Annotated in this window: 194 protein-coding genes, 2 tRNA genes, 1 other RNA gene, 1 pseudogene and 2 riboswitches; of the genes and pseudogenes, 61 read left to right on the top strand and 137 right to left on the bottom strand. The window is 59.2% G+C overall.

Translation table 11 applies throughout. The features are described from left to right. Positions 1-56: 56 nt before the first annotated feature. Positions 57-869, bottom strand: a complete 813-nt coding sequence (locus tag H7C18_RS01285) for a divergent polysaccharide deacetylase family protein (protein ID WP_185127187.1) — start codon at positions 867-869, stop codon at positions 57-59. A gap of 224 nt (positions 870-1093) precedes the next feature. Here H7C18_RS01285 and H7C18_RS01280 point away from each other — a divergent pair, with 224 nt between their 5' ends. After that, positions 1094-1342 (top strand): hypothetical protein, encoded by a 249-nt coding sequence (locus tag H7C18_RS01280; protein WP_185127186.1) that lies wholly within the window; start codon positions 1094-1096, stop codon positions 1340-1342. 175 nt (positions 1343-1517) lie between these two features. On the opposite strand, the gene H7C18_RS01275 is transcribed toward H7C18_RS01280, so the two are convergent. From H7C18_RS01275 to H7C18_RS01240, 8 genes are all read right to left on the bottom strand, one after another. Continuing rightward, positions 1518-2171 carry a YkoP family protein gene (locus H7C18_RS01275; RefSeq protein WP_238357381.1) on the bottom strand — a complete coding sequence of 218 codons (654 nt, stop codon included), beginning with the start codon at positions 2169-2171 and terminating at the stop codon, positions 1518-1520. Positions 2172-2332: 161 nt separating this feature from the next. After that, on the bottom strand, positions 2333-2641 hold the full coding sequence (locus H7C18_RS01270; protein ID WP_185127185.1) for a hypothetical protein: 309 nt from the start codon (positions 2639-2641) through the stop codon (positions 2333-2335). A gap of 657 nt (positions 2642-3298) precedes the next feature. Beyond that, a complete protein-coding gene (locus H7C18_RS01265) occupies positions 3299-4186 on the bottom strand; it encodes a family 43 glycosylhydrolase (protein ID WP_185127184.1) in 888 nt (295 codons plus the stop codon). Positions 4187-4201: 15 nt separating this feature from the next. Then, positions 4202-5854 carry an MGH1-like glycoside hydrolase domain-containing protein gene (locus tag H7C18_RS01260; RefSeq protein ID WP_185127183.1) on the bottom strand — a complete coding sequence of 551 codons (1653 nt, stop codon included), beginning with the start codon at positions 5852-5854 and terminating at the stop codon, positions 4202-4204. A 95-nt stretch (positions 5855-5949) separates the two neighbouring features. Continuing rightward, positions 5950-7296: an ABC transporter substrate-binding protein gene (locus H7C18_RS01255; protein WP_185127182.1), complete on the bottom strand. Its 1347-nt coding sequence runs from the start codon at positions 7294-7296 to the stop codon at positions 5950-5952. Positions 7297-7414: 118 nt separating this feature from the next. Then, on the bottom strand, positions 7415-8248 hold the full coding sequence (locus H7C18_RS01250; RefSeq protein WP_185127207.1) for a carbohydrate ABC transporter permease: 834 nt from the start codon (positions 8246-8248) through the stop codon (positions 7415-7417). Positions 8249-8263: 15 nt separating this feature from the next. Then, complete coding sequence (locus H7C18_RS01245; protein ID WP_185127181.1) at positions 8264-9178, bottom strand: carbohydrate ABC transporter permease; 915 nt, start codon at positions 9176-9178, stop codon at positions 8264-8266. A gap of 61 nt (positions 9179-9239) precedes the next feature. After that, positions 9240-10145, bottom strand: a complete 906-nt coding sequence (locus H7C18_RS01240) for an AraC family transcriptional regulator (RefSeq protein WP_185127180.1) — start codon at positions 10143-10145, stop codon at positions 9240-9242. Between the two features lie 118 nt (positions 10146-10263). Between H7C18_RS01240 and H7C18_RS01235 the strand changes: the two genes are divergently transcribed. After that, entirely contained in the window at positions 10264-11100 is an 837-nt protein-coding gene (locus tag H7C18_RS01235; RefSeq protein ID WP_185127179.1) for a phytanoyl-CoA dioxygenase family protein, read from the top strand. On the opposite strand, the gene H7C18_RS01230 is transcribed toward H7C18_RS01235, so the two are convergent. After that, complete coding sequence (locus tag H7C18_RS01230) at positions 11097-12704, bottom strand: response regulator (protein WP_185127178.1); 1608 nt, start codon at positions 12702-12704, stop codon at positions 11097-11099. The genes H7C18_RS01235 and H7C18_RS01230 overlap by 4 nt on opposite strands. Continuing rightward, the gene (locus H7C18_RS01225) at positions 12679-14502 is read right to left on the bottom strand and encodes a cache domain-containing sensor histidine kinase (RefSeq protein ID WP_185127177.1); all 1824 of its coding nucleotides are present in this window, start codon (positions 14500-14502) and stop codon (positions 12679-12681) included. Before H7C18_RS01225 ends, H7C18_RS01230 begins: the two co-directional genes overlap by 26 nt. 246 nt (positions 14503-14748) lie before the next feature. On the opposite strand from H7C18_RS01225, the gene H7C18_RS01220 reads away from it, so the two are divergent. Then, positions 14749-15597 (top strand): NAD-dependent epimerase/dehydratase family protein, encoded by an 849-nt coding sequence (locus tag H7C18_RS01220; protein WP_185127176.1) that lies wholly within the window; start codon positions 14749-14751, stop codon positions 15595-15597. 33 nt (positions 15598-15630) lie between these two features. Here H7C18_RS01220 and H7C18_RS01215 read toward each other — a convergent pair whose 3' ends face one another. The 14 genes from H7C18_RS01215 to sigJ form a co-directional block, all read right to left on the bottom strand. Continuing rightward, positions 15631-16794, bottom strand: a complete 1164-nt coding sequence (locus H7C18_RS01215) for a trans-sulfuration enzyme family protein (protein WP_185127175.1) — start codon at positions 16792-16794, stop codon at positions 15631-15633. Continuing rightward, positions 16791-17945, bottom strand: a complete 1155-nt coding sequence (locus H7C18_RS01210; protein ID WP_185127174.1) for a Gfo/Idh/MocA family protein — start codon at positions 17943-17945, stop codon at positions 16791-16793. The genes H7C18_RS01215 and H7C18_RS01210 overlap by 4 nt, the downstream gene beginning before the upstream one ends. A 158-nt stretch (positions 17946-18103) precedes the next feature. After that, a complete protein-coding gene (locus tag H7C18_RS01205; protein ID WP_185127173.1) occupies positions 18104-19975 on the bottom strand; it encodes a glycoside hydrolase family 35 protein in 1872 nt (623 codons plus the stop codon). A 9-nt stretch (positions 19976-19984) separates the two neighbouring features. Next, a complete protein-coding gene (locus tag H7C18_RS01200) occupies positions 19985-20797 on the bottom strand; it encodes a response regulator (RefSeq protein WP_185127172.1) in 813 nt (270 codons plus the stop codon). Continuing rightward, complete coding sequence (locus H7C18_RS01195; RefSeq protein WP_185127171.1) at positions 20791-22626, bottom strand: sensor histidine kinase; 1836 nt, start codon at positions 22624-22626, stop codon at positions 20791-20793. Before H7C18_RS01195 ends, H7C18_RS01200 begins: the two co-directional genes overlap by 7 nt. 39 nt (positions 22627-22665) lie before the next feature. Next, positions 22666-23496, bottom strand: coding sequence for a carbohydrate ABC transporter permease (locus H7C18_RS01190; protein WP_185127170.1), 831 nt, complete (start codon positions 23494-23496; stop codon positions 22666-22668). Beyond that, a complete protein-coding gene (locus H7C18_RS01185) occupies positions 23493-24380 on the bottom strand; it encodes a carbohydrate ABC transporter permease (RefSeq protein WP_337912658.1) in 888 nt (295 codons plus the stop codon). Before H7C18_RS01185 ends, H7C18_RS01190 begins: the two co-directional genes overlap by 4 nt. Positions 24381-24500: 120 nt before the next feature. Beyond that, on the bottom strand, positions 24501-25838 hold the full coding sequence (locus tag H7C18_RS01180; protein WP_185127169.1) for an ABC transporter substrate-binding protein: 1338 nt from the start codon (positions 25836-25838) through the stop codon (positions 24501-24503). A gap of 339 nt (positions 25839-26177) precedes the next feature. Further along, positions 26178-26993, bottom strand: a complete 816-nt coding sequence (locus H7C18_RS01175) for a methyl-accepting chemotaxis protein (protein WP_185127168.1) — start codon at positions 26991-26993, stop codon at positions 26178-26180. Between the two features lie 395 nt (positions 26994-27388). Next, positions 27389-27718 (bottom strand): ArsR/SmtB family transcription factor, encoded by a 330-nt coding sequence (locus tag H7C18_RS01170; RefSeq protein ID WP_185127167.1) that lies wholly within the window; start codon positions 27716-27718, stop codon positions 27389-27391. Positions 27719-27823: 105 nt separating this feature from the next. Then, positions 27824-28573 carry a DUF2071 domain-containing protein gene (locus H7C18_RS01165; protein ID WP_185127166.1) on the bottom strand — a complete coding sequence of 250 codons (750 nt, stop codon included), beginning with the start codon at positions 28571-28573 and terminating at the stop codon, positions 27824-27826. Between the two features lie 126 nt (positions 28574-28699). Then, entirely contained in the window at positions 28700-33616 is a 4917-nt protein-coding gene (locus tag H7C18_RS01160) for a right-handed parallel beta-helix repeat-containing protein (protein ID WP_185127165.1), read from the bottom strand. 291 nt (positions 33617-33907) lie between these two features. Continuing rightward, positions 33908-34825 carry an NAD(P)/FAD-dependent oxidoreductase gene (locus tag H7C18_RS01155; protein WP_185127164.1) on the bottom strand — a complete coding sequence of 306 codons (918 nt, stop codon included), beginning with the start codon at positions 34823-34825 and terminating at the stop codon, positions 33908-33910. 123 nt (positions 34826-34948) lie between these two features. Next, a complete protein-coding gene (gene sigJ / locus H7C18_RS01150; RefSeq protein WP_185127163.1) occupies positions 34949-35827 on the bottom strand; it encodes an RNA polymerase sigma factor SigJ in 879 nt (292 codons plus the stop codon). 177 nt (positions 35828-36004) lie between these two features. Here sigJ and H7C18_RS01145 point away from each other — a divergent pair, with 177 nt between their 5' ends. The 5 genes from H7C18_RS01145 (at position 36005) to H7C18_RS01125 (ending at position 41023) form a co-directional block, all read left to right on the top strand. After that, on the top strand, positions 36005-37453 hold the full coding sequence (locus H7C18_RS01145) for a spore germination protein (RefSeq protein ID WP_337912657.1): 1449 nt from the start codon (positions 36005-36007) through the stop codon (positions 37451-37453). Continuing rightward, positions 37450-38604, top strand: coding sequence for a Ger(x)C family spore germination protein (locus H7C18_RS01140; RefSeq protein WP_185127162.1), 1155 nt, complete (start codon positions 37450-37452; stop codon positions 38602-38604). The genes H7C18_RS01145 and H7C18_RS01140 overlap by 4 nt, the downstream gene beginning before the upstream one ends. 21 nt (positions 38605-38625) lie before the next feature. Then, positions 38626-39726: an endospore germination permease gene (locus H7C18_RS01135; RefSeq protein WP_185127161.1), complete on the top strand. Its 1101-nt coding sequence runs from the start codon at positions 38626-38628 to the stop codon at positions 39724-39726. A gap of 83 nt (positions 39727-39809) precedes the next feature. Continuing rightward, entirely contained in the window at positions 39810-40289 is a 480-nt protein-coding gene (locus tag H7C18_RS01130) for a carboxymuconolactone decarboxylase family protein (RefSeq protein ID WP_185127160.1), read from the top strand. 290 nt (positions 40290-40579) lie between these two features. Further along, positions 40580-41023, top strand: coding sequence for a cupredoxin domain-containing protein (locus H7C18_RS01125; RefSeq protein WP_185127159.1), 444 nt, complete (start codon positions 40580-40582; stop codon positions 41021-41023). Positions 41024-41221: 198 nt separating this feature from the next. Here H7C18_RS01125 and H7C18_RS01120 read toward each other — a convergent pair whose 3' ends face one another. The 3 genes from H7C18_RS01120 to H7C18_RS01110 all read right to left on the bottom strand — a co-directional run bounded on the left by H7C18_RS01120 (position 41222) and on the right by H7C18_RS01110 (position 43232). Further along, the gene (locus H7C18_RS01120; protein ID WP_185127158.1) at positions 41222-42169 is read right to left on the bottom strand and encodes an NADP-dependent oxidoreductase; all 948 of its coding nucleotides are present in this window, start codon (positions 42167-42169) and stop codon (positions 41222-41224) included. Positions 42170-42388: 219 nt separating this feature from the next. Next, positions 42389-42973 (bottom strand): TetR/AcrR family transcriptional regulator, encoded by a 585-nt coding sequence (locus H7C18_RS01115; RefSeq protein WP_185127157.1) that lies wholly within the window; start codon positions 42971-42973, stop codon positions 42389-42391. A 171-nt stretch (positions 42974-43144) separates the two neighbouring features. Then, positions 43145-43232 (bottom strand) — tRNA-Leu (locus H7C18_RS01110). Positions 43233-43473: 241 nt separating this feature from the next. Here H7C18_RS01110 and H7C18_RS01105 point away from each other — a divergent pair. The 5 genes from H7C18_RS01105 to H7C18_RS01085 all read left to right on the top strand — a co-directional run bounded on the left by H7C18_RS01105 (position 43474) and on the right by H7C18_RS01085 (position 48169). Continuing rightward, a complete protein-coding gene (locus tag H7C18_RS01105; RefSeq protein WP_185127156.1) occupies positions 43474-44388 on the top strand; it encodes a hypothetical protein in 915 nt (304 codons plus the stop codon). 186 nt (positions 44389-44574) lie between these two features. Then, on the top strand, positions 44575-45438 hold the full coding sequence (locus H7C18_RS01100) for an AraC family transcriptional regulator (protein WP_238357395.1): 864 nt from the start codon (positions 44575-44577) through the stop codon (positions 45436-45438). 64 nt (positions 45439-45502) lie between these two features. Further along, complete coding sequence (locus H7C18_RS01095; protein ID WP_185127155.1) at positions 45503-46201, top strand: GntR family transcriptional regulator; 699 nt, start codon at positions 45503-45505, stop codon at positions 46199-46201. A 10-nt stretch (positions 46202-46211) separates the two neighbouring features. Further along, positions 46212-47306: a mannonate dehydratase gene (gene uxuA, locus H7C18_RS01090; protein WP_185127154.1), complete on the top strand. Its 1095-nt coding sequence runs from the start codon at positions 46212-46214 to the stop codon at positions 47304-47306. Continuing rightward, on the top strand, positions 47303-48169 hold the full coding sequence (locus H7C18_RS01085; RefSeq protein ID WP_337912653.1) for an SDR family oxidoreductase: 867 nt from the start codon (positions 47303-47305) through the stop codon (positions 48167-48169). Before uxuA ends, H7C18_RS01085 begins: the two co-directional genes overlap by 4 nt. A 254-nt stretch (positions 48170-48423) precedes the next feature. Here H7C18_RS01085 and H7C18_RS01080 read toward each other — a convergent pair whose 3' ends face one another. Continuing rightward, complete coding sequence (locus tag H7C18_RS01080; RefSeq protein WP_185127152.1) at positions 48424-49410, bottom strand: aldo/keto reductase; 987 nt, start codon at positions 49408-49410, stop codon at positions 48424-48426. 188 nt (positions 49411-49598) lie between these two features. Between H7C18_RS01080 and H7C18_RS01075 the strand changes: the two genes are divergently transcribed. Next, positions 49599-50552, top strand: coding sequence for an AraC family transcriptional regulator (locus H7C18_RS01075; RefSeq protein WP_185127151.1), 954 nt, complete (start codon positions 49599-49601; stop codon positions 50550-50552). 62 nt (positions 50553-50614) lie between these two features. Here H7C18_RS01075 and H7C18_RS01070 read toward each other — a convergent pair whose 3' ends face one another. Beyond that, positions 50615-51451 carry a TIM barrel protein gene (locus H7C18_RS01070; protein ID WP_185127150.1) on the bottom strand — a complete coding sequence of 279 codons (837 nt, stop codon included), beginning with the start codon at positions 51449-51451 and terminating at the stop codon, positions 50615-50617. A gap of 206 nt (positions 51452-51657) precedes the next feature. After that, positions 51658-52395 carry a phytanoyl-CoA dioxygenase family protein gene (locus H7C18_RS01065; RefSeq protein ID WP_185127149.1) on the bottom strand — a complete coding sequence of 246 codons (738 nt, stop codon included), beginning with the start codon at positions 52393-52395 and terminating at the stop codon, positions 51658-51660. 169 nt (positions 52396-52564) lie between these two features. Between H7C18_RS01065 and H7C18_RS01060 the strand changes: the two genes are divergently transcribed. After that, on the top strand, positions 52565-53434 hold the full coding sequence (locus tag H7C18_RS01060) for an AraC family transcriptional regulator (protein WP_185127148.1): 870 nt from the start codon (positions 52565-52567) through the stop codon (positions 53432-53434). A gap of 14 nt (positions 53435-53448) precedes the next feature. Here the strand turns inward: H7C18_RS01060 and H7C18_RS01055 are convergent, their stop codons facing one another. Both H7C18_RS01055 and H7C18_RS01050 read right to left on the bottom strand, forming a co-directional pair. After that, positions 53449-54384 (bottom strand): nucleoside hydrolase, encoded by a 936-nt coding sequence (locus H7C18_RS01055; RefSeq protein WP_337912649.1) that lies wholly within the window; start codon positions 54382-54384, stop codon positions 53449-53451. Positions 54385-54463: 79 nt separating this feature from the next. Next, entirely contained in the window at positions 54464-55237 is a 774-nt protein-coding gene (locus tag H7C18_RS01050; protein WP_185127203.1) for a phytanoyl-CoA dioxygenase family protein, read from the bottom strand. 74 nt (positions 55238-55311) lie between these two features. Between H7C18_RS01050 and H7C18_RS01045 the strand changes: the two genes are divergently transcribed. Further along, entirely contained in the window at positions 55312-56283 is a 972-nt protein-coding gene (locus tag H7C18_RS01045) for an AraC family transcriptional regulator (RefSeq protein ID WP_185127146.1), read from the top strand. 114 nt (positions 56284-56397) lie between these two features. On the opposite strand, the gene H7C18_RS01040 is transcribed toward H7C18_RS01045, so the two are convergent. After that, positions 56398-58386: a beta-galactosidase trimerization domain-containing protein gene (locus H7C18_RS01040; protein WP_185127145.1), complete on the bottom strand. Its 1989-nt coding sequence runs from the start codon at positions 58384-58386 to the stop codon at positions 56398-56400. A gap of 161 nt (positions 58387-58547) precedes the next feature. Between H7C18_RS01040 and H7C18_RS01035 the strand changes: the two genes are divergently transcribed. Continuing rightward, positions 58548-59420, top strand: a complete 873-nt coding sequence (locus H7C18_RS01035; protein WP_185127144.1) for a helix-turn-helix domain-containing protein — start codon at positions 58548-58550, stop codon at positions 59418-59420. Here H7C18_RS01035 and H7C18_RS01030 read toward each other — a convergent pair. From H7C18_RS01030 to H7C18_RS01010, 5 genes are all read right to left on the bottom strand, one after another. Further along, the gene (locus H7C18_RS01030; RefSeq protein WP_185127143.1) at positions 59417-61441 is read right to left on the bottom strand and encodes an MGH1-like glycoside hydrolase domain-containing protein; all 2025 of its coding nucleotides are present in this window, start codon (positions 61439-61441) and stop codon (positions 59417-59419) included. The genes H7C18_RS01035 and H7C18_RS01030 overlap by 4 nt on opposite strands. Before the next feature lie 36 nt (positions 61442-61477). Continuing rightward, a complete protein-coding gene (locus H7C18_RS01025; RefSeq protein WP_185127142.1) occupies positions 61478-62437 on the bottom strand; it encodes a carbohydrate ABC transporter permease in 960 nt (319 codons plus the stop codon). Positions 62438-62449: 12 nt separating this feature from the next. Then, positions 62450-63373 carry an ABC transporter permease gene (locus H7C18_RS01020; RefSeq protein WP_337912648.1) on the bottom strand — a complete coding sequence of 308 codons (924 nt, stop codon included), beginning with the start codon at positions 63371-63373 and terminating at the stop codon, positions 62450-62452. A 70-nt stretch (positions 63374-63443) separates the two neighbouring features. Continuing rightward, positions 63444-65003 carry an ABC transporter substrate-binding protein gene (locus H7C18_RS01015; protein WP_185127140.1) on the bottom strand — a complete coding sequence of 520 codons (1560 nt, stop codon included), beginning with the start codon at positions 65001-65003 and terminating at the stop codon, positions 63444-63446. A 185-nt stretch (positions 65004-65188) separates the two neighbouring features. Further along, a complete protein-coding gene (locus H7C18_RS01010) occupies positions 65189-66658 on the bottom strand; it encodes an ABC transporter substrate-binding protein (RefSeq protein ID WP_185127139.1) in 1470 nt (489 codons plus the stop codon). 69 nt (positions 66659-66727) lie between these two features. Here H7C18_RS01010 and H7C18_RS01005 point away from each other — a divergent pair, with 69 nt between their 5' ends. Continuing rightward, on the top strand, positions 66728-68572 hold the full coding sequence (locus H7C18_RS01005) for a cache domain-containing sensor histidine kinase (protein ID WP_185127138.1): 1845 nt from the start codon (positions 66728-66730) through the stop codon (positions 68570-68572). Then, positions 68547-70163 carry a response regulator gene (locus H7C18_RS01000; protein WP_185127137.1) on the top strand — a complete coding sequence of 539 codons (1617 nt, stop codon included), beginning with the start codon at positions 68547-68549 and terminating at the stop codon, positions 70161-70163. The genes H7C18_RS01005 and H7C18_RS01000 overlap by 26 nt, the downstream gene beginning before the upstream one ends. A 505-nt stretch (positions 70164-70668) precedes the next feature. Here the strand turns inward: H7C18_RS01000 and H7C18_RS00995 are convergent. From H7C18_RS00995 to H7C18_RS00970, 6 genes are all read right to left on the bottom strand, one after another. Next, entirely contained in the window at positions 70669-71856 is a 1188-nt protein-coding gene (locus H7C18_RS00995; protein ID WP_185127136.1) for a trans-sulfuration enzyme family protein, read from the bottom strand. Positions 71857-71892: 36 nt separating this feature from the next. Continuing rightward, a complete protein-coding gene (locus H7C18_RS00990; protein ID WP_185127135.1) occupies positions 71893-72720 on the bottom strand; it encodes a carbohydrate ABC transporter permease in 828 nt (275 codons plus the stop codon). Between the two features lies 1 nt (position 72721). Next, entirely contained in the window at positions 72722-73648 is a 927-nt protein-coding gene (locus H7C18_RS00985) for a carbohydrate ABC transporter permease (protein ID WP_202886889.1), read from the bottom strand. A 128-nt stretch (positions 73649-73776) separates the two neighbouring features. Next, on the bottom strand, positions 73777-75132 hold the full coding sequence (locus tag H7C18_RS00980) for an ABC transporter substrate-binding protein (protein WP_185127134.1): 1356 nt from the start codon (positions 75130-75132) through the stop codon (positions 73777-73779). 146 nt (positions 75133-75278) lie between these two features. Next, positions 75279-75956 (bottom strand): FadR/GntR family transcriptional regulator, encoded by a 678-nt coding sequence (locus H7C18_RS00975; protein WP_238357380.1) that lies wholly within the window; start codon positions 75954-75956, stop codon positions 75279-75281. 163 nt (positions 75957-76119) lie between these two features. Further along, positions 76120-77271 (bottom strand): Gfo/Idh/MocA family protein, encoded by a 1152-nt coding sequence (locus H7C18_RS00970; RefSeq protein WP_185127133.1) that lies wholly within the window; start codon positions 77269-77271, stop codon positions 76120-76122. Between the two features lie 175 nt (positions 77272-77446). Here H7C18_RS00970 and H7C18_RS00965 point away from each other — a divergent pair, with 175 nt between their 5' ends. Next, positions 77447-78517, top strand: a complete 1071-nt coding sequence (locus H7C18_RS00965) for a permease (protein ID WP_185127132.1) — start codon at positions 77447-77449, stop codon at positions 78515-78517. A 179-nt stretch (positions 78518-78696) separates the two neighbouring features. Here the strand turns inward: H7C18_RS00965 and H7C18_RS00960 are convergent, their stop codons facing one another. The 3 genes from H7C18_RS00960 to H7C18_RS00950 are packed head-to-tail and all read right to left on the bottom strand — an operon-like array spanning position 78697 to position 82673. After that, on the bottom strand, positions 78697-79353 hold the full coding sequence (locus tag H7C18_RS00960; protein WP_185127131.1) for an SGNH/GDSL hydrolase family protein: 657 nt from the start codon (positions 79351-79353) through the stop codon (positions 78697-78699). Between the two features lie 58 nt (positions 79354-79411). Then, positions 79412-80911 (bottom strand): response regulator, encoded by a 1500-nt coding sequence (locus tag H7C18_RS00955; RefSeq protein WP_185127130.1) that lies wholly within the window; start codon positions 80909-80911, stop codon positions 79412-79414. Between the two features lie 16 nt (positions 80912-80927). Further along, a complete protein-coding gene (locus H7C18_RS00950; RefSeq protein WP_238357379.1) occupies positions 80928-82673 on the bottom strand; it encodes a sensor histidine kinase in 1746 nt (581 codons plus the stop codon). Positions 82674-82826: 153 nt separating this feature from the next. Between H7C18_RS00950 and H7C18_RS00945 the strand changes: the two genes are divergently transcribed. The 3 genes from H7C18_RS00945 to H7C18_RS00935 all read left to right on the top strand — a co-directional run bounded on the left by H7C18_RS00945 (position 82827) and on the right by H7C18_RS00935 (position 85923). Further along, on the top strand, positions 82827-84152 hold the full coding sequence (locus H7C18_RS00945) for an ABC transporter substrate-binding protein (RefSeq protein WP_185127128.1): 1326 nt from the start codon (positions 82827-82829) through the stop codon (positions 84150-84152). Positions 84153-84219: 67 nt separating this feature from the next. Next, on the top strand, positions 84220-85092 hold the full coding sequence (locus H7C18_RS00940; protein WP_185127127.1) for a carbohydrate ABC transporter permease: 873 nt from the start codon (positions 84220-84222) through the stop codon (positions 85090-85092). Beyond that, positions 85093-85923, top strand: a complete 831-nt coding sequence (locus H7C18_RS00935) for a carbohydrate ABC transporter permease (protein WP_185127126.1) — start codon at positions 85093-85095, stop codon at positions 85921-85923. Between the two features lie 38 nt (positions 85924-85961). Here H7C18_RS00935 and H7C18_RS00930 read toward each other — a convergent pair whose 3' ends face one another. Both H7C18_RS00930 and H7C18_RS00925 read right to left on the bottom strand, forming a co-directional pair. After that, positions 85962-86774, bottom strand: a complete 813-nt coding sequence (locus H7C18_RS00930; protein WP_185127125.1) for a YihY/virulence factor BrkB family protein — start codon at positions 86772-86774, stop codon at positions 85962-85964. A 173-nt stretch (positions 86775-86947) separates the two neighbouring features. Beyond that, positions 86948-87847 carry a phytanoyl-CoA dioxygenase family protein gene (locus H7C18_RS00925; RefSeq protein WP_185127124.1) on the bottom strand — a complete coding sequence of 300 codons (900 nt, stop codon included), beginning with the start codon at positions 87845-87847 and terminating at the stop codon, positions 86948-86950. A gap of 130 nt (positions 87848-87977) precedes the next feature. Here H7C18_RS00925 and H7C18_RS00920 point away from each other — a divergent pair, with 130 nt between their 5' ends. Beyond that, complete coding sequence (locus H7C18_RS00920) at positions 87978-88835, top strand: helix-turn-helix domain-containing protein (protein WP_185127123.1); 858 nt, start codon at positions 87978-87980, stop codon at positions 88833-88835. 83 nt (positions 88836-88918) lie between these two features. On the opposite strand, the gene H7C18_RS00915 is transcribed toward H7C18_RS00920, so the two are convergent. Beyond that, entirely contained in the window at positions 88919-89629 is a 711-nt protein-coding gene (locus H7C18_RS00915) for a GDSL-type esterase/lipase family protein (RefSeq protein ID WP_185127122.1), read from the bottom strand. A 172-nt stretch (positions 89630-89801) separates the two neighbouring features. Between H7C18_RS00915 and H7C18_RS00910 the strand changes: the two genes are divergently transcribed. Next, positions 89802-90269 carry a ferritin-like domain-containing protein gene (locus H7C18_RS00910; protein WP_185127121.1) on the top strand — a complete coding sequence of 156 codons (468 nt, stop codon included), beginning with the start codon at positions 89802-89804 and terminating at the stop codon, positions 90267-90269. Positions 90270-90323: 54 nt separating this feature from the next. Here the strand turns inward: H7C18_RS00910 and H7C18_RS00905 are convergent, their stop codons facing one another. Continuing rightward, positions 90324-91049: a YheC/YheD family protein gene (locus H7C18_RS00905; RefSeq protein ID WP_185127120.1), complete on the bottom strand. Its 726-nt coding sequence runs from the start codon at positions 91047-91049 to the stop codon at positions 90324-90326. Positions 91050-91056: 7 nt separating this feature from the next. After that, positions 91057-91458 (bottom strand): aspartate 1-decarboxylase, encoded by a 402-nt coding sequence (gene panD, locus H7C18_RS00900; RefSeq protein ID WP_185127119.1) that lies wholly within the window; start codon positions 91456-91458, stop codon positions 91057-91059. Between the two features lie 145 nt (positions 91459-91603). On the opposite strand from panD, the gene H7C18_RS00895 reads away from it, so the two are divergent. Next, on the top strand, positions 91604-92779 hold the full coding sequence (locus H7C18_RS00895) for a threonine synthase (protein ID WP_185127118.1): 1176 nt from the start codon (positions 91604-91606) through the stop codon (positions 92777-92779). On the opposite strand, the gene H7C18_RS00890 is transcribed toward H7C18_RS00895, so the two are convergent. The 12 genes from H7C18_RS00890 to H7C18_RS00835 all read right to left on the bottom strand — a co-directional run bounded on the left by H7C18_RS00890 (position 92760) and on the right by H7C18_RS00835 (position 106861). Next, on the bottom strand, positions 92760-93305 hold the full coding sequence (locus tag H7C18_RS00890; RefSeq protein WP_185127117.1) for a hypothetical protein: 546 nt from the start codon (positions 93303-93305) through the stop codon (positions 92760-92762). The two genes, H7C18_RS00895 and H7C18_RS00890, sit on opposite strands and share 20 nt — an antisense overlap. 83 nt (positions 93306-93388) lie before the next feature. After that, complete coding sequence (locus tag H7C18_RS00885) at positions 93389-94777, bottom strand: family 4 glycosyl hydrolase (RefSeq protein ID WP_185127116.1); 1389 nt, start codon at positions 94775-94777, stop codon at positions 93389-93391. After that, entirely contained in the window at positions 94774-96567 is a 1794-nt protein-coding gene (locus H7C18_RS00880; protein ID WP_337912636.1) for a glycoside hydrolase family 36 protein, read from the bottom strand. Before H7C18_RS00880 ends, H7C18_RS00885 begins: the two co-directional genes overlap by 4 nt. Before the next feature lie 29 nt (positions 96568-96596). Beyond that, positions 96597-96968 carry a cupin domain-containing protein gene (locus tag H7C18_RS00875; RefSeq protein WP_185127114.1) on the bottom strand — a complete coding sequence of 124 codons (372 nt, stop codon included), beginning with the start codon at positions 96966-96968 and terminating at the stop codon, positions 96597-96599. Beyond that, positions 96934-98811, bottom strand: coding sequence for a sensor histidine kinase (locus H7C18_RS00870; protein ID WP_185127113.1), 1878 nt, complete (start codon positions 98809-98811; stop codon positions 96934-96936). The genes H7C18_RS00875 and H7C18_RS00870 overlap by 35 nt, the downstream gene beginning before the upstream one ends. Then, entirely contained in the window at positions 98808-99827 is a 1020-nt protein-coding gene (locus H7C18_RS00865; RefSeq protein ID WP_185127112.1) for a response regulator transcription factor, read from the bottom strand. The genes H7C18_RS00870 and H7C18_RS00865 overlap by 4 nt, the downstream gene beginning before the upstream one ends. A 98-nt stretch (positions 99828-99925) precedes the next feature. Beyond that, entirely contained in the window at positions 99926-100897 is a 972-nt protein-coding gene (locus H7C18_RS00860; RefSeq protein ID WP_185127111.1) for a Gfo/Idh/MocA family protein, read from the bottom strand. After that, positions 100894-101931 carry a glycoside hydrolase family protein gene (locus H7C18_RS00855; protein ID WP_185127110.1) on the bottom strand — a complete coding sequence of 346 codons (1038 nt, stop codon included), beginning with the start codon at positions 101929-101931 and terminating at the stop codon, positions 100894-100896. Before H7C18_RS00855 ends, H7C18_RS00860 begins: the two co-directional genes overlap by 4 nt. A gap of 80 nt (positions 101932-102011) precedes the next feature. Further along, positions 102012-103625: a type 2 periplasmic-binding domain-containing protein gene (locus H7C18_RS00850; protein ID WP_337912634.1), complete on the bottom strand. Its 1614-nt coding sequence runs from the start codon at positions 103623-103625 to the stop codon at positions 102012-102014. A 94-nt stretch (positions 103626-103719) separates the two neighbouring features. Next, entirely contained in the window at positions 103720-104589 is an 870-nt protein-coding gene (locus H7C18_RS00845) for an ABC transporter permease subunit (RefSeq protein WP_185127109.1), read from the bottom strand. A gap of 29 nt (positions 104590-104618) precedes the next feature. Next, entirely contained in the window at positions 104619-105575 is a 957-nt protein-coding gene (locus H7C18_RS00840; RefSeq protein ID WP_185127108.1) for an ABC transporter permease, read from the bottom strand. Positions 105576-105670: 95 nt separating this feature from the next. After that, positions 105671-106861, bottom strand: coding sequence for a glucuronate isomerase (locus H7C18_RS00835; protein ID WP_185127107.1), 1191 nt, complete (start codon positions 106859-106861; stop codon positions 105671-105673). Positions 106862-107046: 185 nt separating this feature from the next. On the opposite strand from H7C18_RS00835, the gene H7C18_RS00830 reads away from it, so the two are divergent. Then, positions 107047-108306: an RICIN domain-containing protein gene (locus H7C18_RS00830; RefSeq protein WP_185127106.1), complete on the top strand. Its 1260-nt coding sequence runs from the start codon at positions 107047-107049 to the stop codon at positions 108304-108306. A gap of 90 nt (positions 108307-108396) precedes the next feature. Here H7C18_RS00830 and H7C18_RS00825 read toward each other — a convergent pair whose 3' ends face one another. Both H7C18_RS00825 and H7C18_RS00820 read right to left on the bottom strand, forming a co-directional pair. Next, positions 108397-112620 (bottom strand): S-layer homology domain-containing protein, encoded by a 4224-nt coding sequence (locus H7C18_RS00825; protein WP_185127105.1) that lies wholly within the window; start codon positions 112618-112620, stop codon positions 108397-108399. Between the two features lie 75 nt (positions 112621-112695). Further along, positions 112696-114489, bottom strand: coding sequence for a glycoside hydrolase family 97 protein (locus H7C18_RS00820; RefSeq protein WP_185127104.1), 1794 nt, complete (start codon positions 114487-114489; stop codon positions 112696-112698). Positions 114490-114692: 203 nt separating this feature from the next. On the opposite strand from H7C18_RS00820, the gene H7C18_RS00815 reads away from it, so the two are divergent. After that, the gene (locus tag H7C18_RS00815; RefSeq protein ID WP_185127103.1) at positions 114693-115139 is read left to right on the top strand and encodes a MarR family winged helix-turn-helix transcriptional regulator; all 447 of its coding nucleotides are present in this window, start codon (positions 114693-114695) and stop codon (positions 115137-115139) included. A gap of 107 nt (positions 115140-115246) precedes the next feature. After that, positions 115247-116476, top strand: coding sequence for an epoxide hydrolase family protein (locus tag H7C18_RS00810; RefSeq protein WP_185127102.1), 1230 nt, complete (start codon positions 115247-115249; stop codon positions 116474-116476). A gap of 223 nt (positions 116477-116699) precedes the next feature. Here H7C18_RS00810 and H7C18_RS00805 read toward each other — a convergent pair whose 3' ends face one another. Next, positions 116700-117326 (bottom strand): isochorismatase family protein, encoded by a 627-nt coding sequence (locus H7C18_RS00805; protein ID WP_238357378.1) that lies wholly within the window; start codon positions 117324-117326, stop codon positions 116700-116702. Positions 117327-117466: 140 nt separating this feature from the next. Beyond that, positions 117467-117667 (bottom strand): S-layer homology domain-containing protein, encoded by a 201-nt coding sequence (locus H7C18_RS35925; protein ID WP_420481824.1) that lies wholly within the window; start codon positions 117665-117667, stop codon positions 117467-117469. 506 nt (positions 117668-118173) lie between these two features. Beyond that, positions 118174-118259: riboswitch (cyclic di-GMP riboswitch) on the top strand. Positions 118260-118293: 34 nt separating this feature from the next. Here H7C18_RS35925 and H7C18_RS00795 point away from each other — a divergent pair. From H7C18_RS00795 to H7C18_RS00780, 4 genes are all read left to right on the top strand, one after another. Further along, positions 118294-119100 carry an EAL domain-containing protein gene (locus H7C18_RS00795; protein ID WP_185127099.1) on the top strand — a complete coding sequence of 269 codons (807 nt, stop codon included), beginning with the start codon at positions 118294-118296 and terminating at the stop codon, positions 119098-119100. 25 nt (positions 119101-119125) lie between these two features. Continuing rightward, positions 119126-119407, top strand: a complete 282-nt coding sequence (locus H7C18_RS00790; RefSeq protein WP_238357377.1) for a hypothetical protein — start codon at positions 119126-119128, stop codon at positions 119405-119407. Next, positions 119404-120198, top strand: a complete 795-nt coding sequence (locus tag H7C18_RS00785; protein ID WP_185127097.1) for a CBS domain-containing protein — start codon at positions 119404-119406, stop codon at positions 120196-120198. The genes H7C18_RS00790 and H7C18_RS00785 overlap by 4 nt, the downstream gene beginning before the upstream one ends. Positions 120199-120248: 50 nt before the next feature. Continuing rightward, positions 120249-120340: riboswitch (cyclic di-GMP riboswitch) on the top strand. Between the two features lie 49 nt (positions 120341-120389). Beyond that, positions 120390-120557, top strand: coding sequence for a hypothetical protein (locus H7C18_RS00780; RefSeq protein WP_185127096.1), 168 nt, complete (start codon positions 120390-120392; stop codon positions 120555-120557). Positions 120558-120722: 165 nt separating this feature from the next. Here the strand turns inward: H7C18_RS00780 and H7C18_RS00775 are convergent, their stop codons facing one another. Beyond that, positions 120723-121970 (bottom strand): multidrug effflux MFS transporter, encoded by a 1248-nt coding sequence (locus H7C18_RS00775; RefSeq protein ID WP_185127095.1) that lies wholly within the window; start codon positions 121968-121970, stop codon positions 120723-120725. A gap of 252 nt (positions 121971-122222) precedes the next feature. Here H7C18_RS00775 and H7C18_RS00770 point away from each other — a divergent pair, with 252 nt between their 5' ends. From H7C18_RS00770 to H7C18_RS00760, 4 genes and pseudogenes are all read left to right on the top strand, one after another. Further along, positions 122223-123155, top strand: coding sequence for a VOC family protein (locus H7C18_RS00770; RefSeq protein ID WP_185127094.1), 933 nt, complete (start codon positions 122223-122225; stop codon positions 123153-123155). Positions 123156-123218: 63 nt separating this feature from the next. Then, positions 123219-123284 (top strand): annotated as a pseudogene (locus H7C18_RS35920) (TetR/AcrR family transcriptional regulator); the annotation flags it as partial. After that, positions 123285-123509 carry a hypothetical protein gene (locus H7C18_RS00765; protein WP_420481822.1) on the top strand — a complete coding sequence of 75 codons (225 nt, stop codon included), beginning with the start codon at positions 123285-123287 and terminating at the stop codon, positions 123507-123509. A 25-nt stretch (positions 123510-123534) separates the two neighbouring features. Beyond that, a complete protein-coding gene (locus H7C18_RS00760) occupies positions 123535-124569 on the top strand; it encodes an MFS transporter (RefSeq protein ID WP_185127093.1) in 1035 nt (344 codons plus the stop codon). Positions 124570-124645: 76 nt separating this feature from the next. On the opposite strand, the gene H7C18_RS00755 is transcribed toward H7C18_RS00760, so the two are convergent. The 7 genes from H7C18_RS00755 to H7C18_RS00725 all read right to left on the bottom strand — a co-directional run bounded on the left by H7C18_RS00755 (position 124646) and on the right by H7C18_RS00725 (position 131549). After that, positions 124646-125650: an oxidoreductase gene (locus tag H7C18_RS00755; RefSeq protein ID WP_185127092.1), complete on the bottom strand. Its 1005-nt coding sequence runs from the start codon at positions 125648-125650 to the stop codon at positions 124646-124648. Continuing rightward, positions 125637-126050 (bottom strand): MerR family transcriptional regulator, encoded by a 414-nt coding sequence (locus H7C18_RS00750; RefSeq protein WP_238357376.1) that lies wholly within the window; start codon positions 126048-126050, stop codon positions 125637-125639. The genes H7C18_RS00755 and H7C18_RS00750 overlap by 14 nt, the downstream gene beginning before the upstream one ends. Before the next feature lie 185 nt (positions 126051-126235). Continuing rightward, a complete protein-coding gene (locus H7C18_RS00745; protein ID WP_185127090.1) occupies positions 126236-129556 on the bottom strand; it encodes an InlB B-repeat-containing protein in 3321 nt (1106 codons plus the stop codon). 393 nt (positions 129557-129949) lie between these two features. Continuing rightward, a tRNA-Leu gene (locus H7C18_RS00740) sits at positions 129950-130037 on the bottom strand. A gap of 158 nt (positions 130038-130195) precedes the next feature. Then, positions 130196-130447, bottom strand: a complete 252-nt coding sequence (locus tag H7C18_RS00735) for a hypothetical protein (protein ID WP_185127089.1) — start codon at positions 130445-130447, stop codon at positions 130196-130198. Positions 130448-130534: 87 nt separating this feature from the next. Beyond that, positions 130535-130864 carry a hypothetical protein gene (locus tag H7C18_RS00730; RefSeq protein WP_185127088.1) on the bottom strand — a complete coding sequence of 110 codons (330 nt, stop codon included), beginning with the start codon at positions 130862-130864 and terminating at the stop codon, positions 130535-130537. A 115-nt stretch (positions 130865-130979) separates the two neighbouring features. Continuing rightward, positions 130980-131549, bottom strand: coding sequence for a xanthine phosphoribosyltransferase (locus H7C18_RS00725; RefSeq protein WP_185127087.1), 570 nt, complete (start codon positions 131547-131549; stop codon positions 130980-130982). A gap of 216 nt (positions 131550-131765) precedes the next feature. Between H7C18_RS00725 and H7C18_RS00720 the strand changes: the two genes are divergently transcribed. Then, the gene (locus H7C18_RS00720) at positions 131766-132413 is read left to right on the top strand and encodes a hypothetical protein (protein WP_185127086.1); all 648 of its coding nucleotides are present in this window, start codon (positions 131766-131768) and stop codon (positions 132411-132413) included. On the opposite strand, the gene H7C18_RS00715 is transcribed toward H7C18_RS00720, so the two are convergent. Continuing rightward, positions 132403-133698, bottom strand: a complete 1296-nt coding sequence (locus H7C18_RS00715; RefSeq protein WP_185127085.1) for an ArsB/NhaD family transporter — start codon at positions 133696-133698, stop codon at positions 132403-132405. The two genes, H7C18_RS00720 and H7C18_RS00715, sit on opposite strands and share 11 nt — an antisense overlap. 115 nt (positions 133699-133813) lie before the next feature. Between H7C18_RS00715 and H7C18_RS00710 the strand changes: the two genes are divergently transcribed. Further along, positions 133814-134872, top strand: a complete 1059-nt coding sequence (locus H7C18_RS00710; protein WP_185127084.1) for a YkvI family membrane protein — start codon at positions 133814-133816, stop codon at positions 134870-134872. Here the strand turns inward: H7C18_RS00710 and H7C18_RS00705 are convergent. The 3 genes from H7C18_RS00705 to H7C18_RS00695 all read right to left on the bottom strand — a co-directional run bounded on the left by H7C18_RS00705 (position 134799) and on the right by H7C18_RS00695 (position 141134). Continuing rightward, on the bottom strand, positions 134799-138272 hold the full coding sequence (locus H7C18_RS00705) for an AAA family ATPase (protein ID WP_185127083.1): 3474 nt from the start codon (positions 138270-138272) through the stop codon (positions 134799-134801). The genes H7C18_RS00710 and H7C18_RS00705 overlap by 74 nt on opposite strands. A 418-nt stretch (positions 138273-138690) precedes the next feature. Beyond that, complete coding sequence (locus tag H7C18_RS00700; protein ID WP_185127082.1) at positions 138691-139971, bottom strand: metallophosphoesterase family protein; 1281 nt, start codon at positions 139969-139971, stop codon at positions 138691-138693. Beyond that, positions 139971-141134: a glycosyltransferase family 4 protein gene (locus H7C18_RS00695; RefSeq protein ID WP_185127081.1), complete on the bottom strand. Its 1164-nt coding sequence runs from the start codon at positions 141132-141134 to the stop codon at positions 139971-139973. The genes H7C18_RS00700 and H7C18_RS00695 overlap by 1 nt, the downstream gene beginning before the upstream one ends. A 92-nt stretch (positions 141135-141226) precedes the next feature. Here H7C18_RS00695 and H7C18_RS00690 point away from each other — a divergent pair, with 92 nt between their 5' ends. From H7C18_RS00690 to H7C18_RS00670, 5 genes are all read left to right on the top strand, one after another. Beyond that, the gene (locus H7C18_RS00690) at positions 141227-142390 is read left to right on the top strand and encodes a GGDEF domain-containing protein (protein WP_185127080.1); all 1164 of its coding nucleotides are present in this window, start codon (positions 141227-141229) and stop codon (positions 142388-142390) included. Between the two features lie 135 nt (positions 142391-142525). After that, positions 142526-143365 carry a MerR family transcriptional regulator gene (locus H7C18_RS00685; protein ID WP_185127079.1) on the top strand — a complete coding sequence of 280 codons (840 nt, stop codon included), beginning with the start codon at positions 142526-142528 and terminating at the stop codon, positions 143363-143365. Then, on the top strand, positions 143358-144587 hold the full coding sequence (locus H7C18_RS00680; protein WP_185127078.1) for an MFS transporter: 1230 nt from the start codon (positions 143358-143360) through the stop codon (positions 144585-144587). The genes H7C18_RS00685 and H7C18_RS00680 overlap by 8 nt, the downstream gene beginning before the upstream one ends. Before the next feature lie 79 nt (positions 144588-144666). After that, positions 144667-146055, top strand: a complete 1389-nt coding sequence (locus H7C18_RS00675; protein WP_337912625.1) for an RsmB/NOP family class I SAM-dependent RNA methyltransferase — start codon at positions 144667-144669, stop codon at positions 146053-146055. A 166-nt stretch (positions 146056-146221) separates the two neighbouring features. Further along, the gene (locus tag H7C18_RS00670; protein ID WP_185127076.1) at positions 146222-146314 is read left to right on the top strand and encodes a sporulation protein YjcZ; all 93 of its coding nucleotides are present in this window, start codon (positions 146222-146224) and stop codon (positions 146312-146314) included. A 113-nt stretch (positions 146315-146427) separates the two neighbouring features. Here H7C18_RS00670 and H7C18_RS00665 read toward each other — a convergent pair whose 3' ends face one another. The 4 genes from H7C18_RS00665 to H7C18_RS00650 all read right to left on the bottom strand — a co-directional run bounded on the left by H7C18_RS00665 (position 146428) and on the right by H7C18_RS00650 (position 150998). Continuing rightward, entirely contained in the window at positions 146428-147279 is an 852-nt protein-coding gene (locus H7C18_RS00665; RefSeq protein ID WP_185127075.1) for a pseudouridine synthase, read from the bottom strand. A 21-nt stretch (positions 147280-147300) separates the two neighbouring features. Continuing rightward, the gene (locus H7C18_RS00660; protein ID WP_185127074.1) at positions 147301-148965 is read right to left on the bottom strand and encodes an RsmB/NOP family class I SAM-dependent RNA methyltransferase; all 1665 of its coding nucleotides are present in this window, start codon (positions 148963-148965) and stop codon (positions 147301-147303) included. Positions 148966-149054: 89 nt separating this feature from the next. After that, a complete protein-coding gene (gene yjbM, locus H7C18_RS00655; RefSeq protein WP_185127073.1) occupies positions 149055-149858 on the bottom strand; it encodes a GTP diphosphokinase in 804 nt (267 codons plus the stop codon). Positions 149859-149903: 45 nt separating this feature from the next. Next, positions 149904-150998, bottom strand: a complete 1095-nt coding sequence (locus tag H7C18_RS00650) for a quinone-dependent dihydroorotate dehydrogenase (RefSeq protein ID WP_238357375.1) — start codon at positions 150996-150998, stop codon at positions 149904-149906. Positions 150999-151192: 194 nt separating this feature from the next. On the opposite strand from H7C18_RS00650, the gene H7C18_RS00645 reads away from it, so the two are divergent. Continuing rightward, positions 151193-151336 (top strand): hypothetical protein, encoded by a 144-nt coding sequence (locus H7C18_RS00645; protein WP_185127071.1) that lies wholly within the window; start codon positions 151193-151195, stop codon positions 151334-151336. 7 nt (positions 151337-151343) lie between these two features. Here H7C18_RS00645 and H7C18_RS00640 read toward each other — a convergent pair whose 3' ends face one another. The 5 genes from H7C18_RS00640 to H7C18_RS00620 all read right to left on the bottom strand — a co-directional run bounded on the left by H7C18_RS00640 (position 151344) and on the right by H7C18_RS00620 (position 158241). Further along, positions 151344-152888 (bottom strand): L,D-transpeptidase, encoded by a 1545-nt coding sequence (locus H7C18_RS00640; protein WP_185127070.1) that lies wholly within the window; start codon positions 152886-152888, stop codon positions 151344-151346. A gap of 355 nt (positions 152889-153243) precedes the next feature. After that, the gene (locus H7C18_RS00635) at positions 153244-154158 is read right to left on the bottom strand and encodes a transposase (RefSeq protein ID WP_185127069.1); all 915 of its coding nucleotides are present in this window, start codon (positions 154156-154158) and stop codon (positions 153244-153246) included. A 382-nt stretch (positions 154159-154540) separates the two neighbouring features. After that, positions 154541-156415, bottom strand: a complete 1875-nt coding sequence (locus tag H7C18_RS00630) for a CHASE2 domain-containing protein (protein ID WP_185127068.1) — start codon at positions 156413-156415, stop codon at positions 154541-154543. A gap of 175 nt (positions 156416-156590) precedes the next feature. After that, positions 156591-156827 (bottom strand): ferredoxin, encoded by a 237-nt coding sequence (locus H7C18_RS00625; RefSeq protein ID WP_185127067.1) that lies wholly within the window; start codon positions 156825-156827, stop codon positions 156591-156593. Positions 156828-156954: 127 nt separating this feature from the next. Then, positions 156955-158241: a DNA polymerase IV gene (locus tag H7C18_RS00620; protein ID WP_185127066.1), complete on the bottom strand. Its 1287-nt coding sequence runs from the start codon at positions 158239-158241 to the stop codon at positions 156955-156957. 95 nt (positions 158242-158336) lie between these two features. On the opposite strand from H7C18_RS00620, the gene cimA reads away from it, so the two are divergent. Beyond that, entirely contained in the window at positions 158337-159944 is a 1608-nt protein-coding gene (gene cimA / locus H7C18_RS00615; RefSeq protein WP_185127065.1) for a citramalate synthase, read from the top strand. Positions 159945-160001: 57 nt separating this feature from the next. On the opposite strand, the gene H7C18_RS00610 is transcribed toward cimA, so the two are convergent. Then, on the bottom strand, positions 160002-160568 hold the full coding sequence (locus H7C18_RS00610) for a TlpA family protein disulfide reductase (RefSeq protein ID WP_185127064.1): 567 nt from the start codon (positions 160566-160568) through the stop codon (positions 160002-160004). 152 nt (positions 160569-160720) lie between these two features. Between H7C18_RS00610 and H7C18_RS00605 the strand changes: the two genes are divergently transcribed. After that, complete coding sequence (locus H7C18_RS00605) at positions 160721-162037, top strand: MFS transporter (protein WP_185127063.1); 1317 nt, start codon at positions 160721-160723, stop codon at positions 162035-162037. A gap of 73 nt (positions 162038-162110) precedes the next feature. After that, complete coding sequence (locus H7C18_RS00600; RefSeq protein ID WP_185127062.1) at positions 162111-162572, top strand: M67 family metallopeptidase; 462 nt, start codon at positions 162111-162113, stop codon at positions 162570-162572. On the opposite strand, the gene H7C18_RS00595 is transcribed toward H7C18_RS00600, so the two are convergent. From H7C18_RS00595 to H7C18_RS00585, 3 genes are read right to left on the bottom strand one after another with little or no spacing between them, the layout of a single operon-like run. Beyond that, entirely contained in the window at positions 162569-163303 is a 735-nt protein-coding gene (locus H7C18_RS00595) for an exonuclease domain-containing protein (RefSeq protein WP_185127061.1), read from the bottom strand. The two genes, H7C18_RS00600 and H7C18_RS00595, sit on opposite strands and share 4 nt — an antisense overlap. After that, positions 163300-164358, bottom strand: a complete 1059-nt coding sequence (locus H7C18_RS00590) for a DUF294 nucleotidyltransferase-like domain-containing protein (RefSeq protein ID WP_185127060.1) — start codon at positions 164356-164358, stop codon at positions 163300-163302. Before H7C18_RS00590 ends, H7C18_RS00595 begins: the two co-directional genes overlap by 4 nt. 20 nt (positions 164359-164378) lie before the next feature. Further along, positions 164379-165755, bottom strand: a complete 1377-nt coding sequence (locus H7C18_RS00585) for an ammonium transporter (protein WP_337912620.1) — start codon at positions 165753-165755, stop codon at positions 164379-164381. Between the two features lie 391 nt (positions 165756-166146). Between H7C18_RS00585 and H7C18_RS00580 the strand changes: the two genes are divergently transcribed. Then, positions 166147-166614, top strand: coding sequence for a MerR family transcriptional regulator (locus tag H7C18_RS00580; protein ID WP_420481821.1), 468 nt, complete (start codon positions 166147-166149; stop codon positions 166612-166614). A 34-nt stretch (positions 166615-166648) separates the two neighbouring features. Beyond that, a complete protein-coding gene (locus H7C18_RS00575) occupies positions 166649-167332 on the top strand; it encodes a zinc metallopeptidase (protein ID WP_185127059.1) in 684 nt (227 codons plus the stop codon). Between the two features lie 86 nt (positions 167333-167418). Here H7C18_RS00575 and gltC read toward each other — a convergent pair whose 3' ends face one another. Both gltC and H7C18_RS00565 read right to left on the bottom strand, forming a co-directional pair. Beyond that, the gene (gene gltC, locus H7C18_RS00570) at positions 167419-168321 is read right to left on the bottom strand and encodes a glutamate biosynthesis transcriptional regulator GltC (RefSeq protein ID WP_185127058.1); all 903 of its coding nucleotides are present in this window, start codon (positions 168319-168321) and stop codon (positions 167419-167421) included. A gap of 39 nt (positions 168322-168360) precedes the next feature. Then, entirely contained in the window at positions 168361-168972 is a 612-nt protein-coding gene (locus tag H7C18_RS00565; protein ID WP_185127057.1) for a rhomboid family intramembrane serine protease, read from the bottom strand. A gap of 117 nt (positions 168973-169089) precedes the next feature. On the opposite strand from H7C18_RS00565, the gene tpx reads away from it, so the two are divergent. After that, complete coding sequence (gene tpx / locus H7C18_RS00560) at positions 169090-169608, top strand: thiol peroxidase (protein ID WP_185127056.1); 519 nt, start codon at positions 169090-169092, stop codon at positions 169606-169608. 259 nt (positions 169609-169867) lie between these two features. On the opposite strand, the gene H7C18_RS00555 is transcribed toward tpx, so the two are convergent. The 4 genes from H7C18_RS00555 to cshA form a co-directional block, all read right to left on the bottom strand. Beyond that, positions 169868-170251: a DUF1499 domain-containing protein gene (locus tag H7C18_RS00555; protein ID WP_185127055.1), complete on the bottom strand. Its 384-nt coding sequence runs from the start codon at positions 170249-170251 to the stop codon at positions 169868-169870. Between the two features lie 82 nt (positions 170252-170333). Further along, positions 170334-170516: non-coding RNA, 6S RNA (gene ssrS / locus H7C18_RS00550), on the bottom strand. A gap of 44 nt (positions 170517-170560) precedes the next feature. After that, entirely contained in the window at positions 170561-171328 is a 768-nt protein-coding gene (locus tag H7C18_RS00545; RefSeq protein WP_185127054.1) for a YesL family protein, read from the bottom strand. 35 nt (positions 171329-171363) lie between these two features. Continuing rightward, the gene (cshA, locus tag H7C18_RS00540; protein WP_185127053.1) at positions 171364-173031 is read right to left on the bottom strand and encodes a degradosome RNA helicase CshA; all 1668 of its coding nucleotides are present in this window, start codon (positions 173029-173031) and stop codon (positions 171364-171366) included. A 301-nt stretch (positions 173032-173332) separates the two neighbouring features. Here cshA and H7C18_RS00535 point away from each other — a divergent pair, with 301 nt between their 5' ends. Next, on the top strand, positions 173333-174133 hold the full coding sequence (locus tag H7C18_RS00535; protein WP_185127196.1) for a YitT family protein: 801 nt from the start codon (positions 173333-173335) through the stop codon (positions 174131-174133). A 113-nt stretch (positions 174134-174246) separates the two neighbouring features. After that, positions 174247-175431 (top strand): putative glycoside hydrolase, encoded by a 1185-nt coding sequence (locus H7C18_RS00530; protein WP_185127052.1) that lies wholly within the window; start codon positions 174247-174249, stop codon positions 175429-175431. 102 nt (positions 175432-175533) lie between these two features. On the opposite strand, the gene pfkA is transcribed toward H7C18_RS00530, so the two are convergent. The 3 genes from pfkA to H7C18_RS00515 all read right to left on the bottom strand — a co-directional run bounded on the left by pfkA (position 175534) and on the right by H7C18_RS00515 (position 178020). Then, the gene (pfkA, locus tag H7C18_RS00525) at positions 175534-176502 is read right to left on the bottom strand and encodes a 6-phosphofructokinase (RefSeq protein WP_185127051.1); all 969 of its coding nucleotides are present in this window, start codon (positions 176500-176502) and stop codon (positions 175534-175536) included. Positions 176503-176560: 58 nt separating this feature from the next. Continuing rightward, positions 176561-177586: a tetraprenyl-beta-curcumene synthase family protein gene (locus H7C18_RS00520; protein ID WP_185127195.1), complete on the bottom strand. Its 1026-nt coding sequence runs from the start codon at positions 177584-177586 to the stop codon at positions 176561-176563. 83 nt (positions 177587-177669) lie between these two features. Beyond that, positions 177670-178020: a hypothetical protein gene (locus H7C18_RS00515; RefSeq protein WP_185127050.1), complete on the bottom strand. Its 351-nt coding sequence runs from the start codon at positions 178018-178020 to the stop codon at positions 177670-177672. A gap of 160 nt (positions 178021-178180) precedes the next feature. Here H7C18_RS00515 and H7C18_RS00510 point away from each other — a divergent pair, with 160 nt between their 5' ends. Continuing rightward, complete coding sequence (locus H7C18_RS00510) at positions 178181-179341, top strand: MFS transporter (protein WP_185127049.1); 1161 nt, start codon at positions 178181-178183, stop codon at positions 179339-179341. Between the two features lie 339 nt (positions 179342-179680). On the opposite strand, the gene H7C18_RS00505 is transcribed toward H7C18_RS00510, so the two are convergent. The 9 genes from H7C18_RS00505 to H7C18_RS00465 form a co-directional block, all read right to left on the bottom strand. Next, positions 179681-181021 carry a hemolysin family protein gene (locus H7C18_RS00505; protein ID WP_185127048.1) on the bottom strand — a complete coding sequence of 447 codons (1341 nt, stop codon included), beginning with the start codon at positions 181019-181021 and terminating at the stop codon, positions 179681-179683. A 275-nt stretch (positions 181022-181296) separates the two neighbouring features. Further along, on the bottom strand, positions 181297-182355 hold the full coding sequence (locus H7C18_RS00500; RefSeq protein ID WP_185127047.1) for a cation diffusion facilitator family transporter: 1059 nt from the start codon (positions 182353-182355) through the stop codon (positions 181297-181299). A 140-nt stretch (positions 182356-182495) separates the two neighbouring features. Then, complete coding sequence (locus tag H7C18_RS00495; protein ID WP_185127046.1) at positions 182496-183812, bottom strand: replication-associated recombination protein A; 1317 nt, start codon at positions 183810-183812, stop codon at positions 182496-182498. A gap of 48 nt (positions 183813-183860) precedes the next feature. Next, entirely contained in the window at positions 183861-184916 is a 1056-nt protein-coding gene (locus tag H7C18_RS00490) for a CotH kinase family protein (RefSeq protein ID WP_185127045.1), read from the bottom strand. A gap of 516 nt (positions 184917-185432) precedes the next feature. Beyond that, positions 185433-186191 carry a tRNA threonylcarbamoyladenosine dehydratase gene (locus H7C18_RS00485; protein ID WP_185127044.1) on the bottom strand — a complete coding sequence of 253 codons (759 nt, stop codon included), beginning with the start codon at positions 186189-186191 and terminating at the stop codon, positions 185433-185435. Positions 186192-186275: 84 nt separating this feature from the next. Next, a complete protein-coding gene (gene aspS / locus H7C18_RS00480) occupies positions 186276-188102 on the bottom strand; it encodes an aspartate--tRNA ligase (protein ID WP_185127043.1) in 1827 nt (608 codons plus the stop codon). 18 nt (positions 188103-188120) lie between these two features. Beyond that, the gene (hisS, locus tag H7C18_RS00475; RefSeq protein ID WP_185127042.1) at positions 188121-189380 is read right to left on the bottom strand and encodes a histidine--tRNA ligase; all 1260 of its coding nucleotides are present in this window, start codon (positions 189378-189380) and stop codon (positions 188121-188123) included. A 432-nt stretch (positions 189381-189812) separates the two neighbouring features. Then, the gene (locus H7C18_RS00470) at positions 189813-190982 is read right to left on the bottom strand and encodes a Gfo/Idh/MocA family protein (RefSeq protein WP_185127041.1); all 1170 of its coding nucleotides are present in this window, start codon (positions 190980-190982) and stop codon (positions 189813-189815) included. Positions 190983-191047: 65 nt separating this feature from the next. Then, entirely contained in the window at positions 191048-193417 is a 2370-nt protein-coding gene (locus tag H7C18_RS00465) for a DUF4091 domain-containing protein (RefSeq protein WP_185127040.1), read from the bottom strand. A gap of 365 nt (positions 193418-193782) precedes the next feature. Between H7C18_RS00465 and H7C18_RS00460 the strand changes: the two genes are divergently transcribed. The 4 genes from H7C18_RS00460 to H7C18_RS00445 all read left to right on the top strand — a co-directional run bounded on the left by H7C18_RS00460 (position 193783) and on the right by H7C18_RS00445 (position 198568). Continuing rightward, positions 193783-194754: an ABC transporter permease gene (locus H7C18_RS00460; protein WP_185127039.1), complete on the top strand. Its 972-nt coding sequence runs from the start codon at positions 193783-193785 to the stop codon at positions 194752-194754. Between the two features lie 16 nt (positions 194755-194770). Beyond that, positions 194771-195658: a carbohydrate ABC transporter permease gene (locus tag H7C18_RS00455; protein ID WP_420481823.1), complete on the top strand. Its 888-nt coding sequence runs from the start codon at positions 194771-194773 to the stop codon at positions 195656-195658. Positions 195659-195700: 42 nt separating this feature from the next. Beyond that, entirely contained in the window at positions 195701-197341 is a 1641-nt protein-coding gene (locus tag H7C18_RS00450) for a type 2 periplasmic-binding domain-containing protein (protein WP_185127038.1), read from the top strand. Positions 197342-197578: 237 nt separating this feature from the next. Next, a complete protein-coding gene (locus H7C18_RS00445; protein ID WP_185127037.1) occupies positions 197579-198568 on the top strand; it encodes a LacI family DNA-binding transcriptional regulator in 990 nt (329 codons plus the stop codon). A gap of 142 nt (positions 198569-198710) precedes the next feature. Here the strand turns inward: H7C18_RS00445 and H7C18_RS00440 are convergent, their stop codons facing one another. The 14 genes from H7C18_RS00440 to H7C18_RS00375 form a co-directional block, all read right to left on the bottom strand. Next, positions 198711-198887 carry a hypothetical protein gene (locus tag H7C18_RS00440; RefSeq protein ID WP_185127036.1) on the bottom strand — a complete coding sequence of 59 codons (177 nt, stop codon included), beginning with the start codon at positions 198885-198887 and terminating at the stop codon, positions 198711-198713. Between the two features lie 57 nt (positions 198888-198944). Beyond that, complete coding sequence (gene dtd / locus H7C18_RS00435) at positions 198945-199412, bottom strand: D-aminoacyl-tRNA deacylase (protein ID WP_185127035.1); 468 nt, start codon at positions 199410-199412, stop codon at positions 198945-198947. A 25-nt stretch (positions 199413-199437) separates the two neighbouring features. Then, on the bottom strand, positions 199438-201630 hold the full coding sequence (locus H7C18_RS00430; RefSeq protein ID WP_185127034.1) for a RelA/SpoT family protein: 2193 nt from the start codon (positions 201628-201630) through the stop codon (positions 199438-199440). 167 nt (positions 201631-201797) lie between these two features. Beyond that, positions 201798-203231 (bottom strand): sensor histidine kinase, encoded by a 1434-nt coding sequence (locus H7C18_RS00425; RefSeq protein WP_185127033.1) that lies wholly within the window; start codon positions 203229-203231, stop codon positions 201798-201800. Further along, positions 203228-203911 carry a response regulator transcription factor gene (locus H7C18_RS00420; RefSeq protein WP_185127032.1) on the bottom strand — a complete coding sequence of 228 codons (684 nt, stop codon included), beginning with the start codon at positions 203909-203911 and terminating at the stop codon, positions 203228-203230. The genes H7C18_RS00425 and H7C18_RS00420 overlap by 4 nt, the downstream gene beginning before the upstream one ends. A 46-nt stretch (positions 203912-203957) precedes the next feature. Then, positions 203958-205124 (bottom strand): ABC transporter permease, encoded by a 1167-nt coding sequence (locus tag H7C18_RS00415; protein WP_185127031.1) that lies wholly within the window; start codon positions 205122-205124, stop codon positions 203958-203960. Next, on the bottom strand, positions 205121-205825 hold the full coding sequence (locus tag H7C18_RS00410) for an ABC transporter ATP-binding protein (protein WP_273385198.1): 705 nt from the start codon (positions 205823-205825) through the stop codon (positions 205121-205123). The genes H7C18_RS00415 and H7C18_RS00410 overlap by 4 nt, the downstream gene beginning before the upstream one ends. A gap of 5 nt (positions 205826-205830) precedes the next feature. Continuing rightward, positions 205831-207363: an efflux RND transporter periplasmic adaptor subunit gene (locus H7C18_RS00405; protein WP_185127030.1), complete on the bottom strand. Its 1533-nt coding sequence runs from the start codon at positions 207361-207363 to the stop codon at positions 205831-205833. A gap of 191 nt (positions 207364-207554) precedes the next feature. Beyond that, positions 207555-208067 (bottom strand): adenine phosphoribosyltransferase, encoded by a 513-nt coding sequence (locus H7C18_RS00400; RefSeq protein ID WP_185127029.1) that lies wholly within the window; start codon positions 208065-208067, stop codon positions 207555-207557. A 64-nt stretch (positions 208068-208131) separates the two neighbouring features. Then, on the bottom strand, positions 208132-210588 hold the full coding sequence (recJ, locus tag H7C18_RS00395) for a single-stranded-DNA-specific exonuclease RecJ (protein ID WP_185127028.1): 2457 nt from the start codon (positions 210586-210588) through the stop codon (positions 208132-208134). 137 nt (positions 210589-210725) lie between these two features. Further along, complete coding sequence (locus H7C18_RS00390; RefSeq protein ID WP_185127027.1) at positions 210726-211670, bottom strand: cation diffusion facilitator family transporter; 945 nt, start codon at positions 211668-211670, stop codon at positions 210726-210728. 28 nt (positions 211671-211698) lie between these two features. Then, on the bottom strand, positions 211699-212610 hold the full coding sequence (gene secF / locus H7C18_RS00385; protein WP_185127026.1) for a protein translocase subunit SecF: 912 nt from the start codon (positions 212608-212610) through the stop codon (positions 211699-211701). Further along, entirely contained in the window at positions 212600-213850 is a 1251-nt protein-coding gene (gene secD / locus H7C18_RS00380; protein WP_185127025.1) for a protein translocase subunit SecD, read from the bottom strand. The genes secF and secD overlap by 11 nt, the downstream gene beginning before the upstream one ends. Positions 213851-214005: 155 nt before the next feature. Further along, positions 214006-214278 carry a post-transcriptional regulator gene (locus H7C18_RS00375; protein ID WP_185127024.1) on the bottom strand — a complete coding sequence of 91 codons (273 nt, stop codon included), beginning with the start codon at positions 214276-214278 and terminating at the stop codon, positions 214006-214008. Between the two features lie 177 nt (positions 214279-214455). Between H7C18_RS00375 and spoVB the strand changes: the two genes are divergently transcribed. Continuing rightward, entirely contained in the window at positions 214456-216051 is a 1596-nt protein-coding gene (gene spoVB, locus H7C18_RS00370) for a stage V sporulation protein B (protein ID WP_185127023.1), read from the top strand. Here the strand turns inward: spoVB and H7C18_RS00365 are convergent, their stop codons facing one another. Then, positions 216052-216798 (bottom strand): YetF domain-containing protein, encoded by a 747-nt coding sequence (locus tag H7C18_RS00365; RefSeq protein WP_185127022.1) that lies wholly within the window; start codon positions 216796-216798, stop codon positions 216052-216054. It abuts the gene before it with no gap. Positions 216799-217062: 264 nt separating this feature from the next. Here H7C18_RS00365 and H7C18_RS00360 point away from each other — a divergent pair, with 264 nt between their 5' ends. Together H7C18_RS00360 and H7C18_RS00355 are read left to right on the top strand one after the other, a co-directional pair. Then, positions 217063-217470, top strand: a complete 408-nt coding sequence (locus H7C18_RS00360; protein ID WP_185127021.1) for a TIGR04086 family membrane protein — start codon at positions 217063-217065, stop codon at positions 217468-217470. A gap of 85 nt (positions 217471-217555) precedes the next feature. After that, positions 217556-218425 (top strand): phosphatase PAP2 family protein, encoded by an 870-nt coding sequence (locus tag H7C18_RS00355; protein ID WP_185127020.1) that lies wholly within the window; start codon positions 217556-217558, stop codon positions 218423-218425. 124 nt (positions 218426-218549) lie between these two features. Here the strand turns inward: H7C18_RS00355 and yajC are convergent, their stop codons facing one another. The 10 genes from yajC to H7C18_RS00305 all read right to left on the bottom strand — a co-directional run. Next, positions 218550-218909 carry a preprotein translocase subunit YajC gene (gene yajC, locus H7C18_RS00350; RefSeq protein WP_185127019.1) on the bottom strand — a complete coding sequence of 120 codons (360 nt, stop codon included), beginning with the start codon at positions 218907-218909 and terminating at the stop codon, positions 218550-218552. A 24-nt stretch (positions 218910-218933) separates the two neighbouring features. Next, positions 218934-220070 carry a tRNA guanosine(34) transglycosylase Tgt gene (gene tgt, locus H7C18_RS00345; protein ID WP_185127018.1) on the bottom strand — a complete coding sequence of 379 codons (1137 nt, stop codon included), beginning with the start codon at positions 220068-220070 and terminating at the stop codon, positions 218934-218936. 65 nt (positions 220071-220135) lie between these two features. After that, a complete protein-coding gene (queA, locus tag H7C18_RS00340; protein ID WP_185127017.1) occupies positions 220136-221188 on the bottom strand; it encodes a tRNA preQ1(34) S-adenosylmethionine ribosyltransferase-isomerase QueA in 1053 nt (350 codons plus the stop codon). Continuing rightward, positions 221185-223296, bottom strand: coding sequence for a SpoIID/LytB domain-containing protein (locus tag H7C18_RS00335; RefSeq protein ID WP_185127016.1), 2112 nt, complete (start codon positions 223294-223296; stop codon positions 221185-221187). The genes queA and H7C18_RS00335 overlap by 4 nt, the downstream gene beginning before the upstream one ends. Positions 223297-223298: 2 nt before the next feature. Then, positions 223299-223772 (bottom strand): DCC1-like thiol-disulfide oxidoreductase family protein, encoded by a 474-nt coding sequence (locus H7C18_RS00330; protein WP_185127015.1) that lies wholly within the window; start codon positions 223770-223772, stop codon positions 223299-223301. Further along, positions 223769-224773, bottom strand: a complete 1005-nt coding sequence (gene ruvB, locus H7C18_RS00325) for a Holliday junction branch migration DNA helicase RuvB (protein ID WP_185127014.1) — start codon at positions 224771-224773, stop codon at positions 223769-223771. Before ruvB ends, H7C18_RS00330 begins: the two co-directional genes overlap by 4 nt. A gap of 21 nt (positions 224774-224794) precedes the next feature. Continuing rightward, positions 224795-225418 (bottom strand): Holliday junction branch migration protein RuvA, encoded by a 624-nt coding sequence (gene ruvA / locus H7C18_RS00320; protein WP_185127013.1) that lies wholly within the window; start codon positions 225416-225418, stop codon positions 224795-224797. Further along, complete coding sequence (gene ruvC / locus H7C18_RS00315) at positions 225415-225918, bottom strand: crossover junction endodeoxyribonuclease RuvC (RefSeq protein ID WP_185127012.1); 504 nt, start codon at positions 225916-225918, stop codon at positions 225415-225417. The genes ruvA and ruvC overlap by 4 nt, the downstream gene beginning before the upstream one ends. 139 nt (positions 225919-226057) lie before the next feature. Then, positions 226058-226768 (bottom strand): BofC C-terminal domain-containing protein, encoded by a 711-nt coding sequence (locus H7C18_RS35660; RefSeq protein ID WP_185127011.1) that lies wholly within the window; start codon positions 226766-226768, stop codon positions 226058-226060. Positions 226769-226831: 63 nt separating this feature from the next. Continuing rightward, positions 226832-227437, bottom strand: a 606-nt coding sequence (locus tag H7C18_RS00305) for a hypothetical protein (RefSeq protein WP_420481820.1), incomplete at its 5' end; no start/stop codon positions are given.

The raw sequence follows: 227437 nt of genomic DNA, 5'->3' as shown, positions 1-227437 counted from the left end.
CAGGGGTTTCTCGACATTCTGGGGCCGCCCGGCCGGGCGGCCTCTTCGGCATGCGTTCAGGGCGCGGAGAGCAGTTCCGAGACCCCTACGAAGCGAACTTCTCCTTCCCACTTCGGAATGACCGACCGCAGCGTTCCCGAAGTGACCAGACCGGACGGGCCGACGTGTCCGATGGCGACGCAGCTGTCCTTCTTGGCGAGTTCTTCTTTCAGCAAGCGAAGCTGCTTCGATACATGATGCATCGTATAGACATCGTCCAGGAACAAGTCGTTCTGCAGCAGCGAAACGCCGACCTCCTTCGCCACCTTCGGGACGACCGTCTTGTAAGAGGTTCGGCTGTCGAGGAAAAACAAGCCTTTCTCCTTGCAAACCTGAAGCACGATCCGCATGACACGTTCGTCCGCCGTCGCTTTGGAGCCCATGTGGTTGTTCATGCCGACCGCATACGGCACGTCGGCGATGGCAGCTTCGACCCGGCGGCGGATCTCGTCGTCGGGGAGCGACGTCAGGATTGCCTTCGGCCCGAGCCAACTGGCCTTTCCGCGAACCGGCTCCATCGGAAGATGGACGATCACGTCGTGCCCTTTGGCATGAGCGGCTTCGGCATCCTGATGCGTCGTCGGGAGGAAGGGCATGATGGCCGTCGTCAGCCGCACGGGCAGCCCGAGCATCTGGTCCGTCCCCTTCATTCCGTTGCCGAAATCGTCGATGACGATCGCGACGCGCTTGATCGCCGCAACTCCGGCGTCTTTCTGCTCGGCGGGAACGGATGCGTACGCATTGCCCGTCCCGGTCAAAGCGAACGCTCCAACTCCCGCCAGCAGAACGATTCTCCCCCAGCCTCTGGATGAGATCCGGAGAAATCTCATTCGTTTTTCCTCCTTTAATTGCCGAATCCGTAATCCCTTTTAGTCTGGCTGGGCCTCAGGAGCTTTATTCCAACATGTTCGATGTTCGGAAGCCGGAACTGAAGTGCTTATGGGAGCTTTTCGGAAAATCGCTATCGCTTTTCGCGAGTATAGGCATTTGAACAGTCGCGGCAGGCCAATGCCCCGTATACTGTACAACATCCCAGGAAAGGAGTTTGATTGGAATGTCCGACCCGTCTTGCCCGAGCTGTCCGACACAGACCGTTTACGATCCGCCCCAGGCTGTATATGAGGATTACTACCATCCGCAAGTCGTCAACGTCGTTCATCAGGTGGAGGTGATTCGCCGCCATCATTGCGTGCCGGTGCCGAATCACGTGTATACCTGCACGACCAAAGACGTTTTCTGCGGCACCGGGATGGCGGATGCCCGCGGCTTCCGCGGCGGATCCAGGTCGAGAGGCAGACGCTGAGGATATCCCCCAAAAGTGACGGGAGCTGGCGTAGCCTATTCCGAGTACTTTTGGGGGAGGCCCCGTGATATAGCCGAGGCGTCGGAAAGCCCCGAGGCGCCTTTCCGAAAAGAAGCCGATCCTGCGCCCTTCGATAAAGGCGCCGAATCGGCTTCTTGAGAGCAAGGTCCGTTTTTTAGTTCGTATGCGATTGCGGCTGAGCGAATTGCCGCCGCAGCGACGAGCGGGAATGAACGAGACGCATCGGCGTCAGCTTGCCGCCGTTGCCAGCCACTCGGCGGCCTCCCTCGGGATGAAGGAACCTAAGCAGCACTCGCAGATAGAAGGCGCACATCCGTTCCTCCATCCGCGAAGGCAATCTCTGCAGCTCGAAGCCCAGTCCGTGGAGCAGCCCTCGATGCAGCAGCGTAATGCCGGTCAACCCCCGGACACGGACAAGCTCCGGGTGCGACTCGAGCGCAGCCTGAATGCACCGCATGTCGTCCCGGGCTTGCCGCGCCGTCAGAAGCGCCGCCCGGCTCGGGGACATTTCCCGCGTCAGCTCCAGCACCTTGGCGTTATCCAGATGAAGCTCCCCGATTAGCTCGCCCCTCTCGATGCGCGTGCCGTCCCGGCAAACGATCGGCTTCCCGCGATGCCGTTTGACGAGCAGCTTGCAGATGCCGAACGAATACGTTCCCTCGCTGCCCCACTCCATGCCGATGCCGACAACCTTTTCCCAGGCCATCCAGACGGTCTGCCTCGCCCGGGCTCCCGCGGCATGCGCGATTCCCGCGCTCGGCGTCCTCCATTCGGCGTTCAGCGCCACGGTCCCTTCTGTCTTCCCCATTAAGAATCCCCGCTTTCGTCTCGTTTTCTCCTTAACTCCATTCTAGGAAAAAACGAGAGACGCGCCGATTGGCCCGCGTCGCGTTCGCGGGAGTGCGGAAGTCGGGTTTCGACCTGGACTTCGGGAGGGGATGACGGGAGAAGAAGGCGTTGAGATTCCGGTCAGCTCTTGTTCCGCTTCGCCCCGGGCGGATTGATCACCTTATTGTGCAATTGCGCCGCCGCGGATGCCACCAGAAATGCGTTCGCGAACGACAGCACGTACAGCCGCCAGTCGGCGGAGTCGGCCCCCTTGGCGATCTGGGCGAGCAGCAGAATGAGGAACGACACCCCGACCGCGTAAACGTCCGTCGGCAGCCAGGAAGCGATCCGGTCCACCAAGCCTTTCGTATATTGCACGACGAAAAAGGTTAGCAGCGACGCTCCGCCGATCGCCGACAGCGACTCCCACGTAAATAATTGTCCTTCCATCGTTCGCTTCCTTTCCGTCCGACATCCTCTCTTGTATTCATACGATGTCGGTGCGGAAAAGATGAACGGTTGTCCGTCGGACGGCGTTACCGGTTTTGAACGTTTTCGACGCCTGCGTCTAGAAAGCTCCGAAGACGCATCAGGACGGCCGAACATGCTTACGTCCCTGTAAGTCGATTTTATCGACTTATTCTCCTTCCGGACGTCCCATCGGTCCCTGTAAGTCGATTTTATCGACTTATTCCTCATCCGGACGTCGCATCGGTCCCTGTAAGTCGATTTTATCGACTTATTCCTCGTCCGGACGTCGCATCGGTCCCTGTAAGTCGATTTTATCGACTTATTCCTCGTCCGGACATCCCATCGGTCCCTATAAGTCGATTTTATCGACTTATTCCTCGTCCGGACGTCGCATCGGTCCCTGTAAGTCGATTTTATCGACTTATTCCTCGTCCGGACGTCCCATCGGTCCCTGTAAGTCGATCTTATCGACTTATCGCTCGTCCGGACGTCCCATAAGTTCCTGTAAGTCGATTTTATCGACTTATCGCTCGTCCGGACGTCGCATCGGTCCCTGTAAGTCGATTTTATCGACTTATTCCTCGTCCGGACGTCCCATCGGTCCCTGTAAGTCGATTTTATCGACAAGAGGACCGATCAAATCTCCGCAAGCCCGATCCGTCCGTCTCGCTCCTCGATCTCCATAAACAGCGGCCGTTCTTCGGGCGTCCGGTTCGGCGCATGGATCGTGAGCAGGAGCCGGCCGTCGAACGCGCGGAACACCATGCCGTGCCCGCCGTCGTTCCGATAGAGCGCCTCCGGCTGATGAATCCAGGGGCCGAGCACATCTCCCGACTCCGACCGGGCGACGCCGAGCGCGTACGTGTTGTCGATGAAGCTGGCCCACAGCATATAGAGCGATCCGGAAGGTCCGCGAAACAGGAACGGTCCGTCCGTCACGTAATTGACCGTATCCGGATATCGCGGAGACACGAACGGCGTCGTCCACGGCGCCTCGGACGCCCGGAACAGCGTGACCAGCTCGCCCTCCGCTTCCTTCAGATCGGCGCTTAGCCGAACGGCGCACACTTCGCCGTCGCCGATCTGCTGCCATTCGTGGCAGAACACCATCCACGGCCGACCCGATTCGTCCGTATATAAGCTTCCGTCCAGCGAAGTCCAGCTTTCCGGCGTCACGGGCGCGGGGCTATGCGGCGCGAACGGGCCGAGCGGGCCGTCGGCGGCGAGCACGGCCGTGCCCAGCCGGCCGTTGTCCTTGCGGCGGAACGTCGCGAACATATAGTAACGGCCGCCGACGGCGTACACTTCCGGCGCCCAGAAATTCGTATCGGAGTAGAAGCCGGCCGGCGGACGGAATACCGGGAACGGGCCTTCCCAGTCGTCCAAATTGTCGCCCGCATAGGCGTCGAAGCCGGTTCCCGGTCCCCAGATGTTCGCGTCGGTGCTGCCGAACAGATAATACTTGCCCGCGGCCGGGTCGGGCAGGACGAACGGATCCCGTATTTGAATGTCTTTGTTTTTCACCGCAATTATCGCTCCTTACTCGTAGGTCGGATAGATCAAGCCGATATCCCGCTCGCTCTCGAATTTCCCGTCCGAGAATCTGAGCAGCTGGTTTCCTTTTACCGCGAACGGAAACTCGCGGCCTTCCCATCGCAGCGTTCCTTCGACCGTACGGACGCTCATGCCGATCACGCCGATCGGCTGCCCGAATCGTCCCGCGATTACCCGAACGCCGGACGGAAACGCCAGATGAGGCATGCCGTCGCGGTAAAGCTCGGATCCGCCGCGCAAGTTGAGCAGCTCATACCGGACGCCGTCCACCGTCCGGGCGTACGCGGTCTCGCCGGCCGCTTCCTCGCCATGATCCATCGCGTAAGGCGTCAAGCCGGTGAACCACAGCTCGCCGTCCGGCCGCGGCAGAATGCCGCTCAGCCGCTCCACGTAATCGAGCAGGCACAGAATGGAAGGCGAATACGCCTCGGTGAAGCCTTCCTCGCCGGTCCATGGGCTGACCGCTTGCGCGAAGCGGGTCGCCTTGGCGAACGACGACAAGATCGGTTGCATCGCCCAAGTCAGCTCGACGTGCCGGTGGTGATGCTCGAACGCGTGAGGCGCGCGGATCAGGCTCAGGAAGTTGGACGGACCGGCCCAGCTGTTGTAGCTGGAGAACGGATCGAAGCGCGGGTCGTCCATCGCCATGGAGGTAAACGGATATTTGGCGAAAAATTTTCTCGTATTCAGCAGATAGCGGCGCAGCGACTCGTCGAAAAATTCCCGGTCGCCGACCTCGCAGGCCATGACGCGGAGCAGCACGTCCGACTGGATTTTCACGAGCCGGTCGTGCCGGTCGCGATCGTAGAAGAAGTGATCCGCCTCGTCGAAGCAGAAGCGGAACAGCGCGTTCAGGCTTTCCGCCGCCTTCTCGCGCCATTCTTCGCCCGATTCGCCCAGCTCTTCGGCCATCCGTGCCAGGTAAAGGCGCTGGCAGTAGACGTTGGCGGTCAAGTCCGGCGCCAGGAACGGCAAAATCGGCGAGTTCGGATCGCACCGCTTCGAGTCGCCTTCGTGCGGCGTATCCGGCACGTGCCAGAATCGAGGCGACAGATCGTGGCCGGTATCGAACGTGCTGAACGCTTCGACGCAGCCGGTTTCTCTCGTATTGCGGTGTTCGGCAAGCCAGCGATCGTATCGCGCCATCGCCCCGTACATTTCCGCAAGGAAGACCCGGTCCCGGCCGTGCAGCGAGTAATGGTTCCAGACGCTGCGGGCAAGCGGGCTGACCAGCTGGATCTGACGGTAGGCCGGGCCGTTCTCCGTCACTTTATAAGGAAGCATTCCGTCTTCGCGCTGATGGCGCGCGAAGGTCAGGTACGTCGCTTCCGACACGCCGGGAAGAAAGCGCGAGAGCAGCTCCGCGTTGATCGTTCCCGTACTCTCCAGCCAGCAGCCGAGATAGATGCCGCCTTCGTGGAGAATCGGCTTGTCGCCGCCGGTCGGAACGATGCAGTCCAGAAGTCTTCGCAGCGCGCGGTAGTAGACTTGTTCCAGCTTTCCTTCGGACGCCGCGAAGCGGACGCCCGTCCGCTCCCACTGCTCCGCGATCGGGCGATCGGAGCTCTTGCCGAGTTCCCCCAGCCGGTCGATCAACTTGATCTGCCTTAGCTTGTTCAACAATGGATGCTCGTTCAACGGATCGTTCCCCGCTTTCCCCGCGCAAATCCCCCGAGGGGGCCGGAGGCCGCAGCGGCCGATCCGGTTCTCTCGGGGGACGATTCACGCGCTCTTTATTGGTTGCTCTGGAAAATCTTCACCGTACCGGAATAGAAATCGGAGACGGCCTTTTCCACGTCCTCTTTGCCGAACCCGATCTTCTGCACCGTATCGTCCGACAGCTTGATGAACTCCGAGTTGCCCGGAGGGTTGTAGCTGATTGCGAACGGTTCCTTCTTGTTCGCCTCGGAGACGCGGCTCGTGAAGTCGTAGACGATCTTGTCGGCGTCGGTCGCAGCGGCTTCCAGCGTCTGGCGGCTCGTCGCCGTCACCGGAACGCCGCGATTATTGCCGAGAATCTTCGCGGCATCCGGATCGTTGATCCAGAAGTTCATGAACGTCGCGACCGCTTCCGGATTTTTCGTTTTTGCGTAACCCGACATGCCCTGGCTCGATTCGAACACGACGCCGGTGCCTTTCGGTCCGCGCGGCACTTGAACCATCGTCAGTTCGTCCTTCGTCAAGCCTTGGAAAGTAGCCAGCATGTTCGACGGGATCAGCGTCATCGCCACTTTGCCCGTCAGGATGAGCGACTTGCCGGAATCGGTCGGCGGGTTGGATACCTGCTGCTCGATCGGGACGACGCCGCCATCCTTCGACGCCTTATCCCAGAACTGGAACCACGGCAGAATGTCCGCTTCCTCGAACCCGAGCTTGTTGTTCGCCATATCGTACAATTGCTTGCCGTTCTGCTTCAGGTAGATGTCTTCGCCGTCGGTCGTAAAGTTGTACGTGCCATAATAGCCCTTGCCCAGCTTGTCGGAAATTTCCTTGCTGATTTTGGCGTAGTCGTCCCACGTCCATCCGTCCTGCGGAACCGGGATGCCGGCCTTTTCGAACATCGTCTTGTTGATGACGATGCCGCGGGCGTTGGCGCCGGCCGAGATATGAACGAGCTTGCCGTCCAGCGTCCCGTATTGGACCATCGTCGTGTCCATGTCGTCCAGGTTCAACTGTTTGCCGACATAGGGGTCCAGGTCGAGCAGCACGCCTTTGCTGGCGTAATCGGTTACGTTGCCGCCGAGGAAGAAGATGTCCGGCGCCGTGCCGGAAGCAAGCTGGGTGTTCAGTTTATCGAAATAGCCGTCGTTCGGGCCAAATTCTCCGGTTACCTTGATGTTCGGATTTTTCTGCTCGAACAGCTCGATCGCCTTGTTCGTCAAGTCGGCGCGCGTCTGGTCGCCCCACCACATCATCCGCAGTTCGACCTGCTTCTGGTCGCCGCCGGCGCTCGAAGAGCTGGCGCTCGGCGAGCTTCCGGACGCGCCTCCTGCATTCGATGCATTGCCGCCGGAGCTGCCGCACGCCGCCAGCGCGACCGTCATCCCGGCCAGCGCGACGCTCATCCATCTTTTCTTCATGTCGATCTTCTCCCCTTGTCATATAAAGTTCAAGCGTTTACAACGCTCATGCTACTTGGAATCGGGCCTGGCTTGAATGTTATTCCTTCGGCTGTTCGCTATCAATTTTTTCGGGTGGTTACTTCAGGCCGGTTGTAGCGATGCCGTCGAGGAAGTAACGCTGGAACGCCAGGAAGATGATCGTAATCGGCAGCAGAGACAGCACCGAGATCGCGAGCAGCGCGCCCCAGTCGGACGAGCCGGACGGGTCGAACAGCGCGCGGATGCCGAGCTGGACCGTGAACAGCTTAAGATCGCTTAAGTAGATCATCTGGCTGAAGAAGTCGTCCCACGTCCAGATGAACGTGAAGATCGCCGTCGTGATCAGCGCCGGTACGAGCAGCGGCAGGATGATGCGGAAGTACAGCGTCCGCTGGTTGCAGCCGTCGATCGTCGCGCTCTCGTCCAGCTCCCGCGGGATGCCGCGAATGAACTGAACCATCAGCAGCACGAAGAACGAGTCGTGAGCCAGCCACTTCGGAACGATGAGCGGGTAGAACGTATTGATCCAGTGCAGCTCGCTGAAAATGATGTATTGCGGCACGAGCGTGACGTGGTACGGAAGCATGATGGTCACGAGCATGAGCGAGAACCATACCTTCTTGAAGCGGAACTCCAGCCGCGCGAAGGCGTAGGCGGCCAGCGAACACGTGACGATGTTGCCGAGCACGGCGAGCGCCGAGACGAGCGCGGAATTGCCGAAGAACCGGGCGAACGTGACGCCCTGAAATCCTTTCCAGCCGTTTCGGTAGTTATCGAACGTGAACGTATGCGGCCACAAGCCCGTCTCCGTGAAGATGTCCTGATTCGGCTTGAACGAGCTGGCGAGCAGCCACAGCACCGGATACAGCATCGCCAGTCCGATCAGGATGATCAAAATATGCTTGATCGCGGCGGAATAGTTCCTTCTCATGGTAAGCATGCCCGTTTACCTCCCTTCCTTGCCGTCGCCGTAGAAAACCCAGTACCTCGAGGTGGCGAAGACGATTCCGGTCAGGACGGCGATAATGATCAGCATGATCCAGGCCAGCGCGGACGCGTAACCCATGTCGAAGTAGGCGAAGCCCTTGAGATACAAATAAAGCGTATAGAACATCGATGCGTCCAGCGGGCCGCCGCGGCCGTCGCCAAGGACGTAAGCGGGCGTGAACGCCTGGAACGAGTTGATGATCGTCATGATCAGGTTGAAGAAAAGCACCGGCGTCAGCATCGGCAGCGTGATGCGGAAGAACTGACGGATTTTCCCGGCCCCGTCGACCTGGGACGCTTCGTACAAGTCGGCCGGAATCTGCTTGAGGCCGGCCAGGAAGATGACCATCGACGAGCCGAACTGCCAGACGGACAAAGCGACAATGGGATAAAGCAGATAGTCGGGGTGAGCGATCCAGGACGGTCCGGCAATGCCGAACCAGCCGAGGAACTTGTTGACGATGCCCTCGCTGTCGAAGATCTGCCGCCAGACGATCGAGATGGCGACGCTTCCGCCGAGCAGGGACGGAACGTAGTAAACGGTCCGGTAGAGGCCGAGTCCGCGGATGCCTTTGTTGAGCGCCATCGCGACGAGCAGGGCGAAGATAAGTCGCAGCGGAACGGACAGGAGGACATACTTGAACGTCAGGACAAGCGAATGGGTGAACGTCGAGTCGTCCGAAAAAATGGTCTTGTAATTGTCGAAGCCGATCCAATGCGGCGAAGACAATAGATTGTACTTCGTCAGCGATAGATACAGCGAACCGAGCATCGGCCCGAGCGTCAGGCAAAAGAAGCCGATCAGCCACGGAAGCAAAAACGCGTATGCCGTGCGGTTGTGCGTTTGCAGCAGCGACCTGCGTGAAGTTCGCATCGCGGGTCCTCCTTCTGATGATATACATCCATCATAAGCAGGCCGCGGGATCGGCTGAATTCTATTTCTTCGGCACTTCGCTATCAATTTTTTCAGAATGCCCGGAACGCCAGCCCGTCGGCGTCTGCCCCGAGAACCGCCGAAAGGCCGCGGCGAAGTGCTGCGTCGAGCTGTAGCCGAGCCGATAGGCGATGTCGGTAATCGGCAGGTTCGATTGCTGGAGCAGCTTCGACGCTTCGGATATTTTGACGTGCTCGAAATATTTTTTGGGCGTAAGGCCGGTATAGCTTTTGAAAATACGGTGGTAATAAGACGGGCTGACGTTCGCTCGGGCGGCCAGTTCCGGAAGGCTCGGATTCCATTCCGGCCGCTCCGTTCCCTCCTTCAGAACGTCGTCGATGCCGATCTTCAGATCGGGAGGCACCGCGTCCGTATCGGCGGTTCCGGCGGCGCAAAGCTGCAGCAGAAAATCGACGAGGCACAGCCGAATTTCGATGTCGGCGAAGCGTCCGCCGGTCTGCAGGGCGGAACGAATGCGCCGAAGACAGCGCAGCGGTTCGGCTCCGGGACGCGTGACCCGGGGCAGACCGTCCAGCGCTTCCTGCAGCCGGCGCAGTTCCTCGCCTCCCAATCCGAGACAGCGGCTCTCTTCGGCCCCCGCTTCCGGGAATCGAACGATCAGCCACCAGAACCGGCAAGGCTCGATCACGTCGTAGCTGCCGCGGTGCGCCTCGCCGGGCTTGGAGTGGAACGCTTCGCCGGTTCGCGTCTCATACGCGTGCCCCCTTACCTCCCAGCTCGCCTTCCCGCTCTCGATATAGACGAACTCATAAGCGTGATCGTGCCGGTGGACCGGCAGCGGAATCGCTTTGCGCGTATCGTCGAAGCCGAACATTTCCAGTTCCGGAATTCCCCACTCGTCGCCGCTCGTCGTCAATCGCTTGATATGTACATTTTTATCGCTCATGTACAAAATCTTACTCTCCACGGTTATGAACGTCAACGGTACGCTTTCTCCCTTATGATGCAGTCATACCGCCAAGCGGCGGGGGAACGCCAAAATCTTCGGTAAGGGGAATCGGACCATGAAGGAAAACATTGTCATCACGCAAGCGGATAAAGAACAGTTCGACCGGGACGGCTACTGGATCAGCCCGAAGCTGCTGAGCGACGAACAGATCGCGGCGCTTCGCGAGGCGCATGAGCGGATCTGGTCGCGCGATTTCGACGGCGACGGCTATCCGATGTACGACGTGCCCCAGTACGATTCGGTCAAGCTTCGCAAGCTGGACAACGGGTGGTGGATCAACGACCGCGTCCGCGAGACGGTGACCGACCCGCTGCTCGGCCGTCTTGCCGCCGACCTGCTCGGCGTGGACAGCATCCGGCTGTGGCACGACCAGGTCATTTACAAGCCTGGCTTGAACGGGGCAAGCTCCAACGCCGGCAACGTCGGCTGGCATCAGGATTACGGCTATTGGCAGTCCAGCGACACGACGAACATGGTCACCGCCTGGATCGCGCTGCAGGATACCGATCTGAGCAATGGCGGCATGATGACGATCCTGGGCTCGCACAAGTGGGGGCTGATCAAGGACAGCGACGCGTTCTTCGATCAGGACATGGACGCCCTGCGCCGGAAGTTCGGAGGAGAACGGGAGTGGGTCGAGGAGCCGTGCATTCTGAAAGCCGGCCAGGCGAGCTTCCACCATGCGCTGACGTTCCACGGTAGCGGCGCGAACCTGACCTCCGCCCCGCGTCTGTCCGTCGTCGCGCATCTGATGCCGGGAAATACGCGTTACAAAGCGCATACGCAAAGGCACGACAACGTCAAATATTTGGGCCCCCGCCCCAAGGACGGCCAGCCGTTCGATAACGAATACTTCCCGCTGCTCTTCGACCGAAACGCCGAACGTTCTTAGGCTTTGCCTTTTCCCGGCGCCTGCTGGCGGTAATCGGACGGGGACATGCCGTACATCCGCTTGAACTTGCTGCTGAAGTAGCTGGCGCTGCCGAAGCCGGTGAGCTCCGAGATGTCCCACAGTCCGAGCTGCGTCGTCTCGAGCAGCCGGACGGCCTGCGCCATTCGGACTTCGGTCAGGTATTGGATAAACGTCTTGCCGACCTTGTTCTTGAACAGCTCCGAGAAGTACGACGCGTTGTAATTGAACCGTTCGGCGATCTGGGTCAAGTTCAGGTCCGACATGTAGTTGTCCTGGATGTACTGCCGGGCGTTCTCGATCAGAGACAAGTCGCCCCCGTCCGCCTCGGCCTGGCGCCGCCGGCCGATCTTGCGGGCGATGCCGCCGAGGAACGCCCCGGCCTTATCCACGTTATCCAGGGCCAGCGCCATCTCGGGCCTCAGCCACAGCTGCTCGGACGAGTCCAGCCGCAGGCGCAGCTCGTTCGCCGCCGCTTCCAGCAGCAGGTACACCTGGAAGATCACTTTGACGAAGCGGGCGGGCGAGACGGCGAGCGCCTCCTGGAGCAAATGCCGGACGGTTCGATCGAACGCGTCCTGCTCCCCTTTGGCCAGATGCCGCGAGGCGACGGACATCTCCTCGTCGGTCGGCTCCAGGGCGTTCTCCGCCCGCCGGTCGTCGCCTGCGAGCTCGCTCTCGGACAAGTTCCACGCAAGCAGCGACGAGAGATAGCCTTCCTTCCACTGCCGGAAGCCGGACACGCTGCGGCTGAGGCCCGCCGTCGGCTCGAAGCCGAGCGCCGCGCGCGACTGTTCCCTTAAGTCCTCCGCGAACCGGTTCAGCCACTCTTCGTCTTCCCAGGTGACGAAGTGCATCAGGCCCGGATAGTTCGGATCGCGGAACGCCTCGCACGCAGGGGCGGCCGCCGCCGCGCGCTGGCGGCAGATCCGCTCGAACGGCAGGCGAAACAGCTCCGGCGCTCCCGCTGTCGCGCTTTCGGAGTCCGCACCCGCGGCCCGCACGTCCCGCTCGCGGAAACCGGCCGTCAGAAATCGTACGTCCCGTTCCGCCCAGTCCTCCAAGCCGAACCTTCCGGCTCCGTCCAGTACGGTCTGCTCCCGGTCCAAATCTCCTTTGACGAGCCGAAGGATAAAGTGCTCTTTCATCTCTTTGTAATATTGGGTCAGCTCCCAGCGGGTCTTCGCTTCCTGCTCCCGCTTCTTCCGCTCCGCGTCCATCGCGGCCGTCAGCTTGGCCAGCACGCCGTTCAGCTCGTCGCGGGCGACGGGCTTGAGCAAGTAGTCGCTCGCCTGGTTGCGCAGCGCCGCGCGAGCGTACTGGAAGTCCTCGTAGCCGGTAATGACGACGACGCGGACGTCGGGGTAGCGTTCGCGGCACGTCTCCAGAAACGAGACGCCGTCCATCACCGGCATATTCATGTCCGTCACGACGATATCGATCAGCTCTTCCTCCAGCTTCTCCAGCGCTTCGATGCCGTTCGACGCTTCTCCGGCCCAGTCCAGGCCGAGCCGCTCGGCATCGATCTTCAGCCGAAGCCCCTCGCGAATCTCCGGTTCGTCATCCACGATCAATAAGCGGTACATTTTTGGGCACCTCCTGTGCGGGAAGGATCAGCTCGATGCGGAGGCCCTCTCCGGATGCGGAGTCCATGCGGACTTCGAACAGCGAGCCGTAATACAGGCGGCAGCGGGCGAGCACGTTGCCGAGGCCGATCTGCCGGTCCCCGGCGGACAGAACCTGATGGGGCCGGGATTCGGCGGCTCGCGCGAGCAGCTGCTGCTTAAGCTCTTCGGACATGCCGGGACCGTTGTCGGCGACGCTCAGATGGACGCGCGCCCCCATGCGCCGGATCCGGACGTCCACGCGGGCGTTGGACTGCTGCCGGAACGCATACTTGACGGCGTTCTCGATGAGCGGCTGCAGGATGAACTTGACCACAATGAGCCGCTCCAGATCCCCTTCTTCCTCGATCGTCAGCCGCAGCCGGTCCCGGAACCGGATCTGCAGGATCGAAGCATACTCCCGCACGTAGCCGAGTTCCTTCTTCAAAGGGATCAGATCGTCGTCGGCCCTTAAGGAGAAGCGCAGCATCTTCCCTAGCGATTCGATAACCTCCACCGAATCGTCGGTTCTCTTCTGCATGGATAAGCTGCTCAGCAGCTCCAGCGTATTGAACAGGAAATGCGGATTGATCTGCATGAGCAGCGCCTTGTATTCCGCCTGCTGCCGAAGCAGCTTCAGCTCGAATTCGTTGCGGATATGGTGCCGGAGCTGGCCGACCATATGGCGGAACGTCGCGGTCGCGAAGCCGACCTCGTTGCGTACGCTCCGCTGCGAAGGCAGCCGGTTCTCGGCGCTGTCGAAGTCCCCCCGCTGGACTTGGCGCATCGCCAGTACAAGCCGGGAGAGCGGCTTCGTAACGCCGTGGGAAAGCCATAGCGAGATCACGAGCGACAGAAGAAGCAGCAGCGCGGCGATCCAGAAAATGCTGCTGCGCAGCTTGAACATCTGAGCGTACAAATCTTGCTCGGACACGAAGCCGACGAGCATCCAATCGGTCAACGCCAGCTTTTTGTACACCATGATCTGCCGCTGTCCGCGCTCGTTCTTGAAGTAGACGACGCCTTGCTTGCTTGAGCCGTCCCGGGCGGATTTGAGCTCGCTCCGAACCGCTTTCCCGGCGTCGTAAGCCGCTTGCGCCAGCATCTGGTTGCCGTCTTGATCGAGAAGGTAGATCGTCCCCTTCTCCCCGAGGTGGATGCGGGTCAGCGGCTCCAGAAAATATTCCGCCCGAACGTTGACCTTCAGTACGATCCGGGCCGCGGACGGTTCGAAAGCGCCGATCGGCATCAGCATGCTGACGACCGGATTGGGGTTGTTGTTGATCCGCATCTCCACTTCGTCGGTGTGGGCGGGAAGCCAGCGAACGCTTTTCTGCGTAAAATTCTGATACCATTCTTGGCGTAGGAACGAGTCGTCTTGCACGACCTGATTGTTCAGGCTGACCCACAGACCCTCCCGGCGGTAGACGGCCACGGAGGACAAGCTGGTGTAGCTGCTGGTCGCTTGCGACAGAAACTTGCTGAGCTTGATATGGGCCAGCATCTTCTCTCCGTCCGGCAGGGCGGGATCGGACACGGCGTCGTCCCATTCGCTCGTCGTCGAGCTGTTGAAGATAAGGGAAGAGAGGTCATAGATTTGCGTCCGGACCATATCGACGTAGGAGCCGTACTCGTCCATTTTCTCCAGGGCGGACGACTCGATATAAGAGCGGATGATGGAGCGGGATTCGTTGAAAATCAGAAACGACAGCGCGCCGAACGACAGCACGAACAGCAGGACGAAAACGGCGATCAAACGGCTTCTTAGCGAATAAAACATGCCTTTCTCCTCCTGGCTTGCCGGCCTTGAGCGACGGCTTTAAGCGGCTTCTCCTCGCTCCTTCATTATATAAGCGGAGCCCGAATTGTCCAATTTCGGCGGGCCGAGCCCCGTATATCCGAGTATAGCTGGTAACCGTTCCGTCATTTGATGAACTTCGCTTCCGTACTTCCCCGGCGCGAAGCCGGTCTTCTATAATGAAGAAGCGAATCTGCGAAAAAAAGAAACGTTCAGGAGGAATGCGCGATGGCAAAAGTCGTGGTTACGGGAGGAAGCGGCAAGCTGGGCAGGTGGGTTGTCCGGCACTTGGCCGAACAAGGATACGACGTGGTGAACGCGGATGCGGTGCGGCCGCAAGAGCCGCTCTGTCCGACGCTTCTGGTCGATCTGACCCGTCTGGGAGAAGTATACGGAACATTGGCCGGCGCGGATGCGGTCGTTCATCTCGCCGCGATTCCGGCTGCGCATATTCGGACGAACGAAGTGACTTTCGAGAATAACGTGGTCTCCACCTACAACGTCCTGGAGGCGGCCGCGGGGCTCGGCATCCGGAAAGCGGTCATCGCCTCCAGCGAATCGTCGTACGGCATCGTGTTCGCGGTCAACCGGTTCGGTCCGACTTACGTGCCGGTCGACGAGGACCATCCGCAGCTGCCCCAGGACAGCTACGGGCTGTCCAAGGTCGTAAACGAGCAAACGGCCGACATGTTCCACCGCCGCACCGGCATGCAAGTCGTCTCGCTGCGGATCGGCAACGTGATCGCGCCGGAAGATTACGAGCGATTCCCGTCGTTCCTTCACGATCCCGCCCAGCGCGACCGGATTTTATGGAGCTATGTCGACACCCGCGACATCGCCGAGGCTTGCCGGCTGGCGATCGAAGCCGACGGGCTCGGCTCGGTCGCCGTCAACCTGGCGGCGGACGACACGAGCAGCGCGATTCCGAGCCGGGAGCTGCTGGCCGCGCGCTTCCCCGAGGTGCGCGAATTTCGCCGGCCGCTGAACGGGCATGAGACGCTGCTGAGCAATGAGCGGGCCAAGCGGCTGCTCGGCTGGCAGCCGAAGCACCAGTGGCGGGATTACGTGCGCGAATAGGGCCGTGGAACGGGAAAGGTTGCTTGCACTAGCTCAAAGAGATTGGAAGCCGGCGGCCCGGAACGCTTGATCCAGATCCGCGATCAGGTCCTGCGGCTCCTCCAGCCCGACGTGCAGCCGGACGACCGGCACGGAGCGGCGTGCCTTGCCGAAGGAAGCCGTCTGCAAGGAGACGAGGCTTTCGTAGCCTCCCCAGCTGAAGCCGATCCGAAAAAAACGCAGGGCGTCGACGAATCGGACGAACCGCTCGCGATCGTCTCCCGCCTCGAACGAGAGCAGGCTGCCGAAGCCGGACATCTGGCTTCGGGCCAGATCGTGCTGGGGATGGGAAGGCAGGCCGGGATAGCGGACGCACGTCACGAACGGCAGCTCCTCCAAATGGGAGGCGATCGCCAAGGCGCTCGCTTCGTGCCGCTCCATGCGCAGCGGCAGCGTCCGCAACCCCCGGGCGATCGATGCCGCCGCATGAGGCTGCATGACGGCGCCGAGCAGCTTCAACTCGCTGCGGTCGATCTTGCGGATTGCGGCCTCGCGGCCGATGACGACGCCGCCCATCGAATCGCTATGGCCGCCCGCATATTTCGTCAGCGAATGCACGACGAGGTCGATGCCGAACGCCAGCGGGTTCTGGTAGCAAGGGCTCGCCCAGGTGTTGTCGACGATCGTGCGAATGCCGCGTTCCCGCGCCCATTCGACGCACGCGCGCAAGTCCTGAAGCTCGAACAGAAGGCTCGTCGGGCTCTCCAAATAGAGCAGCTTCGTCTCCGGGTGTGCTGCCTCGGCGATGGCGCCAAGGTCGGTGCCGTCCGCGAAGTCGGCCGTGATCCCGAATCGCCGCGCATACGAGCCGATGAGCTCCCTTGCCGGCCCGTAGGCCTGATCGACGCAGACGATATGGTCGCCGGCATGCACGGAGGAGAGCACGGCGGCCGAGATCGCGCCCATACCGGTCGCGAAGCAGCGGGCTCTCTCCCCTCCCTCCATGGCGGCCAGCCGCGTCTCCAGCTCCCGCACGGTCGGATTGTTCCCGCGCGAATAGATGAAGCTGTCCGGGTCCGCATCGGCCCGTTCCATCTCCGCCACGCTGGCGAACGTGAACAGCGAGCTGTCGTACAGCGGCGGATGGACGGCTCCGTGATGCCTGGGGTCGTGGCCGTCGTGAGCGACGAGCGAATGGAAGCGGGGCGGCGCGCTCATCGCGCCTCCACGAACGAAGCCAGCGTCTGGTACGTGTCCGTTCGCGCGGAACGCTCGGCCTTCAGGCACATCAGAGCGCTCGCGATTCCCATGGACAACGGCGTATGCGAACGCTCCTCGCCCGCCATGACGCGGACGAAGTTTTGCGCCAGCGCCGAATCGCCTCCGAAGTGCGGCAGCTTCGCCGCCTCCAGCTTGTATGTCTCGACTCGAGGCGCGCCGTGCAGATGAACGGTCACTTCGTCGCGGTACCAATCGAACTCGAGCGTGCCTTCGTAGCCGATCAGCCTCGCTCCTCTTCTGCCCGCGGATTTTCGCGAGTAGAAGTTCTGCGAATAGACGGCGTGCATTCCGGTCTCGTAGCGGATCAGAACGCTCGCCGAGTCGTGGTTGCCGGTGTCGACGGCGAACGCGCACAGTTCTCCGGTCACTTCCTCCTGCTTGATGCGCTCCAGCACGTACGGGCTCTCCGGGCACTCGTAATATTCGTTGCAATCCCGACAGCGCAGGCCGGCCGGCTTGCTGCCTTTGAATACCCGCTTCGACTCCATGGCCGACACCGCCACGGGGCGAAGTCCGATCAGGTAGTTCAGGCAATCGAGATCGTGTGTCGCCTTTTGCAGGAAGAGGCCGCCCGTCTGCTCCTCGTCGCGATACCAATTGTGGTAGTAGACGCCTCCGTACGGCACGTTATTGACGGCCTGAACGTGCTCGATCGGCCCCAGACGTCCGGAGTCGACGATCTCCTTCGCCAGCTTCGCGATTGGCGTGTTGCGCAGCGGAAAGGAGACGACGACCTCGGAAGACGATTCCGACGCGGCCTTCTCCAGCCGCAGAAGGTCTGCCTCCGTCGTGCCGACCGGCTTCTCCAGAAACAGCGGGAGGTTCCGCCGCATGACCTTGAGCGCCAGGGGGGTATGCAGCGTGCAGCGCGTGCCGATCATGACGCCGTCCAGCCTTTCACGATCCAGCATCTCGTCCGCCTCGGGGTAAAAGCGAACGCCGCGGATCCCCTTGGCTTCGAGCAGCTGCCGGGCTTTCTCCATATCCGGGTCGGCCACCGCCGCCAGTTCCACCCCGCGCTCAAGCTCCAGCAACCGGTCCAGAAAATAGTCCATGCGCACGCCGTAGCCGATAATTCCGATCTTCATCGCAATCCTTCTTTCCCTTCATGATGCCTGCCATATTCGACTCGGCTCATTGACATATAAGCCCTCTCACGTCTTCGTGAATGGTATAAGTGCCGAAAAGCAACAACTCGCCCCGAACCTCAGCCACACTGAGGCCATGCCGCCTGCCGTTTTTCCGCTTACCCTAGCTCCGCAAAATCCTGCAGCGTAACAATAGGCGTCTTCGCGCCATGCAGCTCGAACAGCACCAGCTCGTTCTCCCCGGCGCGCAGCAGCGGACCGGGCACGTACAATGTTCTCTGCGGCCCCTTCTCCCAATAGCGGCCGAGGTTGAACCCGTTGACGTACGCGACGCCCTTCGTCCAGCCCTCAAGCTTCAGGAACGTGTCCGCCGCTTCTTCTACGTGAAACGTCCCGCGATAGAAGGCCGGCCCGACCGCCGCAGCTTCCGAGGAGTCCGACTCAGCCTCTGGCTCCGCAGCCTTCTCCTCCGAAATGCGGACGTCCCTTGCCGCTTCGCCTCGTTCCGACTCCGCCACAGCCGCAAAGTCCGTCTCGTCCGGCCGCAGCCGTTCAAAGCGCAGGCCCGACAGATCGTCCATCGGCAGACTGCGGATCGTCCAGTCGAACAGGAAGTGATGGTACAGCCGCTTGCCCGCCTTGACGCCCTCGGTAATCCCTTTGACATCGCGCATCCGCGAGCCGTAGTTGATCCGGCCCATATTCTCGACCAGGATGCCGAGCTTCGCGCCCCCGGCAGGCACGTCGACCGTCACCGAATCGGCGCCCCAGCGCTCGAGGACACCCTGATAGACGCCGTCCAAGTAGATGAGCGCCCGATCGCGCACCTCCTGCAGGATAATCTCGCACTCCGGCCGCGGCCCGGACAGGAACGTCTCGTACCAAATGAACCCGTAATCCTGACCTAACCGCTCCATCGTCTCCGGATAGACGCTGCTCACCGGTTCGCCCAGACGGTCGAACGAGTCGAACAGCCGCGCCCGCTCCGTCAGCCGCACTTCGCCGTACGCCAGCTTCCGAGCCGGCGGCGGCAGCGGTTCGTCCGGCAGTTCGGCGTAGCGGCCGATTACCTCTCGGATCGCCAAATATTTGTCCGTGATGTCGCCCGATTCGGACAGCAGCGCGTTGTAGTCGTAGCTCGTCACGGTCGGCTCGTAAAACTCGATATGGTTGGCCCCGTTGAAAAAGCCGAAGTTCGTGCCGCCGTGGAACATATAGAAATTGACGGAAGCGCCCATCCCGAGAATTCGGTCCAGCACGTCCACGACGTCTTCGTGGCCGCGAACGTGGTGCTCGTCGCCCCAATGGTCGAACCATCCGTTCCAATACTCCATGCAGACGAGCGGCTTGCCTTGCTGATACTCGCCGAGTCGCTCGAACGCCCGCTCCGGATTGGAGCCGAAATTCAGCGTAATGAGCGTATCTTCGAGCGTTCCGCCCTGAAGCATATAGTCCTCGGTCCCGTCGGAGGTAAACAGCGGAACGTCCATGCCGCCGCTGATCAGCTTATTTTTCAGAAAAGTCAAATAATTTTTGTCATTGCCGTAGCTGCCGTATTCGTTCTCGATCTGCAGCGCGACGATCGGTCCGCCCGAAGTGGCGAGCAGCGGCTTCAAGCGCGGCAGCAGCTCGTCGTAATAAGCCGCGACCTTCTCCAAATACGGGGGATAGCTGCAGCGCAGCCTCATGCCGGGATCGGCCAGCAGCCAGGACGGCAGGCCGCCGAACTCCCACTCGGCGCAGATATACGGGCTCGGCCGCAAAACGACGCTAAGCCCGAGCCGCCCCGCCAGCCGCACGAACCGCTCGACGTCCGCCGTTCCGTCGAACCGGAAGCGTCCCTCCTTCGGCTCGTGAACGTTCCAAGCCACGTATGTCTCCACGGTGTTGAAGCCGCAAGCCTTCAGCTTGCGCAGCCTATCCTCCCAATAATCCGGGACGATCCGGAAGTAGTGCATCGCCCCTCCGATCATCCGCCAAAGCGCGCCATCCCTATAAAAACGGCCGTCTCTCATCGTCAGCAATCCCATGCCGCGTCCTCACTCCTCGCCGCCGCCGGACGCGCCCGCCCGGTATTCCAGCGGAGTCACGCCGACTGTCCGTTTGAACAGCTTCTGAAAATAGATTTTGTCCCCGTAGCCGACGACGTGGGCGATCTCGTACACCTTGAGGCCCGGATGATCGATCAGGAATTGCTTCGCCTTGTCGATGCGCATCCGGTTCAGGCAGTCGGTGATCGTCTCCCCGGTCTCGCGGCTGAACAGCTTGCTGATATAGCTCGCGTTGAAGCCGACCTTGTCGGCGATATACTTCAGGTCGATCTCTCGGTTGTACTCCTGAGCCAGCAGCCTGCGGATGCGCTCGACCGTGCCGTTCTCGCCTTGTGACGAAGCAGCCGGCGCTGGCGCCATCTCCGCTCCCGCGCCGGCTTCCGCTCCCGCCGTTCCTTCCGTCCCGCCGCCCGAGAGCTCTCGCTTCTTCTCCGCGAACCGGTCCAGCAGCTTGAACACCTCGACCTTGTCCATCGGCTTGAGCAGGTAGTCGGTCGCCCCCGCCCGCATCGATCGGCGGGCGTATTCAAAATCGTTATAGCCGCTCAGCATGACGATGTTCAGGTGCGGCAGCTTGCTCTTGGCCTGCTCGATAAAGCGCAGCCCGTCCATCATCGGCATCTCGATATCTGTAATGACGACGTCCAGATCGTCCGGCTCCATCGCCGACAGCTGGAGCATCGCTTCCAGCCCGTTCGCATGCTGTCCGGCGATCGTCAGACCGCCCGGATATTTGGACAAGATCTTCGCGATGCCGAGCCGGATATGTTCCTCGTCGTCGACGATCATCACCTTCAGCATATCGCAACCTCCTCTCCCTCGTAAGGAAGCTTGAGCGGCAGCCGAACCGTTATCGTCGTTCCTTCCCCTTCCCGGCTCTCGACCGCGAGGCCGTAGGTTTCGCCGTATTGCAGCTTAATCCGCTCGTGCACGTTGCGCAGCCCGATGCCCCGGCCGGGAGCCGCATGCCCCCGGATGCCTCCGAGATGCTCGCGAAGCTTCTTGAGCGCGGCTTCGTCCATGCCGCAACCGTCATCCGCGACGGCGAAGACGAGCTCTTCCCCTTCTTCGCGGGCGGCGACGCGGATCATTCCGCCGGTAAGCCGGTCTTTGAAAGCATGGTACAAGGCGTTCTCGACGATCGGCTGGAGCATCAGCTTCACGCATTCCGCCTCCAGGCAGCGCTGCGGAACGTCCGTAACGAACGCATACCGGTTCGAGAAGCGCTGGTTTTGCAGCATCATATAATGGCTCAAATGCTCCAGTTCTCTGGCGACCGTCGTCCGCTGTTCCTCATGGTTGACCCCGTAGCGGAGAAGCTTGCCGAGCGTAAAAGTCATGTCCGCCACTTCCTCGTCGTCGTTCAGCTCCGCCCGCATCCGGATCATCTCCAGCGTATTGTAGATGAAATGCGGATTGATCTGGCTCTGCAGCGCGGCGAACTCCGCTTCCTTTTTCCTCGTCTGCGTCCGCTTCACTTCCTCGAGCAAGTCGCGGATCCGGTTCACCATGAGGTTGAAGTGCCTTCCGAGCATCCCGACCTCGTCCCGGTACTTCTGGTTGAAGCTGACGTCCAGCCGCCCGGCCTGCACCTCCTGCATGAGCGCTTTGATCCGGCTGAGCGGACGGGTGAGCGCGTAGGAGATGGCGATCGCGATGAGCAGCGCCGCCGTGACGAAGATGACCGTCGTGATCAGCGTCGCGTTGCGGGTGACTGTAGCCTGACGGGTGACGTCCGCCATCGGAATGTAGACGAACATCTTCCAGTTCGTCAGCGCGGACTTCGCGTACGTGCAAATATAATCCTTGCCGTTCAGGGAGATCGGGAACGAGCCCTCGCTTCCCGTCGCCTTGCGGACCGACTCGCTGCCGGACAGATCCTGCGTGATCTGCTCGCGGTCGCTGTCGAACACCACCTTGTTGTCGTCGTCGACAAGCACCGTTTCGCCCTTGGTTACCTGGTCGAAGTCCTGAATTTGCCGGTTGATGGCGGTAATGTTCGTATCGAACACGATGAAGCCGATCGGGCTCATATCCTTGGTCTGCTTCAGCTCTCGGATGACCGAGAAAGCATAATACGAATTGTTGTCCGTCGATACCTCCTGCGTGCTGACGAGCGCCGGTCTCCCGTCCGCCTGCGCGGCGATCCGCCCCCATTCGGCTTTCGCCTTGTCGAGGTTGGCCCGCTCGCCTCCGGTTTTGACGTTGAAGTAAACGTTGCCGAAGTTGTCGAAGACATACACCGAGACGGTGTCCGGCTTGATCTTGTTAAGATTGCGGATGTAGAGGTCGATGAAATTGACCTTTTCGAGCGATTGGTCCGCATTGGATAAGTAATCAAGAAAGTCATCGTTGTACAGCGGCATCGCCGACATGTTGTACAGATCGGTTACGTAATCGTCAATCTTCAGCAGCATCTTCGACGTGATCTCGGTCGAATAAGCGGTTGTATTCGCTTTAATGGAATGCGTGTAAGACAGGGACGAAGCGTAGCTGATGACGACTAGCGGAAGGCAGACAAGCGCCAGGAACACGATCAGCAGCTTCACCTGCATGCTGCGGTTGGCAAAGGCTGTAACCAGCCATTCCGCCGCCCGCCAGACAAAGTAGCGACCTCTTCCCTTCCGCATGTCCCGTTCCCCCCGGATGTTCGCCTGTTAGAAGTACAGTCATTTTACTGCACCGTTGACGATTCCGGCAAACACATACCGTTGGAAAAACAAATACAGCACGACGATCGGCACCATGATCATCAGAATGGCCGCGCTCATCAGCTCCCACTCGGTGCTGCGCTCCGAAGAAAAGTTCATCAGGCTGGTCGAGACGACCGCCAGCTTCTGCGCCGGCATGTACAAATACGGAATGAACATGTCGTTGTAAATGTCGATCGTCTTGATGATGACGATCGTCGCCGTCGCCGGCGCCAGCAGCGGGAAAATGATCGTCCGGTAGATCCGCAGCAGGGACGCCCCTTCCATCATCGCCGCTTCGTCCAGCTCCTTCGGGATGTTGCGCAGGAATTGCAAATAAATAAACAGCTGAAGCACGCTGGTGCCTAGATGCAGCACGATCGCCGCCCATCTCGTGTTGTACAGATGGAGCCCGTGAATAACCGTGAAGGTCGCCACCTGCGTCGTGATCGTCGGTACGAACGAAACGGCGATATAGGCGCCCATGACGAGCTTTTTGAGCATGAAGTCGAACCGTCCCAGCACGTAGGCGACCATCGTTCCGAGCGCGACGTTGCCGATGACCGCGCACACGATGATGATCAGCGTGTTGAAGTAAGCGCGGTCCAGATGCGCGCGATGCAGCACGGTCGAGAAATTCTCGAAGTTCAGAAAGCTGTGCGGCAGCTTGAACACGCTCGTCTGCGAAAATTCCGTCTTGCTCTTGAACGCGTTCAGCACCAGAATATACGGCGGGAAAACGACGATCGCAACGGCTATCCACGCGACGGCGTGCTTGAGCAGGCCGATCGGCCCGTAGCCCCGGCTCATTCTCCCCACCTCCGGGTCACGAATCGCTGAATGCCCAGCACGACGATAACGGCGGCGATCAACGTGATGCTCATCGCCGAAGCCATGCCGAAGTTATTGAACTTGAACGCGGTGCTCATCGTCATGGTCAGGAACGTCTCGCTCGCGCCCAGCGGACCGCCGTCGGTCAACAGGAACGGCAGATCGAAGATTTCCAGCGTGCCGATGATCGTCAGGAACAGGTTGAGCTCGATCACCTTCGTGATGTTCGGCAGAATGACATGCAGGATCGCCTGCGCGCGGGACGCGCCGTCGATCCGGGCCGCCTCGACGATCTCGGACGGAACCGATTGCAGCGCGGCCAAATAAATGACCATGTTAAGCCCCATGAACTTCCACAGCGTGATGAAGCCCAGGACGTGATTGACGAATTTGGGGGACCCGAACCAGCTGATCGCCCAGGAGTCCAGTCCGACGCCATGCAGCAGCGTGTTGAGCGAGCCGTATTCCGAGTTGAATACGTAATTGAACATATAAGCGACGGCGACGCCGTTCATGATGTAGGGCATAAACAGAACGACCCGGTACGCGTTGCGCCCCTTCATTCGGGAATTGAGCAGCAGGGCGAAGAGTAAGCCGAGCGCGTTCTGGAAAAGTCCCCAGCCGAGATAGACGAAGTTGTGCGAGAAGGCCGCCCAGATTTCGCGGTTATGGAACACTTCCTTATAGTTCGCGAGACCCGCCCACGTCTTCTCCGGACTGAAGCCGTCCCAGGTCATGAAGCTTAAGTAGATGAGATAAAAGGCCGGATATAACGAAAACATCGCCAGCAAGGCTAGCGGAACGAGCAGGAACAAAACGATCAGCAGATTCTTCTGCTGTCTGTACGATAAGTTGCCGGGCACTGGCTGTCTCCCCTCTCTTGCCGCGACGGAGGCCCGGCAGGCAAGACGGACGATCCGAGGGACCGGTCATCCGTCTTGCCCGAGTTTTTCGCCTGGGCCAACCTTTTCCGACGTGCTGCGTTACTTGCCTTTGGCAACGGATGCCTTGGCCGCCGCCCACTTCTTGTTGTAGCTGTCGAACACGTCCTGCATTTTGCCGACCGTCACTTCCTGCACGAACTTGAACGGATCGAACTGCATCTTGTTCTCGACGGCGGTTACGTCCTCGCTGACGGCTTGCGCCTCCATCATTTGCGGGTTGTAGCTCATGAAGTCGGTAATTTGCGTCAGGCTCTGCTTCTGATCCTTAAGCGGAGAGATGATCATGTGATCGGCGTAGTCGCCGGATTCCTCGATCATAAACTTGACGAACGCCTTGGCGAGCTCCTTGTTTTTGCTGTTCGCGCTGACGGCGTAAGCCCAGTCGTTGCGCATCATGCCTTTGTAAGTGCCGCTGTTGTCGTAGGGCAGCGGTACGAAGCCGATGTCGTCCAGCGACAGGCCGTTGCTCACGAGGTTCGAAATCGCCCAGTTGCCGATGTACATCATGGCCGCCTTGCCGGAAGCCAGATCCTTCTGCGTCTGATCCCAAGTCGCGGAATAGACGTCCTTCTCCAGATCGCCCTTGTCGAAAAGCTGCTTCAGAATGCCGAGCCCTTGCCCGTAAGCGCCGTCCACCGTGAACGGGGTGTCCGTCTTGATCTTGTCGTTGCGCAGGCCCGTGTTGCCGTAGATAAATTCGGCCGGGTCGGTCCAATATTGCATCGTCCACGCGTCCTTGAACGCGGTTGCCATCGGCACGATGCCCGCGGCCTTCAGCTTATCGGCATCCGCGAACAGTTCGTCCAGCGTTTTCGGCGGCGCGGCGATGCCGGCCTTCTCGAACGCTTTCTTGTTGTACAGCAGGCCGTTGATCGCCACCTGCTGCGTGATGCCGTATACTTTGCCTTGATAGGCATTGAAATCTTTGAAGTAAATATCGTCGTCCAGGCCGAGGTCGTCGAGCGGCTCGTAAAATTTCGGCAAATCCGCTTTCGTCGTCTCGACGAGCGACAGAACGTCCGGCAGCTCGTCCGCCGCCATCCGTACGCGAATCGTCTGCTCGTAGTCTTTCAGCCCTTCGATTTTCACTTCGGTACCCGGATATTTCGCCTCGAAGGCGTCGACGTACTTTTTCAGATCGGTATCGACCAGCTCGGTCCGGTGCGTCGCCCAGGTGATCGTACCCTTCAGCTGCGATCCGCCGTCCGCACCGGACGCCGACGGGCTGGCGCCGGCCGAACTGCCGGCGCTGGCGCTCGGCTGCGCAGAATCGGACGCGGACGCCGAAGCGTCCGAATTGTTCTCCGAGCTGCCGCAGGCGGCCAGCAATCCCGCTCCCAAAGTCATGGTCAGACCTAGCGTTATGGTCTTTTTCATTCTTATGATCCTCCCCAATGAAGTTCATCGTTTGCCTGATCTAATATTATGTAATCTTTGATAACATATAAATGGCCGCATTTTGTTTTTGTTGGCTATATTTTGTCTGTTCGCGGCAAAATATTTTCCTGCTTCGCTTTTGACTTCGCTTTCATCATTTTGGAGTCGTTTGCAAGAGAGGTCTTTCAAAATTAAAGAGTTATATTATATAACATTCATATAACTCATATATCCCATCGTCCTTTCGAACGGCCGTAACAAAAAGACAACATCCACCGGTCGGTGGATGTTGCCGCATCGCCTCGTGACTATGACAGCCGATTCGAACGATTCCCGGAATCAATGATGAGCCAATTCGCTAAGCGAAGCGGCCAAGCCGGTGACCTTCTCGATTCCGGAGGCCATCTGCTCGGCTCCGTTCGCTTGCTCCTCGGAAATATGGCCCAGGCTCTCGGCTTGGGTGAGCAGCACGCTCATATATTTCTTGACTTCCGCCACTTGCTCCTTGATCTCGGCGACGGAAGCTTTGGATTCCTCGGCCAGCTTGCGGATTTCCGTCGCCACGATGGAGAAGCCCCTGCCGTGCTCGCCGGCGTGCGCCGCCTCGATGGAGGCGTTCAGCCCCAGCAGTTGGGACTGCGAGGAGACGTTCGAGATGACGGAAGAGATCCTCTCGATCAGGTTCATCTGCGCGGCCAGCTTCTCCGTCAGATCCGTCAACGCTCGGTTGGCCTCCAGCAAGCTGCCCGCATGGCCTGCGAATTCCTCGGAGGAAGCGTACAGCTCCTCGGAGACGGCCGTCAACTCTTCCGACATGGAAGCCAGCCTCAGCCGGTTGGTGGAGATTCCCCAGGAGATGACGCCGACCGGGTCTCCGTTCTCGCCCTGCACGGGAATGCAGACCGCCATATACCCCAGCTTAGCATAGACGGAGCTGCCGGCGTCGACCGTCCGGACAATCGTCTCGTTCCGCGTCAGCGTCGTGTGGGTTACCGAGCCGGGCGTCAGCTTGTCGCCCACGCGCATATTCAAGCCGAGCGCGTCGTGAACGTACAGGAACTGTTCCGTGTCCGCGATCACCAGCGTGCATGGCTCGTAATACTCGATCATTTGGCGGAAAAATTCCGCCGTCTCCAGCAGGCTCTCCAACTTCATGAAAGACACTCCCCCAATGGTTACATACCTGAAACCTATGAAGATTGTACTAAAAACAAGAGATAAATGTAAATTCATGGACCAAAATAACCCCAAGCGGGGCTTAGCTTCGAGGCTTTCTTAGGTACTTTGCGGGGCCATGGAAGAAATACACGAATGCGCTGGCCATATCCGTATCGGGCAGCGGGCTGAACGCGTAACGAATGCCCAGAGGCCATGTTAGCCGATTTTTTCGGCTATCGGCATCCGTTCAGCCCGCCATGGGACTGCAACAGCCTCTTGGGAAGCTTTTATACTTTCTTTAATGTTAAAAAAGCGTCCCGCACATCGCGCGGAACGCCTTCGTTCACGTGCACCGGCCGGGCCGTCCGGCTTAGACGACTTGACTTCGGAATTTACAAATCGTCATCGTCCAGCAATTGCTGCAGCCTGGAGACGTTTTCCTTCCAGAATCGCTCGTAAAAAGACAACCAGTCCTGAATTTCCCGAAGCGGCTCGGCGTTCAGCCGGAAGCGCGTCTCCCGCCCGACCTTCCGGTCGATCACGAGATCGGCTTCCTTCAGGATGGTCAAATGCTTGGATACGGCCGTTCGGCCCATCGGGAACCGAATCGTCAGCTTATGCAGCGGAGTCTCGCCCGAGACCGCCAACAGACGAATCAGCTCGCGTCGAGTCGGGTCGGCAACGGCTTCATAAACGTCCCGAACGGGAGCTTGCGCGCTCATCCCGGCATCCCCCTCTTTCCTCGACCCTATCTGCTATTCCATGTTTGAAACAACAATAAGACTCCTTTAAGTGTCTTGTCAAGCGTCAATTGCTTTTCTCTCCCGTCAGACAGGCCGGATCGGCCAGATCAGAACTTCCATCCGCTCGGTGTACGTCATCCAAGACGGGGCTCCCGGCAAGCGGATTCCGCCGCAGGCGGCCATCGTGTTCCGCTCGATCTCCGCCTCCGGACGCCGCAGCGCCCACGGTCCGTGATGGATGTCCGCGGCAAGAGGTTTTCCTTTCCTGCTTGCGGTGTACATCCGGTATCTCTCCGTCAGCCAGTGCAGATCGGTTCCCGGCTCCGCCAAGAATGCGGCATCCTCGCCGATCCTGCAAGTCCCCGCGAATTCGGCGGACGGTTGCCTCCGGTCCGTTCTCTCGCAGCGGTAGCGAATCCGGCCATGTTCCTCCGATATGGACATGCGTGCCTTCAGATAAGGCAGATGCAACCGTCTGGCGACTTCCACCGCCAAGCGGTTCGTAGCATCCAGGCTGAGGAAGCAGACGCCGGGTACGCCCTTGTAAGTGACGTAAGTCCGCACGTTCAGTTCGAGGAAGCGACCGGCGTACGGAATCGGAGGCAGCCCCCGCAGCCCCATGCCGGTCACCCGGAAAGGCAGAACGGAGAGCCAGGGCCGGCCTTCCAGCCGGTCCAGCTGCAGAGGCGCCGGAACGAACGGGGCGATGTCGGCTTCGCGGACCGGCCAGTGAAGGAACAGCACGTTCTCCCACGCTTGCCGGGCTATCCAACAGCCTTCCGGATACGGAATCGGCCGATGTTCTCTACTGGCAGCAATCTCTTGGACGTTCACGCGGTACCCCCTCCCATCGCTTTTTGCCACATATGATGCCTGTCGGCTTGACTATACGGTTATCGTTCCCATATACGGAGAAAAGCGGGGCAAGCTTCCGGCTCGCCCCGCCTGTAAATTTGTCCGTCAGCGCGTTACTTGCACGACGAGCGTATCGCTCTTCGTCACGCCCGCATCATTGATCCATTCGCATTCGTACGTGTACGTTCCGGGCTGCTTCCCCCGCACGTCCGCCGACGCCGTCTGCGCGCCGGGCGTGCGGGCCTCCAGCGGCTGTTCGGAGATCAGTTCGCCATTCTCGTAAAGCTTGAAGAACGTGGCGTTCGTTCCCCACCACAGATTGGCCGTGATGCGGTAATCGCCGTTCCCGTCCCAGTTGTCGTCGGACAGAACCGGCTTGCCCGGATTCGCGTCCGTGACCTTCACGGCGATCGGATCGCAGGACGTCGCGCCTCCGCTGTTGGCGATTTCGCACGTATACGTATACGTTCCGTTCGGTTTGCCCGAGATGGCCGTCGAGGCGGTCTGGGCGTTCGGCGAATTCTCGTTCAACGTCTGCGTATCGATAAGAACGCCGTTCTCATACAGCTTGTACGTAGAGCCGTTGGTTCCCCACCACAGGTTCATGGTGACCGTATAGCTGCCGTCCTGAAGCCCGGTGTCATAGCCGTTGTCGCTCGACAGCACCGGCTTGGCCGGCGGCTCGCAAGTTTCGCAGCCGGAAGCGGCGGTCTCCACCGTCAAGCTCAGCCCGCTCGGACTCCATTGCCCCGCCGCGTTCGCCGCCTCGACCTTGAACGTGTACTCGGTCCCGGGCGCCAATCCGGTTACGAGGTAGCCGTTCTCGCTGCCGCTCACCGTGGCGACGACCGAATCGCCGTTCCGGATGCGATAGGCGGCGACGTCCCCGCCGTTCGCCGCGGCCGGCCAGCTCAGCTGCACCTCGTTCGGCTTCACGTCGCTTGCCGCGAGCTCGCTTCCTTCCGCCCAGGAAGGAACGGGCAGGTCGACCGCGCCGACCGTAATTCCCGTCTGGCCCGCGTCGTACAGGACGAAGCTGCCTTCTCCCGTAATCGCGTATTCGTGATCCAGATAGTCGACCACATCCTGCCCGTCAACCCGCATCAGCACCCTGACGCCAACCGGCGTGTCCACCGCTCCGAACTCGATGTCGTACGATCGGCCGCTTTCGAGATACGTGTTCGGAATCATGCTGATCGTCTCGTTATGGGCGCCGAACCGGTGCAGCTCGATCGCCGTGCCGCTGACGACGATCAGATACGAGGTGCCCGACCAGGCGACGGCGTCCGGCGCTGAGGCCCGGATGCCGAACCCTTGCCAGCCGGTCTGCAGGTTCAACGTCGCATTGAACTTGAGCAGCTGGTAGTTGTGCACGGGATCTTTAGTGCCGGCGACGATCGCATTGCCCGACGCGGAATGGAACGTCATCTCCCTGCCGTCGTCGGACAGAGACAGCGCCGTTCGATCGGGGGTCACCCACTTCGCCGTATCGCCGATCAAGCCGCCAAGCGTCAGAATCTGCACGTTCCGTTTGGCTCCGAACGCCGCGACGGCCTGTTCGAGAGCTGCCGTCTCCGCGTCAATCGCGCTCTGCGTCGCGTCGGGATTGTTCGTCAAATCCGTCGCCTCTCCGATTGCCTGCTGCAATTCCACTTTGGAACCGCTCGCGTATTGTCCCGGCGCGGCGCCTTCCTCCGAGGAATCGTATACGTTCTGAGCCTTCTGGATCGCTTTCTCGAGATTGGCCGTGTCGACGGTTTCCTTCTCGCTGGTCGCGAACGAGAAAACGCCGTCCCGATCCCACTTCGAGCCCCGGTAGGTCGCGGACCCCGATCGGGCCTCGACTTTCCAGTAATACGTCTTGCCGCCGTATTCAAGCTCCGGTACGGCCAGCTTCGTAGCCATGACCGTCTTGTCGATCACGACGTTCTGCAGCTCCGGATCGGTCGCGACGATGACCCGGTATTCGTCCGCTCCGTCCGCGCGGCCCCAGATCAGCTTGCCGGTATTGACCTGAACGTCCGACGCCCCGTTCCGCGGATAGAACAATCGGAAATCGTTCACCGGCTTGAACTCCTGCCGGAAGGAATCCGGCCGGATGCCCATGGCCGACGTCTGCAGGCCGTGCAAGCCGTCCAGATCGCTCAGATCGGAGAACGCCGGCGCCTGCTGTTCGACCGTATTCTTTTCGACCGTTCCGTATTGTACGATCTTGTCGTGGATCGCCGGAGCCGGACTGCCGTAAATATAGTTGTCCGTCACGACGTTGTATTTCGGATACGTCGGATTGTCGTCCAGGATCCCGGCCAGCAGCGGATACTTCTCCGCCCAGATGCCCGTGTTGTAAGGCACCTGCATCAGCCTTTGATACGGGAGCAGCGTGGACAGATCGGCGTTGTCGTCCGAATAATCGTTGCCGAGTATGGACTGCTTGCTGTTGAGAATGACGTTGTTCTTAACCTTGTTGTCGCGCCCGCCGTTGACCAGGATCGGCTTCGACACGTTGTAGAACAGATTGCCGAGCACGTTCTGCCCGGACGTGTAGCCGTCCAGATAAACCGAATACGTATCGTCCGTTCCCGGTCCGGCGATATCGTGGAACACGTTGTTGCGAATCGTATCGTTGTAATACGACCAGGAACCGTACGTGTAGAAAGCGCCGGCGTCCCCGGTCTCCTTCAGGACGTTGTAAACTTCGTTGTTCTCGAATACGTGCTCGTTTCCTTCATAACCGATCGCTTGGTGCGGGATGTCGTGAAAAAGGTTGTTGCTCACGACGTTCCCGACCCCGGTCACTTTCACGGGCTGGATGTTGGTGCGAATCAGCTCGCTCGTCCGGTAAAGGTTGCTGTTCTTCACGTAGTCGTTGCCGTACGTGAGCGTCTGCATGTCTCCGCCGTCCAGTTGGACGCCGCCCTTGCCGATGTCGTGAATGTCCGAGCTCAGCACGCCGCTGTCGGCGGCGCCGCTGACGACGACGCCCTGCTGGCCGAGATTGCGCAGCGTCGAACCCGCGATCCTCACGTGATCCGTATGATTCATCAGGATGCCGGTACCGCGGCTCTCCTCCAAGGTCAACCGCTCGAAGGAGACATTGCTCGTATTGTTGAGCGAGAGGAGCGGCGCGGTCGTCAGCGACAGGCGCATTCCGGCTCCGTCGAGTCCGTACGGCGGATCGTAATACAAAATGCCCGTCGCGCGATCGAGGTACCATTCTCCCGTCTCGTCAAGCTCTTCAAGCAGGTTGAAGGCGTAGAACCGCTTGCCGCTCGATACGCCATAGCTCGGATTGTTGACCGTGACTGTCCTATTGTCCGTATCGCGGGACAGCAGCTGGAGGCTGTCGTCGTACCAGTCCCACGTCCAGAAGCCCTGGAACCAGACATCGGTCGCTTGGCTCCAGCGCTGCAGCCGGTCGTCCGGGAATTGGAACGTCGTGGTCTTGTCGTCCTTGCTCACGATCGCCCCGGTGAGCGCGAAGTCGCCTTCGTTCGGCCAGCGGGCCAGCGTCTGGCGTTCCCCGTCCACGAACAGCTCGGGCGGCGAGTACGTGCCCGACGTAAAAGGATTCGTGGGCGTAATCTGGCCGTAATCCGTTATGCCAAGCTGCTTCAGATCGATCTGGACCACCTGATCGCGAGCCTGCTCCGGAATTCGGCCCAGGATGGCGGGGTCGGTAACCGGCTGCGGCTCGGCCCCCGCCAGATCGGCGGAACCCGTCAGGTGCGCCTGTTCGCTCGGGTATGACGTATAGACGATGGGAGAGGAGGACGTTCCGGAATCCCTGGCGTCGAACGATACCGAAGTCGTCCGGCGGTAATCCCCGCCGCGCAGAAATACCGTCATGCCATCGACGGGCAGCCCCTTGTCGGCTTTCATATCGCGAATCTTGTCCCTGGCCTGTTCGATCGAATGAAACGGCGAAGCGAACGTTCCGTTCCCGCTGCCGCCGCCCTCGGGCGACACGAACAATCCGAACAGGGCGGACAGGCGCGCGAGCAGCGCCGCGTCCGCGGTTGCGTCGAAGATCGGCGCGTCGCTGACGGACACGAGGCCGCTGCCGTCGTCGAACACGGTTTTGCCCATGGCCTGCAGATCCGCCGCGGAGATCATTCCGGACGCGCCGGCTTGTCCGGTGGCATAGGCCTTCGGCAAGGATATCTCTCCGCCGACGCTCGCGGGAATGTCCTGCGCATCCTCAAGCACGGTCCGCTCCCCGTCGAGGTAGACGATCGGGCTTCCTACCGAGAAGACCGCCGCGTTCCCGATTTTGGCTTTCACGTCCGCTAGATCGTCGATCGGCACTTCGCCGCCGGCCGTATACGGCTTGAGCGTAACGTTGTCGATATCGTATTCGCCGGGGTAGCCGGCTTTCGAGCCGATCCAGAAATCCAGCTTCTCCAGCTTGTCGGCCGCCGCGCTCTTGAAGCTCAAGCCGGTTTTTCCGAATACGGATCCGTCCGTGTTGTCGGTGATCAGAAGATCGAACGTCTTGGCGTCGTAATCCAGCACGTATTGAATCGTGTAGTCATGGCCTTCCTGAGTTCGGAACGGAGCGGTCTGGTCGCCCGAGCCGGAGCTTACGGTAATCGTGTCCTCCGCCATGAGCACTTGCGACGCCGATACGAAGTTCGAGGAGTCGCTGAACAGCGCGGGCATACAGATGCTGTAACGGGAATTTTTGACGACGTCGAGGTCGTATTGGAACAGCACTTTGCCGGCCAACGCCTCGGAATTGACCATTCTGCTGATCGTCACCTGCTTGCCGGTTCCCGCGTTCGCGACATGGAGCTTTCCGTCCGTCACGGTTGCCGTCGTCTCCGGTTCCCCGGCCGGCGGCTTCACGACCCAGCCTTGGGGAAGCTGCCCGTCGTCGAACGTATCGTGGATCGGAGTCAGCGATGACGGTGGCTCCTCGGCGCTTGCGCGCGTCCCGCCCGCGACGACGATTCCCGCCGACGCTCCCAACAGCAATGCGCATAGCGCCGACTTTGCAAGCGTATTCATGAATGAGAACAACATGAGTAAACCTCCCTTTCGTTCGATTCGGTTCCGTTCGTCCTTCCCGATCAATCAGCGAATGAATCGGAAGCTTTCTTGCCCGGTGCGTTCCACCCCCTTTCATGCAAAAGTATCGCACCCGCCGTTGGATGGTCCCACTGCTGAAATGGGAAAATTCTGAAAAAACGATCTGCTCATTTCTCGTTTTTCTTTCCAATTCGAAGAAAAAGCTAGAAAAAGCGGAAGCTTCCCCTAAATAAAAAAGCAATTCCCGATCGATCGGGAATTGCTTTTTCACTCATCCTCCACGCTTCAGCCATTACGGCTCCAAGCTTCCACATTCAGTTCGTTGTTCATGGCCGCGGCGGCAAGAGCGCCCATCGAGGCGGCGGCGACGACTTGATGCATCCGCGACGCCGCATCCCCGGCGCTGTATACGCCCGGTACATTCGTTTTTCCCAACATATCGGCTTCAACCGAACCGAGCTCCGTCAATTTGCATCCCAGAGCCCGGGGCAGCTCGGAACCGATCGCCAATTCCGGTTTAAAAAAGATCCCCGAGCACGAAACGGCCGTCCCGTCTTCGAGAACGACTTGCCGCACGATCCCTTCGTTCGAGACGATGGAACGGATCGGCGCGTCGTACAAGGGAACCCGGTGCCGCCGAAGCTCCTCGCGCTGCTCTTCCGTCAGCTCATCGGGGCCGTTCGTACAGATCGTGAAGCGATCCGTCCATCCCGATATCAACGCCGCGAAGTGCATGACTTCCGCTCCTCTGTTGATCACGGCAAGGGGCTGATCCCGCAGCTCCCAGCCGTCGCAATACGGGCAGACGAACGCGCTCTTCCCGTAAACTTCCGTCAGCCCGGGAATGTTCAGAGGCTGATCTTTCATTCCTACGGCGAACAGCAGCTTGCGGCTTGCGAAGCTTTGTCCTGTCGCGGTCGTGATTTGGAAATGTCCGTCCGCGCCTGCGACCGATACCGCCGTATCCGCTACGAAGGAGACGGAAGGATAGGCAGCGATCTGTTCCTTCGCCACCCGCCGAAATTCGCTCGGGCTGATTCCGTCCCGGGTAAGAAAGCCGTGCGACTCTCGGGTCACCGCGTTTCGCGGCCGTCCTTCGTCGATGACTGCAACGTTTTTTCTGGCCCTTCCCAGCACCAGGGCGGCGTTCAAGCCCGCCGGCCCGCCTCCGACAATCGCCACATCGAGCAGTTGTTCCTGCATCCTCGCACCTCCGGAATTTTTCATTATTTCTATTAAAGATCCTCGATATCTATAATAGACGATTATTTTCCCGTTGGCAAGACGCGGCCCTCATCTGCGGGGTACTTTCATACCCCGCATCCGCTACTTCCTGAAGCGTGTCAGTTTATCAGGGTTCCGTACAATATAGATATTTTGGATGAAATGATCCTGGACATGAAGCATTCCCACGGTAAGAATACCTTCGCCGGAACGGAGAATCATGCCATACTGGCCGTTCAGCCGCGCCATCTCCACGACCACTTCTCCCTCGATCGTAGCCGCTTTGCGAATCGGACCGAGAAGAAACCGCGCGACGAGGTCCTTCGTTTGAATCGGTTTGACGGCAGCCTGGACTTTGCCCCCTCCATCGGAGACCAGAACGACGTCCTGATCAAGCATGGACAGGATTCGATCCATATCGCCTTGCTTCAGCGCGGCCAAAAAATCTTGAACCCACTCCCGGCCCGCTCCTTCCCGAACAAGGGGCGCCTCCTGGTCGAGTCCCATTTTTGCGCTCGCGCGACTGAACAGCTTCCGGCAGCCGGCTTCGCTTTTATCCGTGAGCCGGGCAATCTCCCCGTAATCGAAGCCGAGGGCCTCGCGCAGAACGAATACGATCCGTTCCGCCAGCGACAAGCGTTCCAGCAGCACGAGCATGGCATACGACAAGAGATCGTCGCGAACGACCTCATCCATCGAATCCTCGTCCGAAGCGAGGTACGGCTCCGGCAGCCACTCTCCGAAGTATTCCTCCCGTTTCTTGCGGGCCGCTTTGTTTAAATCCCGGCAGCGATTCGTGACCATTTTGCATAGATAGGCTTTGGGATTCGCCAAACGCTCCGGCGGTACGTCATAGATTTTCAGAAAAACGTCTTGAACGGCGTCCTCCGCATCGGTAACCGATCCGGTCAATTGGTAAGCAAGCTTGAATAACAGCCCTTTATACTGCTTGTATAGCTCCCGTGCACGCAGTTCTTCCATTCTTAATACCCGTCCTTGCTCTCTGTTGGTTTGGCAATGCCCGCTATTGTCCCTAATCATAAAACGACGCAAGCATCCGATTTGTGACGCGGGTATACGAACGATCTTCGTTTATGCTTATTTCCCTTTGACCATAATAGCCAAATGAGCGGAATCCTGTCTTCGGAGTGATGGTTCGTGAGTTTCATAAGCGGCAATCTGGAAGAAAATGAGGCCTATCTCAAAGAACAATTCGATCCATGTTCCGACATCGTGATGCGTACTTATATTCTAAATGACGGAAGCAAGCTTTTGCTCCTTTATATCGATGGAATGATTCGATTGCAAAGCATCGAGGACAACGTGCTGAGGCCCCTCATCAACAATGGATTGCCGCAAGGCATCGACCGGATCCGGTCGCTTGCCGAGATGCTCGGCCGCGAGTGGCTGCCGTTGACGAATGTAAAAACGGAGCAAACCCTGGAAGGATTGATTCAGCATATCCTGAAAGGCAGCTTGGCTCTTCTGGTCGACGGGATGGCCTCCTCTCTTATCGCACAGGTCCAAGACTTCGAGACGAGAAGCGTTCAGGAGCCGAAGAAGGAGTCGACCTTGCGCGGCTCCAAGGAAGGCTTCGTCGAGAATATTCGCACCAACACCTCGATGATCAGACGAAGAATCGTTCACCCCGATCTGAAGATGGAATCCTTCACGATCGGCAGGTATACGCAGACCGAGGTCGTTCTTGCTTACATACGAGGGCTTGCAAGCGAGAAAGTGCTGGCGGAAGTGCGGGAGAAGCTCGGCCGGATCGAAGCGGACGGCATCATCGACTCCTCCTATATCGAAGAATGGATCGAGAACAGCTCGTTCTCCATTTTTCCGCAGATCCAGAACACCGAGCGTCCGGATATCGCAGCCGTTTCGTTATTGGAGGGAAAGGTCGTTCTGATCACCAACGGAACCCCGTTTGCCCTCATTCTTCCCGTTACGTTCTGGTCGGGTCTTCAATCGGCGGACGACTACTTCGAGCGGTTCGTCTTCATTATTCTGACCCGGTTGATTCGCTATACCCTGACCTTTGTTTCGCTTGCGCTGCCCGCCATCTATGTGGCGCTTTCCACCTTTCATCCGGATATGATCCCGAGCAGCCTCATGATCAACATTGCGACGGCGAGAGAAAGCTCGCCTTTCCCGACCGTCATCGAATTATTTCTCATGATGTTCATTTTTGACGGACTGCAAGAAGCGGGAGTCCATCTTCCCAATCAATTGGGCCCTGTCGTCAGCATCATCGGCGCGCTCGTGATCGGGCAAGCCGCCGTCGAGGCAGGATTGATCTCCACCCCGATCATCATCGTCATTTCGTTGACCGGCGTGGCGGCGTATACGATCCCAAGATACAGCTCCACGCTCCCCTTTCGGTTGATCCGGTACCTTCTGCTGATCGTCAGCGGCCTGCTCGGCTTCGTCGGTTTTACGTTCGGCATCATTTTCCTGCTGATCCATCTGGTGATGCTGGAGTCCTTCGGAACGCCGTACTTGAGCCCGGTGGCCCCGTTCGACGGCAAACGGATTAAGGATGTCGTCATTCGCTATCCCTTCTGGGCCAAAAAAGGCAAGAGCAAGGGAGGCGGAAAGCGATGATTCGCCTTCTATTCAGAAGGAGCGTCCCCCTCGTCCTCAGTCTGGTCTTGTCCAGCTGCACGGATATCGTGGAGCCGAATCAGCTGGCGTTCGTTCTGGGGACGTCCATAGATCCTGCGGAAGGCGGACAGATCGAGGTCGGCCATCAGATCGTCATCCCCACTCAGAAGAGCGGTCCGTTCGACGGACTGTCCGAGAGTTCGGAAGGCTTCGTGGTCCTGTCGGCCACCGGAAGAGATGTCTTCGAAGCCAGCGAGAAGGTTCAGAAGAAGTTATCCCGCAAATTAATGACCAGCCACCGGATCCTGATCGCCATAAGCGAAGATTTCATCAACAAGAACGACGTAAGCGCGCTGTTCGACAAGTTGAACCGGGACCCCGCGAACAATGAGCGGGACGTAACCGTCATGATTAAAGGCAGCGCCAAACAATTTCTCACGCTGGGACACCCCATGGAGCATCTATCCAGCATCGCGGCGGATAAGGAAATGCAAGTCAACGGATTAAAAAGCTTCTCCACCCGGCAATTCATTATCGACAGCGTCTCCGAAGGAACCCGGCCGCTGTTGCCGACTCTTCAAATCCAAAACGCCAAACTGAGCTCGAAGATAACGACTCCGATTGCCCAGTGGTCCGGTTATGCCTTCTTGAACAAACGGCTTAAAGTCAAAGGGGCGCTGAACGAAACCGAAGGCTCCGGAGTCCTATGGATGTCGGGAAAAATGATGTCCCAAGGACTCACCGTCCCTTGGAAAGACGGCAAAGGAGCCTTGTCCTTCCGATTGACCCATCTTCGGCGGCAAATTCGATCCGGCGGCAATCCCGAACATGTCGTTTTGACCGTCAAGGCGCAAGCTTATCTCCTGGAAAACACGACCTCGCTCGATATGTCCGAAGTAAACAACAAGAGGATGGCAGAGCGGTATGTAAACGATCAGCTTCAGAAAGATTTGCAGGCGGCGATGGATAAAGTCCGGAACTGGGGAACGGATGCATTCGGCATCGGAGAGCATCTTCATCGCAAGCATCCGTACTGGTGGAAGAAGCAAAGGGACGACTGGGATGATAAGTTCAAGAGCTTGAATGTTACCGTCAAGGCGGATATCAAGTTAAGATCTAGCGGAACAAGCGGCGCACAATTAAAACCTTAAAGAAAGAAGTGGCATCGACCCGTGAAAATAAGCGCATACCAAATGTTCTGGCTGGTCAGCATCTCTTCTCTGGTCGAGCTGTCCTACTTGCCGACCCATTTGGCGGCAGCGCAATCGCGCCAGGACTGCTGGATTTCGATTCTCCTTGGCGGAGGATTCATGCTGGCTGTCACCTGGATCATGCTAAAGGTATGCATGCAAAACAAGGATAAAACGTTGGTGGGATTCATAAAGGATCTTCTGGGTACCGTGATCGGCAAAATCGTCGTTGTCGTTTACTTTCTGCTCTGGTTCATGCACATGAGCATCATCCTCAAAGGATTGGTTGAATTCCAGAACCTGGTCATGCTCCATCAAACGCCTATGATCGTCATTCTGTTAGGCGTCATGTTTCTGGTAACCTACGCCGTGCTCAAAGGCGGAATTACGGCCGTAAGCCGCTGCGCGGAGATTATCGGCCCCATCTTTCTCTTCATGTTGTTTATCCAGCTGATCCTGAATCCTCAAGATATGGATATCAAAAGAATACTCCCCATTTATGCCGACACCGGGTGGTTAAGTATTGTAAAAGGCGCCTTTCACTCCTACAACTACATGATCGATCCTTCGATCATCCTGATGCTGTTCTTTTTCGCCGAAAACAAGCGGAACGCCTCGCGTACGATTCTGTGGGGGACGACGATTGCCCTGCTTTGGGGCGTACTCAGCACCCTCGTGCTTTTATTCGTAACCGGACCCAATCTCGCCATGCAGTTGGTTTTTCCGATCTATTCTCTCACCAAATTCGTATCCATTCTCAATTTTATTCAGAATATCGACGCTTTCTTTATTCCTCTTTGGCTGCTTGGCGCGTTTATTAAACTTTCGGTCTGCTTGTTCATTCTAAGCTACGGATTATCCGAATGGACCGGAATCAAAAATTGGAAGCTCGTCGCTTTTCTCACGACGCTGATCTGGCTGGGTTATGCGGTTTATTGCATTTCCGACAGTCGTACTTCCGATATGCCGAACAACTTGTTTCTGGTCAGCCTTTTTTATCCTTTCCTCTACCTCGCGGTACCGTTGATCTTATGGATTGCGGGCAGCATCCGCCAACGGCTCAAAACGCCGATCGCCGATTAAGCCGGATCGGCATGTCACGGGAAAGACCCCCGTCTCGTTATATGGATGAGGCCCAAAATTCAAAGAAAAGTGAGGTAATCACAATGTCGCAACGTATCCATTATATGCAGCAGTCTCCTGAACTCTTCAAAAAGATGATGGAATTCAGCAATGCCGAGAAGGGAAGCTCCGTCGAGCAAAAAACTCTCGATCTGGTTCATATCCGCGCTTCGCAAATCAACGGATGCGGCTTCTGTCTTGACATGCATGTCAAGGAAGCCAAAATCCACGGAGAGAGCGAGCTTCGCCTTTACCATCTTCCGATCTGGAGGGAGTCCACGCTTTTTCTTCCGCGCGAACGGGCTGCGCTGGCATGGACGGAGATTCTGACCAAGCTGCCCGAGCACGGCGTGCCGGACGATATTTATAATCGAGCGCGCGAGCAGTTCTCGGAGAAAGAAATTTCGGACTTGACCTTCTCGATCATGTCGATCAACGCCTGGAACCGGATCAATATCGCCTTCAAGACGGTGCCCGGTTCGGCCGATGCGGCCTTCGGTTTGACGAAAGCCGGACTGAGCTAAAGGAATTGAAGAGCAAGGAATCGGAAGATGACTTGAAAAGCCGGGCAATCTGATCACCTCAGACTGTCCGGCTTTTTTTGTTACCAGCCCTGCGGATGTTGCTCGCCGTATCCGGAGGCCATTCAATAGGTGCAAAGGAGGCACAGTTGCCGGCTTCAAAGCGTCCTTTGTTGTAAGCCTTAAATTTAATACTATTCGTTTAATAAATGTTTAACAAAATTTAAAGATCTCGATGTTACAGTAAATTTCGACATTATCATAAGATTTATCAAAAGGAGAGAATTCATAATATGAAAAAACACCTGTTCCTATTGACGACCGCTCTGGCAGCTTTGATGGTCGTACTGAGTGCTTGCGGCAATAGCACGAGCACAAGCGGACAAGCATCGCCGGCATCTTCCGCAGAAGCGTCTACCGCATCCGCATCGGTACCCGAGGTCGCCTCCCCAAGCCCGACATCAACTGCCGGTCAGGCCGTGGAGATCAAGTTGATGGCCAAGGACTTTGAATACGACCAGAAAGAAATCCACGTCAAAAAAGGCGATAAAGTCAACATCACATTGCAAAGCGATGACGGCGGCCATGGCTTTACGATCCCGGATTACAACGTAACCATTAACGGAAACGGCAGTGCGGAGTTTACAGCGGACAAAGCCGGCTCTTTCGAATACCATTGTTCCGTGCCTTGCGGATCTGGCCATACCCAAATGAAGGGTACACTGATTGTCGAATAATTGCTGAATCATAAGGTTGAGTCCAACGTTCAAGAAGCAAACCGCATCCCGGTTTGCTTCTTGTATTTATGTTTTCACTCATGCGAAATTAGCTTGATGAATATGTACATTAATTGTGATTTTGACCATCGGCAATTGTTAGCGGAGCGCAGTCAAAAAGAAATGAATTTGAAAGTTCAGACGAACTAAATTAATGAACTAGATGGTAATGACGACCTTGCCGTGCACGTGCCGGCCTGCTTGAAGCTCGACCGCCGCGCGGATCTGCTCCATCGGGAAAGTCGCTGCGATGGGCACTTGGAGCTGGCCCGTCGCGACCAGGCGTGCAATCTCTTCAATGGCGCAAGGGGCGGCGTTGGCACCGTTTGCCGGCGTGATCCCCTCCACCAGCGCAGCGATGGTGGTGATGCGCTTGTCGGGAACACCAAGGTCTCGAGCAGCCTGCACCGTGTCTGTCCCGTATAGATCGATCGCCGCAGTGACGCCTGCGGGAGCCAGAGCGCGGATCCGGTCGACCATGCCGTCGCCATAGGTGACCGGTTCGGCCCCGAGGGCACGCAGGGCGGCGGCCGAGGTCGCCGATCCTGTTCCGATCACTCGCGCGCCCGCGAGTCGAGCGAGTTGGACGGCGAACACGCCGACCCCGCCTCCGGCGCCGCCGATGAGCACCGTGTCGTCCGGGCCCGGATTGACCACGGCGAGGGCGGCGGAGGCCGTGCAGCCCGCGATCGTAAGAGCGGCCGCTGTGCGGTCGTCGACGCCGTCGGGAGTGCGGTGAACGTCGCCGCCCGCCGCGATGGTCCCTGCCACATCTACGATTACGTAGGTAGCAACCGCGCGGGAGAGGGCACCGCCGAACACGCGGTCGCCCGCCGCGAACTCGGTCACGCCCTCACCTGCTTGGTCCACGATCCCGGCATAGTCGGTTCCGAACCCGGACGGCAAGCTTAAGCCGAATCGAGCGGCGGTGTCTGCGTCGGAGGTCATGAACCAGTCCATCGGGTTCAGCCCGGCCGCGGTGACGCGCACGCGAATCTGTCCCGAGCCGGCCTGCGGCACGGGCACCTCGCGGACGTTGAGGACCTCAGGCCCGCCGAATGACTCGAGCCGGACCGCTCTGCTTGCCCCTGTCACAAAATTACTCATAGAATATCCTCCTTTAAACCTCAAATTCAATGATACAAGTTACTTATTTCATGTATTGTAACTTGTGAATAAATATTATCACTTTATGCTGATAAGTTACAAGATTTATCATTTGTAACTTTTCACTAAAAAAAAGCATTGCTGAGAAAAAATCCAAGTCCCTTCTCACCAATAAGGTGTTGACATAAAGACGAAGGCTAACCGCCATCCCTGCTCGATTCAATTAGGATTTTTAAGTCCTCTTATCAGAAGATTTATAACAGACCTTATGTTCTGTTTTCGATTCGGATCTTCAAAGGAGTTCGGGTTGATAAAAACACCGGTTGAAAGATATACGGATCTTGCCGCTTGATGAGGAGATTCCGTAAAAAATATGCCTTCCGAAATTCCTTGAACGATAATCTTCTCGATACGGTTAATACCTTCTTCTATGCTTTTTTTTATTACTTCCACCGAGCTGTGTGCCAGTTTCATGTAATTCGCAAACATCTCCGGGTCATGAATAGCACTGCGGCGTTTAGATTCCGCAAATTCATCGAGTAAATGAAAAAGCTTAATATCAGCCGGATTATCTTCTTTTAAAATATCTTCTAGAGCGGCATTCATTTTTGTAAGCCAGCGTTCTGTAACAGCATTCCAAAGGGCTGTTTTCCCGTTAAAATATCTATAAATGGCAGCGTGGCTAACTTTTAATGATTTGGCCACGTCTGTGATATTCGCTTTGTCTGGTCCGAAACGGCGAATGACTTCTTCTGTTGTATTGAGTATTATTTCTTTATCTAGCGGGATCTTATTCAAATTCATCACCACTTTCCGGTTTGACTTCCGAATTATATCAAGTCGTTTATGCTCATCTGGATTACAGTTCCACAATTTCGTCGGCACATGTCATGAGCGGCACTTTGCAAATTCCAATGATGCAAAAAGCTCCTGAACCGTCACAAGGACAAGTTCAAGAGCCAGTTCATTCATAGATGGTGCGGTCGAGAGGACTCGAACCTCCACGGGGGGTTAGCCCACTGGAACCTGAATCCAGCGCGTCTGCCAATTCCGCCACGACCGCAAATGGTTTGCAACGCCATTCATTTCGGCGTCAGCGAAATATAATTTACCATGCGGGCGACCAACATGTCAAGCATTTAATTTGAAGAAATACGATTCTCTTCGGCGAGCCGCAGGGAAATGATCGGATCGAACCCATCGAAGAACCAGCTTGTGCAGCAGTTCACTCGTTTAGGTCCGTTGCCGCTGCGAACAATAACGTCGGGCCCTCAAAGGCCACAACATTAACGGGAGGAATCGTCTTGAAGCTCGGTACGCTGTCGCTCGCTTGCGTTTTAGGGATGTCTACCCTCATGTTTGCCGGCTGCACCACTCACAACAACGGTGTAACCACCAAGAACGTCCATCCCGCCAGAGTGATCGACGGCCACACGACGTACCGGTCCAACGCTTTGGATCGCAACGGCCTCGGCATCCTGAATGCGCCGGGCTACCGTCATCCGGGCTATTTCGGAACGGACGGATATCGTACGAACAATTATGACGGGTATCGTACGAACAATTACTACGGGAACGGAATTACCCGCTATTCCGGACCGACCACGACGCCCGGCTACGGCATGACGGGCTACGGTACGACAGGGACGACCGGCACAACCGGAACCGGCATGTATTCCAATACGACCGGGATGACGGGAACAAGCGGGTACAGTACCTACGGTACGACTCCTTCCCGGACGGGCGTTCCATTCGGCACGACCGGAACGACCGGCTTCGGCTCTTCCGCATCGAGCTATAACGGCACCGTGGGAACGAGCAGCTTGAGCAACACCCATATTCACGGTCTCAGCGTCACGAATAACCACGTTCTGCAGCTGGGCAACCTAACGATCGTCGGCTCCAAACACGGCACTCATGCGACTTCCTATAGCACGGGCTTCCATGGAATGAGCGGAACGACGACGACCGGTATGGGAACGACAACGGGCACCGCGACAGCAGGACGCAGCGGCACGACCTCCCGCGTGCTGACCGTGACCGATACCCGTGCGGTCGAAGCGATCGACCGCGTCAACCGGATGCTGTCCACCCCGTCCAAGATTCGCGCCGAGTCGAACACGCTGGCGAAAGATCTGAGCTACATTCTGAAGAAAGCTTCCGAAACTTCGCCTTCGGGTACGACCGCCGCGACGCATACCGGCACCAGCCACAGGTAACGCCAAAGGGACTGCGCCTACGAGAGGGCAGTCCCTTTCCCATGTTCACGGGACGCTATCCAAATCCGGCGTAATCTTACCCGAAGCGTGCCTGATCGATTATACTGGGGACACATGACCGGAGAGGGGAAAGGACACTTGGACGCATCGCCTTTTTTGCACGGTTCCGGAACCTTCGTGAACGAGATGATGTTCCCCGACGTCAAAACGACGCTGAACCTATTCGGCATTCACCGCCGCAAGGTGGCCGGGGATTGGTCGTATCCGCCGCACGAGCATCCGCAATACGAGATCAATTACTTACTGGAAGGTCATCAAACGATGAGAGTCAACGGCATGGAATACGACCAGCGCGCCGGCGACCTGCTGCTGCTCCGGCCGGGGGACGTGCATTCCAGCCGCAGCGGGGACGGCCAGCCGTTCGAATATTTCTGCATCCATTTCGACCTGGACGACCGGCTGTTCCTGTCGCTGCTCGGCCGGATGGAGCAGACGCTCTTCCCCGCCGCCAGCCCGATCGCCCGGAAGATCCGGCCGGCGCTCGGCAAGATGATGGAGCCCGATTCCGCGGCCAACGCCCGGTCCGTCGCCGGCCGGATGCGGTTGCAGTCGACCGTGTTCGAGCTGTTGGCCCAGCTATGGGACGCCGTCTCCGCCGAGACGCTCCAACTCTCGCCGCAATCGTACGGCAAGGTAGAACTGGCGCATGAGATCGCAGGACGCTTGCAGGGCCTGGCCAATCAGACGTTCCGCAAGGGCAAGAGCGGCGAAGAGCCTTACGGCATCCGCGAGATCGCCGCCGCGCTCGGCATTAGCGTCTCCTACTGCAACCGGATTTTTCGGGAAGTGTACGGGCAGTCCCCGCGGGCCTACTGGTCCGAGCTTATGCTTCACGAAGCGTGCCATCTGCTGTCCGACCCGCGTTATACGGTTCAAACGATCTCGGCCATTCTCGGCTATCGGGACATTGCCCACTTCAGCCGTCAATTCAAACGTTGGACCGGAGCGGCCCCTTCCGACTACCGCAAGCAGCATTCGCGGCTGGAATAAGCCGCCTTTTCACTTCCATACTACCATACAAGTGTGGTAGTATGGAGGAAAGGAGGCTGCACCCATGACGTTTAACGTTCGCCCGCATCGACAGCCGTCCGGCGGTTCCGCCCGCGATCTGGTCTATGCGAGGCTGCGGGAGCAAATCCTGAGCCTGGAGCTGCCCCCGGGCGCCGCCCTGTCCGAGCAGGAGTCCGCTCTCGCCTTCCAAGTAAGCCGTACGCCGGTGCGCGAGAGCTTTCTTCGGCTGGCTCAGGAAGGTCTCGTGCAGGTTCTGCCCCAGCGAGGCACGTTCGTCTCCCTGATCGACGCGGAGCTTGTCGAGGAAGCCCGCTTCATGCGGGAACAGCTCGAGGCTGCGGTCGTCAGACTCGCCTGCGAGAAGTTCCCTCCGGAAGCGTTGAAAGCGCTTGACGACAACCTTCTGGAGCAGAAAACCAGCATGAAGCGCGAAGACGAGCGGGAGCTGTTCGGGCTGGACGAGGCGTTCCATCGCGTTTTGTTCGAAGGCTGCGGCAAGCGGAACACGTGGCAGGTCATCCAGCAGATGAACGCTCATCTGAATCGGAGCCGCCTGCTGCGCCTCGTCACCGCCCACGAGTGGGACCACCTGTACGAGCAGCACGAACGGATGGCGCGGGCCATCCGGGAGCGTGACGCCGACGAGGCGGAGCGGACGATGCGCGAGCATCTGCGGCGCGGCATCTCCGACATGGAGCAGTTGAGGCAGAGCTATCCTCAATATTTCAAACAGGGAGAGTGAGTTCGGCGGCATGAAAATGGGCTTTCGTTGGTTCGGCGAAGGGAACGACACGGTTACCCTGCGTCAAATTCGGCAAATTCCGGGCGTCACCGATATCGTCTGGTCGCTTCACGACGTTCCGGCCGGCGAGGAATGGCCGATGGAGAAGATCGAGGCCGTCCGCGACCAAGCGGCCGCGGCGGGCCTGAACATCGACGTGGTCGAGAGCGTCAACGTCCACGAGGACATCAAGCTGGGCCTGCCGACGCGGGACCGCTACATCGAGAACTACAAGCGAACGATCGAGAAGCTGGCCAAGGTCGGCGTCAAAGTGATCTGCTACAACTTCATGCCCGTGTTCGACTGGCTGCGGACGGATCTGTTCAAGGCGGCGGACGACGGCTCCACGGCGCTTTTTTACGAGAAAAGCAAAATCGCCGATATCGACCCGTTCGAGCTGGTGCGCAGGATCAACGAGAACTCCGCGCTCACGATGCCGGGCTGGGAACCGGAGCGGCTCGCCCATCTGAAGGCTTTGTTCGAGGCCTACCGGGGCGTTACGGAAGATCGCCTGTGGGAACACCTCGGTTACTTCCTGAACGAGATCATCCCGGTTGCCGCAAGGTGCGGCATCAAGATGGCGATTCACCCGGACGACCCGCCGTGGCCCGTGTTCGGCCTGCCGCGCATCATCACGGGCCAAGCGAATCTCCGCCGGTTCCTGAAGCTGCACGACAGCCCGTACAACGGCATTACGCTGTGCAGCGGCTCCTTCGGAGCCAATCCGGATAACGATATTATCGCCATGATCCATGAGTTCAAGGACCGCATTCCGTTCGCGCACATTCGCAACGTCAAGGTGTTCCCGAACGGCGACTTCATCGAGACGTCGCACCGGACCGAAGACGGAACCGTCGATATCGCCGGCATCGTGCGCGCTTACCATGAGATCGGGTTCGACGGCTACGCCCGTCCCGATCACGGACGGCACATCTGGGACGAGCGCTGCCGCCCGGGCTACGGCCTGTACGACCGCGCGCTCGGCATCATGTACTTATGGGGACTGTGGGACGCCTGCCGGCTCGCTGCGGGCGAGGACATTCGCGGAAAGAAGGTGGGCTCGTGAGCAGCATCGAAGGAAACGGCTTGCCCCTTCATCCTTCCCTACGGGGCAAAACGGCCGTCATCACCGGCGGCTCCGGCGTATTGTGCCGCGTGATGGCGCGGGAGCTCGGACGGCAAGGCGTCAATGTCGCCATCTTGAACCGGACGGTGGAGAAAGGCGCCCTTGTCGCCGAAGAGATCGTCGCTGCCGGAGGCACGGCGACGGCCGTCGCATGCGACGCGACCAACGAAGACAGCGTCCGGGAGGCCGCTCGCGTCGTCCTTGAAACCCTCGGACCGTGCGATATTTTGCTGAACGGCGCCGGCGGCAATCATCCGAGCGCGAATACGACCAACGAGATTTTTCAGCCGGAGGATCTGGACAAGGAAGGCGTAACCACTTTCTTCAACCTGGCCGTCCAAGGCTTCCGGAACGTGCTCGATCTGAACCTGGTCGGCACGCTCATTCCGACGCAAGCGTTCGCCCGCCACATGCTCGGCCGCGGCGGCGTCATTCTGAACGTCTCTTCGATGAGCGCCCCTTCGCCGATGACGAAGGTGCCCGCCTACAGCGCGGCCAAGGCGGCGATCAATAACTGGACGCAATGGCTGGCCGTTCATCTCGCCGAGTCGAATATCCGCGTCAATGCGATCGCGCCCGGCTTTTTCCTGACGGAACAGAACCGTGCGCTGCTGAAGAACGAGGATGGCAGCCTGACCGAGCGGTCGAACAAGATCATCACCCACACGCCGATGCGGCGGTTCGGGGTGCCGGAGGATCTGCTCGGAACGCTGCTGTGGCTCGTCGACGACCGGACGTCGGGATTCGTAACCGGCACGGTCGTTCCCGTCGACGGCGGGTTCATGGCTTATTCGGGCGTTTGAGCCAACATATGTACCGTTCGCAAGCGGTACTAAAAAAACTGCAACAGCATAATTAACGTACATGGCTCATGTCCATGGTTTTGCCAATGCCCAATAACGGCACAGTGTGCCGCTAAGCCATTTGGGTGGGGCTCGCATGTCCCACAAGCTTTGTTTGTTAATTGTGCTATCGTAGAGAAAAAGGATCGGCAAGCCCCATTCGGGGCGCTCGCCGATCCTTTTTGCGTTCCCGCGGTAACCTCCGCAGCGCAGGTTTACAAATTCAACGTCCGCATCGACACCTCGTTGTAACGCTCGCCGGAGGCTGCGCCTTTGGGCGCCGCTTCGTCGATGCGCGCCAAATCCTCCGGCGTCAGCTCGACCCCCAGAGCGCCGACGTTTTCTTCCAGATAGACCTGGCGCTTCGTTCCCGGGATCGGCGCGATGTCGTCTCCTTGCGCAAGCAGCCAGGCCAGGGCGAGCTGCGACGGCCGGCACCCCTTCTCGGCCGCGATCTCGGAGACACGCTCCACAAGGTCCAGATTCCTCTGGAAGTTATCGCCCTGGAACCGCGGAGAGTGGCGGCGATAATCGTCCTCGGCCAGGTCCTCGAACTTGCGGATCTGCCCGGTCAAGAACCCTCTGCCCAGCGGGCTATACGGCACGAATCCGATGCCCAGCTCGCGGCAGAGCGGCAGAATCTCGTCCTCCACGTCGCGGCTCCACAGCGAATATTCCGTCTGAAGCGCGGAGATCGGATGCACGGCGGCCGCGCGGCGAATCGTAGCCGGTCCGGCCTCCGACAGCCCGAGGTAGCGGACTTTGCCTTCGCGCACGAGATCGGCCATGGCGCCGACCGTCTCTTCGATCGGCGTGTTCGGATCGACCCGGTGCTGGTAATACAGGTCGATATATTCGACGCCAAGGCGGCGCAGGCTGGCCTCGCATGCCGATCGAACGTATTCGGGCCGGCCGTTGATTCCGAGCATCGCGCCGTCCGCGGCGCGCACGTTGCCGAACTTGGTCGCCAGCACGACCCGGTCGCGCCTTCCCTTCAACGCTTTGCCGACCAGTTCCTCATTCCGGCCGACGCCGTACATATCCGCCGTGTCCAGGAACGTCACGCCAAGTTCCAGCGCACGGTCGATCGTGCGCAGCGATTCGTCTTCGTCCCGGCCGCTGTAGAAGTCGGACATGCCCATGCACCCGAGCCCAAGCGCCGATACTTCCAACCCGCTCTTGCCTAAGCTTCTTTTTTGCATCCTTGCATCCATCCCTTCAATGGTCTCGCCCGTTCGAGCATGGTTTTATTATGGAGGATTTCGACGCGAAGCCGGTAGTCGAATGATCTCAAGTTTTTGCCTAATCCTCCAACCCCGGTTTTCTTCGCCGCCGGTTCATCGTGTATAATGGCGTTACAAGAAAAGAGCCGACAAGGGGGCAGCTGATCTTGGCCGTACAATTGAACAGAAGAAATACCGATGAGCGACTGACCGAATTCGCCGATCTGATCGAGCATCTCACGGGACGGGACGGGTCGCACGAGACGGCCATCCCCTCGCTGCGTCTCATCCGCAGCACGAGTCCGACGCTGCCGGTGTTCACCGTCTATGAACCATCCCTCTGCATCGCGGCCCGGGGAACGAAAGTCGTGACGCTTGCCGGCGAGACCTATAGATACGGGGCCGGCGACTGCTTCGTCGTGTCCGTGGACCTGCCGGTTACCTCGCAGCTGATCGATGCGTCGCCCGAGGCTCCTTATCTGTGCTTCAGGCTCGACTTCGATCTCGGCTTGGCGCTGGATGTGATGAAGACGACGGAGCGAAGCGTCGGGGACAACGGCTCGCCCGAAGCCGGAAACGGAAATCTATCGGGGCGCGGCTTGTTCGTCGGAAAGCTGGAGCCCGATCTGCTGGATGCCGTAACGCGTCTGGTGCGATTATTGGAGAAGCCGCAAGATATTCCGTACCTGGCGCCGCTCATCGTTCGCGAAATTTTCTATCGGATTCTGAGCGGCAGCGAAGGCGAAGCGTTCCGGAGGCTCGCGATGACAGGCAGCGGCTCGAACCGGATTGCCGATGTGATCGCTCGGATCAAACGGGATTTCGCCCAAACGCTGCCGATCGAGGAATTGGCGAGAATCGCGCACATGGGTCCCTCTTCGCTGCACCGCCATTTCAAGGAAGTGACGGCCATGAGCCCGCTGCAGTACCAGAAACGGCTGCGCCTTCAGGAAGCCCGGCGCCTGCTGCTGACCGAAGAGGTCGATGCCGCCGATGCCGCGTTCCGGGTCGGCTACGAGAGCCCGTCCCAATTCAGCCGCGAATACGCGAGAATGTTCGGCCTTCCGCCGATCGCGGATATCCGGCGTCTGCGGACTTCTCCCGATCAGGAGATCGGTTAGCTCATTCGGTTTCGGAGCTCTAAACGGGAAAAAGGCCCGCTTCCGCGAGCCTTCCCCGTATTCTACAAACCGGCGGCGGCGAACACCTTGTCGAAGCAGTGCCCGGAATGCCGGGCCAGCTCTTCGGGCGTTCCCCTCGGCGGCTCTTGGGAGAGAATTTCCTGGCATACCGGACCGTCGTAGCCGATGGTCCGCAGCGCTTTGAGGAATCCCGCCAGATCGATCACGCCCTCGCCGGGATACAGCCGCCCGTTGTCCAGCGCCTCCTCGACCGGCACGTCCGGCGCGTCGTTCAGATGGACATGAACGATCTGCTCCGGCCGCAACGCCTCGATGTCCGATACGTTCAGCCCGTTCGTGTACCAGTGGTAAGAATCGAGGAGCAGGCCGACATTGCTTTCGCCGATGGCGCCGATCCAGTCCAGCGTCTCCTCCATCGTCCAGATGAACGGGTTCGCCCATCGCGTGCGAAGATGGTGCGGGCCGACGAATTCCAGCCCCAGCCGGATTCCGTATGCGCCCAGCACCTGCGCGCAGGTGCGGAGCCGCCGGGTCGCCAGCGCCATGAAATGCGCGGCCGGAAGGTCCGTCGACGGCAGGATATACGTACAGCAGCGGGTGCATCCCAGCGCGCGGGCCGCGGCCGCATGCTCCGCCAGCGTCTTCATGCCTTCCAGAAATGCTTCCTCCGTCGTCCGCCACTCCACCGGCAGCCCGACCGAACCGATCTCCACGCCATGGGAAGCGAGCAGCTCCCGGGCTTGCTCCGCGCCGAAGCGCGCCGCCAGACCGCGGGCATCGATATCCACCGTTTCAAACCCGTTCCGGCCCGCCAGCTCGATCAGCTGAATCTCATCCTTCAGCGGTCCGAGTCCGGCACCGCTTAACCCTCTGCGCACGATCTCCATCTCCTTCGAATTCTAAATTTATCTTGCGAATCGACTTCCTTTTTCCTATTCCAGATCCTCGTCCCGCATTCCTCCCCCCAACCTTCGCGAAAAATAAAAAAGCCGGCCGGCGAACCGCCGGTTCAACCCGCCGTTCGCGCGGCCTGCGCTGCATCCGCCCCCTGCCCGGAGGATCTTGCAAGAACATGCCGCCGGTGCTATTCGTTGACGAAGCGGCTGCCGGCGATGTTTTTCCCCCGGGCCAGCCATACTTTAAAGCCCGGATTCTTGTCCTCGTAAACCTTCGCCTCCGTCGAGAAGTATCTCATCGTGTAACCGCATCGGCGGAACTCGCTCGTGTTGGCTCGGGCGCCGTGAATGATGCGCGAGTCGTGCAGCGAGCATTCGCCCGGCTCCAGCTCGAAGTAGACGGCGTTGGATTCGTCTACGTTCTTGATCTGGGACGAGAACGTGTTCTTCTTGCCGTCGACCGCTTCGTACTCCGAGAATCCGTTGCTGTGCGTTCCCGGAATGACGCGCATGCAGCCGTTCTCCTTCGAGCTGCGGTCGATCGCAAGCCAAACGGTGACAATCTTGTCGAACGAGCTGAGACGTCCTTTCCAATATGCCGAATCTTCATGCCACGGCGTGGCCCGGCCGACCAGCGGGTCCTTGCAGATGAAGTGACTGGACCACAAGCCGATATTCGGGCCGATGATCGGCTCGACCAGGTCGAGCACTTCGTCCGAAAGCAGGAATTCGAGCAGGCGCTCGTCGCGAAAATGCGGCGTATCCAGCTCGTCCGACAGCTTGCTGCCCTTCTCGGCCAACTGCTCCTCGAAGATGTTCGTGAGAGTACGCATTTTTTCGGTGCCGAAGAGCGGTTTCTTGTGCAGCAGATAGCCATTCTCCCAATAGCTCTTCACTTCTTCCGGCGTCAATAAGGCGTTGGACATGTTGAACCCCATCCTCTCCGTCGTTTGGTTCCTCCCTCATTGTAAGCTCGCTCTGTCCGGCAAATCTCCGCTTTCGCTCGGAAACATTACGCTTATCTTCAGGTTTGCAAGAATATCGCTTACAATACGAGTAGGAATCGAAGAATCTGGCCATGGGGAGGGCGGATCGATGCAGGTCATGAAAGGATACCCGGACCGGCTGACGATCGAGGATTTTTTGGCGGAGACGCCGTTTTGCTTTTTCTCGCAACGGCTGGACGAGTTGTGTCCGCTGCATTGGCACGAATTTTACGAGCTGACGTACATCCTGTCGGGCAACGGCGTAAACACGGTGAACGGGACCGATCTGCCGATTGGCCCCGGCACGTTGTTCCTGCTGACCCCGGCGGACTTCCACGAGATTCGGCCTCTGGAGAACGAGGAACTGCGCATCTACAACTTCATTTTCAAAGAGACGCTGATCGACCCGGAGCTCCGCGAGCGGCTGTTCCGCGGCGACAAGCGCATCGCCTGCTGCGACGATGCTGCGCAAACGCGGAGAGCCGCCGATTTCTTCCGCCTGATGGAAGAGGAATGCGCTGCAGCCGGGCGGTTCGGAGCAATCCGTATCGTTCGCAACTTGCTGGACAGCTTGCTCGTCCTGCTGTGCCGGGGCGAACAAGAGGAGCGGCCCGCCCAAACGGCCCGCTCCCCTTATCATCCCGGCGTGCAGAGGGCGCTGCTGCACATCCAGCACCACTTCCGCGAGCCGCTCACGCTGGAGGACGTCGCCCGGGAATCCCGGTTGTCCGCCAACTACTTCAGCGAATGCTTCCGGCAGCAGACCGGCATCCCGTTCCAGCGGTATGTCATGGATCTGCGCCTGGAATTCGCCCGTTCGCTGCTCAAGGCGTCCCCGCTGCCCGTCACGGAAGTATGCTACGTCTCAGGCTTCAACACGCTGACGCACTTCGAGAAAATTTACAAGCGCAAGTTCGGCCAGTCTCCGCGGGTTAGCCGCGCGGCCTCGCCCGCCGGCGGCACGCGGGATTCCGGCTAAGGAGGATGACTGCGCTATCGCTCTCCGGTACCGGCTTCCAGCTTCCGGAACAGGTCCTTGAAGATCGCGTCCCGGTTGACGGCCTTCACGCAGCGGATGAAGTGGCGGCTCGCATCAAGGCTCCACGTCACCTGATCGGTCAGCACCGGGCTGTGCACAAGATCGGACGGCACGGCTTCCGGCTGGACCAGGTAGGCGATGGCGGACAAGTCCCAGATCACGCGGGAATAGCCGTAATGGTCGTTGCAGCAGTCTTCGAACCGCTGCGCCAGGAACGAGCCGATCTCTCCCTTGCCCTGAACGTAATGACGAATTTCCGGGAGCGTCGTGATGAGGTGGGACGCGACGCCCATGCACGGAATCAGCACCAGCGGCACGCCGCTGTCCAGCACGACTCTGGCCGCGTGCACGTCCTGCGCCAGGTTGAACTCCCTCGTGTCCCGCCAGGACAGCGCATGGCCGCCCAGCCAGACGACGACGATCCGGCTGGCGATCGACGGCTGGAGCAGCAGGGCGGACGCTACGTTCGTGATCGCTCCGATCGCCGCGACATAAAGCGGGTCGGCGGCGTCGGAAGCGAGCGCCCGGCGGACCAGATCCCGCGCGGCCGGGCTGTCGACCGGCACGTCCGCTCCCGGCAGATAGGACTCGGAGCCCCGGAAGACGAAATCCTCATCTTCGGAGCGTCCCAGCTTCCCTACGATTCTCTTGATTTCCGCATAGCTTTTCTCCATTCCGTCCTTCGGGCCGTCGGACAGCTCATTGTGGAACGGCGCGGCATAGACGGCTTCCAGACGGATCCGCTCCGGCGACAGCATCGCGTACGCGAGCGCGAACTGGTCGTCGATCTCGTTGAAGGTGTCGGTGTCGAGCACGGCCCGGATCCGGCCGGTCGGCGGCGCCAGCCTCTCCAGGCGCAGAGATTCGGTAACGGCGGCATTATCGTTCACGGCAAAAACACTCCCATCTTCCATTGATAGGCATCGGCTTCAAGCCTATCTTACCTTATCGACGGGATTGCCGGAAGATTTACTTGAGCTGATACTCCGGCTGGTACGCTTTGTAGATCGGATTCTCCCCGCAAACCATCAAGCCCTGGCCCCAGTTCACGTGGACGTTCTCGGTCGGCAGGTCCATCGGGTCCCGGTATTGGAACAGGACGTTGCGCCGGTTGCGCTGGCTGCGGTTGACGTCCGAGCCGTGGATCGTCAGGTAGTTGAAAAACAGAACGTCGCCGGCTTTGGCCGGGCAAGGCGTCGCCGCGGACAGCGGGTATTCGCGATGATCGAGGTAGTAGCGGCCGACGTGCGGAAGCAGGCCCTGCTTGTGGGAGCCCGGAATGACGCACAGACAGCCGTTCTCCATGTCCGAATCGTCGAGATGGACGCTGCCGGCGAGCATCGTATGGCTGGCATGCGGGAAGTACGGCGTATCCTGGTGCAGCGGAAACGCGGCGCCCTTCTCCGGCGGCTTCACCAGCATCTTGCTGTGATGAAGCTGGACGTTGGGGCCGATCAGTTCCTTGAGGACGGCGGCCATGTTCGGATGGATCGCGGCACGCGTGAACGACGCGTCGTGATAATGCACGTCGTGGAAACCTTTGAGCACAAGCTTCTTCAGTTCTTCGGGAGGCAGATAGTCGCCCTGCCACGTCGCGTTGCCGTCAAACTTCGACTTGGCGGCGCGTTCGATGATTCCGTCGATGGCGCGGCGCATCTCTTCGACCTCTTCGGCAGAGAACACGCCACGGACGAGCAAGTACCCGTTCTCCTTGTAAAATTCAACGTCCTCTGCTTTAATCATCTTATTCATGCATAATCCCTCCTGGGCGCCGAAAGCGCTTTTTGATAGGTCCAGTATAGGACGGATCATGCCGCATGTATTTGCATAAGAGCGACCTCGATTTGTACAATCGCGCCAAGGGGGCGGAGCCGTTGCTTTCTCAGGAGAACTTTCTCTATGTTATGGGCGTGCTCAACGAGAGCGTCAGAACGTGCGAGTGTTCCGGCGTCGAATATCAGATCTTCAACTGGGGAGTGGAATGGTGCCATTTCGACAATCCGGTTCACCGGCATTCGTTCTATGAGATCTGTTATGTGCTGGAGGGAAAGGGAGAGTATGAAGACGAGGAAGTGATCTTTCCGCTGGAAAACGGAACTCTCTTCGCTTCGCTGCCCGGCCATTGGCACCAAATCCGCAGCGGGACGGGGCTGAAGCTGTTTTTCGTGGCGTTCGAGGTCGTGGGAGGCGCGTCTTCGGATGCGGCGACCCGGTCGGAGGCGGCACGGCGGTACGAATCCGAGCTGGACGATTATTCTTCCCCGATCGCTCAAGAACCGGAGGGCGTAACGGCGCTGCTGTGGCGGGCGCTGTACCATCACATTCTGCAGTTGGAGGCAGGCGCGGATGCTCGGACAAGCGCCTTGTGCGGAATGCTGCTGCGCTCCTTCCCGGCCACGTTCGGAGCGCAAGAAGAATCGGCTGCGGTTCGAGCCAAATCGCTCTCCCGCAGCCGTTCCCATCTCGCTCAGCTCGCGAAGCGGTTCATTCGCGACAACTTGTCGCGGCCGCTTCGCTTGGAAGACGTATCAGCCTACCTGAACATTTCCGGCCGCCACCTGACCCGCATCTTCAAGGAGGAGGCCGGCCTGTCGTTCGGGGATTACGTGACCCGGGAACGGATGCTGGCGGCCGAGAGCCTGCTGAAGACGACGGTTCACAGCGTGAAGGAGATCGCGGACCTGACCGGGTACCAATCCGTCCACTACTTCACCCGCGTCTTCTCCGAGCGGTACGGGACGCCGCCCGCCGAATACCGCCGGACGCACTTCCAGGAACGCGCGGACTGACTTCGACGTTGCCTGCCTCTCGCCGCCCCCGCCACTCGGCAGGGAGTCAGCCGAAGCGCTGCCTTCGTCCTCGCCAGCCTAACGGGAACCTGCACAAGCGGAGGGCCGCCCCTCTTACGGCTTTTCCATCTGAACGACGACCATCTGATGGCACTCGAACTCCGGCACGACGAAGCGCACGCCGTCTTCTCCAACCTGTGTGAACTGCAGCTTCGTCCCCTGCGGCGCCAAATACACGTCGCTTGCCGATCCCGGCAGGCGCAGCGTCACTTCGACATTGCGCAGCGGCACCAGATCCTCGATCACTTCCACCCCGTCTCCGCGCTTGACCGGCGAAGCGTACAGCAGGTGAGCGACGTACCGGTTCCGACCGGCCTGCCGCTGAACCGTCGCGACGCCTTGCGCCGGCAAGTTCGTCCGGAGCGTGCGGGAAGCGCCGAGCAGCCGGTCCAATGCGTACAGCACGGTCTCTTTGAGCGGCAGGCTGCCCTTCGTCGCATAGTCCTCGAATACGTTCCAGGCGATGTAGATTCCGCTCGCGCTCTCGACCATACCCGGCCCGCCGGTTTGGCGCGAGCTTGGCGTATGCTGATGGGAACAGAACGTGAAGACGTCGCGGTTGAAGTAGGGATCTTCCCTCAGGCCGAGCTCCGTGCCGCCGTCCAGCTCGATCCGCTGGCCTTGGCCGTAGAAGACGAAGGCTGCGTTCTTCAGGCTCGGCAGCTCGAACCCGGGCCGAAAATAGTCGGGCCGGTACGGATTGTCCCCGATCCGCTTGACGCCGAGGTCGATGCCGAAGCGTTCGCCGGAGACGTCCAGGCCGGAGCGGCCGGTCGCGAGCACTTTGCCGCCTTGCTCCAGATAAGGCCGCAGCTTCGCTTCCAGCTCGGGAACGAGCAACGCCTGATCTGGCAGCACGACGACTTTGTACCGTTCGAAGTCGGCCTCCAGATCGATTACGTCGAACAGGATTTTCCCCTCCAGCAGCATGCGCGCCGCGCCGGCGTCGATCCGTCCCCCGGCCCCGGCAGGCAGCGCTTCCGGCAGCAGCGGCTCAAGCGCTTCCAGCGTCAGCAGGGCGACGTCCGCCACATTTTCCGTATCGGCGCACCAAGCTTCCTTCGTCTCGACCTCCCGATAGGCCGCTCCGATCAGCTCGTACGTCGCCTCGTCCATCAGGCCGTCCGGGTGCAGCTGGTCGCCGACCGAGATGCGGGCGCCGTTCGCCAGGCTGAGCGCCGCCTCGTACCGCAGCGCGTTCGGATGCTTGTAGCCGCCGAATTCGCCCCAGGTCGTATGGAACTTGCCCGTCATGCCCAGGAAGTTCATGCCCAGCGTCTGCGCGTACCGCGCCGACAGCGGGAAGTGATCGTAGCCCCAGCCCCCCGTCGGCAGCGATTCCAGCTCCAGATGGGTGTTCATGCGGGCGAGGTCTCTTCTTCCCCTGCGGATATGCCCGCTGTTGTGGAAAATGCCGAGGCCCGGCTTGATTCCGTGAATCCGCTCGCGCACCTTCTCCGTGTATCTCGCGAACGTTCGCTCCCCCAGCGCCAGGACGGCTTTCTCGTCCCGGGGGTCTTGTCCCGCCGCCCGCAAATCGCGAACGCAGTATTGACAGTAGCATTTCCGGACGCCGACGATGTCCAGGAAGATGCCGTCCGCGTCGTACCGGCGAACGACCTCTTCGATCTGGTCGAGCAGAAGGTCCAGGTACGGCGTGTTGAAGCAGAACTCGTGATAGCCCGGCTCCAGGAAGCCTCTCGCCCACCCCGTCCGGTCCTCCTTGTCCCGGACGAGCCAATCCGGATGCTGCCGCGCCAGCTTCTCGTCCAGGCCCGCCGACAGGTAGACGGGCGTTTTGACGCCGATCTCGTGCGCCGCTTCGATCATCCGGCCCAGCAGATCGAAGCCGAGTCCCGGGTGGATCTCGTTCGCCTCCGACGGATGATAGGCCCAGCCATGGTGGCATTTGGAGAAGATCGTGATCGAGTCCACGCGCCCCTTTTGCAGCATGGATTGGAACTGCTCCTTGGAGAAGCGGCTGCCGATCGCATCGATCGCTTCCGACGTGTGAAAATCGAGATGAACTTGTCTAAACCGCAATGGAATCCGCCCTTTCGCGCTTGTTCTCCTCTTAACAATAGTCCTCTGAACGGCATGGCGGATAGTGAGAAAAACGACTTGCGATCGCACAAAATCGACTTTATAATGGGGGTGATTCTCACGACGGACGGGCCCGACCTGCCCTGGGAGGGAGCGCTTCCATGGATTGCATCCGACTGCCTTTTCCGCCCTTGCCTCAATTCATCACCATCGGTTACGGCGTCTGGGAGCCCGGCATGCGCCATTTCAAGCGCGTCTTCGACGTCTACGACCTGCTGTTCGTGACCAAGGGCACCCTTTACATGCGCGAGGAACGGACGGATTACGCCATCGGTCCGGGCGAGATGCTCTTGCTCGAGCCCGGCAAGACGCACGTCGGCCATCGCCCGTGCGAGGAAGATACCGGCATCTACTGGATGCACTTCTACCATCCCCGCGAGACGTCCCGTCTCCCCCTTCGCCAGATCGCGTGGGACCAGGTCGTCCAGATCGGAACGGACAAAGACCATGCCCCGCTGGAGCATGGTCTTTACCTTCCCAAGTTCTCGTCATACGACGGCAAGCGGCTGCTTCCCTTGATGGACGACATGCTGCGCATCCAGAACTCGCTCGTTCTGGGGAACGCGCTGGCCCTGCACGCCCGGATGACCGATCTGTTCGCCGCGATGCAGGAAGGGCTGCAGCTGAGCTCCGACGCGTCGCCGTCGCTGGCGCTGAGCCGGAAGATCGAAGCGTACTTGCGCGAGCGCGCCCATGCTCCGTTGAAGACCCTTCGATTGGAAGAAGACTTCCATTTCAATCCGGAATATTTGTCCCGCTGCCTGAAGAAGCACACGGGCATGACGACGACGCAGTACATCCACTATCTGAAAATGGAGGAGGCCAAACGGCTGCTGGCGTCGACCGATCTTTCCATTCCGCGCGTCGGCGAGACGGTCGGCATTCCGGACGACAACTACTTCATCCGGCTGTTCCGGGAGAAGACCGGCCTGACGCCGGGGGAATTCCGCAAGCACCGGCGCGGCCGGATCTAATCGTACGTTTGAGAGGACGGAACGCCGCGGTACGTCTCGCTTCCGTCGCGGACGATCCGGCAGAAGCCGGGCTCCATGTGCACATCGTAGCGATGGCCGCGGTAGGCGTACCCGATCACCGAGACGTTCCCTTCCTCCGGAGGCTGCGGATGGATCAGCAGCCTTCCGTCCAGCTGCGGCCGAATGCCGGCCATGCCGAAGACGACCGCCTGGGCTCCGGCCAGGCCGGAAATGTTGTTGGCGCGCTTGTGAGCCGGCGCCATCGGACGATCGCTGTAGTGCTCCTGCGGCACATAGGGCAGGCGCTCGCCGATCCAGAGATGGCGCTTCAGCACATCCCAAGCCAGCTCCGGCCGGCCGATCTCCCACAGCGTCTGCGCCAGAATCGGCCCTTCGCCGCCGAAGCTGCCGCCGCCCGACCAGTCGGGATCGTTCACCTCGTAATGAAGCTCGTCCTCCGCGGAGATGCTCGATACGCCGCAATCTCCGAGGAACGCCCCGTCCCGCAGATGAGACAGCAGCGCATTCTCCATCTCCTGCGTGCAGGCTCCCATCCGCAGCGCATCGTACGCTTGGATCGAATAGATGAGTTCCCGGTGGCCGTCCGGATACAGGCTGCGGAACCATCCCGCTTCCGGATCCCACAGCTCCTCCCGGATCGCCCGGCGAATGCGGGCCGCCTTGTCCCGCAGTTCCGAAGCTTCGGCCAGGTCCAGATGATCCGCCAGCTCCGCCAGCCGATCGTAGCACCAGGCTCGCTCCGCGTTCGGGCTGGCGACGACGTGCTCGTAGCCGCTGCCGCGCATCTCGAGCAAGTGATGATGCTCGCCGTAATCCAGCAGCTCGCCCCGGTGGGTCAGACGCTTCTCGTCGACCTCCAGCACCCGCTTCAGATGCGGATACAGCTCCGGGACCACGCCGTGCTGGCAGAAGAGCGACCAGGCGAAGTGGACGAACGCCCACAGGCTGTAAGAATAAGCGAACGGCTCGTCGCCCGTGCCGTCGGGAGCAAAGCTGATATGACGATCGATCCCGCCCTCTTCCATGAACCGCAAATAGTTCCGCGACCGCTCGTCGCCCAGCAGCATCGTCAGCGCCTGGCCGACATAGCCCGCCGCGTCCCACGGATAATTGTTGATGCCTCCGCCGTCCATGCCGGATATGACCGGGAACGGTCGAATTTTGAACGCCGGATGGTCCCATAGGCAGACGAGTCCGCTGATCAGCGAGCGGCGATAATACGCCTCCAGGCCGGGAATGTCGCTCTCAAGCTGCGGCAGTGCGGCCTCGGCGCGGTTCAGGACGTCCCGCCAGCGCTCCTCCGTCTCCTCCGCCCAATTCGCCAGGCTCGCAGGCGACGCGCATTCGCTGCCGGCGTCGGTCAGCGTGACGGCCAGGCGGAAGACGCTCTCCTCTCCGGGCGCCATATCGGCAATCAGCCGTTCGTGATGCAGCGTCACCCGCACTTCTTCGTTTTCCCGAACGGCTTCGGCACCGACTCCGACCCGTTCGAGCGCCGTTCCTCCCTGAGGAGGACTGAATTTCCATTCTCCGAGCGGCACCTTGCGCACGCGCCCCGGTTCCAGGCTCGGGAACATCTCCAACGTAACGTTCCGGCCGCTCCGGTTCGTTACCTTCACCGCGAGCGCGAAGCCCGCCCGTCCCGTCAGCGGCACCAGCTCGCTGACGACCCGGAAGGAATACAGTTTGCCTTCCTTCAACCAATGATACGTTCCGCGGCGAACGATCCGGTCCGGGCGCCAGACGGCCCCTGCGAATAATAGACCGCAGTCCCGCTTGCCCAGATTGCCGGTATCTTCGATCGGAACGCCGTCCGCGGCGAAATCCAACCGAAGCTGCAGCTCGCCGGCGGCATAAGGAGGAGAGAAGCATCCCTTCACCCCCGAAACCGTGCCGTGCAGGGGCGCCGTCACGCTGTACAGGCTCGTAACCCCGATATGGTTGGCCGGAGCCGTGCTTCGGCGCAGATCGAGCGCATATAGATCCAACGGGTCGCTCATGTTGCGATTGTTCCTCCTTCTGTCGGCCGGGACGGCCTAGCCTTTGACCGCGCCGACGGTCAGGCCTCTGACGAAATATTTCTGCAAGAACGGATAGACGAACACGATCGGTCCGATGCCGACGATCGCCATCGCCATCCGCACCGTCTCTACCGGAATCGCCGCCGACGCGCTGCCCGCGACGTTCGCATCGACCATGCCGGAATTCAAATACTGAATGTTGTAGATCGTCTTGTACATCAAGTACTGCAGGCTGACCAGCTTGTTGTCGCTGATGAATACCGAGCTGGTAAACCAATCGTTCCAGTAAGCCAACGTCTGAAACAAGCCGATCGTCGCCATGACCGGCAGCGACAGCGGCATGACGATTCGCGCGAAAATCTTGAATTCGCCCGCGCCGTCGATCTTCGCCGATTCGATCAGCGACACCGGGATCGTGTTGGTGAAAAACGTGCGCATGATGATGACGTTGAACGGCGCGACCAGGTGCGGAATGATGAGCGCCCAAAGCGTATTGTTGAGACCCGCGTCGTTATAAATGAGATACCACGGCACGAGTCCCCCGCTGAACAGCATCGTGAAAAATACCCCGAACGCCAGCACGTTCCGGTAAGGCATATCCCGGCGGGACAACGGAAAAGCGAGCAGCGACGTCAGCAGCAGGCTGCCGACCGTGCCGATCAGGGTGACGGCGATCGAAACGCCGTAGCTGCGGTAAATTTGCGCCGCATCCTCGAACAAATACCGGTAAGCGAACAGAGAGAATTGCTTCGGAATGATCTGGTATCCGTAGGTCACGATCGACTGTTCGTCCGTAAACGACACCGCGATGACCAGCAGCACCGGATAAATGCACGCCAAGCTAAGCAGGGCGAACAAGGCGACAAGCAGCGCATTCGCCGTACGGGACAAGCCGTTGCTCGTCACGGAAGGATTTGCCTTCCGTTTGCGAGCCTTGCCGGCAGCCGACGTATGTGATTCGATGTGTGCGTTCATATCGGTCCCCCCTTAGAACAGCGCGTTTTCCGGGCTCGTTCTGCGCACGATGAAATTGGTCAACAGCACCAGCACGAACCCGACAACCGACTGATAGAAGGAAGCGGCGGCCGACATGCCGACGTTGCCGCTGATCAGCAGCGACCGGTATACGAACGTATCGATGACGCTGGTCGTCGGGGTCAGCACGCCTGTATTGAGCGGCACCTGATAGAATAAGCCGAAATCCGCGTTGAAGATGCGGCCGATCTGCAGGATGACGAGCACGATGATGACCGGTACGATCAACGGGATTGTAATTTTCCAGATTTGCTTCCATTTGGAGGCTCCGTCGATGACGGCCGCTTCGTAATATTCCTGATCGATTCCGACGATGGCGGCCAAGTAGACGACCATGCCGTAGCCGACGTTCTTCCATAGGTTGACGAGCGGCAGAATGACGGTCCAGTAGCCCGGTTTGGTGTACCACGAGACCGCCGGAAGGCCGAGAGGCTCCAGGATCGACTTGTTGATGAAGCCGTAGCCGCCCAGAAACGCGTAAGCGAGATAGCTGACGGCGACGAAAGACAGAAAGTAAGGGAACAGCAGGCTGCTCTGAAAAACCTTCGCCAGCTTCCGGCTTCGCAGCTCGTTCAAGGCGATGGCCAGAAGAATGGCGCATACCGTGTTAAGCACGATAAACAGCGGGTTGTACAGCACCGTATTGCGGGTGGCCACCCAAGCGTCTTCCGTCTGGAACAAAAATTTGAAATTGTCGATTCCTTCCCAGGGACTTCCCAGAATGCCGCCGATGTAATTGTAATTTTTGAAGGCGACGACGAGGCCGAACATCGGAATATAGTTGTTGAAGATCAGCACCGCAGCCGGAACGACCAGCATCAGGAACAGGGCGCGATACTTTACGATGTTGAAGAGAAAACCCGCTTGACGGCTCACGCTCCCCACTCCTTTCACCATCCGTCGAGAGGCCGGCGGTCACCCGGACGGCCGGCCTCTCTCGATTCGTTTATTTCTTGGCGGCCAGGAAAGCGTCGATCTGCTTCTGCTTCTCGGCGATGACCTTGTCGAGGCCAGCTTTCTTCATCTTGTCGATAAAGACGGGCAAATCCTTGGCGGGATCCATGACGCCGGTGCTCAATCCGTCGATGTACGAATTGTAGATGTTGGTAATCGCCGCCTCCTCGTTCTTGACCGGTTCGGCGTTATAGCTGAAGCCGACGATCGGCGACGGCTTCGCCGAAGCGTTGAACGCCTTGTATTCGTCCCACTTCTTCGGATCCTCGTTATCCCACAGATAGTCGAGGAACTGATTGCCGAACATGTAGTTGTTGCCCGGCGCATACCCGCTTTGGCCGGCTTGAACGCCGTCCGGCAGCTTGATCACGTTGTCGCTTGTCTTGACGTAATGCTTGCCTTCCACGCCGTAGACGAGCGTGTTCAGCAGCTGGGCGTCCGTGTGCAGCAGGTTGATCAGCATCATGGCGCGTTCCGGATTTTTGGACGTGCGGGAGATGGCCGTCATCGCGCCGTTGAGGTCGCCGCTCGTCGTGTAGGGCTGCGTCAGCACGACCTGCACCATCGGATGTCCCCACTGCTGGCTGAGCACCGCGTCTTTGCCCGGCGTCAGCTGCTGCCATTGGGCGAAGATCGTGCCGGCCTTGTTGTTCGGGCCCGCGTCCTTTTGCGTGGCGGGATCGTTCTGGAAATATCCTTTCTCGTTCCAGCTCTTCATCAGCTGCAGCATTTGCTGCATTTCCGGCGTTTCCCACTGGTCGACGACCGTCGTGCTGCCGTCCTGCTTGATCGCGCCGGGTACCGCTCCGATCTGTTCGAACGGAATGAGCGAGATGTTGTTCTTGCCGCCCCAGAACGGAACGACGTTCGGCTCTTTCTCTTTGATCGTCTGCAGCATCGGCTCCAGATCCGCGTACGACTTGATCGTGCTGATATCGAAGTTGTACTTATCGACGAGGTCCTTGTTCAGCACGATGCCGAATTCGCTGGCCATCTCTTTCTCGACCGGAACCGCGTAGTTCTTGCCGTCGATCGCCGTTCCCGTCAGCAGCTCCGGGTTCATCTGCTCTTTGGTCTCCGGAGCGTATTGATCGATCAGGGACGTCACGTCGAGGAACGCGCCCTTGGCCACGTTGCCGCTGAAGTTGTCCCAGCCGGCCGTGAAGAGAAGATCGAACGGCTCGCCGGAAGAGACCATCAGGTTGATCTTTTGGCTCCAGTTGCCCCAATCGACCGCGTTAATCTTGACCGTGGCGTTGATCTTGTCCTTCAGTTCCTTGTTCATCTCTTCCTCGACCGCCGCCACATCCTTCTGTTCGGTGCCGGGATAGTAGATGCTCAGCTCGACCGGATCCAGCTTCTGCTCCGATGCCGATGCGCTAGCCGACTGCGTCGGTGACGACGACGCCGACGACGATGAAGACGGAGACGCCGACGGGGAATTCGACCCGCTTGCCCCATTGTTGTTCGAGTCTCCGCATCCCGCCAGCGCGATCGACGAGAGGAAAGTGACGGAGAGAAGCGTAGCCGAGATTTTGGATTTGCGCTGCATGGTAACCCTCCTTTGTGTGGATAAAGCGATATTGCGATTGCGACAAATCCCATTGTAGACGCTTTCTCGGGCTTGCTGAATCCAATTATCTATAGCGGCCTTCAAAATTCTATCGAAAATGTCTTCTCGGCGTAGAAGCCGAGCCTCCTTTTTTGCATGCGCTTACATCCAAATGAAAACTTTGTCTACGGCAGCACTCCATTTTCCACCGAGTCGGCCTGCGACAAATTTTTGGCGGCCAGCGGCAGTAGCGGATCGAAGTCGGGAAAGACGTAATCGTTCATGTTGATCAGCTTCTGGTAGATCGCGTTTTCGATGGAACGGTTGTACTGCTCGGTCAGCTCTTTCAATGCCTCTTCGGGCGATCGCAGCCCCTGCAGAATATCCCGGTACGCCTTCATGCGCACGGAATCCCCCACGTTGCCCTGGATGAATTGGGTCGGCTCGTATTTCAGAATGAACTTCGGCTCTTTGGGGTAGATCGACTCCTCCGACGCAGGAAGAAACTCTCGCATGCTCGGCAGCGAGGGCCGATACCGGCTGTCTTCCGTCACCTCCGGACGGGCCGGAATGAGCTCGCCTTTCTCATACAGCTCACCCAGATAGTCGTCGGACAACAGATACTGCCAAAGGTCTATCGCCTCCTCCTTGTGAGCCGTGTAGGCGTTGACGGCGAAAGGCGGCTCGGGCTCGATCATGAGCGCCCCCTTCCCCTTGCTCGCGGCATCGAAGCTTGGAGGCATCGCGGCCCCCCATTCGAACGAAGCCGGCAGCATCCGCTCCAGCGCGGCGAAGTCGCGGCTCGACACGATCATCATGCCGACGTTCCCCTGGGCGAATTGCGTCAGCGCCGTATCGAACTTCAGCGAGATCTCGCCGGGGAACAGCCCTCCCTCCCGCTTCATGTCAAGCATCGCTTGGAACCATGGCAAGTACGCGGAGAAATCGTATTTTCCCAGCGTATAATCGTAATCGTAGACGCCGCCGTACGTTCCCGCCATCTCGAGCGGCAGACGGAAGCCGGCCTCGTCGTCGTTCGCCGGCAGCGCGAAGCCGTATCGGTTGTAGCCGGTCCCCGCCTCCGAGATGCGGTCGGCGCAGCTCTTCAGCTCCTCCAGCGTAGCGGGCGGACGGTCCGGATCGCAGCCGGCGCTCGCCAGCAGCTTCTTGTTGTAGATCAGCCGCACGGTCATCATGGCGGACGGGATCGCATAATAGTGGTCGTTCTTCTTCGTATAATCAGCCGCCCATGCGGGGAATTCGCCGCGAACGTCATCCGGCGCCGCTTCCGAAAGGTCGAGCAGCCAGTTCTTGTAGATATAGCTCGTCAGCCAGCCGGTTCCGATCTCGAACACGTCCGGACCTTCACCGGACGTCATGAGCATGTTGAGCGATTCGTCGTAACGGTCGCTTGGCAGGGCAAGCGTCTCCACTTGAACTCCGGGGTGCGACGCGTTGAACTTGGCGATCAGGTCCTCGACGTCCTTCGTCCGGGCGGAGTCCTGAAAGGCGAGGGTAATCTCGTCCGCCTGGCCGCCGCCCGGCATCGAAGAGGCGGCCTCCGAACCGGCCTGGCCGCTGCAGCCTGCCGCAACGAGCAGCGCCCCTCCGGCCAGCAGAAGCTTCGCTGCGTCTCCAATAACGCTTTTCATCATTTTCGAATCCCCTTATAATGGTGTGGAACCGCTGTCAACATCTACATCAAGGAAAGGGGCAGCCCACGTATGCTCGCGCTTCGGAAAGCCGCCGGCCTGATCACGCTGAACCGGATCAGTCTGAAGTATCGGCTGCTGCTCTATTTCCTGCTTCTCGTTATCCTGCCGACATCGATCATCTCCGTGACGATCTACAACGAGTCGTATCGCACGATTACGGACAACATCGACGCTTCGGTTCAAAAGAACCTCAATATGACGGAAACGGTGCTGCTCAAAAAGTTCGAAGAGATGGACGGCGTGGCGAACTCCATCTATCTCAATCCGGACATGATCGATCTTCTGTCCGCCGATCGCCCGACCGACCAGGTCGGCTTCGTCAACGAGCTGGCGAATCTGAACAAAATCCTCGACGGCTACGATCAGCCCGACGGACCGGGCGCCCAGTTCATTCCGAAGCTCTACATGCTGGACCGGCCCGAATACGTGCAATACAACTTCTCCCGCAGCGTGTCGACGATCGGCGAGATCGAGACGGAATCATGGTACACCGCCCTTCCGCCGAAAGCCCGCTATACCATCGTCGGCCTGCAGGCTCAGACGTCGGCGACCGGCACGACCTATACGATCAAGCTCGCCAAGCGGCTGTTCGGCCTGAAGAACGTGGCGATCCCGTACGTCGGCCTGCTGACGATCGACGCCGATATCGACGACTTCAACGGCATGCTCTTCCAGCTCAAGCCTTCCGCGAACAGCTCCATCTTCATCGTCGACAGCAAGGCGAACGTCATCGTCAGTCCCGATCTTTCGCTTCTGGGCCAAAGCGTAGCCGGCGATTCTTATGTCGGGAAGCTGATGGGGCTGGCGGAATCGGCCGGTTCGTTCGAAGAGAAGATCGGGGGACGAGCCGAGCTTGTCTCCTTCCGCCGTCTCGAATCTCCCGACTGGACCATCGTCTCCGTCTCTCCGCTCAGCGACCTGGACGGCAAGCTCGTCTCCTTCCGGAGAGCCATGTATGTCGTGCTTGCCCTGTGCATGGCGCTTGCGTTCGGCATCGCCCTTCTGCTCTCGAACAACATCTCGAATCCGATCCGCAAATTCATCAAGACGATGTCCTACGCGCGGGAAGGCAACTTCGACATCCGCATCCAATATAAGCGCAAGGACGAATTCACGTACCTGTTCAGCCAATACAACCAAATGATAAAGCAGATCAAGGAGCTGATCAACAAGCTGTACGTCAGCGAAGTGAAGAAAAAAGAAGCGGAGCTCAAAGCGCTGCAATCGCAGATCAACCCGCATTTCCTGTACAATACGCTCGATTCGATCAATTGGATCGCGCTGCGCCACGACGTGCCCGACATCAGCCATATGGTGACGAGCCTGTCGGACTTTTTCCGGTACAGCCTCAGCAAGGGACGGCGCGTGATCCCGATCGAGGACGAGCTGCGCCAAGTCGAAAGCTATTTGTCGATCCAGAAGTTCCGCTTCAAGAACCGGCTGGACTACTCGCTTCGCGTCGGCCCGGACGTGCCGGGTCATTATACGGTCAAGCTGGTCCTGCAGCCGCTCGTGGAGAATGCCATCCTTCACGGCATCGAGAAGCGGCACGGCAGCGGCCGCATCGACATCGCGGCCCGCCGGATCGCGGACCGGATCGAGATCGAGATCGCCGACGACGGCGTCGGAGCCGATGCGGAGGCGCTGAACGCCATGCTGGAAGGCGGCAGCGGCGAAGGCGGTTCGTTCGGAATGTTGAATGTCGATCAGAGATTGAAGATGACGTTCGGAGACCGGGCCGGCATCCGCTATCGCAGCCGGGAAGGCCCCGGCATCGTCGTGACCGTCACCCTACCGGCCGTGACAACATGGGAGGAGAACGAGGAAGATGCTGAAGATGATCATCGCCGATGACGAATACAATGTGCGGGAAGGGCTTAAGGAAGTCGTCCGCTGGGAGGAGCTCGGCGTCGAGGTGATCGCGGACGCCGCCGACGGCCTGGAGACGGTCGAGCTGTGCCGGGCGCTGAAGCCCGACATCCTGCTGACCGATATCCGCATGCCGATGATGGACGGCCTGGAAGCCGCGCTGAAGCTAAAGGAGAACGGCGATCCCGTTCGGGTCATCATCATTAGCGGGGCGGAAGATTTCGGCTACGCCAAGACGGCGCTCAGCCTGAACGCGGACGGTTATATTCTGAAGCCGATCAAGCTCGACGAGCTGCGGCAGACCGTACGCAAGGTCGTCGACGCGATCTCCGCGGAGCGCAGCCGCGAAGCGCAAGCCGAGCGCTTGGAGCGGCAGGTGCGGGAGAACATGCCGGTGCTGCGCGAGAAGTTTCTGGCCGAATGGACAATGGGCATGTACGGCAATGAAAAGGAGGTGGAGGACAAGCTGCGGTTTTTCGGGCTGCCGTTCCCGGTGGAAGGTCCATGGACGGTCGCGGTGGTGCAGATCGACGATTACGAGCAAGCGGTCGGCCGTTACAGCGAAGCGCGCAAGCAGCTGCTCGGATTTTCCGTCCACAATGTGCTGGACGAGATCGCCGCCCGCGGAGGAAGCGGCACCTCGTTCCCCATGTACGAGAACGAGCACGTCGTGTTGTTTCGCCCGCCGGCGCCAGGTGCGCTCGATACGGCGGCCGTCTGCCGGGAGATGACGGACAGCCTCCGCACCTACCTGAAGCTGTCCGCCTCCTGCGGCATCGGCCGGCCGGCTCGCAGCGCGGTCGATCTGTACGGATCCTATCGGGAGGCGCTGGCGGCGATCCGACATACTTTTTATACGGGCAAAAATTCGGTGCTGTTCATCGGCGACTTCGAGGCGGACCGCCGGGAGCTTGAATTTCCGCAGCTGTTCGACGCCGAGAACGAACTGATCCGCCTGATGAAGCTCGGGGACGCGGAGGAAGCGGCGGCGACCGTCGGACTGATCTTCGACACGCTGCGCGGCCATCCCCGCCTGCCGATCGGCTATGCCCAGAGCGTCTGCGTCGAGCTCGTCCACGCGGCCGACAAAGCGCTTCGCGAGCTGGACGAGAACATCCGGCAGATCGTTCCCGATTATTCCGCCGTGCTCGCAAGCCTCTACGACAAGCGGGAAGCTTCCGAGCTCCGCGAGGCGATGCTCGGCCTGTTCGGCCGGCTGGCCGGCTTCTTCGCGCAGAAGCACACCCAGAAAAACGGCCGCACCGTCCAAAAAATCAAAGCGATCATCTCCCGAGCCTACATGGAGAACGTCTCCGTATCCAAGCTTGCGGAGGAAGTCTACTTGTCTCCGAACTACATCAGCCTGATTTTCAAGCAGGAGACCGGCGAGAGCATCACCGAGTACGTTACGAAGGTACGGATGGAAGCCGCCAAAGAGCTTCTCAAGTCGCCCGACCTCAAAATATTGGACATCGCCGAGATGGTCGGCTTCGAGAACGCCGCTTATTTCAGCACCGTGTTCAAGAAGTACGCCGGAATGCACCCGCAGAAATACCGCGCGCTGTTCCAGTCGTGACGCTACTTGAAGCCGTTCTCCGCCCGGCTTATCTCCGATCGCGGGCAGCGACTGCACGAAGACGAACTGCCGGATGTACCCGAGCACCGGCCCTCCGATCAAACTCGGCGTAAAGGAAGCGGTGCGAAAAAAAGAAGAGTCGAGCGGCGGGACGCAACCGGCATCCGGCGAGTTAGGGATGCAGGGCGCTCGCTGCGGCACCTTCCAAAATCGTAGCAGGGCCGACGTCGCGATTCTGAATCGCGGTGCCGGCCCGAAGATTTCGATCCTCTCTCAAAACAGAGGGAATACCTCCCCTTATTTTTTTCGTTACGTCCGGCCCAGGAGAATTAGCGGGAAAAGCTCCCTTTTTTTAACGCTTCGCCTCATTCCTCAGCGTTTCTCTCCCCAGTAAATGGACGATTTCCCTCTAAACCATCGATTTTGACCGGAATCGCCCTTTTTGGAGTTAGAAATTCCCTTTATTCCGCAAACGAAGCCGCCCATCGAATGCAACATCCGCAGCCTAGCGCCCCGCTTCCGCTTCGGCCGCCGCTTCGGCCCAAGCCCGATCCAGGTCGCGAACCAGATCGTCCGCGCTTTCCAGGCCGACGTGCAGGCGAACGAGGCTGCGCGCCCCCGGGACGGCATATCCGTTCGGGGCCGGGCCGGCGGTGACGAGCGACTCGAAGCCGCCCCAGCTGACGCCGATCCGGAAATAACGCAGCCGGTCCGCCCATGCCCGCATCGTCTCCACCGATTCGCCGGATTCGAACGAGAACAGTCCGCTCGAGCCGGTCATCTGCCGCTTGGCCAGCTCATGCTGCGGATGCGACGGCAGGCCGGGATGGTTGATCCGCAGCACGTACGGCTGCCGGCTCAAGTGCTCCGCGACCGCCAGCCCGCTGCCCTCGTGGCGCTCGAGCCGCAGCGGCAGCGTGCGCAAGCCGCGCTCTACCTGAGCCGCCGTGAACGGCGTCATCACGCCGCCGAGCAGCATGTATTCCATGTCGGCAATCCGTCCGACCAGCTCTTTCGAGCCGCTGACGACGCCGCCGAGGCTGTCGCTCTGGCCGGAAATGTATTTCGTGATCGAATGGACGACAAGATCGATTCCGAGCCGGATCGGCTGCTGGAACACCGGGGTCGCCCAGGTGCCGTCGATAACGGTGACGATGCCGCGGCTGCGGGCCAGCCTGGCGCAGGCCTCCAGATCCTGAAGCTGGAACAGCATCGTCGTCGGACTCTCCAGATAAAGCAGCTTCGTGTTCGGGCGCAGCGCGGCGGCAATCTCCTCTGTCGAACGTCCGTCCAGGAACGTCGTGGTCACTCCAAAACGGGAGACGTAATCCCGCAGAAACTGCTTGGTCGGCCCGTAAGCCTGGTCGACGCAGACGACATGGTCGCCCGCCCGGACGACCGACAGAATCGCCGCCGAGATGGCCGCCATGCCGGAAGCGAAGCATTTGGACATTTCCGCGCCCTCGAGCTCGGCCAGCTTGTCTTCCAGATAGCGAACGGTCGGATTGTTTCCCCGCGAATAGACGTGACGGTGCTGCAGGTCCTGATTCGCTTGCAGGAACTCGTCGTACTTCTCGAACGAGAACAAGCTCGTCTGGTAAACCGGAATGTGGATCGATCCGTGGTGCCGGCCGTCGAACGGGTCGTGCGCAGCCGACGTATACAACTTTTCGCGATCGCCGAGTGTGGTCATCAGTCATGTTCCTTTCCGTTGCTGCGGTACCGGTAATCAGCCTTTGACGGCGCCTTGGGTCAGGCCGTCCACGATAAAGCGCTGCGCGACGGCGAACAGCACGACAGTCGGAATGACGAACAGCACGGTGCCCGCGGACATGGAGCCCCAGTCGATATCGAACTTCATGACGAACGAGTTCATCGCCACCGGCAGCGTCTTCAGCGATTCGTTGTCGATGAACATGACGGCCATGAACAGCTCGTTCCAGTTCTGCACGAACGCGAAGATGAACGTCGCCGTAATGCCGTTCAGCATGACCGGCAGGATGACGCGAATCAGCGCCGACAGGCGCGAACAGCCGTCGATCATGGCCGCTTCTTCGAGGCTTTTCGGAATCCGTTCGAAAAATCCTTTGAGCAGAATGGTCGAGAACGGAATGAGGCCGACCGTGTACATCAGAATGAGCGACAGCCGCGTGTTGATGAGGTCCATCTTCGTCATCATCATATAGAGCGGCCCCAGCGAGACGAATCCCGGCAGCATCTGGGTCAGGAAGAAGCCGAGCATGATCTGCCCGTGCCCGCGGAAATGGTGGCGAGCCAACACGTACGCGCTGAGCACGGCGATGGCGGAGACGATGAGAGCGGCCGTAAGCGAGACAAGCAAGCTGTTCCCGATGTAGATTTGGAACTTCGAGATTTTGATAATATTGGCGTAGTTCTGCCAGGTCAGGTGGTCCGGCCAGTACCGGATCGGATAGGTGAAGATCTCCTTCTGAGGCTTGAGCGACGTGATGACGATCCAATAGAGCGGGAACACCATCAGAACGAAATAGACCGCGAGGAATACGATGCGAAAGCCGGACGCCGAAAATCGCTTCATTTTAGAAATCCCCCAGTTTCCCGGCGCGCGTGACCGTTAAATAGAAGATCGTATACAGGAGCAGGATGCCGATCATGACGATGCCGATGGCCGAAGCCGCCCCGTAGTCGCCTCCGTACATGATGCGGTCGAGCATCAGCGAGGACAGGATGTGCGTCTCGCCGGCCGGGCCTCCGTTCGTCAACCCGTAGATGATCGCCGGATCGTTGAAAATCCAGATCGCCCGCAGCAGCGTCGTCGTCAGAACGGTCGGCATGATATAGGGAAGCGTAATGTTAAACAGCTTGCGCGCCGCGCCGGCGCCGTCCATGCTGCCGGCTTCGTAAAGCTCGGAAGGCACGGACTGCAGCGCGGCGAGCAGCATGATCGCGAAGAAGGCTATGCCGTACCAGACGTTGGCCGTGATGACGGAGAACTTCGCCCACCTCGGGTCGGACAGGAAGCCGATGCGGTCGCCGATGACCCCGATGCGCAGCAGGAAGTCGTTGATCACGCCGATCTGCGAGTTGAACATCCACTTCCAGATCAACCCGATCAGGAAGCCGGACAGCGCCCACGGATAGAAGACGAAGCCTTGGAATATGCCGCGCCCGCGAAACCGCTTGTTCAACAGAAGCGCGACCGTCAGCCCGATCGTAAATTGCAGAATGAGAGAGATGAACACCCAATAAGCGGTGTTGCCGATCGCGCTCTTGAATTTGGGGTCGGAGAAGATGCCTTTAAAATTCGCGAAGCCGATGAAGTGTACGTTCGTCAGGTCGAACAGCTGGTAGTTTTGAAAAGCCATCACGATCCCGCGGGCGAACGGGTAATACGTAAACGCGAGCACGAGCGCCACCGCGGGCAGCAGGCTCAGCGCGATGAATCTGCGGGGAGAATTGCGAAACCCCATTCGCCGACCGGACAGAGAAGGCTGCTGCTTGCTCATGAACCGCACCACCTTTAAGGTATCCCCGCGAAGCGGGGCTTAGCTTCGATGCTTGCTCGGGTACTTTGCGGGGACCCCGAAACTTATAGCGATGGGCGGCATCCGCCGCCCATCGCTCGCCGAAGAGCTTATTTGGCCTGGTAATTCGCTCTTTCCTTCGCCCAGTATTCGTCCCATTTTTTCAAGGTGTCGTCGATCGACGCGTTGCCCAGCAGCATCTGCTGGCCGGTCTCCATCGCCACTTGTCCCCATTGGCTCGTGCCCGGATATTTCGTGTTCGCCTTGATGTTGACGAATTCGTCCGGCTTGTTGCCCATCTCCAGCAGCGACTTGTACATGGCGTCCTGGAAGAACGGATCTTCGCTGGCGCTCTTATGAATCGGAATGAGGCCGGTTGCCTTCGCGAACCCGGTATTCTCCTCCGGGCTGGACAGGAACTCGATCAGCTTGAACGCGGCGTCCTTGTTCTTCGAATAATTGGTCATGCCCCATCCCGCGCCGCCGGCGGAGATGAACGCCTTGCCGCCCGGTCCTTTGGGCATCGGCGCGGTGCCGACCGTGCTGATGTCCATCTTCTCCTTCAGCGACGGAATCGTGTCCGGATCCTGGAGAATCATGGCGGTGACGCCGGAAGTGAACGCCTGCACCTGCTCCGAGAAGCCCCAGTTGATCGAATCCTTCGGCGAACCTTCCTTGAACAGCTTGACGTACAGTTCCAGCGCCTGCTTCGCTTCCGGCGTCGAGAACATCGTCTTGCCGTCCTTCAGGAACATCGAATCGTCGGGATCGATGTTGTCGAAGTTGTAGTTCAGGACCATCGTATCCGGCACGCCGTTGGCGCCGGAGCCGCCGCGGAACGAGAAGCCGTACCGGTTCTTGTTCGGATCGGTCAGCTTGATGGCGTCCGCCACGAGCTCTTCGTAATTCGTCGGAGGTTCGAGACCGGCTTCCTTGAACCAGTCCGCGCGGTAGAACAGCTGGCGCTGGTACATCCCGTTCGGGATGAAGTACAGCTTGTCGTTCAGCGAACCGACCGATTTGGCCACGTCCGTAATCGTGCCGTAGTCGGACCAGTCTTTCACGTAATCGTTCAAAGGCTCGATATACTGGTTGTTGACGAACTCGGACACGGTCAAATCCCGGACTTCGAGCACGTCCAGATCCTGCTTGGCCGCGAGCATCGTCTTGATCTTGTTGTCGGCCTGGTCGAACGGAGGGGAGATCAACTCGACTTTGATATTCGGGTTCTGCGATTCGAATCTTGAGATCATGTCTTTCAAGTACGTCGTGCGGGCCGGGCTGGTCAAGCTCTCGATCATCCTCAGCTTCACTTGCTTGTCCGCGCCTCCGCTGCCGCTCCCGCCGCTGCTTCCGCCGGCGGAGCCTTCCTTGTCGCCGCCGCTGCCGCATCCCGCCAATGCGGTGACGAGCAGCACGCCCGCAATGGCGCCGGACCATACTCTCTTCGTTCTCTCAACCGCCATCCCTTTTCATCCTCCTCTTCGCTCCAAGCCGTTTCTACCTTGCAATCTATCCGACAGTCATCCTGTCTGATAGGTAAAGTGTAAGTGAAACCGCTTTATTGCGTCAAGCGATATTTTCAGATAATTGGGATTTGCGGAACGATTCGTTAGTACGCTCTAATAATATCCTCGATCCGGTTCATCAGTTTGTCGAATTCCGCCAACGCCTGCTTCGGATCGCGAGCGGCGATGCCTTCGAAGATCGTCCGGTGGAACGGGTACGTCTCGTCGAACAGCCGCTTGTCACCCAGCGGTTCGTTGAAAAATTTCTCGTACATGCCGGAGATCGACTCCAACACGCTGTACAGAATCGGATTGGAAGCCGCTTTCATAACGCTGCGGTGAAAAGCCAGATCGATCTTCGACGTGTCCTTGCCCGCTTCCTTGAGCCTGCTGTACTCCTTCAGCACTTCCGTCAGCTCCGCGATCTGCGCCGGCGTGATGCGCCTCGCCGCCAGCTCCACCGCCTTGCCTTCCAGCGCCCGGCGGACGTCCAGAATCGAGAGCAGGAACCGTTTCTCGTTCTCTACTTTTATTTTGCCGGCGAACCGGTAGGAGCCGACGTCCCGGACGAACACGCCTTTGCCGTTGACGACAGTCACGATCTCGATCGCCTCGAGATACCGGAGCGCTTCGCGCAGCGAGGATCGGCCGACGCCGAACATCTTCATCATCTCTTCGACGGAGGGCAGCTTGTCGCCTTCCTGCAAATCCTTCTCTTCAATGTAATTCTGGATTTCCTGCGAGACCAGCTCGTGCATCGTCTGCTTCTGAATCTTCGCCAACCTCGGTCACTCCTCCCCTTAAACTTGCTTCCCCCGATAACAGGTGAATCATAGTTGATGGGTCGCCGCATTGTCAAGTCGACGGCAGCGAGCCGCCTCGACGCCAAAACCGGCCCGCGAGCGATTCGCGGGCCGGTTAGCGGCGGGACGGATTCGATTCCTTTTACCGATAATCGCTGCCGGTCGTAATGGTCTGAGTCGTAAAATTATCGACGGAAGTCTTCTTCTCATAGAAGCGGGTCGCGTTCGCTTGAACGCCGCTTCTCGTATAGAACGCATCGTCTTTCGGCAGCGGAAGCTTCACCAGCTCTCCCGTGCTCGCCGACTTATAAATCGCCGCGATCAGCTCCAGCGTCCGGCGCCCGCTTAGCCCGTCGATCAGAACGGGCGAAGCGGTCTCGATCGCCGTCAGGACATTGTCGATTTGTCCCGCATGTCCTTCATGCTTGACCTCCGGCAGCCTGTCGTAGAGGTCCTGCAATTCCTTCTCCAGCTCGGGATTCTCGACCGGAAATCCATTGGCGGCGGAATTCGACGCCTTCACCTTCCAAGGCGTAGACACCCTTGCTTTCAAGCCTTGAAAGATAAGCTGCTGCTCTTCCCCGTGATGCACGACGGAGCTGGTCACTTGCCCCAAGGCGCCGTTCGCATAGCGAAGCATTCCGATCGACAAATCTTCGACTTCCGCATTGTCATGCGCCACGTTGCTCATAAACGCCTGGACTTCGCTAGGCGATCCCATCATCCACAGCAGCGCGTCGATGTGATGGACCGCGTGATTCAGCGTCGGACCGCCTCCTTCCTTCTCCCAGGTTCCCCGCCACCACAAGTCGTAGTAACAGTGCCCTCTCCACCAGAAGGAATCCACCTGGACATGCCGGATTTCTCCCATGAGCCCGCTCTCCAGAACGGACTTCATCTTCATCATCGGCGTCTTGAAGCGGTTCTGGGCAACGACCGACAAGATCTTGCCCGTCCGCGCGGCCGCCTCGTTCATCCGATCGCATTCCTCGAGAGAGGAAGCCATCGGCTTCTCGACGATGACGTGACAGCCCGCCTCGAGGAACGCAACCGTCAGCTCCGCATGGGTGTATGGCGGCGTGCAGATGGAGACGAGATCGATGTCCTCGCCCAGCAATTCCTTATAATCCTTGACCGCCCGGGCGTTTAGCCGGAATTCGTCGATCCTGGCCTGCGCCTTCTCCTCGAAAATATCGCTTACGGCCACGACCTGGCATCTCTCCGGAAATTTCAAGTATCCTGCAATGTGCGCCCCCGCGATCGCGCCGGATCCAATGACGGCAACCTTTTGCATGCTTGATTCATCCCCCTGCGTTCGAATGCTAAGATTGTACCAGGAACTCCGAGGGATTTGTGACGCCCGCTTGCTTGGAAAATGACGCTTCGTTGCGCTTTTCTCCCGGTGCCGCCGCTAACGAGATATGTTATAATCTTTTAGGTTTCAGCACTTCATCTTAGCGGGAGGTTCTATGTCTCCGAACAGTTCGGTTATCGGGCGGCACTCAGGCTCCAAAAGAGCGGCCGGGCTCGTCGTCCTGTTTCTTCTCGTCGCGATTGCGGGGCTTCTTTATGTCAAATGGTGGCCCTATTATTTCAAAATGATCAAAGCGGCGACCGATCACTCGATCGGTTCTTCCATTCTGACCGGAGGCGAGGCGAAAGCCCCGGCGCCATCCTGGGACGCGGCGTGGGATTACGCGGTCGCTTACTTTAAATCCGTATGGCAGGCGGCCGTGCTCGGCATCCTGCTCGGCACCCTCGTTCAGGTGCTGCTTCCGTCGAAGTGGCTCCTGCGCGTGCTTGGCCGGATGAGCCTCAAGAGTACGGCCATCGGGGGACTCGCCGCCATTCCGGGCATGATGTGCACCTGCTGCGCCGCTCCCATCGCCGTCGGCCTGCGCAAGAAGAACGTGTCCGTCGGCGCGAGCCTCGCCTTCTGGATCGGCAATCCGACCCTGAATCCGGCGACGCTCATCTTCATGACGTTCGTCCTGTCCTGGAAGTTCACGCTGATTCGGCTCGTCTTCGGGCTTCTGCTCACGTTCGGGGTCAGCTATTTCGCGAACCGCTTCAGCGGCGAGACGCAGCTTCCCGAAGCGATCGCCGATAAGCTCGAGCAGCCGGCGGCGAAGCCGGAGCCGCTTGCGGTCCGTTGGCTCAAGAGCGTCTGGTCGATGTTCCTCCACGTCGTGCCCGCTTATCTCGTCGTCGTTCTTCTGCTCGGAGCCGTCAGGGCTTGGCTGTTCCCGTCGTTCGGAGACGGCTCGTTTGGCGGCATCGCGGCGATCGTTCTGTTCGCGTTGGCCGGCACGCTGTTCGTCATACCGACCGCTGCGGAGATTCCGATTATCCAGTCGTTTCTTTCGATCGGCGTCGGAGCGGGCGCAGCCGCGGCGCTGCTCGTGACGCTGCCCGCCGTCAGCCTGCCTTCGCTGCTCATGGTATCCCGCTCGTTCCCGCGAAAAGTGATCGGACTGCTTGTCGGTTCCGTCGTCGCCGCCGGGATTTTGAGCGGAATCGCGGGAGCATTCATCTTGTAGCGCCGGTCTCTCTTCGGACGTTAAAACATCAAGAAAGCTTCGCGCCTCCAGGAGAGCGTGCGAAGCTTTTTTTGATTTCGATGCCGCCCAGCCGGTCAAACGGCGGGCGTTCCCCTTGATGTCGGCAGCCAGCTTCGTAAAAGGGATCCGGCCCTCAGCCTCCGCTTCCTTCCGCTATCCTACTTCAGCTCCGGCACGTTCGCCTGTACGACGCTCAGCCAGCGGTCGGCGATCACCTGGTGCCCGGCTGCGGTCGGATGCACGCCGTCCCAGATCCAGTAAGCCGGCTCGGCCGATTCGGCCGCGCGGTCGAAGGCGTCCTGCAGCGGGACGAACAGCGCTCCGTACTGCTCGGCCAGATCGCGAACCGTCGCTTGATAAGCGGCCATCCGGCTTGTCCATTCGTCCCATCGCTCTACGGTCGCTCCCGCCTTCAGCAGGAAAGGCTCGCACAGCACCAGGCGAGTCTCCGGCAGCACTTCCTTCGTCTCTTCCAGGATGTGACGATACGCGCGCTCGAACCGGTCCGTCACCCCGCTCGGCTCTCCGGCCATCGTGCGCCACAGATCGTTCACGCCGATCAGGATGCTGATCAGATCGGGACGAAGCGCGAACGCGTCCTCGTTCCAACGCGCGTACAGATCGGATACGCGGTTCCCGCTGATTCCGCGATTGATGAATTTCGGCCGGCGTGAAGCCAGCCGTTCCCCGAGCCGGGAAGCTGCGAGATAAGCGTAGCCGTGGCCGAGAATGTGGTTGAGGTCCTCGCTTCTGCCGCGCGCCCCGTCCGTGATCGAGTCCCCTTGGAACAATACCGTATACCCTGTCTTCGTCATCCGGATCTCTCCTTTTCCATTTTCCCCTCTCCTACCATACAGGCCGTCCCGGCAGGAATCAACCTTCTTTCTCGTCCCGGGACGCTTTGTACTCGACCGGCCGGCACCCGACGCGCTCTTTGAACACTTTGGAGAAATAGTGCGGATCCGCGAAGCAGAGCGCGTCCGAGATTTCCCTCACCTTCATCTCCGGCTTCGTCTCCATCAGCCGGCAGGCTTCCTTGATTTTCAGGCCGGTGTAGTACTGGACGAACGTCTGCCCGGAATAACGCTTCATGATCCGGCTGATGTAAGACGTGCTTACATGAAAGCGATGGGCAAGGTCCACAATCGACACGTTCGAGTACAGGTTCGTTCCCAGATAACTCTCGATCTGAACGAACAGCTCGTCGCCGCTTTTGCGGTTCAAGCTTTTCACCCGCTGGAAGCTTTGATCCGCCCACGCCAGCAGTTCCGAACAGAAGCGCTCGCCGGAAGCCTCGTCGAACAGACGATCCTTTTGATCGTTCAGCCATGCCGCATCCGAACTGCCCTCTTCCATCAGCGCTTCGAACGCTCCGGCGACGCAGCGGACGAACCGTTGCAGCTCGGCCAGCCGGATGCCGTCCCGCAGCCATTTGCCCGCCTGTTCGGACAGCATGAGCAGGAACCGCTCCTTGCTCAGCTGCTCGATCATGGAAACGAACGAGCCGGAGAGCCGATCGATCTCTTCGAAGCCCGGATCGGTCGGCTCCCGCCGATCGAATTCGAGCATGGCCGGTTTGAACGCCGGCAGCTTCGCTTCCAGCTGCTTCGAAGCTTCGCGGTACTTCTCCGGAATGCGATTCCATTCCGTCGGCGACAGGCTGCCGATCAGCGAGCTGGGAAACCCGACGGCGGCAAGCCTGGCATGAACGTCTTCCAACAGCTGCGCGGAAGATTCGTACCGGTCCGGCCAGGAGGCGTCCGCCACGAGCAGCAGCCGGTCTTCGGCGACAGTCGGCATCGCCCAATACGGAGCGGGGATCGGCAGGCCCGCGGCGGCGAAAGCCTCAAGAGGCGAACGCTCGATTCGGGCGAACGGCCGCTTTCCGATCAGAATCCATACATGCGGATTACGGTAAAATTCGGGCGGCCGTTCGATCTCCCGCCAGTATCGTCGCCCGACGATCTCTTCGAAATCGGAACCTGCATCGCCCTCGGACTCGCGAAGCTGGGCCAGCACTTTCTCCAACACTTCCGCCAGCTCGCCGCGATGGACCGGCTTCATCAAGTAGTCGCATACCTGCAGATTAATCGCTTTTCGCGTATATTCGAAGTCGTTATAGCCGCTGATCAGCACCGCCTTCAACTGCGGACGAATCCGCTTCGCCCGTTCGATCAAGGCGAGACCGTCCATCTTCGGCATCCGGATATCCGTCAGCATGATATCGATCGAATGGGCGTCGAACGCGGCGAGCGCCTCTTCCCCGTTAGCGGCCGTCGCGACCACCTTCAGGGGCAGCTCGGAGCTCTCGATCAGCCCTTTGATGTTCCGCAGAATCGGCTTGCTGTCCTCGGCAATCAGAACGTGATACACTTCGTCATCCCCTTCCTTAGTAGAAGTCCCGCTTGAGCGAAGCGATGATCTGGATGGTCGTGCCGCTGTCCTCGTTGTTGAAGACGTGGAAGAAGAGCCGGTTTTTGTACATCAGCTTGAGCCGGTTCACGGTGTTGATAATGCCCATGTTGCCGATGCCGAGCGAGCTGCTCCGAAGCTCTTGGACGCCGTAGTCCGACTCCTCGATTTTGTCCAAAATTTCCTTGATCTTCTCCCGGTCGATGCCCTGTCCGTTATCGCTGATCTCGACCGCCCACAGCCCGTTGTACAGCTTGACCTGAATCCGGATGCGCCACGGCGGACTCGTATTCTCGAAGGCGTGCTCGATGCAATTTTCCACGAAGGGCTGAAGGACGAGCCGCGGCAGTTGAACGTCGCTAGCCGCGGGATCCATCTGAATCTCCCAGGTCAGATCTTCCTCGTAGTTCCTTTGCGCAAGGGACAAATATCTCTTCGTATGCTCGATCTCTTCCCTCATATTCACATGCTTGTACGGAGAAGATACGATATACCGCAAGCTTTCGGACAGCTGCTTGCACATGTCGGACACGACTTCGTTCCTGCCTTCCTGGGCGGCGATGCTGATCAGATAGAGCGCGTTATGGATAAAATGCGGGGCGATCTGGGCCTGCAGCGCGGTGTTGCGCGCCATCGCTTCCTCATGCACGGCCAGCTTCTCCCGCTCGATCGACGTTTGCAGCCGGTCCAGCATCTCGCCGAACGCCTCGTTGAGCAGCTGCAAGTCGTTGTTCTGCAGCCGGCTGTCTGCCTGCAGGTTGAGGTTGCTGTAGTTCATCCGCATGATCTGGCCGCGAAGCCTCCGGATGGGCAGCACAAAATTTCGCGCCAGCACATAGACGTACAGCAGGGAAAACAACGTCAGGGAAACGATCATGATAATCGAGAAATTTTTGACCGAGTTGACGGAGCCGAGCACCGACGATTTGGACGTGACGATATACGTGGTCCACCCGTTGTCGGCCGATTTCTGATAAGCGACATAGTTGCGGGACGGGTCGGTGTAAATTCCTTGATCGGCATGGGCCTCCTTGAACGAAACGTCGTCTGCGGCCCCTTCCGTCTTCACGATCGGCGTGCCGGACGAATCGAACACATATACCTTCGAACCGATGACGCTGTCCGCCACTTTCTGCAAATACGCGCGGTCCAGCAAAATGTACATATAGCCGTAAACGTTTCCGTAGTTGTCGTTAACCTCCCGGATAAACGCCAGATTGCCGTCCGGTGCCGGATACAGCACGTAGCTGCTGTTGTCCAGCTTGTCCCGGTAACGCGCGTCCTCGATGACCGGTTCAAGCGACGACGCGGCCGTCAAGCCGATGTAGGAAGCGAGAGGTCGGCCTTTCAGGTCGTAGATGATCATGTCCCGGATGTCGAGACTCGGTCCGAGCGCCTGGAACATGATGTCCTTCAACGTGCGGATCCGGCTCAAGGAATCGAGCGCGTACCGGGACGACATCGTGTCGAACAGATCCTTGTTGGCCAGAATGCGCTGCGACAGCTGATCCTGAACGTCGATGTATTCGCTCATCTGGTCCGATACCTTGGTCGCCGTGAGCAGCGTTCCGCTTACGGTTTTCTCCTTGAGCGGGGCCAGGACGTACCAATTCACATAAACCAGAAAAGCGCCGAGCAGGAGGACGAGAAGCGGAAAGAAAGTTAAGAAAAGCTTGGCCTGCAGGCCGGTTCCCCGCCTGAGCCATCCCCATCTGCGCAGCAAAATCCGCTCACGCTCCTTTCCCGTTCGGTTCAGAATATTCCCCCTCAAGAGTAAACCACGAACATGTACCCTGTCAGGCGCGAATTTTATAATCGATATTGTAAGGGCATTCGACACAAGATGACAATACATCGTTACAGGGGGAAAATGGGCATGCAATCGAAAACCAAACGCACTTCCGCGCTTCTGCTTGCGTCGGCGCTCGCCGTATCGCTTACCGCTTGCGGATCGAACTCCGGCTCCAATGCCGGCTCCGGCGGAGGCTCGTCCGCATCGAGCGGCTCCGGCGGCAAGGTAACCATCGAGCTCGCCATTTCTAAGAGTTCCCAGGATTCGGCTTTCGTGAACGAGGATCTGCTCAAGAAGTTCGAGGATCAGACGAACATTCACGTCAATCTTCAGCTGCTGCCTGCGGAACAGACGACCACCGTGCTGCAGACGAAGCTGGCGGTCGGCGATACGCCGGATCTGGTTCAATACAACCTGGCCGGCGCGGATTCGGATCTCAACCTGTCCAGGAATTTCGAGATTCTCGACAACGAAGCCTGGACGAGCCGCATCCTGAACAAGGACGTCCTCTCGGCCGACGGTCACGTTTACAGCTTCCATGTCAGCCAGGATACCGGCATGCAGGGCGTCGTTTACAACAAGGACATTTTTAAAGAGCTCGGACTTTCGATCCCGAAAAACTACGACGAGTTCCTCGCCGTCTGCGAGAAGATCAAGGCCAAGGGCATTACGCCGATCTTCATGCCGTTCAAAGACGCCTGGGCTACGAACATCTGGCCGTCGGCGGCGCTGGCCGACTATGCCAGCAAGAGCGATCCGAACCTGTGGCAGGACCTGAACTCCGGCAAGCGCAAGTGGTCCGACGTTCCGGAGCTGGAGACGATCGTGAACCAGCAATACGACCTGTTCAAGAAAGGCTACACCAACGCCGACGTTCTTAGCGACAGCTACGACATGGCCGTCGGCAAGTTCCTCGACAAGGAAGTCGCCATGATGTTCATGGGCGACTGGCTCATCCAGGATGTCGTCAACAAGGATTCGAACATGCACCTCGGGCTGTTCCCGATCCCGTATGCCGACAACGTCAAGATGGGCGCGAGCCCGATGGGCGGACAGCTGTTCATTCCGAAGAAATCCAAGCATATGGCGGAAGCGAAGAAGTTCCTCGACTTCCTGGCTTCGCAAGAAGTCGCGCAGCAGATCGTAAACGAGCAGAAATACGTCTCCAACTTCAACGACGTCAAGTCGCCGGAGCTGCCGGAGTACAAGCAAGAGATCGTGGACAACTACATTACGCCGAAAAATACGGTAACGACGATGGAAGCGTACATGCTTGTCGACTACACCGAAATGTATCGCGACTACCAGGACGTCTACGCCGGAAGCAAATCGGCCAAGGAAGCGATTGCCGCGTGGGACAAGAAGTTCCAGCAGCTGATGAAGGATAAAGGTATCGCAGGTTTTAATTAAAACGGACTAAAGACAGAACCAAGCTTGAGCGGCTTGGTTCTGTCCCTTCCGTTGCGGAGTGTGGATGATGAAAATAACGAAGCGGCTGTACTCGTATTACATGGTCTGGCCCGCCCTCTTGATCTACTGCATTTTCTTCGTTCTGCCTGCCGTGATCGGCCTGGGCTACTCCTTTACCGACTGGAGGCTCGATCGGGCGACGCTGCATTTCAACGGCTGGGACAACTTCCGAACGATCTTCACGGACGACACGCTGATGCTGGCGCTGAAGAATACGCTCATCTTCGCCGTCGTGACCGTCGTCGGCAAGAACGTGATCGGCATCGCGTTGGCCGTCGCGCTCAACGCGAAGCTCAAATCGCGCAACGCGCTGCGCGCCATCTATTACGCTCCTTCGATCCTGAGCATCATGGTCATCAGCATCGTCTTCACCCCGATGCTGCGGGCGGACGGCGTGATCAACAAGGTGCTCGATTTCGTCGGGCTGCACTCGTGGAACCAATCGTGGCTGACCGATCCGTCCATCGTCATTCTGACCGTATGCGCCGTCTCCATCTGGCAGTCGGCCGGGTTCCAGATGGCGATCTACCTGGCGGGCCTGCAATCCATTTCCAAGGAATATTACGAAGCCGCCACCATCGACGGCGCCGGAGGCTGGAAGAGCTTCATGAACATTACGCTGCCGCTCCTTCTTCCCGCCATCAACATCAACGTCATGCTGACGCTGATCGGCGGACTGAAGGTGTTCTCCGAAGTGTTCGTGCTCACCGGCGGCGGACCGGGCAACGCGTCCCAGGTTGTCGGCACGATTATCCTGCGGTCGTTCGGCGAAGGCAGTTGGGGGCTCGGGACGGCCATCAACACGCTGCTGTTCGTGGCGGTAACGATCATATCCATTCCTCTGCTGATGTTCATGCGGCGGAAGGAGGTTGCGGAATAAATGAGTCTGGCCAGAAGAAAGGCATGGCGGCTTTACCTCGTGGAAGCAATCATGATTCTCGCCTGTCTGATCATCCTGCTCCCCATCCTGATCATGATTCTGGGTTCGTTCAAGACGAGCGCGGAAGTGCTGGATTTTTCCTTGGCGCTGCCCAAAAAGTGGCTGTTCGGCAACTATAAGCTGGTGTTCGAGGAAGGCAACTTGATGCGTGCGTTCCTCAACGGCGTGCTGATCACCGGGGTATCGGCGATCGTCAACATCGTCACGACCTCCGCGGCCGCCTTCGTTCTGACCCGGCGGAATACGCGTACGGCGAACGCATTGTACTTGTTCTTTTTCATGGGCCTGATCGCCCCGATGTCCACGATCACGACGATCCGGGTCGTTCAGTGGCTCGGCTTCTACGGAAGCATCGCCAGCGTCATCTTCATCTATGCGGCTTTGAATACCGCGTTCAGCGTCTTTCTGTACAGCGGGTTCATCAAGTCCATCCCGAAGGTGCTCGACGAAGTCGCTTTCCTGGAAGGCGCGGGCATGTTCAGCGTGTTCTTCCGGATCATCATCCCGCTCATCGTTCCCGTCAACGCGACGGTGGCGATCATGGTGTTCATGTCCGTCTGGAACGACATCACGATCCCGCTCTACTTCCTGACCGACAGCTCCAATTGGACGATGCCGCTCTCGGTTTATAACTTCTACGGAAAATTCAGCCGGGACTGGAACCTGATCTTCGCCGATCTGGTCCTGACCTCGCTTCCCGTCTTCATCCTGTATTTGTTCGCGCAGAAATATATCGTAGGCGGCCTGACGGCCGGCGCGGTCAAAGGGTAAGGACCCGAAGCGGCTGCCTGACAGGCAGCCGTTTTTCTCTATCTTTTACTTGCCAAAGCCGCGTTGAGCTCCCCTCCCAGAAGCACCGTGAGCGAGCTCATGTACAGCCAGACCAGCAGCGCGATGATGGCTCCGAGGCTGCCGTACGTTTTCGCGTAATGGCCGAAATTGTTGACGTAGAACGAGAAGAGCACGGAAGCGGCGATCCATCCGACAGAAGCGAAGGCCGATCCCGGCATCGCTTCGGACCAAGTCAATCTCCGGTTCGGCATCATCCGGTAAAACAGCAGGAAGACGCAAAACATAGCCAGCACCGGCACCGTGATCTGCAGCACGTTCCAAGTCTTCCACCATCGCTCGGGCACGCCAAGATAAGCGAAGCCGTGCTGCTCGATCGCCTGGCCGAACACGAGCAAGCCCATCGTAAGGACGATGACGCCGGCCAGCGCCAGCGTGGCGGCTACGGTGACAAGCCTGACGACCCAGTAGCGGCGGGTTTCGGGCTCGCCGTAAGCTTTGTTGAGCCCTTTGATCAGCGCGTTGATGCCGCCCGACGCGGTCCAGACGGAGCCGATGAGGCCGACGGACAGCAGCGTTCCATTTCGGTCGGAGGTCGCTTCGGACACGTTGTTGGCGATCAGCAGGCCGACATCCTTCGGAAGAAGTCGGATCAGTTCGTTCATGGTATCCTCCACCGACAGGCGAAAAAATCCGATCAGGCTGAACACGAAAATGAGGAAAGGGAAAAAAGCCAAAATCAAGTGGTACGACAATTGCGCAGCCAGCGATGGAAGATCGTCCTCCCGGCTGCGGGTGATCAAGCTGCGAATAATCGAATAAACGGAACGCATCGCGAATCCCTCCCCGGACCGGCGAATTTTTCGATATATTACCCCTTTCATCAGTTTATGAACGAGCGTTGGACGGCTTGACCGACTTGGAGCTTTTTCATGGAAAAACGGCCCGCGCGAGGGGCGCTTTCTGATCAGCGCTTCCTTCCCGCGGGCCGTCGTTCCGTCTTCCATCAGCCTTGAGCCGCAGCCGCATCGGCCGCTGCGGACGAATCCCGTTCCATGCGGCCGGCCAGCCAATCGTCCAGCTCCGCCGCCTTCCAAGGGTAGAGCCGGCTTCGCGCCAGAAAGCCGATTCCGTGCTGCGGCATCGGATCCTGGTCCGTCGGCTGGTATCTTAAATCCACGCTCCAGCGAACTTCATCGGATAAATTAGGGGTCGACATGTGCAGGCAGCGATCGTTAAACAGAATGGCGCTTCCCGCCGGAACGGGCAGCGCGACCGTCCGCGTCTTACCCAGCTGGCTCTCGCTGAGCGCCGTGTAGCCCGTACCCGTCTCCTTCTCGATATGCCATTTGAGCAGCTGCTTCTTATGCGTCCTCGGCTTGATGTGCAGGCAGCCGTTCACTTCGTTCGCGTCGACGAGCGGAATCCATACCGTGATGACCGGATTGGAGTTGGCGTCCGGCCAATAGGACTTGTCCTGATGCCAGGGTACGGCGCCGGCGGCTACCCGCGGGATTTTGGGACGAACGTTGTAGACCGGGTTGGAGAAAATCTCCCCTCCGATCAGCGACTCGACGGCGTCGAGAATTTTCGGATGGCTCATCAATTGGAAATAACCGGGGATGCGATCCCGCCAGCTCCGCCCGTACTTCAGAAAATGGTCCGGCGTCAATTCTCGGAACAACTCGGCCAGCCGGTACTTGAAGGGGCGATTCTCCAGCGCGTCGCCGATCAGGCCGTCGCGCAGCAGCTCCTCCGCGATCATCGACACCTTCGTGGTCATCGCTTCGCGCGCCGGGGCGAGATCGTCTTCCGTCAGCAAGTCGGGGAGCACGATGTACCCCTCTTCCTCGTAAAATGCGATTTGATCTTTAGTCAAACTTCCGCCGTTCGTCCGTTGACTCATTCCGTCTCACCTTCCATAATCAAGGTATTGGATAAGACCATCATAGACTCGGCGATAACCGATGTCTTTGGATCGGCGTTCTATAATTGATCAAATCTTCCGATCATCTTCTCGAGGAGGGCTGACGGCCATGGAACTGGCATCGCTGCGCCCGAGCGTTCGGGTCGCCCACTATTACCGGTTCCCGGAGGAATTGAATCCGCTGGAGCAGATGCGCATCGGTTACTGCTACGCGCTGCATCTGGTCGACGGCGGCAAAGGATCGCTGCGAGCACGGAACCGTGTGTATCCGCTGCGCTCCGGCGACCTCGTTTATCTGCCTCCGAGTCTGCCCCATTCCTTCTACTCCGAGCCTCTCTCCCCCTTGTCCACTTATAACGTCTATGGAGAGCTATGGACAGATCGTCCGCTCGCGACGGCCGAGCACCTCGTTTGGGACGAGATGCGGTTTGACGAGAGCTTGCTTACCCCCGTCGAGCTCTGTCCCGAGCTGGACGAGCTGCCTCTCGTTTCCGCGCTGCAGCTCGACTCCGCGCTCGCGCAAATTCTGATGCATCTTGTCCGCAAATTCGAATTCGACAAGCGGCCTTCCACGGAAGCGATCACGGGTTCTCTGCTCAAAGCGTTCCTGATCGAGCTCGCCCTGTTCCCGGAACGGCAGCGCCATGTCGACTTCCGCATCCGGCCGATCGTCGAGCGAATCGAGCAGGAAGCCCGGAACGGCGGGTCATACGCGGAATGGCTGGCCGAATGCGGACTGAAGAAGACGCAATTCCATTCCTTGTTCAAGCAGGCGACGGGATGGTCGCCCAAGGCCTACTGGACCCGCTCCGTCATGAAGCGGGCCGCCGCCGCCCTGCGGGAGAGCCGGCTCTCCGTGACGGCCATCGCCGAGCACCTGGGCTATTCGTCGATCCACCACTTCACCAAACAATTCACCCGCTTCCACGGCGTCTCTCCTTCGGAATACCGCAAGCGGATGAATTAATCCGTAAGCGCCGTTCGGTCTTCCCGCAATAAAAAAGAGACGGGGCCGCGCTTCTCGGCGCGATCCCGTCTCTTACGTTTTTCTTACTTCGCTCGTTCCGGCAAAAGCGGCCGCAGCGCATCCGCCCATTGCCGGTACCCCTTCTCGGTCAGATGACAATAATCGGGCGTCGTTTCCTGCGATAGCGTCCCGTCCGCTTCGAGCAGCCGGGGGCCGATATCGACGAACGTGTAGCCTCGTTCCTCCGCAAGCTTCGCATAGCGGACATTGATGTCCTTGATGAGAGCCCGGCGAGGATGGTCCGGGTCCTTCTCGCGCGGGAGGACGGCCATGATCACGATCTTCGCGTTCGGAACTTTGGCTTCCACGCGGTCGCAGACGGCCCGCAGACCTTCCGCGATCTCGCCGGCATCGTTCGCCCGCGCGTTCTCGGTCTCGCTCGTGTTGTTCGTCCCGATCAGGATGACGACGACCTCGGGATTCAACCCGCTCAATTGGCCGTGATCGAGCCGCCAGAGCACGTTCTGCGTGCGGTCCCAGCCGAAGCCCATATTGAGCACCCGGTAAGGGGCGAACACGGAATTCCAAGCCTCCGCTTTTCCGTGGAGAACCTCGGACTTCGGCTCTCCTCCCCAGAAATGCGTAATCGAATCGCCGATCAGGACCACTTCGGGATCGATCGACGCCTGCAGATTCAAGATTTGCTCGTGCCTCTCCCACCAGTCGTAGCTATCTTCTTCCAGTTTGGACACCGGAACAATGGCCGTATTGACAGTCTGGTTCAGCTGTGCCATGAATCAGTTCCTCCGTTCTGCTAGCCTTGTCTCGTTCCACGATTCTCATCGTACCATAGCGGCGTTCCAAGCGAAACGAGAATTCCGCGGCCAATCGCGCCCAATCCTCGGACTGGGCATTCGCATAGTCTAGGAGTAAATCACATTCCATGAATCAGAAGGAGTCGAGAATATGTATTGGAGCGCGCCCGTTTACGGCTATCGCCAAACGTTCCAGCCCGTATGGGCGACGACTTATGCACATGCTTTGGATATGATCAAAGAAGCTGTTCAGGGAGAGCGTCATGACGAATTGTTCTACGACGATATGATCAAGCTGGCGCCGACGAAGGAGCAAAAGAAAATCATCGCCTCGATTCGCGATGACGAGCGGGGACATAACCGCATGTTCCGAAGCATGTACAGAGAGTTGACGGGTCAGGAAATTCCGCCTTCCGCCAACGAGCCTTACGAGAAGCCCGGCTCCTACCTGAGCGGGCTCGTTACGGCCCTGTTCGGCGAACTGGCGGCAGTCGAGAGATATCGAACGATCTGGTCGGCCCTGCCTCCAGGCGTCTATAAGGACACGGTATTGGGCATTATCATGGACGAACAGAAGCACGCGACCAAATACAATTATTTGTATACCTTGAACAAATGACCGAAGGCGCCCCGAGACTTTNNAAAGTCTCGGGGCGCCTTCGGCATGCCGATGTCATTTTCTCCAGGAAGAAGCGATCGACTTGATGCGGCGGTAGACGGAACGGTCCTGAAGCTTGGCGAAAAGCGAGTGCGACGGATAATCAAAATTGACTTCGATGAGCCATAAATGGCCCGAGCGGTCGATCCCGTAATCGATGCCGATCTGTCTGGAATACTTGTAGCGGTCGAACCGGCCGCAGATCCGATAGCTTAGCTCTTTGAGCTTCTCCGTCTTCCCGGCAGCCCCCTCTTGTCCGGCTTGACGAAGCGCCTCGGACACGGTCAGCACGTGTCCCTTGCCTCTCCTCACGTTGGTGATGACGCTTCCCGCGCCCGCCACCTTGGCCAGCATCCCGACATAGGTCCACCGCCCCCGATGACGCATCATCATGACGCGAATGTCGAACGGCCGCCCCCCCGCTCTGGCAAGCGGAATCGCCTTCTGAACGATGTGGATCGGCCGATTCCGAAGGTTGAGCTTGCGGTGCAACGCATCCGCGGAAGGAAGCGCGGGCGCGGCGCGGCCGCGAACCTTGACGTACGTATAACGACCCGAGTCCGTCTTCCAGGCTTTGACGATGCCGGCGCCTTGATGCTCGTAATTCGGCTTGATATAGACGGATCCGTATTGGTTCAAGTAGCTTCGGAGGCTCTCCCGCCCGTAGACGGCCGTTGGCGGCATGTGACGGCGGATAACCCCGTCTTTGGAATAAAACCGGTGAAGCTCCCATTTGCCCATCGATTTATCAATCCTCCAATTGCCGATCCTGCCGCAGGACGGTCCATTCCAGCTCCTCGACGCGCTCGATTCGATTGCCGCCGTCGACGAACACGACCTGGGGCCGCAATCCGGCAAGCTCCTCTTCGCCGAACCATCCCGTACTGAGCACGATGATCAGATCGCCCGGCTCGAACAACAGGGCCGGCGGACCGTTTAGGCAGACTTTGCCGGAACCTTCGGGCGCCGGAATCGCATACGTCTTCCAAAGCGTGGCGTTCCGCAGACTCGTGATCTGCACCATCTCCTGCGGCTCGATGTTCGCCGCTCTCATCAGCGCGACGTCCAGCGTGATGCTTCCGACGTAATCCAGACGCGCTTCGGTAACGGTTGCGCGGTGGATTTTCCCTTTGCACATATGCCGCATCATCTGCGCTCCCTCCCACGCCTTCATTATATGGGCCGCCGCCGAATCGGGTTGGGCGTTGCCCGAATTAGGCCGCCGCCGTTCCGGCTGCGAACGGCACGTGTATCGTAAAGGGAAGGGTTCCATTAAACCGTCAAGGAAGTGCGACATGAACAAGTGCTGGCTTCGCTGTACGAGATGTTCGCGTAAAACGGACTTTCGATTGATCGGCAAATGTCCGGAGTGCAGGGGAACGCTGCTCGTCGAATACGACATGGATCAGGCTCGTCCGACATTCACGAAGAAGAATCTGTCCCGCCGGTCCGAGGCTTCGCTTTGGCGCTACCATGAACTGCTGCCGATACATTCTCCGAAATCGGCCGTGTCGCTCGGGGAAGGTTGGACTCCGCTCGTACGTCTTCCTTCCTTAGAAGCAAGGCTAGGGCTGAAGCGAGCGCTTGTCAAAAGAGAGGAGCAAAATCCGACCGGCAGCTTCAAGGCGCGGGGATTCGCCGTAGCGGTCTCCCTTCTCTCCGAAAGGGGAATTGCCAAGGCCGCCGTTCCTTCGAACGGCAATGCCGCCTCCGCTTTCGCGGCTTATGCCGCCAGAGCCGGCATCGAAGCGCATGTGTTCCTGCCGCGGGACTGTCCTCCTTTGATCGTGGAGGAATGCAGGCTCTATGGGGCCCATACGACGCTGGTAGACGGCATGATTCACGACGCGGGCCAGAGGATCGACGCTCTTCAAGCGGAACAGGGCTGGTTCAATGCCGGTACCCTAAGGGAGCCGGGCCGCGTGGAAGGCAAGAAGACGATGGGGTTTGAAATCGCGGAGCAATTCGGCTGGAAGCTGCCAGACGTCATCGTTTATCCGACCGGAGGAGGCTCGGGAATCATCGGATTGTGGAAAGCCTTCAACGAGCTTCAAGCGCTCGGCTTGGTTGATGGGTGTCTGCCCCGGCTTATCAGCGTACAGGAGGAAGGGTGCCGGCCGATCGTGGACGCCATGGCGAGCGCGCCGAGTCCGGCGGACTCCGGAGCGGAGCGTACGGCGAGTCCGACGGGGATGCGCGTTCCGCTTCCCCCGGATCTGGATCTTCTGGTCTCGATTCTTGGAAAAACCGGGGGAACGGCGGTTGCCGTCGGCCAGGACGAGATCCGATCCGCCCAACGGACATGGGGAACGTGCGGAATTTCCGCCTCGCCCGAAGGCGCCGCGACCCTCGCGGGTCTCCTGAAGCTGCGCGAGGCGCAAGGCATCGATCCGGACGAGACCGTCGTTCTTTTCAACACGTCGCACGCTCTTAAATATTTAACCCCGCTGTCTACAGGAACGCATGAATGAGGAACAAGGCGCCGAACAGAAGGCCGAGCCGCAGGTGCCACTTCCGGTCGAGTCTCCGGTAACGGAAAATTCCCGCCACCGGAACGCCGATAAGGACGGCCGCCGCGGCCAGACCGCTTACGTCCGTGAAGTCGAACCGGATGCCGTATAGTAACGCGCCGACGACATGCAGGGCGATCAAGCCGATTGCCGCGATGGCCAGCGGCGCATGGAAATGGCGAACCCATTTCAGAAGCCGGATCGCCATTTTCTTGACGCCGGTCCATCGGTCGAACATTCTTTTCTTCATCGCGAGCATGAACGGATAGAGCGCCAGAACGGCGAACAGCAAGATGCGGGCAACGGAACCGTAGCTCTGGAACGACTCCTTGAACGGAGGGCTGTGCCAGCCCGTCGAGACATCGTAAAGCATTTTCCATAATCCGTACGCGACAAGGACGAAGGCGAGTGCCAAGAAGGCGAACACCCATTTTCGTTCCTTGGCCGGAATCCAGGATTGGCGAGCAGCCGGTTTTTTTTCATTCATCGGAACGAGCCCCTTTCCTTCCTCAATGTAAAGGAGGGAAATAAAATGCCCGTAAACTGGATCTTAAAAGATTCTTAAGTCGCTTACAGCTCCCATCCCGGCAGATATGCGCGGGTATGATTCAGCATGCGATGGAACAAAGCTTCCGCTTCTCCCGGAGCGATCGTAACCAGCGGATCGTTCAGGAACGCGGCGAGCGCGAGCCGTTTGTCCCGCGTCAGGGCTGCCCGAAGCACGGTTTCTTGATTCATGACGTGACGCAGGACGAGCGCATGAATATCCGGAGAGAGCTCGCCCGCCTGGACGGGGCGCACGGAATCCGCCCGGAAGGAAGCGTTCGTCTCGACGACGGCACCGGCCGGAATGCCGCCGATCTGACCGGCGTTCGGCATGTTGACATTGGTCACAAGCGATTCCAGCCCGACCAGCGCTTTGAGGATCGACACCGTATCTTCCCCCGTTTTTTTCAACGGAAATTCCTCTTCCCCATTCGTCAGCCGCTCGCTTCGCCGCAATAAATTCTCGCCTTTTTGAACCCGAAGAGACACCGGCGTAATGCCGATCTTCCACGAACGGATCGTTTCGGGATCCTTCAAATACCAGGTGCCGGGCATGAACTCCGCCAAGTGGCGGTCCCCGGCCGCGGCAATGACGTGATACCGCTTAAACAGGTCGAAGTGGATGCGGTTCGCGGACCGGAACGGCGACTCCGCCCATCTGCCGGGCTCCCGTTCGAAGCCGATCTCCCCGTACTTCTCAGCGAATTCCCGATAAAGCGGGATCAAGTCCATTCCCCTGCAGCTTGCTTGATCGATCCACGTAAAATGATTGATTCCGAGCACGTTCACCTGAATGTCGCGCCGGGCAATCCCTTCCAGGCCTTTCAAGTCTTTGAGCATGTCGACGAGCAGGTTCTGGGTGCCGAACACTTCATGACAGCAGCCGATCGCCTTGATCTTCGGGAACACTTCGTACAGCGTTCGCACGCACAAGGTCATCGGGTTCGTAAAGTTGATCACCCACGCGTCGGGAGCGAATCTCTCGATGCCCTCGGCTATTTCCACGTACATCGGAATCGTGCGCAGCGCGCGCATCAATCCTCCGGGACCGACCGTATCGCCCACGGTTTGGTAAATGCCGTATTCTTCCGGCAGGTGCACGTCCGACTCCATCTCCGCGAAAGTTCCCGGCAGAATCGAGATGATGACGAAATCGGCTCCCGTCAGCGCAGCCTGGAGCGAGCCCGCCGCCTCGTAGGTCCACCTCGCCGATACGTCTTCGCGGCCGTTCAGCCGATTGCCGATCGCCGCGTTGTTCGCTGCGGCCTGATAGTCAATATCGTACAGCTTGACGGTCCCGGACAGCTTCGGCTCGGCGGCGAGGTCGCTCATCAGCCCCCACGCCCAGCCTTTGGAGCCTCCACCGATATAAGCGATCCGGATGTCCGTCGCCTTTTCCCCTTCGAATCTCATTTTGCATTCTCCTTTCTTGCAAATTGAATATGGGCGAGTCCGGCCGGGGGAACCGCCAAACGATGCACGTCCCTCTTCATCGCAACGCTCTCGGTCCGGACGATCCGGCCGCGGCAGTCGTACATCTCGATCTTCGCTTCGCCGAGATCCTCTTCCAGCTCCAAATAGAGTCCTTCCCGGAGCCGGCCGTTGATCAGGGTCAATTCCCCCGTATGCGGGACGTTCCGGTAACGAAGCAGTTCGTCATGATAGGTTGCGAGAATCGAGCGGCCGTCCCCGTCCGCTTGCACGACCGGATAGAGCAGCTCCGGATTTCGCGGAGCCAGATCGCCTCCTAACAGGACGGAGCGGTTCTTCTTCCAGAAGCCCAGCCAGAACTTCAGCATCTCCGCATGCTCCGGCGGGATTCGATCCAGGTTCACGGAAATCTGCGGAACCGAAAACAGGATGTTGATGAACTGCAAGGCGGCGCTCTCCGCCGGTTCGCCTTCGTTCCACATGATCATGTCGGCATGGGCGGCGGTATCTCCGCAGAGCAGCCGGATGTCAAGGGTGCGGATCCGGTTCTGGAGGCTGTCGTTCGGGCAGTCCGACGCGCGGAACAGGTTGCCGTACTTGCGCATAGCGGGGCCAACATACGGCTGGCGGAATTCCACCATGATATCCGGATCGAGGCGCCTCAGCCTCCCGATCGAATCGGTCAGCAGGCGATCGACCGCGAGCGGAATCGATTCGTAATCCCTGCCATCCGCTGAGGAGACGATCGAATCGTCCGGCCGGTAAAATTGATCGATGAAATCGAGCTTGAACCCGTCCAGCTTCCATTCCCGGACCGCCTGCTCGTACTTCGAGATGATATATTCGCGGACGTCGGGATACCGGGGATCGAGCACCCCGGCCCCTATTCTCTCGTTGAATCGGAGGATTTTGTCCTTGAACCGGTCCCATGCGCGGCTGAATCGGCCGATATAAGGAACCGAGTACCACAGCAGGAACTTCATGCCGAGCCGATGGACGGCGTTCACGTGGCCGCGCATATCGGCAAATTTGCCTTCATACGCTTCCCAGTCGCCGCAATAGGCGTACCCGCGGTTCATGTCGCCCGTCTGCCAGCCGTCGTCCACGATCACCGCTTCCATGCCCATCTCCTTGGCGATCCGGCACTGGGCTTCGATGCGAGCCGCCGTCATATTCTGATGCATGCTGTACCAAGTGGAATACATCGGCATCTTCGCCGTATCCGGCACCGGCGCGGCAGCGTATTCCGGCATCGCAGCCCACCATTCGCCGACATTCCGCAAGCTGTCGTAATACGGAAGATCCCGCGTATCGACGAGAAGCGAGGCCTCATAATCGGCGATCGGCCCGGCCGCTTCCGTGAACAGCTCGATCCGGCAGCGGAACTCCCCGGATTCCTCGTGTACGCCCGCCATGAATTGAACCGTGTTCAGCGCATCGGAATAGGCGAAGGTCAGGCGGTTTTGGCCATTCAGATTGAAGAAGGACACCGCCGGCGCGGATGCGGCCAGATTGGAGCGCAGCTTGCGCATCCAGTCCGCCCGGAATCCCTTGTTCCGGTCCGCGGACGCATGCCAGCAGCCATGAATGTCGGACACGGGGTGGTTCCAGCTCAGAGCGAGAACCGGCGGTTCCGCCGCTTGCTTGGCGCTCACCTTAATCTCGATCAGATCCAGGCCCTCCTGAAGCTGCACGACGTTCAGTCGCTTCTCGAACCTCTCGTCTCCGCCTTCCAGCGCAAACGTATGTTTCTCGGTAGATACGTTAAGCACAGCCGGCTTCTCTCCTTTTTCAATCTTAATTATCTTGCGTCGAATTGTCGCGGATGGCGCTGTGGCCCCGCATGACACCATAACACGACCGGCGGGTCATCCTCGCTCGCGATCAGGTGATGATCTTCTCCCGGCTCGACGACGATGACGTCTCCCGCGACAATGGGGATGAACGCCTCATCCAGTTCCAACGTCCCTCTGCCTTGAAGGATCAGGAACGCCTCGCAGTCGGAATGGACGTGACGGTCCGTCCCGTCCGGGCCGTCGTTCGTATGGCTGCGGGAGCCCGGACGTTCGAACGCAAGTCCTCCCGCCGAAAGATAGGATCCGGGCATGAGATTCCGGAAAAGATGCTTCCCGTCAGGATTATCCGACAAATCGCTCAAACGGCATTTGCGCATCGCTTATCCCCTCTTTCCTCTCGTCCTCCGGAAACGGTTCCATGGCCGGCATGATCATGACGATTCGGGTGCCTTGTTCCGGCTTGCTCTCGATGCGAAGGCCATACTGCTTGCCGAACGCCAGCTGAATGCGGCGGTGCACGTTCAAGATGCCGATGCCGCCTTTGGGGCCGCCTGCATGGTCGATCCTGTCGGCCAATTGATTCCCGTCCAGCTTCCTTCTCAATTCGGCCAGCTTGAACTCGTCCATGCCCGCTCCGTTATCCTCCACGCTCACCCAGAAGACGCCTTCCTTCTTCCCGGCGTCGATGCGAATCCGATGATCATCCTCCACCCCGTCGCGAAAAGCATGCTGAAATACATTCTCCACAAGGGGCTGAAGCGTCAGGCGAACCATTCGGTCAAGCAGGTATTCCGACTTCATCGCCACGTCGATCTCGAACTCCCGGCCGATTCGGTGGCGAAGGATGACCATATAATAGAGGACATGCTTCAATTCGTTGACGACCTTCGTCTCCTCGATATTCGTCTGCACCGAATAGCGAAGCATGTAGGCCATCGACTGCACGATCTCGGCGATCTCCTCGGAATCCTGGATCGCTGCGTAACAGACGATCGTCTCCAGCGTGTTGTACAGGAAATGCGGGTTGATCTGCAGCTGCAGCGATTGAAACTCCGCTTTTTGCCGCTCCAGCTCGCTCTCCTGCTTTTCCAGCTCGGCGAGGTATACCTGATCCACCAGCTCGGAGAGCCGGTTCACCATCAAATTGTAGCGGATCATCAGCTCCACGATCTCGTCCCGGTGGTCCGGAAGCGGGATCATCGCCCAGTTGCCCTTCTCGGTCTGGCGCATTCCGTTCTTCAGGACCTGGATCGGACCGGTAATCGATTTGCCGAAGCGGTAAGCCAGCCACAAGCCGATCGCCATCGTGAACAGACCGACGACGATCGTGGTCAGGCGAATGTCGTCGATGGGCTTCCTCAGGACGCTCCTGGACTGCGATACGACTAGCTTCCAATTCGGATACTCCGCCTCCCGGACCATATAAATCCGATTGACGCCGCCCGCCTTGTATTCGAACTTCGAATCGCCGGCCGTATCGATCTTGCGTGCCAAGGCCGGAGAGATCGAAGAGCCGACTCTGTTCTGATTGGAGTCGTACACGATCGTCCCTTCCTCGTCCATGATGAAGAAATAGCCCTCTTTGCCCAGATCGATGCCTTTCCATAAAGCGGATAAGTCCGCGGAGCGGAATTCGATGCCGATGAAGCCTTCCATCCGGGTGGAGGAGAGTCCCCGGATCTGCCGCACCAGCGTAAGCATTTTGTTCTCCTGACCGCTGAGCACGCTGTGGTTCAGGATGCTGAGGCTCCCCTCTTTGCTCGTATGCTCGCGAAAATAATCAAGCTGGCGCTCCACGCCGTCCTGCTCGAAATCTTCGCCTACGATATTGTTGTAGTAGTACAGCGCATTGCCGTTAAAGCCGATCACGTAGACGGCTGCGATCTCCGGATTGCTGATGAACATCTGCCCGACCGTCTCGTCGTTGATCAGCTCCCGGAATTCGTAGTACTCGTACTGCGTCCGGTAAACGCGCGTATCCAGGAACCGCTTGACGTTCACGTTCGACAGCATGGACGTCATCGCCCGCTCGTACGATTTCAAATACAGATCGGTATGATGCACGGAGTTGCCTACGATCTGGGACATCTGGTTTTCGGTTACCGCATCGAGCTCCCGGGAAGTGATCGTATAAGAGAAGATCCCGACGCTGGTCAAAGACAGCAGGATCACGATGAAAAAATAGAAGATCAGCTTCTGGTACAAGGTGGCCCGCTTCATCGGATGCCCCATTGGCTGCGGAATTCCGACGGCGTCATCCCGACCAGCTTCTTGAACGTTTTCGTAAAATGCGGGTAGTCGTCGTAACCGACCTCCGTCGCGACGTCTACGATGCGGATGTGCGGGACGGCCAGCAGATCTTTGGCCTTCTCCATTCGCTTGTGAATGCGATAATGGACGAACGTTTCGCTCGTCATTTTCTTGAACAGCGCGCTGAAATAGGTCGGCGACAGACCTACCATGGCCGCGACTTCTTCCAGCGAGATCTCTTGCGACAATCGGCTGTCGATATAAGCCTTGGCTTCTTCCATCGGGTCCTTGAAATTGCCGTTCCTCGCCGTAAACAGCCGTTGAACGGCCTGGCGGAGACTCTGCCCGAACAAGTCCAACTGGTCCCTGACGCCGCCGGCGGAGCGGATCGAATCCGGAAGCTCGATGGCATGGCCGCGTTCCTTGAAGCGCTTGGCCAGAAGCTTCAGGCAATCTCCCAATATTTCTTCCACTTGCGTGGAGGCCATACCGGAGGCATGGATGAACTCCCGCCATTCCTCCAGCAGCCTTTCCAGCTCCTCCTTCTGCAGCGACCAGATGCAGATCTCCATCCGATCGATCCAATCGACGTAGCGGGAGATCGGCAGATAGCTCGGCTGCTGCGACTTGGCCAAGGAGTCGAACAGGCTATGAATTTCCGCTTTGGAGGCCGGCTTAAGCAAATAATTTTTGACGCCGTAACGAATGCATTTCTGCGCGTAATCGAAATCGTTATAGCCGGAGATCACGGCGACTTGAATGCTGCCGAACTCCTCCTGAAGCGCTTGGCACAGCTCCAGCCCGTCCATCTTCGGCATGCGGATGTCGGTCAGCACGACGTCCGGCGCAGACTGCCGAATCAGCTCCAGCGCGGCCAAGCCGTTCTCGGCCGTCTGAATCCGGCTGAAGGCGGGCTTGTACGACTCCGACATCTTTACCAAGCCGCCGCGGATGACCGGCTCGTCGTCCACGATAAGAAGACGCATGCTCCTCCACCTGTCCTTTTCCACTGGTGTCCTGCTTTGATCTTATCGGATGACTTCAAGCCCGGTCAATGCAAACGCTTTCGAATACTTGTGTTTTTTTACGATCCGCGAACGTCGGGCAGCTCCGCCGGCACCGTCCGCCGCGATAGATGGGACTGCCGGGCGCTATGAACGAGCGCTTGCGTCTTGAGGTACTCCTCCCCGCTCGTCTCTGCCGGCCTTCCCTCGCGTAGCGATTGGAGGAATTCGTCCAGGCAGTCGCAAGCGTTCACGTCGGAGAAATCGTCGATCCGGGTTCTTTCCCCGCCACAGGTCAAATACACGATTTGATCCGTCAATTCGATGGCGCCTTCCGTCCCTTGAATCCGCCAATTTCCGCTCCATGGCGTTTGGCTTCCCTTGGCCGCGATCGAAGCCGAATAGCTCGCTTTGATCCCATGATTCAGTTCAATGAAGGCGTGGGCGCCGAGTACCGCCCCTGCCTCCTCCCAGCCTCCGACGGGACGATACAGGCTCGCAAAAACGGCCCGCCCCTCGGCTCCGCTCAAGTAACGGATCAAATCGAAATGATGCACGCCGATGTCGTCCAGCAGACTGACCGTGTAATGGCGCGCCACATGATGATACCGGAAAAAACGGACGTCCAAGGACGACACGCCGCCGATCGCTCCCGCGTCCAGCAGCCGCTTGATTTTGCGAATATATGGCCAGGTGCGGTAATTCTCCGCGATCATGAACGGGATATTCTCCCGAACGGCCCGCCTGACCACCTCTACGGACTCCAGGTAATCGAAGGAGATCGGCTTCTCCGACAGCACGGGAAGCTTATAGTCGAATGCCGCGTGATTGATCGAAGTATGCGCAAACGGCGAGGTGACGTTGACCACGAAATCGGCCTGCTCCCGCTTGAGCGCTTCTTGGAGCGTCAGATAAAAGGGATAGGGATCCCCTTCCATCTTGCTCTTCATGGCGGGATCGCGTTCGACGACCGCCCCCAAAAGTCCCCGCTCCTTGAGCCTCTTGTACCAGTGAAATCCGGCGCTTCCCAGGCCGACCAGAATCGCCTTCATGACCGATTCCTCCCCGACGCGATGGGAATGACCATATTCCAAGTATCGGCCGCATGGCGGAAGCCTCCCGGACCGTCGGCCGTCGCCGCGAACAGATGGGTCGGCTCTCCGTCCTGGAACAGCAGGAACGGGCGCTCGAAGCTGCCCATCGTCCGAACGCTGCCGTCGTCCCAGCGAACGGTCCGGGAGTAGGCCTTCGGCTGCTCGGACAAGCGCCACTCCAGCCCGTCGCTTGAGCGGGCATGAATGCCGCCGTGCTTCTCTCCGCACAGCGTGCCGTCCATATCTTTGGCAATCAGCTCGAAGCCGTTCTCGCTCTTCCAAATGAACGGGTCCTCCACGTGAAAGCGGTCTTCAGGGAAGATCGGCGCGTCCGTCAGCACGCGGTACGGTCCGGCGTAGCGTTCCGCGGCGGCGACGCCGAGCGTCATCTTGCCGAAGGAGCGGCCCTCGTATCTTCTCGCTTTGTATACGAGCAGCGCCGAACCGTCTTCATGAACGCAAGGAGCGGGATTCGACGTCAGATAGCTGTCGAACTTGCCGGGTCGAACCGGCAGAATCGGCGCGTCCGCTCTCCGCCAAGGCCCGAGTACGCTTTTCGCCACAGCCAGCCCCACCCGTTTGTTGGAGCGCGCGACGATGCAGCGAGGGTCTTCCAGGCCGTAGCCTTCGCCGGGCTCCGGATCGGGAAACGGATGCGTAGACCCCATATAGTAGAGCAAATACTCGTCGCCGTGCTTCACGATATGCGGATTGTGCGTGCATCTTCCGTCCCAGTATTCCGCCCCGCGCGCCGGCAGCGCAACCTCCCGGAACTCGTACGGCCCCTCCGGCGTATCGGATACGGCGCGGACGATTTCCGAACCGACCAGCCAGCCGGGATGCATCGGGAGATGCTTGGGCCAGCGCGAAGCGAACATATGGTACTTGCCGTCCTCGCCCTTCACGACCGAACCGCACCAGACCCAATACCCTTCCATTCGAAAACCGCCCTCTCGCGGCGCCGGCATCATTCGTTCGAATAAGCTGTTCATGCCAAGGCTCCCCTCCCTTCCGAATCGTCAAAGGAACGGAGCTGTCCCGGATCGGGACAGCCCCATGAGCGCTCGGACCGTTATCTTTCGATGTCGACGACCCCGTCTTTGTTGTTGTAGCGTTCGGTCGCTTCCTTGACGATCTCGTCGCCGCCTTTGGACTTGTACTCCTCGATCACCTTCGGCCAGTTGCTGATCGGCTCCTTGCCGTACACCATCTTGACCATATGGTCGACGATCAGCTTCGGCCCGACGTCGGTCTGCGGTGTCAAATCCGGGTATTTCGAGAATGCGGACAAGTCCGGATAGAACCCGATTCCCGGCAATCCTTCGTTAGCCAGCACCGTATCGAACGAATTCTCGACATACTTGCCGGTATCGTCCAGGTCCAGGCGAAGGCGGTTCATCGTGCCGTCGTGAGCGAGGAACAGCGTGCCGCCCCGCCATCCTTCCTCGTCGATCTCTTCCTTGGTCTCGGGAATTTTGTAATTGACTTTGCCGTCCGCGTCTTTCGTGTACGTATCGCCTTCGGTCCCGAAGGTGAAGAAGTAATTCGCTTCATCCGACTGCATCCAGTTCAGATACTTGATAATGTCGATCGCCTTGTCGGGATCCACCTTCTTGTTGATATAGGCCGCGCGGGTAACGGGAGCGTAGAAGAAATAGCCGCCTTTGCCTTCCGGCCCGACCGGCGACGGGATGATGTCCACCTTCGAGCCGGGCGTGGATTTGTCCAGGTTCGTGACGAAGTCGGGCATGCTGATGGCGTTCTGGGACCAGACGCCCGCGCTGCCGCCCCGGATATTCTGAAAATACTTGTTGACGTCCACCGTCGCAAAGTCCTTGGCGATAAGCCCTTCGTCGAACATCGTCTTCATCGTCGTCAGCGCCTTCTCCATGTTGTCCGCGTCGAAGAACTTCGGCACGACCTGACCGTCTACGACCTCGAACTGATCCTTGTACGGCAGCACGTCGTACGCGCCCAGAATCACGTCCGCGTACTTGAAATCCGCACGCATCTGGTAAGGATTTTCAACGCCGAGTTTCTTGAAGGCTCGCAGCACGTTCAGGAAATCGTCGACCGTCTTCGGAGCTGGCAAGCCCGCTTTCTCCAGCAGGTCGGTACGGATGAACGTGGCGCGCCGGTTCGGGTTGCTCAAGTAGTCGGGCACGCCGTAAATATGGCCTTTGTACGTCTCCAGGTCCCATGCCGACTGCGGCACGTTCTTCATGAGATCGGGCGCGTATTGCTTAAGCAGATCCTCCAGCGGCATGAACACCCCGGCCTGTACCGCGCCGGCGAGCGACTTGTCGGAAATTCCGTTGTTGGCGACCACTACATCCGGAATGTCGTTGCCCGCGAACATGACCGGCATGTTGTCGACCTGGATCGAAGTGGGAATCTGCTCGGTGTTCGTCAGCTTGTTCAACGCCTGTACCCACTTCTCCTTGCTCAGATCCGACTGTCTCTGCGCGTAGCCGTCGTTCAGCGTCGTCGGATAGGAGATCGAGAACTTCAGCGGCTTGTCCGCGGACGGCGTCGCGCTCGCGGCAGACCCGGACGGCGAGCCGGATGGCGAATTCGCGGCTTGGCTTTCCTTGCCCTCCGCATTGTTGTCGTTGCTCGAACAGCCTGCGGCGACCGCGCTTGCCATGACGCTGACCGCCAAGATCGCGCTCATTCTTTTTTTCAAAGAAACCCCTGCCTTTCTTCTCCTTTTTCAAACTCATCATAATCTTGCGGATTTCAAAAACACATGGTCTTATTTAAGGCCGGCCTGTCGTCTTTTACGATTTGATCGAGCCGACCATCATGCCCTTCACGAAATACTTCTGCAGGAAAGGATAGGCCATCATGATCGGGATCGTGGCCACGATAATGACCGCCATCTTGATTCCTTCCGGCGACAGCAGCTTGGCCATCTCCGAATTGATATCCGAATTGCCGAGCGTGTTGTCGACGACCATCTGCTGCAGCTTGACCTGAATCGGGATCAAGTTGTTCTTGGTGATGTAATAGATGGCGTCCTTGAACGTGTTCCAGTTGTTCACGCCGTAGATCAGCCCCATCGTCGCCATGACCGGCTTGGACAGCGGAAGCACGATGCTCCACAGCATGCGCAGCTCGCCGCAGCCGTCGATTCGGCCGGAATCGATCAGCTCGCCGGGCAGCCCCATGAAGAATGAGCGCATGACGAACAGATTGAAGGCGCTGATCGCATTCGGCAGCATCAAGGCCCATAGGGTATTGAGCAGATGCAGGTTCCGGATGAGCAGGTAGTTCGGAATGAGCGGCGCCTGGAAAATCAGCGTAATGAGGACCATCATCAGGACGACCTTGCGGAATCGGTACTCCTGCCTCGATAACGCGTAAGCCAGCGTGGCGGTTGCCGCCAGATTGATGAATGTCCCTCCGATCGTAATGACGACGCTGTTGCGCATGGACGACCAGACGGTCGGATCGTGAAAAATGAGGTTATAGCTTTCCGCGGTAAACCGGACCGGCCACAGGTACACGTCGCCTTTGTCGATGGCGACGTTGTCGCTGAACGATTGGGCCAGGACATGGAGGAACGGGAGGACCGCGGTGATCGAGATGAATGCCAGCAGACAAATGTTAAACCAGTTGAACGCGCGCTGGGCGGCGCTGATTCTCACGTTTGAAGCCCTCCTTCGATGCCGATGCGTTAATAGAGACTTTCTCCCGTCGTCTTTCTCGTCAGCGCATTGCTGATCACGACAAGCAGCAGGCCGACGACCGATTTGAACAAGCCGATCGCGGTCGTATAGCTGTACTGCTGGTCGATCAATCCGGTTCTGTACACGAACGTGTCGATGATATCCCCGTTATCGGAATTCAAAGGGTTCAGGAAAATGAATACCCGTTCGAACCCGAAGTCGAGGAATCGTCCGATGTGCAGCAGGAACAGGATCGCGATCGTCGGCAGAATCGCCGGAAGCGTCACCGACCACACTTGCCGGAGGCGCCCCGCCCCGTCCATCTGGGCGGCCTCGTACAGATCCGGATTGATGCCGACGATCGCCGCCAAGTAAATGATCGTTCCCCAGCCGCTGTCCTTCCAGATGCCGGAACCGATCAGAATGGTCCGGATATAGGAATTGTCGCCGAGGAAGTAGACCGCATCGATGCCGAACACCTGCTCGAGAACGTGATTGACGACGCCCGTCGTCGGCGACAGGAAATTGATGATAATCCCTCCGACGATCACCCAGGACAAGAAGTGCGGCAAGTAAACGGCGGTTTGAACGATTCGTTTATATGGCAGCAGTCTTAATTCATTGATCAGCAGCGCGAGAACGATCGGCACCGGGAAGGCGAAGACCAGGTCATACAGCCCGATCAGAATCGTGTTGGACAGAATGCGGGTAAAATCCTCGTAATCGAACATTCGCCGGAACTGGTCGAGCCCGACCCACGGACTGTGCCAAATTCCGCTGAAAATGCTGTAGTTCTGAAACGCGATGACCGAGCCGAACAACGGAACGTATTTGAAAATCAAAAAGTAGACGATGCCCGGAATCGATAGCAGGTACAATACCCCGTGTTTGCGAATGGGCGCCAGCTTTCTCGGTTTGTCGGCATGAGGCCGGAAAGCTTGTGCGGGCGCGGTGCTGCTGGCCATGTTCCTCCTCCTTCGGGATGGATGTGAGTCTATCCCGATGATAGTACGAGGCACCGCGCCGTTCCATGGCGTATCTTCGAACGGGCTGTGTTTTTTTATGATCCGACGCCCACGCCATACCGCTGAGCGGCGCTCCCGTACAGCCAATCCCGGGCGACCTGCAGCGCCAGCTCGTTGTCGAGCCATCCCGCTTCGATCCGTTCGCTCAAGAATTCGCTTAAGAGGTGCTTGACCAACAGGATCTTGCCGTAGCTCCATTCGATGCAGCGCGCATCGGAGACGACGAGCGAGCTCTTGAGAGCAGGAAGAGCTTCCAAACGGTACTGCATCGCGGCCTTGTACGTGCTGGCGCGGAAATTAAACCACCACATCCCGCCGACATGCACGTTGGGGAAGTTCCACGCCGCCTGCACCACATCCAGATTGTTGATTTCCGATGCGACAACCAGCTCGAACGGGCAGCGATACCGCTCGAACAGCGCGCTTAGCTTCAGGATGCGGGCGGGATCGTTCGCCGGGAACGCCATGGCGCTCCAAGAGCGTTCCACGCCCAGAAACAGCTGCAGCAGCATGCCGTTCTCCTCTACTCGCCGGCAGATCGAATGAAGCAGCAGCATCAGCACTTGATCGCTTGGCATTCCCGGCGAGAAGGAATACGTCTGGTTGGCGCTGGCGTCGTAACGCGGCAGCGTGGTCATGATCCCCGGACAGTTCATCTCGCGGAAGCCGTCAATCAGCGCATGCGCCTCGGCTTGAGCTTGCTCGAACGCTCCGGCCGGATCGGGCGACCGGTGAACGGTGTCCATCCATTCGTGGATTTTGCCGTCGATCCGGGGAATGAGGATGCCCGGACGGTCCATCCCCCGGAAGTCTGCATGCTCCGGGATATTGACCGCGAACTCGCGAACTCGCATTTTGGCTGCCGTCCGGCGGGCCCAGCCCGGCGTAACGCTTGACCCGCGGACGGCCTCGTCCGCTTCGCGAACCGAGTTCGCATCGCGAATCCGGACTCCGTACAGATCGTTCATGATCTTCGTAAAGACCCAATTCATCAGCGTGTTGGCCGTTGCGCGGTAAGCGTCCAGAAATGCGGAGATTCGCTCATCCTCCGGAAGCCGCTCCGCATCGTTCGGATAGCCGCCGGCCTGAAGCTCCCGATAGAACCAGAAATAATGGGCGATCTCCCAGAAATCCTTCGCGCATAACCGGTCTCCAACCAAATGAGTATGGGTATCCACGACTTCCAGCTCCAGGATTTCGTGTAGCAAATGTTCATGGTTCGGCACCTTGGCCGCCTCCTTTTTTTCTGTTCTAGTAATTTGACTATAATCGCCTCTTGAACCGACGGTAAGTCCCCGTTCGAGGCCTTTCGTAAAAAACGCCAGCTTCACCTTAAATAATTCCATATCATCCCAATCGCATCCCGCTATGATGAAGATGTAAGAAATTCATAATTCAAGGAGGAATTGTCATGAAAAAAGGCATGAAGGTCCTCGGCGCCACTCTGGCCGCATCCGCAATGCTGGCCATGCTGGCCGGCGTCGCGACCGCGGCAACCACCGTCGCCATCCAGCCGGACGGAGTGAACGCCGGCGAAGACGCCTACCAGCTGTTCAAGGACAAACTCGGATCCGATCCGGTAGACGGTCCGGATACCGACCACATTTACGAGGTGAGCGATTCGACGGTCGGGACCGCATTCGAATTTCTGCTTCACAGTACGGGCGACTATGACGGATCGAATACCGACCGGCAGCGCAACGAAGTGAAGGCCTATAACAGTTCGCCCGCCGACGTCAAAGCGTCCGAGGGCGATACGATGACGTACGATTGGAAATTCCGCGTCGATCCGAGCTTCCAGACGCCCGGCGGATTCTGCCATATCTTTCAATTAAAAGCGCAAGGCGGCGACGACGGCGCGCCGATTCTCACCTTCTCCGTCCTGGGAAGCGATACGCTGGCCTTCCGCCACAGTCCGATCGGCGCCACGATGGATGAGGTCGAGACGCTGGCCTCGGTACCCATGAGCCAGATCAGAGGCACTTGGGTGGAAGCCACGGTGACGGCTTCCATGACGGACAACGGCGCGCTGTCCATGACCTTGAAACGGCTTAGCGACGGGCAGACGCTCATGTCCTACAGCGGACAGCGCGACTTGTGGCGGGACGGCGCCGACATCAACCGTCCGAAATGGGGCATCTATCGCGCCATCTATTCCGGCATGACGGAGGCGAAAGTCCGCTTTACCGACTTCCGCATCACCAAGGGCGATCCCGACGGCGGCAGCGGTAACGGCAATTGGAGCGGCTATTATAAAATCGTCAACCGGAACAGCGGTGAAGTGGCCGACGTAGAAGGCGCCAGCACCGCCGACAAAGCCAACATCCAGCAGTTCCCCTGGTACGGAACGGACAATCAGGAGTGGCAGATCGCCGATGCAGGCGACGGCCACTTTAAGATTCTGAACCGCAACAGCGGAAAGGCCATGACCGTGGAGAACGCCTCCACGGAGGACAAAGCGAACGTTTTCCAGTATACATTCGGCGGCTCCGCCACGAACGACGAATGGGATATCGTCGATCTCGGGGGAGGCTACTACGAGATCGTAAATGTCAACAGCGGCAAGGCGTTGGATGTGGCGGGAGCCAGTACGGACAGCAAAGCCAACATCCAGCAATTTCACTGGAACGGCGGCACCAATCAGCAATGGCAGATCGTCAGCGTGAATTGACGGCGACGCGATAGGCTGGCTGGGATGAGTAAGGAGATGGCTCCTGCATACCGCAGGAGCCATTGTCTATAGTCTCCCTTTTCGCAGCTTCTATTCATTTATAAAATCGAGAGATTCCAGCATGCGCTTCACAAGGGAAGCAGCCTCCGCCCGGGTCGTTGCCTTCTTCGGTTCAAAGCGTCCGTCCGGCGTTCCTTGAATCAGCTTGGCTTCCGCCAGCTGCCCGACCGCTCCTTCCGCCCAGGCTGCGATGTCGATGCCGTCCTGGAAGGACGACAGCGGGCCGGCCGTCGATGTAAATTCCTTTCCTCCCGCCTTGAAGGCGTTCGCGATCATGACGGCTGCCTCCTCCCGGGTGACCGGCTCGCCAGGCCGGAACGCCCCGTCGCTTGCCCCTTGGATCAAGCCGTATTGCTTGGCGGCATTGACCGCTCCCGCGTACCAAGCATTCGACGGAACATCCGAAAAGGGCGATCCGTTCGATTCGAGCAGCCCCAGCGATCGGACGAGCAGCTCCGCGAATTCCGCTCTCGTGACGGAGCGATCGGGGTTGAAAGAATGCGCCGATTCGCCGAATACGATCCATTTGCTCGCCAGCGTCTCGGCATCGGCCTTCGCCCAATGGCCCTGCAGATCGTCGAAGCCGGCTTCATGCTGCACGATCGCATAGATGCCGTCGTGCGTGGCATGGATGGTCGCTTCGGCGATCCCGCCCGAGACGTTCACGACGGCCGGCGCGAAGTGCAGCCCGTTGGCGTCGTCGATCCATACGGCTGCCGTCCGGTTTGGGTCGGCCGATTGCGGCAGCGTCAACTTTCGATTCGCGTAAATTCCGCCGAAATCGGTGACGTCCTGGCCGCCCGAAGTCAGCTTGAACTCGATCGGACGGTCCATCAGCGGCACGGCGTTCTCGCCGGCAATGGCCTGATCAATGGCGTTCAGACGGTCGTCCGACACCGTTCCGATTCGGATGCCGACGTCCTGACCTTCCGGCAACCTGTCTATCAATGCCTTAGGAAGCTCGTAGACGGCTCCGTTCGCCTCGATGCTGACGAGCGTGAGATCCTGCAATTGCCGCAGCGCCGATCCGGGAAGCTCGACCTGGACATCCTCATCTTTGGAATCGATAGCGAGCTTCACGACCTGCTTGCCGGCGGCCGCATCGCTCAAGCGGGTGCCGTCAACCTTGACGACGGTCGTTCGGCGTCCGTCGGCCGACGCTTCATGCGTGACGGTCGCGTCTTTGCCCGGATCCAGAAGCGCTGCAGTCGGATCCGAATTCGAGTCCGAATCGGTATCCGAACCGTTGCCTGGAACCGGAACGGTTCCGCCGACATTGCCGCCGTTATTGCCGCCGTTGTCGCCACCGGTACCGCCGTTGTCGCCTCCGGCGCCGCCATTATCTCCTCCGTTGTTGCCGTTATCGCCTCCGTTGCCGCCGTTATCGCCTCCGTTGCCGCCGTTATCACCCCCGGTACCGCCATTATCACCTCCGGCGCCGCCATTATCTCCTCCGTTGTTGCCGTTATCTCCTCCGTTGCCGCCGTTTTCGCCTCCGGTACCTTCATGGCCCCCGCTGTCACCGGAGTCCTGCGGACCGAACGCTTTCACTTCATTCACGTTGATATCGCCGTCTGCCTGATCGACCGCGAATTTGATATATCTCGCGTTAACGGGCGTATCGAGCGGCAGGCTCTTGGCAATCGAGGAGAGACTCGGATCGCCGTACTCGCCCGAGGCGACGCGGTCGTCCGTGACGATCTTGATCCATTTGTCGCTGTCCGGATTCGCGAACGCTTCCGGATCTATGGCATAGTAGAAGGACACCTTCATCAGCTTGTTCTGGAAGCTGTCATACTCCAGCCGATCGACCGGTACGGTCTCCCCGATGTCGGCCATCAGATACGCCGTCTTGGAGCCTTTAAAGGCCACCCATCTCGAAACGTCCGACACGTCGCCGTCCAGCGCTTTGGAGCCTCCCCAGCTGCCCGAATCGTCGCCCCATACCCTGGAATACTGAACTTCCTTGTTATACAAGAGATCGTCGGAGCCGTTGCGGACGCCCGTCGTCTGCGCCTGAGCGACGGCCGCATCCGCGGAAGCGACTCCCCTGCGGATCGAGTAAATCTTGACGGTATAGTTCGTGCCTGGCGATAAGTCCTTGATCGTAAAAGAGGTCCCCGCGTATTCGTCGGCGAGCGTTCTCTCTCCGGCGTCGGTCGCGAGCACGATCCGGTAGCTCTGCGCGTCCGCGGCCGCCTCCCAGCCGACCTCGATCGATTTATCCGACGTAGCGGTCGCCGTCGCCCCAGCAGGCAGGGTCGGCACGATCGATTCGCCGTCGGTATGAAGCTCCGTCGATGCGCTCGCCGTCGAAACCATTTGTTTGAACGAGTAAGGATCCGTGTAAACGGTTTTCACGCTAAGCTTGTAGACCGCCCCGGGATCCAGATTCGTGAAGCTGTAGCTGCTTGCGGCCACATGGTCCGCGAGAAGCTTGCCGTCATCATAGATCTGGAAGTAATCCGCCGGCGTGTCGTCCCAGGAGATCGTCGCGTTCGGTCCCCCGGCGTAATCGACCTGTACGTTTTTCGGCGTTTGCGGCGCATTGTAAATCTCCAGCTCGGAGATTCGAGGCGGGCCGGTCATCGTAAAAGTGGAAACGCCATCCGTCGTGCCGGCGGCATTCGAGCCGCTTCCGTTCTCGAAAAACAATTTTACATAGCGGGATGAATACGTCTGGCCGAGATCGACCAGGTACTCTTTGTTCGCCGCGTCGTCCCCGCCGCTGCTGTCCGGGTTGTAAAAGGCCCAATCGCCCCCTTTGTCGGGATCCTGGGCGGTCGGATTCACGGGCATGAACGCGATCGAATCGAGATCGCTTCCGTCGTGGTCGGCCGTATCGTCGGACACCCAGGCATTGACGTGCAGCAACCTGGCGCTTTTGGCAAAAATTTTAAATTGGTTGAAGTCCGTCTTCTTCCCCAGGTCGAGGATGACGCTTCCTTTCTTGGCGCTCTCCGTACCGATCCAGGTCAGCTTGCCGAGCGCGTCGGGCCGGTCCGCGGGAACGGTCAGGTTCGTGTAGGAGACCGGGTCGACCTGCACGCCGTCCGTGAGCCGGTTCGCATCGTCATTCGCCAATTGTATCGGATTGCCGGACGTCGGTCCGACGTTGTACGCCGGCTTGCCATACGCCAGATCGACCGGCGAAACGCCCGTCGCCGACTTGTACAGGGTCATGTCGGACAGATAGATTTTCGCAGGTTCGACGCTCGAGTCCGATTTGTCCGCCTTGCGGTAGATGCCCCACTTCGGACGGTTGTACATTTGATCGTTGGCGGGATACGGGCCTTCGAACGCCCCGTTGTTATACTTGACTTCCGGCCTCCGCCACAGATCGAGAATCCGGTTGGGATCGTCGTACGACATCAACACCTGGCCGGTCTGATCGTCCTTCATGACCATCGACGCCCAGCCGGATTCGGAGTTGAGAATTTTCAACGTTACGTCGACCCACTTGTCCCGAATCTCGTCGACCGGCACGCTGGCCAGCGTCTCCTGCCCCGCCACCGTGCCGATGTCCGCATACCGGAATTCCAGCTTGGGGCTCGCCGCGGTCGAGACGGTCAGCGTCAGGATCGGCTCTCCGTCCTCGGAGCTGCTGAAGTTCGGATCGGTGCTCAGTCCGAGCGTGTCGAAGTTGGCGACTTCGTGAGAGGCGTTCACCGCTTTGTATTGGAAAATATGAAAGAAACCGCCGGGCTTGGGCAAATCCTTGTCCAGCTTGAGCTTCCAATGATAGGCGGTAATGTCTCCCTCGTGCCCGGCAAAGCTCGAATTCGCTTCCGGCCGGATCTCGATGCGCTGCCGGTCATCGTTGCCGCCGCTGAACGTCTGGGTCTCCGGATCGTACGTCGCGTTGTGCAGATAACACGTCGCGCAGGTGTTGTCCCCCACGTTCACTTCGAATACCGTTTTGTTCAGAGCTTCGTCAAACACGTTGACAACCCGATCGGCCGCTTCCGGGAGCACCGACCGTGCGAACTTGGTCGCCCCTTCGACCGGATCGTCCGTGCCGAAAGCGGCGCCGAACTCGTCGTACGGCGACTGGTCCGGGTCCTGCTCCACACTTGCGATGGCGCCCTGGTGGCTGGCCACGAAGGCGGGATCGAGAAGATCCACGGACTGAGCATCAACACTCGGCGGCGTGTCGGCCGATACGGCGGGAGGGTTCGTCATCCCGATACTGGCTGCGACGAATAAAGCCGAAATCCCGGCGTTCCAAATCTTGAACCGCTTGATCAATTGCATGATCGTTGCCTCCTCGGATTTAGGTTCGCATGCGGACTTCTACGTTCTGGCGCGTCGACGCGGACGAATCTCCTTTCATTGAAGAGTCAAGCGAATCGCGCAGCCGCCATAGACTTTCATCGGCAGCCGCAGCACCTCGAAGCTCGTGACTCGCTGCGTACGGACGGTCATGTCCGTTGCCCGGCGAAAGCGGTATTCTTCTCCTTCGTCGAATTCCTCCTCATAGATTTCCGCCTCGTAAACGCTTCCGGGCGTCAGAAAGTCAAGATCAATCGTCGCGGTTCTTCCGGCCGCCGCGCAGATCGCCCCGACAAACCAATCTTCGCCGTCTCTCCTCGCCATGGTGACGAATCGGCCCGGGAATCCTTCGAGCAGCCGGGATTCGTCCCAAGCGGCCGGCACTTGGCGCAGGAACGAATGGGCCACGCTCGTTCTGTAAGCCTCCATGGAATCGGCAAAATGCTGCACGGCGGATTCGAAAACGACCGATAGCGCCAGTTGATGGCAATGACTCGTGCGAGTCTGGCGCGAGAACGTTACGGGAGTGTAGTCCATCGAGCCGACGGCGTTGCGAATGAACGGAACCGTGCAGTTATGCACCGCATTCGGCCCCTCGCTGATATTGCGCCAATACTCGGCGCCGTAGATCCCTTCCCGCGTCATGACGTGCGGCCATCGCCGCTGTTCCCCGGACGGCTTCGTGGAACCGTGATAATTCACCATCAGGCGATGATCGGCGGCGATTCCCGCGATGGTATCGTAAGCCCGAAGAACGTCCTGGGAGTCGCTGTCGAAAAAATCCACCTTGACGCCGACAATGCCCCAATTCGCCCATAGCGCCAACGTCTTTTCGCATTGCGCAGGCTCCTTCAAGTCGCGGTAATGCGACCATAGCCAGATGCCGACTCCCTTGTCCCTCCCATAGCGGACAAGCTCCGGCACGTCCAGTTCGCCGCGGTCCCAGCCGCCGTCGACCAGCGAATATTCCCAGCCGAACTCCGCGGCAAAATCGACGTACGCTTTCTGGATGTCCATATTGCCGCACGAGGCTCCGTCCGAGTACCAGGACCAGGCCGCGCGCCCCGGCCGGATCCAGGACGTGTCTTCCAATTCGCTTGGCGGATTCAAGTGGAGCACCAGGCTGCTGTTCACGATGCGATCCAGATCGTTCGCCAGGATCGCAACGCGCCAAGGCGTTTGCAGCGGAGAATCCGCCTGAACGGGTGCCGACTGGTCGGGAGGAAAGCAGGTGACAAACGTTCGAATGTCCGTATCGCTTCTGCGCAGATGCGACGCGCAGTAAGTACCGTAGACGGCTGCCTCCGTCAGTAGCATCCATCCGTGACCGCCGCATTGGAGCAGCATCGGAAAGGCGAAGGGATCTTCGACCATATGTTCCGGCATGTGCAGATCGTACGTTCGCTCATAACACTTCATTAATTTCTGGGCCCAGACGTTCATGAACACTTCTGGCGCCAGCGTAAAACCCGACCGCTCCGAAACGACGCTTGTCCGGCCGCTTGCCGGCACCTCGAACCGATATGCGATACCGTCATCGGAAGCCCGGAGGTGCAATTGAATCGGCTCTCCGTTCCTTTCCGCATGGAGAATCAGCTCGTTGGCTAGATAATCGTGCGTTTTCCGGCTTCCGTGAGGCATTGTGTAGCTCTCCCGGATCTGCCCGGTCTCGGCGTGGCGGACGTTCAACTGTTCCGAGAAGCTCTGTCGATCCGTCTCCAGGCCCAGCGTGAAAGGCGCCAGCAGCGTGACGCCGTCCTTCTCCGCTTCGTAGCAGAGCGATCCGGCCTCGTTCAGGCCGACCGACAGGCGGATGCGTCCGTCCGGCGAAGACAGTTGCCATCGGCTCATGGGAATCCTCTCCTTCTTGTATAATCGCGCGAATCCAAAATCAGGCTCATTATAAGCCAGCGCTTGAGAGGAACGAATGTCGTAACTTCTCGCGGACTGTATTTTTTTATGGTGACGGCAAAAAATCGGCTGCTCCGTTGATCGTCATACCGATTGGCTTCGGCGGGAACCGCAAATCCATAAGTTTGTGATATAATGGGCGCATGAAACCGAAAACTCCGACTGACGGCCTCCAGGTCGCCGACTTCGCCTTGGTATTCGAAGAGCTGACGCGGATCCTCATTCGTCTGCCTTCCATTGAGAAATTGAGCTTCACCACGCTATCCGTCCTGCACACGCTGTCCCGCAAGAGCCCCATGCGCCTTACGTCATTGACGGCTACCGAGCAAGTGACGCAGTCCGCCATTACGCAGATCGTCACCCGGCTGGAACGGGACGGGCTCGTGGAGCGCAGGCCGGATCCGACGGATGGGCGGGTCGTTCAAGTGCATATTACCGAGGCCGGCGCCAAGGTGATCGATTCGCGCCGCTCGGAACGCATCGCGCATCTCTCGAAATTTATGGAAAGGCTTACGCCCGAGGACAAGCAAGCCATTGCTTCCGCCCTGCCCGCCTTACGGCGTCTGGCCGAACGGGCCAACGAATCGTAGCCGTAGTCCGGCTGCGTTTTTTCATGTCTATTTACATTAGACATTTATATAAATAATTGATATAATTTCCGCAGTATTTGATAAGGACTGTCTAAGGAGGAATTCATATGTCGGCAGCAGTTCCTTTCCCGCTTGTGCCGAGTCCGATTCATGTCTCGGATGAAGTTCTTGCCGATCTGCGGCATCGGCTGAAGTCCACGAGATGGCCTCTCGACGTCGGCAACGAGGACTCGTTCTACGGCGTCAGGCGAAGCGATCTGGAGAAACTCGTCGATTACTGGATCGACGGTTTCGACTGGCGCCGGTCCGAGCAAGCGATCAACGCTTACGAGCATTACCGAGTCGACGTTGACGGGGTTCCTGTGCACTTTATGCGCAAGCCGGGCAAGGGCCCGAATCCTATCCCGCTGATTTTGTCCCATGGCTGGCCCTGGACGTTCTGGCATTGGTCCAAAGTAATCGATCCGCTGGCGGACCCCGGCGCCTACGGAGGAGATCCGGCCGAAGCGTTCGACGTCATCGTGCCTTCGCTTCCCGGCTTCGGATTCTCGACGCCGCTTCCGAACCATCCGGACATGAACTTCTGGAAAATGGCCGATCTGTGGCATACGTTGATGAGGGACGTTCTCGGCTACGAGAAGTATGCCGCGGCCGGGAACGACGTCGGCGCGCTCGTAACCGGTCAGCTCGGACACAAATACGGCGATGAGCTGTACGCCATTCATATCGGATCCGCTCTGAAATTGAACTTTTTCAACGGAGAGCGCGGTTGGGATTTCTCCGGCGGCCGTCCGATTCCCGACAACCTTCCGGAAAGCGTCCGCGCGCAGATTCTGAAGTTGGATCGCCGCTTCGCCTCGCATCTGGCCGTTCACGTCCTGGATCCCGGCACGCTCGCCTACGGCTTGAACGACTCGCCGGTCGGCATGCTTGCGTGGATCCTGGAACGATGGACCCGTTGGAGCGACAATCAAGGCAACATCGAGAACGTCTTCTCGAAGGACGACCTTCTGACGCACGCCACCATCTTCTGGGCCGGCAATTGTATCGAGACCTCGACGCGCGTCTATGCGAACAACAACCGCTACCCGTGGACGCCCGCCCACGATCGCTGGCCCGTCGTCGAAGCGCCGACCGGCATCACCTTCGTCGCCTACGAGAATCCGCCGGGCGTTACGACGGACCAGCGCGTGCGGGATTTCCTCGACAGCGATCGCGCCGCTTGGTATAACCACGTCAATATTGCCGTTCACGAACGCGGCGGACACTTCATTCCGTGGGAAATTCCGGACCTGTGGGTGGAAGACTTGCGGCGGACGTTCCGGGGTCGGAGATAAGGCTTTCGTTATTTTCGCGCCTCTTGCAGTTGCGGCCGTTCTATATGTAACGGGGACGGGAAGTCTCCCGGAAACGCCGACAATTGGACAACGATCGAGCGAGCGCGACGATCTGCAGCGTGATCGAGACGACCAAGGAGAACGGCTGCTTCGCTTCCGGTGTTATTGTCGGGTTTCCCACACTCTGCTCACGCCGCTTGGCGGGGCTGATTGGATGCTCATTTTATAAGTGTGAAATAGCCTCCTGAGTAGTCCAAGCAGCACTGGCAAATGCTTTGTAATTGGTCATGGCCGCCTGAAAATCCGCTTCGCTTGTCGCTGCTGTGGCATCGTAAACAACAGCTGTCTCAAATCCATTTTCGATTAAATCCCTCATATGGGACTCTACGCAAACATTGGAAAGAACCCCTGCAAGAATCGCCTTCTCTTTTCTTTGTTGTCGTAACTGGTATACCAGGTCATTCGTTTGTGGACTGGCAACCTTGTGCGGAGTTGAAACGATTGTTCTCCTATCAAAAATATAAGGTTTTAAAGAATGAACAAAATCAGCTCCTATTGACGGCGGCGCGTACGCATTCGCCACTTGATACATTCTTAAACCTAATAACATCTTCTGTTCGTTTCCGGTAAATTTCCAACCAAAATCGTGAGGGTATAAATAATGGGGCGATATGAAAAGCTGATACCCTCTATGAAGGGCGGTGCTCATTAATCGTTCAAGGTTGTGTACCGTGTCGTTTTGCTTGATCGTATCTTTTGTTAGATGAAATCCTTTTCCGCCAGGACTCAAGAAATCATTTTGCGGGTCCGTGATTACAATGGCCGTTTTAGCGGGATGCGGATTAAACATCATGCACCTCCATCAGCGTTGGCTTATGTAGGCACGGTATGCATTTACATTGATTTGGGTGTTGGTCCTGTTTATGATCGCGAAAATTAACACATTTGAACGATAAAGACCCGGAGGGTTATCCCCGGGTCCTGCCGTTTTTATTTTTCGAAAAGAAGACGATAGATCAGGACAGCCGCTTCGGCGCGGGAAAGCGAGTCCTTCGGGTGAATTTCTCCGTTGTCTCCCTGTACGACTCCTGCGTCCACTAGCAGCGAGATGCTAATCTTCGCGTAACCGGCTACGGCGTCCGCGTCTTCAAACCGGGTCAGGTCCCCGTTTTCGACGGAAGGAGCCTTCACGTTCGAACCATAGTACACGCTATGATCGTAAGCCGTTCCCGATCCCGAGGCGATCGTGACCGTCTGGGAAGCGGCGGAAGCCGCGTTGTAATCCCGGGGATGACCATATTGCCGCCGCAGCGGCGCTGAGCCTCGAAGACCGGCTCCCATACCTCGCGGGAAGGCTTCTCAGCACCATATTCCGGACATGACGAATGGCCGTGGTCGATTCGACTCGGCTAACGATGGCGGTATCGCGATTGACGATGAATTTTTGTCGTTCTGCGCTCATAAGATAACCATTCCTTTTTCTCTCGTTCTATTAGGACTTCGTCCCGACTTTTCCAGTATAAGGACGCGGCTTCCGCGGCAGAAGGCGGGCCATGAATCTCTTTCTTTCAATATCGATCGAAGAAGATATTTCCAAAGAGAAACATATGTTCTGTAGGAATTAGTCGATTTTTGGCGAAGCATAAATAGGATAGGTACAAAGTGTGATAGCATAGTCCTTTCGACTGATGCGTTCAAACCGATAATCGCAAACCTTTTGAAAAAAAGGGACGCAAAACCTATGGGCCTAAGGATCCATGTCTATGGCAGCCAGGTTACCGAAATTGTCGATCATAGAAAGGAAACTCGTGACAACGATGGAAAAGACCATTGTACAGCAGGAATTTTATCACTTGTTCCAGCCGGTGAAACGCCTGGCCGATCGATCCGTGCTCGGTTACGAGGCGCTCATCCGGTGCGACGCCGTCGGCTCGCCCGACGTGCTGTTCAAGGCGGCAGCCGAGCAGCAGCGGCTGTTCGAGTTGGACACGCTGTCCATTTACAGCGCCATTGCCGCTTTCTTCGCCGATCCGATCCGGAGAGAATCAGATGAAGTTTTGTTTCTGAACGTTTTCCCGTCGTCACTCGCGGAAGAGACCTTCCCCCAATTTGTCGAAAAGGCTCTGCGGGACTACCTGAGGTTCGCCCGCCGCATCGTGTTCGAAATCAACGAAACGGTGTCGCAGGCCGCCAGTTGGGACGACGAACACTTTATCCGCAACGTGAAATGGCTTCGGGACGCCGATTTTCGGATCGCGTTCGACGATGTGGGGGAAGGAGCGGTGACGATCCGCAAGATCGTCGAACTTGCTCCCGACTACATTAAGCTGGACCGTTTTTTCGGTCGGGATCTGGCAGCCAACTCCAAAAAACGGAAGCTGCTGAAGTTGTTCGCGGAATACTGCAGGGACGAAGCGATGCTGATCCTGGAGGGAATCGAAGAAGCGGAAGATCTGCTGCAGGCGCAGCAATTGAGCGTCACGTTGGGACAGGGCTATCTGCTATCCAGACCGAAGCGGCTGGCGGACCTGGCCAACGGACGTCCCTTCAATCCACCGTCAAGGGAGTCAGAGGCAATTGGAAGAAAGAAAGAATTATTCGAGAAAAGCGATGTTGTCCCTTAAAATTTCCGAATTTGAAATGCCCCCCATGCAGGATTTGCTTATCATCGGCAAGCGCGCCCCGATCGGTCCCGAAGCGGTGCGGCGAATGGCCGAAGCGCTCAGCCCGGACCAATTCTCCATCGTCCGGATCGAGCATCCCAAGATCGAAGCCGTGCTGATCCGCACTTCCTTGCTGCAAATGCTGGACGAACGCGTCTTGGTCAACATCATCATCCAGGAAGCGGAGGCGCTCATCAACGAAACGATGGTGCTTCGTTCCGAATTGAAGGTGGCCGTATCCGTGCAACGGGAGGTGGATATGTCTTGAAAGTCGGAGAAGTGATGACCCGCTCGATACACAGCGTCTCGTCCGGCCGCAGCGTGCTGCGCGCGTCCGAGCTGATGGAGCGGCATCGGATCGGCTCCCTGCTCGTCATCGATTCGGGCGAACTCGTCGGCATCATCACTTCGCGCGACGTTCGGTCCACCCATCCGAACCGGATCGTCGCCGACGCCATGACAACGGATCCGATCGGCGTTCCCGCGGACACCTTCTTATGGGACGCCCTGGGGGTCATGGAGAAGCACGGCATCGAGCGGCTCATCGTGCATGCGGACGGCGCCGTCCCCCCCGGGATCGTCACCCGGGAGACGCTGGTCTCCCGCCTGGCCGAATGGATGGATTCGATGACGGGCTTGTACAAGGCGCCGTATATCGAATCCATTGCAAGAGACCTGCTGGACCGCGGCGAGCCGTTTCATTTTCTGTTTATCGATCTGAACGACTTCGGCAGGATCAACAAGCAATACGGCCATCCGGTCGGAGACGACCTCATCCGCGGCTTCGCGGCGAAGCTGAAGTCCGTGTTCGACGAGAGCGACTTCCTGTGCCGCTATGCGGGAGACGAGTTCGCCGTGTTGACCCGGCGTGCCGATTCCTTCGTGCGAGAAGCGATCGGCACGCTCGCCGCCGGATTCTCGGCCGGTCCGGCCGACATCACGGCATCCGTCGGCTGGCTCGACGTCGGCCGCGAACCGCAGCCGGCCCATCTGTCGTTCCGGGAGTTGCTCCGCAGAGCGAGTCTGATGTCCACGGAGGCCAAACCGACGGGGGCGTAAATTCTTCTTGCGGTAGTGAAAAGTTTCAGATATCATATTTCGAGAATATCCACTGACAAGGGCAAACTTGTTGAAAAACAAGGACGCAAAGCCACGGGTCTAAGGTTGAGGTTGGATCAACTAGGATCGCCGGGCTGCCGGAGGCGCACGCTATGCCAATGGCCGACAGAAGTGGGAATTGGGGAGGAACCATGGCAATTGGAGCTAGCGGCAAAACATTGGAAATTCTTACGACCGACGACGAGCTTGAAGAGTTGGCGAGGCAAATCATCGAGGGCTTAAGCCGGGAAGACGCGCGCACGCTGTGTCTTGCCTTGTACGAACTATACAACGGACTGACCAAACCAATCTATCATTAATGAACAAATCCCCCAAAAGTGAAGGAATGCTCTGAAGTTAAATCCGATTCCTTTTGGGCAATTATCCACAGGAAATTTAATCGCATCATTTCCTAAACAACGAAAACGGCGGCGGAAGCGACTTGAGGTTCAAGTCCTTCCGCCGCCGTTGTTTGCGGCTTGGCTTCAATGAGCCGCCGTCGTGCAGCTTTCCGAAGACGGCGGTGCATCCTGCGGCTTGCTTCCGCTCGGCTTGCCGGCCAGCCCGAAGTAGGCGAGCAGCGCGATGGCGCTCGTCGCCAGGATGATCAGTCCGAGCGGCACCGCCGTATCCTCGCCGGCGATGCCGACCAGCGGAGAGACCGCCGAACCGAGCAGGAACGGGATGACGCCCAGCAGCGCCGCCGCGCTGCCCGCCATATGGCCCTGGCTCTCCATGGCGAGCGTAAAGGCGGCCGTCGACGTGATGCCGATCGAAGCGACGAAGCAGAAGAGCGGCACGACCAGGGTAAACAGCGGCCCGTGCGTGATCGCCGCCGCCAGCACGGCCAGGCTTGCGGCGCCGGCCAACCATAGCCCGAACAGCAGCAGCGAGCGTTCCGAGAAGCGTCGGCTCATCCGGCCGACGATCTGCGAGCCGATGATAAGGCTGATGCCGTTCGAGCCGAACAGCAGCGCGAAGACGGTCGGGCTCACCCCGTACATATGCTGATAGATAAACGGCGTTCCGGACACGTAGGCGAAGACGCCCGCGATCATGACGCCCTGCGCGAGCATATAGCCGGCGAATTGGCGATTGCGCAGCAGCGAAGCGAAATTGCGGAGCTGCTGTCCGATATCGGCCGGTACGCGGCGCTCGGGCGGCAGCGTCTCCTTCAGCCGCCACTGGGTCATCGCCAGCAGATAAAGCCCGAGGATGCCAAGCGCCAGGAATACACCGACCCAGGAGGTCAGCGCCAGGACGCCGCTGCCGACGACCGGCGCCGCCAGCGGGCCGAGGTTGCCGACCAGCATCAGCATCGAGAAAAACTTGGTCAATTCGCGTCCGTTGTACAGATCTCGCGCAATGGCCCGGGAGATGACGATCCCGGCCGAAGCGGCGAAGCCCTGGATGAACCGGAACGCGATCAGCAGCGAGATATGCGGCGACAAGGCGCAGGCGAACGAAGCGGCGGCATAGCCGATCATCGCGATCAGCAGCGGTCCGCGCCGTCCGCGAACGTCGCTCAGGGAGCCCATGACCAGCTGGCCGATGCCGAGTCCGAGCAGGCAGGCGGTCAGGCTCAGCTGCACGAGAGAGGCCGAAGTGCCGAAGCGGTCGGCAATCTCCGGGAACGCGGGCAAATACATATCGATCGTAAACGGGCCGAGCGTCGAGAAGATGCCCAGCAATAGAGCCAGGCCGACGGCCGGTCGATGATTCTTGGTGCTCATAGGGTACGATTCTCCTCCTGAAGTTTACTCCTATCCGCGGGCTCTCTTTTTTTATATTCGCAAGGCGATTCCGGCCGCGCTGCGACGAGTCCGATATTCATCCTATCACAAATGCGGGCGTCCGCATACGCCTATTCGGCCGGCCTGTTCATGCGTTTTTTCTATTAAGACCGCAATCGAAAAGAAACGCAATCTCTTATCCTATGATAGAATGGAAACGATAGCCTACTTTTGCGATTAGGAGGAAATGTCATGACCGATGCCCAAAGAAGTTCGCTCGGCAACCCGATCATCCCACACCTTTGGTTCGACAAAGAGGCGAAAGAAGCCGCGGAGTTCTATTGTTCCGTCTTTCCGGAGTCCCGAATGACGAGTTCGACGGTTTTGCGCGATACGCCTTCGGGCGATGCCGATCTCGTCTCCTTCACCGTATGGGGACAGCCGTTTATGGCCATCTCCGCAGGGCCGTACTTTACGATCAATCCTTCCATATCGTTTATCGTAAACTTTGACCCGTCCAGGGAGAAACATGCGAGAGACCTTCTCAATGAGACATGGAGCAAGCTGTCCGACGGCGGCACCGCTCTGATGCCGCTCGATAAATACCCGTTCAGCAAATGGTACGGTTGGATCCAGGACAAGTATGGCGTTTCGTGGCAGCTTATGCTGACGAATCCGGACGGAGTGCCGAGGCCGACGATTGTGCCATCTCTGATGTTTGTCGGCGATAATTGCGGCAAGGCCGAAGAGGCGCGCGAGTTGTACCTCTCGATCTTCCGGAATGCCAAGCCGGGCAGTCTCTTCCGGTATGGCCCCGGCCAGGAGCCGGACCGGGAGGGGACGGTGATGTTCACCGACTTCATGCTGGAGAACACCTGGTTTGCGGCCATGGACAGCGCGCATCGACACGCTTTCCAATTCAACGAGGCGGTCTCTCTCCTGGTCGTTTGCGAGACGCAGGAGGAAATCGATTATTACTGGGAGAAGCTTTCGGCCGACCCCAAAGCCGAACAATGCGGCTGGCTCAAAGACAAATTCGGCGTCTCGTGGCAGATCAGCCCCGCCGCGATGGACGAGATGATGGCCAAGGGAACGCCGGAACAGATCGAACGCGTCACGAAGGCGTTCCTGAAGATGAAGAAATTTAATCTTGCGGAATTGCAAAAAGCTTATCAAGGATCCTGATCATAACCCGCGAAGAGCCTTATCGGTTCGGGCCTTCCGCGGGTTTTTTATTTGATATGATGACTGACGAAGTTCGCCCTTCACGGTTATGAAGGAGCCTCGCTGTCCCAAATCGCGGATGAGGTCGGGATGAAGAAGCAATCGATTTACGCTCATTTTAAAGGAAAAGACGAGCTGTTTATGCACATTTTGCGTGATGCGAAGGAAATCGAATTATCTTCCAAACTCCGATACGTAAGCGAAATGGTCGATTCCCTTATGCTGAGCCTGGTTTACGACAATGACGAGAACAGACTCAACGAGAAGTTGGAAGCCTCCTGGACCGTTTTTTGGAGAGGGATTTCTCGCCGCTGAATTTGCAATCGGATGAGGGATAAATATGGTTTTGATCATTTTGCTAAGCAACGTCTTTATTGCCTTTCTGGGCATCGGGCTCGTAATTCCCGTCATGCCCTCCTTCATGGAAATCATGCACTTGTCGGGGAAAACGATGGGATCCCTCGTCGCCGTCTTCACGATGGCCCAATTGGTCATGTCCCCGCTCGCAGGCCGCTGGGTCGACCGGTACGGCCGGAAGATCATGATCATCCTCGGCATGGTGCTGTTCGGCGTTTCCGAATTGATTTTCGGCTTGGGCACGCATGTGGCCGTGCTTTATTTCTCTAGAATGATCGGCGGATTCAGCGCCGCCTTCATCATGCCCGCCGTGACCGCGTATTTCGCGGACGTCACAACCGTCGAGGAACGGCCCAAAGCGATGGGATACCTGTCCGCCGCCATCAGCACCGGCTTTATTATCGGCACCGGCATCGGCGGCTTTCTCGCGGAATACGGCGTCCGCACGCCTTTCTATTTTGCGGATCCGCTTTACGCAATCGCCTTTATCCTCGTGTTCGTCTTGGCCTTCGGTTTATCTGCCTATGAGACGATCTTCCGCCTGTTTACCGCTCATAAATTCGGCTTCACCCCGGGCGACATCGCCGCGATTATTACGATCAGCTCCCTGTTCGGCGTTGTCGTGCAGATCTTCCTGTTCGGGAAAATGGTGCAGCGGCTTGGCGAGAAAAAGCTGATCCAGATCTGCTTGATCGCGGGAGCGATTCTGGCGGCGGCGTCTGTCGTGATCTCCGGCTTCTGGGCCGTGTTGGCGCTCACCTGCTTCATCTTCCTCGCCTTCGACCTGCTTCGTCCGGCGCTGACGACTTTCCTGTCCCGTTCCGCAGGCAATGAGCAAGGATTCGTAGCCGGGATGAACTCCACTTACACGAGCCTGGGCAATATCGTCGGACCGGCGACCGGCGGTATCTTATTCGACGTGAACATTCATTATCCGTATGGATTCTCCGCCGTCATCATGGCCATCGGTCTCGGAATTACAGCCGTTTGGCAAGGGAGAGAAGCAACGTCAAAATGAAAAAGCCGGCGATATCATGTGAGCCCTTATTTCTGCTTGCCTCCATGAATGCGGAATCGATTCGAATCGTCGTTTCTTAGATTTCAAACTTTACTCCCGTCAATCGTTCGCTGACGCTCCAAAGTCTTGCGGCGGATTCCGGATCAGTCGCCCAAGGAGAAACCCCGGCTTGATTCGGTTGGCCTTCCTGTCCCGGTTCCACCGTACGGGCGATGTCCGCGTTTTCGCAATACACACCGCCTTTTCCGTCAAGCATGGGGCTTACTGCGCACCATACGATAGTCGCGGCGCCTTCCGGAACCGTTTTTTGCTCCTCGTTATAGGAAGTAAAGCCTCGTTGTCCTTGCTCGTTAATAGCTCCCATGGCTTGAAGTTCCTCGTCGGAAAGATGCCGGGCCAAATCCGTCAAAATACTGCCGGGATGAACGGAAAAGGCGCGTACCCCGGCGCTTTGGCCTCTCCGGTCCAGTTCCAGAGCGAATAAGGCGTTTGCGGTTTTGGACTGCGCGTATGCCGCCCACTTGCGGTAAGGCTTGTTTTGGAAGAACAAGTCGTCGAAGTCGATTCCGCCAAGCCGGTGGCCTTTGGAGGAGACGGACACGACTCTTGCGCCTTCAGCCGCTTGGAGCGCAGGCCATAGACGTGCCGTTAATTGGAAGTGCCCCAGGTGGTTCACGGCAAATTGCTGCTCGAACCCCCTTCCGTCATATGCTTCTTCCGAAGCCATCACGCCTGCGCTATTAACCAGAATGTGCAAAGGACGTTCGGAACGGAGAAACCTCTCGGCAAAAGCGTCAATCGATGCGGGATCCATCAGATCCAGCATTTCCAGCTCGGCGCCGGGAACGGATGCCAATGCGGCCTTTGCTTTCTCCGGCGTGCGTGCGGGAACGATGATTTGAGCGCCCGCACCGGCTAAGACCCGGGCGGTTTCAAGACCAAGTCCCGAGTAGCCTCCCGTTATGATAGCCACTTTGCCCTTCAAATCGACGTCTCCGAGAGCCTCAGCCGCCGTAGTCCGAGGACCGAATCCGGAATTTAACGGCTTCTGCGGAGTCCATTCGTTTTTATTCAGATTCATGTTGCAGCTCTCCCTTCGATAGTCTGCCGTCTTTCACTTCCTGAAAATGCTCCAGCTTGTACTTGAGCAGCTCCAGCGTGGCCGTCCATTCGGCAATTTCCGCTTCGACCGAAACCCGGTGCTCGTCCAGCAGGGCGTAACATTTTTCCTCGTCCTGTTCGTTATACGCTGCAATATATTCCTGAATTTTTTTGAGCGGCATGCGCGTGTTTCTCAGATAGGTCACAAACACGATCTTGCCTAAGTCAATAGCACTGTACTCGCGCTGGCCGCTGTATCCGCGTTCCGGCGGGCGAATCAGCCCGATTTTCTCGTAGTAGCGAAGGGTATCCGGCGATAATCCCGTTTGTTCGGCAATCTCGGCAATGGTATAAGCCCGATTCGGGTCAACCCTGTACAATTGACTTCCTCCCCTGTCTTGGCTGAATATCGGATACATGCTCATCATATCCGCTGGAGCGAACTCCAAGTCAAATCCATTATTTGTTGAATTGTCATGGATACACCTAAATAAATCTAAAACTCCGCGCTGCGCACGGAGTTTCGGGACAATAACTTACATTCATTATATTAGCGTAAATAGCTTTATATCTGTAGGGAAAGCATATTCAGCAGCGCAGTAACCGCTTCGGCCCGAGTGGCTTGGAGACTAGGCGCGAACCGGTTAGCGCCTATCCCTTGCATGATACCCGTCTGCGATACGAACGAGATGCCGTCTTCTGCCCAGGCGGGAATATCGCCGGCGTCCGCGAACGACGCCGTGACATTCGTATCGGCGGAGCGACCCAACGCTTTCGCAATCATTGATGCCATCTCCGCGCGTGAAATAAGCGTATCAGGACGAAAGGTGCCGTCCGGGAAGCCTTGGATTATACCTGCTTCCGACGCTTGCGCGATTGCCTTCCGCGCCCAAGCGCCGATCATCGCTGAATCCGTGAACGGCAACGCCTCCCCCTCGCCAGTCGGCCTCAACGCGTTCATTAACATAACCGCGAATTCCGTCCGAGTGACCGTCTTATCGGGTTTGAACGTTCCGTCAGGATATCCCAAGGCGACTCCTTGGTTTACCGCTTTAATAATATTCGCTTCCGCCCAATGCCCGGAGATGTCGCTTAGGTCCGGCGTATGGGCTGTTGGCGGGTCGCCGACGGCGAATACCGCGTATTTCGTAAAGTGATCGACTTTCACGGTGATTCGATTGCCGATAACCGTACCGCCGCCGACTTCGACCCATTCCTTCTTCGATTCGTCGTAATAGAATACCGCGGCTCTCTGGTCGCCGCTTACATTCGATGAATCGAAAACGATAGTAAGCGTGACCGGAAGGTTAAAGTTCTCGGAGAAGTTTTTGATCATCTCGAAAATCGGACTGACTAATTTAATGTTATTGTGATTCGTCAGCAGGTTTTGATCGTTCAGCAATTCTTCTATCTTTAACTGCAGATCTTTGCTCGTAGCACCGGCAGGAATCGTTACCGTGATCTGATCCCCTAGTCCGGCCTTGCCAGGTTTACCCGCCGGTAACGTTAAAATCCCGTCCGTTGAGACCGTTGGCGTCGGATCCCCCGGCGGAATCACCGGAGGATTCATCGGCGGATTCACCGGAGGATTCATCGGCGGATTCACCGGAGGATTCACCGGCGGAATCACTGGCGGATTCGCCTCCCACTGCGCGTACAGCGTCACGTTCGAAGCTCCCATCGGGAACGAGGCGCCTGCCTCATAGCTCGTTCCGCTTCCGTCCGCTGCCGTATTCCAGCCCGCAAACGTATACCCTGATTTCTCCAAATGCCTAGTATTCCCCGCTACCGTTACCGATTCACCTTGTAAATACGAATTGTTATCCGTAGGAGCGAGCCCTCCAGCGCTTCCATTGCCGTCATAAAAAATCGCGTACGTCTGCGACCACTGAGCGTACAACGTCACGTTCGCCGCTATATCGAACGTGGAACCTGCCGCATAGCTCGTTCCGCTTCCGTCCGCCGCCGTATTCCAGCCCGCGAAGACGTAACCCGTTCTCGTCAAACTTCCCGTGTTATCGGCCACCGTAACCGACGCGTTAGGCAAGTACGTGGTGTTATCCGTAGGAACGACGCCTCCCGTACTGCCGTTGCCGTCGTAAGAAATCGTGTACGTCTGCTTCCACTGGGCGTACAGCGTCACGTCGGCCGCTCCCATAACGAACGTGGAACCTGGCGCGTAAGTCCATCCGCTTCCGTCCGCCACCTTACTCCAGCCCGCGAAAACGTACCCTGCTCTTGCTAAATTTCCCGTGTTACCGGCCACCGTAACCGAATCCCTTTCCCAGTACATAGCGTCATCTGTCGGAACGGCGCCTTCCGTACTTCCGTTCCCGTTATAGGTGACGCGGTGCCTCGGGTCCTCCTTCCATTGGGCGTACAACGTCAAATTTGAGGTCATTTTGAACATATTGCCGGGCGCATAATTCATTCCGCTTCCGTCCGCCGCAGTGTTCCAACCCGCAAATAGGTAACCCGTCTTCGTTAAATTCCCCGTGTTTTCCGGAGCCTCGACGAACTCTACTTGCGAATACGTATTGCCATCCGTCGGCGCGGTTCCTCCCGTATTGCCGTTGCCGTCGTACGTAACGGTGAACTTCTGCGTCCACTGCGCGTACAGTGTCACGTCGGCCGCACCCATTTCGAACGTGGAACCTGGCGCGTAAGTCGATCCGCTTCCGTCCGCCACCTTACTCCAGCCCGCGAAAACGTACCCTGCTCTTGCTAAATTTCCCGCGTTACCGGCCACCGTAACCGAATCCCTTTCCCAGTACATAGCGTTATCCGTCGGAACGGTGCCTTCCGTACTTCCGTTCCCGTTATAGGTGACGCGGTGCCTCGGGTCCGCTTTCCATTGGGCGTACAACGTCAAATTAGAGGTCATTTTGAACATATTGCCGGGCGCATAATTCATTCCGCTTCCGTCCGCCGCAGTGTTCCAACCCGCAAATAGGAAGCCCGTCTTCGATAAATTCCCCGTGTTTTCCGATGCCGTAACGAACTCTACTCGCGAATACGTATTGCCATCCGTCGGCGCGGTACCTCCCGTATTGCCGTTCCCGCTATAAGTTAAAGCGTACGGGTCCGCGTTTTGCAAGATCGCGCCGCTACCCATCACTAAAAAAGCGCCGTTCGCGAATGTGACGCCGCTAAGAAAACCGCCCGCGATGCCTCCTGACCAGCGGGTCGTCCAGGTCGCGCCATCGGAAGAAGTGAGTATCGTCTCCTCTTGCCCCACCGCCACGTACGTACCGTCGGCGTATATGACGTCCCTCAGTTCATACGTGGTATTCGTCGTTCGGGACGTCCAGCTCACGCCGTCGCCGGAGGTCAATAACGTTCCCTTGTATCCTACTGCCACGAACCGGTTATTGCCAAAAGTGACGCCGTAAAGCTCTTCGGTCGTACCGGACGCGACGTTCGTCCAGGTCGCGCCGTCGACCGAGGTTTGGATGATCCCGTCAGTTCCCACCGCCACAAATTTGCCGTTACCGTAGGTAACGCCGTATATATGATTATGAATCGAATCTTGCACCGTCCAGCCGAAAAAGTCTGCGGAGGCGGAGGTCGCAATGTTTCCGTTGGTACCGACCGCTATATACTTGCCATTGCCGTAGGAGACGGCAGTGAAGTCTATAAAATTGAAGTTGGGCAGGATACCCGATTTCCAATCCATTCCGTTGGCGGATATAGCGATAATGCCGCCCACGCCGACGGCCACGAAGCTGCCGTTCGCGAAGGTGACGCCTTTATACCCATGGGCTTGCGAATCGGTTAACGTCCAGGTCGCGCCGTCGCCGGAGGTGTAAATCTGGCCCGTCGTGTAATCCTTATAAACGACCGCCACGTACTTGCCGTTGCCATAGGCTACGTCAGTGAATCCCAATTGTAAAGCGTTGCCGTAGGGTAAGTCGTTATAGACCAATTGCAAATTGTTCGGGGGTACCCAATTATCGAGAGAAGCGGCAGAAGACGTTCGAGGACAGAATCCCGCTAAAATAAACAACACCGTAAATAAAAAAAGACAACGTCTGCTCATAAAATGCTCACTCACCTTTCTCAAAAACGAATCCGCTTGCCGATCTTCCGCAATTTCTTCACCCTTCCCATCATAAAGTCGAACGAGCAAAAAAAAATCCCCTCAACGGGGGATGCCGTCGGGGGATATTTCGAAAATATTAGGGCAAACGGACCTCATTATTCGTTTTAGGTCAATTATTCGCGCATCATATAAATAAAAATAAACTCCCCGATTTATCGAAGAGTTTCGCTTTAAGTATGGTGCGGTCGAGAGGACTCGAACCTCCACGGGGGGTTAGCCCACTGGAACCTGAATCCAGCGCGTCTGCCAATTCCGCCACGACCGCATATTTGACTCGCGATGCGACTTGCAGACTGCCTAGCTTCCTTACGTCCGCCGGCTTGTCCGTCGCAATCACGAGACTTATAATAGCACGGGGCCGGAAACGAAGTCAAGGCGTCAGGGAAAGTTCTAATATTCAGTCAATATGGGCCCGGACGAGGCTCAAGCCTCGTCTTCTTCCAGCCTCTCTTCCGCCTTGTCGGTCAACGGAACGGCGCGCGGCTCCGAGGCCGGAGCGATCGCGTAAGCGCGCTTCAGCTTGACGACGCGGCGGTTCGGACGGCGAATAAGCATGCTCTCGTCGTCCCAAGCCACCACGAAGCCGACGACGTCGTTGATCTCCAGCACGTCGCGGACGACACGGACCTTCGTTCCGTCCAGGCGGTACTTGTCCAATTGTTCTTCGGATATCATGGAGGTTCTCCTTTCTTCAAACGAAACCCGCCCAAGACGGCTCTCGTCCGGGGCGGGTCGTTCTTGGGGATGCGTCGAGTACGCCGCTCAGCCGACGTGTTCCCGCGTCTCGTTCGTCTCGTACCAATAATCCAGCACTTTGCCGGACATGACGCGTCCGCGCACGTATTCGGCCTGACGGTCCGTGAACCGTTCCGTCCACGGAATATTCAGCTCGTCGCACAGCTTGACGATGGTCAGCAGCTCGGACCAAGCGACATATCGTTTGTACCAGAAAAATTGCGGATGCTCGATCATGTAGGGATACAGATCGTCGAATTCGGTATGCTTGCAGTCGAGCGCGCGTTCGAAGTGGTTCTTGGCGTGGTCCAGTTTATCCATGAAGAACTCCAGCGACGGATGAAGGTTGTTGTCCATCTCCTGCTCGCCTCCCTTTTGCGACTTACCCTCATTATAAAGCAGGATCGCCCATCCGAAAAGAGACACAAGCCCGGTTCGCCCATGGGAATCGTCCCCTCGGACGGCGATCCCCCTATTCGAATACGATCTCGTTGCCTTCGAGAGAAGAGATCCGTACCAGCGATTCGACCTTGTAGCCCAGTTCGCGCAACGTTCGCCCGCCGGCCTGAAAGGACTTCTCCAGCACGATGCCGATCCCCGCCACTTTGGCGCCCGATTGCTCGACGATCTTGAGCAGCCCTCTTGCCGCGTCTCCGTTGGCGATAATGTCGTCGATGAACAGCACCGAGTCTTCCGGCGCGAGAAGGTTCCTGGAGACGATCAGATCGGTGACGATCCCTTTGGTGAAGGACGGTACCCGTTCCACGTAGGCGTCCGCGTCCCCGAGAAGCGTCTTCTTCCGGCGCGCGAACACAAGCGGAACGCCCAGCGAGTAAGCCGTCGCGAACGCGACGGGAATGCCCGACGACTCGACCGTAATGACCTTCGTAATCGTCCGGCCCGCGAACCGTTTCGCGAATTCCTTGCCCATCTCCATCGTCAGCTCGGGATCGACTCCATGGTTGAGAAGCGAATCCAGCTTCAACACATCGGCGTTGACGACGGTCGCTTCGCGCAAAATCCTTTCCTTTAAAATGTCCATTCGCTCTCACCCGCCCATTCTTTTCCGTTTAACGTATCATATCGAAGCCCATCCGCGCAAGGGATCCGGCTCCGTTCAAGCGCCGCAGGACCGGGACCAAATACCTAACCGCTAAGACCCGGGAACCTATTTTGCCGCATTTTGGCAAACGGGTGAAACTTTTCGCGACTTTTAAGGGTCGTTATAGATAAGAGAACATGGAAAGGCGGTCGTCCGATGAACGTTCCCTGGAGGCCGGCCGGGACTACGGCCGGCGTCGTCCTGCTGTTCGCCGCGCTCGTCCTGTGCGTTCCCTCCAACGAAAAGCCGGCCGGCCGGTCCGGCTCCCCCGATGCCGCCAAGCCGCTTTTTTCCGATACGGTTATTCCGCTATCGATCGGAGGGAACGCGCCTCCGGCCGACGCCGGCAAGCATCCGGTAGACGCCGCGGCGGCGTCCCGCGACGAAAGGGACTCTCCGTCCGACGTCGCCTTCGATTCCCGGAACCCGACGCTGGCCGGCCTCGCGCTCGGCATGAAACAAAGCGAAGTCGACAAACGCCTGGGATCTTCCGCCTCGGAGTACGATCTGCCGACCGCGGGAGGAACCGTTCACATGGCCGAATACGATGTTGCGACGGTCGGTTTCGGGCCGGGAAGCTCTGTCGTCTACGTCGAAGTGTCCAAGCCCGGCGCGGACTCGGGGCTCCTCGACATCGGAGTGGGGCAACGCGGCAAACAAGCGGCCGGAACGCTCGGGCTTCCGTTCGCGTCCGAGACGAGGGTGCTTTCCGAGCCGGTCGAGGGCGGTTTGCTCAAGATCGATCTGGAGCCTGCCGCGCAAATGGTCGTGTCCATCAAGCTGATCGGCGAATTCAACCCGTGAGCAGCGTCTGGAGCCAAAGAACCGCGAGCGCCATCGCCAGCACCGGCAGGATGATCTGAACCGCGCGGCGGACATAAAGTCCCCAGCCGATCTCGACGCCTTCCGCGCGCAGCAAGTCCATCCAGAGCAGCGTGGCGAGCGATCCGATCGGGGTCAGCTTGGCGCCGATCGATAAGCCGATCAGGGCCGCGAACGGAAGCGAGGCCGGACCTTGGATCTGGTGGATCGACAGCGACGAGATCAATACGGCCGGCAAGTTGTTCAGCACCGATGCCAACAACGAGAACAGCAAGCCGGAGCCGAAAACCGCCGACGCCTCTCCTCCATGAACGGCGGAGTCCAGCAAGTGCCGGAATCCGTCCGTCGCTCCGTGAAGATACAGGCCGTAAACGACCAAATACATCGATAAGGCGAACACGACAATCAGCCAAGGCGTTCTTCGCACGACTTCCCGCGTATCGACGCTGCCGCGCCAAGCGGCGAGAACCCATAGGGCGAACGAGCCGCCGCAGGCGACGGCCGACACCGGAATGCCAAGCTTGCCGGATAACGCATACCCGGCGAGGATGAGCGCGAGCACCAGCCACGAGAACCGGAACACCCCCCTGTCCTTCAGCGCTGCGGCCGGTTCCGGAAAAATCGCTTGCGCCCGCGTCTCCTGCCCGTCCCGCCGAATCGCTCCCCGGAAAGACAACGTCAGAACGACGATCGTCGCCGCCGCGGCAACGAGTCCCGGCCCTGCCATATGCCTCGCATAATCTCCGAACGTAATGCCGAACGAGTCCGACATCAGAATGTTCGTCAGATTGCTGACCAGCAGCGTGGCGCTGCCCGTATCCGCCATGAAGCCGACTGCCAGCAAATAAGCCAGCCTCGCCTGCAGCCCCATCCCGAGAAGCGCCGTCGTCTCCAGCACGATCGGCGTCATGATCAGAACCGTTCCGTCGTTGTTGAAGAAGGTCGACATTAGGCAGGACAGCCCCGCGAGCCCGATCAGCAGCAACATTTTCCGATGGTGGTACCGGCGTACGATATGAAGGGCGGCCCACCGGAAAAAGCCGATATCGTCCAGCACCGCGGCCAGCATCATGATGCCGATCAGCGACAGCGTCGCGTTCCAGACGAGGCGCCAGATGTACGCCGCGTCCTCCCAACGGATCAAGCCCGCGGCGAGCAGCAGTGCCGCCGCCGGCGCCGCGAACGCTGCCTCATGCCAGCGCCGGGGCTTGCGAATCACAAGGTACATCGTAACGAGAAAGACCGCGATCACCGTAAATAACGCCATTTTCCAATTTCCACCTATCCGAATCGACGAAGCCTCGCTTCCCATGTCATGCATGTCCGCCCGCGCTCATAAACTGGTAAGAGAACGCGGACAAACCGTCGGGAGGTTCCGTCATATGAGGTCTTGGGGTCGAAGCTTGCAAATCGCCTTTACGTTTATCGGAACCGTTGTCGGCGCGGGGTTCGCCACCGGACGGGAAGTGATGCAGTTTTTTACCCGGTTCGGCCACTGGGGCGCGCTGATGATCCTGACATCGACGCTCCTGTTCGTGTGGCTCGGAGCGAAAATGATGCTCCTCGCCGCCAATCTCGGGGCGAAATCTTACGAGGATTTGAACAAGCATCTGTTCGGAGAGAAGATGGGCGTCTGGGTCAGCCAGCTGATGCTGATCGTCCTGCTCGGCGTCAACGCCGTCATGCTGGCGGGCGCCGGATCGATCTTCTCCGAGCATCTGAACCTCAGCTATCAGACCGGCCTGCTCGTGACGATGCTTGCCTGCTTCCTGCTGCTGCGCAAAGGGATGAACGCGATCCTCAGCATCAACACGATCGTCGTTCCGATCATGCTGATTTTCACGGCCGTGCTCGTCGTCCACTCGCTGAACGGGCCCGGAGCGGACCGCTGGCTGACGCTGCGAACGGACTTGTCCCCTTGGGCCGCTTGGATGTCGCCTTTCCTGTACGCCGCCTTCAACCTGTCGATGTCGCAGGCGGTGCTCGTTCCGGTCGGCGCTTCGGTCAAAGACCCCGTCGTGCTCAAAAGAGGCGCCTGGCTCGGCGGCATCGGCATCGGCGTGATGCTGATGGCCGGCCACCTGACCTTGTCGACCCGCATGCCGGACGTGCGCCAGTTCGACATCCCGATGGGCGGCATCGCCCGGGAGGTCGGTCCTTGGATTCATTATATTTTCGTTTTTCTGATCTTCATGGAGATCTTCACGACGCTCGTGGCGGACATCTACGGGCTGACGCTTCAGCTTCAGGAGCGGTTCCGGGTGTCCCAGGCATGGCTGACGCTGCTCGTTCTCCTGTTTTGCTTCGTTGCCGGCCAGTTCGGCTTCGGCCCGCTCCTGTCCACCTTGTACCCGGTGTTCGGCATGCTCAGCCTCGGCTGGATGATGCTGATGGGAAAAGACCGGAAGCTTCCGCCGCGGCCCCCTTCCGTTCCATCCTGACCCGATTGGCCTGCGGAACCGAAGCGGCGATCGTGTCGGCCACATGCTCGTGGCATGTAAAAAGCACGATCTGGCGCTCCTTGGACAGCTCGCCGAGCACCCGGGCGGCCGAACGGAGCCGCGCGCCGTCGAAGTGCACGAACAGATCGTCCAGCAGCAGCGGCAGCGCGGTCTCGGGCGATGTCGCTCCCGCCAGCGCGAACCGGAGCGCGAGGAACATCTGCTCTCTCGTCCCCCGGCTCAGGAACGCGCTGTCCACCCACTGCCGGTCAGCCGTCTCCGCCAGCAAGGAAGCCGAGTCTCCCGGAGCGGCCATCCGGACGTACGCCTCTTCCGTCATCGCCGCGAAGTACCGCGAGGCCCGGCGAAGCACCTCCGGCTGGCGCTCCTCTTCGAACACCGCCTTCGTCCTCCGAATCAGCTCGGCGCAGATCGACCAGACCGCGTACCGATCCGCCAGCCGCTCCAGCTCGCTCTCGAGCTCCGTCAGCGAGACCGCGGCTTCGTCCGTCTCCGCTTCCCGGCGCAGCCGCTCCAGCTGCTCCGCCAGCCTGCCTCGCCGGTCGAGCCGCTCCGTGCGCCACGCCTCCTGCTCGCGCAGCTCGCCCTGCGCCTCCGCCAGAAGCGCCGCCAACGCGGCTTCGTCATGCCGCGCTAGCAAGCTTGTCAGCTCGGCGAGCGCGGACGCGTCGCGTCCGGCCGCGAGCCGCAGCTGCGCTTCGCGGCGCTCGCGCGCCAGCGCCCGGCGCCGCGCGTCCACCCGAAGCCGCCGTTCGTAGGCGGCTTCGTCCGGTTCGCCGGCGGCGTCCAGCGCGCCGGCGATCGCTTGCGCCGCCCGCGACGCGGCGGCGAGGGCGGCGTTTCGCGCGGCTTCCGCCTCGCGAAGCCGCGCATCCAGACGGCGGGCTTCGGCCGCCGTCTCGCGTTCGCGCCGGGCGCGAACGTGCAGCAGCTTCACGGCGAGCGCCGCGTCGCCGGAAGCTTCTGGCGGCGGCGGGAACGCCGCCAGGAGGTCCGCGGCGGCCGCTTCGAACGCCGCCGATGAAGCCGTGAGCTGCGCCGCGCGCACGGCAAGACGCCCGCGCTGCCGCAGCGTCTGCAGCGCCTGCTCGGCGAGCGGGAACAGCTCCGGCAGCAGCTCGGGGGCCAGACCGGCGGGCAGCTTGCGCTCCGCCAGCCAACCCTCCCACTGCCGCCGCAAACGCTCCGCCGCCTCCGCGGCCGCGCCGCGTTCCTCCTCCAGCCGCTCGCGTTCCCTGCGCCATTCGGCGCGAAGACGCTCTTGCTCATGCCTCGCCGCCCGTTCCCGTTCATGGCGGTCGAATTGTTCCGCCCGCGCATAGACGGCTTCGCGAAGCGCCTTCCAGCCCGCTTCCGCCGTCCGGTCCCCGGCAGCCGCGTCTTCCCGAAGCCGGACGATGAACGTCTCCGGATGCCGCAGCAGCCGGTGAAGCGCCGCTTCCAGCTTCCGTTCGCGCCGTGCCAGCTCGGCCGCAGCCTCGCTCGCCCGCTCTTCGGCCAGGGGGTCGTAGGCGGAAGGAACGGGTACGTCCGAACGGCGAGCGAACAGCCAGACGGCGGCGGCGAACAGCAGTGCCGCAGCCGCGTAGGCAGCTGCGGCAGCGTCTCCGCCTCCGGTTCCGCCCAGTGCGGCCAGCAAGGCCGACGCCGCCGCAAGACCCGCTGCCGCCAAGGCCCAAGCGCGCCGACGGTCCGGCGCCCGATCGCTCTTGCGCCGGCCGCCCGGCTTCATGCCGCTCGCGCGGCTCCCGCCGGCTTCGAGCCGATCCCGGGTTGCCGCCCGGCCCCTATCGGAGTTTCGTCCCCTCTGCCGCCAAGGCTCGTCCGGTCCCGCGTGCCGCTCTTCTTCTTGCGTCAAGCCGGCACCCGGCCATGCGCCTTCGCCGTTCGCCGCGCCCGCGTAAACGGCCGCCAGCCAGGCTCGTTCCCAGGACAGCCGCTCATCCTCCGTCTCCTGCCATGCTTGCAGCAGCGCCCTTTTGTCCGGAGGAACGAACTCCCCGAACAAGTATGCTGTATCAACAGCGTTCTCTCGTTCCTTCGAATTCCCGAATGTCCCTTCGTTCTCTTCGATCATTCTCCCCGGCGCCGCTGCCTCCCGCTCGCTCTCGGCCTGGACAGCCCGCTGACGTTCCATGCGGCGAATGTCCGCGTTCAGACGCTCCAATTCCCGCTGAAGCTCCGCCATGGCGCTTTGCATCGCTCTCGCCCTTTCCCGCTCGGACAGCGAGGCGAACGACTGAAGCTCGGCCTCCTCCCATCCGGGAGACAGCCGGCCTAGAAGCGCAGCGAGCGTTTCCTCCTGCAATCGAAGGTCTGCGGACAGCTCCGCCAGCTCCTCCCGCCTGGCGACCGCCGCTTCCCGCTGAGCTTCCAGCCGATCGACGTCGGCAAGCGCCTCAAGCAGCGGTTCGTCCCACCGAAGTCCGCTCCGCTCCTCCTGCAAACGAGAGAGTTCTTCCTCGGTCTGACGCAGCCGCTCCGCCGCCCGTTCGCGATCCGCCGCCAGCGCTTCCCAACGCGCCTGCGCTTCTTCTTCGACCGGCTCCGCTTCCGGGCGGCTCAAACGCGAGACCCACTCCGCTTCCTCGAGCTCGATCTCCCGAAGCCGAAGCCATGTCTGCCTGGCACCAACCGCCGCCTGAACGGAAGCGAGCCGTCTTCGGAGCTCCGGCAGACGAATGTCCGCTTCCTCCAGCTCCGTCTCGATCCGCGCCAGTTCCGCCGCCGTCTCATTGTACAGGTCCGCGTCGCGCCTGACTTCCCGCAGCTTGGCTTCGCGCTCGCGGACCGCGGTGAGCGCCCGGTTCAGATCAGGCTGCTCGCCTCGCGGTTTAAACAGCCGGTCCAGCTCCGCCGTGATGGTCCGGCCGGCCGAGGTCAGCGCCGCGCCGCCGGCCATTCCGGCATGGTACAAGTAGTTGCCTACCTCTTCCCCCTGCAGCGACCGTAACTCCTGCAGCTCGTCCAGCGTGACCGCGAACAGCTGCCGGAACAGCTTTTCCGACACGCCGCCGAGCAGCTTCCGCTCCAGCTCCGCCTGAGTCATCGGCCATTCATTTCCGTCCTCGTCCCGGACGACGACTCCTGCGCCTCCGCGTCGCGAGGGGAGGTCGGCGTAACGCTCAAACGCCCATTCGCGGCCGTCGTCCGCAAGCAGAACGATCCGGCCTCCGTGCCGGCCGCCGCGGACCGGTTCGCCGCGCTCCGCCGGCTGTCCCCGGTTCGCGAACCCGTACAGCATCGTCCGGACAAAACGAAGAAGCGTGCTTTTGCCCGCTTCATTCGGTCCGAACACGACCGTCAGCGGCGCGTCCAGCCGGCAGCTCTCGCCGCTTAGCGCTCCGAACCCGTCGATCCGCAGCTCCTTTATGTACATTTCAAGCACCGCCCTCCTCCGTCTCCGAAAGATCGCCTCTGCCGCGTTACGCCGATCGAGCCGTATCCCGATTTCGCGTTTGACTCGCTTCGTTCTCTCGCCAGTCCGATTCGCGTCCTTATTCGCGGCAATCCTGCCCCCGCCCCTCCTCCCTGTCCGAAGGGGATTTCGAAAGAAAGAAAAAACGAGGCTCCGCACCTTTCCTGACGGAACGGGATTTCGAAAGAAAGCGTAAAAACTAGGCTCCGCACTCTTCCTGACCGAACGGGATTTCGAAAGAAAGCAAAAAAAACAGGTGCCCCCGCCGTTTCCTTTCGGGACCCGTCAGGTCGCTCCGCCGACGATTCCATTCGAGCCTGCCGCATGTCCGGTCAGAATGCTTGCCAAAACTCTCATCGCCGACTCAAACCAGTCTGGCCTACCGCCCTTCCCGGCCGCCCAGCAGCCAAGACGCCAGTCCGGCGGCACGGCGGATCAGGTCTTCGCGCTGAGAGTCCGTCAGCCGCCCGTTCCATTCCCGCAGCTTCGGTTGGCGCAGCGCAGGTTCGATCGCTTCTTCCAGCAGTGCCCGCGCTCGTTCGGAATCGCCGGAAACTTCCAGCGCCAAACGCTGCAGCTCGGCCAGAAATCCGTCTTCGTCCGGCGAAATCGCCGCTGCCTCTTCCCGAGTACGGACGAGCAGGCTATCCGCCCAAACCCAATCGTCGGATTCATCGGGCGAGCCGCACCATTCCCGAAGCTCGGCCAACCATTCAACCGCGACGGCCTCCCGCTGCAAGCGGTCGTGCAGCGGTCCCTGCCCCTCCAGCCGGATGCGGAGCACAGCCGCGCGGCCGCCCGCTTCCGCCTTCGCTTCCTCGGCGGCCCCGACCAGGGCGTCCCGAAGCTGCTGCTCACGCTCCATTCCCTCGATCGACACCGTTCTCTCCGACCAGATCACGTCCGCCGTGTCGCGGAACGACAGTCCGATGCGCCCGTCCGCGGCGACTTCCACCAGATAGCCGCCCTTCGGGCCGGTCTCCCTTATGCTGCGGCCCTGAGCGTTGCCGGGGTAGACGACGTGAGGGTACTCGCGCACAATTCTCCGGTCGTGAACGTGGCCCAGCGCCCAATAATGGAAATCGCCGGACGCCAGTTCGGCCAGGCGGCAAGGCGCGTAATTGTCGTGACGGACGTCCCCGTCCACGTTCGCGTGCAGAACCGCAAGATGAAAAGGCGCGCCCGGGCGAATCCGAAAGCGCGCCGCCAAATTGTCGGTCACGTTCCCTTGAGGAAAGGAGATGCCGTATACATGGGCCGCGAGCCGTCCGTCGCGGCCATAGACGGGGGCGGCTTCGACTTCGGAAGAACCGAAGACGCGGACGTTGTCCGGCCAATCCAGCCGAGCCTGCCAGCCGTTCTCCGGATCGTGGTTGCCGTGGACGATAAAAACCGGGATGCCGTCTTCCCGAAGCTCCGCGAGCAGCCGCTGCATTCTCAGCTGCGCTCGCAGCGAACGATCCGCGGCGTCGTACAGGTCGCCGGACAAGACGACGAAGTCGACCTTCTCCTGCCTGGCCAGACGGACCAGACGGGCGAACGAGACGAACGTCGACTCTTTCAGGCGCTCCCGTACGGCAGGCGGAACGTTCGTCAGGCCGCGGAACGGACTGTCCAGATGAAGATCCGCCGCGTGCAAAAAAGTAAACGGAACGAACATCACGTCTCCGCCCGCGCCGGATCTCCTTCGAGCCCCGGCGGAACCGTCTCTGCGTACACTTTTTTCAACTCCGCGATCACTCGGCTTAACGAATAGGTCTTCTTCGCCTTGTTCCAAGCCGCCCGCGCCAGCTCGTAGCGGTATTGCGGATCGATGATCAGCTGCTCGAGCGCTTCCGCTAGCGCTTCGGGATTCTCCTCGGGAACGAGCAGCCCGTTGACCCCGTTCTCGATCTGCTCGGCGATGCCTCCGACATCGGTTCCGACAAGCGAGAGCAGGCAGAGCGCCGCCTCGGCGAATACCGAGCCGAAGGACTCCGCGCGGGAAGGCAGCACGAAGATATCGAAGAAAGGCATCAACTCTTCCGGGTGCAGCATGTAGCCGTAAAAAATCGTATCCTCATAAATGCCGAGCTGCTGCGACAACGCCTCGAGCTCCGAGCGGATGGGGCCGTCGCCGATAATATGAAGCACGAATTTGCGGCCCCGCCGCTGCAGCTCGGCGCAAGCCTTCAGCAGCAGGTCGATGCCTTTGGCCGGAACGAGGCGGCATACCGTCACGAGCTGGGCCACTTCGTTCTCATGGGAGATTGGCTTGAATCTTCTCTCGTCGTAACCGTTCGGAATGACCACGACACGCCCGGGATCGTTCAAATAGGCGCCCAAATAGACCGCGAAAGAAGCGGAAACGGTAAGGAGCCGATCCGTCTTGTGTTCCAGTTCTCCATATATGGAAGTCAAGAACCGGTGCTCCGGTCCGTCCTTCTTGATGCGTCCGTTCAGGATAAGCTCCCGTTCGAAGCTGGAATGCACGGTCATGACGACCGGCGTATCGGGATAAATCCGTTTCATCGCCAGCGCGGCGACCGGATGGTGGGCGTGAATCAGGTCGAACTTCCGGTCTTTGAGCCGAAGCTTCGTCCACCAGATATAATCTTTCAAAACTTGAAGATAACGATCGACAATCGGACGGCCCGCATACGGCCGCCAATCGAACGTCTCGAACGCCACTTCCTCCTGGCCCTTGTTGCGGATTCGCTTCGGAAGCGAGAATAACTCCGTTTCCCAACCGAGTCTGCGGAACCGTTCCCCGATGTAGGGCACCATGGAGGAGACGCCGCCCGGTTGTTCCGGGGGGAAAAACAGCGCCTGCAACATGTTCATGGCAAACCCCTCCTTTTGTTCTGCTTTCTCGGCTTAACAAGTTTATGATATATTAGAACATATGTTTCTGTAAAGGAATGCGGGGAGCTTCTATGGATTTCGCTGCCGTTTGGACGTTTGAGAGCGTGCGCCTTCCGGTTTTCTCTTCCGGCGTGATCGTGATTTTGCTAGGACTGATGCTCTTTATGGCTTATCGCCTGTACGCGCATAATCGCCGTTCCACTTACCGGAAGCTGATCGTCTCGGTCGGCGTCGCTTTTGCCTGCCAACTGTTCCGCTTGACGCTCGACTTGCGGCTCGTATCGCCGGCGCCGCTGCTGGACTTGCTGGCCGACGCGCTGCCGGCCGTCTCGTTCATTCTGCTGAATTTCGCGATGTTCGAGCTTTACCATCGGCGCAGGCCGCGAACGCGCGCCTGGTATTACGCGCTCCTTGGCGTCTGCGCCGCCCTGCTGGCGAGCGCCGTTTTCTCCGGCGGCCCGGCTCGCGATCTCTGGGACCCGGCATCGAAGCTGACTTCTCCGGTTCTCGACGGCTTCACGCTGGCGCTTCCGCCGCTCTTCGCGCTGATGTTCGCTCCGCATATCGGGCAGCGGACGCGCTACTCGCTGGCGCTTGCCGTCTCGTTCGCCGAGCAGCTCGCCAAGCTGATCGTCCGCTATGGGGATTCCTCCTCTCTATTTTATGTGTGGATCGAGACGCTATTGCCGATTGCGTTTTATATTTTGCTTTTTATGATCGTTTTCGAGCGCGTTGTCGAATTGCTGCAGTCCGCTTATCAATCTTCCATAACGGACGGGCTTACGAATTTGTACAATCGCCGCTTTTTCATGCGGCAGCTGGAACACGCCGTCCGCTCCGGCCTTCCGGTCGCCGCGATCTTCTGCGATATCGACAATTTCAAGAAGCTGAACGATACGCAAGGCCATCAGCAGGCCGACACTGTCCTGAAGCAGGTCGCGAACATCCTGATGGAAGAGACGGAAGGCATCGGACTGGCCGGCCGTTACGGAGGCGAGGAGCTTGTGGCGTTCATCACCGGCGCGAACGTCTCCCCTGGCGCCGTGGCGGAGCGGATTCGCGAGCGGATCGAAAAGGAGACGAGCGTCACCGCAAGCGTCGGGCACTGCCGGTCGGCGAACGGATTAACCGCGGATCGGCTGATGAAGCAAGCCGACGAAGCCATGTACCATTCCAAGAAATCCGGCAAAAACCGAGTGACCGACTACTCCGGCCTGCCCTCGGGCAGCCTGTAGGACATACATTCCCCCGAGAAGCCATCGCCGTCCGCGGCCCAACGGCTTCTTTTTTCACGGTAACCGTTGACTTTCCCTTCGTCTGGAAGGTGTATGGTAGTGACAGATCCGAATTACGGAAAGGAGCCGGATACCATGTTCAAAATCAGCGAATTTTCGCGCCTAAGCCAAGTCCCGGCCAAAACGCTTCGATTTTACGATCAGCTCGGTCTGCTCGTGCCCGCCCATATCGACCCGCAAACCGGGTATCGCTATTATAGGAGCGATCAGTTGCTGAGGCTGCACCGCATCATGGCGTTCAAGGATTTGGGAGTAACGCTCGAGCAAATGAAGAACTTGCTGGACGACGAGGTTCCCGCAGCGGAAATCCGCGGCATGCTGCGCCTGAAACAAGCGGAGACGCAAGAGCTCATCCGCGCGGAGACCGAGAGGCTGCGGCGCATCGAAGACCGGCTGGAGCAGATCGAGAGAGAAAGTTCGGAACCGCTGCGCGAGGTTCGGCTGAAGAAGACGCCTGCCCTGACCGTCGTCTCGACCCGCCTCTGGACGAGCCGAAACCGGATCCCCGAGCTATTTGACGAGCTCGACGAGCATTTGCGCGCCAGAGGACTGACCTTGCCGGCTCCTCATCTGGTCATCTGGCACGGCTGTCCGAAGTGCGAAGACCGCGTTGATTTGGAGATCGCCAGCCCGATCCCCGAGCGGTTGCCGGACACTTCCCGCTTCCGGACGAAGGTGCTGCGGGAACTGACTGTTGCTTCGGTCACCCATTTGAGCCGCCCGGATGCGGAGTCCCCCGTCAGCCTCGATCTTGGCTGCTGGATCGAGAAGCACGGCTACCGGATCAGCCCCGAGTCGCCCGGCCGCGAGCTGTACGTATCGCGTGAGAAAGGCAACGATTCGCTCTATGTGACCGAGAGCCAGATGCCGATCGTCGCGACGGATGCGGAAGGGGGCGATGATCTCCATGTCTGAGCGGAAAAGAACGGCCGTTCTGCTTCTGCTGACGCTGGTCGTCTTCGCGGTCGGCACTGCCGAACTGCTGCCGATGGGGATGCTGATTCCGATCGCCGGCGAGACCGGCGTCTCGCTCTCGGCGGCCGGATTGCTGGTCACGGGCTATGCGCTGGGCGTTGTTATCGGCGGTCCGTTGCTATCCGTCCTGACCGCGAAGTGGCCGCGCAAGCGGCTGATCGGCGCTTTTCTAAGCACCTTCGTTGTCGGCGGCGCGCTGTGCGCGTTCGCTCCGTCTTACGGCGTGTTGATGACAGGGCGGATCATAAGTTCGCTTGCTCACGGAACACTATTCGGAGTCATAGTCGTAGCTGCCAGGGACTTGGCTTCGCCCGGCCGGGAAGGCCGCAATATCGCCATGATCGGAACGGGACTGAACGTAGCCGTTATTCTGGGCGCTCCGCTGGGCACGCTGATCGGGCAAGCCTGGGGATGGAGGTCCCCATTCCTGATCGTGACGGCACTTTCGCTTGCGTCACTGCCGTTCCTGATTCGGCACGTCCCTTCTGCAAAACTTAAAGAAAGTACTTCTCTCCGCACGCAGCTGGCCGTCGTCGGTCGCCCTTCCTTTGTTCTTGTTCTCCTGACGACCGTGTTCGCCACCGCGGGCACTTTCGCCGCTTTTACGTATGTCGCTCCTTTGCTGGAAAAGGTAAGCGGCTTTTCCAGCGAATCGATCTCCGCGCTGCTGCTCGTTTTCGGCCTCGGCTCGACCATCGGCAATCTCTTCGGAGGCCGGCAGGCCGACCGCCGGCTGATGCCCGCGCTGTTCGGCGGACTCGCGTTGCTGCCTGCATCCATGGCGGCGTTTGCCCTTGCAGGACCCTACCCGGCAGCAGCCGTCGCCGCCTTGTTCATCTGGGGCGCAGCCGCCTACAGCATCATAGCGCCGCTTAATATGCTGGGGCTGCGGCAAGCAGGGAATGCGCAGGAGCTCGCCTCCACGCTGAATATTTGTGCATTCAATCTCGGCAACGCGCTTGGCTCGTTCGTCGGAGGATGGGTGTTGGACAGCCGGCTCGGGCTGACAGCGATCCCATGGGCGGCTTCTCTCGTCGCCGCAGTCGCGATCGGACTTGCCGTCTGGAATGTTAGATTGGCGCCGCGAGCCGACCGCATCTCCATGCCGCCCGCGTATCATCCGTCCGAAGGCGGGAGCTGCGTCAGAGAAAACGGCTGCTGAGGCATCGCCTCAGCCTTTGCCTCCGCCGCGGGGTCGTGTATACTGGAGATCGACTAACGAACGGAGAAGGAGATTTGCCGTGAACACCGCTCTACCCGCCGCTTTTGTCGAGCGAATTCGCCTCCAACTGGGAGGCGAAGCGAAGACATTCCTCGCCAGCTACGAGCATCCCCGCGCTTACGGGCTGCGGCTCAACCCCCTCAAGCTGAGCCCCGGCGATCCGCTGGCGGCGCGAATGGCCGGCGCGTTCGGGCTCAAGCCGGTTCCGTGGTGCAAAACCGGCTTTGCTTACGACGGACAAACCCGCCCGGGGCGGCACCCCTGGCATGCCGCCGGCCTTTACTACATTCAGGAACCGTCGGCGATGATCGCCGCCGAGCTGCTCGAGCCCCGCCCCGGCGAGCTCGTGCTTGATCTGGCGGCCGCGCCCGGCGGCAAAACGACGCAGATCGGCGGTCTGCTGGCCGGCCGCGGGCTGCTCGTGGCCAACGAGATCCATGCCGGCCGAGCGAAAATTTTGGCCGAGAACGTGGAAAGAATGGGCATCGCCAATGCGGTCGTAACGAATGCGACCCCGGACGAGCTCGCTTCGCGTTGGCCGGAAGCGTTCGACCGCGTTCTGCTGGACGCGCCCTGCTCCGGAGAGGGAATGTTCCGCAAGGATCCGGATGCCGTGAGCGAATGGAGCCCGGATTCGGTCGCGATATGCGCGCAGCGGCAGCGGGACATTCTGCCCAGCGCCGCCGCGCTGCTTCGGCCGGGCGGGCGGCTCGTTTACTCGACGTGCACGTTCAACCGCGAAGAGAACGAGGAAACGATCGCGTGGTTTCTGGATGCCTATCCGGCGTTCAAGCTTCTCCGGGAAGAGCGCATGTGGCCCCATCGGGGAAAAGGGGAGGGACATTACGCCGCGGTTCTGGAGAAAGAAGAACGCGAGAACGGCCGGTCGGACGAAGCCCGCGAACCGGGGAAGCGGGATCGCGGCGGCAAAGGCCGCCACGGCGGCGCGGCGCTCGAAGCGATGGAGCTTTACCGCGGCTTCGCGGCCGAAGCGCTGCCGGGCTTCGAGCTGCCGCCCGAAGGAGAGCCGCTTCTGTTCGGCGAGTCGCTGTACTGGCTTCCGCGCCCGGCGGGAAGTCCCTTAAGCGCGGCTTCCCTTGCGCGGCTGAAGCTTCCGCGCCCCGGGCTGCATCTCGGCGACGCGCGCAAAGGCCGCTTCGAGCCCGCGCACGCGCTGGCCATGGCGGCCGCCGGCACCATGGCTTCCCTCTGCCGCGAGGCGGGCGCGGACAGTCCGGAGACGGCCGCCTACTTGCGGGGCGAGAGCCTGCCCGCGCCTTATGGAATGGGCAAGGGCTGGGGCCTTGCCACAGTGGACGGCCGCCCGCTCGGCTGGTTCAAAGCCAGCGACGGCCAATGCAAAAACCGCCTCCCCAAAGGGCTGCGGCTGCAAGCTTCGATATCGTAAAGCGCTCCTGGGCCAAGGCCCAAATCGGAGCCGAACCGGGTAAGTGTCCAATCGGCAGTTCGCCTTCTTCATAGTATAAGTGTAGACCGAGTTCGGACGGCTACCCCGGAAAGGAAACGGCCCGATTCGGCAACCAACAGCACTTATTCATGAAGGAGGAGTTCGCATGTCCGGTGTTGTGGGCAGCTGCGGTCAACAAGCCGCTGCTTTCGTGCTGGTTCTGTTCATCCTGCTCGTCATTATTCTGAGAACAATCTAAAACGCATTTTCTCTCGAGAGCGGATCGCCAGCCGATTCGACGCTCCGCAATCCAGAGTACCGAGCCAAGCCGCCTTAGCCGCGGCTTGCTCTTTTTTTGCCGCGATCCGGGGTTCAATCGCCCTGCTTGCTCCGATATTCGCGCAGCGAGGCTACTTCCGCTTCCGTCAGCTCCCGCCATTCCCCCGGCGCCAAATCGGCGTCAAGCGGAAGCGGACCCATGGAGACGCGGCGCAAGTACAGCACTTCCTTGCCCACCGCTTCGAACATTCGTTTGACCTGATGATATTTTCCTTCCCGAATCGTCAGCTCGATCCAACTGAGCGTCATGGCGGCGGCGGCGGCCAGCTCGGCGCCGCGAAGAGCGGGAACGCTGGCGACCCGTGCCATCGCCTCCCGCATTTCCGGCTGCGCCGATTCCTGCCTGCCCTCCGCGACCGCGAGCGTTACGAGCTGGGCCGGAAGTGTCACGTAGCCGTCGTCCAGCCGAACCCCCGCCGCGAATTCGCGAACGTCCTCTTCGCCGACGGCGATCTCTCCGGCGACGAGGGCCCGATACGTCTTCGGCACGTGCTTGCGCGGAGACAGCAGCTCATGCGCCAGCTTGCCGTCGTTCGTCAGCAGCAGCAGCCCTTCGGTGTCCTTGTCCAGCCGCCCGACGGGGAACGGCGCGAAAGCGTTCGCTTCGTCGTCCAGCAGCTCCAGCACCGTCCGGTCGCGGTTGTCCTCCGTCGCGCTGACATACCCTGCCGGCTTATGCAGCATGACGTAAATATGCTCGCGGTACTGAACCCTCTCTCCGTCCAGCAGCACTTCGTCCCGCTCGGGATCGATCTGCAGGCCGGAATCCTTCGCCCGTTCGCCGTTAACCGTCACCGCTCCTTGGCGCACGAGGGCCTTCACTCCGCTTCTTGTACCGTAACCGAGATGCCCAAGCATTTTGTCGAGGCGGATTGTCTTTTTCATTGTCCTCTGCTCCTTCGTTTCTCACGCGCGGCGCCAGCCGGGCAGCAGCTCGTTCTTCAGCGTCGCGCCGTCCCACCGGCCCCAGCCGGCCGGGAAACCGTCGATGCAGACGAGCACCCAGCCGTTCCCGCCCGCCGGCCGCCCGTCCGGTCCGACAATCCCTTCCGGATCGGGCTGCAGCGTATCGCCTTTCCAATACTTCAGAGCCGCTTCCTCGCTACCGGAGAGCCGCAAGCTGAGCGCCGCATCTTCCATTCGCGTCCCCATCGCCAGCGCCTGCGAAGGCTCGAACCGGTGCTTCGTCGCTGCGCCTAGCAGCCAGCCCGGACGCACCGCGTTCAAGCCGTCCAAGGACGGCGCATCTTCCGGCAGCAGATACAGCCGTTCGCCCCGGGCGAGCAATCGCCCGACGGGGCGCCAGCCGGGCAGCGACTGCTTCGCGAAGGCAAGCAGCTTGTCCCGCAGTTCGCGGGCCGGGGGCGCAACCGGCTTCTTCTTCGGCTGCGCTTCGCCGCCGCGCTCGCTCTTCGGCTGCATGCCGACGCCCTTCCTGCTCTTCGGCAGCGTTTCCGAGCCTCGACCGCCCTTTGCCTTGCGGGCTGTTCCTTCGAGCGTCGCGTCATCATTCGCTGGCCCAAGAAGCAGCGGAAACGTCCAGCCAGGCTCGCCGCTCGCTCCTTCCTCCGCAGCCTGCCCCTTTTCGGACGAATCCTTTTCTTCCGCAGCCGGCTCCGCCCCCGCTTCGCCGCGCCGAACCAGTACCGCGGCGAAATGCCCTTCGCCCCGGCTGCGATGCGGCCAGACGCGAACCGCTCCCGTGAGCGTTGCGAGCCGTTCGGCATCGAGACCGGCCGTTTGCTCGGCGTTCAGCCAATCGGGCCGCCCCGGCCCGAACCCCCATTCCGCCGGCGTCCGGACCGGCTCCACGACGAAATCCGGGAACTCCGCCAGCAGCGCGGCGACGGTTCCCTCGTTCTCCAGCGGCGAGAACGTGCATGTCGAATAGACGAGCTTGCCCCCCGGCGCCACCATCCGCGCCGCCTGGCGGACGATGTCCCGCTGCATCGCCGCGCAGCGCTCGACCGAATGGCGCTCCCACTCGCGGACCATCGACTCGTCCTTGCGAAACATGCCTTCCCCGGAGCAGGGCGCATCCACCAGCACCCGGTCAAAAAAACCGCCGAACGTCACCGCCAGCCGTTCCGGCTCCTCGTTGGTCACGACCGTGCCGGCCGCTCCGGCCCGTTCGATGTTTTTGGCCAGCGCCTTCGTCCGTTCCGAAGCGTTGTCGTTCGTCACCAGCAAGCCGCGGCCCTGCAGCTTGGACAGCATCTGCGTCGATTTGCCGCCCGGCGCGGCGCACAGATCCAGAACCCGGTGACCCGGCCGGACATCCAGCAGCTCGACGGGAAGCATCGCGCTGGGCTCCTGAATATAGTAGAGGCCCAGATCGTAAGCAAGCTGCTTCCCCGGCCGATCGTCTTCGCCGGTATAAAATCCGCCTTCCGCCCAAGGAATCGGCTGCCCCGGTTCGCCGAACCGGGATACGAACGCCGGCGCACCCAGCTTTCGCCCGTTGATTCGCAGGCCGGTCGTTTTCGGCTGTCCGTAGCTCGCAAAGAACGCTTCCGCCTCCGAACCCAGCAGTTCCTTCATGGTCTCTTCAAAACGCGCCGGCAGCTTCATTGCCGTCGTCCTCCCGTATGGCAAGCCCTATCGCCCAAAAAAACCTGCCTAATCGCAGGTTTTTCGCAAGCCGATCGGCTTTGTATTCGTCAGTATGGGTTCCCTTTATCCGCGCGGACGAGCGCCTCCTGAATTTCCGCCGACAGTTCGGTCAGCCCCCACACATCCTCCTGCTCCCAAAGCTCGTTGAACTTCAGCTGGAATTGGGCCGCCTCGCGTACGCGCCGGAAGAAATACAGGCTCTGGATGTCGTTCAGCACCTTCCGCACGATGCCCGATTTGCCCTCGAACTCTTGCTGGGCGTCGACGATCTCCTGGCGTATGTTGGACATTTCCGTGTCGAGCAGAAAAGCCGCCTCCGCCGCCTTGAAAAGCCTTTCCTTGACATGCTCCGGAAGCTTCTCGCGATATTTGTAGTTCAGGGAGTGCTCAATCGTCGCCCAGAAATTCATCGCCAGCGTGCGGATCTGAATTTCCGCCAGTACCGGCATCGAGCCGATCGACGTTTGAATCGGGTATTCGACGATTATATGATAACTTCGGTAGCCGCTATCCTTGTAATGGGTGACGTAATCTTTCTCGTAGACGACGATCATGTCTTTTCGCATCCGGATGAGATCTGCCACGCGGCTTATGTCTTCGACGAACTGGCACATGATGCGAATGCCGGCGATATCCTCGATGCCCGTCTCGATTTTGTCCATCGGGACGGATAGACGCTTTGCCTTTTCCAGAATGCTGGAGATTCGCTTGACCCTTCCGGTAACGAATTCGATAGGCGCATATTCGTCGCGGGCCTTCAGTTCGGTGCGCAGCCCTTTGAACTTGACCTTCAGTTCCTCCACCGCTTGCTGGTAAGGCAGCAAAAACTTGTTCCAATCTCTACCGTCCATCCGGGATGCTCCTTTCTGCCGCGTCCGAACGATCCAAATTGCTTGTTATTGCCGATGATCCGCCCCGATCGCATCCGTCAGCCGATCGAAGCCGTCCTGCCGCAGCAGCTTGCGCAGCCCGTTCGCGATTTCTCCGACAACCCCCGGACCTTTATAGATAAGGGAAGTATACACCTCGACGAGGCTCGCCCCCGCCTTGATCTTGTCGTAAGCGTCCTGCGCGGTGAAAATGCCACCCGATCCGATTATCGGCAGCTTGCCCTCCGTCATCCGGTACAGCGAGCGAACGATCTCCGTCGATCTGCGCGTCAGCGGCCGGCCGCTTAAGCCGCCGGTCTCTGCCGCGTTCGCATGCGTCAGCCCTTCCCGGCCGAGCGTCGTATTCGTCGCGATGATGCCGGACATGCCGCTGGATCGGATCGCTTCCGCCATATAACCGAGCTGCTCTTCGTCGTTATCCGGAGCGATCTTCACCAGAATCGGCTTCGGCGCTCCTCCGTGTTTTTTCGCCTGAATCCGCATCTCGCCGGATACCGCGTCCAGAAGCGACTTGAGCTCGTCGCCATGCTGCAGCTTGCGCAGATCGGGCGTATTCGGCGAACTGATATTGACCACGAAAAAATCCCCGTGCGCATAAAGCTTCCTTAGGCATTCCCGGTAATCGTCCGCAGCCCGTTCGTTCGGCGTCAGCTTGTTTTTGCCGATATTGACGGCTATCGGAATCGGCCGGCGGCCGAGCTTTTTCAGACGGACGGCCATGGCGTCCGCGCCTTCGTTATTGAAGCCCATCCGGTTGATGAGCGCTTCGTCCGGCGGCAGCCGGAACAGGCGGGGCTTGTCGTTGCCCGGCTGGCCCAGGGGCGTCACCGTCCCCACTTCCATGAAGCTTAGGCCGATGCGCGAAAAACCGGCCACCGCCTTCGCGTTTTTATCCAGCCCGGCTGCCAGTCCGACCGGATGCGCGAAGCGGAGGCCGAATAAATCGACCTCGAGTTCGCGGCCTGCATGGACGCCCCATATTCCCCGCAGCAGCGAAGCGGCTCCAGGGATTCGCGCCGCCGTCCCCATTCCGTCCACCACCAAGTGGTGCGCCGCTTCGGGATCCATTTTGAAAAAAATCGGTTTGACCCACTTATACATCCGACCGACTGACATCCTTTCCGCTCATTGGCAAGCAAAAACCTTTCCGCGTATCAGTTTAGCCTTTTCTTAAGGAAAAGAAAAGGGAACAACACCCTGAATAAGAGAAATGATCGTCTGGCTTTTTGTCAGGCAACCGTTTACAATAGGGGCATACATCATCACTTTTTATCGAAAAAGAAAGGTTGATTCCCGTGAGTTCAGCCAAAAAGAAACGTCCCGCCCTTCCCCATGCCAAGCAAAAAGAACAAGTGAACAAACGGGCGCTCGTCTGGACCGGAGTCGCGTTCGCCGTTATCGTCATCGTCGTCGGCACGCTGCTGGTTTTGAACATCTAAAGCGAGCTTATCGCAACCAATGATACTGCTTTTGAGGGTTTGTCTCGTCCTGCTCGGGCGTTAACCGGAAACGTTCCTCCGGCGTCCGCAGCTCGCGGGGCAAACCCTCTTTCACGATGCGGACCGGAGTGCCCAACGAGACGAGGTCGTACAGCTCTTCCAAGTCCTCCTTGGCCATCCGCACGCAGCCATGGGATTCGTCCTTCCCTAGGCTGTCCGGCTCGTCCGTGCCGTGAATGGCGTACAGCGTATCCGACAGCGTCATGCCTCTGCTGCCGAACTCGCCGTCCGACCGGCCGTTCGGATTGCGGACCTTCTCCGTAATGACGAACGATCCTTCCGGCGTCCGGTCGCCCCCCAGCCCGACCTCGTAATTGCGCAGCAGAACGCTGCCGCTGACGACCGCCAGCCGATGGTTGCTCTTGTCGATGATCACTTCCAGCGGCTTCTCCGCAAGCGGCTGCAAAGATCCGGCCGGCTTGCCGAGTCCCGCTTCCTCGCCGCTCTCCTCCGGCCAAGCGGCCGCATCCGGCAGAATGCCGTCCACCTTCGTCAGCTCCGCGCGAATCTCTTCGAACCAAGGCGTCATCTCTTCCGACCATCCGGCCATTTCGTTATTCGGGTACGCGGCTGCCAGCTGATCCGAGGAAGCCGGCCACTTGCCCGTGCGCTCGCGATACCGCTCGATCGCGGAACGCAGCACCAGCTTCGCCTCTTGCAGCGGCTTCCACGCCGCCACCTTCCGGCGCGCGGCTCCCGGGTCCTGCCCGCCCTGGCATGGACACCAGCCGGCGTCGAACCATGAGACCGCAGCCGTGGCCTGCCCGTTCTGCGCCGCTGTTATAGAAGCCAGCGGCTTGCCGCCGCGCAGCCAATCCGTCCACTTCCCGTCCAGAGTAGGCGTCTGGACGAGCAAAGAAGCCGCCGGGGCCGCCGTCTCCGTCAGCAGCCGGCCCAATGCCGCCGGGCCGTCCTTGTTCGGATCGGCCGCCCCGGCGACATAAGCCAACCGCGCCGCCGATGTCGGCGCGTTGGCCTTGCCCGGCGCTGCGCCCGGCTTCGCGGCGGGCGTCACGCCGGAGCCGGCGGCGGCGGTTGCATCGGCCGGCGCCGCACTTGATCCGGCGGCGGGTGCCCCGGCCGCCGTCCCCCCTTCGCCCTGCGGCGCCGCACTCGGCTCCGCAGGGCCAGGCGCTTGCGCTTGCCCGCCGGGCAGCAGCAGCCCGAGGGCAAGCGCAAGCAGTGCCGCGGCGGCTCCCGCCCAACGGCGGGCCCGCCTTCTGCCCGGCCGGGCGGCAGTCCCGCCCGGACCCGCCAACACCGGGCTTGTACGGGATTCGAACGCCTCGTACACCGGCCCCGCTTGGGCGAAGCAATAGTTCGCCTTGCCGTGCTCTCCCCTCGCCGCATACTGCTTGCCCAGCAGATACCATGCCATCTGATTGTTTTCATGCTTCAGCAAATAGTCTTTCATCGGAAGCGCGTCGTGCACTTCCGGCACATTCTCGTAAAACTGCCTGATCTGCTCTTCCAACGAATCGTCCTGGCTCATTCGGAATCTCCTTCCGGGGGTTCCTTTTCTTACACTTGGTATATCGGCTCCCCTCGTTCGGAACGTAAGCACAACGTTCGGGCCTAAAAATTCCCCTTTCCGCTCTTACTTTCGAAATCCCGCTCGCTCAGGTTAACGCCCACAGGGAGCATTCCGGAATTTCGTCTTCTCGCGCTCATCCTCTTAAACATCTGTCTGTGAAGGCATTTGGGTCCGGCAGGTTAGGAATATCCTTCTTTATACTCTTTTCTTTCGAAATCCCTGTCGCTCAGGAAACAAATCGACCCGTTTCTACCTTTAAAAAACGATGCCCCATAGGCAGGGAAAACAACGAACCGATGGTTCTTGAAACTTATCAGCCAACCGCCCTGGACTCCGTTGAACGCGATCGCCGGCCGGAACGAACTGAAAGCCGCCGCGTCAATACCGGGTACGTGATGGTCCGCGTCGCCGCGCACCATCCCAGCAGATCGCCGAACCGTGACGTTTTCCGCCGATTCCAGTCATAGCAATAGTGGTTGAGATACACCTGGAAATGCTTCGGACCGATCCCCCGGAACAGCTCCGCCAGCCATTTTTCCACCTCTCTTCCGATTTTCAGCAGCGCGTGATGGCGTTCTCTGCTATATTGACGGACGAAATTCACACTCATTCTCGCTTCCGTCGCGACATGCTCCAAGATAAACGATCCAGGCTTTGGCGCCTCCAACCGATGCTTCAGCAAGCTCTTGTCCTGCTTCTTGATCTTCACGTTCTCCGGTTCCCCGTTCTCCCCGTCCGTGGCCCCGATCAGAACGGATTGCTCCTGTTGATGCCACTTCATATTCGATGAAACCCGGTGATAGATGCAAGCGTCGGTCAGCCGAACCGCGCCGGTGAGCAACGCGTCGGCATCCGCCCCGCTCATCGCATGGCGCAGCTTGTGGCAGATGAGCCACGCGGTTTTATAGGTAACATGGATCTCTTTGGACAATTGAAGGGCGTTGATGCTCCCGGGGCGGGAATGCAGCCAGATCGCCTGAAACCACAGATGCAGCGGCGTCCGCGTCCCTTGGAAAACAGTGCCGACAATCAGCGACGTTTGCTTGGAGCAGCGGGAACACTCATAAAGAGGAAGTCTGCGCGTGGCGATCGGATACGCATGATCGTGGCCGCAGCTCGGGCAGCGGAAGCCGTTCGGCCATTTGGCCTCATACAGAACGCGAATGCACGCTTCTTCGTCCTGCAACAGGGCGCGCACCTTTTCAAAGGAATCGAACGCTTCGGACATCCTCAATCACCTCAAACGCGAATGTACGTTCCCTTTTTGATTATACCAAACATATGTTCCCAATTGCAACCAAAACTTTTCCAACCGTTTCCTGATCGAAGGGGATTTCGGAGAGTTAAGCAAATGTGCGAAAGCAGCCTGATTAACGGGGATTTCGACGGAAGGAGAACAAGTAATACGAAAGAGCCGGCTCCTGAGCGACGGGGATTTCGAAGAAAAGGGGAAGAACGGAACCTACTCATCGATGGACCTGAGCGAAGGGGATTTCGAAGTTAAGGATAAAAAACAGAACATCGAGCGCTTACCGGCCGGAGAGAATGTTTGAAAAAAGGCGCCTGGCCCTGACCGGAACGAATTCCGGTGACAAAGCCAGACGCTTAGGTTAGGAAGTCGCTTTCTGTTTAACGGATTCCGAAACCGAGGAGTTCCGGAGGCCGGTCACCTCGTAGACGCGGATGGCTTGGGACTTTCCTTTGAACATTTTCTCGCCGGCGTCCTCGAATTGAAAATGTTCCTTCGTCCTTTCATAGACGGCTTCGGAGACCATGATCTGGCCCGGCTTGGTCGAAGATTCGATCCGGGCCGCGATGTTGACGTTGTCGCCGATCGCCGTATAATCGACGCGCAGATAGGAGCCGATGTTGCCGACGACGACGTTGCCGGTGTTGATGCCGATGCCGACGTTGACCTCGCAGCCGTATTTGTCGCGAATTTGCTCGCGGATGGCGTTCATTCCTTGCTGAATCTCGTAAGCGGTCTTGACCGCAAGCCGTTCGTGCTCCGGCACGTCCAGCGGGGCGTTGAACAGGATCATGGCGGCATCGCCGATGAACTTGTCGATCGTTCCTCGATTCGCGAGCGTCGTCTCGGTGATCATGTTGAACATTGTATTGAGCGTATCGACAAGTTCGGGCGGCGTCAGCTTCTCGGACAATGGAGTAAAACCCCGGATGTCGAGGAAGAGCACCGTTATCAGCTTGGAGTTGCCGCCGAGTTCGATGTCCATATCTTTGGAGACAATCTCTTTGACCAGGTCCGGCGAGATATACCGTCCGAACTGGCGGGTGACGAAGCTCTTCTGCGAGCTCTCGAGGTACGATTTCAACGAGACATTGACGAGGTACGCGAGGAACATTGCCAGCAGCGTATCGACGATGCTCACATGGATCTTCGATGTCTCGAACAGCTGAAGCTGGCCGTACAGGATTCCCGCTGCAACGGCGAGAAAGATCAAGATCGAGTAAACGTTCTTGAGCCGCCACGGCAAGAAAACGAACAACGCAAACAGCAACAGCCCGAACGCGACGACGATCCAGTCGTCGACGTAGGACACTTTGGCTCCGTTCAGCAGCTGGTTGATGATGTTGGCGTGAACGTAAACAAGACTCATATGCTTATCGATCGGGGTCGCCCCGTTGTCCTGGCCAGTCTCATCGGACAAACCTGCCGCCGTAAAGCCGACGAGCACGACGGCATCCTTGCAATAGCTCGGATCGATATCGCCATTCAAAACGCTGCTGAACGATACCGGCGTATAATCCATGTCCTCCGCCGTGAATTGGTAATCGATCGTGATCGTATTCTTGGCCGCCGCCCGATCGTCGAACGTTCTGGCCGGATCCGTCATGCGATCGTACCTGCTCAGATAGGCCCCTGCCATCTGGGCGGCTTTGTAAGCCAGAGAAGGGATGACCGCTCCGTCCGGGCCCTGGATCTTGAGCCAGGTCTGGCGTATGACCGCATCCGGACTGATCACCCGGTTGATATGGGCCAGTTGGGCATTCTCCGCGAGCTCCGGAATCGGGCGATCGATCCGGCCGACCTGCAAGTATCGATCCGGCGACACGGTCGTGACGTTGTCGAAGTCCCCTTCGGTTACGCCGACGACGGGCAGGATGACGTTGGGGTATTGGGAAAGCGCGTCCGCGAACGCCGCGTCGCTGTCCGGGTCGGAGGCATCGCTAAACATGACGTCGAAGGCGATCGCTTTCGGCTCGTTGCCCGGTTGATTGAGCGCGTCCAAAAACGGCGCGTAAACCGACCGGTCCCACGGAAAACGTCCGAGCTCCTGGAGCGACTCGTCGTCGATCGTCACGACCACGATGTGCCCGGACTTGTGAAGCGCCGTTTGTTTCATTCCATAATCGAAAAGCATGTTGTCAAGCCGCTTCAGCCATTGTTCCTGGTAAACGAAAAAGACCGCGATCAGAATCAGCGCATTCAGAACGATCGCGATCCGCTTGATTTTCCCCCGCAACGAAACCCCACCCTACCCATCATCATGGAAATCTTCTCCATTATATCGCAAGTCCCGGGCAGAAAGGATGATATTCTTGTCAAAAAAAGCCGAAACAACGCAAAAACAGTCCTTTTCCAAGGTCATATGGACCCGAAAAGGACTGTCCGATCGCCAGTGGGCGTACTATAAAAAATTATTCGCTAAATGGAGTATCCGCGACTTTGATGGAATCGGTCGGGCATCCGTCGCAGGCATCCTGCAGGTCGTCGTACAAGTCTTCCGGAATCTCCGTGACGCCGCGGTTCGCGTCGCCGTTGTAAATCACTTCGGCGATCCCTTCGTCGTCGTAGTCGTAAATATCGGGCGCAGTGGCGCCGCAAGCACCGCACGCGATGCACGTATCTTTATCAACATAAGTAAATTTGGCCATTCGCTCACCTTCTTCCTTCATAATTGCCAGAGGCCTTCTGCAAAACAGGACATTCTGTTGTCCAATATAATATAAATCGGTAAGGAGATCAAACGAAAATACAGAACGAACCCATGCGCCCGTTCGCTTATTCTTTCTCTTCTTCCCCCGGTTGCTTCATCCGCAGAAAATCGGTCTGCAGCGAGGTCCCGCGGATCTTGGTGTTCCGAATCAGCGACGAAGGATCGTCGGTGAGCATACCGGCTGTGAGTACCGCGCTCTCCCCGTACTTGTCCCGCAGCCGATCCATCACTTTGTTCAACTCTTCCTTGCGCGGAGACTGCTCATAGCTGAACAAATCCAGCTGGATCGGCGTTTCCCGCTTCGGCGCCAAGCTCTGAAGCGTAATGCCGAGCAGCCGAACGGGCTGCCCTTCCGGCCAATGCCGGTCCATCAGGCGGCACGCTTCCCGGTACACGTCGTCCGGCGAATCGACCGGCGTGTCCAACGTAACCGAACGGCTGATCGTCTTCATGTCCGGATCGCGGATCGTAATTTGAACCGTGGCGCTCACCATGCCGTGGCGGCGCAGCCGGCGGGACGTCTGGTCGGCAAGGTTGAGCAGAACGGCCCGGTATTGCTCGCGGCTTGTCAGATCGGCCGGCAGCGTCGTCGTATGCCCGATCGATTTGGCGGCCTCATGTATCGGCTGAACCGGGGCGTCGTCGATGCCGTGCGCCGCTCGCTTCATCCACTCGCCATATACGCCAAACCGCTCGATCAACCATTGTTCCTCGCAGGCGGCAAGCTGCCCGATCGTCCGGACGTTCAGCCTCCATAGTTTGTCCGCCGTCTTTTTCCCAATGCCAAACAACGTCTGGCAAGGCTTATCCCAGAACAGCTTCGGAAATTCCCGGCGGCGAAGCACGTTGATCGCATCCGGCTTGCGCATGTCCGAAGCCATCTTCGCAAGCAGCTTGTTCGGGGCGACGCCGATCGAACAAGGCAGCGACAGTTCCTCCCGGACGCGCCTGCGGATCGTCTCGGCAATTTCGAGCGGCGTGCCGAACTGTCCGCTGCCGGTAATATCCAAGTAACATTCGTCGATCGACACCGTCTCGACGAGCGGCGTATAATTGCCCGCTATGCGCAGAAATCCGCGCGAATACCGGCGATATAAGTCGAAATTCGGCGTGATCACGGTCAGCTCCGGACATGCCTTCAGCGCCTGGCGCACGGTCATCCCGGTTCGAACCCCTCGCGCCCGGGCTTCGTAAGAGCTGGTGACGACCACGCCTTTGCGCAGCTCGACGCTTCCGGCCACTGCGGTCGGCTTGCCCTTGTACAACTCCGGTTCCTCGGCTGCATGTACCGAACAATAGAACGCGTTCATGTCGATATGAAGAATGAACCTGGCTTTCGTTTTTTCCGCCATGAGCGGATCCCCCGTTTCCCCCGGCCTTTCTTCATTCCATTATATATGATGTGCTATAATAGTAACACTTGTTAGTAAGGAGGCAGCCCGGTTACATGACGACGATCAACTTATTCGATACGACGCTTCGGGACGGAACGCAAGGGGAAGGCATCAGCTTGACCGCGGAGGACAAGCTGAAGATCGCCCTGAAGCTCGATGCCCTGGGCGTTCATTATATTGAAGGCGGCAATCCAGGCAGCAACAGCAAAGACATCGAGTTTTTCCGCCGGGCCAGAGAATTGAATTTGAGCGCCAAGCTAACGGCGTTCGGCAGTACCCGCAGGAAGAACAGCGTCTGCGAGCAAGACGCCAATCTTCGCCATCTGATCGAATCCGGCGCCCGCGCGGCGACTTTGGTCGGCAAAACGTGGGATTTCCACGTTCATACCGCCCTGCAAACGACGCTGGAAGAAAACCTGGCGATGATCGGCGAATCGCTCGCCTTCGTCAAGCGCCACGGCATGGAAGCGATTTTCGACGCCGAGCATTTCTTCGACGGCTACAAGGCGAACCCGGAATATGCCGTCGCCGCGCTGCTTAAGGCTAAAGAAGCCGGCGCCGACTGGATCGTCCTCTGCGACACGAACGGCGGCACGCTGCCGAACGAGATCGGCGAGATCGTCTCCGAGGTAGCCTTGAAAGTTCAAGCGAATATCGGCATTCACGCCCATAACGATTCGGAGCTTGCCGTCGCCAATACGCTGGCCGCGGTAGCCGCGGGGGCTAAACAGGTGCAAGGCACTATCAACGGGTACGGGGAGCGGTGCGGCAATGCCAATCTGGTCTCCATTCTTCCCAATCTTCAACTGAAGATGGGTTACGAATGCGTGAGCGCGGAACAACTGGCCATGCTAACGAGCGTCGCGCGGTATGTCGGCGAAATTGCGAACGTGCATTTGCCGGTCAACCAGCCGTATGTCGGCAACGCCGCATTCGCGCACAAGGGCGGCATTCACGTCTCCGCCATTCTGAAGGATTCCAAAACATACGAGCATATCGCTCCCGAGCTCGTCGGCAACAAGCAGCGCGTTCTCGTCTCGGAGCTTGCCGGCCAGAGCAACATCGTCTCGAAGGCGCAAGAGCTCGGACTGGACTTGGGGGCAAACGCCAATTCCCGCGTCGTGATCGACCGGATCAAGGAGCTGGAGCATCAGGGATACCAGTTCGAGGGAGCGGACGCTTCATTGGAGCTGCTTCTGCGCGATGCTAGCGGCGACACGGTTGAGATGTTCGCGGTCGAATCGTTCAAGATCATGTGCGAAAAATCGACCGCCGGCATGCTGTCCGAAGCGATCGTGCGCATCCGGGTGGAAGACCGGCTGGTGTACACCGTCGCCGAAGGGAACGGTCCCGTCAACGCACTAGACAACGCGCTGCGCAAAGCGCTCGTGCAATTTTACCCGGGCATCGCCGATATTCATCTGTCCGATTATAAAGTGCGCGTGCTGGACGAGAAAGACGCGACGGCGGCCAAAGTCCGCGTGCTGATCGAGTCCTCGAACTTCAAGGACACGTGGAGCACCGTCGGCGTCTCGTCGAACGTCATCGAAGCGAGCTGGGAAGCGCTGGTCGACAGTATCCGTTACGCGCTGCTCGGAATGGCTCGCAGCGAGCTTTCGCCCGACGCATCGACCGACTCCGTCGGTCTCGTCAACCACTGACTCCCGCAACGAAAGAACCTCCGGTCCCGCGATGAGCGGCGGAACCGGAGGTTTTGTTTAAGCTTCGGCGATGACTTCATCCAGCATTTTCTCCCAGTCAGCCAGCTTCTGCGGCCCTTCCAGCCGGTACCGGACGACCCCGGTACGATCGATGATGAAGCTGATCGGATAAGAATACACTTTGTAATCGTCGCCGACGTCCCCACTCTTATCCATCAGAACCGGGAACTGAATGTCCTTCTCCTTTACGAAATCCTTGGCCCCCCGCACCGTATCGTACTTCGTTTCGTTGACTGCGTATAAATCGACTTTGTCTTTGTATTTGTCGTACAGCTTTGCCAGATCGGGAGCTTCCACGTCGCACGGTCCGCACCAGGAGGCCCAAAAGTTGACGATCAGCACCTTATCCCGCTTGCCCCCAACCTGATAATCTGTCGTATCGTCGATCGACCTAAGCGTAAATGCCGGAGCCGGCGATCCCTCGAGCGGTTTAGCCGCAACCGCCGTCTGTCCGTTTCCGGCGGTTACATTCGATTTCGCGTGGTTCCGGCCGGGCCAGTTAAAGGCCAGGATGGCCGCGATCGCGATAATGCCCAGGCTCAAGATGACGATGTTGCGTTTCATGCCATTCCCTCTTTTCCGGTATTCATCCCATTTTCTTATCTTACCTCAATTTGCTTATCGGTTCCAATCGGGAAGAATGAGGGCGGAATGCGCCCGAAAGCCAACGGGCACATTAACGTCGTTATGCATCCATTCCTTTAAGGAGGAGCCCCATGGCAGCCTCGTCAAAATCCAAAAACCGCCTAGAGGTCACGTTTACCAGCGAATTGACGCAGGGGAAGCGCGCTTCGGGGCGAAGCTCCGAAGGGACATCCGCGTCTTCCGCCGACAGTTCCGCGAAAAGCAAAATATGGGAATTCATCGCGCTGGCAACCGTGCCGCTCGTTCTCGTATTAGGTAATTCCATGCTGGTGCCGATCCTTCCGACCTTGAAGCGGGAACTGCATATTTCGTCGTTTCAGAGCAGTCTGGTCATCTCCGTCTTCTCCATTACGGCCGGGGTCATTATCCCGATCGCGGGTTACTTCTCCGACCGCTTAAGCCGCAAGGCGGTCATGATTCCCGCACTGGCGTTCTTCGGAGCAGCCGGCTTTCTGTCCGGCCTGGCGGCGATCTGGCACTCCTACGGGCTGCTCATGGCCGCCCGGGCGGCACAGGGAGTCGGAGCGGCGGGAACGACGCCGATCGTCATGGCTCTGGTGGGCGACCTTTACAAAGACGGAACGGAGAGCAAAGCGCTTGGCTTGATCGAAGCCTCCAACGGAAGCGGCAAAGTCATCAGTCCCATCCTCGGTTCCTTGCTGGCACTGATCGTCTGGTACGCCGCCTTTTTCTCCTTTCCCGTTTTTTGCGCCTTGTCCATCGTCGCCTTGCTTGTGTTTATCAAAGAACCGAAGCGCGACGCAAAGCCGTTGCCGCTCAAGCAATATGTGCACAAAATCGGAACGATCTTCTCCAAAAACGGCCGATGGCTGCTCATCTCGTTCTGGGCCAGCGCGGCCTCCATGTTCATTTTGTTCGGCGTGCTGTTTTTCCTTTCCAACATTTTGGAGGACAAACCTTACTCGATCAACGGCGTGAAAAAAGGCTTCGTGCTCGCCATCCCTCTGTTCGGAATGGTGCTCACGGCTTACATTACGGGCAGCGTCATTCGCAAAAACGGCGTGCTGATCCGCTGGCTGATGAACATCGGCCTGGCGCTGATGGTCGTCTCCCTATGTCTAGCCATCTGGCTCAACCATAATCTGTACATCTTTATCGGCTTGCTGACCGTCAGCAGTATCGGTACGGGCATGCTGCTTCCTTGCTTGACGACCATGATTACCGGCGTGGTGGAAAAAGCCGAAAGAGGCATGATCACGTCTCTGTACAGCAGCCTTCGCTTTATCGGGGTCGCGTTCGGGCCGCCTCTGTTCGGATGGATGATGAACATCTCGCAGCGCACCGTCTTTATCTCCGTTACCATTTTGTCCGCCGTGACGCTTGCGCTTGTTTTCTTCTGGGTCAAACCCGCCAAGCAAGTCAAATAACCGAGCGTTGCGGTGAAGAGGAAGTTCCGGCATACTGGAGCTAAAGCCCGTCTCGAGGAGTTGTCCGGATCCCATGACGATATCGCCCAGTCCGCTCGAACCTGTCGAATTCGTTACGATCTCCCGCTCTCTGCGGGACGATCTGATCGCATATGGCCGCGGGCGCCTTCCCTACGAAGCCTGCGGCCTCTTGCTCGGCCGCCGAGAAGGCGGCTTCGTCGCCGTTAACGGCCTCGCCCCCGTTCGCAACGCGCATCCCCGTCCGGAGCGAGCGTTCCGCTTCGCTCCGGATGACTGGATTCGCGCCGCATATGCAGCACAAAGAAACCGACAGCAGCTTGTCGGTTTCTTCCATTCCCACCCCGGCGGCGGCCTCGCCCCCAGCCGCTCGGACGAGGAGGGCTGGACGGGCGGCGGCGTCTGCGCCATCGTCGGCCTGGCCGCCGGCACGCCCGGCGGCCTCGACCGGGTGGCTGTATACGAGCCGGATCCGCGAACGTCCAACTGGCGTCAGGTTCCGATCCGGACGATCTAACGGCTCAAATAGGCGTACAGGTCTCCCATCGTCACGACTTGCCTGGATTGGATGATCCGCAAAAACTGGAACCACAGCTTCGCCGTCATCACCGAATCGTGAAGCGCGTGATGGCGGACGGTCACTTCGACGCCGTAATCCTCCAGCAATTCGTCCAGCCCGTAGCTCGCCCTTTTCGGTTCCAGCCACTTCGCGACCATCATCGTGTCCAGAACCCGGTGGGTCAAGTGGATTTTGGACGTTTTCCACAACGCCGCGTTCAGGAACTGCTTGTCGTGGCCGCTGGCATGGGCGATCAGCACCCGTCTCCCGCAGAAATCCATAAAGTCGTGAAGCCCCTGCATCAGGTCGGGAGCCTGCTCCGCCATCTCGTTCGTAATGCCGGTCAGCTCGACGATGTGCTTCGGCACGGAACGGCGGGGATTGACCAGCCGGTAGAACGGCTCCGCGTCCTCCAGTTCTCCGCCCTTAATCCGCACCCCCCCGATCGATAAAATCTCGTCGCCGTTGTACGGATGGAACCCGGTCGTCTCGAGATCGAACACGACGGCTTCCATCTCCGCCAGCGGCGTCTCCAGCGCCGACTCCTTCCGCTGCTCGCGCGACATCGCGCGGATCAGCGCCATCTGCTGGGCGTTCGAAGACCCCAGCATGGAAGCGATCGCCGGCGTGATGCCGCCCATCTTGTACAAATGCCACATCCGGCCCATCGGGCTTTTGGGCTCTTTCAATGATGCTCACCTCCGCCGAAGCGGTTTCGCAACTCCCTCTCGAGCCGTCTTTGCAGCTTGCGCACCAGACTCAGCGCTTTTTTCAAAGGACGCTTCCGTTCGGGCATCAAGCGGCTGGCCGGGAACTTGCCGGTTCCGATCCACTGCCCCTCTTCATCCTTCTCCACCGCGCGCAGCCTCAGTTCCAGGAACAAGGCGAACGCTTCCGTCGACTCCTTCTCTTCCTGTTCCGTAAGCAAATTCGCGGCCCGAAGCGCCCGGATCCGGCCGAGCGTGCTCGTCTCGCGAATGCCTGCCCGAACGGCCAGCAGCCGGAATACGTTGACCATCGGAATGTACGCGCCGTATTTGATGTCGATGCTCCCCGCAGACTCCCCGTACCGTTCGGTGAGCAGCTGCCCGAACACGCCGACCAGCGCCTTGTGGCGAAGCGTGTTCTCCATCATGCGCCGGGCGATCACGGGATGAACCTCGACATCCCTGCCAAAACGAGCCCGCCATCGCTCGCCGATGGCTTCATCCCCGTACACCGTTCTTCCGTCGGCCACGATCAACAAATACCGGACGTGTTCCCAGCTCGGCTCTTCGAACCATGTATTCAGCTTCCGCTCCCAGCCTGACTCCGGCAGACACCATTCCGGATTGGAGGAAAGCACGTTGCCTTCGCAAGGGGGATAACCCGTCTCGATCAAAAATCGGACCACCGTCTCCGCAAGAAACCGAAAATAATCCCGCGCCCGTTCCGCCTCATCATCTCCCGGAGGATCCTCGTACACGAGGCCGCTGTCCTGGTCGCTGCTCATCGTCTGTTCGCTGCGCCCCCCGCTGCCGAACAGCATATAGGCGTAAGGCACGGGAGGAGCGCCATGCCCCTGCCGTGCCGCTTCTTCTTCCGCGAGCTTAACCGCCCTTGCGATGAGCCGATCGTGAAGATCGTTCAGATCTCGCATCAGCTCGATCACCGAAGAGGAAGAGAGAACCTCCCGCAAGCGGTTCTGCTCTTCTTCCCTGATTTGCCGCAATCGTTGTGTCGTACCGGCATCGGCGATTGTCAAGGGACCACTTCTCCTCTAAATTACATGGATGTTACGTTCGTCTTTTTCAACGCTTCCGGATACCCGTAGTTGCCGTGTTCGCTCAGGTCGAGACCGATAATTTCCTGTTCTTCCGTGACGCGCAGGCCGATTACTTTCTTCACGATCCACAGGACCACGAACGATGCCGCGAAAGCGAATCCGCCGCAGACGACAACCGATAAGAATTGGACCCACAATTGATGGCCTCCGCCGCCGTAGAACAGTCCCGCTTGACCGACGCCGACTTGCTCGACGAGCGCTTTGGTTGCAAAGAATCCGTTCGCCAGCGTTCCCCAAACTCCTGCCGCGCCGTGTACGGACATCGCCGCGATCGGATCGTCGACTCTGATTTTCTCGAAGAACATTTGGCACAGGAAGACGAGCACGCCCGCTACCAGACCGATGACGACGGCCGCCCAAGGATCGACGAACGCGCAGGAAGCGGTAATGGCGACAAGTCCGGCCAGCGCGCCGTTCAGCGTGACGCCGATATCGGCTTTGCCCTTGACGAGCCAGGAGATCAGCAGCGCCGCTACCGCGCCGCCGGCTGCGCCGAGCTGCGTCGTAAAGGCGACGTAACCGAAAAATCCGTCGCCGACCGAGACCGCGGAACCGGCGTTGAAGCCGAACCAGCCGACCCACAGAATCAATACGGCAAGAGAGGTAAACACTTGGTTATGGCCGAGAATTTCGTTGGCGGAACCGTCCTTGTTGAACTTGCCGATCCGCGGCTTCAGCAGGATCGTCGCCGCGAACGCCGCCATGGCGCCGGTCAAGTGCACGACCGTCGAGCCGGCGTAGTCTTGCGCCCCGTCTTCGGCCAGCCAGCCGCCGCCCCAGATCCAGTGAGCGATGACCGGGTAAATAACCGAACCGAAGATGAGCGTGAAAATCAGGTAAGCCGACAGTTTGGCGCGTTCCGCGAACCCGCCCCACGCGATCGACAGCGATACGGCCGCGAACGCGAGCTGGAAGATGAAGAAGATGGTGGTCGGATAGCTGTCTCCGTCGCTTCCGACGATCGCCGGGTTGAAGAAGAAGTTGCCGAGCCCGAGAACTTTGTTCAAGCCGTCGCCGGCATCGCCGCCGAACGTAAATCCATAACCGACCGCCCAATACACCAGCGAGACGAGGCCGACGGTGAAGATCGTCTTGCCCGCGACGTGGCCGGCGTTCTTCATGCGGGTGGAACCGGTCTCCAGCAGAATAAACCCGCCTTGCATGAACAGGACCAGAATTCCCGCAATCAGAATCCAAAGCGCGTTAAGTCCCATGTCCAGCATCGTGTTCGTAGGGCCATCCCCATCCGCCGCGAAGGCCATCGAAGGAAATAACACGAGCAGCGCGCCCAACGCAATCAAACTTTTCTTCACCACAACCGACCACTCCCTACATGTAATGTTTCATAACGTAATAAGAAAGACTTAGTGCCATTATAGTAAGATGTTCATCATTTGACAATATACTTTTCAAATTAATCGGAGGTAAAATGCAAAAAAATCTAACATTTATGATTTCACTCCCTTAGAATGTATGGGTTAGAAGCGCTTTCATGGAAGATCAAACGGAATTCGGGTCATTTTTTCCTACATTGGGACATAAAAGCGCGATATTGGCAATTGTTCATAACATGCATTTGTGTGAGATTTAATTCCATTAGGTTCGAAGGCCTACCCCGATCTCGGCCATCCGGCAAAGCATGACGTTTGACTGTATGGTTGCGGATTGAGTATATTAAAATAAGAAGGTTACAAGCTGCGAAAGAAGGTGAATGCCATACGTCACGGATCGACGGAACCTCAGCGGAATCTCTACCGGATCGGCGAACTGGCGAGGATCTCTGGCATCAGCCCTCGAACCATCGATTACTACACCGGCTTGGGTCTGCTTACTCCCGTTAAGCGCTCCGACGGAAATTATCGTTTATATGACGATGAAACTTTGGATCGAATTCGCCGTATTGAACATTTGAAGGCGCAGAAATTTTCGCTTGAGGAAATCAAAGATCAGTTCGCTTCTTTAAATCGGGTTACCCCGAACGAGCAAGTATCGCGCAAGCTGGCGGATTTGCAAAGTCATCTGTCTCAGTTGGAGCGGGAAGTGAAGGAGCTGGAGCCGGTACTGGAGCAGCTCAAGCCGTCGCAGGCCAAGCGGCTGTTCCGGGCCATTTCGCCCCAGACCGCAGCCTGCATCGAAGCGCTTCTGCTTCTTCTGGGCAAGAGCAACCTGATGTAGAGCGAACCCAATACGGTACGCGGAGGGACTTGCCATGTTTTTTCACCCGATGGACTTTCTGATTATTATCGCGTTCCTGCTGTCGCTCTGGGCGCAGTTCCGGGTCAGCGGCACATTCAACAAGTGGGCCGAAGTTCCGACGACGAGCGGCATGACCGGCTACGAAGCCGCCAGGCGAATGCTGGACCGCAACGGGCTCCACGACATCTCGATCGAGCCGGTGCAGGGCAAGCTGTCGGACCATTACGACCCGATCCACCGAGTGGTGCGGCTGTCCGAACCGGTATACTACGAGAGCTCAATCTCGGCCGTCTCGGTCGCCTGCCACGAAGTCGGACACGCGATTCAGCACAAGCAGCACTACCCGATGCTCGTCCTGCGCCATCGGATGTTCCCGGTGGTCCGCTTTGCCTCCGGCATCGCGCCGTTTCTGCTGATCGCGGGATTCCTGTTCCAGTCTTTGAACATGATCGGCCTCGGCATTATTTTCTTCTCGGCCGCGGTCGCCTTCCAGCTCGTCACGCTGCCCGTCGAATTCAACGCCAGCAGCCGCGCACGGAAGGTCATGGTCGCCGAAGGCTTTATTACGAACCAGGAAGAGCACGGCGTCGCCAAAGTGCTGAACGCCGCCGCGCTGACGTACGTAGCCGCCGCGCTCATCTCCCTGCTGGAGCTCGTCAAATACATCATGATCTTTACGAGCAACCGGGACGATTGATGCCTGACGAAGCGCATAACAAAAACCGCCGATCCAAGGGGTCGGCGGTTTTATTTTGGGTGTTGCCCGATATTCGTAAGATTTGCTTACCTTGGGTTCATGTCGCGGAAATAGTCCAGCAAAAAGTCATGGAACAGCCGGACGACCGTCGAGGGCTTCTCGCCCGCGCGGCGGATCAGAGCGATCGTGCGGGTAACGCCCGGGTCTTTCAGCTTGACGATCGCGGGCATAATGATCGAGCTCGTATGGCTGAGCGCCATCTCGGGAAGCAGGCTGACGCCCATTCCCGCCGCGACCAGGCCGCGAATCGTGTCGGTCTCCTCGCCTTCGAAGCCGATCCGCGGCACGAATCCTGCCGCCCTGCATGCGTCCCACACGATCGGGCGCAAGGAGTATCCGTCGCGGAACAGGACGAACGTATCCTCTTTCAGCTGGCTAAGCTCGATCTCATCTTCCCCGGCAAGCGGATGGTTCAGCGGCAGAATGGCGTACAAGCTCTCCGTCAGCACGATCTCGCCGCAGACGCGTTCGTTCTTGTCCGGCAGCGGGGAGATGAACGCCAGGTCCACCTCCGCTTCGATGACGTCGCGAATGAGCGAAGCGAACATCCCTTGCTTGAACCGGAACTTGACGTTCGGATGCCGGAGCCGGAAAGCGGCGATTACTTGCGGAATCAGGTGAATGCCCAGGCTATGGGGAAAACCGAGCCGAATCTCGCCGAGCTCAGGGTCGAAAAATTCGTGAATCTCATCCACCGCCCGGTCCAAATCCTGCATGATGCTCTCGACGCGTCTCAGGAACAGCTGGCCGACCGGCGTCAGCTGGACGTTCCGCCCTTTCTGCATGAACAGGCTGACGCCAAGCTCCTCTTCCAGCCGGTGAATCTGGCGGCTGACCGCCGATTGCGCCACATGCAGTTCCTCCGCAGCCTTGGTCACGTGCTGCATTCTGGCCACGTGAACGAAATATTGCAATTGCCGTAGCTCCAACTTACATTCCGACTCCTTTCCGTATTGCCGCCTTGCCTCTTACGCGCGGCCTAGCGGTTTGCCGAGCAACCGATAAAGAACGAAGCCGGCGGCCAATCCCCCGATATGGGCCCAATAGCCGATATGCGGCACGAGGAACGAATAGATCAGTCCCGTGATCAGAATGCCGTAGACCGTCGTGCGCGAACCCGAATCCAGCAGATCGCGCTGGAACAGGCAGATGTACAGATAGGCCCCGTAAACGCTGTATATGGCCGTAGAAGCGCCGACCCCCATCCAAGGGCCCGACGCCAGCCAAACGGCCGCCAGATTGCCGAGAACGCCGGCTAGGAGGTAGAACGCGGCATATCGCCAGGACCCGAATATCTTCTCGAGCGGCGGCGCGAACACGAACAAGGCGAAAAGGTTGAACAGCAGGTGGCTCCACCCGCCATGCAAAAACAACGCGGCAACGTAGCGCCAGAAGCCGGAATATTCCGGCACGTTCGTGATGGCTCCTAGCTTCAGCAAATTGTCCGTTCCGAATGCGCCGTTTACTCCCCCGATGATAAGCTCGATCGCGAACATCGCGATGCATGCCAGCAGGATGATCGTATTGACCGGGTACAGGCGCACATACTCCCGCCCGCTCTCATATCGCAAAAAGATCAAACGGCCCACTTCCTTCCCTTAGCGGCGGATGCCCGTTTTCCGGATATTGGACAACCGCAATTCCCAACGCTTATAATAAATGCGTTAAACCAAACCTTGAAGGAGGTTCTCCGAATCATGAGCCAAGAACGCACGAACGTCGCTACTTTTAAGGGCAATCCCCTTACGTTGATCGGCCCCGAACTGAAGGCCGGCGACCAGGCTCCCGCTTTCCAGCTGCAGAAGAACCTGCTTGAAACGTCAACGCTGCAAGATTACGCCGGCAAAGTGAAGCTGATCAGCGTCGTCCCGTCCATCGACACGGGCGTCTGCGACATGCAAACCCGCCGCTTCAACGAAGAGGCAGGCAAGCTGGGAGAAGGCGTCGTTATTCTGACGGTCAGCGCGGATCTTCCGTTCGCACAGGCCCGCTGGTGCGGCGCCGCCGGCGTCGAGAACGTCGTCATGCTGTCCGATTACAAGGACAACAGCTTCGGTAAATCATACGGCGTACTGATCAAAGAGTTCCAACTCGATATGCGCTCCATCTTCGTGCTTGACGCGAACGACAAGATCACGTATGTCGAAGTGCTTAAAGAAATGACGGAGCATCCGGACTACGACGCCGCCATCGCCGCCGTAAAAGCTCTGATATAAAATAATCCCCCAAAAGTGACGTGAAGCTCTGCAGCCGAATCCGAATACTTTTGGGGGAGCCCCCGAAAATCAATTCCCAAAAGTGACGCCAAGCTCTGCAGCCGAATCCGAATACTTTTGGGGGAGCCCCCGAAAATCAATTCCCAAAAGTGACGCGAAGCTCTGCAGCGGATTTCGATTCCTTTTGTGGGGAGCCCCTCTACGCAACGAAAGCGAGGAAAGGCGAAGGCCTTCCTCGCTTTCTATGTTTGCATGGCCGTTACACTCTGTAGGCAGAAAGCTTCCGGTCGAGCACGGCATAAATTTCTTGAATGACCCGATAATTGGCGCCCAAGTCCCCGAGTGAGCCCCGCGATGCGGAATAGATGTCGACCGCGGACGAACCGGGACCCGTTCCCACGATCTGCACCGTGATGTCCATCGTCCGTCCCGCCATCGAGCGTTTCTCCATGACGATCTCCCCGATCGTCGGCACTTCGTGGAGCACGCGATAGCCTTGCATCTTCTTCAGAACCGATCCGACCTCTTCCCAGGCCCGATCCTTCGACAGTCGGTAATAGTGGGACTTTAGTTTGGGATCCTTCGCCTTGTCCCCCGTATGTTCCTGACTTCGAAATAATCCGATGAGCATTCGCTTAAGCAAAATACACTCTCTCCCTCCGGGTGCCAATGCGCTACAAACTATCATACCACGCTTGTCCCGGGGATAAAAGCGTATGCACAGAAAAAAACCCGCCTATGCCGTTCGACGCGCAAGTTTCTGAACCCGCTCTCGCAGGTGGGTGTCCGCAGCTTGGCTTATTGGCGTCCCGTTTCGCGGGCATGTCAGCGGCCAAGCGATGTAGGTCTCCCGTAGAAACAGCATTGGTTCAAAACAATTATCGTCGTCACGAACATCGCAGGAGGTAAAACCATTATAGGACGGTCGACGGCAAAAGTAAAGCCGCGGCGATCAATCGCCGCGGCCGTTCTTTTCTTCGTCATCGCGCATCGGAGAATCCTCGATGGGCAGCTCGTCCTCTTCATTGCCGGCCTTGGCCTGCATCTTCTGAATCGTCTGGTAAAAGTTGAAAAACGCGACGACTGCGATAATGCTTCCCATAAAGAACGGAATGAGGAAGGTGAACTTGAACAAGCTGATGTACAGGACGAAAGCGCTCACGATCGCCGTCGATAAGGAACGAAGCGGCCGGCCGATCGTCAGAATAACCGCATTCTTGATCAGCTGGAACGTCTTCATGTGGAAATGAGACAGCATCGAGAAAAATTGGAACATCGAGATGAACAGCAGCAGCATGAGCGCCAGAAACAGAATCGCGAGCACGCCGAAGCCCGGCATGTTCTTCAGGTAGACGCGGTAATCGATAATGAGAACGGCGAATAAAACCGCATACAACAACCCGCCGATCATCGCCTGCAAGTAATTCTGCTTGTAGCTGCGGAAGAACGTCTTCAGCAGCGGCGCGTCCGTATCGCCCATTACCCACTTCCGGGCGACCGAGAACATGGCCGAGGTCGCCGGGAACAAGGTAAACGGGGACAGGATGGCGATCAGAATGAATGTTTGTACGAATTCATTCGTCGTCGTCGAATGGAGCAGCAGCAAAGCCAGAAACCAGACCGGTATGGAACAGATCACCCATAGAACGTTGGTGACGGCCAGCCGCATGATCCATTCGGAGATTTTGTAGAAACCGCCCATCATGCCCCGCATTTCCATGACGGATTCCTCCTAGGTGACGTCGTTAGTGGCTGTTAAATGTTGACGTAATCTTCGTTGTGCGAGCGAGTGCCGCGAGAGTCGTCGCGCCGTTCGCCGCGGCCGGAGCCGCCGCGGGACGAGCTTCCGCGATAACCGTCGCCGCTGCGGTAGCCGTCGCCGCCCCGATAGCCGTCGTCGCGACGGCTGGAGCCGCCTTGATAAGGCTTGCGGTATCCGCCGCCGCCGCTGCCGCCGCTACCGCTGCCGCCGTAGCTGCCGCTGCGTCCTTGGCCGCCGTAACCGCCACGGCCTTGGCCGCCTCCGCTGCCGTAACCGCCCCGCCGGCCGCCATAGCCGCCGCTGCCGCCGCGACCGTCGAACTTGCGCTTCTTCGAGCGAATCGGATCTTCCGGCGTCAGCTCGACGTCGACGTCCTTCTTGTCGCCCGTGAGCAGCTTCATAGCCGCGGACAGCAGTTGAACCGAATCGTACTGCTCCAACAGTTGTGCCGCCACCCATTTGAATTGGGCGGACTCGTCTTCGTTGCCGACGGCGTCGATGATCCGTTCGGCCACCACGCGCTGCTTGCCTTCCATCGCTTCCGCCATCGTCGGCAGCGGCTTCTTCGAGATGCGGTGGCGAGTCACCTTCTCGATGAAGTGCAGATGGTCGATCTCGCGCGGCGTAACGAACGTCCAGGACGTCCCTTCCTTGCCGGCGCGTCCGGTCCGGCCGATCCGGTGCACGTAGCTCTCCGGATCCTGCGGCAGATCGAAATTGATGACGTGGGTGACGCCGGAAATGTCGAGACCGCGGGCGGCCACGTCGGTGGCGACGAGAACGTCGATGCTGCCGTCGCGGAACTTGCGCATGACGGCGTCGCGCTGGTTCTGCGACAGATCGCCGTGCAGACCGTCGGCGGCGTAGCCCCGCTTCATCAGCGCCTCGGACAGCTCCGCGACGCGGCGCTTCGTCCGGCCGAAGATGATCGCCAGTTCCGGCGGCTCCATATCAAGCAGACGGCACAGGCCGTCGAACTTCATCCGTTCTTGAACCTCGATGTAGAATTGCTGAATGTTGGCATTGGTCGTTTGCGTCTTCGGAATCATGGAGATGTGCTCCGGATTCTTCAGGAACTGCTGGGCCAGCCGCTGGATGTTCGGCGGCATCGTCGCCGAGAACAGCAGCGTCTGCCGCTCTTCCGGAACGAGTCCGAGAATCGTCTGGATATCGTCCATGAAGCCCATGTCGAGCATTTCGTCCGCTTCGTCCAGCACGACGGTCTGAACGTCGTCGAGGCGGATCGTCTTGCGGTTGATGTGGTCGAGCAATCTGCCCGGCGTTCCGATAATGATCTGCGGCTTGCGGCGGAGGCCGCGAATTTGACGGCCGATATCTTGACCGCCGTAGATCGGCAGAGATCGGATTCCTTTGAAGCGTCCGAGCTTCTCGATCTCTTCGGCGACTTGAATGGCGAGCTCGCGCGTCGGCGTCATGATCAAAGTGACGATGCGGTCTTCGGATACGGAAATCTTGCTGATAAGCGGAATGCCGAATGCGGCTGTCTTGCCGGTTCCTGTCTGGGCCTGACCGATCATATCTTTACCGCTCATCGCGACGGGAATCGCATGGGATTGAATGGGGGTGGGCTCTTCGTAACCCAGTTCCGTAATGGCTTGAAGTACGTCGGACTCCAAACCGAATTCTGAGAATGTGCTCAAATTGTTTTCAAACTCCTTCTGTATTGGGCCTTCGGTTAAACGGCTTCCCAAAAAAATATACAGTCTATTATAACACAAACCGCATTGGAAACTCCAGTCATTTTCACAACCGCCAGGACGGATTCCGCCCGGAGACCGTTCCTCTTGCAGCTTGTTCCGCGCAAGCCGATGGCTAGCCTCCGCGCATTAAGGCTCTCCCTTACATACGGCCGCCGCCATAGGGTACCCTAAATGCCAAATTCGGATAAGGAGGGCTGCCGTCTTGCGTGATCGGAGCACCATCCTGCTGCATCTGGGCTTGATGGCCGTCTGTTCGGCCAGTATCGCCGGCGGGTTCGAACTGTTCATCATCCCCGAGGGGCTGCTGAGCGGCGGTCTGTCCGGCGTCTCCATCCTGATCGGTTACGTGACCGGCTGGAATATCGGCTGGCTGTACCTGATTCTGAACATCCCCGTACTGGCTTGGGGAATGTTCGTCCTGGGGAGACGGTTCGTCCTTTACAGCCTGGCTTGCGTCGTCTTCACTTCTGCCTTCATGCAGTGGATTCCGGCGAACCGGCTCACCGACGAGCCGCTCCTGTCCTCCGTCTTCGGCGGCGTATTGGTCGGAGCCGGGACGGCTGTCGCGCTGCGGTACGGCGGTTCGTCGGGGGGCTTCGACGTCGTCGCCTCGATTATTTCCCGCTACCGCGACTTGCCCGTGGGCGTCCTGATCTTCATCCTGAACGCGGTCGTCCTGATCGCCCTGTTTTTCTACAACCGCAATTGGGATACCGCCCTTTATTCTATGCTGTCGATCTTCGTGACGGGAAGAGTAATTGACGCCGTTCATACGCCACACCGCAAAGTGACCGCCTTTATTGTCACCAATCGGACGGACGAATTGGCTGCCCGCCTTCTTACCATACCACGAGGAGTGACAATTCTCAAAACCCGGGGCGCTTTTACCCGCGAAGAAAGGGACATGCTGATGACCGTCACGACCCGCTACGAGCTCGCGGAACTGCGTAAGCTGGTGCGGGGGCTCGACCCGAAAGCGTTCGTCAATATCGTACAGACGGTCGACGTTATCGGACTGTTCCGGGGACGCCGTTCTTCCTGAGATGCATAATTCCCCTTTTTTCGCCGAATTCGCGCAAAATCCTCCAAAATACCTGTGTCTCCTCTTCCCGAACCCGTTTATAATTGGGTGAAAAAGCTTCGGGAGAGGGTATCGTGAACGTTTTTTTGACATTGTTTTGGCTGCTTCACGCCGCAGTAGCCGGGCAAGCCGGGCAAGTCGGGCATGACCAGGCCAAGTCCTCGCTGCTCGGCAATGTCTGGCATGCCGCCTTGCAGGCTTCGCAGAAGGGGCAATCCGGCGGCGCAGCTAGCCCTGCGGAGTCCGGCGACCCGGGCGATCCGCAGCCGGACGCACCCAAGGTCAAAGGAATTTACGTAACGGCATACAGCGCCGGCGGTTCGCGCCTGTCCTCTCTGCTCGGCCTGGTGGACAAGACCGGCCTGAACGCCATGGTCATCGACATCAAGGACGACAACGGGTACATCACGTACAAGACGGACAATCCGGAACTGACGAAGATGGGAACTCCCAAATCGTTCATTCCCGACATCGGCAAGCTGCTGAACACGTTGAAAGCGCATCAGATCTATCCGATCGCCCGGATCGTCGTGTTCAAGGATACCGTGCTGGCCAAGAATCATCCGGAGCTGTCGTACGTCACCGGCAGCGGCGCCGTATGGCAGAACGGCAATGGGGACAGCTTCGTCAACCCTTACCGCAAGGAAGTATGGGATTACAACGTCGCTATTGCCAAGGAGGCGGCCCGGCTCGGCTTCAAGGAGATCCAGTTCGATTACGTCCGGTTCCCGGAAGGATTCGAGAAAAAAGCCGACAGCTTGAAATTTACGAAGACGGACGAGAGCAGGGTCGACATCGTATCCGATTTCGTCAAGTACGCCAAGCAGCGGCTCGCGCCGCTCGGGGTGCGGGTGTCGGTCGACATCTTCGGCTATGCCGCCTCCGTTCCGGCCGCCGAAGGAATCGGCCAGGACTTCGTCAAGATCTCGAACGGCGTCAACGTCATCAGCCCGATGATCTATCCGAGCCATTACGGCGCCGGCTGGTTCGGTCAGAAAGATCCGGACAAGGCACCGTACGCGACGATCAAAGGGGCAATGGCCGACACCCGCAAAAAGCTCGATCCGCTCGGCGGCAAGCAGCCGATCATCCGCCCGTGGATCCAGGATTTTACCGCCAGCTGGCTCGGCAAAAGCCATTATATTCCGTACGGAGCCGCCGAAGTGGACGCCCAGATCAAGGCGCTGAAGGAATCCGGCGTGAACGAATTCCTGCTGTGGAACGCCGGGAACAAGTACACGCCGGAAGCCCATTATTAGTTGCGAAAGCGCTGATCCCCAACAAAAAAGCTGCGCCGGTCGCGCGAACGCGGCGGCGCAGTTTCTTTATTCCAGGGAAAACCGCGAGACAAGTGCGGCGCATTACTGCGCTAGACGAATGGCCAGATTGTATAAATTCAGGTCAAAGTCTTTTTTCGTCGAGACGACTTTGTCGATATCGGTCGTCACCGGCTCGCCTTTGATGATGCCGCAAGCTTTGCCGGAATCCCCTTCGGTCAGCTTCTGGACCGCGAAGTCGCCCAGACGGCTGGCCAGAATCCGGTCGTTGTGCGTCGGCGTGCCGCCGCGCTGGATATGGCCGAGCACCGTCACGCGCGGCTCGATGCCGCTATGCTCGGTCATCTCCTTGGCGATGTTCTCGCCGCTGCCTGCGCCTTCGGCTACGATGACGATACTGTGGCGCTTGCCGTTCTGGAAATTCTCCTTCATGCGCTGCGAGATTTCGCGGATGTCGAACGGCACTTCCGGCACGAGAATCGACTCTGCGCCGCTCGCCAGGCCCGCATAAAGCGCAATATCGCCGCAATGGCGGCCCATGACTTCCACGACGGACGAACGCTCGTGCGAAGTCATCGTGTCGCGCAGCTTGTTGATCGCGTCCACCACGATGCTGACCGCCGTGTCGAACCCGATCGTAAAATCGGTAAACGGAATATCGTTATCGATCGTTCCGGGCAGACCCATCGTTTTGATTCCCAGCTTGCTCAGCTTATTGGCTCCCTGGTACGAGCCGTCTCCTCCGATGACGACGAGGCCGTCGATGCCGTTTTTGCGCAGCACCTCGGCTCCGCGCTCCTGGCCTTCGGGAGTCAAAAATTCTTTACAGCGGGCCGTTTGCAGAATCGTGCCGCCCCGCTGGATAATATCGCCGACGCTGCGAAGGTCCATCGGGCGCAAATCTTCGTTGAGCAGCCCTTGATAACCCCGTTGCACTCCGAACACTTCCAGTCCGCGATAAAGCGCGCTCCGCACGACCGCGCGAACCGCGGCGTTCATTCCTTGCGAGTCTCCGCCGCTCGTCAGCACGGCAATCTTTTTTACTGCGCTCATTCCAGTTCCTCCTTCAAATTCTCGGCGCGGCTGCCAGCGGCTTCAAAGCCCGCGCCCCTTACATCGCTTTGCGTATGAAATGGCTGTTAAACCAGAAGAACACCCTCGTCCAAGGACTTCCCTTCATCAGCAGCCGGGCCGCCCTGCGCACGTTCTGCTGCCCCCTGACTTTGGGATCCGACAGGTAAAGCGCGACCAGCCCTTCGACGATCATGCGGTGAAAGCGGGAAAACGGCAGCTCGTCGGCCGATTTCCGAGCCGAGCGCACCATTCTCTGCAATCTCTCTTCCAGCTCTTCCTGGCTGTCGTAATAGCTGCAGAAGTTCAAGTCTCCGCCCACTTCGTCCTCCGCCTGGTCGATCAGATAATCGAGCAGAATGTGCAGGCCGTTGATCGCGGGAAAATAGCTTCGCATGATCGCTTCGCCCTCTTCGGGCCGAAGCGTCTCGTCGCTAGCCGCCACAAACAGCATGAACATGCCGAGCGTCGAACCGGTGGCGGCCGCGAATTCGTTCCATTTGAGCTCGGGATAGTCGGCGGAATGACGTTCCCACCAGGCGAGCAGCTTCGGCTCGCGCTGGTCCCGCGCGATATGCTTGTACACTTGCAAATCCCCATACAAAGAGACGAGGCGCCGAACGCCTTCCTTAACTTGCCCGTACGAGGGCAGCGCTTCGGCGCACGATTGGCAGCGTCGAACGAGCGCGTGCAAATAACCGCCGTCATCCTGCTCGTTCCTGAGCGCGTAATAGTTGCATAGAGACGCTCCGGGCGTGACGGCATCGAGCATGCTGCGATGAAGCAGACGGAAATCGTCCGGGTCGAGGGAAGTGCTGCGATCGCACAAATTGTCCAGGTAGTCGCTGATCGTCTGCAGAGCGACGATGAACGGAATCAGCACCCGGCGGCTCTCCAAATTGGCGGCCGCATAAACCGCGCCGCCCTGGCAATGGAACTCCTTGGCCGTCATGCTGTCCAGCGCCTGCCTCCTCAGCTCGGGGTCGGGAATCGCTTCCGCCCGGCGGCGCCAAGCGCCGAGTTCCGTCTTCACATCGGGCAGGATGTATTTGTACACGCGAACCATCAAGGCGACCGGTCCGCGAGGAGAACGGCCGGCCAGCAAACGATCTTCTGTCAAAACGGTACCTCCAGCAACGCTTGAGAGCTCTAGGCATGCCTCCGAGTCTCTTCTTCGAAATCTTGTTCGGTACGATACCAGATGTTAAGGTCGTTGATTCGGCTCGCCAGCTCGGCGATCTCCGAATTCAGGCGGCAGGACCGTTCGAAGCTCTCCTCCTCGAACAACCCGTCCTGCAATCGGCGGATTTCCGCCTCGAAGCCGATCACCCGGTCCGGAATCCGGCCGCGGATCGTCTCCCATCGCTCCAGGACGGCAGCCTGCTCCTCCGGAGACATCGCCTCCCATGGCAGCGTAAACCGGGGAAGGGCGATCCCCAGACGGGCATCCGTCGCAAACTGGCGTTCCGCCCAGTTCCGCTTGTTACTCCATTCTCCCATGTTCAGCCCCTGCTTCATACATCATTCTCTAATTTATCATTTCAACTAAGCTAAATCCAGTGAAAAAGTGTTGAAAACGGCCCCGAAGCCCGCCGAACCTGCTATAATACTCGGGTATGCCTAACGGGCTTAGGGACTTACGAACAGGAGAAACGCGCATATGGGAAAATGGCAGTCGAATCCGGCTCAGCTCGGAGTGCTCCGCAGCCTCCATTTCATGAATTATTCCACGATGGTGCTCGTCGTCACCTTTTTCCCGCTTTACTTCGACGATATCGGATTTACGAAGCTGCAGATCGGCGCGGTTTACTCCATCGGTCCGATGCTGTCCATCTTCTCCAACCTTCTGGCCGGCTACGCCGCCGACAAGACCAAAGCGCTAAACCGCGTGCTGACGATGATTTTCCTCGGCCAATTGATCGCGCTCGGCCTCTTGCTGCCCCAGCGGCAGTTTACCGCGATCGCGTTGTTCATGGGCGTATTCTACTTTTTCCAAACTCCCGTCAATTCGATGATGGACAGCGTCTCGCTGCTCGCCGCCGACCGGATGAAACGCTCGTTCCCTTCGATCCGGATGTTCGGCTCGCTCGGGTACGCCGTGGGCGCGCTGGGGTTCGGCTTCCTCCTCAAAGCGACCGGTTCGGATTGGACGATGATCCTCGCGCTCCTGACCGTCGCGGGGTCTCTTGTCCTGTCGCTGGCGCTCGGCAATTTCCAAGCCACGATGAGAAAGTTCGAACTGGGCGGGTTATGGTCGATTCTGAAGCGGAAGGAAACCGTCTACTTCTTTGGCCTCGTGATACTCGTATCGGTGGCCCACCGGATGAACGAAAGCTTCCTCGCCATCGCCATGCGCGAACATGGCGCAAGCAGCTCGATGATCGGCGCCGCCTCGCTCGCTTCGTCGGTGAGCGAAATTCCGATGTTTTTCCTGCTCGCCAAGTACGGCCACCGCTTTCGAGAGCTGCCCTTGCTGGCCGTCGCCAGCATCATGTACATGATCCGGCTGTTCCTGCTCAGCATCGCCAGCGAGCCGGTCGCCTTCGTGCTGCTCCAGCTCATGCACTGCGTCACGTTCGCCATCTACTACATTACGGCGCTGCGCTACCTGCAAGCGATCGTTCCCGACGAATTCCGCTCCTCCGGCCAGGCGCTGTTCGGCATGGTGTGGACCGGGCTCGCGGGACTGATCGCCGGTACGGCCGGCGGCGCGCTTTACGACGCGTTCGGCCTGAGCGTCGTATACCGCATCGGCTCGGCGTTCGCGCTGGCCGCGGCAGTCGGCTTCCTCGCCGCTCACTTTCGGCGCCAAAGGGGTTGACCCTGTCGCGGTGGCCGTGGTCGGCCCCGATCATTCGGCACTTTCCGTCAAAATCCCTTTCGCTCAGGAATATCGCCTCACCCGTCTCCATGTCTCGCACGCCGGCTGCCCCGCCGCTCGCTTGAACATCCGCCTATTGCAGAAACGTCCCTATCTAAGTAAGCACGCCCAGGTTGCGGCCGGGCCTGAGGGAAGGGGATTTCGAAGAAAAGGCAAATAGGCAGAGCAAAAAAGGGTGTCCCAAAAGGTCATTTTCATAACCTTTTGGGACACCCTCCGATTTCTTTCGACCTTATGCAAAAGAAGGCGTTTCTTGGCGACTTCTTATGATTCTGACTCTCAGCCGGTCTCCGCCTGAGGCTCTTCCCACGTCTTGTTCTCCTCGCGGATGACCTGAATGCGGGAGATTCGGAGATGGTCGGTCTCCTCGATCACGAAGCGGAATCCATCCTCGATCTCGACCGCCTGGGCCCGCTTCGGCGGGATCTCGATCTGCGAGTACATCCAGCCGCCGATCGTGTCGTAATCTTCCGTCGAAATGTCGAGGCCGAAGAAGCTGTTCACTTCCTCGATCAGCATCAGACCGTTGATGGAGTACGTATCGTCGTCCTTCTTCTCCAGATCGGGACGCTCTTCGTCGAATTCGTCCTGAATCTCGCCGACGATCTCCTCCATGATATCCTCAAGCGTCACGAGACCGGACGTGCCGCCATACTCGTCGATCAGAATCGCGATCTGCGATTTGTTCTTCTGCATCAGCTTCAGCAGAGAGCTGATCGGCATGCTCTCCGGCACCGTCGTGATCGGCCGGATCAGCTTGCGGATGTCCTGGACGGAATCGTCCGTCGCTTTGAGAATATCCCGGATATGGACGAAGCCGATAATGTTGTCCTTGTCGGTCTCGCATACCGGATAACGGGTATGCATGCCGCCGAGCGCGATCTCCTTGTTCGCCGCGAACGACTGGTTGGCGTAAAGGCAGCTCATCTCCGTCCGCGGAATCATAATCTCGCGCGCGTTCGTGTCGGCAAAGTCGAAGATGTTGTCCACGAGCGTCAGTTCCGTGTTATCGATGAGTCCGCTTTTGTGGCTCTCTTTCATCAGAATCCGAATCTCGTCTTCCGTATGGGCCGACGAGATCTCGTCCGCAGGCTCGATGCCCGCCACCTTCAGCAAGCCGTTCGCCATTCCGTTCAAGAGCCAAATAAACGGGCTCATGACCTTGCGGAATGCGATGAGCGGCATGGCCGCCCACAGCGTAACCGTCTCGGCTTGCCGGATCGCCAGCGTCTTCGGAGCGAGCTCCCCGAGCACGATATGAATGATCGTAATCAGGGTGAAGCCGATCACGAAGCTGACCGGGTGAACCCAGCCGGCCGAAAGGCCGAGCGAGTGGAACAGCGGCTCGATCGCCCTGGCGATCGCCGGTTCGCCGATCCAGCCGAGTCCGAGCGAGGCGAGCGTGATGCCGAGCTGGCAGGCCGAAAGATAGGCGTCGAGATGTCCGGTCAAGTGCGAAGCGAACCGGGCCCGCTTGTTCCCTTCCTGCACGAGCGTGTCGATGCGCGTTCCGCGCACTTTGACCATGGCGAATTCAATCGAGACGAAAAAGCCGTTCAGAAACACCAATAAGACGATTAAGACCAAGTCCACCGCTAGCGGAAAAGGGTCACTGTCCAAACGCCCCCTACCCTCGGCAAGAGGATAGGTACACCTCCTTTAGGAAAGAAAAGATAAAAAATGGAAATCCATCGAGTTTTCGCTTTATTTTAGCTTAGTCGATCCAGCCTTGGAACGTCAAACGCCGATTCGCCGCGAAAACGGACGCGACGCCGATCATGAATCCGCTGGGATCGCGTCCCCGGCCGTTTTTTCCCGTTCCATCGGCTCATATCCTCTCATACCCGCTCATAAGGACTCTCTAACCGATAGAAGCGAGTCCTTCGCCCGCCGCATCAAACTTTCAGCGGACGATGGCAATCCACGGAATGTTCGATCTGGATGGTGGCGTGGGAAATGCCGAAGCGATCTTCCAGCAGCCGGATCGCGCTCTTCAGCAGCTCCTGGCCGTCCGAACGACCGTCCGCGAGCAAATGGCAGCTTAAGGAATTCAGACCGGACGTGATCGTCCATACGTGCAAATCGTGCACGTCCAGCACGCCGGCCAGCCTCTCCAATGCGCCTTTGATCTCGCCCGGATCGACGCCGTCCGGCGTCCCCTCCATCAGAACGTGCAGCGTATGGCGGATGACGCCCCATGCGCTGCGCAGAATAAGAACGGAGACAATGACGGAAATGACGGGATCGAGAATCGTCCAGTCCAGCAAATAAATGAACAAGCCGGCCAGGAGCGCGCCGACGGAGCCGAGCGCGTCGCTCAGCACGTGAAGGTAGGCGCTTCTGAGATTGACGTTGCCGTGAACGTCCCCTTTCCGCATGAGCGCCCAAGCGCTCCCCAGATTGGCGGCCAGCCCGATGAAAGCAATGATCATCATCGGCAATCCTTCGACCTCCGAGGGGGACGCCAGCCGGCCGATCGCCTCCCAGACGATCCAGCCCGCGATGGCGAACAAGGCGACTCCGTTCAGCAGCGCGGCCAAGATCTCGAAGCGGTGATAGCCGTAGCTCTTGCGCAACGTCGCGGGCCGCGAAGCGTAATGAGCCGCAAGCAGGCTGAGCAGAAGCGCGCTGACGTCGCTCAGCATATGGCCGGAGTCGGACAGCAGCGCCAGACTGTTCGTAAGCAGCCCGCCTACGAATTCCAGCACCAGGATGACGGACGTCAGCGTCAGGGCGATCGCAAGCCCCTTGCGGTTGCCCGAAGGATCGAAATGGGCGTGTCCATGGTGATGGTGACCGTGAGGATGGCCGTGCTCTTGATGATGTCCGTGCCGATGCCCGCCGTCGGTCCCGTAGGGATGGGAATGCCCCCGATCGCTTTCATGCCCGTGATCATGGCCGCAATCATGACCGCGATCGGTGGCTTGGTCCCGGGTTTCGTTCGCTTCGCTCATTCGCCGGGCCTCCTTTCCGCTACGTCTAACCGTAAAAAGTACGTTTATTGTGTCCATATATGATCATATGCTCATATAAATATTATGTCGGGCCATCGCCGCTTTGTCAATCCGGAATCCGGCAAAGCGGCCGAAAGCCGTTATCGCTTCCCCTTCGACCGGCGACGCTCTTGATTTTGCCTCATCTTATCCTCCATCCCTTGTTCGGACGCTTCGAAAAACACCTGATCCCGGATGGCGTCGGGCAAATATTGCTGGTCCACGTAATGGCCCGGATAGTCGTGAGGATAAAGGTAGCCGACGTGGCCGAGCTTCTTCGCGCCGCTGTAATGGGCGTCCCGCAGATGAATCGGCACCTCCGCCGATTTCAGCCCGTCCATCGTCTCCATCATACGGCCGATCGTCACGGCAATGGAGTTGGACTTCGGGCTTTCCACCGCGAACAAAATCGCTTGGGCAATGATGTATTTTGCCTCCGGCCAGCCGATCCGGTGGTACGCTTCCATCGCGCTGACCGCCTGCACCATCGCCTGGGGGTTGGCCAGTCCGATATCTTCGCTGCAAGCGACGGTCAGACGGCGGATGAACACCATCGGATCCATCCCCAGCTTCTCCACCGCGTACAGGAACCAGAACAGCGCCGCGTCGCTGGACCCGCGAACGCTCTTATGGAAGGCGGACAGCACGTCATACTGCGTCGACTCGTCGGCTTGAACGGACGGCTGGCGGATGGATTCCTCGGCGATCTCCACCGTGATCCGCACCGAACCGTCCGGCTCCGAAGGCGTCGTGACGGCGGCCAGTTCAAGCGCGGTCAGCGCCCGGCGAATGTCCCCGTTCGCCATGGACGCGAGATGCTCCAGCGCATCCTCGTCAACCTTCAGCTTCATAAAACCAAGCCCTTTGACCGGATCCGCGAGCGCCCGCCGCATCGCGAGCAGCGAATGCTCCTTCGTCAGCGGCTGCAACCGGAACAGCGTCGAACGCGACAGCAAGGCGCCGTTGATCGAATGGTACGGATTTTCCGTCGTCGCCCCGATGAAGACGATGACGCCTTTCTCGACCGCCGGCAGCAAGGCGTCCTGCCGAGCGCTGTTAAAGCGATGCACCTCGTCGAGAAAAAGGATCGTTTTGCGACCGTACATGTTTTTGTTGTTTTCCGCCTGCTCGATGACTTCCCGAACGTCCTTGACGGATGCTTCCACCGCATTCAGCCGAACGAACTCGCCTTCCGTCTGCTTCGAGATAATATGAGCCAGCGTCGTCTTGCCGCAGCCGGGCGGACCGAAGAGCACGATGGACGTCACGGCGTCCCCTTCGATCGCCCGCCGCAGCAGCTTGCCCGGACCGACGATATGCTCCTGTCCGATATATTCCTCCAGCGTCTCGGGTCTCATTCGGTCGGCCAGCAGCCGCCTTCTCGGTTCCGCCTCGGTCTGGTAGCTGAATAGATCCATCGTTCTCCCGCCTTTCTATCTACCATCATAGCAGAACGGGAGCCAAATTTACCATTTCCGAATCGCGGCGGCGATCAGCTTCCTTCGCTCGCGGATGTATGTGCGGATTCGTTCTTCTTCGCCTCGGAATTCGGAGAACTCCCATCTCTGCATCGTATCTTTCCGAATATGCGGGGACAGCTCTCCCATCATACGGCGAACGACAGGCATCAGCCTTCGTTCGGTAAAGGGGCCGCGAAGCGCCTCCGCCAGAATCGTCTTGTAGCGCGCCCGGAACGCCGGCTGTTCGAGCAGCTTGGCGGACAGCGCGTTATAGCCTTTGACGTCCACCAGCCCGCTGGAGACGACGTTGCCGTAGCAGTTCCGCCCCCAGGTTCCTTCGTAATCCCACGGAATGATGCGGAATTTGCCCGATTTCCGATGGCGGTACAAGGCATAGTTCTGCTCGAAGCCGTCGTAGTTGCCCGTAAGCACCGCCCCGGCCAGCCATCGCAAATAGTTATCCGTGTCCAACCGGCATTTGAGGAACGAGGCCGCCTTGGATCCGTTATGTTCGTGAATGCCCTTAATAAAAGACATCAGACGGGCTCTCTCCTCATATCCGCCCGCCTTATGCTCATACCCCGACAGCAACGAGCTTTTGTGGTGCAGGCTGTCCGAGGCGCGAAGCTCGAAATTGGCGTCGTTATTGACCGCATAGAACAAAGAGGCGTACCCGATCCCCCTCTTGCGAAAAAAGTGCCGCTCCACGCCCTCGATCTCCAAGTATACGCCGAGCGGTTCCCCGTTGCGGTACAGCAGCACGTGCCGGGTACGCGGGCTCGGCACTTTCAGCCATTCGAAAAAGCGGAAGGAAAGCGCATTGCGGATCATCGACGGATCGTCGAACTCGGCGTTGTAATGATAGACTCGGCCCTGGCGAACGACTTCGTACGAGCGCTTCGGATACGTGCGGGTATGCCCGCCCCGATATCGCACCAGCACTTTCGAGGATTGGCCGTTCACCCGCATCGTCGCCGCAATGAAGCGGTCGTTCCACAGATTCCGTTCGAGCTCGTAATTCTCGTTTTCCCCTAAGTGCAAGCTTCTGATCGGCAATGCCATGACGTCTCCGCCTTTCCCCGGGCAGGCCTTTTCGTTCCTGATAGCCTATGAGCACCGGTCAAATGCGGAAACGGCATTCGTCTAGTCGGTCGCCAAACCAAGAAAAAGCCGCTCCGGAGCAGGCCGAAGCGGCATCAAGCCGGCAACTGTCATTCTTCCGTCCAGCCGGAGCGGCCGCCGGAACGTCCTCCGGAATGGCCCTTGGAATGTCCCTTGGAATGTCCTCCGGAACGTCCTCCGGAATGGCCCTTGGAACGGCCACCGGAACGACCGCCGGAATGGCCTCCGGAACGATGACCGGAACGATGGCCTGTCCATTCACAGCCGTTTCTCCAAGCGTTCCTCATTGCGAACACCTCCTTCAAGTAGAGATGTTACATTATTATGCGGACATGCCGCCCCCCGACAGAGACAAGCGTTGTTCGTCCGCAAAAAGAGGCGGAATGCGGCGTACGCCGGGCCGGACGCGACTGAAACGAAAAAGGCCGAAGGGCAAATTGCACCCTCGGGCCTCTCTTACGTATTCGTTTTGCCCTTCTCCAGCAGCTCGCGGAACACCACGCTGACCATGATCAGCCCGGCCACCGGCGGCACGAAAGCGTTGCTCGAAGGCGGCTGCTGCGCCTTGCGGATCTCCTTGGGAGCGGTATCGGGAACGATGCGCTGGGTGACGTCCTCCAGCGGCTTGAGCGGCTCTTCTTTGGAGAAGACGACCTTGACGCCCTTCTTGATCCCTTCCTTGCGGAGCTTCTGGCGAACGACCCGGGCGATCGGATCGACGCTCGTCTTCGAAATGTCGGCGACTTCGAAGCGCGACGGGTCGGTCTTGTTCGCCGCCCCCATGCTGGAGATGATCGGAATGCCTCGTTTCAGGCATTCCTTGATCAGGTGAATCTTGTAGGAGATCGTATCGGAAGCGTCGATCACATAATCGAGCTCGTACTTGAACAGTTCCTCGTACGTCTCCTCGGTGTAGAACATGCGCATGGCGATCGCGTCGCAATCGGGATTGATCAGCTTGATCCGGTCGCGCATCAGGTCCGCCTTGGGCTGTCCGATCGTCGTCGTCAGCGCATGGATCTGCCGGTTGATGTTCGTGATGTCCACGACGTCCTTGTCGATCATGACGATCCGGCCGACGCCGGATCGGGCCAGCGCCTCGGCCGCGATCGAGCCGACGCCGCCGATGCCGAGTACGGCGACCGTGCTTCCCTTCAGAACCGCCAAGCCTTCCGGGCCGATCGCAAGTTCCGTTCTCGAGAACTGGTGCAGCATATCGAACCTTCACTCCTTAACGTTAGGATGAAAAGACGCCGCGCCCGGGTCCGACCGGCGGTGCGGCGTCAAGCCCGCGGCGGCTTACGCCTGAGGGGCGGGTTCTTCGGAAGGCTGGGGCGCGGCCGCCTTCGCTTGGGCGGCGAGCGCCTTGGCCGACAAGCGGATATGCAGGTCGTCCAGCTGGCGTTCGGTCACGGCGGACGGCGCGTCGGTCAGCAGGTCGGTGGCGCTGGCCGTTTTCGGGAACGCGATCGTCTCGCGCAGGTTCGTGCGGCCGGCCAGCAGCATGATCAGGCGGTCCAGGCCGAAGGCGATTCCCCCGTGAGGAGGCGTGCCGTATTCGAACGCGTCAAGGAAGAAGCCGAATCTTTCCTTCGCTTCCTCCATCGTAAACCCGAGCGCGGCGAACATCTTCTCCTGCACGTCTCGGCGGTAGATCCGCATCGAGCCGCCGCCGACCTCATAGCCGTTCAGCACGATGTCGTACGCTTGCGCGCGGATCGCGCCCGGATCGGTGTCGAAGAGGTGCAGATCGTCGTCATGCGGACGGGTGAACGGATGGTGCAGCGCCACGTATCTCTTCGCCTCTTCGTCCCACTCGACCAACGGGAAGTCGGTCACCCAGAGGAACTTGAACCGGCTGTTGTCGATCAGCCCGAGCTCGCGTCCGACCTTCAGGCGCAGGTTGCCCATGACGTCCGCGGCCGTTTTCAGCTTGTCTGCCGAGAAAGTGAGCAGGTCGCCTTCTTCGACGTTCAGCCGCTCGGTCAGCGCGGCGATCTCTTCCGGCTTGAAGAACTTGACGATCGGGCCGCGCCATTCGCCGTCCTTGACGGTGATCCAGGCAATGCCTTTGCCGCCGTAGCGGGCCGCGAAAGGCTGCAGATCGTCGAGCTCCTTGCGGCTCCAGCTGGCGCAGCCTTTGGCGTTGAGCGCCTTGACGACGCCGCCGGACGCGGCGACGGAAGCGAACACTTTGACGTCGCTGTTCTTCACGATGTCGGTGACGTCCTCGATCTCAAGGCCGAAGCGAAGGTCCGGCTTATCGGAGCCGTACTTGTGAATCGCGTCGTGATACGTCAGCCGCTGGAACGGCGTCTCGACCTCCACGCCGATCGTCTCGCGGAACAGCTTGACCATCAGATTTTCCATCATCGTCAACAGCTGCTCTTGCGAAAGGAACGACGTCTCGATGTCCACCTGCGTGAATTCAGGCTGACGGTCGGCGCGCAAGTCTTCGTCGCGGAAGCAGCGGGCCACTTGATAATAGCGTTCGATGCCGCCGATCATAAGCAGTTGCTTGAACAGCTGCGGAGATTGCGGCAGGGCGAAAAATTCGCCCGGATGCACGCGGCTCGGCACCAGATAGTCGCGGGCGCCTTCCGGCGTGCTGAGCGTCAGAATCGGCGTCTCCACGTCGATAAAGCCATTGTCGTCCAAGTAGTCGCGGAACACTTTGGTCGCCTTCGAACGGAGCCGCAGCGTCTGCTGCATCTCCGGACGGCGCAGGTCGAGATAGCGGTACTTCAGCCGAAGCGACTCGTCGACTTCGACGCCGTCTTCGATCGGGAACGGCGGCGTTTTGGCCGAATTGACGATCTCTACCTGCTGGACGCGGATCTCGATCTCGCCGGTGGCGAGGTTCGGATTGAACGTCTCGGGATCGCGCTCGACGACTTGCCCTTGAACGGCCAGCACATATTCGTTGCGGGCGCGGCTGGCGATCTCCAGCGCTTCCTTGGAAAATTCCGGATTGAATACCACCTGGACGATGCCGGTCCGGTCGCGCAGATCGATGAACAGAATGCCGCCGAAGTCGCGCCAGCCCTGTACCCATCCGTTCAGGACGACGTTCTGTCCGACGTGCTGTTTGGTTAACGTGCCGCAGTCGTGGTTTTTAAGCATCATGGTCCATTTCCCCTTTTCTCACTCCGTTATGGATGTTCGCAAAGCTTCGATCAGGCCGTCCAGCGGAACGTTCCGCTGCTCCTGGGACGCCATGTTCTTCAAGGCGATCTCGCCCCTGTCCAGCTCGTCGTCGCCGAGAATGGCCGCATACGTCGCGCCGGCCCGGTCCGCCGCTTTGAACAGCGCCTTGGTCTTGCGCCCTTGGTAATCGCGCTCGACGGCGATCCCCGCTTCCCGCAGCCGCTGCACGATGGCAGGCGCTTCCCGCTCGGCCCGCTCGCCCATCGCGATCAGGTAAATGTCGACGGGAGAGCCGACGGGCGGCTTTACGCCTTGGCTCTCAAGCAGCAGCAGCGTGCGCTCCAGTCCGATGCCGAGGCCGACGCCCGGGCGGTCGTCGCCGCCGATGTCCGCGACGAGACCGTTATAGCGGCCGCCGCCGCCGACCGTATCGATGGCGCCGATGCCTTGCGCCTTGTACTCGAACGCGGTGTGCGTGTAATAGTCGAGTCCGCGGACGAGGCGGGGGTTGACGGCGTACGGAATGTTCATCGCGTCCAGGCATTCGCGGACGCGGGCGAAGTGCGCCGTGCACTCCTCGTCCAAGCTGTCCAGAATGGAAGGCGCGTCCGCGAACTTGTGCTGGTCGACCTTGCAATCGAGCACGCGCAGCGGGTTGCGCTCGATCCGGGACTGGCAGTCCTCGCACAGGCTATCCTTCATCGGCAGCAGAAAGTCCAGCAGCTTGGCGCGGAACGCTGCCCGCACCGCCGGCGTGCCGACGGAATTGATCTCGACCGTGACGCCGCTTAGCCCGAGCTCTTTGTAGAAGCCGTATCCGAGCGCGATCACTTCGGCGTCCAGCGCCGGATCGGCGGAGCCGATCGCCTCCACGCCGAACTGGTGGAACTGGCGGTACCGTCCCGCCTGCGCCCGCTCGTAGCGGAACATCGGGCCGATGTAATACAGCTTGGCCAGGTCCGGTTCTCCGTACAGCTTGTTCTCGACGTAAGCCCGGACGACGCCGGCCGTTCCTTCCGGACGCAGCGTCATGCTGCGCTTGCCGCGGTCCTCGAACGTGTACATCTCCTTCTCCACGATGTCGGTCGTCTCGCCGACCCCCCGCCGGTACAGCTCAGTCGTCTCGAAGATCGGCGTCCGAATCTCGCGGAAGTGGAAGCGCCGGCACAGGTCTCTTGCGGTCCGCTCCACGAATTGCCACGTCTCCGCGATGCCGGGGAGCGCGTCCTGCGTGCCCGGCGGTTTCTGGAATCCCATCGTTATCGCCACCCTTTCTCTGCCTGTCTGTATCTGGCATTCGCCCCAAATCGCTTCATTTCCCGAACATCAAAAAGCCCCCGTCCCCGACATGCCGTTCGCATGTCAGGGACGAGAGCTCGATGCTCCCGCGGTGCCACCCGTCGTTCGCTGCCGGTCGCCGACCGAATCGAATCGGCCGCGCGGCAGTCGCGCTTCGTCCGGTTAACGCCCGGCTGCGCCTTCGCGCTACTGGCGTCTTCCCATCGTTGCGGAAGCCGTTCGCGCGAGGTTCTCGGGGATGTCGTTCGTCCAATCATGGGCGGAAAGCTTGCAGCCGAAGGCTTTCCTCTCTGGAGACCTGGGGTTGGAGTACTCGTTCCCGTCATCGAATCAAAACTTGGATACAGTTAATGCATATTATAGGACGCCGGGTCGAACAAAGTCAAGAGATCACATGGCCCCTGGGCGAATGATGTCCCCGACGAGAGACCGCGCTTCCTGATCCAGCGTTTGATAAGCGAAGGAGGAAGCCGCCTCCTTCGCCTTGAGGCAGACGAGCGCGCTGAGCAATCCGTCCTTCAGCGACGCGCAGGGCTCGGCCCGTCCCCTCAGCACGTCGACGAAATTCGCGGCCAGAGCGGCATCGCCGCCGAAATGGCGGCCGCCGGCTTCCAGTTCGTAGGTCTCCACCCTCGGCGTATGATGCATGTCGACGCGCAGCTTCTGCGTATAGAAGTCAAACTCGAGCGTTCCTTTGAACCCGAGCAGCCGCGCCCCTCGCCGTGCCGCTCCCCGCCGGGCGAAAAAATTTTGCGAATAGCTTACGTGCATGCCGCTTTCGTATTGAAGAAGGACGCTGCCGGAATCTTCATTGCCGGTATCCTCGGCGAAGCAGCAATAGTCGCCGGCGTCCGGATGGTCTTCGGCGCCCTCGACCCGCTCGGGACAGTCTCGCTCGCCGCACCGGGAGCAGCGCAGGCCCGCCGGCTTGTCGCCTTTGAACACCTGCTTGGATGCGACCGCGCAGATACGGGACGGCACGCCGCCGAGCAGATACTGCAAATAATCGAAATCATGCGTCGACTTCTGAAGGAACAAACCGCCCGTCTCGTTCTCGTCGCGGTACCAGCCGTGGTAATAGACGCCGCCGTACGGCACGTTGTTGACCGCCTGCGCGTGCTCGACCGTTCCGAGCTTGCCCGATTCGACGATCTCCTTGGCAAGCCGCACGATCTTGGCCATTCGCAGCGGGAACGATACGACGACCGGAGCGGAAGCCCGGTCGGCCGCTTCCCGCAATCGAAGCCAGTCGTCCGGCGTCGTCGCCACCGGCTTTTCCAGGAACAGAGGGATGCCTCGGGGCAGCACCTCCATGGCCATCCGGGCATGAAGGGAGCAGCGCGTACCGATCAGGACGGCGTCCAGCGTCTCCGCATCCAGCATGTCTTGGGCCCGCTCGTATAAACGGGGCTGCGGATCGCCGGGCCGGCCCAGCCGCTTGCGCGCCTCCTCCGGCCGAATATCGGCGATGGCGGCGATCCGGCAATCGGGTTCGTATTTGCGCATCTCCTGTACCATCAAGCTGATCCGATAACCGTATCCTATGACACCGAGTCGCATGGTTTCTCTCCTTCTAAAACTGCCGAAACGCTCCCGCGGGAACGGCAACGCTTCGTGATATCGAGTTACGGAACCATCGTGTCTCCGTCCGTCGCCGAAGTCAGGCGGAAGCTGTCGAAGGCGAGCGTCAGCGGCTGATCCATCTGGAACATCCACAGCTCGATCCCTTTGATCTGCGTCAAATCCAGCTTCACTTCGGACAGCGGCACGCTCACGGTACGAGATTGGCCTGCCGGGACCGTGATCAGATGCGTGTCGTCGGACTTGCCGTTCGTCTGATGGAACTTGACATAGAAGATCGCCGTGCGGCCAGGGTCCGTATTGCGTACGTCGAACTCCAAGGCGCCGTACTTGGACCAGTCGGCGGACTTGAACCCGCTTCCCGCGTTGAACAGACGGATGTTCGGGAACTTGACGCCGGCCTTGAACTGCGCCTCAAGCGAATGCGTCCCGCCGGTCGCGAATTCGTCGGACAAGCTCAGGTTCACGTTGGAAGGCGTCCATCTGGCCAGATCCTGCGCTGTCTCCGCATCGTTCAAAGGAGCCGCGTAAGGATAAGCCGGACCGACCTGAAGCTTCAACGGGTCGTCGATAACGGCGCCGTCTTTGGCAATCTCGACCGTCGCCGGCTGCAGACCGGGCTCCAACTCGAGCGTCTTGACGTATTTATCGTAAGGATCGCCGCCTCCGGCCGGTTCGAGCGGCTCGCCGTTCAGGCTGACCTGCGCCCCCTTCTCCGCGTAGACGGTCACCTGCCTTGCGGAATCGCCTTGCGATTGGACGGTGACGAGATGAAGGGGCCCTTCGGCGCTCTGCTCGATCAGGCCGGCAATCTCGCGGCGAACCTGCATCAAGTTGTTCGGGTCGTCGGGGTAGTCTCGCATATTCGTAAACAACCGGTCGTAATACGGCTGAATCGCGTCCTGGACGTTCGCCTCTCCGGCGACTCCGAGCCGCTGCGCCGCATCCTGCAGGCGCTGCTCCAGCTGCCATAAATACTCGTAATCCTCCGCGCCTTCGCGAAGGTTCTCCATGCGGAGCGAGGCGACCGGCCCGTCGATTCCCAGGTCGGTTCCGGGATAGAACAAGTAGCCGTCGCCGTTCGCGCCCGGGAACGCCATCGGGTCGTTCCAGACGTCGCGCGGAACGTACTGGCTGCCGTTCCACTTCTCGAAGATCGTCGTCGACCAATACAAGGTGCCTTCCACGCCGTAATCCTTCTGCTCCCACGAGAGCAGCCGGCTGCCCAGCAGGTCGTCGTCCGTATGGTAAGCGGGAAAAGGATCCTTAGGCACGACGCTCGTATACCACCAGACGTGGTGTCCCCTCGCTTGAAGGTCATGCGCGAAATCCTCGTCGTATTTGTTGACCAGGGCGACCCAGGAATGGACGCTTCCGGTCAGCTCGTCCACCGGCTGCGTCGTGACGAAGTGCCGCACTTCCGGCGCGATCTTGGCGAGCTCCTCGCTCATTTCCCGCACGCGCGGGTACTTCGCCGGTCCCGGCTCGTCAAGCTCGGTGATATAATAGAACGCTTTGGACAGCAGTCCCTTCTCCCGGAGCAGGTCGACGACCCGCTTCATCTTGTCCCAGTCGTAGGTGCCGTCGGCGTTCCGATAGAACGGAAGCCGGTAAGCGGACACTTTCGGATTCGTAATGTAAGGAATCGCCTTCTCGACGTAAGTGTCCGGGTCGTCCGCGGGGATGGGCAAGTAGCTGGGCGTCAAGCGATGATCGACCGAGGCCCAGTAATATTTGTCCAGCAGCTTCCAGAAGTCGTCGCCCTGAACGTTGCCGTGCGCAAAAGCGATCTGGTCGCCCCACAGCGTAAAAGCCGTCTGCGTATGGCTCTCGTCGGTCAGCTCGAAGTCCCATACGGTAAATTCGATCGGGATGCGCACCGGGTTGCCCGTCTCGTGAAGCGTCAGTTCCCCGCTGTACACGCCGGCCGGAAGCCCTTTGGGCACGTACACTTTTATGTAAATCCCTTGATTCCGGTTCGGTTCGACCTGGAGCATGCCGCCGTCCAGAGGAACGAGCGCGTCCGGGTACCAGCCGGTCGGATAGTTGCCCGAGGTGGGCTGGGTCACCTGGATGTAACGCTCGCCGAACAGTCCGATATCGCTTGCGTCGATCTTCGCCGAGCCGCCCTCCTGCTTCAGATCGCTGACTTGCACCTGCAGCTTGCTCAGTCCCTCGTCGCCCGAGCGCACGATCACCTGCGCGCCTTCATATTCGTTGCGGGCGGCTGCCATCCGCAGCTCCGGGGATGTCTGCTCCGGCAGCAGCTGATCCCGCAAAATCTTGTCCATGTTCGTGGGGACGTACGTCCGGAACGAAGGATCCGTCTCCGCCGAGGCCCGGGGAACCGATAATACCGTCATCGCTTGCAAAGCCAGCAAGAGAGCGGCTGCCGCCGACCCTTTTCTTCTCATTCCTCCATCCTCCTCTGCCCATTAAATGATCAAAAATATTACGCGTTATGTAAATACGCACATTTCAGCCAGCCGCCCCTCCATTCTATGGTCCACTCCCCTCTGCGCCATTCTGTAAAAACCCGTCTAATCCCTTGGAATCATAGGCGATCATTCACAAAAGGGAATCCCTTCCATCGACCCGAAGTATAACACTGTTTATATTTTCCGTCAATTCAACAAATCTTGTTAAAGCCATGTTATTTTTCCGTAAACACGCGAAAATACTCTTGACTTTTTACATATAGGCAGTAAAAATTGGGAGATGTAAGCCCTTTAAAACATAACACGTTATAAACACATTGAAACGAAAGGGGGAACCTGCCATGCCCGGCCTGTCCGCGGGCGGCGCCGCCGCTTCCGGCCCGCTGGCCGAACGGCGACCGCACCGGCTGAAGTCGCTGCGCAAGTCGCTTCGTAAAAACTGGGATTTATACCTGCTGATCGCCCCTGTGCTGGCCTACTTCATCGTCTTTCACTACTTCCCGATGTACGGCCTGCAGATCGCGTTCAAAAATTTCGTCGCCGTCAAAGGGATCTGGGGAAGCCCCTGGATCGGTCTCGACCATTTCCAGCGCTTCTTCGACAGCTACTACTTCGGGCGGCTGATCAAGAACACGCTCGGCATCAGCCTGTACGAGCTGGCCGTCGGGTTTTCGGCACCGCTTCTCCTGGCGCTCATGATCAACGAAGTGCGGCGGAAGACGTTCCGCAAGCTCGTGCAGACCGTTACATACGCCCCGCATTTCCTGTCCACGGTCGTGCTGGTCGGCATGGTGATGATGTTCCTCTCCCCGCAGAAAGGCATCGTCAACCACATCCTCGTTTTCTTGGGCGGACACTCGGTCTCGTTCATGACGGAACCGGAATGGTTCAAGACGATCTACGTCTTCTCGGGCGTATGGCAGTCGGCCGGCTGGGGCTCGATCATCTACCTGGCCGCGCTCGCGGGCATCGACCAAGGACTGCACGAAGCCGCCATCATCGACGGAGCGAGCCGGCTGCGGCGCATCTGGCACATCAATCTCCCCGGCATTCTGCCGACGATCGTCATTCTTCTCATTCTCAACCTGGGAAACGTCATGGGCGTCGGCTTCGAGAAGGTGTACCTGATGCAGAACAACCTGAACAAGGAAAGCTCCGACGTCATCGCCACGTACGTGTACCAAATGGGGATTCTCGGGGCGCAATACAGCTTCTCGGCCGCGGTCGGACTGTTCAACTCCGTCGTCAACTTCGTGCTCCTGATCGGCGTGAACGCGTTCGCCCGCAGGATGAACGACACCAGTCTGTGGTAAGGGGGGAGCGCCTTTGATCAAACCATCGCTTGGCGACCGGGTGGCCGGAGCCGTCATCTATGTTATCCTGGCGCTCGCGCTGGCAGCGGTCCTGTATCCGCTGCTTTACATGTTAAGCGCCTCCGTCAGCGATCCCAAAGCGGTCATCGAGGGCCGCATGTGGCTGCTGCCGATTCATCCGACGTCCGTCGGCTACGAGAAAATCCTGCATAACCGCGAAGTGCTGATCGGGTACCGCAATACGATCCTGTATACCGTCATCGGAACGGCGATCAACCTGGCGATGACCGTGTTCGCGGCTTTCCCGCTGTCCCGCAGGGATTTCGCCGGCCGCGGGGTCATGACCGCCTTTCTTGTCTTCACGATGTTTTTCGGCGGAGGCCTCATTCCGACATACCTGCTCGTCCGGGACCTGCACATGATCGATACGCTGTGGGCGCTCGTCATTCCGAACGCCGTCTCCGTCTACAACATCATCATCATGCGAACGTTCTTCCAGACCGGCATTCCGCACGAGCTGCAGGAAGCCGCTTCGATCGACGGCTGCGGCAATCTGCAGACGCTGCGGAAGATCGTGCTGCCGCTCTCGATGCCGATCATCGCCGTCATGGTGCTGTTCTACAGCGTCGGCCATTGGAATTCATACTTCAATGCGCTCATCTATTTGTCGGATCGCCACAAGTTCCCGCTGCAGCTGTTCCTGAGGGAAATCCTCGTCAAAGGGGAAATGGACGAAATGCTGCAGGGCGGCGCCGCGATGATCGGGCAGGACCAGCAAATCCTGGATGCCGAAGCGATCAAATACGCCATCGTCATCGTCGCCAACCTGCCGATCCTGCTTCTGTACCCGTTCCTTCAGAAATACTTCGTCAAAGGCGTCATGATCGGCGCGATCAAGGGCTGAGCCCTTATCGATAAGCTTCATTCATTGGGAGGGATCATGGACATGGATTGGAAAAAAAGAACCAGGCTGCTCCTCGCGGCAACCGTGATGACCGGACTGCTCGCTTCCTGCAGCGGCAACGACTCGGGCAATGACGGCCCAAGCTCGGCAAGCGGCGGCAGCTCCCCGCAAGGAACGAAGGGGCAGAGCGAAAGCGCTGGCGTGAACGCAACCGGTTTCCCCATCGTGAACGCCCCGATCAAGCTCAACATCTTCGCCGGCCAAGCCCCTTCGGCTCCGGCCGACTGGAACAACGTCGAGATCTGGAAAGAGTACGCCAAGATGACCAACGTCGACGTCAACTGGCAGCTCACGCCGGTGGACAGCCTGACGGAGAAGCGGAACCTGCTGCTGGCCGGCGGCGAACTGCCCGACGCCTTCCACACCGCCAGATTCACGAGCGTCGACCTGGCCAATTACGGCGGACAAGGCTTGCTCATCCCGCTCAACAAGCTGATCGACGAGTATGCTCCCAACTTCAAGCAGCTGATGGAGAAATACCCGGAGATCAAGAAAGGCCTGACGATGCCGGACGGCAACATCTACTCGCTGCCGACGTTCTACGATCCGGACTTCAAATCGGTCGTCATCGGGTCGGAGCTGTGGATCAACAAGAAGTTCCTTGACGCCCTCGGCATGAAGGAGCCCGAGACGACCGACGAATTCTACGAATATCTCAAAGCGGTCAAGACGAAGGACCCGAACGGCAACGGCAAGAACGACGAGATTCCATATGCCGCCAGCGGCATCACCGGCCTGATCGATCAGCTTAAGGGGGCATGGGGACTCGGCAACCGGGGCAACACCCATCCCCGCGTCGACGTCGATCCGAAGACGAACCAGCTTCGATTCATACCGACGGATCCCCATTATAAAGAAGTGCTCCAGTACGTGAACAAGCTGTACAAGGAAAATCTGTTCATTCCGGAGATTCTGACGATCCCGGGCAAGGAGATGCTGGCCAAAGGATCGGACGGACTGTACGGATCGTTCCTGTATACGAATGCGGATACGTTCGGCGATCACAAGGACGATTATATCGGAGCGAACGCCTTCGCCGGTCCGAACGGCGACCGCCTGTTCTCCCGCGCGAGATCCCCGCTCGTCGATGTCGGCGGCTTCGCGATCACGAACAAGAACAAGTATCCGGAAGCGACGATGCGCTGGGCCGATTACTTCTACGGCGAGGAAGGCAGCACGATGTTCTTCATGGGCATCAAGGACAAGAGCTACGTCGTAAAGCCGGACGGCTCGGTCGACTACACGGACGAGTACAAGGCCGATCCGGAGTTCGGGAAGAAATACGTCTCGTGGGCCGGGGGCTACTATCCGGCGATGCTGACCGCCAAGACGTTCAAAGGCGGCGAGAGCTCGCCGGCCAACCTAGAAGCGGCGAAAAAGATCGAGCCTTATTATCCGAAGGAAGTGTGGCCTCCGTTCACGTACAACCAGGACGAGCTGGCGCAATTTAACGCTCTGGGCACCGACATCGGCAATTACGTGGACGAGATGACGACCAAGTTCGTCACCGGCGACGCCCCGTTCTCCGAGTGGGACAATTACGTCTCTACGCTGAAGAAGATGGGACTGGAGGAATATATGAAAATATACACCGCCGCATACGAACGTTACGAGAAGCAATAAGCCGTTTACCCCACAAAGCGAGGCTTAGCTTGGAAGGTTATTCAGGTGCTTTGCGGAGCCCCCGGGAACTTATTCATTCTTATCTGGCAAGGAAGGCTGGCCGCCCGTCGGCCGGCCTTCTTGCCGCAGAGGGGGAATGGCTTTCATCCCCAACGCACTATGCTATAATACATCACTAGAGATTGGCATCGCGAAGAGCTTTGTCGCCGCATGGACCGATCGAGGAGAGTGGACCATTTGCCCGTAACCAAGAAGGACATCGCCGAGTATGTCGGAGTATCGCGTTCCGCGGTATCCCTCGTTCTCAATAACACCCCGAGCAGCACGATCGCGGAGAAAACCCGGCAAAAAATTTTGCAGGCGGCCAAAGAACTCGGCTACGTCGGCACGGAAGCTTCCCCGAGGCTTTGCTTCGTCCTGCACGGCCGCACGCCGGACGACCCCCGTTACATGTACGATCTGAAGATCATCGAAGACGCCGCCAGCAAGAGCAACTACTCCCTTCTGTTCGTGAACATCCAGGCGGAGCCGGGCGATCAGGAGAAGTTGCGCAAAATCATTCAGAACAAGGAAGCGGACGGGTACATCGTCACCGGAGATTTGGACGAGTCGGCGATCGATCTGATCGTCAGCGCGAACGTCCCCTATTTGTTCTACGGCGGCATCCCTCGCGAAGGAACGAACAGCGTCGTGATGGACCATCGAAAAGGGGCTTACGAAGCGGTAAAAATGCTGCTGGAGCACGGCCATCGCCGGATCGCTTTTTTCAGCGGCAATCTGGAAACCCGAATCCATCGCACCAACCTCGAAGGATATTACGAGGCGCTGGAGGAGGCGGGCATCGAGGTTGACAAATCGTTGATTCAAGCGAGCAAGGACGAGGACGGCTACGAGATGTGCGCGCGCCTGCAGGTGCTGGACATCGACTATACCGCGATCTTCTGCGTCAATACGGTCATCCAGTTCGGCGCCCTGCAGTGGTTGAAGGAACGCGGCATTGCCGTGCCGTCGCAAGTAAGCCTGATCGGGTACGGGTATTCGGAGCTCGCCCATCTCAGCAAGCCGGAGCTGACGACCGTCTTCGTGTCCCCGGCCGACCGGCAGACCGCCGTCGCCCGGCTGATCGAGACGATCCATCGGAAGAAAACTTCGCCGGAAGTCACGTACTTGAGCGAGATGAAATTCTTCAAAGGGGGAACCGTCTCCGCCGCGCCAAAAGAAAAATAACCTGTCGGCCGTCCGACAGGTTCAATTTGAATATATATTGAAAAAAGGGGGTCACCTTGTATAATAAGGGGTTTGTTTTAAAGAATGATGAAAACAGGATTACAGTTTCATTACAGAAAAGGAAGCGCTTCTTATCGCTTCCTTATCCGCGCGTCATCGGAGGATGGCGTCTCCCGTAAACTTGACCCGATCGGGCGTCGTGTCCGAGCTCGTCCGCCCATTCGGAGTCGGACCGGACCGCCAGCGCTTCCCGCCGCTCGACCGGAGCCCCCTGCTGCATCCACCTTACATGCTTCGCTTCCTTGCCGGAACGTCTCATTCAAGCCGACTCCTCTTCACTGGACTCGACTTGTAGTGTTGCCATTCCGGCGCCGCTTCACTCCCCCGTCGGGTTCGATGCGCCGTTCGGATTTTCCAGAATGAGCGTCACCGGGCCGTCATTGACGAGGGAGACGTCCATCATGGCTCCGAAGCGCCCTGTCTCGACCGGCAGCCCGCGAGCTTGCAGCAAGGCGTTGAACCGGTCGTAAAGCGAGGAAGCCCGTTCCGGACGGGCAGCTCCCATAAAGTTCGGACGGCGTCCTTTCCGGCAGTCCCCGTACAAGGTGAATTGAGACACGGACAGCACGGAGCCGCCGACCTCGGTTACGGACAGGTTCATTTTGCCGGCGTCGTCTTCAAACACGCGCAAGCCTGCCACCTTGTCGGCCATCCAGACCAGCTCGGCTTCCCCGTCTTCATGACCGAAGCCGACCAGCAGCAGCAGCCCTTGTCCGATCTCGCCGACGAGCTCGCCTTCCACCCGAACCGCCGCTTCCAAGACGCGCTGCAGCACCACTTTCACGCCGAATTTCCTCCGTTTCGTCTCTCTATTGAATGACCCGCTGCACGGAGAAAATATCTTTCACCCGCTTGATCTTCTCGACGACCGACTGCAGATGGTCCTTGTTGCGGATCAGAATGGTCAGATGCATGACGGCTACCTTGTTGCGGTCGGAACGTCCGGAGACGGCGGCAATGTTCGTCTTGCTCTCCGATACGGACTGCAGCACTTCGTTAAGCAGCCCGCGCCGGTCATGGCCGAGAATCTCGATCTCCACGCTGTAGCTCGCTTCCGACGCTTCCTCCCACGACACCTCGATGACGCGGGCCGCTTCTTCTCCTTCCGCCGCATGCGGAAGGTTCGGGCAGTCGGTCCGGTGCACCGACACGCCCCGGCCGCGCGTAATGTAGCCCACGATATCGTCGCCCGGCACCGGGCTGCAGCAGCGGGCGAAGCGGACGAGCACGTTGTCGACGCCTTTGACGATAACGCCGTGAGAGCTGCGGGTTTTCCGCTCCTGAGGCACCGTACGGGCTTCCTTGATCCCTTCGGACGTCAGTTGAATCTGCTGCGCTTCCTCCGCTTCCTTGCGCAGCTTCTCCGTCAGCCGGGTGCATATCTGCGCAGCGGTAATGCCGCCGAAGCCGATCGCCGACATCATGTCTTCGATATCGTTAAAGGCGAACTTGCGCGCGACCTCGATCAGCTTCTCGTCCGTCATCCATTCCGGCGGTTCCAGGCCGATCCGCTTCAGCTCTCGTTCGAGCGACTCCCAGCCTTTCTCGACGTTCTCTTCGCGCTTCTCTTTCTTAAACCACTGGCGGATTTTGCTCCGGGCGTGCGACGATTGGGCGATCTTGAGCCAGTCCTGGCTCGGGCCGTAGGAATGCTTGGAGGTCAGAATCTCGACGATATCGCCCGTCTTGAGCTGGTGGTCGAGCGGCACGATGCGCCCGTTCACTTTGGCACCGATCGTCCGGTTGCCGACCTCCGTATGAATCCGGTATGCGAAGTCGAGAGGAACCGAGCCGGCGGGCAGCTCGAACACTTCCCCCTTGGGCGTGAAGACGAAGACGAGATCGGTGAAAAAGTCCATTTTGAGCGATTCCATGAATTCGGCGGCATCCCGCGTCTCTTGCTGCAGCTCGATGATCTCTCGGAACCAGTTCATCTTGTCCCCGAAGGAACCTTGGACGACTCCGGTCTCTTTGCCTTCTTTATAAGCCCAATGCGCCGCGATCCCGAATTCGCTTGTCCGATGCATCTCCCACGTGCGGATCTGCACTTCCGTCGGTTCGCCGGTCGGTCCGACGACGGTCGTATGCAGGGACTGGTACATGTTCGCTTTGGGCATGGCGATATAATCTTTGAAACGGCCGGGCATCGGCTTCCAGAGAGTATGGATAATGCCGAGAGTCGCGTAGCAGTCCTTGACGTTGTCCACGAGAATGCGAATGGCGAGCAGATCGTAAATCTCGTTGAACTGCTTGTTCTTCGTCGTCATTTTCTTGAACACGCTGAAAATATGCTTCGGGCGCCCGGAGATGTCGCCCTGGATGCCCATCTCTTCCAGCTTCTCGCGGATTTTGGCGATGAGATCCGCAATATACTGCTCCCGTTCCGTTCGCTTCTTCTTCATTAAGTTGGCGATGCGGTAGTACTGCTGCGGGTTGAGGAAGCGAAGGGCAATGTCCTCCATCTCCCACTTGATCGCGCTGATCCCGAGGCGATGGGCGATCGGACAGTAAATCTCCATCGTCTCGTGGGCGATGCGGCGCTGGCTTTCTTCCGATTGGTATTTGAGCGTCCGCATATTGTGCAGACGGTCGGCGAGCTTGATCAGAATGACGCGGATGTCGTTGGCCATCGCGACGAACATCTTCCGGTAGTTCTCGTTCTGCTGCTCTTCCTTCGAGCGGAACTGGATTTTCTCCAGCTTCGTCAGCCCGTCGACCAGGCCGGCGATCGTCTCGCCGAAGCGTTCCTTGACGTCGTCGACCGTCACATTCGTGTCTTCGACGACGTCATGAAGCAGCGCGGCCATCACCGTGACGACATCCATCTGCATGTTGACCAGGATCTCGGCAACGGCAACGGGATGAAGAATATAAGGCTCGCCGGATTTGCGCAGCTGCCCGCGATGGGCTTCATCCGCGTATTCATAAGCCTCGCGGACGCGCTGCAAATCCTGATCTTTCATATATTGGGATGCTTTCTCGAGCAGCTGCTCCATGCCCATGCCAAGTTCCTTTCCCTGAAAATCTGCCTGCGATCGGCGCGGCCGGTTCCCGTAAAAGAAGATTTCCTTTCATTATGCCTCTTGACGACGGGAATCGTCAACCGATCGGTCTCGGGAACCGGGACCATAGACTTATAAATGGGATTGGCGGCTTATTCCCGGTGGGGTTAGCGATGGACGGACGAGCGGGCGGAAGCCGGAGGCTCGACGGTCGGCAGCCGGAACGTGAACTTCGAACCGCGGCCCGGCTTGCTCTCGACCGTGGCCGCCGTGCCGTGCCTGGCGAGCACGTGCTGCACGATGGACAGGCCGAGCCCGCTCCCCGCGTGGGCGGATCGGGCTTTGTCGGATTTGTAGAACCGCTGCCAGATGCGGTCCAGATTCTCCTTGGAGATGCCGACCCCTTCGTCGCGGACGCTGACGACGGCATCCGTCCCGTCCCGTTCGATCGATACTTCGACCGACTGGCCGTTCGGGGAAAACTGGATCGCGTTCAGCAGCAGATTGGACAGCACCTGGTCGATCAGGTGCGGGTCGGCGAGCACCCAGACGTCGTCCGGCGCTCCGGTCAGCTCGAAGCGAATCGAGCGCCGGGTGAATTCCGGATCGAGACCGGCGAGCAGCCTACGGACCCATTCGGACAGATTGTAGGGAGTCGGCGAGATGTTCAGTTGACCCGCTTCCATTCGCGCCATCTCCAGCAGGTCGTTGACCAGCCGGTTCATTCGCTGCGTCTGGCTGCGGATCAGATCGAGGTAGGCGTCCCGCTTGTCTTCGGGCACCGCGCCGTCGATCATCGCTTCTACGTAGCCGCCGATCGACGTGAGCGGCGACCGCAAGTCGTGAGAGACATTGGCCAGGAACTCCCTCCTCATCCGGTCGAGGCTTCCGAGCTCCTGCGACATATGGTTCAAAGAGCCGGCCAGTTCTCCGATCTCGTCTCTCGGCCGTTCGTCCAGCCGCACGTCGAACTTGCCCGTCGCGATCTGGCGGGCGGCATCCTTCATTCGGCGCAGCCGCGCGGTCATCCGGCTGGAGACGAAAAACACGATGAGGATAGAGAAGACAAGCGTCGAAATCATGACGTTGCGGAACATACCGGTAAAGCCGCGGAATTCCCGCTTCAGTTCGCGGGAGACGATGACGACCGCCTTTCCCGCGAACCGGTTGTCGCCGCTTACCGGCGCGGCGGACAATAGCGGCGACCCGCTTCCGGGCACCGGCTGGGCGATGACGGTCTTGCCCCGAGTCAGGACGTCGCGGAGCAGGCCCGAATCGGGAGGGGGAAGCTGCGCTCCCTGCGCCCCCGCTTGAACGAGCACTTTGCCGTCCCGGTCCAGCACGTAGATCGTCCGGTTCATCGGGCCGGTCGCGATCTGCAAGGCGGAGCGGAGCATGTCGTCGCTCCACTTCTCCCGGTACGCGCTGCGAACGAGCGCGGCCGCGACACTGAGCTGCTCCTCCTCGAACGCGTCGTTCCGATGTCCGAGCTCGGAGCGGATGAACCAGAAGGAGACGGCCGAAGTGACAGAGAATGAGAGCAGCAAAATGGCGAAAAAGGCGAGCAGAAGCTTGACGGTGATGCCGTTCCACCGGATCATGCTCCGCTCACCTCGAACTTGTAGCCCACGCCCCGAATCGTCTCGATCCGGCAATGCTCGGAATTGCCGATTTTCTCGCGAATTCGTTTAATATGAACGTCCACCGTCCGCGGATCCCCTTCAAAATCGAATCCCCATACCCGGTCGAGCAGCTGCTCCCGCGTCAGCACCCGGTTGGGCATGGAGGCTAGCGCATGAAGCAGCTCCATCTCCTTCGGAGGAAGCGTCAATTCATTCCCGCCGCATACGACGACGTAACGGTCAAGATCGATGACGAGATCCGGCAGCTTGACCGGCTCGCGCGCGAAGCCCGGCTTCGTCCGGCGCATGACCGCTTTGATCCGCGCCACCAGCTCCTTCGGGTCGAACGGCTTGACGAGATAATCGTCGGCGCCGAGCTCGAACCCTTTGAGCTTGTCGTAACTTTCCCCTTTGCCGGTCAGAATGATGATCGGCGTCGCCCGCTCGGTCCGGATGCGCCGGCAGACGGTCCAGCCGTCTGCGCCGGGCAGCATCAGGTCGAGAATGACCAGGTCGGGCGGCTCGGAGAGGAACTGTTCGATGCCTTCCTCTCCGTTGCAGGCCACCGTGTAATGAAACCCTTCGCGCTTCAAGTACAGACCGATCAGGTCGCTGATATAAGGATCGTCCTCGATGACAAGGATGTTGGCAACGGCCATGAGCGGTCCGCACTCCTTCGCACATTTCGATAGTCAGAAAAACTTGCTATTGTCGTAACGCGTCGACGGGGTTCAGCTTGGAAGCTCTGCGCGCGGGCAGGAAACCGAACAGAACGCCGACCCCCATGGAGAAGATCAACGCGAGCACCATGATATTGACCGATGGCGACGCAGGGGAATCCATCAGCTTGCCCGCGAATTTCGAGCCGCTTGCCCCGACGATAACCCCCACCAAGCCGCCGAGTCCGCCGATCATCCCCGCTTCCACGAGAAACTGAAACAGAATGTCCCTCTGCTTGGCGCCAAGAGATTTCCGGATCCCGATCTCCTTCGTGCGCTCCGTTACCGAGGTCAGCATCATGTTCATAATTCCGATGCCGCCGACCAGGAGCGAGATCGCCGCCACGTACGTAAGCATCGTCGACATGGAGGTGGAGACCGCCGTAATCGTCTCCAGCAGGTCCGACTGATTGAATACGGTATAAGCGTTCTCGTCGTTCCGGAAAAACTGCTGAAGCTTGAACTCGAGCATCGTCTGCACGAAATCGACCTTGTCGCTGCTTGCTACTTGCACGTAGATAGTACGGATCGCATCGGTTTTAAGCGCGACGCGGGCCGTCTGAATCGGGATGATCACGACGTTGTCGCTCGACCCGGCGGAGGTGCTGCCCTTCGATGCCAGAACGCCGACGATCGTATAGAGAGACCCGTTCAGGCTGATCGTTTGTCCGACCGGATTGGACATCGACAACTCGCTGACGACCTCGGATCCGACGACGGCAACCTTCTGCGAGAAGGCGCCGTCGATGTCCTTGATGAACCGGCCTTCGGAGACCGTGTAGTCCCGGACATCCGCGAAGGAGGGCGTCGTGGCTTGTACGGATGCGCTATACGTATTCGTTTTGTATTTGGCCGTCACCGAGCCGCTGATGACCGGAGCGTACGTCTCGACGCCGTCGATGTCCGTCAAGTCTTTGGCATCGTCCAGCGTAATGCTCGTGACGGCGCCGCGGCCGATCACGTTGGCGGTCAGCATGTTCGTCCCCAGCCCTTGCATCTGGCTTTTGACCTGCTCGGCGGTACCGTTGCCGATCGCGACCATGATGGTGACCGAAGCGACGCCTATCATAATTCCGAGCACCGTGAGCAAAGTACGCATCTTCTGCGTACTGACGCTGTGCCAGGCCATTTTTACACCTTGCGACAACTTCACGACGCTTCAATCCTTTCTTCCGTCAATTTGCCGTCTTGGATGCGCACGACCCGTTTGGCCTGAGCGGCGACGTTCGGATCGTGGGTAATGAGCACGATCGTATTGCCTTCCGCATTCAGCTCTTGAAGCAGGCCCATCACGTCGCGGCTCGTCTTGCTGTCGAGGGCTCCCGTCGGCTCGTCCGCCAAGAGCAGCGGGGGAATGCCCGCGAGCGCTCTTGCGATCGCCACGCGCTGCTGCTGGCCCCCCGACAACTGGTTGGGGATGTGGAACATTTTTTCTCCCAGGCCGACCTTCGTAAGCGATTCTTTGGCTCTTTCGCGGCGCTCGCTTGCCGACATGCCGCGATACACGAGAGGCAGTTCGACGTTCTCGATCGCTCTCAGCTTGGGGAGCAAGTGAAAGCTTTGAAAAATAAATCCGATCTTCGTGTTGCGGATGACCGCCAGCTTGTTCTCGCTAAGCTCTTCCACTTCCGCGCCGTCCAGAAAGTATTTGCCGCTGCTGGGCTGGTCCAAACAGCCCAGCACGTTCATCAACGTCGATTTGCCGGAGCCGGAAGGCCCGACGATCGCCATGAAGTCGCCCTTGTAGACGGTCAGAGTGACCCCGTCCAAAGCGTTGAACGTTTCGCCGGCCAACGTATAATGCTTATAAATGTTTTCCAGCCGGATCAGCGGAGTTCTGTCGATTTGGGCCATTCTCGTCAGCCTCCCGCTCTCCGGAAATTACCGCCGCCGCCTCCGCCGAAGCCGCCTCCAACGAAGCCGCCTCCGCCGAAGTTGCCGCCGCCGAAGCCGCCGGCTCCGATTCCCTTAATCGCCGTGGTCGTCGAGGAACCGGAGGACACGATAATCGGGATCAGTACGGTTTGACCTGCGGTCAGGCCCGACGTCACTTCGACTTGGGAATCGGTCGTGATGCCGACCGTAATCTCTTGCATTTTAAAGTCGCCGTTTGCGGCATTCATCATACCCATTCCTTGCCCTCGGCTCGCATTGCCGGTAGTTCTGCCGCCGCGGCCCGGGAACTGGCCGTTTCCTCCTGCCGCTCCGCTGCGGTTCCCCGAGCCTCTCGTGAATCCCCCTGCTCCTGCTCCGTTGCCGTTCGCCGCGCCGCCGGCAGCTCCGCCTGCGCCTGCTCCGTTGCCGTTCGCCGCGCCGGCAGCAGCTCCGCCCGCGCCTGCTCCGCTGGCTTTCGCCGCCCCGCCGGCAGCTCCGCCTGCAGCCGCTCCGTTGCCGTTCGCTGCATCGTTCGACTTATTGTTCGTACCGCTTCCGCCGCTCGAGCCCGTGGCGCCGCTGTTCGGCACGCGCACGAAGTATTTGCCGCCGACCGTTTCCACCGCGTCGACCGGCACGATGAGCGCATTCTCTTTTTGCTGAATGATGATGCTCACATCTGCGGACATGCCCGGCAGCACGTTATCGATATCGTTCAGCGTAACCGTGACCGGGAACGTCGACACGCCGTTCGAGGCCGTGCCGTCCTTGGAAATATCCGACACCGTGCCCGTGATCTTCTGGCCGCTCAGCGCTTCGATCGAAACATTGGCGGTTTGCCCTACCTTCAGCTTGGTAATGTCGAGCTCGTCCGCGGAGATGGACACTTCCAGCTTATCGTAATTGACGAGTTTAAAGGCGGTCAAACGGGCTTGTACGGAATCTCCCGCTTTGATATCCACCTCCGTGATCGTCCCGTCGATCGGAGCCACAAGCGGATCCGGCGCTTTGGCTTTATCTTCGTTGTCCTGGATCTCCAGCTCCGTCTGCTCGATATTCAGCTGAGCGGACTTGATGCTCATCTCGGCTGCTTCGAGGTCGGAATCGCTGGCGCCGGAAATTTTCAGGCTTTTCCATTTGTCTTGCGCTTGCTGCAAGCTCATCTGCTGCTGCTGCAGCGTCAATTTGGCCTTATTCAACGCGAGCGAGACGTCTTCTCCTTCGAACGTCGCCAGCACCTGGCCTTTCTTGACGACGTCTCCCTCTTGCACGGACACCTTCTCGACGGTGCCGTCTTCGGCTATGATCGCGTCATCCGATTCGCTGACGGCAACGGATCCCGAACCGGTTACGCTTTGGGTGATGGTGCCTTGGGTTACCCTCGCCTCCTGGAAGGAAGGCGCGGCGGCCGCAGTGTTATCCTTGTTGTAATACCAGTAGCCCGCTCCCCCGCCTGCCGCGAGGACGCAAATCACGACAAGCCAGGTTACGATCTTCTTCCAGCGCTTCTTCTTCATTTCCCGAGAACCTCCCGAATGATACACCAATTATGTAAGAAACAATAATTGGATACTATCATTCGTAGATGAACGGACGATGAACGCGTCCTTAGCGCCAGATGAAAATGAACCTTACGCTCGCCTTGCGGAATTTACGTGCAAAAAAAAGCTGCCAGGTTGCCCTTGCAGCTTTCGGATGACCGGTAGAATCAAAACTTGACCAGCGAGAATACGTCGATGCCCGGCAGCTTTTCCCGGCCGTTCAAATAGCCGAGCTCGATGAGGAACGACGCGCCGACGATCTCTCCGCCCAGCTGACGGATCAGCTGCGACGTGGTCGAGATCGTCCCCCCCGTAGCCAGCAGATCGTCCGCGATCAGCACTTTCTGGCCGGGCTGAATCGAATCCTTGTGAACGGCCAGCTTATCCTTGCCGTACTCCAGATCGTAAGATGCCTCGACCGTCTCTCCCGGCAGCTTGCCGCTTTTGCGGATCGGGACGAAGCCGACGCCCAGCGCGATGGCTAGCGGAGCGCCGATGACGAAGCCCCGCGCTTCCGGTCCGGCGACGAGGTCGATCTCAAGGCCGGCGACCCCTTCCTTCAATGCGTCGATCGCGGCGCGGTACGCCGGACCGTCTTTGAGCAGCGTCGTAATGTCCTTGAAGCGAATCCCGGGCTGGGGAAAATCGGGAATGACCCGAATGTAATCTTTGAAGTTCATGCTGGATTAGACCCCTCTCACTAACTGTACGAGTAGCATTATACACTTTGCGCAGGCCGTCTGGCTACTGCCGGGCTCCCGCCGCGGACAACAGCCCGCGGAGCCATTGGCGGAGAGATTCCGTATTCATGGCGGGCAACGCTGCCGCTTCGGCATGTTCCTTCGCCTTGCGATAGCGCTCCGACTGCTCCAATTCGCGCCGGGCAGGAGTCGCGGCCACTTTGACGCTGGCCCGGTCCACGGACAAGAAGCCGAGCTCCTCGAACACGTCCTGCATCATGCGCACCGTCGCCAGGGGCCAGCCGGTCGCTTCCGCCGCCTGCCGCAGGAATCCGTCCGGCGTGTCGATCCAGCTTCCTTGGCGCCGGAACAGCGAATAGACCCGGCCGAACTGCTCCCGATCGGGAAAAGGTCTCGTCCTGCCGCCCGTCTCCCCCGCCTCCGCCGCAAAAATATGTATCGATTCAAAGGTATGCCCTTCGGCGAACAGTTCCCTCAAGCTCCCGACTTCGCCCGGCCGCTTCGGCAGACCGGCCAGCACCAGGTGCCGTTCCCTCTCCGGTCCCGGAACGACGCGGAGCGCCGAGGAAGCCGCCGTCTCCGCCGTACTTTCAAGCGTGCCGGCCTTTCCGGTCCAGCCGCGCCACTGCTCGTAGCCGAACGCCGCCGCGCCGGCTGCCGCGAGCGTCTCCGACGCCGCAGCTTCCTGCAAAGCGGCGGAAGTCGAGCACAGAATGAGCAGGCCCGCTCCCCGGGCCGCCAACGATTCGGCGCCGGCCAACCAGGAGCGTTCGCTCCGGCGATCGAAGATCGGGAGCGAATTCGGCTTCCAATCCTGGAGCATCAATTGGACGCGCCGGCTGCCGTTCCACTCGTTGACGGCCAGCTCTCCCAGCAGATCGACCGAGGAAACTCCGGATAGCGTCTCCGTCTCTTCGCCCATTCCGAAGCCGACCGTCTCTAGCCGTCGTCCCTGGTCTTCGATGACGAGCCGCAGGTGCTTGCTCGTCTTGCCGATCGCCCGCGCTTCCTGGACCTTGGCTTCCTTTACGACAAACCGGGGCGTCGGGTTGCCGTTGCCGCACGGTTCGAGCAGCTTGAGCATCTCCGCCGTCTCCAACGTCCATTCGGCGGGGCGGATCCGCAGATCGGCCTTGCGCTTCGGCAGCCAGTCGTCCGGCCGGATCCGCTCCAGCGCGATCTCGGACAGGCGGCGTCCAAGCTCCGGAACGAGCTCGGTCCGCATCGTCATGCCGGCGGCCGCTTGATGCCCGCCGAAGTGATCGAGCAAATCGGCGCATTCCGTCAAGGCGGCGTGGAGGTCGAAGCCTTCGATCGAGCGCGCCGATCCTTTGCACATCCCGGTTGCCGGATCGATGGCCAGAATGACGGTCGGCCGGTAATACCGCTCCACTAATTTGGATGCGACCAAGCCGGCTATGCCCGCATTCCATCCTTCTCCCGCGAGGACGATCGCGCCGCACGGCTCGCCCCTGGATTGCTCCGCCGTCTCCAGCCATAACCTGTCCGCTTCCAGGACGGTCTCGTCCACGAGCTGCTGCCGCTCCTTATTCAGCTCGTCGAGGCGCTGCGCCAGCTCATCCGCTTCGGCGTCGCTGTCCGCGACCAGAAGCTTGACCGCCCCGTCCGCGCTCTCCAGCCTTCCGCCCGCGTTCAGCCGAGGGGCGAGCGCGAAGGCGATGCGGCCGCTGGTCAGCTTGCCTTGCTCCGCTCCGCAGATCGCGGCCAGCGCCCGTATGCCGGCCGTCGGATGAACGTTCATCCGCTCCAAGCCGAGCTTGACCAGTATCCGGTTCTCATCCTCGAGCGGCATGAGATCCGCCACCGTTCCGATCGCCGCCAAATCCGCATACGATGGATCGGCTTCTGCGAGCAGCGCATGCGCCAGCTTGAAAGCGACTCCCGCTCCGGACAGTCCTTTAAACGGGTAACCGCATCCCGGCTGCTTCGGATTGACGAGGGCAGCCGCCTCCGGCAGAACGGCAGGAGGCTCGTGGTGGTCGGTTACGACGACTTCGATTCCCAAGCTTCGGGCATAGGCGATTTGCTCCACGGCGCTGATTCCGTTGTCGACCGTGACGATCAGCTTTACGCCTGCCGCCGCGGCAAGATCGATCGCTCCCGTATGGAGCCCGTATCCTTCGCGGCTGCGATGGGGGATGTAGGTGTCGAAGTCGGCTTCCAGCCGGCCCAGCAGCCGGATCATCAACGCCGTCGACGTGACGCCGTCCGCATCGTAGTCCCCGTAAACCCGAATTTTCTCCCGGTCTCGAAGGGCCCGGCGAATCCGCTCGACGGCCTCGGCCATTCCTTTCATTCGATAGGGATCGTGAAAGCCTTCGGAGCCTCCGTACAAAAACCTCCGGGCGTCCTCCGGCTCGGTCAAGCCTCTGGACGCCAACAGGCGGGCGACGAGCGGAGGCAGCTTAAGCTCGGCCGCGAGCGCTTCCGCCGCCTGCGGATCGGCCTCCCGCATTTCCCACCGATACTTGCGTTTCATCTGCGCGTTCTCCCCTCTCTTCCCGTCCGCGACGGGCGAAAATGACAACTCCGCCGAGCAGCCTCCGCCCGTCGTCTTCCCGCGAAGGAAGGCGACGGGCCGGATTCGTCTCGGCGGAGCCTACGGAGCTGTCCCGCTCACTGCAGAAGAGAGGTCATCTCTTCCTCGTGATGATTGGACTTGTATGGATAACCGGGATCGTACGGCTGAACGTGAATATGGGCATCCGTGACATGAAGGAACCGCTTCGTCAGCTGTCTCCGAACCCGCTGCGCGATATCGTTTCCTTCATATACCGTAATGCGCGGATTGACCCGAATGATCATCTCGACGACGACGTAATGGCCCTGTTCCTTGGCTTTCAGATCGTCGACGGCGACGACGCCGTCCACCCGTTGCACCGCTTCGAGCAGCGCTTGCAGGTCGACTTCGTTCAGATTGCGCCTGGCGGCGGACTTCATGACGCCAAGAACGAGCTGGCAGCCCGACCGGATGACGAAGACGCCGATGACAATCCCCGCCGCGGGGTCCAGCACATACAGCACCGGCATGTTCAACAGATCGCCGCCCATGGCTCCGACGGTGCCGACCAGCGCGGTCAGCGAGGCGAAGATGTCCGAGCGATTCTCGGCGCGAAGCGAGTCCGACCGCAACCCCAGCCGCGATTCGTACCGCTTCCGGTAACGGACGAGCCCTTCCCGAATCCCGATGCCCAGAACGATGACCGCCACCGCGCCCCACCCCGGCGCCTCGTCGACCCCGACGATCATCCGGCGCAGCGAGTTCAGTCCGATCTCCAAGCCCGCCACCAGCAGCAGGGCGGACAGAACGACGCTGGCCACCGCTTCGGGCGGCAGCCGTTCTTCCGACGCTTGCATCCGAGGAGTCCGGCCGGCTCGTCTCATCTCCAGATACGAAGTGGTCGCACCGGCGAAATCGGCGGCGGAATGGCACGCGTCCGCCATCAGCGCCCGGCTTCCGGTCAGCCAACCGGCCGTCCCCTTGATGACGGACAATCCGAGCAAGCCCAGCACGGCGACCTTGGTTCCGTGTTCGGCGTTACAGCCGCGAAGTTCCGTCATGTTGGCGTGCCTCCCCCATTGCGTTCGATTAATTCGAAGCGCTTTGCGCTTTGACAGGTTTCTTCGGTTTGGATCTGCGGCGCAGCAGCAGCCAGATCGGGCTGGCGATGAAGATGGACGAATACGCGCCGCAGATCAGGCCGAAGATCATGGCCAGCGAGAACATTTTGATCGATTCGCTGCCGAAGACGAACAGACAGATAGCCGCGAAAGCGACGGTCATGACGGTATTGACGGAACGCGTCAGCGTCTGGCTGACGCTGTTGTTGACGAGCGTTTTCAGATCTTCGTCCGTTTTGAGCTTCGCAAAGCGCAGATTTTCCCGAATCCGGTCGAAGATAACGACGGTATCGTTGATGGAATAACCTACGATGGTCAGAATGGCGACGATAAAAGGCAAGTTTACTTCCAATCGTAAAAGCGAGAACAGCGTGATGACGATAAAGGCGTCATGGAGCAGCGAGATGACCGCCGCCACGGCGAACCGCCATTCAAAGCGAATCGCGACGTAGATGACGATGCCGAGGCTCGCGATCAGAATGCCGTACAGCGCGTTGGTCTCCTGTTCGCGGGCGATGTCGACGTCGACGATGTTGACCTCGAACGCCGCCTTGTCGTCGAACTTCGCTTTGAAGTCGTCTTCCAGCTTCTCCTGCTGCTCTTCGCTGAGCGATTTCTCGAAACGCAGCGAGACGCGTTCGCTGCCCGCCGTCATCGTGTATTTGCCGAATTGTTCGGAATCGATAAAGCCCTCCAGCTGCGTCTTGTCGATCTTCTTGGTAACGGAGATGTCGACCGAAGAACCGGACTGGAAGTCGATGCCGTAGTTCAAACCGAAGATCGACAGCGATGCAATGCCTAGCAGCGTCAGAATAGCCGAGACAATGAAGAAGGTTTTGCTCGCTTTGACGAAATCGTAGTTTTTGAACTTATAGCGCACGGATCTCATCCCCCTTCACGCCATAGTAAGACGGTTTGTTGAAGCGCCCGCTCTTCACCAGCAGGTGCAGCAAAAACCGCGTGAGGAAGAGGTTCGTCAAAATATTGATGATGATGCTCGCAAGCTGGACGACCGCAAAGCCCTTGACCGATCCTTGACCGATGAAGTAAAGCACGCCCGCGGCGATAATGTTCGTAATATGCGCGTCGATGACCGTCCGGAAGCTGTTCTTGTTGCCGGACCGCAGCGCCGAGGCAATGCTTTTGCCGTTGCGGATCTCGTCCTTGATCCGTTCGGCCGTTATGATGTTCGTGTCGACCGCGATGCCGATGCCGAGCACGAACGCCGCGATTCCGGGCAGCGTCAAGGTGGCGTTCATCAGCCAGAACGCGATCACCAGCACCCAGACGAACACGATCAGACAGACGCTGGCGACGACGCCGGGCAGCCGATAGAAAATAAGCATGAACAATAGAATGGCGACGGATGCGACGGCGCCCGCGATGGCCGTGTCTTCCAGCGATTTCTGCCCCAGCGTCGCGCCGACGCTCTGGGTATATTTCTCGGTCAACTTAAGCGGCAGCGCGCCCAGGTTGATGACGTCGGCCAGATCCTTGGCCTCGGCCGGCGTGCGTTGGCCGGAGATCGTCGCCGAGCCGTCGGTAAGCGGCTGTTGAACGACCGGATCGGACAGCATGTCGTCGTCGAGGTAGATGGCCAACACTTTGTTCACAAGACGGGTCGAGACATCGGCCAGCTTGCTCTTGTCTTTAACCTTGATTTCAATGAGCGGTTGGTTGAGCGAGTCGTAGACGACCTTGGCGGCGCCTTCTACGAAGTCGCTCCCTACAAGCTCGACTTTGCAATAATCGGTGTCGCTTTTGCAGCCGTCCGCGCTCCGGAACTCCAGGTCGGCCGGCTTCTTCATCATTTCCCGGACCTTCTTCTCGTCCGTGACGCCCGCGATCTTGACGCGGATTCGGTTCTTGCCTTCCGTCGTCACTTCGGGTTCGGCGACGCCCGTCTTGTTGGCGCGCTTCTCCAGGCTGATCGCCGTTTGCTTCAACGAGTCCTTGGTAACCGTACCGCCTTCCGTAAGCGGTTGCGCTTCGTAAAGGATCTCGAAGCCGCCTTTCAGATCCAGCCCGAGTTTTGTCGAATTCAGCAGGCCCGGGCTTGTCCATGCGATAAGCCCAAACGCTACGAGTACGACAACCACGAAAGCGAGCAGTCGTTTCATTGTGTCGTGCGGTCCCCTTTCGATTCTCAATGTTCCTATTATACCTACGCGTTTTAAAGGAAGTCAATTTGCCCGCGGTCCTTGGAAGAGCGCGCCAAAATAAGGGCAGCCCGCCGCCGGTACGGACGTCGGGCTGCCCTTCGGGCGCGAACGGTCTAGCGCCGCTCGCCGCGATAAAGATTCAAAGTGATGAAGTTCATGAACTGCGTCACTCTTAACGACAAAATATCGTTCACGATCGCGTGCAGCGGAGGCGTACCTTTCTTGTGGTACTTGTCGCTGACGCATTCCCAGACGTCCGGTCCCGTCACCTGGTCGTATCCGAGCAGATGGAACTCCTCCGCCTTCGTCTCGCACAGCTCCCGGACGACCCGGCTCAGCTCTTCCTCCCCGAGTTCGGTCTCCGCTTTCGGTTCCGTCTCCGACATCCCCGCTCCTCCTTCCGCTTCCCGCGGCGTACATGCTCTCCTCTTTAACTTCTCCGCCCGGTGCCGAATTCCTGCCCGAGGGCGCCGCGCCGGCCGGGACAAACATTGGCATGAAGCGGACCGGCCCCCGCATAAGATTAGAGCATGTACCTTTATCGGAAAAAAAGAGGTGGACCGATGTCGCTGCGCAAGCAATCGTTTATTCAAGGCGCCATGATCCTTCTGGCCGCGGGCCTCGTCAACCGGCTGCTCGGCTTCGTGCCGAGGATCGCGCTGCCTCGCATTATCGGCGTCGAAGGCGTCGGCCTCATTCAGTTGGTGTATCCTTTCATGATCGTCATCCTGACGGTCATTACCGGCGGCTTGCCGCTCGCCGTCGCGAAGATGGTAGCCGAAGCCGATACCGCCGGCCGAAGCGGCGACGTGAAGAAGATCGTGCGGTTCGCGATGTCCATCGCGGTGTTCGCCAGCTGCGCGGCGGCGGCGGCCTGCCTGGCCATGGCCGAATGGATCGCGACCGTCGTCATGACCGATCCGCGGGTGCACACCGCCTTTCTCGTCATGATCCCCATTCTCCCTATGGTAGCCATCTCCTCCGTCTGGCGCGGCTACTTCCAGGGCAAACAGAACATGCTTCCGACCGCTTACTCGCAGACGACGGAGTCGATCGTCCGCATCGTGCTGTCGCTATTGCTCACGTCTATACTCGTCCCGTACGGGCTGGAGATCGCGGCTGCCGGAGCGGTCGCCGGCATGGCGATCGGGGAGCTGGCCGGCCTGCTCATTCTCTGGGTGCAGGTACGCAAAGACGTCAAATCGCCTAAATCACGCCATGCCAAAAGGGACGAGCCCTCTCCGGACCCGTCCCCCGAATCGCCTGCTGCGGCGAATGATCGCCGGCGTCTGTCCCGAACGCTGCTGGGCATCGCTATGCCCGTAACGGGGAGCAGGCTGATCGGCTCTTTATCTTACCTGCTGGAATCGATTCTGACGACCCGCAGCCTCGTTGCCGCAGGCGTGGCCGCATCTTTGGCGACGGCCCAGTACGGAGCGCTCCAAGGAATGGTCATTCCGCTGCTGACGCTGCCCGGCGCGCTCACCTTTTCCCTGGCCGTCTCTCTCGTTCCCGCGCTGTCGGAAGCGGCCGCCCGCGGCGACCGGGCGGGCATTCAGAAGCGCCTTCATCAATCGATGCGGCTGGCCATCGTGACGGGAGCGCCCTTCATCGCGATGATGGGACTGCTCGCTCATCCGATCTGCTCCCTGATCTATGGAGACGATTCGATGGCCGGCATGCTGCGATGGCTCTCCGTCGTCGGCATTCTTCTCTATATGCAGGCGCCGCTGCAGGCCGCGCTCCAAGCGCTCGATCGTCCGGGAACGGCCTTGCTCAACTCGTTCGTCGGAGCGATGATCAAGCTGTTTCTTATCGTCCGCTTGGCTTCGCGGCCGGACCTCGGCATGGACGGCGTCATTATCGCCATCGCTTGCAATATCGCGCTGGTCACGCTGCTGCATTGGATCAGCGTGGCCCGATTGACCGGTTTCCGCATGCTCCCGCTCGATTTCCTGAAAGTGCTCTCGGCCATGATCGTCACCGGCGCGGTCGCCCTCTGGATCTGGAATCTGGAGAACTTCGCGGGAGGCCCCCTCAAGCTGGCGGCCGCCGCCGCGTCCGCTACCGCCGTCTATTTGCTGCTCCTGATCTGGCTAAGGCTTATCGACAGGTTCGATGTGCAGCGAATTCCGTTTATCGGCCGATTGTTCCGATAACTACTTTTTGCGCCCGATATAGAGCTTGCCCCGATGGTCCATCGTGCATAGGAAAACCTGGCCGAAGCTGCGGATGCCTCGCTCCCGCAGCTCGTTCTTGAGCCAGAACCGGTTTTTCCCGATCTGTTCCAGGTTCCGGTCCTGCACCGCGCCGTCCATGATCAGCGGAATCGGCAGCAGCTCGAAGCGGAACTTCGGCTCTTCGCCTTCCGGCTTGGCGGAAGACTCGGCTTCAAAGTCCGGAGAGCCCGAGGATTCCGGCGAAGGCGGCGCCTCGGCCCGGCCCGGCGGCATGCCCTGCTTCTTGGGTTGAACGGACAGCTTGCCGCTCGATTCAAGAATGGCCCACTCCACTTCCCCGATATCGTCCAGCTTGTTCTCGCGAAGCTGGGTCATCAGATCGTCGAGATTGTAACGAAGCTTGCGCATCTCCCGCCAATTGAGCTCTCCGTTCCGGATCAGCACGCTCGGCGTGCCGTCGAACCAGAGACGCACGCGGCGGTTGCGCAAAGACAGCCGGGCGATGCCGAGCTGAATCAGCGCCAGCATCGCGATCGGAACGATCGCCGTCCAGACGGACCGCTTCGTATCCTCGATAGAGATGACCGCAATCTCGGCGATCATGATCGAGATCACCATATCGAAGACAGACAGCTTGCCGATCTCCCGCTTGCCCATCAATCGGAGCATCAAATAAATAAACAGGTACATCAGCACCGTACGAAGCAGAATGGGCGTCATTTCCATTATCGGCCCCTCCTCTGTCGCTTAAGGCGCTTCCGGCGGGATAACAGCGAACGGGACCGCGATCCCTTTCCTGTACTCATGCACCCGCAAGAAAGCCGCGCCTTGTAGTGTCACCCCGGTCCCGGAAGCTCATACCGCCTCGCTCCTGTGGAAAATATGGCATCCAGGCCCGGGAAGGCGGCCCGTCCCCGATTTATGTACTAGCTTGCGGGGTTTCGCCATAGGCTGATACAAACCCTGCGAACAAAGGAGCGTGTTCCTTCAATGAAGCCCGTTGCCCCCGTAACCGGATTTCGTATCGCTTCCCCTTTGCTGTCCGGCATTTTGTGGTCCGTCATTTGGCTGGCGATCGGCACGATCGTTCTGTCCCTCATGCTTTACGGAACGTCGATGGCCGAGGCCGACACCGTGCCCTGGGTATTCGGCATTCACGGGTTCGCGTCCTGCTGCGGAGGCTTTGTCTCGGCTCGCCGCGCCGGACACAAAGGATGGTCCATCGGTCTCGGAATCGGATTGACGTATGCGATTCTCGTGCTGATCTCCAGCTTTCTGGCCCATGACATCGGCTGGACGCCCCGCATCGCGCTGCTGCTCGGAATCGCGGCGGCCGCAGGCGCCTTCGGCGGCATGCTGGGAGTGAATACGGGCGGCGGGCAGGCCAGGAGGAAATAACCCCCACTTTGGGTTTTCTAATACAAATTATGATATACTAGGACGGTGCTTCGATCAGCGGGAAAAAATGAGGAGGATCGCACTTGTGGCCGTATTCCATTCGATGATATCCGTTACGGGCTACACTCTCGTTACGGTGGCGGCTCTGCTCTGGTATGGAACCGGCAGACAGCCTCTCGCTCCCGCTTACGTCTTTGTGCGGTCGCTCCTAGCCTCCCCGAAGTATTTGTTCGTCTTCGTCTCGCTGGTCGCCATCCTGCTCGTGAACAAGTACGAGATGAAGCTGGAAGAGCTGCTTCCCGTCCATTACAATTTGACTTCCGCGTTGAGCGGCTGGGAAGGAAGCTGGCAGGGAGCGCTGCAGCGGGCCCTCCGGTCCGATTGGCTGACCTTCGTCAGCTCCTACTTTTATTTGATCCTGCTGCAAGCCGTTCTGGTCGCTTCGATCGGCATTTATACGTTCTACGGCAACTTGCGGCTATACTACGCATTCAGCGTAGCCATTCTGCTGAATTATTTGATCGCCGTGCCGTTTTTCTTATTCGTTCCGGTGAACGAGGCATGGTCCGTTTCTCCAAGCATTCACTTTCTCATTCTGCAGACGTTTCCGAATTTCGAGACGGAGTACCGCCAGCTGTCGGGATTGAACAACTGCTTCCCCAGCCTGCATACGTCCATCTCGGTGACGATGGCCCTGATCGCGGCCCGTTCCGGCAATCGGCGTTGGGCCTGGTTCACGGCGGCAAACGCCGCAATCATCCTGTTCACGATCTTCTACCTGGGCATCCATTGGTTTACGGATATGATCGGCGGCTTATGCCTGGCCGTATTCGTCAGCTGGGCCGGATTGAAGATCGGAGATCGGCTCGCGCGGAGCCCGTCCGGAGCGGCGGAAGAAAAGCGCGAGAGCGAACGCAAATGGTTGACGGCAACGTCCCGATCGACCGGTTCTTAAACCAAAAGTAACATGATGCTCTGAAGTGAATTCCGATTCCTTTTGGGGGAGCCCCCGATATAGCCTTAAACACAACAAAGCCCTACCTCCTGTTCAGGAGGTAGGGCTTTGTTCTGCTTGCCGATCAAACGCTGGCTTCGGTCGACGTCTCTTCCTTAGCTTTCGCTTCGGATTTCGCTTCCGACTTGGCTCCCGATTTCTCCGGCTTGTCCGTCTTCGTCTCGCCGCGAGCCGTCACGTTGTTGACCGCCGACCGGTCGAACGTGAGCTTCGTCACGTCGTTCACCTTGAGTACGGCGATGTCGTCGGTCAATTCGACGATCGTGCCGTGAAGCCCGCCGATCGTCGTCACTTTATCGCCCTTCTTCAGCGCGCGGAGCATGGAATTGCGATCCTTGGACTTTCTCTGCTGCGGCCGAATGAGCAAGAAGTAGAAGATGACGAACATCAACACCAACGGAATCAATGACGCATAACTGCCCATCTATTCATAACCTCCTTTCACGAATCAGAATCCGCTCTCGTTGGCGGCCATGCCGTATTTGTCAAAAAATTCATCCCTGAAATCGCGCAGCCGGTCTTCCCGGATCGCTTCCCGTACCTGTTCCATCAGGTTGACCAGGAAGTGCAGATTATGGATCGTCGTCAGACGGAGGCCGAACATCTCGTCCGCCCGAATCAGATGGCGTATGTAAGCCCGGGAATAGTGACGGCAGGCGTAACAGGAGCATTCCGGGTCCAGCGGACCGAAATCGCTGACGTACTTCGCGTTCTTCACCACCAGCCGGCCTTGGCTGGTCATGGCCGTGCCGTTGCGCGCGATGCGCGTCGGCAGAACGCAATCGAACATGTCGATGCCGCGCATGCTGCCTTCGACCAGACAATCGGGAGATCCGACGCCCATCAGATAGCGAGGCTTGCCTGTCGGCAAGTACGGAACCGTCTCCTCCAGCATTTCGTACATCAGCGGCTTGGGCTCGCCTACGCTCAGTCCACCCATAGCATACCCCGGAAAATCCAGGGAAGTCAAATCCTGCGCGCTCATCTTGCGCAAGTCTTTGAACATGCCTCCTTGGACGATAGCGAACAGCCCTTGGTCGTGCGGACGGGCATGCGCCTTCAGGCAGCGTTCGGCCCAGCGGCTCGTTCGTTCAGTCGACTGCTTGACGTAATCGTATTCGGCCGGGTAGGGAGGACACTCGTCGAACGCCATCATGATATCGGAGCCGAGCGCGTTCTGGACGGCCGTCGCGACCTCGGGAGAGAGGAACAGCTTGTCGCCGTTCAGATGGGAGCGGAACGTGACGCCTTCCTCCGTAATTTTGCGCCGTTCGCTCAGAGAGAACACCTGGAAGCCGCCGCTGTCGGTCAGAATCGGCCGGTCCCAGTTCATGAACTTGTGCAAGCCCCCGGCCTCTCGCACCAACTCGTGCCCCGGACGCAAGAACAAGTGATACGTGTTGCTCAAAATGATTTTGGCATCGAGCGCCTTCAACTCTTCCGGACTGACGCCTTTGACCGTGGCCTGGGTGCCGACCGGCATAAACGTCGGCGTATCGAACGACCCGTGCGGCGTATGAACCCGTCCGAGACGCGCTCCCGTCTGAGCGCAAGTTTTGATCAATTCGTAGCGAATGGCTGACATATTTCAATCCACACTTTCTCAAAAAAGTGACGCGATTCAGGTCCTCATGGCAACAGGCCGGACGATCAGACGATGAACATGGCGTCGCCGAAGCTGAAGAAGCGGTATTCCCGTTCGACGGCTTCCCGGTACGCGTTCAGCACGGCCTCCCGGCCGGCCAGAGCGCTGACGAGCATGACCAGCGTCGAGCGCGGCAGGTGGAAGTTCGTAAGCAGCGCGTCGACAAGACGGAAGCGATAACCCGGATAAATGAAAATGTCGGTCCAGCCGCTGCAAGCTTCGATCCGTGCGCCTTCAAACCGCTCGCCAATCGTCTCCAGCGTGCGCGAAGATGTCGTTCCGACGGCGACGATGCGCCCGCCCTCGGCCTTGGCGCGGTTCAGCAGCGCGGCGCTCTCCTCGCTGACCGAATACCATTCGGCATGCATCTCATGCTCGGTTACTTCCTCGGCCGTCACGGGCCGGAACGTTCCGATGCCGACGTGAAGCGTAATGCGGCACAGCCGGACGCCCGCTTCCTCGATTCGCTTCAAATAATCTTCCGTAAAATGAAGCCCCGCCGTCGGCGCCGCAGCCGACCCTTCATGCCGCGAATAGACCGTCTGGTAACGGTCGCGGTCTTCCAGCCGCTCCTTGATGTACGGAGGCAGCGGCATCTGGCCCAGCCGGTCGAGCAGCTCGTTGAAGATCCCCTCGTACTCGAACCGGATCGTTCTCGCTCCCATCTCTCCTTCCTCTTCTACGACCGCGGAGAGAAGAGGTTTCGCTTCCGTTCCTTCTTGGGAGCCGAAATGCAGGAGCGTTCCCCGGCGAATTTTTTTGCCGGGACGAACGAGCGCTTCCCACGAATCGCCTTCCAGCCTTTTGAGCAGCAAAACTTCGACCTTGGCGCCCGTATCCGGCTTGATGCCGTACAGCCGGGCCGGGATGACCTTGGTATCGTTCAGCACCAGCGTGTCGCCCGGCCGCAAAAAACCGATCAGATCGCGAAACTGCAAATGCTCCGTCTCGCCGGTGTCCTTGTGCAGAACGAGCAGCCTGGAGGCGGTCCGCTCCGCGAGCGGCGTCTGCGCGATCAGCCGCTCCGGCAAGTCGAAGTCAAAATCGCTTACGTTCATTCCGTGCCATCCTTCTCGATCGTTACGTCTTTATAGTAGTATTTCAGAATCGATTGATAGTCATACCCTTTGTCCGCCAGCCCTTTGGCCCCCCATTGGGACATGCCGAGACCGTGTCCGTACCCTTTGCCGCGGATGATGAATTCCGAATCCGTCGTCGCCGCCCGCAGCTCGTCTTTGGCCCCAAGTATGTAGAGGTTGCCGCCGCCTGCCGCGCGAGCGTCTCCGGAGGCTCCCAGGATCTGAACGGAGGAAGCGTCCCCCGCGAAATCTTTCTTCTGGCCGTTCGCGCCGATCGCCGTGTAGCGTCCCGTCTCCTCGATGTCGATCAGCGTGCTCTTGATTCCGCCCAGCGCGCCGCGCAAATTGTCGGGATAGCCGACGTCGACGGGCGAACCGTTGGCCGTGAGCTGCGTGGCCCGGCCGGACGGTCCTTTGGCGGACACTTCGAGCGTTCGCAGATCCCCCTGGATGCGGCTACTCGATGTCGCTTTTTTGTTTATGGACGATTGGAGCTGAGCGGCGGACAACGGGCCTTCGACCCAAGCATAGTTCGTATATTCCGGCACCTTCTCCAGAACGACGACCTGATCGCCGGCGTTGACCCTGTCGATCGGGTCGGCCGTCTCCGACACTTGAGGGGAGGGACGAACCGCCACGTCGTTGCCCGTCGCCTGATACAGCTCGATTCCCGCCGCGTTTTTCTGACCGCTGTCCGTCAGCAGATCGCTGCGAATGTAGCCGATCTTCCCATCGGGCAGCGCGACGCGGTACCAATCCAGCTTGCCGTCCTGCGGCCCCTCGTCCGGGCTGACGGCGGCGCTCGCCAAATAAGGCGCGTTGTTGCCCCATACTTCCGCCTTGTTGTCGGCCGTTACGCCTCCGGCGTTGGACGAGAACACCGCGTCGATGATTTTCCCTTGGTAGGTCATCACTTCGCCGGCGGTCGCCTTCACGGCCGCGATCGACGGATCGTTCTCGCCGCCGATGCCGTTATAAGTCTGGCTGAGCGTCGTATCGACGACGTCCGCGATCTTGAACCCGTCCGTCAGGGACAGCGCGTAGGAACGGGCGGCGACCGCTTGCGCCTTCAGCGTCTCGGCGGGCCAGCTGCCGATCACTTCGGAACCGACGACCGAATACAAATATTCGTCGAGCGGAAGCTCGTTCACCAGCGCCAGATGCTTGTTCAGAACGCTGATCTCCATGCTGCCCCGGTACGATCGCTTGCTTCGTTCCAGTACCTGAATGCCGCCGGTAGCCGACGAGACCGCGAGCTTGGTTTCGGCCGCGGACGGAATCGCATAAAGCGGCACCGGCTTGTTCGCGGCGCCGTTCACCGTCATGTCCTGGCGGATCGTCACATACGGATCGCCTGCGTCCGATGCCGATGCCAGCTTGCCCGCGGCTGCGACCTTCTGCTGAACGTCCGCAAGGGCGCCCGCATCGACCGCTTGGCCGATCCTCACATAGTAGGCGGGGGCTTTGCCGGTCGGCTTGATCGCCACAAACGCGTCCAATCCGGCATCGCCGAATTGGCCGGCAGCCGCCTCGGCCGCCTCTTCGCTCGCATAAGGACCCGCCTGAACCGCCCATGGGCCCAGTACGGACGGTTGGCTCAGCGTCTGCACGCCGACCGCCACTCCCGCTCCGGTCCACTTGGCCAGCGCGGCCGTCGCCGACGCCGCCGTGTCGTAATTGCCTTCCGTCACCTGATAGACGGACCGGCCCTTCTTGCTCAGCATCGTCACGAAAACCGCGTTCGAGGAAGCCTGCACTTTCTTCATCACCGTCAGCGCAGCATCAAGGTCGGCGGTCTCCAGCACCAGCGCCCGGTAACCGTCCACGGCGAAGCGGGCCGATTGTCCGGCTTCGGCCGAATCGAGCGCGACTCCGTTCAAGGCGAACTTCAGCCCTCCCGACGAGACGAGCGTCACCGCCGGCGTCAATGCCTGGTACTGGCTGCCCAGGTCGATAAACAGGGCGACGCGGATCCGGTCCGGCACCGTGACGGCGCCGGCCGCGCCCGTCTGACCGAGAGCAATCGCCGCGAGCAACGTGCCCGCGAGCGCCGTTCGAGCCAGCTTGTATCCTTGCCGTTTGATCATCGTCATTTCCCTCCAATAGGTGGTTCCTTGCGCGGCAAGGCGCAGACGCCTTTATCGCAGGCGTCCTTACGTCCGAATAATTGATATCGATAACGCGCGATGAGCCGGTACAACCAGCCGCTAAGCGACCGGAACCCGGGCCATGAACCGACGACTCCGAGCCACTTCAGCGACGGAACGTCCTTGAGCAGCCGCATGACCGCTTCCGGTCCGCCGTAAAGCCGGCCGGCTTCGTCCGTCACGTGAAGCTGTGCGGCCAGACGTTCCGGCGGAATGCCCGCGATCGCGGGCCAGGCCGGCGTCTCTCCGGATGCCAGCGACTGCAGCGCAATCCATTCCAGACGGGATTCGGTGCGGATCGCCCGAAGTTTGGCGGCCGTCGCCAAGCAAAGATTGCACTCTCCGTCATAGACGACCTTCAGCGCCGGTTGTTCGTCGAATGATCGGCGCGAACCGTTGCGCCTGCCGCCGCTCACGGCTTCTCGGGCACCGGTATTCCGAGATGGCGGTAAGCCGTCGGCGTCACGACCCGGCCTCTCGGCGTTCGCTGAAGGAAGCCGATCTGAAGCAAATACGGTTCGTACACGTCTTCGATCGTCTGGCTCTCCTCGCCGATGGAGGCGGCGATCGTATCGACGCCGACCGGTCCGCCGCGATAATTCGCGATCATCGCCTGCAGCATCTTGTGATCGATCGCGTCGAGCCCCATCGGGTCCACCTGTATCCGTTCCATCGCCTCATGGGCGAGATCTTCCGTAATGATGCCGTCGCCCCTCACCTGGGCGTAGTCCCGCACCCGCTTCAGCAGCCGATTGGCGATGCGCGGCGTGCCTCGGGAGCGCCGGGCGATCTCCCGCGACGCGTCGCCGACGATGCCGACTCCGAGCAGATCCGACGTACGCGAGACGATATAGGACAGCTCTTCTTCCGTATAAAATTCCAGGCGGCTGACGACGCCGAACCGGTCGCGCAGCGGCGCGGACAGAAGCCCCGCCCGCGTCGTCGCCCCGATCAGCGTGAACTTCGGCAGATCGAGCCGCACGGAACGGGCGCTCGGCCCCTTGCCGATAATAAAATCGAGCGCGTAATCCTCCATCGCCGGGTACAGCACTTCCTCGACGGTCCGGTGCAGCCGGTGAATCTCGTCGATGAACAGCACGTCGTTCTCCTGAAGATTGGTCAGAATCGCCGCCAGGTCGCCCGGACGCTCGATCGCCGGCCCGCTCGTCGTGCGGATATTCACGCCCAGCTCATTGGCGATGATGTTGGAGAGGGTTGTCTTGCCGAGCCCCGGAGGACCGTACAGCAAAACGTGGTCGAGCGCCTCGCTCCGCATTTTGGCCGCTTCGATGTAAATTTTCAGATTGTCTTTGGCCTGCGCCTGGCCGATGTACTCCGCCAAATAGCGGGGACGCAAGCTGAACTCCCCCGCCTGGTCCTCCATCATCAGCTGGGCGGTGACGATTCTCTCTTCCATCGCTAACCTTCCCTCCCCGCCTTATCCTTGGAACAATTGCTGGAGCGCCTTCTTCATCAGGAAATCCGGCGATTCCGCTCCGGTAACCTCTTTCTTCATCGTATGCCAAGCCTTGTCCAGCTCCGATTCCCGGTAACCGAGTCCGGAGAGCGCCTCCCGGGCGGCGGCCCAATTGGATTCTTCCGCTTCGGCGACCTTCGTCTCCAGCGTCAGCTGCAACGAAGGCGCCGCCGCATACGATGCGTCGACCGGCCCGAGCTTGTCCTTCAGATCGAGAATCATGCGCTGCGCCGTCTTCTTGCCGATGCCGGGCAGCTTGGTCAGAAAGCCGAGATTCTCGTGCTGAATCGCCGCGGCCACCACCTCCGGACGTCCGCCCGCGAGTACGCCGAGCGCCACTTTCGGCCCGATGCCGTTCACGTCCAGCAACCGGCGGAACATCGATTGTTCCTCCCGGGTCGGAAAGCCGAACAGCTGAATCGCGTCCTCGCGCACATGGTGGTGGATGAACAATTGAACCGGTTCGTCCCCTCGGCCCAGCGCGTAAGGATTCGGCACGAATACCCGGTATCCGACGTCCCGCACGTCCAGCACGACATATTCCGTCTCGATATGTACGACGCGCCCTCTAAGAAAATCGATCATGCCCGCGTCACTCCGTTCATTCTGTCGTTCAGGCCGACGGAGTGGGCGTGGCAGATCGCCACGGCGAGCGCGTCCGCCACGTCGTCCGGCTTCGGAACGGCGCTCAGATGAAGCAGCCGCTTGACCATCTCCTGCACCTGCTTCTTCTCGGCCCCGCCGTAACCGACGACCGCCTGCTTGACCTGCATCGGCGTATATTCGCCGACCGGAATGTTCCGCTGCGCGGCCGCCAGGAGCAGAACGCCCCTCGCCTGTCCGACGCTGAACGCGTTCGTTACGTTTTTGTTAAAAAACAGCTTCTCCACGGCAACCGTCTCCGGTTGGTACCGGTCCAGCAGCTCGCACGAAGCTTCGTAAATTTGCACCAGCCGCTTCTCGGTCGGCGTGTTCGCCTCCGTCTGGATGCAGCCGTATTGAACCGGAACGACCCGGTGCCCGAGCTTGTCCACGAAGCCGAAGCCCATGATCGCAATGCCCGGGTCGATGCCCAAAACCCGCATGTCGGGGGTCCCCGCTCTCTATCGGTCGATAAGGTACAAAGTAGATTATAGCAAATGTCGGCAGGAATGAGAACAAGAGCCGAACGCCAATAAGCGCCCCCCATCTCTCGAAGGGAGGCGCCTGCCGATCGTTGCATTTTTACGGCTCGATGGGCTTGAGCGCTTCGGCCGTCTTCTCTCTCGCGTAATCGCTGAAGGTCGACATCACGCTGTTGAACTCGTCGCGGTCGGTCACCCGGATTCCGTCCGCCAGCTCCTTCAGCTTCTCTTTGGACATGCTGCTCTCCAAGGACTTCACGTCCAGTTGGAAAAAGGTGCGCAGCACCTTCTCCTTGCGGGGAGGTCCGTCGTACAGCGAGACGTTGCCGACCTGATCGATTCCGACATAAGCGCTTTTGCCGCACGCCGGCGAAAAGTCGTCCACCGTCTCTTCCATTCGGACGACCCCTTCCTCGCCGAAATCCGCTTTCCAATCGCGATGGGCTTTGAGCAATTCCATCGCTTCGGCCGTCGTGTGGCGCCCCAGCTTCCTCGTCTCTTCTCCGCACAAGTAGACGCGGTGCAGCGTAATTTCGACCTCGCCTTTCCATTGCGACAGGGCGGCCAGCGCCTTGCCTCGCTCCGAACCGGATGGATCGTAAGAGATCGGGAGGTTGTCCGACCATGTCGGCAAAGAATCGTCCGTTACGGGAACGGACGCCGCTTCGAATCGATTTACCGCTTGCCGGGACAGGATCAAGCCCATGACGACGGAGGCCGCCACGACGGCGATCCACATCCCGAGAGACCACACCGGCCGCCTGGATCGTTTGATTCGCTTTTTCAGATCTTTGATCCGTAATCCGAACACCGGAATCCCCTTCTTTGCTTTTTTCCTATTGTTACCCGGGGATTCCGGCCTTATTCGCAATCGTTACCTGTTCACCCAAGGAAGGCTTTGCTTGCTTCTCGGCCTGGAGCCGCCCGAGGACGGCTTTGCCTTGATTTTTGCCTTCGCCGCAGGCTTTTTGGCCGGCTTCTCCTCCCGGACGGCCGATACTTCGGAAGCGGCGTCTTGAGACTTTTCGTCCGAGACCCGGAAGTCGTCATCCAGCCCGCCGAGCGGCGGAATCGTTCCTAGCGAGAGCGGAGAGATGCCGCCCGGATAGCCGAACCCGTAACCGTGCATTCCCGGATAGGCGGCGGCGGGAGATACCTGGTTACCGTAACAGTCGCACGGACCCATGGAGACAGGAGATACTTTCGACGGCCCGATGTTTGCCGGCGAGACCTGCGTCGTTCCGTAACCATGATACGGACTCATGTTCGCCGGGGATACTTGCGGCATGCCATAGCCCATGTACTGACCCATGTTGGCCGGAGATACTTGCGTTCCATAGCTGACATTTGCCGGTCCCACATTTGCCGGGGATACATTTGCCGGTCCCATATTTGCCGGAGATACATTTGCCGGTCCTATATTTGCCGGAGATACATTGGTCATGCCGTACCCGTCATACGGACCCATAAACGCCGGGGA

It is taken from the genome of Cohnella zeiphila, assembly GCF_014212055.1.
GTDB lineage: Bacteria > Bacillota > Bacilli > Paenibacillales > Paenibacillaceae > Cohnella > Cohnella zeiphila.
This window is presented reverse-complemented; position numbering and strand designations above follow the sequence as displayed.

What these genes read in the sequence shown, in the direction of transcription:
- H7C18_RS00935 (WP_185127126.1), top strand. Translation starts at nt 85,093, where the DNA reads ATGAGTCTGGCCAGAAGAAAGGCATGGCGGCTTTACCTCGTGGAAGCA.
- H7C18_RS00830 (WP_185127106.1), top strand. Translation starts at nt 107,047, where the DNA reads ATGAAAAAAGGCATGAAGGTCCTCGGCGCCACTCTGGCCGCATCCGCA.
- H7C18_RS00780 (WP_185127096.1), top strand. Translation starts at nt 120,390, where the DNA reads ATGGCAATTGGAGCTAGCGGCAAAACATTGGAAATTCTTACGACCGAC.
- H7C18_RS00945 (WP_185127128.1), top strand. Translation starts at nt 82,827, where the DNA reads ATGCAATCGAAAACCAAACGCACTTCCGCGCTTCTGCTTGCGTCGGCG.
- H7C18_RS01180 (WP_185127169.1), bottom strand. Translation starts at nt 25,838, where the DNA reads ATGAAAAAGACCATAACGCTAGGTCTGACCATGACTTTGGGAGCGGGA.
- H7C18_RS00600 (WP_185127062.1), top strand. Translation starts at nt 162,111, where the DNA reads ATGACGATATCGCCCAGTCCGCTCGAACCTGTCGAATTCGTTACGATC.
- tgt (WP_185127018.1), bottom strand. Translation starts at nt 220,070, where the DNA reads ATGTCAGCCATTCGCTACGAATTGATCAAAACTTGCGCTCAGACGGGA.
- H7C18_RS01270 (WP_185127185.1), bottom strand. Translation starts at nt 2,641, where the DNA reads ATGGAAGGACAATTATTTACGTGGGAGTCGCTGTCGGCGATCGGCGGA.
- H7C18_RS01080 (WP_185127152.1), bottom strand. Translation starts at nt 49,410, where the DNA reads ATGCAAAAAAGAAGCTTAGGCAAGAGCGGGTTGGAAGTATCGGCGCTT.
- H7C18_RS01155 (WP_185127164.1), bottom strand. Translation starts at nt 34,825, where the DNA reads ATGCAGGAACAACTGCTCGATGTGGCGATTGTCGGAGGCGGGCCGGCG.
- H7C18_RS00770 (WP_185127094.1), top strand. Translation starts at nt 122,223, where the DNA reads ATGACCGATGCCCAAAGAAGTTCGCTCGGCAACCCGATCATCCCACAC.
- H7C18_RS01045 (WP_185127146.1), top strand. Translation starts at nt 55,312, where the DNA reads ATGTATTTGCATAAGAGCGACCTCGATTTGTACAATCGCGCCAAGGGG.
- H7C18_RS00930 (WP_185127125.1), bottom strand. Translation starts at nt 86,774, where the DNA reads ATGCGTTCCGTTTATTCGATTATTCGCAGCTTGATCACCCGCAGCCGG.
- H7C18_RS00335 (WP_185127016.1), bottom strand. Translation starts at nt 223,296, where the DNA reads ATGATCAAACGGCAAGGATACAAGCTGGCTCGAACGGCGCTCGCGGGC.
- H7C18_RS01190 (WP_185127170.1), bottom strand. Translation starts at nt 23,496, where the DNA reads ATGAGCCGGGGCTACGGGCCGATCGGCCTGCTCAAGCACGCCGTCGCG.
- H7C18_RS00440 (WP_185127036.1), bottom strand. Translation starts at nt 198,887, where the DNA reads ATGAGACGTTCCGGCAAGGAAGCGAAGCATGTAAGGTGGATGCAGCAG.
- H7C18_RS00670 (WP_185127076.1), top strand. Translation starts at nt 146,222, where the DNA reads ATGTCCGGTGTTGTGGGCAGCTGCGGTCAACAAGCCGCTGCTTTCGTG.
- H7C18_RS00755 (WP_185127092.1), bottom strand. Translation starts at nt 125,650, where the DNA reads ATGAATCTGAATAAAAACGAATGGACTCCGCAGAAGCCGTTAAATTCC.
- H7C18_RS01140 (WP_185127162.1), top strand. Translation starts at nt 37,450, where the DNA reads ATGATTCGCCTTCTATTCAGAAGGAGCGTCCCCCTCGTCCTCAGTCTG.
- H7C18_RS00885 (WP_185127116.1), bottom strand. Translation starts at nt 94,777, where the DNA reads ATGAGATTCGAAGGGGAAAAGGCGACGGACATCCGGATCGCTTATATC.
- H7C18_RS00775 (WP_185127095.1), bottom strand. Translation starts at nt 121,970, where the DNA reads ATGAGCACCAAGAATCATCGACCGGCCGTCGGCCTGGCTCTATTGCTG.
- H7C18_RS00855 (WP_185127110.1), bottom strand. Translation starts at nt 101,931, where the DNA reads ATGAACAGCTTATTCGAACGAATGATGCCGGCGCCGCGAGAGGGCGGT.
- H7C18_RS00610 (WP_185127064.1), bottom strand. Translation starts at nt 160,568, where the DNA reads ATGAAACGCAACATCGTCATCTTGAGCCTGGGCATTATCGCGATCGCG.
- H7C18_RS00420 (WP_185127032.1), bottom strand. Translation starts at nt 203,911, where the DNA reads ATGGCCGTTGCCAACATCCTTGTCATCGAGGACGATCCTTATATCAGC.
- H7C18_RS00805 (WP_238357378.1), bottom strand. Translation starts at nt 117,326, where the DNA reads ATGTTTAATCCGCATCCCGCTAAAACGGCCATTGTAATCACGGACCCG.
- H7C18_RS01195 (WP_185127171.1), bottom strand. Translation starts at nt 22,626, where the DNA reads ATGCGGAAGGGAAGAGGTCGCTACTTTGTCTGGCGGGCGGCGGAATGG.
- H7C18_RS00360 (WP_185127021.1), top strand. Translation starts at nt 217,063, where the DNA reads ATGAAGCCCGTTGCCCCCGTAACCGGATTTCGTATCGCTTCCCCTTTG.
- H7C18_RS00410 (WP_273385198.1), bottom strand. Translation starts at nt 205,825, where the DNA reads ATGGCCCAAATCGACAGAACTCCGCTGATCCGGCTGGAAAACATTTAT.
- ruvB (WP_185127014.1), bottom strand. Translation starts at nt 224,773, where the DNA reads ATGGAAGAGAGAATCGTCACCGCCCAGCTGATGATGGAGGACCAGGCG.
- cimA (WP_185127065.1), top strand. Translation starts at nt 158,337, where the DNA reads ATGACGACGATCAACTTATTCGATACGACGCTTCGGGACGGAACGCAA.
- H7C18_RS00425 (WP_185127033.1), bottom strand. Translation starts at nt 203,231, where the DNA reads ATGATCCGGTGGAACGGCATCACCGTCAAGCTTCTGCTCGCCTTTTTC.
- H7C18_RS00925 (WP_185127124.1), bottom strand. Translation starts at nt 87,847, where the DNA reads ATGAGTCAACGGACGAACGGCGGAAGTTTGACTAAAGATCAAATCGCA.
- H7C18_RS01215 (WP_185127175.1), bottom strand. Translation starts at nt 16,794, where the DNA reads ATGAGCGCGCCGCCCCGCTTCCATTCGCTCGTCGCTCACGACGGCCAC.
- H7C18_RS00795 (WP_185127099.1), top strand. Translation starts at nt 118,294, where the DNA reads ATGGAAAAGACCATTGTACAGCAGGAATTTTATCACTTGTTCCAGCCG.
- H7C18_RS01210 (WP_185127174.1), bottom strand. Translation starts at nt 17,945, where the DNA reads ATGAAGATCGGAATTATCGGCTACGGCGTGCGCATGGACTATTTTCTG.
- yjbM (WP_185127073.1), bottom strand. Translation starts at nt 149,858, where the DNA reads ATGGACGGTAGAGATTGGAACAAGTTTTTGCTGCCTTACCAGCAAGCG.
- H7C18_RS00890 (WP_185127117.1), bottom strand. Translation starts at nt 93,305, where the DNA reads ATGAATGAAAAAAAACCGGCTGCTCGCCAATCCTGGATTCCGGCCAAG.
- H7C18_RS01275 (WP_238357381.1), bottom strand. Translation starts at nt 2,171, where the DNA reads ATGGGGAAGACAGAAGGGACCGTGGCGCTGAACGCCGAATGGAGGACG.
- H7C18_RS00465 (WP_185127040.1), bottom strand. Translation starts at nt 193,417, where the DNA reads ATGAGAAGAAAAGGGTCGGCGGCAGCCGCTCTCTTGCTGGCTTTGCAA.
- H7C18_RS01170 (WP_185127167.1), bottom strand. Translation starts at nt 27,718, where the DNA reads ATGAGCGCGCAAGCTCCCGTTCGGGACGTTTATGAAGCCGTTGCCGAC.
- H7C18_RS00700 (WP_185127082.1), bottom strand. Translation starts at nt 139,971, where the DNA reads ATGTTCGTTCCGTTTACTTTTTTGCACGCGGCGGATCTTCATCTGGAC.
- H7C18_RS00705 (WP_185127083.1), bottom strand. Translation starts at nt 138,272, where the DNA reads ATGTACATAAAGGAGCTGCGGATCGACGGGTTCGGAGCGCTAAGCGGC.
- H7C18_RS01255 (WP_185127182.1), bottom strand. Translation starts at nt 7,296, where the DNA reads ATGAAGAAAAGATGGATGAGCGTCGCGCTGGCCGGGATGACGGTCGCG.
- spoVB (WP_185127023.1), top strand. Translation starts at nt 214,456, where the DNA reads ATGTCGCTGCGCAAGCAATCGTTTATTCAAGGCGCCATGATCCTTCTG.
- H7C18_RS00720 (WP_185127086.1), top strand. Translation starts at nt 131,766, where the DNA reads ATGAACGTTCCCTGGAGGCCGGCCGGGACTACGGCCGGCGTCGTCCTG.
- H7C18_RS00735 (WP_185127089.1), bottom strand. Translation starts at nt 130,447, where the DNA reads ATGATATCCGAAGAACAATTGGACAAGTACCGCCTGGACGGAACGAAG.
- H7C18_RS00920 (WP_185127123.1), top strand. Translation starts at nt 87,978, where the DNA reads ATGGAACTGGCATCGCTGCGCCCGAGCGTTCGGGTCGCCCACTATTAC.
- H7C18_RS00495 (WP_185127046.1), bottom strand. Translation starts at nt 183,812, where the DNA reads ATGGATCTATTCAGCTACCAGACCGAGGCGGAACCGAGAAGGCGGCTG.
- H7C18_RS01005 (WP_185127138.1), top strand. Translation starts at nt 66,728, where the DNA reads ATGCTCGCGCTTCGGAAAGCCGCCGGCCTGATCACGCTGAACCGGATC.
- H7C18_RS01250 (WP_185127207.1), bottom strand. Translation starts at nt 8,248, where the DNA reads ATGAGAAGGAACTATTCCGCCGCGATCAAGCATATTTTGATCATCCTG.
- yajC (WP_185127019.1), bottom strand. Translation starts at nt 218,909, where the DNA reads ATGGGCAGTTATGCGTCATTGATTCCGTTGGTGTTGATGTTCGTCATC.
- aspS (WP_185127043.1), bottom strand. Translation starts at nt 188,102, where the DNA reads ATGATGCTTAAAAACCACGACTGCGGCACGTTAACCAAACAGCACGTC.
- H7C18_RS00470 (WP_185127041.1), bottom strand. Translation starts at nt 190,982, where the DNA reads ATGCGACTCGGTGTCATAGGATACGGTTATCGGATCAGCTTGATGGTA.
- H7C18_RS00390 (WP_185127027.1), bottom strand. Translation starts at nt 211,670, where the DNA reads ATGACGGAACTTCGCGGCTGTAACGCCGAACACGGAACCAAGGTCGCC.
- H7C18_RS00985 (WP_202886889.1), bottom strand. Translation starts at nt 73,648, where the DNA reads ATGAGCAAGCAGCAGCCTTCTCTGTCCGGTCGGCGAATGGGGTTTCGC.
- H7C18_RS00715 (WP_185127085.1), bottom strand. Translation starts at nt 133,698, where the DNA reads ATGGCGTTATTTACGGTGATCGCGGTCTTTCTCGTTACGATGTACCTT.
- H7C18_RS00695 (WP_185127081.1), bottom strand. Translation starts at nt 141,134, where the DNA reads ATGAACATGTTGCAGGCGCTGTTTTTCCCCCCGGAACAACCGGGCGGC.
- H7C18_RS00400 (WP_185127029.1), bottom strand. Translation starts at nt 208,067, where the DNA reads ATGAACTTCAAAGATTACATTCGGGTCATTCCCGATTTTCCCCAGCCC.
- H7C18_RS00980 (WP_185127134.1), bottom strand. Translation starts at nt 75,132, where the DNA reads ATGGCGGTTGAGAGAACGAAGAGAGTATGGTCCGGCGCCATTGCGGGC.
- H7C18_RS00940 (WP_185127127.1), top strand. Translation starts at nt 84,220, where the DNA reads ATGAAAATAACGAAGCGGCTGTACTCGTATTACATGGTCTGGCCCGCC.
- queA (WP_185127017.1), bottom strand. Translation starts at nt 221,188, where the DNA reads ATGAACGTAAGCGATTTTGACTTCGACTTGCCGGAGCGGCTGATCGCG.
- H7C18_RS00765 (WP_420481822.1), top strand. Translation starts at nt 123,285, where the DNA reads ATGAAGAAGCAATCGATTTACGCTCATTTTAAAGGAAAAGACGAGCTG.
- H7C18_RS00515 (WP_185127050.1), bottom strand. Translation starts at nt 178,020, where the DNA reads ATGGGAGAATGGAGTAACAAGCGGAACTGGGCGGAACGCCAGTTTGCG.
- H7C18_RS00665 (WP_185127075.1), bottom strand. Translation starts at nt 147,279, where the DNA reads ATGAAAAAGACAATCCGCCTCGACAAAATGCTTGGGCATCTCGGTTAC.
- H7C18_RS01120 (WP_185127158.1), bottom strand. Translation starts at nt 42,169, where the DNA reads ATGAGTAATTTTGTGACAGGGGCAAGCAGAGCGGTCCGGCTCGAGTCA.
- H7C18_RS01115 (WP_185127157.1), bottom strand. Translation starts at nt 42,973, where the DNA reads ATGAATTTGAATAAGATCCCGCTAGATAAAGAAATAATACTCAATACA.
- H7C18_RS01175 (WP_185127168.1), bottom strand. Translation starts at nt 26,993, where the DNA reads ATGAAGTTGGAGAGCCTGCTGGAGACGGCGGAATTTTTCCGCCAAATG.
- H7C18_RS00790 (WP_238357377.1), top strand. Translation starts at nt 119,126, where the DNA reads ATGCAGGATTTGCTTATCATCGGCAAGCGCGCCCCGATCGGTCCCGAA.
- H7C18_RS00825 (WP_185127105.1), bottom strand. Translation starts at nt 112,620, where the DNA reads ATGCAATTGATCAAGCGGTTCAAGATTTGGAACGCCGGGATTTCGGCT.
- H7C18_RS01030 (WP_185127143.1), bottom strand. Translation starts at nt 61,441, where the DNA reads ATGAGCGACCCGTTGGATCTATATGCGCTCGATCTGCGCCGAAGCACG.
- H7C18_RS00620 (WP_185127066.1), bottom strand. Translation starts at nt 158,241, where the DNA reads ATGGCGGAAAAAACGAAAGCCAGGTTCATTCTTCATATCGACATGAAC.
- H7C18_RS00970 (WP_185127133.1), bottom strand. Translation starts at nt 77,271, where the DNA reads ATGCAAAAGGTTGCCGTCATTGGATCCGGCGCGATCGCGGGGGCGCAC.
- secD (WP_185127025.1), bottom strand. Translation starts at nt 213,850, where the DNA reads ATGAAACGACTGCTCGCTTTCGTGGTTGTCGTACTCGTAGCGTTTGGG.
- H7C18_RS01095 (WP_185127155.1), top strand. Translation starts at nt 45,503, where the DNA reads ATGACGTTTAACGTTCGCCCGCATCGACAGCCGTCCGGCGGTTCCGCC.
- H7C18_RS00375 (WP_185127024.1), bottom strand. Translation starts at nt 214,278, where the DNA reads ATGTCGGAGACGGAACCGAAAGCGGAGACCGAACTCGGGGAGGAAGAG.
- H7C18_RS00895 (WP_185127118.1), top strand. Translation starts at nt 91,604, where the DNA reads ATGAACAAGTGCTGGCTTCGCTGTACGAGATGTTCGCGTAAAACGGAC.
- H7C18_RS00605 (WP_185127063.1), top strand. Translation starts at nt 160,721, where the DNA reads ATGGCAGCCTCGTCAAAATCCAAAAACCGCCTAGAGGTCACGTTTACC.
- H7C18_RS00730 (WP_185127088.1), bottom strand. Translation starts at nt 130,864, where the DNA reads ATGGACAACAACCTTCATCCGTCGCTGGAGTTCTTCATGGATAAACTG.
- H7C18_RS00725 (WP_185127087.1), bottom strand. Translation starts at nt 131,549, where the DNA reads ATGGACATTTTAAAGGAAAGGATTTTGCGCGAAGCGACCGTCGTCAAC.
- H7C18_RS01225 (WP_185127177.1), bottom strand. Translation starts at nt 14,502, where the DNA reads ATGTTTTATTCGCTAAGAAGCCGTTTGATCGCCGTTTTCGTCCTGCTG.
- H7C18_RS00520 (WP_185127195.1), bottom strand. Translation starts at nt 177,586, where the DNA reads ATGGTTCGCGTGTACAAATACATCCTGCCCGATGTGAAGACGGAACTC.
- H7C18_RS01240 (WP_185127180.1), bottom strand. Translation starts at nt 10,145, where the DNA reads ATGAGCGATAAAAATGTACATATCAAGCGATTGACGACGAGCGGCGAC.
- H7C18_RS00965 (WP_185127132.1), top strand. Translation starts at nt 77,447, where the DNA reads ATGTCTCCGAACAGTTCGGTTATCGGGCGGCACTCAGGCTCCAAAAGA.
- H7C18_RS00490 (WP_185127045.1), bottom strand. Translation starts at nt 184,916, where the DNA reads ATGGCATTGCCGATCAGAAGCTTGCACTTAGGGGAAAACGAGAATTAC.
- H7C18_RS01050 (WP_185127203.1), bottom strand. Translation starts at nt 55,237, where the DNA reads ATGATTAAAGCAGAGGACGTTGAATTTTACAAGGAGAACGGGTACTTG.
- H7C18_RS01235 (WP_185127179.1), top strand. Translation starts at nt 10,264, where the DNA reads ATGAAGGAAAACATTGTCATCACGCAAGCGGATAAAGAACAGTTCGAC.
- H7C18_RS00820 (WP_185127104.1), bottom strand. Translation starts at nt 114,489, where the DNA reads ATGAGCCGATGGCAACTGTCTTCGCCGGACGGACGCATCCGCCTGTCG.
- H7C18_RS00995 (WP_185127136.1), bottom strand. Translation starts at nt 71,856, where the DNA reads ATGACCACACTCGGCGATCGCGAAAAGTTGTATACGTCGGCTGCGCAC.
- H7C18_RS00405 (WP_185127030.1), bottom strand. Translation starts at nt 207,363, where the DNA reads ATGAAGAAGAAGCGCTGGAAGAAGATCGTAACCTGGCTTGTCGTGATT.
- H7C18_RS01205 (WP_185127173.1), bottom strand. Translation starts at nt 19,975, where the DNA reads ATGGGATTGCTGACGATGAGAGACGGCCGTTTTTATAGGGATGGCGCG.
- H7C18_RS01200 (WP_185127172.1), bottom strand. Translation starts at nt 20,797, where the DNA reads ATGCTGAAGGTGATGATCGTCGACGACGAGGAACATATCCGGCTCGGC.
- H7C18_RS00650 (WP_238357375.1), bottom strand. Translation starts at nt 150,998, where the DNA reads ATGTATAAGTGGGTCAAACCGATTTTTTTCAAAATGGATCCCGAAGCG.
- H7C18_RS00365 (WP_185127022.1), bottom strand. Translation starts at nt 216,798, where the DNA reads ATGGAAATGACGCCCATTCTGCTTCGTACGGTGCTGATGTACCTGTTT.
- H7C18_RS00870 (WP_185127113.1), bottom strand. Translation starts at nt 98,811, where the DNA reads ATGAAGCGGGCCACCTTGTACCAGAAGCTGATCTTCTATTTTTTCATC.
- H7C18_RS01025 (WP_185127142.1), bottom strand. Translation starts at nt 62,437, where the DNA reads ATGAACGCACACATCGAATCACATACGTCGGCTGCCGGCAAGGCTCGC.
- H7C18_RS00685 (WP_185127079.1), top strand. Translation starts at nt 142,526, where the DNA reads ATGTTCAAAATCAGCGAATTTTCGCGCCTAAGCCAAGTCCCGGCCAAA.
- H7C18_RS00625 (WP_185127067.1), bottom strand. Translation starts at nt 156,827, where the DNA reads ATGGCCAAATTTACTTATGTTGATAAAGATACGTGCATCGCGTGCGGT.
- H7C18_RS01130 (WP_185127160.1), top strand. Translation starts at nt 39,810, where the DNA reads ATGTCGCAACGTATCCATTATATGCAGCAGTCTCCTGAACTCTTCAAA.
- H7C18_RS00450 (WP_185127038.1), top strand. Translation starts at nt 195,701, where the DNA reads ATGGATTGGAAAAAAAGAACCAGGCTGCTCCTCGCGGCAACCGTGATG.
- H7C18_RS00640 (WP_185127070.1), bottom strand. Translation starts at nt 152,888, where the DNA reads ATGAGCCAGGACGATTCGTTGGAAGAGCAGATCAGGCAGTTTTACGAG.
- recJ (WP_185127028.1), bottom strand. Translation starts at nt 210,588, where the DNA reads ATGAAACGCAAGTATCGGTGGGAAATGCGGGAGGCCGATCCGCAGGCG.
- pfkA (WP_185127051.1), bottom strand. Translation starts at nt 176,502, where the DNA reads ATGAGCGCAGTAAAAAAGATTGCCGTGCTGACGAGCGGCGGAGACTCG.
- H7C18_RS00635 (WP_185127069.1), bottom strand. Translation starts at nt 154,158, where the DNA reads ATGTCCGAAGCGTTCGATTCCTTTGAAAAGGTGCGCGCCCTGTTGCAG.
- H7C18_RS00500 (WP_185127047.1), bottom strand. Translation starts at nt 182,355, where the DNA reads ATGAGCGAAGCGAACGAAACCCGGGACCAAGCCACCGATCGCGGTCAT.
- H7C18_RS00840 (WP_185127108.1), bottom strand. Translation starts at nt 105,575, where the DNA reads ATGGCCAGCAGCACCGCGCCCGCACAAGCTTTCCGGCCTCATGCCGAC.
- H7C18_RS01245 (WP_185127181.1), bottom strand. Translation starts at nt 9,178, where the DNA reads ATGCGAACTTCACGCAGGTCGCTGCTGCAAACGCACAACCGCACGGCA.
- H7C18_RS01015 (WP_185127140.1), bottom strand. Translation starts at nt 65,003, where the DNA reads ATGCAGCGCAAATCCAAAATCTCGGCTACGCTTCTCTCCGTCACTTTC.
- tpx (WP_185127056.1), top strand. Translation starts at nt 169,090, where the DNA reads ATGAGCCAAGAACGCACGAACGTCGCTACTTTTAAGGGCAATCCCCTT.
- H7C18_RS00915 (WP_185127122.1), bottom strand. Translation starts at nt 89,629, where the DNA reads ATGGCACAGCTGAACCAGACTGTCAATACGGCCATTGTTCCGGTGTCC.
- H7C18_RS00815 (WP_185127103.1), top strand. Translation starts at nt 114,693, where the DNA reads ATGAAACCGAAAACTCCGACTGACGGCCTCCAGGTCGCCGACTTCGCC.
- H7C18_RS00875 (WP_185127114.1), bottom strand. Translation starts at nt 96,968, where the DNA reads ATGCGCAAATGCCGTTTGAGCGATTTGTCGGATAATCCTGACGGGAAG.
- ruvA (WP_185127013.1), bottom strand. Translation starts at nt 225,418, where the DNA reads ATGATCGATTTTCTTAGAGGGCGCGTCGTACATATCGAGACGGAATAT.
- H7C18_RS00810 (WP_185127102.1), top strand. Translation starts at nt 115,247, where the DNA reads ATGTCGGCAGCAGTTCCTTTCCCGCTTGTGCCGAGTCCGATTCATGTC.
- H7C18_RS01065 (WP_185127149.1), bottom strand. Translation starts at nt 52,395, where the DNA reads ATGTCCAACGCCTTATTGACGCCGGAAGAAGTGAAGAGCTATTGGGAG.
- H7C18_RS01285 (WP_185127187.1), bottom strand. Translation starts at nt 869, where the DNA reads ATGAGATTTCTCCGGATCTCATCCAGAGGCTGGGGGAGAATCGTTCTG.
- H7C18_RS00545 (WP_185127054.1), bottom strand. Translation starts at nt 171,328, where the DNA reads ATGGAAATGCGGGGCATGATGGGCGGTTTCTACAAAATCTCCGAATGG.
- H7C18_RS00710 (WP_185127084.1), top strand. Translation starts at nt 133,814, where the DNA reads ATGAGGTCTTGGGGTCGAAGCTTGCAAATCGCCTTTACGTTTATCGGA.
- H7C18_RS01230 (WP_185127178.1), bottom strand. Translation starts at nt 12,704, where the DNA reads ATGTACCGCTTATTGATCGTGGATGACGAACCGGAGATTCGCGAGGGG.
- H7C18_RS01220 (WP_185127176.1), top strand. Translation starts at nt 14,749, where the DNA reads ATGGCAAAAGTCGTGGTTACGGGAGGAAGCGGCAAGCTGGGCAGGTGG.
- H7C18_RS00660 (WP_185127074.1), bottom strand. Translation starts at nt 148,965, where the DNA reads ATGAAGCTGCCGGCGCGTTTTGAAGAGACCATGAAGGAACTGCTGGGT.
- H7C18_RS00910 (WP_185127121.1), top strand. Translation starts at nt 89,802, where the DNA reads ATGTATTGGAGCGCGCCCGTTTACGGCTATCGCCAAACGTTCCAGCCC.
- sigJ (WP_185127163.1), bottom strand. Translation starts at nt 35,827, where the DNA reads ATGGAAGAACTGCGTGCACGGGAGCTATACAAGCAGTATAAAGGGCTG.
- H7C18_RS01125 (WP_185127159.1), top strand. Translation starts at nt 40,580, where the DNA reads ATGAAAAAACACCTGTTCCTATTGACGACCGCTCTGGCAGCTTTGATG.
- H7C18_RS00690 (WP_185127080.1), top strand. Translation starts at nt 141,227, where the DNA reads ATGGATTTCGCTGCCGTTTGGACGTTTGAGAGCGTGCGCCTTCCGGTT.
- H7C18_RS00535 (WP_185127196.1), top strand. Translation starts at nt 173,333, where the DNA reads ATGGCCGTCTGTTCGGCCAGTATCGCCGGCGGGTTCGAACTGTTCATC.
- H7C18_RS01160 (WP_185127165.1), bottom strand. Translation starts at nt 33,616, where the DNA reads ATGTTGTTCTCATTCATGAATACGCTTGCAAAGTCGGCGCTATGCGCA.
- H7C18_RS01060 (WP_185127148.1), top strand. Translation starts at nt 52,565, where the DNA reads ATGCAGGTCATGAAAGGATACCCGGACCGGCTGACGATCGAGGATTTT.
- H7C18_RS00430 (WP_185127034.1), bottom strand. Translation starts at nt 201,630, where the DNA reads ATGGGCATGGAGCAGCTGCTCGAGAAAGCATCCCAATATATGAAAGAT.
- H7C18_RS01100 (WP_238357395.1), top strand. Translation starts at nt 44,575, where the DNA reads ATGATGTTCCCCGACGTCAAAACGACGCTGAACCTATTCGGCATTCAC.
- H7C18_RS00680 (WP_185127078.1), top strand. Translation starts at nt 143,358, where the DNA reads ATGTCTGAGCGGAAAAGAACGGCCGTTCTGCTTCTGCTGACGCTGGTC.
- uxuA (WP_185127154.1), top strand. Translation starts at nt 46,212, where the DNA reads ATGAAAATGGGCTTTCGTTGGTTCGGCGAAGGGAACGACACGGTTACC.
- H7C18_RS00905 (WP_185127120.1), bottom strand. Translation starts at nt 91,049, where the DNA reads ATGGGCAAATGGGAGCTTCACCGGTTTTATTCCAAAGACGGGGTTATC.
- H7C18_RS00990 (WP_185127135.1), bottom strand. Translation starts at nt 72,720, where the DNA reads ATGAAGCGATTTTCGGCGTCCGGCTTTCGCATCGTATTCCTCGCGGTC.
- H7C18_RS01035 (WP_185127144.1), top strand. Translation starts at nt 58,548, where the DNA reads ATGGATTGCATCCGACTGCCTTTTCCGCCCTTGCCTCAATTCATCACC.
- H7C18_RS01000 (WP_185127137.1), top strand. Translation starts at nt 68,547, where the DNA reads ATGCTGAAGATGATCATCGCCGATGACGAATACAATGTGCGGGAAGGG.
- H7C18_RS00760 (WP_185127093.1), top strand. Translation starts at nt 123,535, where the DNA reads ATGGTTTTGATCATTTTGCTAAGCAACGTCTTTATTGCCTTTCTGGGC.
- panD (WP_185127119.1), bottom strand. Translation starts at nt 91,458, where the DNA reads ATGATGCGGCATATGTGCAAAGGGAAAATCCACCGCGCAACCGTTACC.
- H7C18_RS01010 (WP_185127139.1), bottom strand. Translation starts at nt 66,658, where the DNA reads ATGATGAAAAGCGTTATTGGAGACGCAGCGAAGCTTCTGCTGGCCGGA.
- H7C18_RS00960 (WP_185127131.1), bottom strand. Translation starts at nt 79,353, where the DNA reads ATGACGAAGACAGGGTATACGGTATTGTTCCAAGGGGACTCGATCACG.
- hisS (WP_185127042.1), bottom strand. Translation starts at nt 189,380, where the DNA reads ATGGGATTCCAGAAACCGCCGGGCACGCAGGACGCGCTCCCCGGCATC.
- H7C18_RS00485 (WP_185127044.1), bottom strand. Translation starts at nt 186,191, where the DNA reads ATGCTGCACCAGTTCTCGAGAACGGAACTTGCGATCGGCCCGGAAGGC.
- ruvC (WP_185127012.1), bottom strand. Translation starts at nt 225,918, where the DNA reads ATGCGGGTTTTGGGCATCGACCCGGGCATTGCGATCATGGGCTTCGGC.
- H7C18_RS00460 (WP_185127039.1), top strand. Translation starts at nt 193,783, where the DNA reads ATGCCCGGCCTGTCCGCGGGCGGCGCCGCCGCTTCCGGCCCGCTGGCC.
- H7C18_RS00865 (WP_185127112.1), bottom strand. Translation starts at nt 99,827, where the DNA reads ATGCGTCTTCTTATCGTGGACGACGAGCCGGTCATCCGCGGCGGCTTG.
- H7C18_RS01280 (WP_185127186.1), top strand. Translation starts at nt 1,094, where the DNA reads ATGTCCGACCCGTCTTGCCCGAGCTGTCCGACACAGACCGTTTACGAT.
- H7C18_RS00510 (WP_185127049.1), top strand. Translation starts at nt 178,181, where the DNA reads ATGGGAAAATGGCAGTCGAATCCGGCTCAGCTCGGAGTGCTCCGCAGC.
- H7C18_RS00575 (WP_185127059.1), top strand. Translation starts at nt 166,649, where the DNA reads ATGTTTTTTCACCCGATGGACTTTCTGATTATTATCGCGTTCCTGCTG.
- H7C18_RS00860 (WP_185127111.1), bottom strand. Translation starts at nt 100,897, where the DNA reads ATGAAGGCGATTCTGGTCGGCCTGGGAAGCGCCGGATTTCACTGGTAC.